The sequence below is a fragment of the Heyndrickxia sporothermodurans genome (assembly GCF_003055045.1).
Lineage (GTDB): Bacteria > Bacillota > Bacilli > Bacillales > Bacillaceae_C > Heyndrickxia > Heyndrickxia sporothermodurans.
Map to the genome: position 1 here is coordinate 1 of NZ_NAZB01000021.1, position 230,686 is coordinate 230,686.

General features: G+C 35.7%; 226 protein-coding genes, 4 pseudogenes, 2 riboswitches and 1 other annotated feature (1 of these 233 cut by a window edge). Of the genes and pseudogenes, 72 read left to right on the plus strand and 158 right to left on the minus strand.

Translation table 11 applies throughout. From position 1 onward, the window contains the following. Positions 1-179 precede the first annotated feature (179 nt). Positions 180-1,565 carry a glycosyltransferase gene (locus tag B5V89_RS09900; protein WP_066235779.1) on the minus strand — a complete coding sequence of 462 codons (1,386 nt, stop codon included), beginning with the start codon at positions 1,563-1,565 and terminating at the stop codon, positions 180-182. 231 nt (positions 1,566-1,796) lie between these two features. Between B5V89_RS09900 and B5V89_RS09905 the strand changes: the two genes are divergently transcribed. From B5V89_RS09905 to B5V89_RS09925, 5 genes are all read left to right on the plus strand, one after another. Continuing rightward, positions 1,797-2,882, plus strand: coding sequence for a glycosyltransferase (locus B5V89_RS09905; RefSeq protein ID WP_066235778.1), 1,086 nt, complete (start codon positions 1,797-1,799; stop codon positions 2,880-2,882). A 169-nt stretch (positions 2,883-3,051) separates the two neighbouring features. Continuing rightward, positions 3,052-4,155 carry a DegT/DnrJ/EryC1/StrS family aminotransferase gene (locus tag B5V89_RS09910; protein WP_107920348.1) on the plus strand — a complete coding sequence of 368 codons (1,104 nt, stop codon included), beginning with the start codon at positions 3,052-3,054 and terminating at the stop codon, positions 4,153-4,155. Position 4,156: 1 nt separating this feature from the next. Further along, entirely contained in the window at positions 4,157-5,236 is a 1,080-nt protein-coding gene (locus B5V89_RS09915) for a Gfo/Idh/MocA family protein (RefSeq protein WP_066235776.1), read from the plus strand. After that, positions 5,233-6,177, plus strand: coding sequence for an NAD-dependent epimerase/dehydratase family protein (locus B5V89_RS09920; protein WP_066235775.1), 945 nt, complete (start codon positions 5,233-5,235; stop codon positions 6,175-6,177). Before B5V89_RS09915 ends, B5V89_RS09920 begins: the two co-directional genes overlap by 4 nt. Next, entirely contained in the window at positions 6,177-7,160 is a 984-nt protein-coding gene (locus B5V89_RS09925; RefSeq protein WP_066235774.1) for a glycosyltransferase family protein, read from the plus strand. Before B5V89_RS09920 ends, B5V89_RS09925 begins: the two co-directional genes overlap by 1 nt. Before the next feature lie 82 nt (positions 7,161-7,242). On the opposite strand, the gene B5V89_RS09930 is transcribed toward B5V89_RS09925, so the two are convergent. From B5V89_RS09930 to mgtE, 7 genes are all read right to left on the minus strand, one after another. Next, positions 7,243-8,250, minus strand: coding sequence for a DUF4855 domain-containing protein (locus B5V89_RS09930; RefSeq protein WP_108071764.1), 1,008 nt, complete (start codon positions 8,248-8,250; stop codon positions 7,243-7,245). Between the two features lie 218 nt (positions 8,251-8,468). Continuing rightward, positions 8,469-8,669, minus strand: coding sequence for a DUF2642 domain-containing protein (locus B5V89_RS09935; RefSeq protein WP_107920352.1), 201 nt, complete (start codon positions 8,667-8,669; stop codon positions 8,469-8,471). After that, positions 8,669-9,340 carry a hypothetical protein gene (locus tag B5V89_RS09940; protein ID WP_108071766.1) on the minus strand — a complete coding sequence of 224 codons (672 nt, stop codon included), beginning with the start codon at positions 9,338-9,340 and terminating at the stop codon, positions 8,669-8,671. The genes B5V89_RS09935 and B5V89_RS09940 overlap by 1 nt, the downstream gene beginning before the upstream one ends. Positions 9,341-9,422: 82 nt before the next feature. Next, positions 9,423-10,712 (minus strand): nucleotide sugar dehydrogenase, encoded by a 1,290-nt coding sequence (locus B5V89_RS09945; protein ID WP_244913480.1) that lies wholly within the window; start codon positions 10,710-10,712, stop codon positions 9,423-9,425. Positions 10,713-11,020: 308 nt separating this feature from the next. Beyond that, the gene (gene fabI, locus B5V89_RS09950; RefSeq protein WP_107920354.1) at positions 11,021-11,803 is read right to left on the minus strand and encodes an enoyl-ACP reductase FabI; all 783 of its coding nucleotides are present in this window, start codon (positions 11,801-11,803) and stop codon (positions 11,021-11,023) included. A 106-nt stretch (positions 11,804-11,909) separates the two neighbouring features. Continuing rightward, positions 11,910-13,763 (minus strand): monovalent cation:proton antiporter family protein, encoded by a 1,854-nt coding sequence (locus B5V89_RS09955; protein ID WP_108071768.1) that lies wholly within the window; start codon positions 13,761-13,763, stop codon positions 11,910-11,912. Between the two features lie 28 nt (positions 13,764-13,791). Then, positions 13,792-15,150, minus strand: coding sequence for a magnesium transporter (mgtE, locus tag B5V89_RS09960; protein ID WP_244913481.1), 1,359 nt, complete (start codon positions 15,148-15,150; stop codon positions 13,792-13,794). A 164-nt stretch (positions 15,151-15,314) separates the two neighbouring features. Between mgtE and prpE the strand changes: the two genes are divergently transcribed. Then, entirely contained in the window at positions 15,315-16,052 is a 738-nt protein-coding gene (gene prpE, locus B5V89_RS09965) for a bis(5'-nucleosyl)-tetraphosphatase PrpE (protein ID WP_107920357.1), read from the plus strand. 42 nt (positions 16,053-16,094) lie between these two features. Here prpE and B5V89_RS09970 read toward each other — a convergent pair whose 3' ends face one another. The 3 genes from B5V89_RS09970 to yjbM are packed head-to-tail and all read right to left on the minus strand — an operon-like array spanning position 16,095 to position 18,450. Continuing rightward, positions 16,095-16,967, minus strand: a complete 873-nt coding sequence (locus B5V89_RS09970) for an RluA family pseudouridine synthase (protein ID WP_108071772.1) — start codon at positions 16,965-16,967, stop codon at positions 16,095-16,097. Positions 16,968-16,981: 14 nt separating this feature from the next. Continuing rightward, positions 16,982-17,776 carry an NAD kinase gene (locus tag B5V89_RS09975; RefSeq protein ID WP_108071972.1) on the minus strand — a complete coding sequence of 265 codons (795 nt, stop codon included), beginning with the start codon at positions 17,774-17,776 and terminating at the stop codon, positions 16,982-16,984. A gap of 29 nt (positions 17,777-17,805) precedes the next feature. Further along, entirely contained in the window at positions 17,806-18,450 is a 645-nt protein-coding gene (gene yjbM, locus B5V89_RS09980) for a GTP diphosphokinase (protein ID WP_066234189.1), read from the minus strand. Positions 18,451-18,600: 150 nt separating this feature from the next. On the opposite strand from yjbM, the gene B5V89_RS09985 reads away from it, so the two are divergent. From B5V89_RS09985 to B5V89_RS10000, 4 genes are all read left to right on the plus strand, one after another. After that, positions 18,601-19,194, plus strand: coding sequence for a CYTH domain-containing protein (locus B5V89_RS09985; RefSeq protein WP_108071774.1), 594 nt, complete (start codon positions 18,601-18,603; stop codon positions 19,192-19,194). Continuing rightward, positions 19,195-19,812, plus strand: a complete 618-nt coding sequence (locus B5V89_RS09990) for a lytic transglycosylase domain-containing protein (protein ID WP_107920360.1) — start codon at positions 19,195-19,197, stop codon at positions 19,810-19,812. Between the two features lie 162 nt (positions 19,813-19,974). Next, positions 19,975-20,376, plus strand: coding sequence for a globin domain-containing protein (locus tag B5V89_RS09995; protein WP_066234177.1), 402 nt, complete (start codon positions 19,975-19,977; stop codon positions 20,374-20,376). Next, on the plus strand, positions 20,373-21,248 hold the full coding sequence (locus tag B5V89_RS10000; RefSeq protein WP_066234173.1) for a ClpXP adapter SpxH family protein: 876 nt from the start codon (positions 20,373-20,375) through the stop codon (positions 21,246-21,248). Before B5V89_RS09995 ends, B5V89_RS10000 begins: the two co-directional genes overlap by 4 nt. Before the next feature lie 551 nt (positions 21,249-21,799). On the opposite strand, the gene pepF is transcribed toward B5V89_RS10000, so the two are convergent. The 4 genes from pepF to spxA all read right to left on the minus strand — a co-directional run bounded on the left by pepF (position 21,800) and on the right by spxA (position 26,495). Then, positions 21,800-23,617, minus strand: coding sequence for an oligoendopeptidase F (gene pepF, locus B5V89_RS10005; RefSeq protein WP_108071775.1), 1,818 nt, complete (start codon positions 23,615-23,617; stop codon positions 21,800-21,802). A gap of 161 nt (positions 23,618-23,778) precedes the next feature. Further along, entirely contained in the window at positions 23,779-24,966 is a 1,188-nt protein-coding gene (locus B5V89_RS10010; protein WP_108071777.1) for a competence protein CoiA, read from the minus strand. A 103-nt stretch (positions 24,967-25,069) separates the two neighbouring features. Next, entirely contained in the window at positions 25,070-25,726 is a 657-nt protein-coding gene (mecA, locus tag B5V89_RS10015) for an adaptor protein MecA (RefSeq protein ID WP_107920362.1), read from the minus strand. 373 nt (positions 25,727-26,099) lie between these two features. After that, positions 26,100-26,495, minus strand: coding sequence for a transcriptional regulator SpxA (gene spxA, locus B5V89_RS10020; RefSeq protein WP_066234161.1), 396 nt, complete (start codon positions 26,493-26,495; stop codon positions 26,100-26,102). Positions 26,496-27,035: 540 nt separating this feature from the next. Continuing rightward, positions 27,036-27,287, plus strand: a binding site (T-box leader). A 70-nt stretch (positions 27,288-27,357) separates the two neighbouring features. On the opposite strand from spxA, the gene trpS reads away from it, so the two are divergent. Then, positions 27,358-28,347 (plus strand): tryptophan--tRNA ligase, encoded by a 990-nt coding sequence (gene trpS / locus B5V89_RS10025; RefSeq protein WP_108071779.1) that lies wholly within the window; start codon positions 27,358-27,360, stop codon positions 28,345-28,347. Between the two features lie 47 nt (positions 28,348-28,394). Here trpS and B5V89_RS10030 read toward each other — a convergent pair whose 3' ends face one another. The 7 genes from B5V89_RS10030 to B5V89_RS10060 all read right to left on the minus strand — a co-directional run bounded on the left by B5V89_RS10030 (position 28,395) and on the right by B5V89_RS10060 (position 36,002). Beyond that, a complete protein-coding gene (locus tag B5V89_RS10030; protein ID WP_066234155.1) occupies positions 28,395-29,141 on the minus strand; it encodes a YjbA family protein in 747 nt (248 codons plus the stop codon). Positions 29,142-29,296: 155 nt separating this feature from the next. Next, complete coding sequence (gene opp4C / locus B5V89_RS10035) at positions 29,297-30,199, minus strand: oligopeptide ABC transporter permease (RefSeq protein WP_066234152.1); 903 nt, start codon at positions 30,197-30,199, stop codon at positions 29,297-29,299. A gap of 12 nt (positions 30,200-30,211) precedes the next feature. Next, positions 30,212-31,177 (minus strand): oligopeptide ABC transporter permease, encoded by a 966-nt coding sequence (gene opp4B / locus B5V89_RS10040; protein WP_107920363.1) that lies wholly within the window; start codon positions 31,175-31,177, stop codon positions 30,212-30,214. 35 nt (positions 31,178-31,212) lie between these two features. Beyond that, entirely contained in the window at positions 31,213-32,940 is a 1,728-nt protein-coding gene (opp4A, locus tag B5V89_RS10045; protein ID WP_108071781.1) for an oligopeptide ABC transporter substrate-binding protein, read from the minus strand. A 26-nt stretch (positions 32,941-32,966) separates the two neighbouring features. Continuing rightward, positions 32,967-33,977: an ABC transporter ATP-binding protein gene (locus B5V89_RS10050; protein ID WP_066234146.1), complete on the minus strand. Its 1,011-nt coding sequence runs from the start codon at positions 33,975-33,977 to the stop codon at positions 32,967-32,969. Beyond that, the gene (locus B5V89_RS10055) at positions 33,974-35,002 is read right to left on the minus strand and encodes an ABC transporter ATP-binding protein (protein WP_066234143.1); all 1,029 of its coding nucleotides are present in this window, start codon (positions 35,000-35,002) and stop codon (positions 33,974-33,976) included. Before B5V89_RS10055 ends, B5V89_RS10050 begins: the two co-directional genes overlap by 4 nt. Before the next feature lie 208 nt (positions 35,003-35,210). After that, positions 35,211-36,002 carry a DUF2268 domain-containing putative Zn-dependent protease gene (locus B5V89_RS10060; RefSeq protein WP_108071783.1) on the minus strand — a complete coding sequence of 264 codons (792 nt, stop codon included), beginning with the start codon at positions 36,000-36,002 and terminating at the stop codon, positions 35,211-35,213. 186 nt (positions 36,003-36,188) lie between these two features. On the opposite strand from B5V89_RS10060, the gene B5V89_RS10065 reads away from it, so the two are divergent. Then, positions 36,189-37,046 (plus strand): nuclease-related domain-containing protein, encoded by an 858-nt coding sequence (locus B5V89_RS10065; protein ID WP_108071785.1) that lies wholly within the window; start codon positions 36,189-36,191, stop codon positions 37,044-37,046. Between the two features lie 46 nt (positions 37,047-37,092). Here the strand turns inward: B5V89_RS10065 and B5V89_RS10070 are convergent, their stop codons facing one another. The 3 genes from B5V89_RS10070 to B5V89_RS10080 form a co-directional block, all read right to left on the minus strand. Then, the gene (locus B5V89_RS10070; RefSeq protein ID WP_142406520.1) at positions 37,093-37,374 is read right to left on the minus strand and encodes a hypothetical protein; all 282 of its coding nucleotides are present in this window, start codon (positions 37,372-37,374) and stop codon (positions 37,093-37,095) included. Between the two features lie 152 nt (positions 37,375-37,526). Then, entirely contained in the window at positions 37,527-38,765 is a 1,239-nt protein-coding gene (gene fabF / locus B5V89_RS10075) for a beta-ketoacyl-ACP synthase II (RefSeq protein ID WP_066234132.1), read from the minus strand. Between the two features lie 90 nt (positions 38,766-38,855). Continuing rightward, a complete protein-coding gene (locus tag B5V89_RS10080) occupies positions 38,856-39,794 on the minus strand; it encodes a beta-ketoacyl-ACP synthase III (RefSeq protein WP_066234129.1) in 939 nt (312 codons plus the stop codon). Positions 39,795-39,997: 203 nt separating this feature from the next. Between B5V89_RS10080 and B5V89_RS10085 the strand changes: the two genes are divergently transcribed. Continuing rightward, on the plus strand, positions 39,998-40,351 hold the full coding sequence (locus tag B5V89_RS10085) for a hypothetical protein (RefSeq protein WP_066234125.1): 354 nt from the start codon (positions 39,998-40,000) through the stop codon (positions 40,349-40,351). Between the two features lie 50 nt (positions 40,352-40,401). On the opposite strand, the gene B5V89_RS10090 is transcribed toward B5V89_RS10085, so the two are convergent. The 5 genes and pseudogenes from B5V89_RS10090 to B5V89_RS20085 form a co-directional block, all read right to left on the minus strand. Continuing rightward, positions 40,402-40,587, minus strand: a complete 186-nt coding sequence (locus B5V89_RS10090) for a ComZ family protein (protein WP_066234119.1) — start codon at positions 40,585-40,587, stop codon at positions 40,402-40,404. A gap of 20 nt (positions 40,588-40,607) precedes the next feature. Continuing rightward, positions 40,608-41,518, minus strand: a pseudogene (locus B5V89_RS10095) (BMP family ABC transporter substrate-binding protein). Positions 41,519-41,639: 121 nt separating this feature from the next. Continuing rightward, positions 41,640-42,443, minus strand: coding sequence for a hypothetical protein (locus B5V89_RS10100; RefSeq protein ID WP_108071789.1), 804 nt, complete (start codon positions 42,441-42,443; stop codon positions 41,640-41,642). A gap of 20 nt (positions 42,444-42,463) precedes the next feature. Continuing rightward, the gene (locus B5V89_RS10105; protein ID WP_108071791.1) at positions 42,464-43,030 is read right to left on the minus strand and encodes a hydrolase; all 567 of its coding nucleotides are present in this window, start codon (positions 43,028-43,030) and stop codon (positions 42,464-42,466) included. Then, entirely contained in the window at positions 43,027-43,179 is a 153-nt protein-coding gene (locus B5V89_RS20085; RefSeq protein ID WP_181294646.1) for a hypothetical protein, read from the minus strand. The genes B5V89_RS10105 and B5V89_RS20085 overlap by 4 nt, the downstream gene beginning before the upstream one ends. Before the next feature lie 259 nt (positions 43,180-43,438). Between B5V89_RS20085 and B5V89_RS10110 the strand changes: the two genes are divergently transcribed. Beyond that, the gene (locus B5V89_RS10110) at positions 43,439-43,621 is read left to right on the plus strand and encodes a YjzD family protein (RefSeq protein WP_108071793.1); all 183 of its coding nucleotides are present in this window, start codon (positions 43,439-43,441) and stop codon (positions 43,619-43,621) included. Positions 43,622-43,643: 22 nt separating this feature from the next. Here B5V89_RS10110 and clpB read toward each other — a convergent pair whose 3' ends face one another. The 4 genes from clpB to B5V89_RS10130 all read right to left on the minus strand — a co-directional run bounded on the left by clpB (position 43,644) and on the right by B5V89_RS10130 (position 47,765). Then, positions 43,644-46,232, minus strand: coding sequence for an ATP-dependent chaperone ClpB (gene clpB, locus B5V89_RS10115; protein ID WP_108071795.1), 2,589 nt, complete (start codon positions 46,230-46,232; stop codon positions 43,644-43,646). Positions 46,233-46,316: 84 nt separating this feature from the next. After that, a complete protein-coding gene (locus B5V89_RS10120; RefSeq protein ID WP_066234102.1) occupies positions 46,317-46,496 on the minus strand; it encodes a YjzC family protein in 180 nt (59 codons plus the stop codon). A gap of 83 nt (positions 46,497-46,579) precedes the next feature. Continuing rightward, positions 46,580-46,891 (minus strand): metal-sulfur cluster assembly factor, encoded by a 312-nt coding sequence (locus B5V89_RS10125; RefSeq protein WP_066234099.1) that lies wholly within the window; start codon positions 46,889-46,891, stop codon positions 46,580-46,582. A gap of 103 nt (positions 46,892-46,994) precedes the next feature. After that, positions 46,995-47,765, minus strand: coding sequence for an alpha/beta fold hydrolase (locus tag B5V89_RS10130; protein ID WP_066234096.1), 771 nt, complete (start codon positions 47,763-47,765; stop codon positions 46,995-46,997). Between the two features lie 104 nt (positions 47,766-47,869). On the opposite strand from B5V89_RS10130, the gene B5V89_RS10135 reads away from it, so the two are divergent. The 3 genes from B5V89_RS10135 (at position 47,870) to B5V89_RS10140 (ending at position 49,217) form a co-directional block, all read left to right on the plus strand. Beyond that, positions 47,870-48,682, plus strand: coding sequence for a Cof-type HAD-IIB family hydrolase (locus tag B5V89_RS10135; protein ID WP_066234093.1), 813 nt, complete (start codon positions 47,870-47,872; stop codon positions 48,680-48,682). Positions 48,683-48,876: 194 nt separating this feature from the next. Next, positions 48,877-49,032 (plus strand): hypothetical protein, encoded by a 156-nt coding sequence (locus tag B5V89_RS20090; protein ID WP_165797763.1) that lies wholly within the window; start codon positions 48,877-48,879, stop codon positions 49,030-49,032. Continuing rightward, on the plus strand, positions 49,032-49,217 hold the full coding sequence (locus B5V89_RS10140; RefSeq protein ID WP_108071798.1) for a DUF3813 domain-containing protein: 186 nt from the start codon (positions 49,032-49,034) through the stop codon (positions 49,215-49,217). Before B5V89_RS20090 ends, B5V89_RS10140 begins: the two co-directional genes overlap by 1 nt. 25 nt (positions 49,218-49,242) lie before the next feature. Here B5V89_RS10140 and B5V89_RS10145 read toward each other — a convergent pair whose 3' ends face one another. Then, the gene (locus tag B5V89_RS10145; RefSeq protein ID WP_181294647.1) at positions 49,243-49,854 is read right to left on the minus strand and encodes a BsuPI-related putative proteinase inhibitor; all 612 of its coding nucleotides are present in this window, start codon (positions 49,852-49,854) and stop codon (positions 49,243-49,245) included. 115 nt (positions 49,855-49,969) lie between these two features. After that, positions 49,970-50,824, minus strand: coding sequence for a YitT family protein (locus B5V89_RS10150; protein ID WP_108071802.1), 855 nt, complete (start codon positions 50,822-50,824; stop codon positions 49,970-49,972). 123 nt (positions 50,825-50,947) lie between these two features. On the opposite strand from B5V89_RS10150, the gene B5V89_RS10155 reads away from it, so the two are divergent. The 5 genes from B5V89_RS10155 (at position 50,948) to B5V89_RS10175 (ending at position 54,599) form a co-directional block, all read left to right on the plus strand. Then, positions 50,948-51,805, plus strand: coding sequence for a DegV family protein (locus B5V89_RS10155; protein WP_108071804.1), 858 nt, complete (start codon positions 50,948-50,950; stop codon positions 51,803-51,805). A gap of 56 nt (positions 51,806-51,861) precedes the next feature. Further along, positions 51,862-51,993: a DUF3941 domain-containing protein gene (locus B5V89_RS10160; RefSeq protein WP_084347787.1), complete on the plus strand. Its 132-nt coding sequence runs from the start codon at positions 51,862-51,864 to the stop codon at positions 51,991-51,993. A gap of 127 nt (positions 51,994-52,120) precedes the next feature. Beyond that, entirely contained in the window at positions 52,121-52,687 is a 567-nt protein-coding gene (locus B5V89_RS10165; RefSeq protein ID WP_108071806.1) for a hypothetical protein, read from the plus strand. A gap of 67 nt (positions 52,688-52,754) precedes the next feature. After that, the gene (locus B5V89_RS10170) at positions 52,755-53,246 is read left to right on the plus strand and encodes a YajQ family cyclic di-GMP-binding protein (protein WP_066234072.1); all 492 of its coding nucleotides are present in this window, start codon (positions 52,755-52,757) and stop codon (positions 53,244-53,246) included. A 1,068-nt stretch (positions 53,247-54,314) separates the two neighbouring features. Further along, positions 54,315-54,599 carry a hypothetical protein gene (locus B5V89_RS10175; RefSeq protein WP_066234068.1) on the plus strand — a complete coding sequence of 95 codons (285 nt, stop codon included), beginning with the start codon at positions 54,315-54,317 and terminating at the stop codon, positions 54,597-54,599. 109 nt (positions 54,600-54,708) lie between these two features. Here the strand turns inward: B5V89_RS10175 and B5V89_RS10180 are convergent, their stop codons facing one another. Beyond that, the gene (locus tag B5V89_RS10180) at positions 54,709-55,218 is read right to left on the minus strand and encodes a GNAT family N-acetyltransferase (protein ID WP_108071808.1); all 510 of its coding nucleotides are present in this window, start codon (positions 55,216-55,218) and stop codon (positions 54,709-54,711) included. A gap of 49 nt (positions 55,219-55,267) precedes the next feature. Here B5V89_RS10180 and B5V89_RS10185 point away from each other — a divergent pair, with 49 nt between their 5' ends. Next, positions 55,268-56,131, plus strand: coding sequence for an SDR family oxidoreductase (locus tag B5V89_RS10185; RefSeq protein WP_108071810.1), 864 nt, complete (start codon positions 55,268-55,270; stop codon positions 56,129-56,131). A 29-nt stretch (positions 56,132-56,160) separates the two neighbouring features. Here the strand turns inward: B5V89_RS10185 and B5V89_RS10190 are convergent, their stop codons facing one another. After that, positions 56,161-57,657: an alpha-amylase family glycosyl hydrolase gene (locus B5V89_RS10190; protein WP_108071812.1), complete on the minus strand. Its 1,497-nt coding sequence runs from the start codon at positions 57,655-57,657 to the stop codon at positions 56,161-56,163. Positions 57,658-57,842: 185 nt separating this feature from the next. Between B5V89_RS10190 and B5V89_RS10195 the strand changes: the two genes are divergently transcribed. Beyond that, a complete protein-coding gene (locus B5V89_RS10195; RefSeq protein ID WP_108071814.1) occupies positions 57,843-58,406 on the plus strand; it encodes a DUF2777 family protein in 564 nt (187 codons plus the stop codon). A 46-nt stretch (positions 58,407-58,452) separates the two neighbouring features. Here the strand turns inward: B5V89_RS10195 and B5V89_RS10200 are convergent, their stop codons facing one another. The 3 genes from B5V89_RS10200 to B5V89_RS10210 all read right to left on the minus strand — a co-directional run bounded on the left by B5V89_RS10200 (position 58,453) and on the right by B5V89_RS10210 (position 60,997). Next, positions 58,453-58,830 carry a YisL family protein gene (locus tag B5V89_RS10200; RefSeq protein WP_108071815.1) on the minus strand — a complete coding sequence of 126 codons (378 nt, stop codon included), beginning with the start codon at positions 58,828-58,830 and terminating at the stop codon, positions 58,453-58,455. 74 nt (positions 58,831-58,904) lie between these two features. Continuing rightward, positions 58,905-59,801, minus strand: coding sequence for a fumarylacetoacetate hydrolase family protein (locus B5V89_RS10205; protein ID WP_066234051.1), 897 nt, complete (start codon positions 59,799-59,801; stop codon positions 58,905-58,907). Between the two features lie 29 nt (positions 59,802-59,830). After that, entirely contained in the window at positions 59,831-60,997 is a 1,167-nt protein-coding gene (locus tag B5V89_RS10210) for a DUF418 domain-containing protein (protein ID WP_235598356.1), read from the minus strand. Between the two features lie 132 nt (positions 60,998-61,129). On the opposite strand from B5V89_RS10210, the gene B5V89_RS10215 reads away from it, so the two are divergent. From B5V89_RS10215 to B5V89_RS10240, 6 genes are all read left to right on the plus strand, one after another. After that, positions 61,130-61,351: a spore germination protein gene (locus B5V89_RS10215; RefSeq protein ID WP_066234043.1), complete on the plus strand. Its 222-nt coding sequence runs from the start codon at positions 61,130-61,132 to the stop codon at positions 61,349-61,351. A 24-nt stretch (positions 61,352-61,375) separates the two neighbouring features. Further along, positions 61,376-61,588, plus strand: coding sequence for a spore germination protein GerPB (locus B5V89_RS10220; protein ID WP_084347785.1), 213 nt, complete (start codon positions 61,376-61,378; stop codon positions 61,586-61,588). Positions 61,589-61,637: 49 nt separating this feature from the next. Next, positions 61,638-62,252: a spore germination protein GerPC gene (gerPC, locus tag B5V89_RS10225; RefSeq protein WP_066234040.1), complete on the plus strand. Its 615-nt coding sequence runs from the start codon at positions 61,638-61,640 to the stop codon at positions 62,250-62,252. After that, positions 62,242-62,418 carry a spore gernimation protein GerPD gene (locus tag B5V89_RS10230; protein WP_066234037.1) on the plus strand — a complete coding sequence of 59 codons (177 nt, stop codon included), beginning with the start codon at positions 62,242-62,244 and terminating at the stop codon, positions 62,416-62,418. The genes gerPC and B5V89_RS10230 overlap by 11 nt, the downstream gene beginning before the upstream one ends. Continuing rightward, positions 62,418-62,792 (plus strand): spore germination protein GerPE, encoded by a 375-nt coding sequence (locus B5V89_RS10235; RefSeq protein WP_108071817.1) that lies wholly within the window; start codon positions 62,418-62,420, stop codon positions 62,790-62,792. The genes B5V89_RS10230 and B5V89_RS10235 overlap by 1 nt, the downstream gene beginning before the upstream one ends. A gap of 77 nt (positions 62,793-62,869) precedes the next feature. Beyond that, positions 62,870-63,091, plus strand: coding sequence for a spore germination protein (locus B5V89_RS10240; protein WP_066234028.1), 222 nt, complete (start codon positions 62,870-62,872; stop codon positions 63,089-63,091). A 78-nt stretch (positions 63,092-63,169) separates the two neighbouring features. Here B5V89_RS10240 and addA read toward each other — a convergent pair whose 3' ends face one another. From addA to B5V89_RS10265, 5 genes are all read right to left on the minus strand, one after another. Next, a complete protein-coding gene (gene addA / locus B5V89_RS10245) occupies positions 63,170-66,940 on the minus strand; it encodes a helicase-exonuclease AddAB subunit AddA (protein WP_108071820.1) in 3,771 nt (1,256 codons plus the stop codon). Continuing rightward, positions 66,937-70,419 carry a helicase-exonuclease AddAB subunit AddB gene (gene addB, locus B5V89_RS10250; protein ID WP_108071822.1) on the minus strand — a complete coding sequence of 1,161 codons (3,483 nt, stop codon included), beginning with the start codon at positions 70,417-70,419 and terminating at the stop codon, positions 66,937-66,939. Before addB ends, addA begins: the two co-directional genes overlap by 4 nt. 355 nt (positions 70,420-70,774) lie before the next feature. Beyond that, the gene (locus tag B5V89_RS10255) at positions 70,775-72,184 is read right to left on the minus strand and encodes a sigma-54 interaction domain-containing protein (RefSeq protein ID WP_108071824.1); all 1,410 of its coding nucleotides are present in this window, start codon (positions 72,182-72,184) and stop codon (positions 70,775-70,777) included. Between the two features lie 94 nt (positions 72,185-72,278). Continuing rightward, the gene (locus B5V89_RS10260; protein ID WP_108071826.1) at positions 72,279-73,064 is read right to left on the minus strand and encodes a 3-hydroxybutyrate dehydrogenase; all 786 of its coding nucleotides are present in this window, start codon (positions 73,062-73,064) and stop codon (positions 72,279-72,281) included. Between the two features lie 111 nt (positions 73,065-73,175). Beyond that, a complete protein-coding gene (locus tag B5V89_RS10265) occupies positions 73,176-74,618 on the minus strand; it encodes a GntP family permease (protein WP_066234013.1) in 1,443 nt (480 codons plus the stop codon). A gap of 444 nt (positions 74,619-75,062) precedes the next feature. Here B5V89_RS10265 and B5V89_RS10270 point away from each other — a divergent pair, with 444 nt between their 5' ends. Continuing rightward, a complete protein-coding gene (locus B5V89_RS10270; protein ID WP_107920877.1) occupies positions 75,063-75,731 on the plus strand; it encodes a hypothetical protein in 669 nt (222 codons plus the stop codon). Between the two features lie 50 nt (positions 75,732-75,781). Next, entirely contained in the window at positions 75,782-77,278 is a 1,497-nt protein-coding gene (locus tag B5V89_RS10275) for a glycine betaine uptake BCCT transporter (RefSeq protein WP_107920878.1), read from the plus strand. A 213-nt stretch (positions 77,279-77,491) separates the two neighbouring features. On the opposite strand, the gene B5V89_RS10280 is transcribed toward B5V89_RS10275, so the two are convergent. Both B5V89_RS10280 and B5V89_RS10285 read right to left on the minus strand, forming a co-directional pair. Next, complete coding sequence (locus tag B5V89_RS10280; protein ID WP_108071828.1) at positions 77,492-78,118, minus strand: TVP38/TMEM64 family protein; 627 nt, start codon at positions 78,116-78,118, stop codon at positions 77,492-77,494. A gap of 205 nt (positions 78,119-78,323) precedes the next feature. Next, positions 78,324-80,309, minus strand: a complete 1,986-nt coding sequence (locus B5V89_RS10285) for a S9 family peptidase (RefSeq protein ID WP_108071830.1) — start codon at positions 80,307-80,309, stop codon at positions 78,324-78,326. 409 nt (positions 80,310-80,718) lie between these two features. Between B5V89_RS10285 and B5V89_RS10290 the strand changes: the two genes are divergently transcribed. Then, entirely contained in the window at positions 80,719-81,102 is a 384-nt protein-coding gene (locus B5V89_RS10290; RefSeq protein WP_107920881.1) for a YhjD family protein, read from the plus strand. Between the two features lie 122 nt (positions 81,103-81,224). Here B5V89_RS10290 and B5V89_RS10295 read toward each other — a convergent pair whose 3' ends face one another. Then, complete coding sequence (locus B5V89_RS10295) at positions 81,225-81,791, minus strand: competence protein ComK (protein WP_066234000.1); 567 nt, start codon at positions 81,789-81,791, stop codon at positions 81,225-81,227. Between the two features lie 190 nt (positions 81,792-81,981). Between B5V89_RS10295 and B5V89_RS10300 the strand changes: the two genes are divergently transcribed. Continuing rightward, entirely contained in the window at positions 81,982-82,218 is a 237-nt protein-coding gene (locus B5V89_RS10300) for an IDEAL domain-containing protein (RefSeq protein WP_108071832.1), read from the plus strand. Positions 82,219-82,313: 95 nt separating this feature from the next. Here the strand turns inward: B5V89_RS10300 and B5V89_RS10305 are convergent, their stop codons facing one another. The 15 genes from B5V89_RS10305 to B5V89_RS10375 all read right to left on the minus strand — a co-directional run bounded on the left by B5V89_RS10305 (position 82,314) and on the right by B5V89_RS10375 (position 95,803). Then, positions 82,314-82,778: a DUF5085 family protein gene (locus B5V89_RS10305; RefSeq protein WP_066233994.1), complete on the minus strand. Its 465-nt coding sequence runs from the start codon at positions 82,776-82,778 to the stop codon at positions 82,314-82,316. 3 nt (positions 82,779-82,781) lie between these two features. Beyond that, positions 82,782-83,225 (minus strand): DUF5085 family protein, encoded by a 444-nt coding sequence (locus B5V89_RS10310; RefSeq protein WP_066233991.1) that lies wholly within the window; start codon positions 83,223-83,225, stop codon positions 82,782-82,784. A gap of 54 nt (positions 83,226-83,279) precedes the next feature. Beyond that, positions 83,280-84,044 carry a hypothetical protein gene (locus B5V89_RS10315; RefSeq protein WP_108071834.1) on the minus strand — a complete coding sequence of 255 codons (765 nt, stop codon included), beginning with the start codon at positions 84,042-84,044 and terminating at the stop codon, positions 83,280-83,282. Between the two features lie 51 nt (positions 84,045-84,095). Next, a complete protein-coding gene (locus tag B5V89_RS10320) occupies positions 84,096-84,785 on the minus strand; it encodes a hypothetical protein (protein WP_142406521.1) in 690 nt (229 codons plus the stop codon). 134 nt (positions 84,786-84,919) lie between these two features. Continuing rightward, the gene (locus B5V89_RS10325; RefSeq protein WP_066233983.1) at positions 84,920-85,675 is read right to left on the minus strand and encodes a hypothetical protein; all 756 of its coding nucleotides are present in this window, start codon (positions 85,673-85,675) and stop codon (positions 84,920-84,922) included. A gap of 17 nt (positions 85,676-85,692) precedes the next feature. After that, positions 85,693-87,297 carry a T7SS effector LXG polymorphic toxin gene (locus tag B5V89_RS10330; protein WP_108071838.1) on the minus strand — a complete coding sequence of 535 codons (1,605 nt, stop codon included), beginning with the start codon at positions 87,295-87,297 and terminating at the stop codon, positions 85,693-85,695. Between the two features lie 22 nt (positions 87,298-87,319). Then, positions 87,320-87,595, minus strand: a complete 276-nt coding sequence (locus tag B5V89_RS10335; RefSeq protein ID WP_108071840.1) for a TIGR04197 family type VII secretion effector — start codon at positions 87,593-87,595, stop codon at positions 87,320-87,322. Between the two features lie 7 nt (positions 87,596-87,602). Continuing rightward, the gene (locus tag B5V89_RS10340) at positions 87,603-88,013 is read right to left on the minus strand and encodes a DUF5082 domain-containing protein (RefSeq protein ID WP_066234216.1); all 411 of its coding nucleotides are present in this window, start codon (positions 88,011-88,013) and stop codon (positions 87,603-87,605) included. Between the two features lie 250 nt (positions 88,014-88,263). After that, on the minus strand, positions 88,264-89,523 hold the full coding sequence (locus B5V89_RS10345; protein WP_108071842.1) for a M48 family metallopeptidase: 1,260 nt from the start codon (positions 89,521-89,523) through the stop codon (positions 88,264-88,266). A 168-nt stretch (positions 89,524-89,691) separates the two neighbouring features. Next, positions 89,692-90,330, minus strand: a complete 639-nt coding sequence (locus B5V89_RS10350; protein WP_181294648.1) for a GDSL-type esterase/lipase family protein — start codon at positions 90,328-90,330, stop codon at positions 89,692-89,694. A gap of 91 nt (positions 90,331-90,421) precedes the next feature. Then, positions 90,422-91,198, minus strand: coding sequence for an enoyl-CoA hydratase-related protein (locus B5V89_RS10355; protein ID WP_108071845.1), 777 nt, complete (start codon positions 91,196-91,198; stop codon positions 90,422-90,424). 132 nt (positions 91,199-91,330) lie between these two features. Beyond that, positions 91,331-92,869 (minus strand): fatty acid--CoA ligase family protein, encoded by a 1,539-nt coding sequence (locus tag B5V89_RS10360; protein ID WP_108071847.1) that lies wholly within the window; start codon positions 92,867-92,869, stop codon positions 91,331-91,333. 308 nt (positions 92,870-93,177) lie between these two features. Next, entirely contained in the window at positions 93,178-94,167 is a 990-nt protein-coding gene (lplA, locus tag B5V89_RS10365) for a lipoate--protein ligase (protein ID WP_066233968.1), read from the minus strand. Positions 94,168-94,202: 35 nt separating this feature from the next. Continuing rightward, a complete protein-coding gene (locus B5V89_RS10370; RefSeq protein ID WP_108071849.1) occupies positions 94,203-94,940 on the minus strand; it encodes an MBL fold metallo-hydrolase in 738 nt (245 codons plus the stop codon). A gap of 119 nt (positions 94,941-95,059) precedes the next feature. Further along, positions 95,060-95,803, minus strand: coding sequence for a FixH family protein (locus B5V89_RS10375; protein WP_108071851.1), 744 nt, complete (start codon positions 95,801-95,803; stop codon positions 95,060-95,062). 213 nt (positions 95,804-96,016) lie between these two features. Here B5V89_RS10375 and B5V89_RS10380 point away from each other — a divergent pair, with 213 nt between their 5' ends. Continuing rightward, positions 96,017-96,592 carry an SCO family protein gene (locus B5V89_RS10380; RefSeq protein WP_066233957.1) on the plus strand — a complete coding sequence of 192 codons (576 nt, stop codon included), beginning with the start codon at positions 96,017-96,019 and terminating at the stop codon, positions 96,590-96,592. A 38-nt stretch (positions 96,593-96,630) separates the two neighbouring features. Here B5V89_RS10380 and B5V89_RS10385 read toward each other — a convergent pair whose 3' ends face one another. The 5 genes from B5V89_RS10385 to hemE all read right to left on the minus strand — a co-directional run bounded on the left by B5V89_RS10385 (position 96,631) and on the right by hemE (position 103,301). Beyond that, positions 96,631-99,006 carry a YhgE/Pip domain-containing protein gene (locus B5V89_RS10385; RefSeq protein ID WP_108071853.1) on the minus strand — a complete coding sequence of 792 codons (2,376 nt, stop codon included), beginning with the start codon at positions 99,004-99,006 and terminating at the stop codon, positions 96,631-96,633. Positions 99,007-99,078: 72 nt separating this feature from the next. Further along, a complete protein-coding gene (locus B5V89_RS10390; RefSeq protein ID WP_066233952.1) occupies positions 99,079-99,651 on the minus strand; it encodes a TetR/AcrR family transcriptional regulator in 573 nt (190 codons plus the stop codon). Positions 99,652-99,765: 114 nt separating this feature from the next. Next, positions 99,766-101,187: a protoporphyrinogen oxidase gene (gene hemY / locus B5V89_RS10395; RefSeq protein ID WP_108071855.1), complete on the minus strand. Its 1,422-nt coding sequence runs from the start codon at positions 101,185-101,187 to the stop codon at positions 99,766-99,768. Positions 101,188-101,281: 94 nt separating this feature from the next. Beyond that, the gene (gene hemH / locus B5V89_RS10400; RefSeq protein ID WP_066233945.1) at positions 101,282-102,220 is read right to left on the minus strand and encodes a ferrochelatase; all 939 of its coding nucleotides are present in this window, start codon (positions 102,218-102,220) and stop codon (positions 101,282-101,284) included. A 46-nt stretch (positions 102,221-102,266) separates the two neighbouring features. Then, complete coding sequence (hemE, locus tag B5V89_RS10405; RefSeq protein WP_108071857.1) at positions 102,267-103,301, minus strand: uroporphyrinogen decarboxylase; 1,035 nt, start codon at positions 103,299-103,301, stop codon at positions 102,267-102,269. A gap of 290 nt (positions 103,302-103,591) precedes the next feature. Here hemE and B5V89_RS10410 point away from each other — a divergent pair, with 290 nt between their 5' ends. Then, the gene (locus B5V89_RS10410) at positions 103,592-104,104 is read left to right on the plus strand and encodes an antibiotic biosynthesis monooxygenase family protein (protein ID WP_107919923.1); all 513 of its coding nucleotides are present in this window, start codon (positions 103,592-103,594) and stop codon (positions 104,102-104,104) included. Between the two features lie 139 nt (positions 104,105-104,243). On the opposite strand, the gene B5V89_RS10415 is transcribed toward B5V89_RS10410, so the two are convergent. Further along, positions 104,244-105,638 carry a hypothetical protein gene (locus tag B5V89_RS10415; protein ID WP_108071859.1) on the minus strand — a complete coding sequence of 465 codons (1,395 nt, stop codon included), beginning with the start codon at positions 105,636-105,638 and terminating at the stop codon, positions 104,244-104,246. Between the two features lie 264 nt (positions 105,639-105,902). Between B5V89_RS10415 and B5V89_RS10420 the strand changes: the two genes are divergently transcribed. After that, positions 105,903-107,105, plus strand: coding sequence for a M20 family metallopeptidase (locus tag B5V89_RS10420; protein WP_066233935.1), 1,203 nt, complete (start codon positions 105,903-105,905; stop codon positions 107,103-107,105). A 109-nt stretch (positions 107,106-107,214) separates the two neighbouring features. Here B5V89_RS10420 and B5V89_RS10425 read toward each other — a convergent pair whose 3' ends face one another. After that, the gene (locus tag B5V89_RS10425; protein ID WP_066233933.1) at positions 107,215-108,441 is read right to left on the minus strand and encodes an ABC transporter permease; all 1,227 of its coding nucleotides are present in this window, start codon (positions 108,439-108,441) and stop codon (positions 107,215-107,217) included. Next, positions 108,428-109,174 (minus strand): ABC transporter ATP-binding protein, encoded by a 747-nt coding sequence (locus B5V89_RS10430; protein WP_066233930.1) that lies wholly within the window; start codon positions 109,172-109,174, stop codon positions 108,428-108,430. The genes B5V89_RS10425 and B5V89_RS10430 overlap by 14 nt, the downstream gene beginning before the upstream one ends. Before the next feature lie 510 nt (positions 109,175-109,684). On the opposite strand from B5V89_RS10430, the gene B5V89_RS10435 reads away from it, so the two are divergent. Then, entirely contained in the window at positions 109,685-110,107 is a 423-nt protein-coding gene (locus B5V89_RS10435) for an HIT family protein (RefSeq protein WP_066233927.1), read from the plus strand. Positions 110,108-110,143: 36 nt separating this feature from the next. Here B5V89_RS10435 and yhzF read toward each other — a convergent pair whose 3' ends face one another. After that, on the minus strand, positions 110,144-110,440 hold the full coding sequence (yhzF, locus tag B5V89_RS20825; RefSeq protein WP_463732814.1) for a membrane protein YhzF: 297 nt from the start codon (positions 110,438-110,440) through the stop codon (positions 110,144-110,146). Between the two features lie 176 nt (positions 110,441-110,616). Here yhzF and B5V89_RS10440 point away from each other — a divergent pair, with 176 nt between their 5' ends. Next, on the plus strand, positions 110,617-110,985 hold the full coding sequence (locus B5V89_RS10440; RefSeq protein ID WP_066233924.1) for a YtxH domain-containing protein: 369 nt from the start codon (positions 110,617-110,619) through the stop codon (positions 110,983-110,985). 116 nt (positions 110,986-111,101) lie between these two features. Then, on the plus strand, positions 111,102-111,683 hold the full coding sequence (locus B5V89_RS10445) for an HTH-type transcriptional regulator Hpr (RefSeq protein WP_066233922.1): 582 nt from the start codon (positions 111,102-111,104) through the stop codon (positions 111,681-111,683). On the opposite strand, the gene B5V89_RS10450 is transcribed toward B5V89_RS10445, so the two are convergent. Continuing rightward, positions 111,680-112,012 (minus strand): DUF1878 family protein, encoded by a 333-nt coding sequence (locus B5V89_RS10450; RefSeq protein ID WP_066233919.1) that lies wholly within the window; start codon positions 112,010-112,012, stop codon positions 111,680-111,682. The genes B5V89_RS10445 and B5V89_RS10450 overlap by 4 nt on opposite strands. 296 nt (positions 112,013-112,308) lie before the next feature. Here B5V89_RS10450 and B5V89_RS20320 point away from each other — a divergent pair, with 296 nt between their 5' ends. The 3 genes from B5V89_RS20320 (at position 112,309) to B5V89_RS10465 (ending at position 115,410) form a co-directional block, all read left to right on the plus strand. Beyond that, entirely contained in the window at positions 112,309-112,488 is a 180-nt protein-coding gene (locus B5V89_RS20320; RefSeq protein WP_066233916.1) for a hypothetical protein, read from the plus strand. A gap of 193 nt (positions 112,489-112,681) precedes the next feature. Next, positions 112,682-114,094, plus strand: coding sequence for an FAD-binding oxidoreductase (locus tag B5V89_RS10460; protein WP_066233913.1), 1,413 nt, complete (start codon positions 112,682-112,684; stop codon positions 114,092-114,094). Further along, entirely contained in the window at positions 114,091-115,410 is a 1,320-nt protein-coding gene (locus B5V89_RS10465) for a (Fe-S)-binding protein (RefSeq protein WP_244913482.1), read from the plus strand. The genes B5V89_RS10460 and B5V89_RS10465 overlap by 4 nt, the downstream gene beginning before the upstream one ends. A 76-nt stretch (positions 115,411-115,486) precedes the next feature. On the opposite strand, the gene B5V89_RS10470 is transcribed toward B5V89_RS10465, so the two are convergent. Continuing rightward, a complete protein-coding gene (locus B5V89_RS10470) occupies positions 115,487-115,576 on the minus strand; it encodes a YjcZ family sporulation protein (protein ID WP_078110109.1) in 90 nt (29 codons plus the stop codon). A 74-nt stretch (positions 115,577-115,650) separates the two neighbouring features. After that, the gene (locus B5V89_RS10475; RefSeq protein ID WP_066233910.1) at positions 115,651-115,737 is read right to left on the minus strand and encodes a YjcZ family sporulation protein; all 87 of its coding nucleotides are present in this window, start codon (positions 115,735-115,737) and stop codon (positions 115,651-115,653) included. A 242-nt stretch (positions 115,738-115,979) separates the two neighbouring features. On the opposite strand from B5V89_RS10475, the gene B5V89_RS10480 reads away from it, so the two are divergent. Beyond that, the gene (locus tag B5V89_RS10480) at positions 115,980-116,864 is read left to right on the plus strand and encodes a peptidylprolyl isomerase (RefSeq protein ID WP_066233907.1); all 885 of its coding nucleotides are present in this window, start codon (positions 115,980-115,982) and stop codon (positions 116,862-116,864) included. A 53-nt stretch (positions 116,865-116,917) separates the two neighbouring features. Here the strand turns inward: B5V89_RS10480 and B5V89_RS10485 are convergent, their stop codons facing one another. From B5V89_RS10485 to B5V89_RS10510, 6 genes are all read right to left on the minus strand, one after another. Continuing rightward, positions 116,918-117,103: a sporulation YhaL family protein gene (locus B5V89_RS10485; protein ID WP_066233904.1), complete on the minus strand. Its 186-nt coding sequence runs from the start codon at positions 117,101-117,103 to the stop codon at positions 116,918-116,920. 130 nt (positions 117,104-117,233) lie between these two features. Further along, entirely contained in the window at positions 117,234-118,178 is a 945-nt protein-coding gene (gene yhaM / locus B5V89_RS10490; protein WP_108071861.1) for a 3'-5' exoribonuclease YhaM, read from the minus strand. 80 nt (positions 118,179-118,258) lie between these two features. Beyond that, the gene (locus B5V89_RS10495; RefSeq protein ID WP_108071863.1) at positions 118,259-121,198 is read right to left on the minus strand and encodes an ATP-binding protein; all 2,940 of its coding nucleotides are present in this window, start codon (positions 121,196-121,198) and stop codon (positions 118,259-118,261) included. A 253-nt stretch (positions 121,199-121,451) separates the two neighbouring features. Next, positions 121,452-122,684 (minus strand): metallophosphoesterase family protein, encoded by a 1,233-nt coding sequence (locus B5V89_RS10500; RefSeq protein ID WP_108071865.1) that lies wholly within the window; start codon positions 122,682-122,684, stop codon positions 121,452-121,454. Positions 122,685-122,788: 104 nt separating this feature from the next. Beyond that, on the minus strand, positions 122,789-124,042 hold the full coding sequence (locus B5V89_RS10505; RefSeq protein WP_108071867.1) for an ABC transporter permease: 1,254 nt from the start codon (positions 124,040-124,042) through the stop codon (positions 122,789-122,791). Then, positions 124,035-124,934: an ABC transporter ATP-binding protein gene (locus B5V89_RS10510; protein ID WP_066233889.1), complete on the minus strand. Its 900-nt coding sequence runs from the start codon at positions 124,932-124,934 to the stop codon at positions 124,035-124,037. Before B5V89_RS10510 ends, B5V89_RS10505 begins: the two co-directional genes overlap by 8 nt. Before the next feature lie 185 nt (positions 124,935-125,119). Here B5V89_RS10510 and B5V89_RS10515 point away from each other — a divergent pair, with 185 nt between their 5' ends. Both B5V89_RS10515 and B5V89_RS10520 read left to right on the plus strand, forming a co-directional pair. Continuing rightward, positions 125,120-125,842: a TerC family protein gene (locus B5V89_RS10515; protein WP_107920820.1), complete on the plus strand. Its 723-nt coding sequence runs from the start codon at positions 125,120-125,122 to the stop codon at positions 125,840-125,842. Positions 125,843-125,868: 26 nt separating this feature from the next. Then, the gene (locus B5V89_RS10520) at positions 125,869-126,054 is read left to right on the plus strand and encodes a YhzD family protein (protein ID WP_066233883.1); all 186 of its coding nucleotides are present in this window, start codon (positions 125,869-125,871) and stop codon (positions 126,052-126,054) included. A 118-nt stretch (positions 126,055-126,172) separates the two neighbouring features. Here B5V89_RS10520 and B5V89_RS10525 read toward each other — a convergent pair whose 3' ends face one another. Next, complete coding sequence (locus B5V89_RS10525) at positions 126,173-126,952, minus strand: enoyl-CoA hydratase (RefSeq protein ID WP_066233880.1); 780 nt, start codon at positions 126,950-126,952, stop codon at positions 126,173-126,175. A gap of 234 nt (positions 126,953-127,186) precedes the next feature. On the opposite strand from B5V89_RS10525, the gene B5V89_RS10530 reads away from it, so the two are divergent. Continuing rightward, positions 127,187-127,768 (plus strand): TetR/AcrR family transcriptional regulator, encoded by a 582-nt coding sequence (locus B5V89_RS10530; RefSeq protein ID WP_066233877.1) that lies wholly within the window; start codon positions 127,187-127,189, stop codon positions 127,766-127,768. Between the two features lie 28 nt (positions 127,769-127,796). Further along, a complete protein-coding gene (locus B5V89_RS10535; protein ID WP_108071869.1) occupies positions 127,797-128,999 on the plus strand; it encodes an MFS transporter in 1,203 nt (400 codons plus the stop codon). 53 nt (positions 129,000-129,052) lie between these two features. On the opposite strand, the gene B5V89_RS10540 is transcribed toward B5V89_RS10535, so the two are convergent. Next, positions 129,053-129,919, minus strand: coding sequence for a Cof-type HAD-IIB family hydrolase (locus tag B5V89_RS10540; RefSeq protein WP_108071871.1), 867 nt, complete (start codon positions 129,917-129,919; stop codon positions 129,053-129,055). A gap of 144 nt (positions 129,920-130,063) precedes the next feature. Beyond that, entirely contained in the window at positions 130,064-130,417 is a 354-nt protein-coding gene (locus tag B5V89_RS10545; protein ID WP_108071873.1) for a YlbF/YmcA family competence regulator, read from the minus strand. A 283-nt stretch (positions 130,418-130,700) separates the two neighbouring features. On the opposite strand from B5V89_RS10545, the gene B5V89_RS10550 reads away from it, so the two are divergent. From B5V89_RS10550 to B5V89_RS10585, 8 genes are all read left to right on the plus strand, one after another. After that, positions 130,701-132,083 (plus strand): YheC/YheD family endospore coat-associated protein, encoded by a 1,383-nt coding sequence (locus B5V89_RS10550; RefSeq protein ID WP_108071875.1) that lies wholly within the window; start codon positions 130,701-130,703, stop codon positions 132,081-132,083. Next, positions 132,046-133,134 carry a YheC/YheD family endospore coat-associated protein gene (locus tag B5V89_RS10555; protein WP_108071877.1) on the plus strand — a complete coding sequence of 363 codons (1,089 nt, stop codon included), beginning with the start codon at positions 132,046-132,048 and terminating at the stop codon, positions 133,132-133,134. Before B5V89_RS10550 ends, B5V89_RS10555 begins: the two co-directional genes overlap by 38 nt. A gap of 14 nt (positions 133,135-133,148) precedes the next feature. Beyond that, positions 133,149-134,510, plus strand: coding sequence for a YheC/YheD family endospore coat-associated protein (locus B5V89_RS10560; protein WP_108071879.1), 1,362 nt, complete (start codon positions 133,149-133,151; stop codon positions 134,508-134,510). Further along, positions 134,507-135,694, plus strand: coding sequence for a YheC/YheD family endospore coat-associated protein (locus tag B5V89_RS10565; protein WP_108071881.1), 1,188 nt, complete (start codon positions 134,507-134,509; stop codon positions 135,692-135,694). Before B5V89_RS10560 ends, B5V89_RS10565 begins: the two co-directional genes overlap by 4 nt. An 84-nt stretch (positions 135,695-135,778) precedes the next feature. After that, entirely contained in the window at positions 135,779-135,997 is a 219-nt protein-coding gene (locus B5V89_RS10570) for a YheE family protein (RefSeq protein ID WP_066233854.1), read from the plus strand. A gap of 88 nt (positions 135,998-136,085) precedes the next feature. Continuing rightward, a complete protein-coding gene (locus B5V89_RS10575; protein WP_108071884.1) occupies positions 136,086-136,277 on the plus strand; it encodes a hypothetical protein in 192 nt (63 codons plus the stop codon). 211 nt (positions 136,278-136,488) lie between these two features. Beyond that, complete coding sequence (locus B5V89_RS10580) at positions 136,489-137,394, plus strand: PucR family transcriptional regulator (protein WP_066233848.1); 906 nt, start codon at positions 136,489-136,491, stop codon at positions 137,392-137,394. A gap of 111 nt (positions 137,395-137,505) precedes the next feature. After that, positions 137,506-138,606 carry an ABC transporter ATP-binding protein gene (locus tag B5V89_RS10585; RefSeq protein ID WP_107920516.1) on the plus strand — a complete coding sequence of 367 codons (1,101 nt, stop codon included), beginning with the start codon at positions 137,506-137,508 and terminating at the stop codon, positions 138,604-138,606. A 242-nt stretch (positions 138,607-138,848) separates the two neighbouring features. On the opposite strand, the gene B5V89_RS10590 is transcribed toward B5V89_RS10585, so the two are convergent. Continuing rightward, complete coding sequence (locus tag B5V89_RS10590; protein ID WP_235598353.1) at positions 138,849-139,187, minus strand: hypothetical protein; 339 nt, start codon at positions 139,185-139,187, stop codon at positions 138,849-138,851. Positions 139,188-139,364: 177 nt separating this feature from the next. On the opposite strand from B5V89_RS10590, the gene B5V89_RS10595 reads away from it, so the two are divergent. Continuing rightward, a complete protein-coding gene (locus tag B5V89_RS10595; RefSeq protein ID WP_066233841.1) occupies positions 139,365-139,574 on the plus strand; it encodes an alpha/beta-type small acid-soluble spore protein in 210 nt (69 codons plus the stop codon). 70 nt (positions 139,575-139,644) lie between these two features. On the opposite strand, the gene fumC is transcribed toward B5V89_RS10595, so the two are convergent. After that, the gene (gene fumC / locus B5V89_RS10600; RefSeq protein ID WP_108071886.1) at positions 139,645-141,036 is read right to left on the minus strand and encodes a class II fumarate hydratase; all 1,392 of its coding nucleotides are present in this window, start codon (positions 141,034-141,036) and stop codon (positions 139,645-139,647) included. Positions 141,037-141,184: 148 nt separating this feature from the next. Further along, positions 141,185-143,260, minus strand: coding sequence for a PBP1A family penicillin-binding protein (locus B5V89_RS10605; RefSeq protein ID WP_108071888.1), 2,076 nt, complete (start codon positions 143,258-143,260; stop codon positions 141,185-141,187). A gap of 192 nt (positions 143,261-143,452) precedes the next feature. Here B5V89_RS10605 and B5V89_RS10610 point away from each other — a divergent pair, with 192 nt between their 5' ends. After that, entirely contained in the window at positions 143,453-143,968 is a 516-nt protein-coding gene (locus B5V89_RS10610) for a universal stress protein (RefSeq protein WP_165797667.1), read from the plus strand. A 32-nt stretch (positions 143,969-144,000) separates the two neighbouring features. Here B5V89_RS10610 and thiT read toward each other — a convergent pair whose 3' ends face one another. Beyond that, complete coding sequence (thiT, locus tag B5V89_RS10615) at positions 144,001-144,576, minus strand: energy-coupled thiamine transporter ThiT (protein ID WP_066234203.1); 576 nt, start codon at positions 144,574-144,576, stop codon at positions 144,001-144,003. Between the two features lie 135 nt (positions 144,577-144,711). Then, positions 144,712-144,816, minus strand: a riboswitch (TPP riboswitch). A 210-nt stretch (positions 144,817-145,026) separates the two neighbouring features. Between thiT and B5V89_RS10620 the strand changes: the two genes are divergently transcribed. Beyond that, on the plus strand, positions 145,027-146,133 hold the full coding sequence (locus B5V89_RS10620; protein ID WP_108071890.1) for an ATP-binding protein: 1,107 nt from the start codon (positions 145,027-145,029) through the stop codon (positions 146,131-146,133). Positions 146,134-146,195: 62 nt separating this feature from the next. Here B5V89_RS10620 and B5V89_RS10625 read toward each other — a convergent pair whose 3' ends face one another. From B5V89_RS10625 to B5V89_RS10680, 12 genes and pseudogenes are all read right to left on the minus strand, one after another. Next, positions 146,196-146,447: an LSm family protein gene (locus B5V89_RS10625; RefSeq protein ID WP_108071892.1), complete on the minus strand. Its 252-nt coding sequence runs from the start codon at positions 146,445-146,447 to the stop codon at positions 146,196-146,198. Positions 146,448-146,648: 201 nt separating this feature from the next. After that, positions 146,649-146,726: pseudogene (locus B5V89_RS20715) on the minus strand (YjcZ family sporulation protein); the annotation flags it as partial. An 85-nt stretch (positions 146,727-146,811) separates the two neighbouring features. Further along, entirely contained in the window at positions 146,812-147,456 is a 645-nt protein-coding gene (locus tag B5V89_RS10635) for a GDSL-type esterase/lipase family protein (RefSeq protein ID WP_108071894.1), read from the minus strand. Between the two features lie 171 nt (positions 147,457-147,627). Continuing rightward, on the minus strand, positions 147,628-148,416 hold the full coding sequence (locus B5V89_RS10640; RefSeq protein ID WP_181294649.1) for a serine hydrolase: 789 nt from the start codon (positions 148,414-148,416) through the stop codon (positions 147,628-147,630). 2 nt (positions 148,417-148,418) lie between these two features. Then, on the minus strand, positions 148,419-149,426 hold the full coding sequence (locus B5V89_RS10645) for an ABC transporter ATP-binding protein (RefSeq protein WP_108071897.1): 1,008 nt from the start codon (positions 149,424-149,426) through the stop codon (positions 148,419-148,421). A gap of 15 nt (positions 149,427-149,441) precedes the next feature. Further along, positions 149,442-150,344 carry a C40 family peptidase gene (locus tag B5V89_RS10650; protein WP_107920791.1) on the minus strand — a complete coding sequence of 301 codons (903 nt, stop codon included), beginning with the start codon at positions 150,342-150,344 and terminating at the stop codon, positions 149,442-149,444. 176 nt (positions 150,345-150,520) lie between these two features. Then, on the minus strand, positions 150,521-152,158 hold the full coding sequence (locus B5V89_RS10655; protein ID WP_066233809.1) for a peptide ABC transporter substrate-binding protein: 1,638 nt from the start codon (positions 152,156-152,158) through the stop codon (positions 150,521-150,523). Positions 152,159-152,193: 35 nt separating this feature from the next. Continuing rightward, entirely contained in the window at positions 152,194-153,204 is a 1,011-nt protein-coding gene (locus tag B5V89_RS10660) for an ABC transporter ATP-binding protein (RefSeq protein WP_066233805.1), read from the minus strand. Positions 153,205-153,208: 4 nt separating this feature from the next. Beyond that, on the minus strand, positions 153,209-154,162 hold the full coding sequence (locus tag B5V89_RS10665) for an ABC transporter permease (RefSeq protein WP_066233802.1): 954 nt from the start codon (positions 154,160-154,162) through the stop codon (positions 153,209-153,211). Between the two features lie 6 nt (positions 154,163-154,168). After that, positions 154,169-155,095, minus strand: coding sequence for an ABC transporter permease (locus B5V89_RS10670; protein ID WP_108071899.1), 927 nt, complete (start codon positions 155,093-155,095; stop codon positions 154,169-154,171). A gap of 183 nt (positions 155,096-155,278) precedes the next feature. Further along, positions 155,279-156,205 (minus strand): dipeptidase, encoded by a 927-nt coding sequence (locus tag B5V89_RS10675; protein WP_108071901.1) that lies wholly within the window; start codon positions 156,203-156,205, stop codon positions 155,279-155,281. A gap of 10 nt (positions 156,206-156,215) precedes the next feature. Further along, on the minus strand, positions 156,216-156,917 hold the full coding sequence (locus tag B5V89_RS10680; protein WP_066233788.1) for a gamma-glutamyl-gamma-aminobutyrate hydrolase family protein: 702 nt from the start codon (positions 156,915-156,917) through the stop codon (positions 156,216-156,218). Between the two features lie 152 nt (positions 156,918-157,069). On the opposite strand from B5V89_RS10680, the gene B5V89_RS10685 reads away from it, so the two are divergent. The 4 genes from B5V89_RS10685 (at position 157,070) to B5V89_RS10700 (ending at position 162,875) form a co-directional block, all read left to right on the plus strand. Further along, positions 157,070-159,139 carry a CocE/NonD family hydrolase gene (locus tag B5V89_RS10685; RefSeq protein WP_066233785.1) on the plus strand — a complete coding sequence of 690 codons (2,070 nt, stop codon included), beginning with the start codon at positions 157,070-157,072 and terminating at the stop codon, positions 159,137-159,139. 27 nt (positions 159,140-159,166) lie between these two features. Then, positions 159,167-160,117 carry a magnesium/cobalt transporter CorA gene (gene corA, locus B5V89_RS10690; RefSeq protein ID WP_066233782.1) on the plus strand — a complete coding sequence of 317 codons (951 nt, stop codon included), beginning with the start codon at positions 159,167-159,169 and terminating at the stop codon, positions 160,115-160,117. A 285-nt stretch (positions 160,118-160,402) separates the two neighbouring features. After that, the gene (locus B5V89_RS10695) at positions 160,403-161,002 is read left to right on the plus strand and encodes a LysE family translocator (protein ID WP_084347793.1); all 600 of its coding nucleotides are present in this window, start codon (positions 160,403-160,405) and stop codon (positions 161,000-161,002) included. 199 nt (positions 161,003-161,201) lie between these two features. Then, positions 161,202-162,875 (plus strand): glycerol-3-phosphate dehydrogenase/oxidase, encoded by a 1,674-nt coding sequence (locus B5V89_RS10700; RefSeq protein WP_181294650.1) that lies wholly within the window; start codon positions 161,202-161,204, stop codon positions 162,873-162,875. Positions 162,876-162,913: 38 nt separating this feature from the next. Here the strand turns inward: B5V89_RS10700 and B5V89_RS10705 are convergent, their stop codons facing one another. Next, the gene (locus B5V89_RS10705; RefSeq protein WP_108071903.1) at positions 162,914-163,408 is read right to left on the minus strand and encodes a PCYCGC motif-containing (lipo)protein; all 495 of its coding nucleotides are present in this window, start codon (positions 163,406-163,408) and stop codon (positions 162,914-162,916) included. Between the two features lie 183 nt (positions 163,409-163,591). Between B5V89_RS10705 and hmpA the strand changes: the two genes are divergently transcribed. After that, complete coding sequence (gene hmpA, locus B5V89_RS10710; RefSeq protein WP_244913483.1) at positions 163,592-164,872, plus strand: NO-inducible flavohemoprotein; 1,281 nt, start codon at positions 163,592-163,594, stop codon at positions 164,870-164,872. A gap of 38 nt (positions 164,873-164,910) precedes the next feature. On the opposite strand, the gene B5V89_RS10715 is transcribed toward hmpA, so the two are convergent. The 3 genes from B5V89_RS10715 to B5V89_RS10725 all read right to left on the minus strand — a co-directional run bounded on the left by B5V89_RS10715 (position 164,911) and on the right by B5V89_RS10725 (position 169,030). Next, entirely contained in the window at positions 164,911-166,326 is a 1,416-nt protein-coding gene (locus B5V89_RS10715) for a SpoVR family protein (protein ID WP_108071905.1), read from the minus strand. 126 nt (positions 166,327-166,452) lie between these two features. Next, entirely contained in the window at positions 166,453-167,685 is a 1,233-nt protein-coding gene (locus B5V89_RS10720) for a TolB family protein (protein ID WP_084347772.1), read from the minus strand. Positions 167,686-167,941: 256 nt separating this feature from the next. Continuing rightward, complete coding sequence (locus B5V89_RS10725) at positions 167,942-169,030, minus strand: MFS transporter (RefSeq protein WP_108071907.1); 1,089 nt, start codon at positions 169,028-169,030, stop codon at positions 167,942-167,944. A 225-nt stretch (positions 169,031-169,255) separates the two neighbouring features. On the opposite strand from B5V89_RS10725, the gene B5V89_RS10730 reads away from it, so the two are divergent. Continuing rightward, positions 169,256-169,519 carry a YhdB family protein gene (locus B5V89_RS10730; RefSeq protein ID WP_066233757.1) on the plus strand — a complete coding sequence of 88 codons (264 nt, stop codon included), beginning with the start codon at positions 169,256-169,258 and terminating at the stop codon, positions 169,517-169,519. Between the two features lie 109 nt (positions 169,520-169,628). Beyond that, positions 169,629-170,048: a disulfide oxidoreductase gene (locus tag B5V89_RS10735; protein WP_066233754.1), complete on the plus strand. Its 420-nt coding sequence runs from the start codon at positions 169,629-169,631 to the stop codon at positions 170,046-170,048. A 206-nt stretch (positions 170,049-170,254) separates the two neighbouring features. On the opposite strand, the gene B5V89_RS10740 is transcribed toward B5V89_RS10735, so the two are convergent. Further along, positions 170,255-170,662 carry a DUF5365 family protein gene (locus tag B5V89_RS10740; RefSeq protein WP_066233751.1) on the minus strand — a complete coding sequence of 136 codons (408 nt, stop codon included), beginning with the start codon at positions 170,660-170,662 and terminating at the stop codon, positions 170,255-170,257. Positions 170,663-170,778: 116 nt separating this feature from the next. On the opposite strand from B5V89_RS10740, the gene B5V89_RS10745 reads away from it, so the two are divergent. Both B5V89_RS10745 and B5V89_RS10750 read left to right on the plus strand, forming a co-directional pair. After that, the gene (locus B5V89_RS10745) at positions 170,779-171,687 is read left to right on the plus strand and encodes an RluA family pseudouridine synthase (RefSeq protein ID WP_108071909.1); all 909 of its coding nucleotides are present in this window, start codon (positions 170,779-170,781) and stop codon (positions 171,685-171,687) included. A 94-nt stretch (positions 171,688-171,781) separates the two neighbouring features. Further along, positions 171,782-172,096, plus strand: coding sequence for a DUF3870 domain-containing protein (locus tag B5V89_RS10750; RefSeq protein ID WP_108071911.1), 315 nt, complete (start codon positions 171,782-171,784; stop codon positions 172,094-172,096). A 39-nt stretch (positions 172,097-172,135) separates the two neighbouring features. Here the strand turns inward: B5V89_RS10750 and B5V89_RS10755 are convergent, their stop codons facing one another. The 3 genes from B5V89_RS10755 to wrbA form a co-directional block, all read right to left on the minus strand. Further along, on the minus strand, positions 172,136-173,347 hold the full coding sequence (locus B5V89_RS10755) for an acyl-CoA dehydrogenase family protein (protein ID WP_108071913.1): 1,212 nt from the start codon (positions 173,345-173,347) through the stop codon (positions 172,136-172,138). An 11-nt stretch (positions 173,348-173,358) separates the two neighbouring features. Further along, entirely contained in the window at positions 173,359-174,546 is a 1,188-nt protein-coding gene (locus B5V89_RS10760) for a CaiB/BaiF CoA transferase family protein (protein ID WP_108071978.1), read from the minus strand. A gap of 278 nt (positions 174,547-174,824) precedes the next feature. Next, positions 174,825-175,433 (minus strand): NAD(P)H:quinone oxidoreductase, encoded by a 609-nt coding sequence (gene wrbA / locus B5V89_RS10765; protein WP_108071915.1) that lies wholly within the window; start codon positions 175,431-175,433, stop codon positions 174,825-174,827. Between the two features lie 335 nt (positions 175,434-175,768). Here wrbA and B5V89_RS10770 point away from each other — a divergent pair, with 335 nt between their 5' ends. From B5V89_RS10770 to B5V89_RS10780, 3 genes are all read left to right on the plus strand, one after another. Then, a complete protein-coding gene (locus B5V89_RS10770) occupies positions 175,769-176,389 on the plus strand; it encodes a DUF47 domain-containing protein (protein WP_108071917.1) in 621 nt (206 codons plus the stop codon). Between the two features lie 11 nt (positions 176,390-176,400). Then, complete coding sequence (locus B5V89_RS10775; RefSeq protein ID WP_108071919.1) at positions 176,401-177,405, plus strand: inorganic phosphate transporter; 1,005 nt, start codon at positions 176,401-176,403, stop codon at positions 177,403-177,405. Positions 177,406-177,616: 211 nt separating this feature from the next. Continuing rightward, the gene (locus tag B5V89_RS10780) at positions 177,617-178,924 is read left to right on the plus strand and encodes an NCS2 family permease (RefSeq protein WP_108071921.1); all 1,308 of its coding nucleotides are present in this window, start codon (positions 177,617-177,619) and stop codon (positions 178,922-178,924) included. A 213-nt stretch (positions 178,925-179,137) separates the two neighbouring features. On the opposite strand, the gene qoxD is transcribed toward B5V89_RS10780, so the two are convergent. From qoxD to hpaI, 34 genes and pseudogenes are all read right to left on the minus strand, one after another. Then, entirely contained in the window at positions 179,138-179,425 is a 288-nt protein-coding gene (qoxD, locus tag B5V89_RS10785; protein ID WP_066233724.1) for a cytochrome aa3 quinol oxidase subunit IV, read from the minus strand. Beyond that, the gene (qoxC, locus tag B5V89_RS10790) at positions 179,425-180,033 is read right to left on the minus strand and encodes a cytochrome aa3 quinol oxidase subunit III (RefSeq protein WP_425319829.1); all 609 of its coding nucleotides are present in this window, start codon (positions 180,031-180,033) and stop codon (positions 179,425-179,427) included. Before qoxC ends, qoxD begins: the two co-directional genes overlap by 1 nt. Then, positions 180,030-181,973: a cytochrome aa3 quinol oxidase subunit I gene (gene qoxB / locus B5V89_RS10795; RefSeq protein WP_108071925.1), complete on the minus strand. Its 1,944-nt coding sequence runs from the start codon at positions 181,971-181,973 to the stop codon at positions 180,030-180,032. Before qoxB ends, qoxC begins: the two co-directional genes overlap by 4 nt. A gap of 20 nt (positions 181,974-181,993) precedes the next feature. Then, complete coding sequence (gene qoxA / locus B5V89_RS10800) at positions 181,994-182,932, minus strand: cytochrome aa3 quinol oxidase subunit II (RefSeq protein ID WP_066233714.1); 939 nt, start codon at positions 182,930-182,932, stop codon at positions 181,994-181,996. 324 nt (positions 182,933-183,256) lie between these two features. Beyond that, on the minus strand, positions 183,257-184,699 hold the full coding sequence (locus B5V89_RS10805) for a dihydrolipoyl dehydrogenase family protein (RefSeq protein ID WP_108071927.1): 1,443 nt from the start codon (positions 184,697-184,699) through the stop codon (positions 183,257-183,259). A gap of 1 nt (position 184,700) precedes the next feature. Beyond that, positions 184,701-185,870 (minus strand): dihydrolipoamide acetyltransferase family protein, encoded by a 1,170-nt coding sequence (locus B5V89_RS10810; protein WP_108071929.1) that lies wholly within the window; start codon positions 185,868-185,870, stop codon positions 184,701-184,703. Positions 185,871-185,898: 28 nt separating this feature from the next. Beyond that, complete coding sequence (locus B5V89_RS10815) at positions 185,899-186,897, minus strand: alpha-ketoacid dehydrogenase subunit beta (protein WP_107920839.1); 999 nt, start codon at positions 186,895-186,897, stop codon at positions 185,899-185,901. Further along, entirely contained in the window at positions 186,894-187,961 is a 1,068-nt protein-coding gene (gene pdhA, locus B5V89_RS10820) for a pyruvate dehydrogenase (acetyl-transferring) E1 component subunit alpha (RefSeq protein WP_108071931.1), read from the minus strand. The genes B5V89_RS10815 and pdhA overlap by 4 nt, the downstream gene beginning before the upstream one ends. 36 nt (positions 187,962-187,997) lie before the next feature. After that, complete coding sequence (locus B5V89_RS10825) at positions 187,998-189,107, minus strand: Leu/Phe/Val dehydrogenase (protein ID WP_108071933.1); 1,110 nt, start codon at positions 189,105-189,107, stop codon at positions 187,998-188,000. 28 nt (positions 189,108-189,135) lie between these two features. Continuing rightward, complete coding sequence (locus B5V89_RS10830; protein WP_108071935.1) at positions 189,136-189,543, minus strand: thioesterase family protein; 408 nt, start codon at positions 189,541-189,543, stop codon at positions 189,136-189,138. Positions 189,544-189,565: 22 nt separating this feature from the next. Continuing rightward, the gene (locus B5V89_RS10835; RefSeq protein ID WP_108071937.1) at positions 189,566-190,366 is read right to left on the minus strand and encodes an ABC transporter ATP-binding protein; all 801 of its coding nucleotides are present in this window, start codon (positions 190,364-190,366) and stop codon (positions 189,566-189,568) included. Further along, entirely contained in the window at positions 190,344-191,375 is a 1,032-nt protein-coding gene (locus B5V89_RS10840; RefSeq protein WP_066227616.1) for an ABC transporter permease, read from the minus strand. The genes B5V89_RS10835 and B5V89_RS10840 overlap by 23 nt, the downstream gene beginning before the upstream one ends. Positions 191,376-191,389: 14 nt before the next feature. Next, the gene (locus B5V89_RS10845) at positions 191,390-192,397 is read right to left on the minus strand and encodes an ABC transporter substrate-binding protein (protein ID WP_066227613.1); all 1,008 of its coding nucleotides are present in this window, start codon (positions 192,395-192,397) and stop codon (positions 191,390-191,392) included. Positions 192,398-192,466: 69 nt separating this feature from the next. Beyond that, positions 192,467-193,417, minus strand: a complete 951-nt coding sequence (locus tag B5V89_RS10850) for an NAD(P)H-dependent flavin oxidoreductase (protein ID WP_108071939.1) — start codon at positions 193,415-193,417, stop codon at positions 192,467-192,469. 16 nt (positions 193,418-193,433) lie between these two features. Continuing rightward, the gene (paaX, locus tag B5V89_RS10855) at positions 193,434-194,312 is read right to left on the minus strand and encodes a phenylacetic acid degradation operon negative regulatory protein PaaX (RefSeq protein ID WP_066227606.1); all 879 of its coding nucleotides are present in this window, start codon (positions 194,310-194,312) and stop codon (positions 193,434-193,436) included. Positions 194,313-194,376: 64 nt separating this feature from the next. Next, positions 194,377-195,576 carry an acetyl-CoA C-acyltransferase gene (locus tag B5V89_RS10860; protein WP_108071941.1) on the minus strand — a complete coding sequence of 400 codons (1,200 nt, stop codon included), beginning with the start codon at positions 195,574-195,576 and terminating at the stop codon, positions 194,377-194,379. 30 nt (positions 195,577-195,606) lie between these two features. Continuing rightward, entirely contained in the window at positions 195,607-196,380 is a 774-nt protein-coding gene (locus B5V89_RS10865; RefSeq protein ID WP_108071943.1) for an enoyl-CoA hydratase-related protein, read from the minus strand. A 10-nt stretch (positions 196,381-196,390) separates the two neighbouring features. Further along, positions 196,391-197,167 (minus strand): enoyl-CoA hydratase-related protein, encoded by a 777-nt coding sequence (locus tag B5V89_RS10870; protein WP_066227598.1) that lies wholly within the window; start codon positions 197,165-197,167, stop codon positions 196,391-196,393. Then, the gene (locus tag B5V89_RS10875) at positions 197,160-197,453 is read right to left on the minus strand and encodes an EthD family reductase (protein WP_066227596.1); all 294 of its coding nucleotides are present in this window, start codon (positions 197,451-197,453) and stop codon (positions 197,160-197,162) included. The genes B5V89_RS10870 and B5V89_RS10875 overlap by 8 nt, the downstream gene beginning before the upstream one ends. A gap of 49 nt (positions 197,454-197,502) precedes the next feature. Further along, positions 197,503-198,006 (minus strand): 1,2-phenylacetyl-CoA epoxidase subunit PaaD, encoded by a 504-nt coding sequence (gene paaD / locus B5V89_RS10880; RefSeq protein ID WP_425319830.1) that lies wholly within the window; start codon positions 198,004-198,006, stop codon positions 197,503-197,505. 14 nt (positions 198,007-198,020) lie between these two features. Then, entirely contained in the window at positions 198,021-198,863 is an 843-nt protein-coding gene (gene paaC, locus B5V89_RS10885) for a 1,2-phenylacetyl-CoA epoxidase subunit PaaC (protein ID WP_108071947.1), read from the minus strand. Continuing rightward, the gene (paaB, locus tag B5V89_RS10890) at positions 198,805-199,179 is read right to left on the minus strand and encodes a 1,2-phenylacetyl-CoA epoxidase subunit PaaB (protein ID WP_066227588.1); all 375 of its coding nucleotides are present in this window, start codon (positions 199,177-199,179) and stop codon (positions 198,805-198,807) included. Before paaB ends, paaC begins: the two co-directional genes overlap by 59 nt. A gap of 29 nt (positions 199,180-199,208) precedes the next feature. Beyond that, a complete protein-coding gene (gene paaA / locus B5V89_RS10895) occupies positions 199,209-200,156 on the minus strand; it encodes a 1,2-phenylacetyl-CoA epoxidase subunit PaaA (RefSeq protein ID WP_108071980.1) in 948 nt (315 codons plus the stop codon). Positions 200,157-200,403: 247 nt separating this feature from the next. After that, positions 200,404-201,717: a phenylacetate--CoA ligase family protein gene (locus B5V89_RS10900; RefSeq protein ID WP_107920844.1), complete on the minus strand. Its 1,314-nt coding sequence runs from the start codon at positions 201,715-201,717 to the stop codon at positions 200,404-200,406. Positions 201,718-202,200: 483 nt separating this feature from the next. Next, a pseudogene (locus B5V89_RS10905) lies at positions 202,201-203,577 on the minus strand (peptide MFS transporter); the annotation flags it as partial. 261 nt (positions 203,578-203,838) lie between these two features. Beyond that, the gene (locus tag B5V89_RS10910) at positions 203,839-204,405 is read right to left on the minus strand and encodes a hypothetical protein (protein WP_066227580.1); all 567 of its coding nucleotides are present in this window, start codon (positions 204,403-204,405) and stop codon (positions 203,839-203,841) included. Positions 204,406-204,517: 112 nt separating this feature from the next. Further along, complete coding sequence (locus B5V89_RS10915) at positions 204,518-204,979, minus strand: flavin reductase family protein (protein ID WP_066227577.1); 462 nt, start codon at positions 204,977-204,979, stop codon at positions 204,518-204,520. A gap of 135 nt (positions 204,980-205,114) precedes the next feature. Next, a complete protein-coding gene (locus tag B5V89_RS10920; protein ID WP_066235270.1) occupies positions 205,115-205,519 on the minus strand; it encodes a 5-carboxymethyl-2-hydroxymuconate Delta-isomerase in 405 nt (134 codons plus the stop codon). After that, entirely contained in the window at positions 205,519-206,271 is a 753-nt protein-coding gene (locus B5V89_RS10925) for a fumarylacetoacetate hydrolase family protein (protein ID WP_066235268.1), read from the minus strand. Before B5V89_RS10925 ends, B5V89_RS10920 begins: the two co-directional genes overlap by 1 nt. After that, on the minus strand, positions 206,268-207,062 hold the full coding sequence (locus B5V89_RS10930; RefSeq protein WP_107921336.1) for a fumarylacetoacetate hydrolase family protein: 795 nt from the start codon (positions 207,060-207,062) through the stop codon (positions 206,268-206,270). The genes B5V89_RS10925 and B5V89_RS10930 overlap by 4 nt, the downstream gene beginning before the upstream one ends. A gap of 34 nt (positions 207,063-207,096) precedes the next feature. Further along, positions 207,097-208,080, minus strand: a complete 984-nt coding sequence (hpaD, locus tag B5V89_RS10935; RefSeq protein ID WP_108071951.1) for a 3,4-dihydroxyphenylacetate 2,3-dioxygenase — start codon at positions 208,078-208,080, stop codon at positions 207,097-207,099. Positions 208,081-208,097: 17 nt separating this feature from the next. Then, on the minus strand, positions 208,098-209,573 hold the full coding sequence (gene hpaB, locus B5V89_RS10940) for a 4-hydroxyphenylacetate 3-monooxygenase, oxygenase component (protein WP_108071953.1): 1,476 nt from the start codon (positions 209,571-209,573) through the stop codon (positions 208,098-208,100). Positions 209,574-209,576: 3 nt separating this feature from the next. Next, the gene (gene hpaE / locus B5V89_RS10945; protein WP_107921333.1) at positions 209,577-211,058 is read right to left on the minus strand and encodes a 5-carboxymethyl-2-hydroxymuconate semialdehyde dehydrogenase; all 1,482 of its coding nucleotides are present in this window, start codon (positions 211,056-211,058) and stop codon (positions 209,577-209,579) included. A 10-nt stretch (positions 211,059-211,068) separates the two neighbouring features. Further along, positions 211,069-211,992, minus strand: coding sequence for a 2,4-dihydroxyhept-2-ene-1,7-dioic acid aldolase (gene hpaI / locus B5V89_RS10950; protein WP_107921339.1), 924 nt, complete (start codon positions 211,990-211,992; stop codon positions 211,069-211,071). A 140-nt stretch (positions 211,993-212,132) separates the two neighbouring features. Between hpaI and B5V89_RS10955 the strand changes: the two genes are divergently transcribed. Further along, positions 212,133-213,032, plus strand: coding sequence for a LysR family transcriptional regulator (locus tag B5V89_RS10955; RefSeq protein ID WP_108071955.1), 900 nt, complete (start codon positions 212,133-212,135; stop codon positions 213,030-213,032). Positions 213,033-213,089: 57 nt separating this feature from the next. Here the strand turns inward: B5V89_RS10955 and B5V89_RS10960 are convergent, their stop codons facing one another. The 15 genes and pseudogenes from B5V89_RS10960 to B5V89_RS11030 form a co-directional block, all read right to left on the minus strand. Further along, positions 213,090-213,665, minus strand: a complete 576-nt coding sequence (locus tag B5V89_RS10960) for a transporter (protein ID WP_342352534.1) — start codon at positions 213,663-213,665, stop codon at positions 213,090-213,092. A gap of 85 nt (positions 213,666-213,750) precedes the next feature. Continuing rightward, positions 213,751-214,440, minus strand: coding sequence for a response regulator transcription factor (locus B5V89_RS10965; protein WP_108071957.1), 690 nt, complete (start codon positions 214,438-214,440; stop codon positions 213,751-213,753). A gap of 90 nt (positions 214,441-214,530) precedes the next feature. Beyond that, the gene (locus B5V89_RS10970; RefSeq protein WP_108071959.1) at positions 214,531-215,424 is read right to left on the minus strand and encodes a polysaccharide deacetylase family protein; all 894 of its coding nucleotides are present in this window, start codon (positions 215,422-215,424) and stop codon (positions 214,531-214,533) included. A 177-nt stretch (positions 215,425-215,601) separates the two neighbouring features. Next, entirely contained in the window at positions 215,602-217,443 is a 1,842-nt protein-coding gene (locus B5V89_RS10975) for a PAS domain S-box protein (RefSeq protein ID WP_108071961.1), read from the minus strand. Between the two features lie 563 nt (positions 217,444-218,006). Next, the gene (locus B5V89_RS10980; protein WP_108071963.1) at positions 218,007-218,465 is read right to left on the minus strand and encodes a hypothetical protein; all 459 of its coding nucleotides are present in this window, start codon (positions 218,463-218,465) and stop codon (positions 218,007-218,009) included. 6 nt (positions 218,466-218,471) lie between these two features. Then, a complete protein-coding gene (locus B5V89_RS10985) occupies positions 218,472-219,260 on the minus strand; it encodes a hypothetical protein (RefSeq protein WP_108071965.1) in 789 nt (262 codons plus the stop codon). A 168-nt stretch (positions 219,261-219,428) separates the two neighbouring features. Continuing rightward, positions 219,429-219,896, minus strand: coding sequence for a 6,7-dimethyl-8-ribityllumazine synthase (ribH, locus tag B5V89_RS10990; protein WP_108071967.1), 468 nt, complete (start codon positions 219,894-219,896; stop codon positions 219,429-219,431). 34 nt (positions 219,897-219,930) lie between these two features. Beyond that, positions 219,931-220,539, minus strand: a pseudogene (gene ribB / locus B5V89_RS10995) (3,4-dihydroxy-2-butanone-4-phosphate synthase); the annotation flags it as partial. 12 nt (positions 220,540-220,551) lie between these two features. Continuing rightward, positions 220,552-221,211 (minus strand): riboflavin synthase, encoded by a 660-nt coding sequence (ribE, locus tag B5V89_RS11000; RefSeq protein WP_066235248.1) that lies wholly within the window; start codon positions 221,209-221,211, stop codon positions 220,552-220,554. Positions 221,212-221,226: 15 nt separating this feature from the next. Next, positions 221,227-222,309, minus strand: coding sequence for a bifunctional diaminohydroxyphosphoribosylaminopyrimidine deaminase/5-amino-6-(5-phosphoribosylamino)uracil reductase RibD (gene ribD, locus B5V89_RS11005; RefSeq protein WP_066235243.1), 1,083 nt, complete (start codon positions 222,307-222,309; stop codon positions 221,227-221,229). Positions 222,310-222,524: 215 nt separating this feature from the next. Beyond that, positions 222,525-222,672, minus strand: a riboswitch (FMN riboswitch). A gap of 56 nt (positions 222,673-222,728) precedes the next feature. Then, the gene (locus B5V89_RS11010) at positions 222,729-223,865 is read right to left on the minus strand and encodes a glycerate kinase (RefSeq protein ID WP_108071969.1); all 1,137 of its coding nucleotides are present in this window, start codon (positions 223,863-223,865) and stop codon (positions 222,729-222,731) included. 622 nt (positions 223,866-224,487) lie between these two features. After that, positions 224,488-226,110 carry an OPT/YSL family transporter gene (locus B5V89_RS11015; RefSeq protein WP_107920321.1) on the minus strand — a complete coding sequence of 541 codons (1,623 nt, stop codon included), beginning with the start codon at positions 226,108-226,110 and terminating at the stop codon, positions 224,488-224,490. 39 nt (positions 226,111-226,149) lie between these two features. Continuing rightward, positions 226,150-226,914 (minus strand): IclR family transcriptional regulator, encoded by a 765-nt coding sequence (locus tag B5V89_RS11020; protein ID WP_107920322.1) that lies wholly within the window; start codon positions 226,912-226,914, stop codon positions 226,150-226,152. 181 nt (positions 226,915-227,095) lie between these two features. Continuing rightward, on the minus strand, positions 227,096-228,829 hold the full coding sequence (locus tag B5V89_RS11025; protein ID WP_107920323.1) for a hydantoinase B/oxoprolinase family protein: 1,734 nt from the start codon (positions 228,827-228,829) through the stop codon (positions 227,096-227,098). A gap of 1 nt (position 228,830) precedes the next feature. Further along, positions 228,831-230,686, minus strand: partial view of a hydantoinase/oxoprolinase family protein gene (locus tag B5V89_RS11030; RefSeq protein WP_107920324.1) — the 3' portion only. The gene runs 190 nt beyond the window's last position; 1,856 of the gene's 2,046 nt are visible here — the last part of the coding sequence; the start codon falls outside the window, past its right edge; it ends in the stop codon at positions 228,831-228,833.

Sequence of the window (230,686 nt, forward strand, 5' to 3'; positions counted from 1 at the left end):
TGGCGTAACTGGGCCTACTGGACCATAATGTGTATTTGTGGTTATTTAGTGTTTCTAATAAAGTGATTTAACAAAAGACTTGTAGAGAATTTTTTCTACAAGTCTTTTTATACTTATAAAATTATATACCTACACAAAAAGTCATTACCTTTTTAAAAAAGAAGTAATGACTTTGAACATTAATTTTTTTGAATTGTCCTATACAATGAAAGCATTTGTTTACTATTTTTAACCATGTCATGATTTTTTTCTACATATGCCCTCCCTCTTTTGCCTATTTCGGGAAGCATATCTAAGTTTTTAAGTGCATTTTCAATACAATCTTTTATCGTATCGGGATTAGCTATTATAATCGGAAGGTCTTTTGGGTAGTTTTCTTTCATATAATCACTAATCCAACAAATTACTGGTTTAGACATCGCCATTGTTTCAATCGCAAAAAGCCCATAGCTCCCAATATGGAGTTGATCAATTATAAGATCAGCCTCTCTATAAATTTGTATAGCTTCTTCATGGCTCTTTCCCTGAACCGTAATAAAATCAAAGTTATATTGGTCTTTTAAAGATTCTATAGCTTTTAATATATATTGGGTTCCTTTTATATAGGGGGAAGTTGGGGCATGAGCAATGAGTAATTTATTCTTTTTCTTCTCATTTACAGAAGGCTGGTACTGGTCCATATCTACCATTGCTGGAATGACTGATACATTTTCATAATAATCTTTAACATAATGGTACAGTTCCATATCAAATACTACACAATGTTTTATTTGCTGTGAAAGTTTTTGTAGATTCCATTTAATAAGATCCTCATTTGCATTTTTAACTAATGCATAAGGATTTAATTTTTTCGCTTCTGAAATTAGACGTACATCACTTCCCCAATGCTGCATAACTATTTCCTTTTCTGATGCTTTTAATATCGGAATATCGGACCAATCCAGTGTCAGGCTTGTTCCCCAATGAAAATGAAAAACGTCGTAATTTAGCAAGAATTCTTCTGTCAACTTTCTCAATTGTGTATTGATGGTAGGTGTACTCCGTTGACCAATTAAGGACCATTCATAATCGGAAACATAGTTTAAGTAGTAAGGATAATAGTTTAATGTATGTGAGCTAATTCCAAGTCTTTTTAAACCCTGCGATAATGTATTCATTTGATTAGCAATTTCCATACTTCCTTGAAGGACAGAAAAGCTACTCTGTATATTTACTTTTTCATAAGAATCAAGATCGAAAGGTAATTGAAAAGCTATTTCGATATTATTATTAAGTAACTCTTTTTTTTCCTTATAAACTTGTTCTTGTCCTCTCCTTCCTAAAAGTTGAGATATCATCCACATTAAATATAATAATTTTTTATCCTCTGGAAATAATTCTAGTCCCCTCCATAACCATAGCCATCCGTTTGTTAAATTTCCTTTTTTAATAAAAAAACATGCATTTAAAAAATAATAAGATGATTGGTTTATTTGTTCAGATTCATATTGCTTAAGGAGCTTATTTGCAAGAATTAGATCATTGTCATGTAAAGTTTTTAATATTAAATTTTCTTTTTCACTCATTTTAGTCCTCCTTTTAATTGCCCCTCTAGAGTATTAATTTAAATCCCACTAATACCTTATGATTTATATTCCGGTAAGAAACTGTCTAATGTCTAATTTGATATATGTTAATAAGAAAACCGCCTTCTAAAGCCCTTTCCTACTATTCATAGGTTCCAATCCAAACATTCATTTTGGTATTGAGTAAACTAATATATGGAACTAATAATAATTCAAAAGGAGTTGCTTTTTTTGGTAACGATAAGCCTTTGTATGATTGTAAAAAACGAAGAAGACGTACTTGCAAGAGGATTAGATACGGTCAAAGACATTGTCGATGAAATCAATATTGTCGATACAGGATCCACTGATCGAACAGTTGAAATTGCTAAAGAATATACCGATCGCGTATATTTTTTTGAATGGACGGGGAATTTTGCAGATGCTAGAAATGAGTCTTTTAAATATGCAACGAAAGAATATATTCTTTATCTTGATGCGGATGATGTTTTATTAGAAGAAGATCAAAAAAAGTTAAAAGAATTAAAACAATCCTTAGATCCATCTGTTGATTCCGTTTCCATGTTCTATAATGCAGGTACAGATGAATATGGAAATGTTACACTGCGTTATCGTAGAAATCGTCTGATTAAAACGGAAAAAAATTTTATATGGAAGGGCGATTGTCATAATTACCTTGAGGTATATGGAAAGGTAATTAATTCAGATATATCAGTAACACATAAAAAAATCAGCCATTCTACAGGACGTAACCTCAATATTTATCAAACAAAAATTGATAGAGGAGATATCTTTTCAGCAAGAGATTATTTTTATTATGGGAATGAACTAAGAGAAAATGGACATTATGAAAAAGCAATTGAAAGTTATAACAAAAATATTGCGTTAAAGTCGGGTTGGATCGAAGACAAAGTATATGCTTGTATTAATAAAGCGGATTGCTATCGTTTTTTAGGGGATTTGGATAATGAGCTAAAGAGCTTATTTCAATCATTCGAGTATTCGAAAACACCACGCCCGGAGACATGCAGTAGAATTGGTTACAATTTCCAAAGAAAAAAAGAATATATTCCGGCAGTATTTTGGTATGATATCGCTACGAAATCAGAACCTGACTCTAATCAATGGAGTTTCTCCTACCCTGCTTATTATACTTGGTACCCGCATTTGCAAATGTGCGTTTGTTATTATAATCTAGGAGATTTCCAAAAATCGTACGAACATAATGAAAAAGCATATGATTTTCGTCCAAAAGACGAGAGAATCCTGCATAATAAAAAGTTACTCGAGAAAAAGCTGGGAATTAATCAAAAATAAACACAAAACTTTTTTAGCTGCCATTCCTATGGTAGTTTTTTGTATTATCAGCAAATTTCTTGTATTTCACTTAATTTAATAATGTAATTATTCTAGTTTACATGCCGTTACGACGAAATCAATACTAACATAAGATATGATGATGACATCAAAAGTAAGGAGGAAAATAATGATTCAATTAATAGATTTAAAAAAGCAATTTTTTTCTGTTAAAACAGAAATATTACAAGAAATTGAAAATGTTCTAGAAAGCGGTCAATATGTTCTTGGCCCTAAAGTTGATGAATTAGAAAAAAAGATTTCTAATAAACTTGGTACGTTAGATGCAATCGCTGTTGGTAATGGAACAGATGCTTTAGTTTTAACATTGGATGCTTATGGAATTAGTGCCGGGGATGAAGTAATCACCTCTCCATTTACTTTTTTCGCAAGCGCTGAAGCAATATCCCGTGTAGGGGCTACCCCGGTATTTGTAGACGTAGATCCGGAATCGTACAATATTGATCCTTTAAAGATTGAAGAAAAAATCACTTCCGCAACAAAGGCAATTATTCCAGTACATTTATTTGGTCAATCAGCGGATATGGATGAAATAATGAAAATTGCAAAGAAACATAACTTAATCGTTATTGAAGATGCCTGTCAAGCATTTGGGGCCACCTATAAAGGGGCTCCAGTTGGTTCCTTAGGTGATGCTGCGTGCTTTTCTTTTTTCCCTACCAAAAATCTAGGTACACTTGGGGATGGAGGCATCATTACCACTTCTGATTTAGGCTTAGCCAAGCAAATAAGAAAGCTTCGTACACATGGAACAACGAAAAAGTATTTCCATGATTCTATTGGTTACAATAGTCGACTGGATGAAATACATGCTGCTATTTTATTAGTAATCCTAAACAAAATAGATCACTGGAACAGCAAAAGAAATGATGTAGCAAAACGGTATTATGAAAAACTTTCACAAACAAATACGCTAAAACTTCCAATTGTAAAAACTGATTGCTCCCACATCTATCATTTATTTTGTGTAGGTTCAGATAATCGCGAGAAATTTTTGAAGTTATTACAAGCAAATAATATTCAATCGGGAATATATTATCCGCTTTGTCTGCATTTACAAGATGTGTACTCGCATTTACCGTACAAGTATGGCGATTTCCCAATAGCTGAATCACTCTCAAAAACATTATTTGCACTTCCTATGTCTCCTTTTCTATCAGAAGAAGATCAAAATTATGTGATAGATGTGCTATTAAATGAGGTGAAGGGATAAAGTGACTATTCATTTTGGGATAATTGGTTGCGGATATATTTCCAAACGTCATATAGAGTCTTTAGCGACATGTAAAGATGCCAAACTCGTTGCAGTTAGCGACCTTCAAAAAGATAGAATGAAGGAAGCTGCTCTTCAATATACAAACCTTGCAAATGAACATCATCCAATACATCTTTATGAAAACTACACCGAATTGATAGAAAGTGATGAAGTAGATGCAGTTGTCATTTGTACGATTTCAGGTCTTCATGCTGAAATCGCTAAAATTGCGTTAATTGCGGGAAAACATGTGATTCTCGAAAAACCAATGACATTATCCCTTAAAGAGGCAGATGAATTGAATCAACTAGCAAAGGCGAACCAATGTAAAATTGTCGTTTGTCATCAAATGCGATTTAAGCCCATCATGAAAAAAATAAAACAGGTGATTCAAGATGGGAAAATCGGAAAACCGTATTTAGGTATCGTATCCATTCGACTAAACCGTTCACCTGATTACTATGCATCAGCTCCTTGGCGCGGTGATTGGGAAAATGATGGCGGAATGCTCGTAAACCAAGGGATTCATCTGATTGATTTAATGCAATGGTTTTTAGGGGATGTAGAAAAAGTGTATGGTGATATTTCTTCTTTTTCGAAGACAAAAGAAACGGAAGATATCGCCCTTGGCGTCCTTACCTTTTCAAACAAGGCAAAAGGATTAATCGAAGCAAATGTGATCACTCAACCAAAAAATTTAGGCTATCAACTATCAATATTCGGCGAAAAAGGCTGTATTTCTTTAGAAGGACCTTCATTAAATCAAATAAGCCGATGGTATATCGTTGATGAAGAAACGGATTATGAACATCTAAATGAACTATTGAAAGATAATAACGAACAAGTATATATGTACGAAAATTTTATTCACACCGTACAATATGGAGATGAAAAACTACTTATTGATGGATATGAAGGAAAAAAGGCGCTAGAAACTATTTTTGCTATTTATCAATCATATTTAACAAAAAAGGTGATTGATCTTCCATTAAACAGTTTTTCTACAGCAAATATGAAAAATGAAGGAGGATCGGAATGAATTTCGGTAAGATATTAATTACTGGCGGAGCGGGATTTTTAGGATCACAATTAGTACAGAAAATGCTTCCTTTATCCGATCATATTTATATTATCGATGACCTGTCTACAGGTAATCGATCTTCAATACCTAAAGATTCAAAAATAACATTTTATCATGACAGTATAACAAACGAAGATATTTTAGATGAGGTGCTTCCAAAAGTAGATTACATTTTTCATTTAGCATGTAAAAACCTCGTCTTATCCTATAACAACATACGGGATGATTTTGAAACCAATCTATATGGTGGTTTATTATTACTCCAAAAATCGCAGAGCTTATCACCTAAATTAAAAAGATTTATTTATACGTCTACGGCATCTGTCTATGGAAATGCAACAATTCTGCCAACCCCGGAATCCTATTATAATATCAAACTTCCCTATTCAGCTAGTAAATTTTCAACAGAACATTATTGCCATGTATATCACCATATATATAGTTTACCAGTTACCATACTTCGCTTATCAAATGTGTATGGACCAGGCCAATTAATAAGTAATCCTTATTGCGGAGTTGTGGCTAAATTTTTTGACTCAGCTAAACACGGGAAACCAATGACTATTTTTGGAGATGGAAAGCAAACTAGGGATTTCACTTACATCGATGATGCTTTAGAAGCGATCGTTTTAGCTGCTACACAAAATAAAGCAATCGGTCAGGTATATAATGTAAGTACTGGAAAAGAAACAAGTGTAATTGAGCTCGCTGAAGAAATTAGTGGGATTTGCGGTTTAGAACATGTAGCACTCCAATTTGGAGCAAAGAGAGATGTTGATATTGTTCAAAGGAGATGTCTGGATAACAATAAATTAATCGATTTAGGTTGGAAATGTACGAATGATATCCACTCTGGTCTAACTAAAACATTTGCATGGCTAAAACGAGGTGAAACATGATGAAAATTTTTCATGGGACAGTAGAAATTGCAGGTCAAATGGGGATTTTAAGTGATGCATTGCAAAAAAAAGGCCACTATTCTATCGGCTACAATACCTATTTTTCGTATTTAGGTTATGAAGACTACCTCATAAATACGAATTTTGATTACCTCTCAGAAAAACAGGAAGAGCTTATAGAATACTTTGATATTTTCCATTTTCATTACGCTAAAACATTAAATCCTTCTTTTGAAGATCTACCTCTCATTCAAAAGAAAAATAAAAAAATGCTGATGCACCACTGGGGAAATGATGTAAGATTCCATGACAAGGCAAAAGTGAATAACCCGTACGTAAATACGTGGGATTCCCCTCCAAATGATGTAATTGATCAGGTGCTAACAAAACTTTCTGCTCATATAAAAGAAGCCATCGTGCAAGATTACGAAGTATATGAATATGTAAAGGATTATTATGATAAAGTTCATGTCGTTCCCATTGCTATAAATTTAAGTCAATTCACCCCACGTTTTCCACAAGTCACAAAGGAAAAACCTTTAATTTTACACGCACCAACAAACCCCTATTTTAAAGGAACGGCTTTTATAGAGAATGTTATAGAAGAATTGAGGAAAACCCATAATTTTGACTATAGAAGAATTGAAGGAATGAATCATAAAGAAGTTATTAAGCTTTATGAGGAAGCGGATATCATTATTGATCAAGTTCTTTGTGGATCATATGGGCTATTAAGTGTTGAGTCTATGGCGCTTGGTAAGCCAGTAGTTACTTATATACGTCCAGATCTTATCAGTACTTTCCCTGAAGATTTACCAATTGTCAATGCAAATCCCGACAATCTATACGATCAAGTAAAATTATTATTAGACAATCCAATTTTACGGCAACAATTAGGAATACTCGGAAGGGATTATGTATCTAGAGTACATGATCATCACATTATTGCCGATCAGCTTCTAGCTATCTATGCCCAGCTATGAAAATCTATCAAAACAAAAAAAGCAACCTGATTTGTTAGAAGAAAATCTTACAAGCAGGGTGCTTTTTTCATTTCAAAAACGATTAATAGGAAATCCCAGGATATGAGTAATGTTGATAAATTTTCTTTATAAAAGAGTATATATGGACATACGCAATACGATCATTGTCGTAAATCATCTTCATCGTTTGGTTTGGAAATTGAAAGACTACTAAACTATTATTCATATATCCATGACTTACTCCTAAATTCAAATAGTCATATATATGGGTATCATTAAATAATTTGCCTTTGCCATAAATAATTTGCATACCCGTATGGTAATGACTAGCAAAAGCTGTACTATTTTTAATCCAGCTTATATCTATGTTGGTATTTCCATAATAGTTAGGATTTGCACATGCGGCATCAAATTTGAAATCACTCCATGCCAAACATCCTGATGAACCATAATTAAATAACCATAGTGAAAGGAAGCCGCGATTATGGATGTAATCATTTGTTTCTTTTACTAAATTTTCATCACCTTCATTAATTGAGCTTCTTTGCCATACAAACCCTTTAAATGATAATGTATCATGTAGGTGAGTTTCTTTTTCCCATCGCATGATAAAACTATCAATCCACCATTGAATCGCCTTTATTTGATCAGTCTCGTTAGAAAAATCTAGCTTGTTGCCTAGAACTTTACCGAAGTTTTCTTGTAATGGGTTAGGGTAAGGGATCGTAACCCAAATATCTGTTGTGTCTCCCTTCTTCGTATTTTGTGCTAATGCGCTAAAATTTACATTTTCCTTAAATAAATGATCAATTGCCATTTGCCAATCATTATTTCTGGCTGGCTTCCCAATCCCTGTATGCATGACATGGATAAAATAATCTTTCCTCATTTGAATAGGATTAAATATAAAAGCACGGAACATTTTGTCAACTGGTTTGCCATCAACGAAATAATATTGGTAATGTTCTAAATCCTCTTTCGACCAGTCGATCGTATCAACTTCGGATAAGTCACCGCAAGGTAATACACATATATGGTTTTGAATAGAAAGTTCCTCGGCAGTTAGATAGCCAGTGGACGTATTTGACATAGTTATTGGTCTCCTTTACCTACACTTTTAACATTCGTTTTGAAAATGCCCTCTCTGTATACAGAGTATGTATTTCAACGTTTAACCGTGCAGCTACCCTGCCCTATTTTTATCTATGTTTTAACATAGAGTAGAAATTAACAACCAAGTTTAACAAAACAAAAAAAATCATTCCAAAAGCAGAATGATTTTTTGAAAAAATAAAATATGCTATGAAATTAAAGAATACGAACAAAGTTTATTTCGTCTATTGAAAAATCCGTATGCTTCTTTGAATTGTAATCGACCAATTCAACAATTGTAACACGTTTACCTCTAACTTCTTCCAATAATCCATCAATAGCATCCCTATTCGTATTAATTTCTATGTCGGACCCGATATAGGATGCTAATTCATTAATAAAATATTCTTCAGGCATTAGTCTTCCCTCCCCGACAATTCATAAACTGCTTCAATTCGGTTAAGAGGAATAAGGGTAGTGTATCCAACGATAATATAATCCTGTTCCACCGATAATAATGTCCCGGAAATAGTGCCTGATGATGTTTCTATTTGTATTTGTCGATCAACCAATGAGTTAAGTTGTTTCTTTAATTCACTTACATTTACACTATCTTTATTCAATAGTTTATCCATTTTGGTTGATTCTCGGACTTCGTTTTTATCAATTGTTTTTACTAATGTATTCATTTCATTTCTACTGATTAAAAATTTGGCTACAACCGATTTAACAACGTTTAATTTATCATTTTTGAATATTTTTGCTATGTCGCGCAAGTCAATTTTACCGTCTAATATATTGGCTATAGTTTGTTTATTTACAGGCAGTTTCTCATTAGCCATGTTTTCAATTATTGCTTTTAATTCATTTTTTCTTTTTAAAAATCTCTCTACAATTTGTGGATCAACTTGGAATTCTTTTATTTTAGAAGTTATTGCTGCAGCTTTTGTTCGGGGAAGTTGCCATGAAAAAGCCTCGAATCCTTGTGAAATATTATTAGTAATTTGGCTCGTGATTTGATTAGTCATTGTTTTTATCTCTTGTCGAACGGTTTGAATCGTATCTTTTAGTATCGAATTATTTTCCATACTCACCATCGTCCTTTCTAAATTATTCTACTATCCGCTCCAATCAACATGGTGTTAACAGCAATACTGAACTTAACAAATCCTATACTAGTAATCCATTTCCTAGTTGCTTGATGTTCCCTTTACTTAATGAATCATCCTTATAAACGGCTCTAGTATCATAGATTGCCTTAGCATGTTTTGCGATTAAGTCGGATGGTATTTCCGAATGATCTGTTAAAATAAGGACGATATCATTTTCGCTTATTGATTGGGGATCTAGGGCAATGCATTGTTTTCTTTCACCACTAATTTCAACTTCTGGTATAAATGGATCATGATAAGCAACCTGTGCCCCTTTTTCGATTAATTGTGCGAAAATATCTATCGCTCGTGAATCTCTTATATCACTAATATCCTTTTTGTAAGTCAATCCATAAATAAGGACAGATGGTTTTTCTTTTTCGGCGATCTCAAAAGTACGATGAACGATAAAATCAACTATGTCTTTATTCATTTGATCGGATAAATGTATAAACTGGCTAGATAAACCTTTTTGTTTCATGATAAATTGTAAATAAAGCGGATCAACCGGAATGCAATGTCCACTTATTCCTGGACCTGGATAAAAAGGATGATATCCATAAGGCTTTGTACTTGCTGCATCGATAACTTCCCATAGATTGACACCTATTTCATTACACATTATCGCCATTTCATTCATAAAAGAGATGTTTACAAATCGATAGGTATTTTCTAATAGCTTTGTAAACTCAGCCGCCTCCGTTGATGAAACGGGGACTACATCACTATAAATCTTCGTATAAAGTTCAACTGCCACTTCTTTGCAATCTACAGTTATTCCCCCAACTACTTTTGGCGTATTTTCTAACTCAAATTGTTTATTGCCAGGATCTACTCTCTCAGGAGAATAGGCGAGGTGAAAATCCCGTCCAACGAGAAGACCACTTTTTTCAAGTATTGGTTTTACAATATCCCTTGTCGTTCCCGGATAGGTTGAGCTTTCTAAAACGATTAATTGTCCTTTTTTCATCCTCTTCTGAATCATTTCGGCCGCTGATTGCACATAGTTTAAATTGGGAGATTTGTCATCATTTAATGGAGTTGGAACACAAATAATAATAATATCGACTTTTTCAAGTACTTCAGTATTCGAAGTCGCACTAAATTGATTTGAATGAAGAGCATTTACTAAGGTTTCATTGCTAATATCGGAAATATAGCTTTTCCCATTCTTAATTGATGAAATTTTTTTGACATCTATATCTAACCCAATCACTTTAAAACCCTTTGAAACTAATAGCATCGTTAATGGAAGCCCTACAAACCCTAAACCGATTACTGCTACTTTTGGTGTTTTGTCTTGTATCACTTTGTTGCCCCTTTCTAAAATGTTCTTTTACAAATTATGTTTGAGAAATTATTTCGAAAGGTACAATTCACTATTTTTATTGAAATTCTATCAAAAACCATTATTTGTACTATTTTCGATAGGATTTTTACTTGATTTACATATAGAAGGAAATTCTGAGTTACTTTATGATATGAAGAAAACAAGAATGAGTAAGTGCGATAGTCACTATGTAGATCATCCAATTTAAGATAATGGGTATTATTTAGGGAAAGAAAAAAGTCTCATTTCTAATGAAACGAGACTTTTTAATAACCATTTAGTATTAGTTAATAACCTATTACATGATAGCCTGAATCAACATGGATGTTTTCTCCAGTAATTCCTCTTGCCATATCACTGAAAAGGAATACAGCTGTATCTCCTACTTCCTCTGGTGTTGTACAACGACGAAGCGGTGATTTTTCCTCTACTTCTTTTAAAATTGTATTGAAGTCACTGACACCTTTTGCTGAAAGGGTACGAATCGGTCCAGCTGAAATGGAATTTACACGAATTCCATATTTACCAAGATTACTTGCTAAATATTTTACACTTGCCTCTAATGATGCCTTCGCAACTCCCATCACGTTATAGTTCGTCATAACTCGCTCTCCACCGAGATAGGATAAAGTAATGAAACTTCCTCCCTCAGCCATTAATTCTAAATTTTTCACTTCTTTAGCGATAGCGGAAAGTGAATATGCGCTAATATTTTGCGCCAATAAAAATCCTTCACGTGTAACATTCAAATACTCTCCACTGAGTTCCTCTTTATTAGCAAAAGCTACACAATGAGCGATCCCATGAATAGTGCCAACTTCTTCTTTAATTTTGCTAAAACATGTATGGATTTGTTCGTCACTTGTCACATCACATTGAAGAATAATGGAATTATCCGTTTCAAGTGTTTCAGCTAACTGCTTTACACTTTTTTCCGTACGCTCACGGCCATATGTGAAAATTAAACGTGCTCCTGCTGCATGAAGAGATCGAGCAATTCCCCAAGCAATACTGCGTTTATTCGCAACTCCCATGACTACATAGGTTTTCCCTTGTAAAGAAAGATTCATTTTATTTTCCTCCTAGAATGGATTATGTATAAGTTTATCACAAGTTATTAGTACCTAGTGCTAATTTTACATGATTCATTCTCTTATTAAAAGTCTATATTTAAATTTAATACCATTCACATAATTCTAATTCACGTTTAAGTTCATCTACATATTCCGTTGAACCTGTAACAATCAACCGATCATTCATATGGAGTTCTGTATCCCCATGTGGAATAATCGATTCACCGCCGCGAAAGATTCTGACGAAAATAACATCACCAGTAAAAGGAAATTTGCGAAGGGTCATCCCTTCAAATTGACTATTTAACATGTTGATTTCAAATAGTGAATTTTCCTGATTTGTTAATATTCTCATGACTGCGGGTGATTCGATAAGTGATCGTAGCAAGGCTTGAGTAGATAGAAGAGTTGAAAATACTTCTACATCATGTTCACGTACCTCGTCTTGTAATTGTGGTGACTCAATTCGGGCAATTACTCGATCCACTTTGCGATTCTTTGCTTCAACTGCCAATGGTGTATTGATCTCTTCCTCTCCGGTCATAAATACAATAATATCCGATGTAAAGATTCCTTCTTCTTCCAATGTTATTACTTCATAATCATTTATTTCTTTTACTTTGAAAAGTGAATCAGCAATTTGTTTATCCGCTTTATCTAGTTTCGTATGATATAGTGTAACATCATATAATTTCGGGCTTAATTCTCTCGTAACAGGTAAAGTGAGCTGGTTAGCACCGACTAAGGAAACTTTACGTTTTCTTTCTTGTAAATTTTCCCGAGGAAACAATTTTCTAAATAAAATTGGTGTAATGATGCATGTAATAACCGCTACTAAAATAAACATTCCACTCATTTCTTTTGTAATTGCCCCAATACGTTCAGCAATTTTTGCTGCAGCAATAACCAGTGATAAAGTTGATGTAAGCAAAAAAGCTGATGAAATGACAGTCTTTGTGTCATACCACTTTTTTAGTAAGAAGACCGGGATGAATTTCGATATTAAAAAAGCAATTATGAGTAAAGGAATTAAAATTAATAACTTTTTATCACTAAATAATGACCATAGGTCAAGATCAACACCGACCATAACAAAGAAAATCGGAATTAAAAATCCATACCCGAAAGAATCAAGCTGCCGTACCATTTCTGGATTTGGTGCTAATAAAGATACGAGGGTACCCGCAAGAAATGCCCCTAAAATGTTTTCTGCGCCGACTGATTCTGAAAGACCGACTAGAACAAGTATGAGGGTAAAAACTGCTCGAGTCCCGATTTGCGTCGTCCCTCTTGAAAGTTTCTCGAAGAATGTTTTTTGTTTAAATCGTCTCCCTATGAAATAGAGCAGAACACCAGCAGCAAATAGAATTAAGAGCAGCCACATGTTTCCACCGCCGCCACCGGTTAGCGATACGTAGACCGTTAACAAAATCATCGTTACAAGGTCAGCGATGACAGCGATAAGAAGAATGATTTGTCCTATAGCTGTTTTCATAATGTGAGCGTCCTTCAATGTTGGAACGACAACACCTAGCGAGATGGTGGAAATAATTAATGTTAGTAAAAATACATCGTCTACTAAACCGGCAAAGACAAATAAGTAAGAAAGTAATACAGATATAATAAGTATTCCGATAAAGATTACAGTTGCAACCTTCAATCGATTCGGTTCTTTTTTTCCATTCGGCAAGGTGGCTGCATTTTTCCCTCCAGAAAAAGCAGAAAAATCAATTTCAACTCCACTTAAAAACATAAGAAAAATAAACCCTAATGTTGATAATGTTTGCAGCCACATATCCTTTTCAATTAAATCAAAGCCACTTTTCCCAATAATCAATCCAACGATAATTTCACCTATTACAACCGGTATAGCATTAAGCTTGAAGCGATGTAATAAAAGTGGTGTAAGAAATGCGGCAACAACTACTATTACAACAGATGTGAGTGATCCTTCCATAGTTCCTCCCCTTTTTAAAAACTAATTTTCAAATTAAATGACTCATAAATAAATTGGCCATTCCAAAATAAATTAAGATTGAGATAATGTCATTTATCGTCGTAATAAATGGACCTGATGCAACCGCAGGGTCAATATTTAGTTTATCCATAAGTAGTGGAATTAACGAACCTGACATAGTTGCTACAACTAATGAAGCCAATATTGATATCCCTACCAATAGGCCAAGAAAAAGTTCCCCTTTCCATAAGTACACAATAATCATAATCAAAATACCGCATGTAGCACCTGTTATGAGTCCTGTTCCTGCTTCCCTAAGAATAAGTTTCCATTTACTCTCTTCATTCACATCTCCAGTTGCAATTCCTCTCACAGCTACAGCTAGAGCCTGTGTCCCAGTATTACCTGCCATCCCGCCAATCAACGGGATAAAAACAGCTAATAATGCTACTTGTTTCAGTGTATCTTCAAAACGGCCAATAAGGCTGGCAGTAAACATCCCCAAAAAAAGTAAAACAATAAGCCAAGGCAATCTTTTCTTTGCTGCTGAAAACGGACTTTTACTTGGAGAATCCATATCAGTAACTGCAGCAAGCTTGGAGTAATCTTCTGATGCCTCTTCATCAATGACATCAACGATATCATCAATTGTTATAATCCCCAATAAATGTCTTTGAAAATCCACTACTGGAATCGCTAAGAAATTATAATCCTTCATTTTTCTAGCGATATCTTCCTGATCATCACCGACCGATACGAACACGACCCGATCATTCATAATTTCCGTAATCATCGTATCGTCATCTTCAATAATTAAGTCGCGAAGTGAAATAACGCCGACAAGCTTTTTATCATGATCAACGACATATAAATAATAAATCATTTCCGCTTTGGCAGCTTCATTCTTTAAAATAAACATGGCTGAACGAACGGTTTGACTTGCCTCGATTGCGACATACTCAGTTGTCATAATACTACCGGCAGTGTATTCTTCATAATGAAGCAAATCTTTAATTTCTTGTGCTTCCTTCTGATCCATCATCGTTAAGTAACTTGCAACTTGATCTTTTTCAAGAAGATTTAACACATCGACCGCATTATCGGTAAACATATAAGAAAGGACATCTGCCGCATATTGAGGATTCATTTCGGATAATAGTTTTTGATATTCATCATCCTCAATTTCAAGCTGTTCAAATAAAAATGCCATTTCTTCCGGAGACAAAAAATAATAAACTTGTTTTCTATGTACAGGATCAATGCCAATAAAAAACTGTGCTTGATCATAGGGATGTAAGCTTAAAAATTCATCACGGAAATTGTGAATTTCTTTATTTTCTAATGCAGAATTCAATAACGCCTGCTGATGAAGTTCGTTTTGCTCCAATGAGTTTTCACCCACTAACCATCACCTCATTTCTAAAATTACATACTACATATCCTAACAAAACTTTATCCATTTGTATTGTAATTTGAATATAGTTTTCCACATACTTTTTTAAAATATCTTTAAAATAATTAATAATCACTTTAGTAAAGAAAGGATACAAAATGAAAATTGATATTATTGGGGATATTCACGGCTGTTATGATGAATTTGTTCGTTTAGTGACTGCTTTAGGATATAAGTTTGAAAATGAAATTCCGATTCATCCAGGTAATCGAATATTAGGATTTGTCGGTGATCTCACTGATCGCGGTCCACAATCTTTAAAAGTTATTGAGACCGTATGGAAACTTCGCGAGAAAAATCTTGCCTATTATGTTCCCGGAAATCATTGCAATAAACTTTATCGTTATTTTTTAGGAAGAAATGTACAAATATCGCATGGTTTAGAAACAACTGTTGCTGAGCTAAAGGCCTGCACAAGAAAAGAGGAAAATCATTATAAAAAAATGTTTATGCAATTATATGAAGAGGCACCACTGTACCAAATAATCGATGAAAATAAATTAATCATTGCACACGCAGGAATTCGTGAAGATTATATTGGATTGTCCAATAAAAGTGTTAAAACGTTTGTACTATATGGTGATATAACTGGAGAAAAGCATGAGGATGGCTCACCAGTAAGAAGAGATTGGGCTAAAAATTACTTTGGTGATGCATGGATTGTCTATGGACATACACCTGTTAAAAAACCTAGGTTTGTTGGAAAAACTGTCAATATCGATACTGGTGCTGTATTCGGTGGAAAGTTAACAGCACTGCGCTATCCTGAAATGGAGACTGTTTCTGTTGATTCTACGATGCCTTTTGTGGAAGAGAAATTTAGGAGTTTTGAGTAACAAACAATGGACTTTAGCCTTTTACGCTAAAGTCCATTGTTTTCACACCTCAAACGGAAAATCACTATGAAAATTCATTTCCTTTTCTAGAGTCGGATGATAAAAAGTAAGGTTGCTGCAGTGCAGGGCTTGCCGCTCATATATATCCGTACTTCCTCCATAAAGATCATCACCTAACAGCGGGTGACCAATATAAGACATATGGACACGAATTTGATGCGTTCTTCCTGTATCAAGCGACAATCTGATATGACAAAACTTCGAACGACGTTTCAACACGTGATAATGTGTGCGTGCAGCTTTCCCATCTGCTCTTACTTCTCTCTCAATAATGCTTGACTCTTTACGGCCAATCGGTGCATCAATCGTTCCATCATCTTTGCTTAAAACCCCTTCTACCAATGCCTCATAAGTGCGTTTAATCATTCTTTTTTGCTGCATTTGACTTAACAAATGATGGATATATCGATGCTTCGCCACAAGAACTAGACCGGATGTATTTCTATCCAAACGAGTCACAATATGAACCGTTGCATCAATGGATTTTTTTTGATAATACCCGATTAATGCATTGGCAAGACTCCCATGGGGATGTTCTCTTGAAGGGATTGTATTCATAAATGCAGGTTTATCAATAACTAGCAGGTCTTTGTCTTCAAAAATAATTTGAATCGGAATATCCTCACCAATTAATGTTTCACTGCTTTTCTCAGGTGGAAAAGTAACCTCAAGTCGATCACCACATTTTAATTGATACAAAACATTTTCTTCACGCTCGTTGACCGTTATTTGACCACCAGCGAATTTGATATCTGTTAACGCTCGTCGTGAAATATCTTTTTCACTTAAAAATTGTCTAATAATTTTCTCTTCATCTTTTTGAACGATTGTCCATTGCAAGGAATACGAAGCCATCATGCTCCCTCTCTTTAATCTGAAATAAATGAATCATGAACTCGTTTCCAAAACGGGAAAGGGCGAAAACGAGCAAAGCGAACTTTCTCATCAGCAACACGGAATTGTATCGATTTCACATCTTTATGTAACAATGTTAGATGATCAATGGTAATCATGAAATCTTGTTCTCGAACAGGTTTAAGCGTGCATGTATGATGACCCGGGAAAATCAATGGTGACCCGATTGTTCTAAATACTTTATTATTAATAGAAGCCATCTCCGCTAATTGTATCGCCTTTATTGAAGGATGAATGATCGCACCACCCAACGCTTTATTATAAGCAGTACTTCCAGATGGAGTTGAAAGACATAGCCCATCCCCGCGAAAACGTTCAAAATGTTGACCGCGGACATCAATATCCATGACTAAAGTGCCTTCCACACATTTTACTGTCGACTCGTTTAATGCTAAATATCTTGTTTCTTTGCCGCCATGCTGATAACGAATGATTACTTCAAGAAGTGGATATTCAACAACCTGATAAGGAGTTTTGGCGATCGCTATCACAAGCTTCTCGATTTCTTCGGGAACCCAGTCTGCATAGAAGCCAAGATGGCCAGTATGCACTCCTACAAAAGCGGTTTTATCTAACCTTGAACTATAACGATGGAAGGCATAAAGCAATGTCCCATCCCCACCAACCGAAATAACGATATCAGGTTTTGCCTCATCATACTCAAGTCCAAAATCTTGTAAATATGTACGAATTTTATGCATCAACGTATTTGACTTTGCATTTCCTTTTGATGTAATCGAAAACTTCAAGTTCAATCACCATCTCCCTATAAAATGTACTAATTCTTTTTCCTCGTATTTTTATGCTGTTCTTTATTTTTTGTAAAATAAACTTGTGCTTCTTGAATTTCTTCTCGTATTTCGGACATTTCTTCATCCAATAGGAAAGCGGCTTCTGCAGCACGTTGAAGTCGCATTTTAATGTCCTCAGGAAACTGTCCACGATATTTATAATTTAGGGAATGCTCAATTGTCGCCCAAAAATTCATTGCAAGAGTACGAATTTGAATTTCACAAAGGATCTTTTTTTCACCATGAATGGTTTGAACAGGGTATTCGATTACGACATGATATGAGCGATAGCCACTCGGTTTATTATTAGAAATATAATCCCGTTCTTCAATAATGTTAAAATCATTCCGCATTCTTAATAGCTCGACAACTTTTTTTATATCATCAACAAATTGGCACATCATCCTAAGTCCAGCAATATCCTGCATCTGGGTTTCTAATTGATCGAGCGGGATTTCTTTTTGCGTTGCTTTGTCTAAAATACTAGCAATCGGTTTTACACGCCCGGTTACAAATTCAATTGGAGAGTGGATATGCTCCTGCTCGAACTGGGTCCGCATACCTTTTAATTTAATTTTCAATTCATCCACCGCTTGTTTATAAGGAGCTAAAAATTGGTCCCAATGGTTCACTAACAATCACCTCTAACTAACAAATCAGGAGTAGAAATTTACCTAATCATAAATCCATTTCCATTTTACCATATTTCTTGTTTGCTAATGCAAGACTACAATTGATAAAATGCAAACAGTGACTAAAGGAAAAAGGGAGCGATAATAAAAATGGGCAGTGTAATTGAAATCGAATTAAAAAATATCGTAACGAAAGATGAATTTATCCGGATCAAAAATGAGTTTTCTATTAAAGATAATGATTTTACTAAGCAAATCAATCATTATTTTGACTCCCCTACTTTTAAATTAAAACAAATAGGCTGTGCACTGCGGATTCGAAAGAAAAAGAATCAATTTGAACTTACGCTAAAGCAGCCTGCCGAGATCGGCTTGTTAGAAACGAATGAAATAATTAATGAACAACAAGCCAATCAAATGATTACATATGGAGAACTGCCTGAAGGAGAAGTAAAAAACAAATTACTTCAAACCAATTTCCCATTACATTCCATCCGTTATTTTGGTTCATTGACAACAAATAGAGCTGAAATAAATTATTTAGACGGCTTACTTGTTTTTGATTGTAGTTCCTATTTAAATAAGAACGATTATGAGATAGAATATGAAGTAAATGATAGAATAATAGGTGAAAAAAATTTTCAAGAGTTGATGAACCGATTAAATATTCCTATTCGTGAAACTGAAAATAAAATTGTTAGGTTTTATAAAGCAAAAGAACAATGTTTAAGTGAGGAAAAATGAATGACAACAGTTAATCAAATTAAAACATTGCTTGAAATACAAGCACTTCAAAGTTTTACAAATCCATCTAGTACCCAATCATCGGATACAAATTCCCTTTTCCAACAATTGTTAACATCAGCGCTTGAAAGTTCAATTAATGGAAAAACAGAAAGTAGTACAACTAATTTATATAGTACGTTAAATCAGACATTACCCGTGAATATTCATTTTCCAACCAATCAAAAACCAATCAATGCTCCAAAAGATCTTGATTCAATTATTCAAAAGGCAAGTGAAAAATACAATATACCTAAAGAATTAATTAAATCAGTCATTCAACATGAATCTAGCTTTAATGCAAATGCAGTTAGTAAATCCGGTGCATCTGGTCTAATGCAATTAATGCCTTCAACTGCCAAAAGTCTAGGAGTGACAAATGTTTTTGACCCGGAGCAAAATATATTTGCCGGTAGTAAATATTTAAAAAATATGCTTGATCGTTATGATGGCGATATCAATTTAGCACTTGCTGCATATAACGCCGGACCGGGCAATGTCGACCGTTTCGGAGGAATTCCACCATTTAAAGAAACCCAAAATTATGTAAAAAATATAACAAACTCTTTTTATAGTTAAACGTTATTCAAAAGAATAGCGTTTTTTTCTATTAATCCTCTGGGATATTATTCATTGCTTTGCAAAATATAATAATTGAAAAGGCTATTTGTTTGAGTTATTAGACGTTCACCTGCTAAAATGAATATACACAATAAAAATCTTTTTAAAGGAGCTTTTCATATGGTAGAGAAACGCATAGTGCCGTATGAGGTAATCGGGGAAAAAACGCTGCACCAACTAGTCGATGCATTTTATTCGAGAGTCGCGAAACATCCCGATCTAATCCCAATATTTCCGAAGGACTTATCCGAAGTCGCAAAAAAGCAAAAAATGTTTTTAACACAATACTTGGGTGGGCCTCAATTATATACAAATGCATATGGTCATCCGATGATGCGTGCACGTCATCTTCCACATGAAATAACGCCAAAACGAGCAAAAGCATGGTTATCATGTATGAGTGAAGCAATGGATGAAGTAAATTTAGAAGGAACAATACGAGAAGAGTTTTTTTCTAGATTAGTTTTGACTGCCAGGCATATGGTAAATACTCCAGATGAATTATCGGGTGAAATAAATTGAAAGACAAAGATATTCTAGTTTCAAATTACCATTGTTTTTGTAATTCTGATAAAAAGCCTCTAGAAATTTATATGTTTGTCGATCCGTTATGTTCCGAATGCTGGGCATTAGAACCTATTATAAAAAAGTTACAACTAGAATATGGACAATTTTTCTCCTTGAAACATGTTTTAAGCAGCAGTTTAACAAGATTAAATGTAAACTCTAAAAAAATGGATGCCCTTGCTCAACTTTGGGAGAAAACGGCCTCAAAAACCGGAATGCCCTGCGATGGGAGCCTCTGGTTTGAAAATTCAATTACTGCTCCATATATAACATCGATTGCGATTAAAGCTGCTGAATTGCAAGGAAGAAGAGCCGGAATTCGTTTTTTGAGAAAAATACAGGAAGTGTTATTTTTAGAAAAGCAAAATGTTACTAATATAGATGTTCTCGTTAAATGTGCAAACAGTATTAACTTGGATACTGAAGAATTTTTAAATGATATTCATTCGGAGAGTGCTGCTAAAGCATTTCAATGTGATTTGAAAATTTTATCGGAAATGGAAGTCGATGAATTCCCTTCCCTTGTTTTTTTTAATGAAAATATTGAAGATGAAGGGTTAAAAATCACTGGGTTTTATGAATATAGTGTGTATGTACAAATTCTTCAAGAAATGTTAGGTGCGAAAACAAAACCAAACCCTTTGCCGCCATTAGAAATATTTCTAAAAATTTATAAAGTAGCTCCTTCAAAAGAAATTGCCATCGTCTATGATATGACTATAGCAGATGTAGAGAAAAAGCTAAAAAAATGGGTGTTACAACAAAAGGTGAAAGCCATCCACGGAAAACACGGTACGTATTGGAAGTATATTGAAAAAGAAGAATAATATTAGATAAGGGTATAGTTAATACTATATCCTTTTTTTGTAGTTGTCGAAGTTGATGAGTTTTTCGAATCATTATAAGAAAAAGGCCTTGCATCAGCAAGACCTTTTTCAACACGAACAAAGGGGATGGGAGAAATTTTTCACGGTCAAACAAAGGGGTATATGTTTGTTTGTGATCAACTTCACGTCCTTACTATAGCATGTTATGACTTGTATGTGCAAGTATATGTTAAGACCTTCACAATATTGTCAAAAACAAGTGATAATTAATCTGCTTAGTACATAAATATATACTAGTCAGGTTTTATGGAAGGAGTATTTCTATGCAAAAGTTTGTTTTTCCAATTTTTTTCTTTGTGATCCTCCTTGCTTTTTGTATTAACATTCTGGGGCTTATGAAACTCCTTCCACTTTTCATTACCTCACCTATGCTATTTCTGACACTGTTCATTTTTGTCCTTTATTTAAACAGAAGAAATCATTTTCGAGGATTTAAATAAGAAAAGGTCAAGCAATTTTGCTTGACCTTTTCTTATTTAGATTGGATTTTACTACGATAATAAACGTTCAAGTTCATTTAATTTTTCTTCAAATACTTTAAGAGCTTCTTCGATTGGACTTGGTGATGTCATATCCACTCCTGCCTTTTTTAACACTTCAATTGGGTAGTCGGAACTTCCGGCTGACAAGAACCCGATATAACGTTCAACAGCAGGTTTTCCTTCTTCCAGAATTTGCGCACTTAACGCAGTTGCAGCGCTAAAACCGGTTGCGTATTGATAAACATAATAATTGTAATAGAAATGAGGAATTCTTGACCATTCTAATCCAATTTGTTCATCAATAACAATATCCTCTTCACCAAAGTATTTTTTATTTAGATCATAGTATTCCTTCGTTAATAATTCCGCCGTTAATGCTTCACCGTTCTGTTCTTTTTGGTGAATTAAATGCTCGAATTCAGCAAACATTGTTTGACGGAAAACAGTTCCGCGGAATCCTTCTAAATAATGATTTAATAAATATATTCTTTTCTTTTCATCATCAATCGTTTTAAGTAAATAATCATTCAATAAGGCCTCATTGCATGTAGAAGCTACTTCGGCAACGAAAATTGAGTAATCACCATAGGTAAATGGTTGATTTTTCCTTGTATAATAACTGTGAACACTATGGCCAAATTCATGTGCTAACGTAAAAAGATTGTTAACATTATCCTGCCAGTTCATCAAGATGTACGGATTTGTGCCGTATGCACCAGATGAATAGGCCCCACTTCTTTTGCCTTTATTTTCCACAACGTCTACCCAGCGATTTTCAAAGCCTTCTTTTAAAATATCTAAATATTCTTCACCAAGTGGTGCAAGACCTTTTAGAACTATCTCTTTAGCCTCATTGTAAGGAATTTTCATCTCCACATCTTTTACAAGTGGAGTATAAAGATCATACATATGCAATTCCTTAACTCCGAGAACTTTTTTCCGAAGTTTAATGTATTTGTGTAAGAGATGGAGGTTGTCATTCACCGTATTCACGAGATTATCGTAAACACTTTCAGGAATATTGTTCGCCGATAGTGCAGCATGTCGTGCAGAATCATAATTACGTACTTTTGCATTGAAATTATCCCTTTTTACTTGGCCGCTTAATGTACTGGCAAATGTATTACGGAAATTCCCGTAAGTCTCATACACTTTCTCGAAAGCTTCTTTTCTTACTCTTTGGTCGGAGCTTTCTAAAAATCGAGAGTAACGCCCATGTGTAATTTGAACCTCTTCACCATCCTCGTCTTTAATAGATGGAAATTCCAGGTCGGCATTGTTCAGCATTCCAAATGTATTGCTTGATGCATCCATAACCTCAGATGCTTGGGCAAGCAGTGCTTCTTGATCAGCAGATAGAACATGTGGGCGTTGAAGATTTAATTGTTCTAATACGTGCTCATACAATTTCAATTCACTTTTTTCATTAATAAAGCTTTTTAGTTTATTTTCTTCGATCGACAAAATCTCAGGTACTAAATAGGCAAATACACTTCCTGCCTCTGCTAATAAACTTCTCATTTGGCTTTCTTGACCTTGATAAAAGGAATTTCCGGTGTCTTGATCATTGCGCATATGTGCGTATGTATACAATTTGCCTAATCTTTCGGATACCTCATCTTGAAATTTTAATGCCTCATATAATTGATCAGCACTTTCGCCAAGCTTCCCTTTGAATTGGTCAGCTTTTGGTAATAATGTTTTAACATCCTTATATTCCTTTGCCCATAAATCATCGCTTGCAAATATATCTTCCAATCTCCAAGTTAATTCTTCAGCTACTTCATTACGATTTGGAAGTGATTTAGTAGAAGTTCCAGCAGTCATTATTTTTCCTCCATTCTTTTTAAAAAGCTAATTTTCAATACACATTTTAACGTTACATATGATCATGTAAAAAACGTTAAAAAAGGATACTAATAAACAAAATTTTTTCATTCTTCTTTATTTTAATTAAACATTTGAATTCCTGCAAATAATTAAATTACTCATTTATAAAATGTATTCATAAACTCATTTTCCATACGTGCAGCTTCCTCTATATTGTTTGGAAAGGGTATTGATTTATTCATTGCAAACCTCCCTTTTCGAGTTTCTTCTAAATATCCAAATTTAGATAAGAGTTTTAAGTAGTGATAAATCATTTGCTTTAAAAATTTCACATGTATTAAAGGAAACTTTCGTAATTGGATGTCTCCATTCAAAACCCGTTCTTCAAATTTTCCGACCACTAAAGCAAGAGACGTTTCATTCCCCTTATTTAGATGCTTGAAACTATCACACCAGATAAAATATTGCCAAATGGATACATGTGTTTTACAAATTTCCATAAACTTAACAGGAATTCCGATCAAAGGAGGGAATAAAATAGGTGAATGTCTATTGTAATACGCTGTGGCAAGAAATGAATCCTTTAAATTTGAAGCGTAGATGATTTTATTTTGGAGCATATTTTTCTTTTCATGGAACCAAAAGTTCCAATCAAATTTTTTGTTGTTTTTATTTGAAAGGTTGAGTGGAAAATCAACTGAAGCTAATGGATATGTCATCTGTTGAGCAAAAACTTTTCTAATCGAGATAGGTGCTAACTGCGAAAGTATTGTTATATTTTTGGTTTCGGGTGAGTAGCTGTAAATATGCATTCCATTTGTAGAATTATACTGTGCTAACGACCATTGAAAATCAGATACTTTAAATACGTTGTCAATTAGGGTAAACTTTTTTTGGTAAGGTTCACCACCAAGTAACCAAACTGGAACGATATCAATTGAGGAATAACCCTCCGTCCGTTTTTCAATTTCCTCTGTCGGAATAGCTGAACATTGAAACTCAATAGCATATTTTTTTCCATGCTTTTGAACATATAGATCCGAGCGTTGGTTAATTTCCGGGAAGAATTTCTCCATTTCAACGTTCAACCCTTGAGCTTTTAACCAACAAAACAAATCAATTTTCCCTTGTAAATGGCGTTCACTTTCGGGTTCTGAACTTGTGCAATTCGTGTTAGTTTTATGTGCGAAGTGAGGTATTTTAATCTTGCCAATCTTTACAATTACTTCTTCATGACATTGCGGACAATATAAAGGTGTTTTGCCTCTTATTTTCATTAGCTTTTCTTTACTTTCGGGATACAACAAGCAATACAATTCTCTATTTTTTGTAATAGCTGTAAGCATTTCTACTTCACCCTCCTCCCATAAATATTCAATTAGGCAGTTAGTTTATCCTCCTTCCAATACAAAAAAAATACCAATTTCATTATGAAATCGGCATTTATATTTATTTAAAGTACTTTTGTATCGTATCAAATACATTTCCATCGATGATCGTATTTCCATATTCTTGGAGACGATGTACGGTAAAAGATGACTCTTCTCCGTATTCAAGCAAAATACTTAAAACGTTATCAATCGACTCTTCGTCAAACACTTCTTCAGGAAACTCAACATATAAATAATATTTATTGTTGTATGACAAAAGCTTAGTGATGATGTCGTCTAAACCGGATTGCTTAGATAAAGAAATGACATCTTCAAAATCTTTGAATGCCAACATAAAGTCTAATATTTCATCTTCTTCCTGAAGACCCTTTGATTGAAAATGCTCATCAAGAAATTCTTCAAGTCGGTCGTTAATCGGTAATTCCTTAAGCTTTTCTTCTGATATCGGCAGTTCAAAACGCTGTCCATCTTTAGATAGCTGTGCTTTTGTTACCAATACTTCAAGTCCTTTATCAAGCGCCTGAACTTGAATCCACAATGGACCTTCTGGTACAAACTCTTCTTCATGATGAATTTCATCCATCATTTCCCAAAAAAGTTCCTCACTTCTCTCTCGATCATACCAAATTTCTTCGCGATTAAATCCTCTTTCTTCTATATCACCATAAGAAATATAAAACTTAACTGTATTTTCATTAATACGTTCGATTTCCATACATCAACTCTCCCTTCTATTTGAAAGTTATGAAGGGACTTGTTCCCCCATATAAGGCTAAGTGTATGCTAAACTGCTTAGGTAAAAGTGTAGAAAATTTCATAATAAATAATATTCTACTCTTGTACTTCTATTTTATGATAAAAAGATGTTAATTGGAAACAAAAACTCTTCCCAATTTTAAATTCCACTAATACCCAAAGGTTTTTTTCTAAAAAAAATTATTGTTTTGCTCATTTTAGCGGATATGCACCAAACATTCAAGACTAAATTTTCAGTAAACATATTTTTATCTTTGAAATAAAACGCCTCCATTCCAATCAATGCTGGTATGAAGGCGTTTTATATTACCTATTTCTATTTATGAAAAATATTAATTAACAAGTTTTTGAGCTTCAAGTAATTGATATGAGCGAACTTTTCGTGGTAAGAAACGACGAATTTCATCTTCGTTATACCCAACTTGCAAACGTTTTTCATCAACCATAATTGGACGTCTAAGTAGTCCCGGATTTTTTTGAATTAACTTATATAATTTTTGTAACGGATACGTATCTAAATCAACGTTTAACTTTTGGAAGGTTTTTGAGCGTGTAGATATGATTTCATCTGTACCATCCTCAGTCATTCTTAATATTTCTTTTATTTCTTCCAAACTTAAAGGTTCCGAAAAGATATTTCGCTCTTTATATTCAATATTATTTTCCTCAAGCCAAGCTCTTGCTTTCCTACATGATGTACAACTAGGTGAAGTGTATAATGTTACCATTTATCATTCACACTCCTTATCTATAAATTTAGTTTCATAATCCTTCAAGGATTAATTATTTAAATTAAAGGCGCTGTTAAATTTGACTGTTGTTTTCCGCTACAGGTGCTCACTTTCCGCTTCAATCAAATAGTGACAAATCAACATTGAACTTTAACATAGCCAAATTAAAATTACTTTAAATAAAAAATCTATATTATGTATTATACACTATTTGTACAACAATGAATATAGTTTTTCTAAAAATGAGTCCAGACATTTATAAAAATGACAACACTGTGACATTAGACTTATAGTCTATTTACCCCTGTAATCAGCCTTTAAACCATCTCTTTTATTCTTTTTTGCCCCCCTTTTCGCCTAACTTTACTTAAATGATTATCAATCTCATTTGCCTTTTTGATTCTGTCATGAGGCCGAACGATTCGACATACTCAGCATACTAGATCATCCTTAAATTATAATTAAAAAACAATTAAAATTTTCATACCTTGACTAAATCTTTTCACTTAGATATAATATGATAAATTTTAAAATATCGAAATAGCAATGATAAAGAGTAGTACATTTGTTTTTGTTTTGTAGAGAGTTTGTGGCTGGTGAAAACAAACAAACAAAACTTATGGAATGGACTTTGGAGCACTAAAAATGAACAGAGGATTCCTCTTATTAGTTTTTGGCGAGTAATCCCACGTTAATGGGATTCCATGAATTATTTCATGGAACTAAGAGGCACAATAGTTTACTTGTGCACTTAGGGTGGCACCGCGGAATCAACCATTCGTCCCTATTATTTAGGCGACGGATGGTTTTTTATTTTGCCTAAAAGGAAATCTAAACTTAATTCGAGGAGGAATTGTAAATGAAAACAATATTTTCAGGGATTCAACCAAGCGGGACAATTACACTTGGAAATTATATTGGAGCGTTAATGCAATTTGTTGAATTACAAGAGGAATATAATTGTTATTTCTGTATTGTTGATCAACATGCGATAACTGTTCCCCAAGATCGCTTACAATTGCGCAAAAACATTCGAAATTTAGCAGCTCTATATATTGCTGTTGGAATAGATCCTGAAAAAGCAACTTTGTTTATTCAATCAGAAGTGCCTGCCCATGCTCAAGCAGGATGGATGTTACAATGTGTAGCAAGTATTGGTGAGCTGGAACGTATGACACAATTTAAGGATAAATCTTCTGGTAAAGAGTCTGTATCTGCAGGCTTACTCACATATCCGCCATTAATGGCCGCCGATATATTATTATATAACACCGATTTAGTTCCTGTTGGTGAAGACCAAAAACAACATTTGGAGTTAACAAGAGATTTAGCCGAAAGATTTAATAAAAAATACAATGACATCTTTACGATCCCAGACGTTAGAATTCCTAAAGTCGGTGCAAGAATCATGTCATTGCAAGATCCAACAAAGAAAATGAGTAAATCTGATCCAAATACGAAAGGATTTATTTCGATCCTTGACGATCCAAAAACGATTGAGAAAAAAATCAAAAGTTCCGTCACAGATTCGGATGGAATTGTTAAATACGATAAAGAAAATAAGCCTGGAATTTCGAATCTGCTTTCCATTTATTCCATTATCGAAAATCGATCCATTGATGAAATCGTTCGGGAATATGAAGGAAAAGGTTACGGAGAATTTAAAAATGATCTCGCTCAAGTACTCATAAAAAAACTTTCTGCGATTCAAGAAAAATACCTTTCATTAGTTGAATCGGATGAACTTGATCGTATATTAGACATGGGCGCAGAAAAGGCCAACAAAGTGGCTAATAAGATGTTAAAGAAAATGGAAAACGCAATGGGACTTGGAAGAAAGCGAAAGTAAAAAAAGTAAAGGTGCACCAGTTAAATCGGTGTACCTTTACTTTTCCATTAATTGACCTTTGGACCATGTTCCAATTCCCAAAGCTTTTCAAAGAATGGTTGTCCTTTAATTAAATTTTCACAGAGATTTTCGTGTTTTTCACTCCAACCTCTTTTCACTTCTTCAAATAGACGATTCCAAACATCATTAAAATCCATAACCTGAATTTCTTGATACTGTTCCGGAGCCCACTCTGTATACCAATAACGAATTTCAGCTGCGTTGTTTGAAGAATGAAGTTGATCTAAAGCCATAAAAAGCAACTGCTTTAATTGCCTTTCTTTCCTTGTTAAACCATACATGCTCGCTGGGTCTGGAGATAAGATATGATGTTCTTTTTCTCCAACTCCCCCTTCAAATTGATAATTAATTGGTTCATGCTGTTCAATCATATCATATACAAGCTGTTCTTGCCGAGGGATTAATCGGCTTTTTCTAATCGGAATATTATATCCTATCGTATCTACAGCTAAAATTCCGTTTCCATCCGTTACAACAAAACAATATTCCAATTGTACCCGTTCATGATTTTTTCTTGAATAGGCCTTTTGATAGACATCATTCATTAGTTCCTGCGGTAAGTCACTCAAATCATTTTCTATGTAATGAAACAATAAAGAATCCACCAATAATAACGGAACTTGATCTAATAATTCGATCGTGTCATCCCTTCTCCATTCGTGGAAATGACAAATGTTATAGCTATTCTCTTCCCCTTCAAACCAATTCACCCATACATCATGTAGATATAGCATCAATTATTACCCCCTTGCATCAACTATTTAACAATCAGTATGGGCATACTTTAGTAAAATTATTCCTTGATTTACATATAAATCATTCACTCTAAGGAATAAAAAGAGAATGAAAAACTCCAATCAAACGATTGGAGTTTTTCATCGGATATTTTCTAATTTTTTGGATTCAGTGCATCTTTTAAGCCTTCACCAATGAAGTTAATAGAAAGAATAGTAAGTGTAATAATTATCGCCGGTGGCGCCCATATCCAAGGTTTATATTGGAGAACGTCAGGCTCCTTTGAAGAAGACAACATATTTCCCCAGCTCGGAACCTCTTGTGGAATTCCGAAACCTAAATAACTTAGACCAGCTTCCGCAACAATCATACTAGCAAAAGTTATACTAGCTTGAACAATTATGGTAGAAAGTACATTAGGTAATAAATGCTTAATAATAATTTTAGAGGATGAGCAACCAATCGATTTCGATGCCAATACATATTCGTTTTCTTTTTCAGCTAATATTTTGCTTCGAACAATACGGGCAACGCCACCCCAGCTAAGAAAACTAATGACGATAATAATTACCCAAACACCTGATAATTTACCGAATAAAATAGCACTTAGAACAATAACGAAAACAAGAAATGGGAAATTTAATATAAAATCGGTAAAACGCATTAAAACGCTATCTATTGCACCACCAAAATATCCTGCAAGAGAACCAATGATTGTTCCAAATAGTATGACAAAAAATGTACAAGTTATTCCAACTAATAAGGAAACCCTGCCACCATATAGTAGACGTGTAAATACATCTCTCCCACTTTTATCGGTTCCTAAAAAGTGCTCGGATGATGGAGATAAAGACATTTGTCCAATATTAACCTTTGTTATGTCTTGAGTTAAAACGAATGGTGCAATTATCGAAACAATTGTTACAGCCAACAAAAATATTAAACTCACCATAGCCAATTTATTTTTTACAAATTTCCGCCTTGCAACTGCCCAAGGGGAAAGACTTTTTTGAACGCCGCCTACATTCTGACTTGATTTCTTAGTTACAATTTCCATGTCTTCCCCCCCCTATTCTATTCGAATTCGCGGATCAACGACCCCATACAATATATCAGCAATTAAATTCCCGAATAATGTTAAAAACGAGAACATCATTGTCAAAGTCATTAATACTGGATAATCATTCGTTGAAACTGATTCAATGAATAGTTGTCCAATACCAGGATAAGTAAAAATTGTTTCAGTTATGATTGCACCACTAATAACGGATACAACATCAAATCCTAAAAATGTGACTAGCGGGATTATTGAATTCCTTAAAATATGAACATTATAGATTTTACTTTCTCTAGTACCCTTTGCTCTTGCTGTGCGTACAAAGTCTTTACGACTATTTTCAATAATATCATTTCGCAAAAATTGTGTATAACTGGCTGTACTTAAAAGACCGAGAACAACCGCTGGTAAGACAACATGATGAACTCTACTTAACCAATAATCCAATGTACCAGTAGAATACATAATATCAACCGAACCATTTGATGGAAAAATATTTAATTGAAATGAAAAAAAGTATATTGCAAATACAGCAGCAACAAATGATGGAATAGCTAGACCTAAATAATTCAAACCGCCAATTAAATGATCACCAATTGTATAAGGTTTTCGACCAGCATATATGCCCATAATAAAAGCTAATATGTAGGTAATTAAAAGCGACGAAAATCCTAGAAAAATAGTATTTGGAATTCTTTCACCTATTAGATCAGAAACAGGCATTTTATAACGTGAGGAATTCCCAAAATCCCCTTGAACAAAATTAGAAACCCAACGAAAATACTGAACATGGATCGGATCATAATATCCTAATTTTTCACGCATTTCTTTAATATATTCTGGATTCGTATTTGTTGGATCAATTTCTCCACTGAAGGAATCCCCTGGCATTAACTTTGCCAGGGTAAACACCACAATGGAGATAAGGAGTAACATTGGAATCATGCCCAAAATTCTTCTTATGCTATACTTCAACATGTTCATTCTCCTTATCTATTACCACTAAAAGTAAATTATTGTTCAATCCACCATTCATGTGGTCTATTCGTTCCGGATACATCTAATTTAACACCTTTTAAACGTTTACTTACTGCATATACTTCATCAGTTTCACCAATAGGTATCATTGGTAGTTCTTCGTTAACCAGTTTTTGCCATTCAACATACAATTGTTTACGTTTTTCTTGATCTGTTCCAACAATTTTAACATCTAATGCATCAGCTAATAATTTATCGTTTTGTTCATTTACCCAACGAGGATAGTTCCAAAGTGCATCAGAAGTCCAAAGTCCAGATGGATCTGGGTCCGTATCAGTACTCCAACCACCGTAGAATACTTCTAGGCTTTTATCTGCTTTATCAAGCATGTCATAGTAAAGATTTGAATCAATCATTTTTAACTTCGTTTTCAGTCCTACTGCTTCCCAATATTGAGTTAATGCTTTTGCTCGGGACTCAAATGTTGGGTTATCTGTTGCATAGTGACTGAAGTTTACGACAAATTCCTTACCGTTAGGATCTTCACGGAAACCATCTCCGTTCGTATCTTTATAACCGGCTTCATCTAACAATTTCTTTGCTTTTTCTGGATCGTATTCATACTGATTTGGTAACTCACTATTGTCAGCAGCAATCCAGTGTGCTGATGGTACAGGACGATTAACAGGTTTTCCTAATCCGAAGAAGAAAGCCTTTGTCCATTCTTCACGATTAATCGCATAAGCCATCGCCTGACGTAATTTTTTATTTTGATATTTATCAAAATTCATTACATTTTTATTTTTATCTCCATCCCATGTACCTAACCTAAATCCAACATAGAAATAAGATAAACCTGGAGCTTTTAACACTTCGACATTATTAAGCTTTTTAACTTCATCGTAAATACTCATATGAAATTTAGTTAAATCAAGTTTTTCATTTTTAAGTTCACCAACAACAAGACTAGGATCAATAACTTTTAATATAATCTTTTCAATATGTGGTTTACCTTGCCAGTAATCCTCATTTCGAACAAATTCAATTGATTCCCCAGGGACAATTTTATTTACTTTAAATGGTCCTGTCCCGATTGGTTTTTGACGAACTTGAGGAGATGACATCATATCTTTTACAGCTATACCTTCAAATTCTTTTCTAGACATTGGATGTGTCCAAAGATTTTCTAAGTTGTTTACACGTGCTTTATCAAAAGTAATTTCTATGTTATAGTCGTCAATTTTTTTCAATCCAGTAATTGTTTTTGCTTTTTTATTACGATATGCAGGTGCACCTTCAATATTTTTTACATTTTCATAACGTGGACCTTCATAATCTTTATTTGCAAGTGTTTCTATAGCAAAAATCCAATCATCAACAGTTAATTCTTCCCCATTATGCCATTTAACACCTTTTTTAAATGTAAATTTATATACTTTATTATCTTTAGTTTCCCATGAAGCAATATTTGGCTGTGCTTTTAATTGATCATCATATTTAATTAAGTCATCATCAAAAAAGTCAACAACCTCATGATCTACTGTATCTTTTTCAAAATTTATATTGAACAACCCTTTTGGAGCACTATCAAGTGCATAAACCAATGTTCCTCCATCTTTAGGAGCGCTTGCATTTTCGCCTTGTTTATCTGTGTCTTTGCCTTTTTCATTTGTATTTGCCTTATCCTTTCCACCACAGGCAGCAAGAAAGATCGACAACATAAGCATTAGCGCTGTCAATAGCAATATCGATTTTCTTCTCAATGTTATTCCCCCCAAATATTTATTTATTAATTATAAAGTACACAAGCAACTTGGTGACCAGGCTTCACCTCCTTTAAAGTCGGTTTCACCCTGGAACATTCCTCTTTCGCAACTGGACATCTCGTATGGAACGGGCAACCTGAAGGAGGATTTACCGGGCTCGGTACATCGCCTTGCAAAATGATACGTTCTTTCCGTTTACGAGGATCAGGTTCCGGTATTGCTGAAATTAATGCCTGTGTATATGGATGTAGCGGTTCTGCATATAAACTATTTTTATCTGCTATTTCAACTAAGTTACCAAGATACATAACCCCTATGCGATCACTCATATGCTTAACTACACTCAAATCATGAGCAATAAATAAATAGGTTAAATCAAATTCATCTTGAAGTTCTTTTAATAGATTCAGTACTTGCGATTGAACGGATACATCAAGAGCGGAGACTGGTTCATCTGCGACAATTAATTTTGGTTTTAAAGCTAACGCTCTTGCAATCCCAATTCTTTGCCGCTGTCCACCAGAGAACTCATGTGGATATTTATAATATGCATCCCCCGGTAATCCCACCTTTGTTAATAGTTCCATTACTTCATCTTTTAATTCTTTCATGCTTTTATTAGAGAAATTTCTTATTGGCTCAGATACAATGTCTCCAACCATTTGCTTTGGATTTAAAGATGCGTATGGATCTTGAAAAACCATTTGAAAATCTTTTCTAGCTAATCTTAATTCTTTTCCTCGTAACTTTGTAATGTCTTTTCCATCAAAAAATATTTTACCTGAGGTTGGGTCTAACAGCTTTAATATCGTTCTTCCGGCAGTAGACTTTCCACAGCCTGATTCACCAACTAACCCTAGTGTTTCGCCTTTATTTATTTCAAAACTAACATCATCTACAGCTTTTACTTCTGCTATCGTCCTTCTAAAAAAACCACCCTTAACCGGATAATAGGTTTTGAGATTTTGAATGGCTAATAATGATTCCGGATTTAATTCTTCCTTTACCTGATTTTTTGTAGCAGTATTGCTCATTGTAATTTCGCCCCTTCTTTCGGCATGCTAGTCTCATATAGTAAGCATGAAACCTCATGACCTGCATCTGTTTCGGCAAGCTGTGGAGTAATGCTTTTGCATTCCGGCATTGCTTTCGGACATCTATTAGCAAATCGACAGCCTACTTTAGGCATATTTTTCAATGAAGGTACAATTCCCTCAATTGAACTAAGTACTTCCACATCTTCATCCATTTTCGGGATAGCGCCCATTAAAAGCTCTGTGTATGGGTGCTTTGGATTATGAAATAATGTATCTACATCCGTTCTTTCCACGATCTTCCCAGCATACATTACGATAACTTCATCACACATTTCCGCAACTACACCCAAATCATGGGTAATTAAAATGATTGCCATATTATTTATTTCTTGAATTTCCTTTAATAAATCAAGAATTTGAGCTTGTACAGTAACGTCCAAAGCAGTTGTTGGTTCATCTGCAATTAGTAGTTTTGGTTGGCATGCTATAGCAATGGCTATCATGACACGTTGCCTCATCCCGCCTGATAATTGGTGAGGATATTCATCAACGATTTTTTCCGGTCGAGAGATTCCGACACTTTTCAAAAGAGCAATACTTTTTAATCTAGCTTCTTTTTTAGTAATTTCCATGTGATTGAAAAGAGTTTCCTGAAGTTGATAACCAATTGTAAAGACTGGATTTAATGATGTCATAGGTTCTTGGAATATCATAGAAACATCTTTTCCACGAAATTTATTCATTTCTTTGTCAGATAGCTTTTCTATGTTTCTCCCATCAAATATAACTTCACCTGCACGAATCTGTCCGATTCCCTTTGGTAAAAGTTTCATAACGGATAAAGACATAACACTCTTACCACAACCTGATTCCCCAACAACACCGACAATTTGCTTTGGCTTAACACTAAAGGAAACATCATCAACTGCATTATGTAGTTCACCATCTATTTCAAATGCTGTTTGTAAGTTCTTCACTTCTAAAATTGGTAATTGATTATTGAAGTTTGTTTTTGTACTCATCGATACACCTCAAACTCTTTTATTATTCTGAATGTTATTATATTAAACAAAATTTTATTACAATAAGATTACAATTGCAAGAACTTTTTAAAATTTCAAATGTGGGTGAATGTTTTAATTGATTAATAACTAGATAAAAATATTTCCATCAACTGGAAAGGACTGCTAAATGGTATTAGTTAATTAAAAAAACCCATTACACATGGGTTTAGTCATCAAAAATATTACGTGTGATAAAATTTTCAGAAGTACTTGAAAACATTTCACCTATTGAATATATATTATTTTTGCTATATTCCGAAATTATTTTATAACCAATCGCATATCCCATCATCGTTGGAACAAATTTTCTTCCAAAAAGGAGGTTATCATGTGTAGGATCTTTCTTTTTGATCGTTAATCTGTCTTTAAAATCACTATTCCAAAATCGTTTAAGTAATTTGTCTGAATAGACTCTTGTCCATGGTGCTAAGTAATTTGCTCCGCAATAATGTTCTACTGCATATTCAGCTAATCCCTCTAATATCAATGAATCGAGTAATGTATAATTTAAAGGATCCCCAGACATATAAGACATCCTTGTTGCATGATTGTATTCATGGACAAAAAGTGATTCCCATTCCTTTAAATCCTCTGTAGGTCCAAGAAATAAGATCATTTTATCTTTAAACGTTACACCCGATTTTCCATTTGTTTGACGGATAAGCGATCGATTCAATCCGTTTATCGGCAAAATATAAATTTTGATTTCCGGTCCATTCCATAACTTTTTATACTTTTTATAAAACTCGTTTATTTTCTCCCATGCGTTTACAGCTTTTAATTGTTTGAAAATGTTTTTTGACATTTTAGATGGTCTGTACATACCAAAAAACAACAAGTAGTCATAGTACGCTCTGGCATTTTTTACGGCTGGATCGATTTTTTTACATATTTCCTCCGGTTGATCAATTATATCCTCTAACCATGCATCTGTTCGAACTACCCCATTTTTCGTCACCTCGCAATATCTCCTTTTATCATATGTGGATATTACTTAAAGTTTTATTGCAATTTTCGCAAAATTACTTGTACAGATTTGATATATCATTTAAAATGATGGGAAATAACAAGAAGGGAGTGCAATATTATAAAAGCTCGCAAGGAATCCAAAGAATTACTTTCATTTCGGTATCTAAACAAGAGGATGAAATTATTAGAGGCTGACTTATCTTACTTTATCTATCTTGAAAAAGGCTTTGCTGGTGAGAAAAAGTTTGACAATATGATTAAAGAGCATATTTCTATTGAGCATATTGTATTAAATGACTTATTACTTGAACACAATAACACCAAATTCCAAATCGATTCTCTTCTATTTCTTTCAAATACCATACACTTTTTCGAAATTAAAAATAATGAAGGTGATTATTATATTGATAATGATCTATGGTATAAAAGTCCAAAGAAGGAAATAAAAAATCCACTTCATCAACTAAAGAGAAGTACAACCTTACTAAGAGGACTCCTTCAAGAACTCCGTATAAATACCCAAATAGTTGAACACCTTGTATTTGTAAATCCTGAATTTCATCTTTACAATGCTCCCATGTATTTACCTATTACTTACCCCACACAACTTAACCGTATGATGGATAAACTTAATAGTTTAAACAATTCTAAAATAAATGAAAATCATATCAAATTAGCAAATCAGTTATTAAACCTTCATATAAATGAGCCTTCATACTTCAGACTACCAGATTATACATTTGATCAGCTTACAAAAGGGATTACTTGTGCTAACTGTGATGCATTTATAGATAGATACCAAAAAACAACGATTAGATGCAATCATTGTGGATTTAAAGAAAATATTACAAATGCAGTTATGCGTAGTATCGATGAATATTCTCTGCTCTTTCCTGATAGGAAAATAACTAAAAACACGATCCAAGAATGGTGTAAAATTGCATCCCATAAAACAATCAAACGCATTCTTACAAGTAATTACAAACAATTAGGTAAGAGTGTATCAACACACTATGTAAAACAAGGTAATTAACATGTTTTTTTGAGAAGGTGTGGTAGTAATTTGACAATTCATCCAATTAGGCGTTCCCATTACTACCCATTCTTCCTGCCCATTGGACCGCTACTCCTCTTACCGGACCCATAGTCATACATGTTCCTTTTCCATCGGACCGCTTCTCTTCTTTCCGGACCCATAGCCTCACGTGTTCCTTCTCCATCGGACTACTTCTCTTCTTTCCAGCCTCATAGCCCCACGCTTTCCTTCTCCATCGGACCGCTTCTCTTCTTTCCAGCCTCATAGCCCCACGCTTCCCTTTTCCATCGGACCGCTTCTCTTCTTTCCGGTACCATAGCCTCACGCTTTCCTTCTCCATCGGACCGCTCTCTTATTCTTATTCCACCTTATACTGATTTTTCAGCCTAAAAGTGCACCCTGCTCATTCTTTGTACAGTCCTAAATTACTAAAAAATAAAGAAAGGACAGAGAATTATCCCTGTCCTTTATCAAACATTATTCATATTTTCTAAAGACGATTGTTGCGTTATGACCGCCAAAACCTAAAGAGTTACTTAGAGCAACGTTAACATCTTGTTTGCGAGCTCCGTCGGAAACGTAATCAAGATCGCATTCCGGGTCTGGTGTAACTAAATTAATTGTCGGCGGAATAATTCCTTCTTTAATTGCAAGAACCGTCAGGATAGCCTCTACTCCACCGGCAGCACCGAGTAAATGGCCTGTCATTGATTTCGTTGAGCTTACAGCTAGTTTGTAGGCATGTTCACCAAATACTTCTTTAATTGCCATCGTTTCATATTTATCATTGTATTCCGTGCTTGTACCGTGAGCATTAATATAATCAAGTTCCTCAGGTTTAATATTGCCATCATTAAGTGCCGCCTGCATCGCACGGACACCGCCTTCGCCACCCGGTGCGGGTGCTGTAATATGATGGGCATCACCTGTTGCACCATACCCTACGATTTCTGCATAAATCGTTGCTCCTCTAGAAAGAGCATGGTCTAATTCTTCTAAAATAACGATACCTGCACCTTCGCCAATGACAAATCCATCACGATTTAAATCAAATGGGCGACTAGCTGTTTGAGCATCAGGATTTGTAGATAAAGCTGTATTTGCACAGAATCCTGCAACAGACATACGAGTGATTGGAGCCTCGGCACCACCTGTAATCATGACGTCCGCATCACCGCGTTGAATAACTTTAAACGCATCACCTATAGAGTTTGTTCCAGTGGCACAAGCCGTTACCGTACATGAATTTATTCCTTTTGCTCCAAGAAAAATTGATACTTGGCCCGCAGCCATATCAGGGATCATCATCGGGACAAAAAATGGACTTACACGACGATAACCACGTTTTTGGAATGTTTCAAATTGGTTTTCAAATGTTTCCATTCCACCAATACCAGAGCCAATCCAAACACCCACTCGATTTGCGTTTTCTTCATTTATAGTTAAATGAGCATCTTTTACAGCCATCATCGATGCAGCAATTGCATAATGCGTAAATCGATCCATCTTTCTTGCTTCTTTTCTCTCAATAAACTGCTCAATATCAAAATCTTTAACTTCCGCTGCTACTTTTGCTGGATAGTCATCCGCATTCACTCTTGTTAATGGGCCAATACCAGATTTACCTGCAATGATATTTTCCCAAGTAGTTTTTGCATCATTTCCAACAGGAGATACTGCTCCAATACCAGTAACAACTACACGTTTGTTTTCCATTTTCGGATCTCCTTCCAAATCAAGAAGATTTTCTATTTATTATATCCTTTTTACATAATACCCTTTACTTATCGAAATTTCCAGTAACACCTACCGGCCCCATTTTAATGCGATGGCACCCCATGTAAGCCCGCCGCCAAAACCGACTAGAACGATGACATCATCATCTTTGATTTTACCTGCTTCATATTCTTCAACAAGTGCCATTGGAATGGAGGCTGATGATGTATTCCCGTATTTATGGACCGTCTTAGACATTTTTTCAATTGGTAAGTCTAAACGTTGTCTAGATGCTTCCATAATTCTAATATTTGCTTGATGAGGAATAAGGAAGTTTACGTCCTCCTTCGTTAAGCCTGCCTTTTCAATTACATTGACACATGATTCGCCCATTTGCCTAACAGCAAATTTAAAGACTTCTCGCCCATTCATAATGATATGTTTGTTTTCGTCTTCGTACAAATATTTTCCACCAGAACCATCAGCACCTAGTTCGAAAGCTAGAACTCCTCTTCCTTCAGAAACCGGCCCCATAATAGCTGCGCCTGCTCCGTCACCAAAAAGAACAGCCGTATTACGATCTTCCCAATTCGTAATTTTTGATAATTTTTCAACACCTATAATGAGAACATATTTATATGCATTCGTTTCAATAAATTGTTTTGCAGTAATTACTCCATACATGAATCCGGCGCAGGCTGCACTGACATCCATTGCAGCTGCTTTTTTCGCTCCTAAACGATCTTGAAGCATGCAAGCAACAGATGGAAATGGCTGGTCAGGTGTAACTGTCGCAACAAGGATTAAATCAATCTCTTCCGGCTTTATGTCTGCATCTTCTATTGCTTTTAATGCCGCTTCATACGCCATGTCAGATGTATCCATGTCTTTATCTGCTATTCGACGTTCCTCAATACCAGTACGTGTACGAATCCATTCATCCGATGTATCCATCATTTTTTCTAAATCAAAATTTGTTAAAACCTTTTCAGGACTGAACTTCCCAACTCCAATTATTCCTGCGTTCATCACGTGCATCTCCTTTTTAAAGGCAAAAATATTATTTATAGTTAATCTTATGACCTGCTCCTAATTATAGCAGTTAATTTTATTTTTGTCACTTATCTGTTTTGGAGAAAGCATGATATTCATCTATCCCCAAAATAATTATTTGCATATTTTATATCGATGAGAATTTTAAAAGAGACTTTAAAAAGGAGGTGTATGTGAAAATGAGTGAAGAAATTACCCCTGAAGTGGAAGATAATATTGAAAAGATTGAAGAAGAGAAAAAAGAAGAAGAAAGTCTTCATCCATTTGATCGAATGTTTTTTGGTGGTGGTGGACCCGGGAACAGACGCCCTTTATTTGATCGACCAGTTCAACAAACAGAACGTTCCAATGAAACAGCGAACGAAAATGATATGTTAAGCAGTATATTAAATCATCCAAATCTTAAAAACATCAATTTAGATGAAATGATGACGCATGTTGATAATTTAATGACATCCCTCGGTGAATTAAAACCGATGTTTCAAAAAGTTTCCCCCTTAATTAGCAAGTTTATTCAGAATTCAAAAGAATAGGAATGGATGAGAAAGAGGCCTTCGCAAATGAAAGCCTCTTTTTACGTACTCTATTTACTTAATGCGTCCTTTTTCCCTAATTCATAGGCTTCATTCATTACTTTAGTAAAGAGCTCCATGAATGGTTGTAGTAATTCAAAAGAAATTTCAACACCAGCTTGATCCAATTTCTCTTTTGCCTCTGGTAAGTATTTCATTGCAATTTGCATAAATTCCATTGATTTGTCTTGATCCATTATTACATCCTCCACTTTTTCTAACTAGGTAATTTTCCTGTTTTTTTGTATTTTTGAACATTGTCACGAATTTTGTTTTGAAATTTTTTATCAACTAGTGGACTAAATTTCCCCATAACAATTACACCATCTTGAAAGTCAAATGAAAGATTTCCGGATGGAAGTTCACCTTCGGCATATTTTCTTGCAACAATATCGTACAGTTTACTTACTTGTTGCACAGTACTCGTTAAGACGGTATTTTTCCCTAATTCAGCTTGGTCTGAAACATAGCCTATTGCATAAAGCCCTTTTTCCTTTAACCTTTCAATAACGGGTATATTAAATCCATCTCCCGCAGGATAAACAACATCTACACCTTCAGCGATTAATTGATCGAGTAGAGCTAATGCTTTTTGACCATCATCCCAATTGTCTGTGTAAATAATTTTCATCTTTGTTTGAGGATCTTCAAATTTCGCACCGTTAACAAACCCTTTTATTTCCGGTTGCCAACTATGTGTTCCAATAATTCCAATCTTTTTTTTGGAACTCATATGTGCTGCGGTCATCCCGCCGAAAAAGCCCATCGCATGTCCTTCAAATTTAATGCTTGTTGTATTCTTTTTTTGGCTTCCCCGTTAAAACTAACAAAATGAATGTTCGGATACTTATTTGCAATTTCATTAAAGGTATTTGCATATTCAGCACCATGACCAAAAATTAAGTTCACTCCCTTTTGACTTAATTCCTGGACAGCTTGTTTAATCGCGTAATCACTTTCAATGCCTTCCCGATAATATACATCTACATTGAAATTATTTTGAATATTTAATATCCCTTTATACCCTTTTGTACCCCAAACTTGATCATTTATCGTTTCGGGAACGAGCAGTCCAACCTTTTTTATTTTACCCTTTTCAATAGGATTCGAGCAACTGGCCAGAAGCATAACGAGAACGAATAATACTACTTTTTTCTTCAAATAGTAAGCAACTCCTTTTTCAAGCAGCACAAAAACATACAAATAAATTCTTTCTTATTTTACTTGTATGCTAAAAATATGAAAAGATTTATTGTTTTTTTCGAGAATAGCAAGCGATTTGTTTATCAATACCTTCCTTAAATGATATTGATTCTTTTACTTTAAGAATTTCCACATTGTTACGGTTCATTGATTCACTTTGCTCTGGTAATGGATAAGAGGGGTTGAGATAAAGAACACATTTCCTCCAGTTATCCCCTGTCTCACTTTGCAAATAAACGGTTTTACCACAAAACTTATCATCCATATTTTCAAGAATTGAATGGACAGCATCCTCAACATAAATCGCATCCATTAGATCATCAAAATAGCTATTCAATTCAGATTCTGAAATGATTTGCTGAAATAAAAAACAATTGGGCTGCCATGGACCAAAAATAGTTGGCAATTGAAATTCAATGACTGGAGTTTCTTCACTATTAATTACTTCATTTTTCAATTTCTTATAAAAATGTTCATTAGCTTTACGTTCATTTGAGGACCATTTCACTGGAGTTATGAAAATAATCCTCTCAATAGATGATTTTGATTCTTCATAAAGCCTTTGCAAGTTAATGGTCCAATCCATTATTAGTTTCTCATTTTTTACGGTAAATAAATCGTATAAAGGTATAAACCAAATATAGGATTGATCGTTTAAGTCAATGTTAGTATTGAGAGGTTGATAAGTAACGTTTGCATTTCTTCCAATTTCAAGCCATTTTTCATTGCTGTAATCATTTACCATTTGTTCATGCTCAATTGCCATCACTTCATAACCTTGATTCAATAATTCTTTACAAATCTCAAAACCAAGAAATTGCTGGGCAGCAAAAACAATTGCTTGATCCATATCAATACCTCCTCATAGTACTATAAAACTTTTTCATTTTCTTTTAAAAACCGTATGATTTTTTCTGTAATGTATTGACGATTTTCAAGCAGAATATAATGAATTTCGACGGGCAGCTTTTTTTCCTTCCGTTTAAGCAACAGTTGATGAATCAATTCAAGTTGATCTTTATAACGATTTTGGTCAATTACTTGAATAATGAATAAAGATTCCTTCATTTCCTCGATTGGCTTTTCTGTGTTTATATGAACACTTTCTTCATTAAAGGCGGCCTTTATTTCTTTCATTAATTTTTTGTAGTAAAACTTTCTTGTTTGTTCTTGTTCAATATGTTTTTCTAATGAAATGCATGGGGCAAATAAAACAATTGAACGGATGTTATCCTCCATGAGTGGAATTAACTGTGCCGCCGTAAGTGTTCCCATTCCCTCTGCCAATATATGAATTTTTTGATTTAATATTTCTTTTCTCATAATTAGTTGATATAGATTATATGAATGTTCAACAGATTGTTGATTTCCCCAGTTTTTTTCAAATAAATTAGAGTAATAGACAAAATATCCCGCTTGTGTTAATCTTTCTATCATTTGTTTGCGTCCAATATTATCGATCCAAAAACTGGATTCTTCATTAACATAATGCTGCTGATCTCCGATGATAAAGATGGCAAACCATTTGGTTGTTCGGGATAATGAAGCATACACCATTGTTGATCGAACAGAAGTGTTCTCAACATTTTAGAAAACTCCTTGTATAATTATTTCTACTGTTTTTTCCGTTTTGGACATGTATTCAGAAATACGGATTTGGTCATTATAATGTATGCATGCCAAGTATCTTTAGACAGGGAAAATGCCTAGATTATTGATAAATTAATCTTTGTAGAATTTTTGTGAAATCCATTTATAATTTAATCAAGCTATGTTAATATAAATTGGGATATTTATTAGTATATACTGTTAAAATACATAGTTTATTTAAATGAGGTGAATTGAATGAAATTAATAGCAACTTTATTTTGGACATTTATCCTTGTACAAGTTTTAGGATATGTTGCAAGCTCAATGACGAATACAGAATATAGTATACAAACCATTTCAATCATTGGTGTAATTGCTACTGTACTTATTGCTGTTCTTGCTGCAATAATTCCGAAACCATCTGTTGAAACTCATTAAAAATAAGAAAATAAAAANNTTTTTATTTTCTTATTTTTAACATATTATTTTCAACATCAATCATAATTTTGGTTTGTGGATGTATATTCCCACGAATGATTTCTCGGGCCAATTCCGTTTCAATATGATGTTGAATATACCGTTTTAACGGACGGGCACCATAAATAGGGTCATATGCTGATTTCGCGATCCATTCTTTAGCTTCTTCCGTTATATCCAATTGAATATGTTGTCCACTTAGCCGCGATTGTAATTCATGAATTAGTTTTGAGACGATCCCTTTTATATTGCCAATTGTTAATGGTTTAAAAATAACAATGTCATCGACACGGTTTAAAAATTCCGGTCTAAATGATGCCCGTAAATGACTTAATACTTTCTCTTTCGTTTCTTCCGTAATTTCCTCTCCCAAGTTATCCCTTTCCAATAAAAAGGAAGAACCGAGATTTGATGTCATTATGATGACGGTATTTTTAAAATCAACCATTCGACCTTGAGAATCTGTCACACGCCCATCATCGAGTATTTGAAGAAGGACATTAAAAACTTCCGGATGTGCTTTTTCAATTTCATCTAATAAAATTACGGAATACGGTTTACGTCTAACAGCTTCAGTTAATTGACCGCCTTCTTCATATCCAACATACCCCGGAGGTGCTCCAATGAGCCTTGATACTGTATGTTTCTCCATATATTCGGACATATCCAGTCGAATCATTTGTTCTTCACTATCGAATAAACTTTTCGCTAACGCTTTGGCAAGTTCCGTTTTGCCGACACCTGTAGGACCTAAGAAGATAAAAGAGCCAATGGGACGATTTGGATCTTTAATACCTGCCCTTGCTCTTATGACAGCATCACTGACAAGACTAACCGCTTCATCCTGCCCAATTACCCGTTCATGTAAAATTTGTTCCAATCGTAATAATTTTTCCCGTTCGCCCTCAACTAGCCTTGTTACAGGGATTCCAGTCCAACGTCCAACAATTTCTGCGATTTCTTCTTCCGTAACTTCTTCCCGGAGCAATTTATTATCATCTTCGTTTGACATGGATGCTTCTAAACTTGTTAATTCTTTTTCTAAAGCAGGGATTTTTCCATGCCTTAATTCTGCTGCTTTATTTAAATCGTAATTATTTTCGGCATCCTCAAGTTGCCTTCTTAGTTTTTCTAACTGCTCTCTCTTTTCTTGAATACTTTGAAGCTCTTTTTTCTCTAATTGCCATTTTGCTTTCATTTCATTCGCTTTTTCCTTTAAATCAGCTAAATCCTTTTGCAAAATGGCTAAACGCTCTTTGCTCGCTTCATCAGATTCCTTAGTTAAAGCCGCTTCCTCAATTTCAAGCTGCATGACGCGTCTAGTGACTTCATCTAATTCACTTGGCATCGAATCAATTTCGATTCTGATTGTGGCACATGCTTCATCCACTAAATCAATCGCCTTATCTGGTAAAAACCGATCAGTAATATAACGATTCGATAAAGTTGCAGCTGCAACAAGTGCACGGTCATGAATTTTAACACCATGATGCACTTCAAATCGTTCTTTTAATCCACGTAAAATGGAAACGGTATCTTCAACATTTGGTTCTTCCACTAATACTTGTTGAAATCTTCGTTCCAATGCGGGGTCTTTTTCAATATATTTACGATATTCATCAAGTGTTGTTGCACCGATACAATGGAGCTCACCCCTTGCTAACATCGGCTTTAACATATTGCCGGCATCCATTGCCCCTTCCGTTTTTCCAGCACCTACGATCGTATGAAGTTCATCGATAAACAAAAGAATTTGACCATTACTTTTCTTAATTTCTTGCAATACTGCTTTCAATCTTTCTTCAAACTCACCGCGAAATTTAGCTCCTGCGATAAGTGACCCCATATCTAAAGCAAAGATCGTTTTATCTTTTAGTCCTTCGGGGACATCTTTTCTAACGATCCTCTGAGCCAATCCTTCAGCAATCGCTGTTTTACCAACTCCGGGTTCCCCTATTAAAACAGGATTGTTTTTTGTTTTTCTCGATAATATTCGAATTACATTACGGATTTCACTATCTCGTCCAATAACAGGGTCAATTTTTCCTTCTTTAACCGCTAAAACGAGATCACGGCCATATTTTTTTAACGTTTCATATGTTGCTTCAGGGTTTTGTGATGTCACTCGTTGATTCCCCCTTATATTCATTATTTCCTTTTTTAAAGCGTCTTTTGTTATCTTTCGTTTGCTTAAATATTGTACGATTTCATTGGAAGGTTGTTTCATTAATGCAAGAATGAGATGTTCTATTGAAACATACTCATCCTCAAATTGTTTCGATTCCTTTTCTGCATCATTAAATAATGTAGTTAGCTGTGCAGATATGTAAAAATTTTGAGTACTTCCAGTAACTTGAGGTTTTTTTGATAAAAGTTGTTTAAACAGCTGTCTTAATTCTTCTGTTGAAATTCCTAAACGATTATAAACACTCGTTAATAAGCTGTCCGGCTTATCTAATAATGCCGACCATACATGGATAATATCTATTTCAGGGTGTTCGTATTCCACACATAATTGTTGGGCTGCAGCAAGTGCTTCCTGAACAGTATAGGTAAACTTTTGAATATCCAATAATCTCACCTCTTTAAAATGAGTATAACAGCTATATTATACAGATCCACAATTATGAAGGAAAAAACCATCCAAATGGATGGTTTATGGTTTTCTTTTATACGTCCATTGACGATCATCATTCGATGATTCAGGGAAAGGATCGCCGGCTTTTAATTTTATTTGTTTCGGGTTTTTGACGTTGCTCCCCGTTTCACCAACTTCAATATATATCCCATTATTTGGTGCTTTATCTCCAGATCGAAAACGATGACTTTGTCCCATTTGTTATCCCCCTTATTTATCAATCACAATATTATTTTGTGTAATTAATATTGTTTATAACGAGGAAAATAATAGAAAAAGGATTAGTCAGTTATTCCTAATGCAATTTTCGCATAGCGTGACATCCGGTCTTTAGACCATGGCGGATTCCAAACAATATTTACTTCCGTTTCTTTTACTTCCGGCAAGTCTTTAAGGGCTAATTGAACTTGATCAACAATGATGCCTGCTAACGGACAACCCATTGCAGTTAAAGTCATCGTAACTGTTACTTTGCCTTCTTCATCCATTTCTATATCGTAAACAAGCCCTAAATTAACGATATCAATCCCTAATTCCGGATCAATAACTTGTTCTAGTGCTCCAAGAATACTTTCTTTTAATTCCTCATCCATTTGATTCACTCCTTTTTTTAATGTCTAGCTCCAGCGCTGATCAAGGCGCTTGCGCTTTTCCTAATATCATAACAAAAAAATCTAAATAGTTAAAACAACAGACCTAAGACAACCAAGTATCAAACCATTCAACGGTTTTGAGCAAGCCCTCACGGGAAACTTTATGTCCTGATTTTTCATCCGTTAGAAATAGCAGTTTTTCCGGGTGCTTGTTGTATCTTTCTTTAATTTTATTATAAAAATGAAAAGTTGGATCATATGGAACTGTTTGATCTTTTTTACCATGCCAAAACATTAAGGGACGATTTTGAAGCTTTTCTATATGTTTACTTAAATCGTAGGGAATTAATGCTTCATATTGTTCATTAAGCTCATCTTCTGTAAATGGAATATGTACACCTAATTCCTGAAAATGCTGAACTTGTCCTTTTGCAAATTCTACATAATAAGGACTTCCCATTAAGCTTACTGCAGCTTTTATCCAGTCGTACTGTGTTAATGCACCTAATGTGACAATTCCGCCCATTGAGGTACCGACTACACCGATTTTATCTTCGTCTGCAAGTCCAATATGTACATAATGATTTTTCAGTATATTTAGTTCATGAATTGTCTGAATGATCACTTCCCAGAAACGAAACATTAAGTCATGCTGATTAAGTTCTGCAGACCTTTCACCATGATATAAACTTTCAGGTAAAACCACTCGAAATCCTTTTTCCGCTAATAGATAGGCATAATGTAAATTATGTTCTTTAGCTGATTCAAATCCATGTACAAAAATGATAAACGGAAGTTTTCTTTCTTTTAACTCCTCTTTCACTACGTGTAAGACGGGAACTGAATCAATTACCGGATGATCTACTATTATCACTTTTCTCTCTCCTTCTAGGATGTTATCCTTCTAATTGATTGGATAATTTAGTATATTGTAGTAAACAGTTAATTTTTCAATATTACATAATAAAGGAGACAATTATGACCAATCAATATTTAATCGCATTAGATTTGGATGGAACTCTTTTAACTGATGATAAAATAATTTCTGAAAGAACGTTAAAAACAATAAAAAAACTTCAACAGGAAGGGCATATCGTGATGATATCAACAGGAAGACCTTTCCGTTCTAGTGTTAAATATTATCATGAATTAGGATTAAATACACCTATTGTAAACTTTAATGGTGCTTTCGTTCATCATCCAAAGGATGCAAACTGGGGTTTGTATCATAGCCCAATGTCATTAAATACAGCAAAGGAAATAGTTGAATCATGTAATCAATATCGTATACATAATATTGTCGCTGAAGTTTTGGATAATGTTTATCTCCATTATCATGATGAAAAACTTCTCGATGTATTTAATATGGGGAATCCGAAAATTACTACTGGTAATCTTGGCGAGTTTTTGACCGATAACCCAACATCAATGTTAATTCATGCAGAAGAAAAAGACGTCCCTTATATTCGTGAACATTTAAGTGAGGTTCATGCCGAGGTTATTGATCACCGTCGTTGGGGAGCGCCATGGCATATTATTGAAATTGTCAAATCAGGATTGAATAAAGCGGTCGGTATTCAACGTGTGGCTAAGCATTATAATATTGAACAGAAGAATATCATTGCTTTCGGTGATGAGGATAATGATTTAGAAATGATTGAATACGCCGGCATTGGAGTAGCAATGGGAAATGGCATTAAACAGTTAAAAGACATTGCAAATGAAATTACTTTTTCTAATATGGATGACGGGGTATCTGTCTTTTTGGAGGACTTTTTTAGGCTAAAATAAGAAAAGCGAAAGCGCCTTGATCAACTCCGACAAGCAAATAACCTTCGAGGGGCTAGGCGCCGTAGCTGGAGAACGTTAGAAATATTTGAAATCCCATTTTTTTCTCGTTGTAATTCATTTAAAGTGTTCCATACTAATTAACGAACGGGGTCACTTTCCGTTCATTAAAGAAAATTTAAAAGGCGGTGTTTCGTTTGGGTAAAAGAAACAAGTCTAAACGCTTTGTTCAACAAGGAAAAGACGCGGTATCTAAACACGCTGAGCGCTTTCCATATCGCTCCACGTTAGCTGAAGCCGAAGAACGCCAGGTTGAATATATGAAAGAATCCTCATTAGGAGGAATAGAATAATGGCGAATAGATTGTTTCAACAAGCGAGACAAATGGTAGAACTAGCGAAGGATGCTACCGGCAGCGGTCAGCATGAGATGATTGCGAAAGCTAAAAACGCTTTATCATCCGCTCGTGCAAATTCTACTTTTGCTGAACAACGACAATTACAAGAGCTTCAAAATGAATTAAATCAATTGAAATAGCTGCCTTTATGGCAGCTATTTTTACTTAAAAACTTCCAACATAAACCGGTTTTCCCTCTTCATTATAAATGGTAAGAATATACGAATTAGTTTGAAGAGGAAGCTCCAAAGAAAATTCCTCGCTCTTTGTATTTAAAGATGTTTTCTTTATTAATTCATTATGGCCATCATCAACAGAGTATGAATATCCTGTCAATGAATGAAATGTCTTTCCTGTTACGAGCACACCATTTTCCAATTTTTCAATAGTAAAATCTTTAAATAATGGGATTGAAAATTTCGAAGTTGCCACAAATTTTTTCGTCGGACGTTCACCATTAATTTTGGTTGGAAGTAAAGTCGCTTTTAACATAAACAGTCCATCTTCTAGCTTTTTACCTTGTACTGTATAATCCCAGCTGCTTTTCCAGACTTTTTTCGTTCCTTTTGGGATGTTGACATATTGAAACGCTTGCAAAAAATACCGTCCTTTACTAAATCGAAAAACCTCTTTATTACTAGCATCATAAATAGAATAATCATAATACTGACTAGTTGGAAACTCCAATGTGACATCACTATCCCCATTGTTGCTTACTATAAATTCAATGTCTAGTTGATTCGGCTTAGGTGTTAGATGGACATTCCACGATATCATTGATAAACCATCCCTTTCAGCCTTTGCTTGTAAAGGTATCAAGCAGGTAATAAGTATTGAGAAAAACACAATTAACTTTTTCAATTGTAACTTTCCTTCCTCCATAGTTTACTTCTTAATCCTTTCGAAAGAAACCAAAAATTGCAGTTGTTTGAACAATATTTGTAAAGGCTTGTGGGTCAACGTCTTTGATAATGTGTTCTAAATCATACAGCTCATATCTCGTAATAACAATCATCAGCATTTGCCGTTCTTCATTTGAGAATGCCCCTTTTACTGGAATCATCGTAATTCCTCGAACCAATTTCCCATGTATGGCTTTTTTCAGTTCGTCCGGTTTTTTTGTAACAATCATAGCAGTAAGCTTCTGAAACCGTGTGTGAATGGCATCAATTACCCTCGTTGATGCATATAATGATAAAAGCGTGTACAATGCTTTATCCCATCCATATACAGCACCTGCTGTTATGATAATTCCTGCATTGAGGATAAAAAAGTAATTTCCGACCGGTTTATCCTTCATTCGTGATAAAACCATTGCAATAATATCTAGGCCTCCAGTAGATGCACCGAACTTTAAAGTAATTCCGACCCCGGCAGCGGAAATAACCCCTCCAAAAATGGAATAAAGCAAAATATCGTTAGATGATTTCTGAATTGGGATGATTTCTAGTAAGAGAGACATAAATATAACTGATATAAAACTGTATAATGTAAACATTTTACCGATCTTTCTCCACCCTAAAATAGCGACCGGAATATTTAAAAGGAACAATAATAATCCAGTTGATACGTTTAATGGAGTAAATTGAGTAATAATTTTCGATAATAATTGAGCAATTCCTGTAAATCCACTTGCATAAACATTCGCTGGTTTTAAAAAATAATTCATGGCAAAAGCATTTAAAATAGCTCCAATAAACACGATAACAAGTTTTTTTATATGCTCCGTAAGCGAATCGATTTTCATAAGCGGCCTCCTTCTCATTATTGATTTACCCAATTCTTTAAAGTTCATACTGAAATGATTGTGATTTTCCCCGAAAATGGTAAACTGAATGTGAAATTATCTTTTCATTAAGGGGTGAAACAAATGACTGTAAAACTATTTGCTGATAGTGCAAGCGATATGCCACTATCCTTTTTTGAAGAAAACCAAGTTGCTTTAATTCCTCTACGCGTATACATAGATAGCACAGAATATGAAGATTTGAAAACAATTAAGCCTACACAAGTATTTAAAGAAATTAGAGCAGGTAAAATGCCAAAAACATCTCAGCCAACTCCGGAGGATTTTCATAAATTATTTACTGAACTGGCAAAATCAAATGAATCAGGAATTTATATAGCTTTTTCATCCGCATTATCAGGAACATACCAAACAGCCGTAATGGTTCAGGAACAGGTAAAAGAAGAATATCCCGAATTAGATTTAACAATCATCGATACGAAATGCGCTTCCGTCGGATTTGGTCTTGTTGTGAAAGCTGCTGCTGATTTAGTAAAGTCCGGAGCATCTAAAGAAGAAATTATCGAGGATATCCAGTTCCGATCTCAGCATATGGAGCATTTATTTACTGTTGATGATCTTGACTTCCTAGCTAAAGGCGGTCGTCTTTCGAAAGCATCTGCCTTCTTAGGCGGGCTATTGAATATTAAACCCCTTCTTCATGTGGAAGACGGGAAACTTATACCAATTGAAAAACATCGCGGAAAGAAAAAACTTCTTAAAAGAATGCTTGATGTGATGGAAGAAAGAGGCGTTGATTTAGAAAATCAACTAATTGGAATTAGCCATGGTGACGATGAGCAATCGGCACTTGAATTAAAATCATTGATTCAAGAACGCTTTGGTACAAAAGATTTTTATATTAATATTATCGGTGCTGCGGTCGGTTCCCACGCGGGACCAGGGACACTTGCTCTCTTCTTCTTAAACGCAAAAAAATAGCGTTCATATTCTTCTTTCAAAAGGAAAAGCTATACTTTGAAAGGAGAATGACACTAATGCCACATACATCTGATAATGATAAAAAAGCAAAAGACAATAATGCACTAAGGCATGAAAAAAACATGCAAAGAGAAAAAAATCGCCAAGCAGGGAAAAATCAGTACTCGAAGAAAACGGATCATTTATAGAAAAAACAAGGCATATCTCGCCTTGTTTTTTCTTTTTCCAATGCCTACCAATCGTAATATAATTATACATATAAATATTTAACTATTAATCATTTGTTTATGCTTGTTAGCGAGCTGCTCAAATCAAGTGGAAACCGCAAAGAAAAACACAATAAAACCTGCAAAATTAACAAAATCAGAATCAAGCTTGCTAAAGGCGGTTGGGATAGAAAAACAATTTATTTTTGATGTTCAATTAGCCCAAAGATCGTCATATTTGGAATATTGGGTGGATCATTATGAAAAAGGAAAAAAAATTGAGTCCTTATCAAAAGGTACAACTGATACCGAATGGAGAAAAAAAGATAAAAACAAAAAATATAAAATCATCTTTCATAAAGCAACAAATCCTGATGAAGGAAAAAAGTCAGAGGACTTTTTTATCTCTGTAATTGATGATAGTGGATATACAAAAATGGACTTTGAAGTACCTGTTTCTAAACAAAATAGGGGAGCGTTATCGGTCGCTATACAGGAAAGCAAACAATTACAAGTAGGGAAACCAATAACAGTCGGAATGATCATCGAATCGAAGGATGGAAGAATAGAAGCACAAGATATTTCTCACTATAACTCAAACGCTGAAATAGAGAAAAAAGTAAAAAAATATGACCAAGCGTATTTCTTTAGAGTGAAATTACTGGCGAACAAATGAATGGTTGGACTTTCCACTTATAATTTGATATTTTCTAATTAAACTTTACGTAATTGGGAGGATATTCATGGCAAAAGATAGTTCGTTTGATATTGTATCAAATGTTGATTTCTCTGAAGTGACCAATGCAATTAATTTGGCAACGAAGGAAATTCAAACTCGTTATGATTTTAAAGGCAGCAAAAGTGAAATCAGTCTGGATAAAGAGGAATTGGTGCTCGTTTCAGATGATGAATTTAAAATGAATCAATTAAAGGATGTTCTCTTTAGTAAATTAATTAAGCGAGGCGTACCCGTTAAAAATCTTGACTATAGCAAAATAGAAAAGGCTTCAGGAGGTACTGTACGCCAACGTGCGAAACTTATTCAAGGCATTGATAAGGATAACGCAAAAAAGATTAACGCCATCATTAAAGATAGCGGCGTAAAAGTAAAAAGCCAAATTCAAGATGATCAAATTCGTGTAACCGGAAAAAGCCGAGACGATCTACAAAAAATAATTGCAGCTATCCGTGAAGCAGACTTTCCGATTGATGTTCAATTTGTAAATTATAGATGAGATAAAAGAATGGGTAATTCAACTAACGGGTTCGGAACGTGGGAAGATAACATTAAAAAACATACCAAATGTGGACACAATTCCTGATGGTTTAAGACTCCGTTCCGGATATAAGTGAAAAATTACATTTTAGGAACAAATATAATAATAGTAAACACCACTAGATCAATTTAGATGTCTGGTGGTGTTTTATTGAAATAATTAGCCGCTTTGACTATTTCCCAAGATCCGATGACCAAAGGGAACTAGTTGTCATAGCGAGAGAATGCCTCCCAAGATCGGAATTCAAATGGGACTTGGTCGTCATAACGGGAGAATGCAGCCCAAGATTAGTATTCAAAAAGGGACTTGGTCGTCATAACGGGAGAATGCCTCCCAAGATTAGAATTCAAAAGGGAACTTGGTCGTCATAACGGGAGAATGCAGCCCAAGATTAGTATTCAAATGGGAACTTGGTCGTCATAGCGAGAGAATGCAGCCCAAGATTAGAATTCATAAAGGGACTTGGTCGTCATAACGGGAGAATGCAGCCCAAGATTAGTATTCAAAAAGGGACTTGGTCGTCATAACGGGAGAATGCCTCCCAAGATTAGAATTCAAAAGGGAACTTGGTCGTCATAACGGGAGAATGCAGCCCAAGATTAGTATTCAAATGGGAACTTGGTTGTCATAGCGAGAGAATGCAGCCCAAGATTAGAATTCATAAAGGGACTTGGTCGTTATAACGGGAGAATGCAGCCCAAGATTAGTATTCAAATGGGAATTTGGTCGTCATAGCGAGAGAATGCAGCCCAAGATCGGAATTCAAATGGGAACTTGGTCGTCATAGCTCTCAAGTGTAGGTACAAATTATCATACCCGTAATTGGGAAGTACTGATCCTAACTACTCGTTCAACAGCCCTAAAATCGCGACTTACTTATTTAGGTTATAAAATTTTGTACTAAAATAGATTATAAGTAAATGGCTTATTCAGCAAACAAGCCATCAAAATAGGATAACTGACCTTTTAAAATATATTTTTAGAAAAATGTTCATCTTAAATAAAAATATAATGGGGGAAATAATTTTGTGGTTAATATTAGGACTTATTGCCATAGTAGCAACTTTTATAAATCTTTATATGTATAAAACAGGAAAAGATTATAAACTTGCGATGGCAATGGGATTATCATTTACAGTATTGACACTCTGTGCAGAACATAGCCTTGTATCTAATTGGGTAAAAGGTGAAGATTGGTCAGCTTTATTGGATGTTGTACCTACTATGGAAAAGGCATTATGGTTTTTGACAATTGTTTCTATCTTACTAAATATAGTACCTATACTTTTAGAATTAAAAAATAAAAAATAATTACTTATTGTCGCATCATTTACTCCTGTAGCGTAAATAACGGTCTAAGTTTCCAAAGACAACAAGGAGGAAATATACTTTTTTCCTCCCAATCTTTAAGCTAGGTGGCCTATTTTACAAACCTAGACATTAGTATTTCATCAACATACGTGCCATCCTCAAATTTGATATGTCTTTTCTTTCTCCCCTCCTCAGAAAAGCCTAATGATTTATATAAATAAATCGCTCTTTCGTTATGGGAAAATACTTCTAAAGATACTTTTTCGATCATTGGATGATTTTCAGCCCATTCAATCATATATTCCAGCATTTTTCTTCCAATTCCCATATTCCAATACTCTTTTTGAATGCTAATACCAAACATACAATTATGACTTACTCGCTTCCGCTTTGAACGCGTAGCATTTAAAAAACCAACGATTTTACCATTTACTTCACAACCTAATAATAAATTTCCTAAGGATAATTGTTGGATGATCCATTCTCGTTGCTGCTCGATGTTTAATTCAAATTCCTCAGGAGTTGTTAATAAGAACGAAGATTGGGTAAACACTAATTGAGTGTGATGAAGAAGAGCTTCAGCGTCTTCTCTATTTATTTCATGGATAGAAATATCCATTTGCACTTCCCCCTTTCAATCATATTTTAGCAAATGAAGGAGTGATTTGATGAATAATCAACCAAAAAAAACGATGCCAAAACAACATCAAAATCAGCAGCCTGGAGTCGAATCAGAAATGAATCCACTTCCTAAATCAATTGATCCCTCATATAAAGGAAGCGGAAAACTTCAAGATAAAGTTGCCATTATTACCGGTGGTGATAGCGGCATCGGAAAAGCAACCGCCATTTATTTTGCTAAAGAAGGCGCAGATGTCGCCATTTGTTATTTAAACGAAAATGAGGATGCATCAGCAACAAAAGAATTAATTGAAAAAGAAAATAGAAAATGCTTACTTATTCCCGGTGATGTGGGTGAAGAAAAACATTGTCAATCCACAGTGAAGCAAGTGATTGATCATTTTGGTCACATCGATATTTTAGTTAATAATGCCGGGGAGCAGCATCCGCAGCAGACCATTTTAAATATAACGTCCAGTCAGCTATTGAAAACATTTCAGACTAATATTTTTTCATACTTTTATATGGTACAAGCATCTCTTCCTTATTTAAAAAAAGGGAGCTCCATTATTAATACAGCTTCCGTAACAGCATATAAAGGTCATAAAACATTGATCGATTATTCTGCAACAAAAGGGGCCATTGTTTCTTTTACAAGATCATTAGCTCTCTCATTAGCGAGTAAAGGAATTCGGGTAAATGGAGTGGCGCCAGGTCCTATTTGGACACCGCTCATTCCTTCCACATTCACAGAAGATGAAGTAGAAACATTCGGTTCCAACGTTCCGTTATCACGGCCAGGTCAACCTTATGAACTTGCGCCTACCTATGTTTATTTAGCGTCCGAGGATTCAAGCTATGTATCCGGTCAAATTTTACATGTTAACGGCGGAACGATTGTCAATGGGTAAACATCAAAAAACCTGCCACAAGGCAGGTTTTATTGTATTTTTTTCTGTTTTCCACGCTTCCAAGCGATAAATAAAAAGGCAAAAAATACGATCCAAATAAGAACTAAAATTGCGATAAACATAAAGTTTATGCCTGTTTTCTCAACAACATTATAGATTTCGGAAGTTTCTCTTTCGAAGGCTAGCTTAAACGTTCCATTTTCTGCTCGGACGACACCGCCGCTAATTAATCCTCGTAATTCCTCTTTATCATTCTGCAATTGATCTTTAGATAACTTAATCACTTGCGTTTTGTCTGTATTATTTATACCGATAAGATTGATTTGATCCTTATATTGTCGTTTGAAAACGACCATCCCATTTTTTTCATAGAGAATTTCCATTGATCCCTTTGTCAATGCCGGTTGTTGTTGACGAATTTCACCAATCATCGTAATATAATCAATCAATTCTTTTTCTGTCCTGAAATTCATCATTTTACGATTTTCGGGTACTCCGCCACTATCCTCAGCTATTTCAGTTCCGTAATAAACAATCGGAATTTCAGGCTGAGTATATAAATATGTTAATGCTAATTTCCATCTAGTACCCGGAAATTGTTTGTTTATCACCATATCTCTCGTATATCTTTTCATATTATGGTTATCGAAAAAAGCGCCCATTAAGGAAGGTTGATCAAATTCTTTTCTATTATCGGCTTCAATCGAAAGTACTTTTTTTAAAGATTGATTAATCGTTGCAAAAGAATCACGTAAAGGCTGATTTAACCGAAAATCCAACGTCCCATCAATCCCAGCCTCTTGGTATTGCTTCACTAATTTACTGTCTTTAGAATTGACTTCACCTAATAAATAGAAATCTTTTTTAACTGATTTCACACTACTAGAAAATTGCTTCCAAAATTGTGTCGGCGATTGATTTGCATTGCTTAGTAAATACCCATCAATATCCGTTTTGGTAACCCACCATTTCGCCGCATCAATGAGATATTGATTTACTTCCGAATTTGTATGATCAAATGAAACTAATTGATCATTTGTTTTCCCGGAGAACCAATTCTTCTTCTTTGGATCCTTAACTATAGAACTACTTGCACTTACTTGATTCGTTGGAAAATCAATGATAATCTTCATCTTTTTCTTATGTACTTCACTAACTAATTTTTTAAACTCATTGATGGTGCCAAAGTGGTCATCCGTTTTATAAAAGTCAGTAATCCGATACCCATCATATCCCCTGTCATCATTTTTAAAGATAGGTGTAAGCATTACTGTTGTAAAACCTTGATCTTTAATAAAATCTAATTTATCAATAATACCTTTAAAATCTCCACCTTGAAAGCCTACTGGATCAAGAACTTTTACGTTACGATCATTTGTCGAGTCGCCATTATTATATCGATCAACCATTAAAAAATAGATTGTCTCATCTTGCCAGTTTCGTTTTACTTTTTCAGCAGCATTCGCCGGAACAGTTTGAAAAAGTAAAATGAAAATGAAACAAAATGCCAAAACTTTTTTCAACATTTTTCGTCCTCCTAATTATTCCTCACGAAATAAGATTATCCTTTCTCGTTTATCACGTCAAACTGATTCAAATGAATCTAAGAAAATATCTAAAAAAGTTTGAAATTTATATGACATATATTATGTATGAAATTCCTTCTGTTTGTCTAAAACGATGTTAGATGATGATGAATGGAGGTAATTTGTTGGATCAATTGCAGAGATTACAATTAATAGAGCACCAATCCCGTGCCTTTTTAGAGGGAGACATTGAAAATATCAATGATCAATGGGTATTTTTTGATAACGAAACAGATGAAGCAACCATGTTGGAACACTACGTTAATCAAGAAATAGAGGTTTATTATCATCATAAATGGATGAAAGGTAAATTACATCCGGATGGTCGGATTCTACATAGAAATGAAACAATCTTTCTTTTAGATAAAATGAAACTGAGGATTAGAAAGCAAATTTTGTTCTCATTTGAAATGCTCCTTGATGAATTAAGTGATGATATATTTTTCCACTTCATAAATACATTAAATTCACTTGAGTTTTCTGTCTATGATTGTATATTTAGTCATAATCATCTTTCTTTTTTAGATTCAAATGATAAGAAAAAAGGTGTTAATATCCTTATTTTTGATAATGGAGAGGTTGTTCTTGCTGTACATCATCATTTTCATCATGAAGATAAAAAAGAAGATCGTTTTGAATTTACTTTAAGTACCGGAAAAAGAGTAATTATAGATAAAATGCAAAAATAAAAACGAGGGATTCCTCGTTTTATTTTTATCATATTAAGATGATTTACTATTTTCCAAACGGGTGTAATCCCATTGGAAGTTTGACAAATCCTAAATAAAGAACAATAGCGAAAAAGATAATAAACAATAACCAGAAAATACCGGAACTCTTTCCTTTTTTCATACGTGATAAGACCATTTCCATCATACCAATAACTAATAGCCCGCCTAACAATTTCATTCCATATAATGCTGGACCATAAGCAGATTGGAATTTAAAGAACAATATTCCACCTGTAATAATGATTAGTATGTAGAATAACCGTAAAATCATATTTACAATTTTGGCGCCCTTTGTTTTACCACTTTTATATAGGGCAGCAGCAATGATAAATAATATAATGCCAATCACCCATGTTGTTACATGTGCATGTGTAGTGTACACGTTTATGTCCTCCTCAAATAATCATATTTTTCTTATCGTATCACATATAAACCAGTTAAGAAATAAATACTGGTTTATTGTACCTTATTTGTCAAAGTTCCAATCCCTTCAATACTTATTTCAATCACATCGTCTTTTTTCAAGAAAATAGGCGGCTTGAAACCTTTACCGACACCAGCTGGAGTTCCTGTTGCAATAATATCCCCCGGCTCAAGTGTCATTCCTTTGGAAAGTGTTGATATAATCTCCTCTATTGGAAAGATAAAATGTTTCGTATTCGAATTTTGGCGGATTTCATTATTCACCTTCGTTGTGATATTTAATTGATTGGCATTATTAATTTGCGAATGGTGAACAATCCATGGTCCGATAGGGCAAGACGTATCTAAGCTTTTTCCAATAAAAAATTGTTTATGGCGATCTTGAAGGTCTCTTGCCGTGATATCGTTTAAGATGGTATAGCCAAATACATGTTGGAGTGCGTTTTCCCTTTTAATATTTTTTCCTCCAACACCAATAACAACAGCTAGCTCCCCTTCATAGTCAAGTTCATTTGTAATTTCTGAATGTGCGTCAATCGGTGATAGATGACCAGTCACAGCTGTTGGAGCTTTCGTAAAGACCATCACATGTTCCGGAATATCTGCTTCACTTCCCATTTCAATCGCATGATCTCGATAATTCTTTCCAACACACATAATGTTTTTCGTAGGATGTGGAATCGGTGAAAGCCAAGTAATAGAATCACTTTTTACTAAAAAAGTTTCCTTTTCTTTCTCTAATTTTCTTAATGCCCTATCTACTTCAGCAACAAAAGAATCTCCTTGTTTAATCCCCTCTATAAGGGTAAGCGGTAAACTAAAATTTTCTTTATTTTCAACAACTGATGAAAGATTTAATATATCATTTGTTTGTTCATCAATCACACCATATTGTTCAATGCCATTCCATTCAAAACTAACAAATTTCATTTTCCAATCACCTCATCATAATTATTAACTTAGACACTTTTTCCGTATGTGAAATACCGCCAAATTTTTTCCAATGGTCCATATTTAAACTTCATAAACCAAATTTCCGCAAGTACAACTTGAATGATAAATATTCCTATTGCTAATAACATACTTGTTCCCAGTGTAAGTTTACTATATAATCCTAAACCATATCCGTAAAAAATGAACGTTCCAACAATAGATTGGGTAATATAAATTGTTAATGACATTCTCCCAGCTGCCGCGAATGGTTTCAGTAATCTTCCAGTCCATTTATACGACATGAACAGAGCAATTATCGCTACATATGCAAAACTAAGAATGGTGCCCCCTAATGATTGTTCAATATACTTAAACGCAAGATTGGAATCAACAAACATAGGCAGTGATTTCAGGAATAGACCTAAAGGGAGAGATATAATCAAAATGAATAACCATTTCTTTCTTTCGCTTTGCGCACTTTGTAACCATTTTAGTTTAGCGGCACCAGCTCCAATCATCATTAACGGAATGACAGAAAAAAGGATAAAGATTATATTTGAAGATCCGTTAACCAGCATCCAATCCTTAAATCTTTGGACGGTAATATTCCAATAATTACTCGATGAATATATATCCATAGATTTTGTGAGATTCATAATATCAGTATACATGCTCATATCCTGAGAAGACACTAAAGTTATGATCATAAGATACAAACTAAAAAACAGATTAGGAATGACAAACAGAGACAAACCAATAATCATAAGAGATTTCCCGGATAATTTCAGCAAAAAAATTAATATGAAACCAAATATAGCATAATTGATTAGGACGTCGCCTGACCAAATCAAAAAAGCATGGATAATTCCGATAATTAATAAAATAAAAAGTCGTTTTACGGCAATTTTCTTAAATTCACCCCCCTTTTCAATTGTCCGATTTCTAATTAAAACTAACCCATAACCAAACAGCATAGCAAAGATTGGATAGAAGCTAGCTTGTACAAATAATTCAATCCAATTGTATAATGATTGATCTGTTCCTTGCCACCATTCTTTTGGATTATAATATAATATTGGAGATTCATAGGACATCATATTAATGAGAAATATCCCCAATAAACTAAATCCACGTAATCCATCTAACGAAGAGATCCTTTCGAAGAATTGGGTTGGGTATAACTTATTTTCCATCATGTCACCATCTTAATAAAATTTTGTTCTTCTTTTTATTTTACAATGACTTCATAATTTAGGCGAATGAATCACATTTCAATCGATTACTCATATGATATTTTATAAATTATTTTAAGGATGTGAACGGTCATGCCTGCAATCGTCGGCGCCGTTCAAGTTATGAACATTGGTTCGAGCGGTGTTTTTCATATCGGTGATGTTTTTCAACTTACTCCCATTTCAACTGCAAAAACATTTGCAGGAGCTGGTTCATTTAATACAGGAGAAACTTTAGCCATTCAGAATTATCAATCCGCAACAAATACGTTTGATAATGATGGCATCGATCAAGGAATTAATTTTAATGTGTGATAGCCATTTTAAACAGGTGATTATATGAAAATTAGTGTGCAACAAACGATACAAATACGCATGATTAAAATTGGTGGAATATCCAATGCATCTGTTTTCCAAATTGGTACAGCAGGAATCATTAAACCCGCTGCCTACCTATATAATACCGGATGCTTTACAGAACCCGCACCTGTGATTAGTCATGCACAAGGTACAGAAGGCATCCCTCCATTAGTCGTTCCATTTAGGAATTGATGGCTCAAGTTCCGTCGGATTGTAGAACACCAAAAAGGGAGGTTTTCAAATGATCGATTACAATAGACAAATCCAACAATTGTATCAATATATCCAATACCAGCAAAAAAAAATTTCCCAATTTGAAAAAACATTAGAAAACTTAACTAAAGATATACAATCTCTAAAAGAAAAGCCACCTATAAATGTTGAACGTCTAGAATATAAATTTGACCAATTAAAAATTGAAAAACTTGATGGCACTTTAAATATTGGGGTTAATCCCGCCGACTTAAATAGTATTGAGGATATGGACGTTCCATCCTCACCAATGCCGCAAGCCTTTTTAATGAACCCGGCCTTTAAACAAAACCTATTAGAAAGGGTAAATCAATATATTAGTAAAGACCTAAATTCAGTCATCCATGAAACAGAAGATCAATTAGGCTATAGGCTTGATACGCAATATCGCGATTTCATCATTGCTGATTTGCAAAAGCAAATTCCACAGCGAATCGATTATTTTATTAATATACTAGCTGGGGAAAATCACAAAAATGAATCCCAGGAAGAAGTATTGAATCAACTTTTTGCAAGAATGAAAGCAGATATTGATCAAGCGGTTTATATGTTTATATCAAAGTTACCTCAAAATATGAATGGAGATGATCCGAATGGAGCTTAATGTGGTAAATCGAGATATTAATGTTGAAAATGTACGGATTATTGGGATAGCAAGCTCATCATTATTCTTAATTGGTGATGCTGAAACGATTCAACAGGCAGCCACCTTTGACACGCCTGCTGAATCACTAATAATTGGCCCTTTAACCCCATTTGTTCCGAAATAATGTTTAAATCGAATCGAAGCTCGATTGTCAACCAAGTAAAAATTAATGATATATTTTATGCATCAAGTTTCAATATTGGAGATTCATCGTATATTAATGCCTTTGCAAAGGTTTTTGCCGTTCAAAGGGAGCAAGAGCTATTTTATGGATTTGAAGCAGATTACGAAGACTTCGCCAATTTCAAGGAACTAATTCCACTCCCACCAATTACAGAAAAATTACAATTTAACCGCTTTAATGCGAATCCTACTATTCACGTGTCAAAAGTGAGAATTATCGGGATCTCCACAAGTTCTATTTTTCAAATTGGAAACACGAAAAGAGCATATCTAGAAGCAAGAGTTCACCATACTCGACAGCTGGAACATAGGTAGGAAAACAGACACAAAACATCATCTCTATCATAAACTATAATAGTAAATTATTTTCTTTATAAAAAGGATGTTGTCTCATGCCTGCTATCGTCGGAGCTACACAAATTGTAAATGTTGGTGGCAACGGTGTTGTACATTTTGGTGATACCGCGGTTATTTCTCCTAAAACCAGTACAAAAGCATCTAGTGGATCGGGATCTACAAATACTGGTGCCCTCTTCTATGTTGCTAATGGATTTAGTATCAATCCTACCATTGACACCAATTTAGTTGATCAACCGATTGCGGGAAATAACTAAGTAAATGTGGAGGACAATAAAAAATCGGCGCAATGCCGATTTTTTTACGTTTTTATTGAAGTGAATAGTAGCTAAAGCCTACATTTTTATTAAGTGTCCACCATCAAAGAAGTATAGGTACTTCCCCGCAACTTCTTTTTTCAATATTTGCTTTAATGCTTTTTCGTATATATCAATTTGGACTCTGTATCGATTTTCGAGGATCGGCTTTGCTTCCTCAAATCCACCTTTATATCGATCATGAATCCCATCTGTTTTATAATCAAGGAGATAAATCCCTTCATCGTTTTCAATGATACAATCAATTACCCCTTGAACGAGAATCGTATCATCATTCAATTGATAATCTGAATAGATGTCCTTATCCTGAATGGCCATACTAAAAGGAACTTCCCTTTGGATATTGTTCGCCGCTAACATCATTTTTCCGATTTCTTGAGAAAAAAGGGACAGAATTTGCTCTATATTTATCACTTCAATTTGTTCTGCTGTTAATAACTCTTTTCTTTTCATTTCCTCTAACAATTCTCTGATGCTATCGGCTGTAGGTGTTGCATTTAACGGTAAATGTTGCATTACCATATGCATGGCCGTTCCTCGTTCAGCAGGAGATAATGATTTTTCTCTCATAAAGCGAGGACGGTTAAAAATTGGTTTATTTACTTGTCTTAATAACTCAGTACTCGCTGATGCATCCCGAATTTCATACAAACGTTTAATTTCTGAAACGGATTGTTTTGAACGTTTACTTGTTGACTCTTCATACGGATATTTATATGCTAGTCGATCAAATATCTCGTTCTTTTGTGAAGAGCTAAAATTAACCGTTTTGCCTTCCTTTACATTTTCAAGCCATGTATCATCGTTTTCTAGGTCTTCCACAGGGCTTTCAACAAGACTTGATTTGTTAATTATTTCGATATGCCAACGAGACATATGATTAGTAATGTCTTCAGGAATAAGTGGATTTCTTTCTACATTCGTAAGTCCAAATGTTTCACTTTGTTCGTGTCGAATGATCGCAGGGCCAATCCAATCTAAATAATTGGAAGCTCTTGCTCGAAGGCTATCCTTTAAAAGCCAATCCGTATGTCTTAACGTTTTTCCCCAGCGATTCAATGATTTCTCCGCATTTTTCAGGGAGCCTACGAGATATAGCTTTTCCTTCGCCCGCGTTAATGCAACATAAAGCACGCGCATTTCTTCTGAGATAGTTTCTAATTTCTTCTTTCTCTTTAATGCTAGTTGTGGCAAAGAAGGATAGGTAATTCGTTTCGCTATATTCACATATTTTGTTGCAAATCCTAATTCTTTATCAAATAAATAAGAATGATTGATGTCCATCATATTAAACTTTCGTGATAGTCCAGCAACAAATACCACCGGAAATTCTAATCCTTTACTGGAGTGAATGGTCATTAATTTTACAACATCTTCTTGCTCACTTAGTGCCCTTGCTGTCCCTAAATCATCCCCTCGCTCTTGCATTTTCTCAATAAAACGAAGAAAACGGAATAAGCCACGAAATGATGTTGCTTCATATTGTCTTGCCCGATCATAAAAGGCACGCAAATTCGCTTGTCTTTGCTTTCCTCCAGGCAGTCCACCAACAAAATCATAGAAATGGGTGTCGCGATATAATTGCCAAATAAGTTCAGATAGGGCTCCTTGGCGTGCCAAACTTCTCCAATCATTTAGTTGATTAATAAACATGCTAAGCTTTTCATGAAGTTCCCCATTTTCAGGGGTTGGCTTTATTATCGTGAAATTTTTTACCGCCTCATAAAATGTTCCGTGCTTGGAATGAATACGAATCGTAGATAATTCTTCTTCGTCTAACCCACAGACAGGCGAACGCAAAACGGACGCAATCGGAATGTCTTGATATGGATTGTCAATCACCTTTAATAAGGAAAGCATGATTGATATTTCAGTTGCATCGAAATAACCTGTCCGGAGATCCGCATAAATCGGAATTCCTTCAAGTTTAAACTGCTCCATAATTTCCGGTGCCCATGGCATGGATCGTAAAAGAATAACAATATCACGATATTGAATAGGACGGTAACTTTTAGTTTTCGGATTATAGACGGGCACTTTTTCCGCTATTAAGTGTTTAATTTTTCTCGCCATATAACGAGCTTCCAGTTGCGATTGTTCTAACTCTGTACGATCAAATTCATCTGTATTATTTTCAGTGTCCTCTTCACTTTCCGATTGTACACTTTCATCTGCCTGATCAATTAGGACAAGCTCAACAGGATAGTCTTCATCTTCCGGATATGCTGCACCTTTCACAAGCTCCGCTTGTGAATCATACTCAATTTCTCCTACCTTCGTACCCATTATTTGTTTAAATAAATAATTCGTCCCTGCTAACACTTCTAATCTACTTCGAAAATTTTGCGAAAGATCAATTTTTAAACCAGTATTTTCTCCTTCAGAGGAGAAACGATTATATTTACTTAAAAAGAGATTTGGTTCCGCCAATCGGAAGCGGTAGATGGATTGTTTGACATCACCGACCATAAAAAGATTCCCATCATAATCACCGTCCGTTGTAACAAGCTTTAATATCGTTTCTTGGACCATATTCGTATCTTGATATTCGTCAACAAGTACCTCCTTAAATTGCTTGCGATAGGCAAGTGCTGCAACAGAAGGTTTAGGGCTTTCCATATTTGATTCGGAATCCATTAATATTTGAAGGCAATAATGCTCTAAATCCGAAAAGTCGACTAATCCTTTTTCTTTTTTTATATTTGTAAAACGAATTGCGTATTTTTTGGTAAGCTCGATAAGTGAAGCGATAACATCCTTCATCTCATACATATCTTTTAGAAAACTTTCCGGCTTCCGTGAAAAAAACTCTTCTTTTAACTTTTCTAACCCCTTTTTTGCAGCTTTTCTTAAATCATCCGCCTCTTTGACAAGTTGTTTATCAAAGTCGTCCCCCCTGCAGCTTTTTGCACGGGTGAAACTCCAGGCATTCATTTCATCGTAAAGATCTTGCCAAGACAATTCACTTGCCTGTAATAAACGATCCACAATAGCGATATCATTCAAATAATTTTCTGCACGCGGTGCAGGTCCGGCAGGAAGCTTAGTCATCTCATAGGCTTCCTCAAGTGATTCTTTCGCGCCTTGTAATTGGAGTTTGATATCAAAAAGCAATATGTTTATAAACGGGAGGTTTTCAATTTTTGTTGCTTCATCGACATGATACATCGTTAGTACATCATCTAACCACTTATCGGGAAAAGGATGAGAGCGTGAGAATTCATACAATTTTTGGATTAACTCTTGTAATGCAGAATCGCTACGGTCATTCGTAAATGTATCAACAACTTTAAAAAATGACTCATTATCTTCTTTTCCATACTCATCCTCAAACAATTCGTCAAGTACTTCATCCCTTAATAGAACAGCTTCAGTAGAATCAGCTATTCTAAAGCTTGGATCAATATCTATTAAATAATAATATTTTCGTATCACTTCCAAACAGAAGGAATGAAGGGTTGATATCGATGCTTTGTTTAAGAGACTGAGTTGACGTCGCAAGCGGCTAGAACTTGGGTTTTTAACAATTTCCTTTTCAATTGCTTCCCCTATTCGATGTCTCATTTCAGCTGCAGATGCATTCGTGAATGTAACAACCAATAATTCATCAACGTCTATCGAGTCTTCATCGTCAATAATTTTTTTTATCATTCTTTCTACTAATACTGCCGTTTTCCCCGATCCCGCTGCTGCAGCGACTAATATATTTTGGTCCTTTGCATAAATGGCTTTCCACTGGTCATCTGTCCATGTTACATCCTGTGGCTTAGATGGTATGAATGTTTTCATTGATTTACCTCCTCTCTCATGCGCGCTAGAATTTCCTCCGGTTTACTTGGGGTTAGTACTCTGTAATCATTATCTTCTAATGACTGGTCAAATTGACAAACCGATTTGAATGAACAATATTCACACGGTGTTTTCTTTTTAAGCTTGTACGGAGCAATATCGACATTTCCAGATGTAATTTCATTTCCCGATTTCTTATATCGATTTCTAACATAATGACTCATCAGCGAGAAATCCTTTGCTGAAGCGACCTGTGAACGCGCTGATAAGGAACCATCTTTTTTGATTTCGGCGGCAACGATTTTTGAACTTCCCGTCTCTAATGTTTGATCCATTAACTTTATAACATCCGGATCCTCTACTAACAAACCTTTCATTTTAAATCTTTTAAAAATCTCCTCATCGATCTCATCCATTGTTAAAATTCGATTACTGTTAATAATCGGATTGTGCATATGAAAATATAACACACCAGCCGGTAAGCCTTCTGTACCGATTAAATTTTTTGAATGGGTTACGACAATATCCAAATAAGTCAGCATTTGCAATGCCAAACCATAATATACTTCAGTTAAATCCAACTCCCGTGGGCTTGATTTATAATCAATAATTCTTAAATAAACGCCATTTTGATCTTGGGCTTTGTCCACCCGGTCAATTCTTCCTTGCAGTTCCATTTTTGTTCCATTTTTTAAAGTAAACGATAATGGCGGCAAGGCGGCTCTCGGTCCAAATCCAAGCTCCATCCCAATAGGAGCAAATCCACTAATTTTAGCATGCTCACTTAATATGAGCGAAGCCCTTCCGATGACTTGTTCAAGCTTACGTTTAATATAATGATGACGATTCGAGCTTAACAATATTTGATGCTGAAGTCTTGGTGACAAATATGCTACTGCTTCTTTTGCTAGATGTAGACATTGTTTTTCCGTAAGATTCGACCAGGTAAATCCATTTTTTTGAAGATTATCTGAAATCCATTTTAATGCACCATGGAATAGATCACCGATACCTGGTGCCTCAAGCTTAAATATTTCTCGTTCACGAAGTCTTAATCCGTGGGTTGTAAAATGTGCAAATGGACAGGAATGAAAAAGCTCCATCCTCGAAACACTGGCTAATATCGTTTCACCATATAGCTCCTTACTCGTTTCTTCCGAAAGTTTCTTTGCATGATTTTGATAAAAGAGGCTCGATAATACATGTTTAGCACGCTGTTTCTGGAATAAATCTTCAAAATAAAAATTGTAAACATCCCACCACATATCGGCAACAGGGTACTTTCGTATTTTTAATTGCAACTGTGATGTTAAAAAGGCAATCGCCGAATTTGGATGTGAGATGTAATCAATTTGCTCCTCATCCATTAATTCGGAAGGATCATTTACGATTACTTTCTCGTTCAATTTTGGAAACATTTCTTTCATTCTATTTATATATGGGGATGGTAGAAGTGCTTTTCCCTCCTCATTTGCAATTGGGTATGATAGATATAATTTCTGGGAAGGTGTTGTGAATGCTTTATAGGCAATAAATTCCTCATCAAGTAATCTCGTTTTGCTGCTCGATGCGATTTGCATTCCATTATTTATTAACTCTTCGCGATCAGAATCAGCTAATACACCTTCCTCATTGATTTTGGCAGGCATCACACCATCATTTAGGCCGATGATGAACGCAACTTTTATATCTGATAACCGCGATTGCTCAAGATTTGCAACTATTACCTGATCAATAGCCGGCGGAACAATGGAAAACTCCATCGCTTCAATTCCCGCATCCAAAATAGTTGCAAACTTCTTTATCGTTATATTTTCATCCTCAAAAATTTCTACAAACTGATCTAATAATTCCATCACCGCATTCCATGCTTGATCATGTTCCCCGGCAGACAATAAATTACCTTTTTCCTCCGCTTGATTTCTCAACATTTCAAGCTTAGCAGGAATTTGCAACTCTTCTAAAAATAAATACAGTGCCTCACATAATTCCCTTCCATTTACTCCTTTGTTCATTCTTTTTGATAGTTTAACAATCGGATTTGTAATTAATAAGCGTAGTTCATTAATTTCTTGCTCCATTTCCTTTTCTTTGTCCGTTTGTATCGTATGTTCCATCTCTAGCCCGCGGAATCTACGATAACTCCAGCGATCTTTACTTGTCCATTTCGATCCTTGAATTCCGTATGCAAGTACATAATTTTCGAGCACGTCCATCTTTTCTCTAAGTCTTCCTGAATGCTGATTTAAAGGAAATAACAAATCCGTTTTCACCGCACGAAACACAGCTTCATACCGCCAAGACCCGGTAATAATTTCTAAAACAGAACGAATAAGTTCAATCAAAGGATGATTTAACATTGATCGCTTTTGATCAATGAAATAAGGAATATGATGATCAAAAAAACAAGTTTCAAGTAATTCTTGATATTCATGGCCATTCCGAACTAAAACAGCTATATCTTGATAACGATACTTGTTTTTTCTTACGAGCTCACGAATTTCTCGGGCTATTGCCTCAATTTCAGCCCTTCGATTAACTGCCTGAAATAGCCCAGCTTGAGGTTCATACTCGTAAGGTTGTACAGGAAGTGTTTCAAAATTTGCTTCCAAATAGGCTAAACTCTCATCTTTATAACGAACTAATTGTTTTAAAACAATATTTTCTTCTACTTCCACCCCATTCACAGTAGACATCTCTACTAATGTTGAATAGGTTTCACCCGTCATTCTAAATAAATGCAAATCGTTTGGTAATTCGTTACGGAACGGTCGATCTAATGTCAATGCGATTGTTACACGTTTACAAGCTTTCATTAGTTGTCCAATAACCATATATTCTTGTGGTGTAAAACTATGAAAACCGTCGATATAAATCTCCGCATCTTGTAAATAATGAGAGGATTGGATTGATTCTGCAAGTAAATTTAAATAATCATCCGAATCAATGTATTTATTTACTAGTCTCTTTTCAAAATCATGATAAATTAATTGTAAATCATGCAATTTATCCGCAAGCACCTTGGATCCATTCGTCTCCATTTCTTCTCGCTTAACGACGATGTCTTCCGGATGTATACAATATCGTTTGAATTCTGTTAACATCATTTCTACATGATGAATGAACCCTGTTTTATCGGCAGCTCTTCCAAAAAGTTTTAATTCATCTTTTTTATCCTCAATGATTTTTCGAATTAACATATTTAATCCTTCATTTGTAATATGCATTCGATTGAATCCACCTGTTTCTTGTAAAATTCTCCAGGCGAGTCGAGAAAAGCTAAACACTTGTGCACGGATCATTCCCCCTAATCCTGGGGTTTTGATTAAGCTATATTCAGATAAAAAAGTCATTTGATCAGGGACTAAATATATTATGGGTGTGCCATTAGGATTATCATATAGATTGGTTCGAATTTCCTCATTAATAAACCTTGTTTTGCCCGTTCCAGAACGACCAATGACAAAGCGAACAGACATAATTTCATCTCCTACTTAAACTCGTATTCTTCTATTATAATATATCTTCTCCCATTTTTTCATGGATGAAATAACTGGCAGCACAAAGACCGTTCCTTTCCGCTACAGGAACCTGCTTTCTGCGGGGAGGAAGTCGAGCCTCCTCGGCGCACGCGCCTGTGGGGTCTCGACTTTTCCTCTATGTCCCGCAGGAGTCAGGTTCCTTCCGCTCCAATCCACTCTGCGTGTTCATATTTGTTAAATACAATGACCTAATCACCTTCATACTGATCAATAGCAACAAAGTTTGCGAAAACAGCCTATAGATAAAAAAAGGAGTTAGTCCGGCAATTGTTGGACTACTCCTTAAGTATGATTATTTAATATTATATTGTTTACATTTATCATATAAACTAGTTTTCCCTATTCCTAATAACTTTGAAGCTTCAAGTTTATTTCCGTTACTCAATTGTAAAGCGTTTATAATTGCCTGCTTTTCTACTAAAGATAAAGTTTCCTTCAACGTTGGGAAACTATCCGAATGATTATTGTAATCGACATACACTTTTTGTTTTTCGGATAGAAAATGACCATTTTCGCGTAAATATAACGGTAAATGAACAATATCAATTGTGTTTCCCTCTAATACATTAACAGCTCTTTCCAATACATTTTCTAATTCACGGATATTTCCTGGCCAATTATGTTGTTGAAGCTTTGAAATAACACGATTGGTCAGGTTTATTCCGTGTTGATGAAACTTTTTTTCAAGCTTTTTCAATAAGTACGTCGCTATATACGGAATATCTTCTTTTCTTTCGCGGAGAGGTGGAATTTCCAATTTAATCACATTTAACCGATAATACAAATCTTGCCGAAAAGTGCCTTCTTCAATCATCTTCTCTAGGTTTCGATGTGTCGCTGCAATAATTCGTACATCAATTGTCTTCGGCTTCTGACCTCCTACCCGCTCAACTTCTCCTTCTTGTAAAACCCGCAAAAGTTTACTTTGCATCGATAAAGGCATATCTCCAATTTCATCTAAAAATATAGTACCGAAATTAGCAAGCTCAAACTTTCCTCTTTTTCCACCTTTTTTAGCTCCGGTAAAAGCACCCTCATCATAGCCAAAAAGTTCGGATTCCAATAAATGCTCTGGTATCGATGCACAATTAATTCGAACAAAGGGGAATTGCTCTCGAGAACTATTTTGATGGATAGCATGAGCAAATAATTCTTTACCTGTACCGGATTCACCTGTTAATAAAACCGCTGAGTTGCTGACCGATATTTTTTCAGCCATTTTTTTTGCTAGCATAAATTTCGAACTTGTACCGATAATATCAGAGAATTTATATTTACTTTTTAGTCCATTTTCATAATTAAGTTTGTAATAATTCAACTCTTCTAAAAGGGGTTGGATTTTTTTAGAGTAATCCCACCATTCTTGTTGATTACGAAATAATACCGTTCCTACTGCACCTACCAATTCTCCTTCAACAAAAAGAGGATAGCGGTTTGCTATCATTTCCCCACCTTTTATCGGCTGTATCGCGGACAATTCTGCTTGTCCTGATTTTGCAACAATATGCATTCGGGAATTTTCGATAATATTTTGTACTGGCTGATTGATAGCATCTTCAGCTTTGATTCCCAGGAAGTCACAATAACCTGAATTTATATAGCGTATCAAGCCGTTCGAATCAACTACTACAATTCTCTCAGCTGCTAGATTAATAATTTCTTCTAACCATTTATATGGGAGATAATCAAATCCAAATTGCATTATAAACTACTCCTCAAAATTTTCTTATTATAAATTATTATAACAAAAGGAGAGGAATAACTTACGGTATTTTCTAACAATTAAGACAGGAATATTACTGTACGGTATATCCGCCATCCAAGACGATTGCTTGCCCTGTAACTCCTTTCGCTTTATCACTGCTAAGAAAGACAGCATAATCAGCTATTTCAGACACATCTAGAAGTCTCTTTTGGGGGACAAGCGGATAAATAACGTCTTCAATGACACGTTCGAAAGGAACATTTCTAGTTTTGGCGAGGTCTTTTAATTGATTTTGAACTAAAGGAGTGTCAACATATCCAGGACATAGTGCATTAACTGTAATCCCGTGTTCTGCACCCTCTAAAGCCGCTACTTTTGTTAACCCAATCACTCCGTGCTTTGCACTATTATAAGCAGCCTTTCCAGCAAATCCGATTAATCCATTAATTGAGGACATATTTATGATTCTTCCAAATCCTTGTTCTTTCATTATCGGAAATACATGCTTAATTCCAATAAACGGAGCAGTTAACATAATTTTCATAAGCAGCTCAAATTTTTCAGTCGGAAATTCTTCAATTGGTGATACATGCTGTAAGCCTGCATTATTGACTAAAATATCAACCTTTCCAAATGATTGTACCGTTTTCTGAATAGCTTCTTTAAATTCCTGTTCATTTGTTACATCACATGAAAGAGCTATAGCTTCATAGCCTTTTTGTTGAAAAACTTTAATCTCACCTTCACTCTTCTCTTCATTAATGTCAGAAATAACGACTTTTGCTCCTTCTTCCGCAAAGACTTTAGCAATTTCCAATCCGATTCCACTTGCTGCTCCTGTAATAAAGGCAACTTTTCCATCCAATGTTTTATTCATTTTACTGTTCCTCCTCATGTTGTATTTTCTTATTGTAATAATAATGACCAATGAATCTTTTTTTAAAAGATTCCAATGAATCTCTCTAATAAAGATTCATTGGTTAGCTTTCTAGACAAGTCCTGTTAACGTGTAAAGAGCGATAACGAAGAATACAGCTAGGGTTTTAATAATCGTAATTGCAAAAATATCCCGATAGGATTGTTTATGTGTTAATCCAGTAACAGCAAGTAAAGTAATGACTGCTCCATTATGCGGAAGTGTGTCCATTCCTCCAGATGCCATTGAAATAACACGGTGCATAACTTCAGGAGGAATATTAAATTGTGCTATAGCCGCATTGTATTTATCAGCCATCGCACTCAAAGCAATCCCCATACCACCTGATGCTGATCCTGTAATCCCGGCTAGAGACGTTGTCGTAACAGCACCGTTGACTAACGGATTAGTAAACGTATGTGAGATTCCATTACTAATTGCTGTAAAACCTGGCAATGCAGCAATAATCCCGCCAAAACCATACTCTGCTCCTGTATTCATTGTCGCTAACAGAGCACCGCCAATACTCGTATTAAGACCCGATTTAAAATTAACCTTCACACGGTTCCAGTCATAAAGTATCGTTGCTACTATCCCTACGACTAATGCCATTTCAACAGCCCAAATCGCTACGACTGCTGAAACATCTACTTTTCCGAAGGCATCTAAACCAATAGCTGAAAAATCAAATCCGTTAGGGTACCATTTGGGAATAAAGATAGTAAAAACTTTATTCATGACACCAACTAATACTAATGGAACAAATGCAAGTATTTGACGGCTCAGCGAAGTTTGCGAACTGAGGTCAGGACCTGCTTCTGCTTTCATATTTGCAGCGGCATCATTTGCAGCCGCTAATTCCTCATTATTTACCCCAAAATACCCTTCACCAGCTCTTGCAGCCTTTTTTCTTCTAGATTCTAAATACCAAAGACCTAAAACTAACACAAAAATCGTTCCGATAATCCCTAGAATTGGGGCTGCGTAAATATCTGTTTTAAAAAATGTTGTCGGTATAACGTTTTGAATTTGCGGTGTCCCAGGTAGGGCGTCCATCGTAAATGCGAATGAACCTAATGCGATTGTTCCAGGAATTAAACGCTTCGGTATATTTGCTTCACGGAATAAATGGGCAGCGAATGGATAAATCGCGAATACAGCTACAAATAAACTTACCCCGCTATATGTTAAAATAGCCCCTAATAAAACAATTGCAAAAATGGCCCTTTTTGCGCCAACAATTTTTACAATTGTCTTTGCAATGGATTCAGCTAAGCCGGACATTTCTACCACTTTTCCAAAAATAGCTCCGAGTAAAAAGACAGGAAAATAGGATTTAATAAAACCAACCATTTTCTCCATAAATACATTTGAAAAGAATGGCAATACGTGACTAGGATCGGTTAGTAAAACTGCAAACAACGCACAAATTGGTGCAAATAAAATAACTGAAAAACCACGGTAAGCCACAAACATTAACATCCCAAGCGCTAAAAGAATAATAATAATTTCCATACCTATCCCCTTTATTTTTTATTATTGGTAAACGCTTACAAAAACCTTTATAATCTAATCCCTCCCTAAAAAATAGTATTCTCTTTTTTAAAGATGCAATATTTGTGCCAAAAGAAAAAATTTTAAAATAGTTCACTAAATATCTATATTTTAAAGCTTTGTTATGCCATCTTGTTTACGTCTATTAAACTATGTTTTCCGCAATACCGGAAAATGAAAAAAATATATTTCCCGAAAGGCGGAATTTTCCGTAAATGTGGAATAAAAGAGATTCTGCTATATTATTTACGAAAATTCCAGTTATAAGCTTTAAACTGTTACATAATGGCGATACGCTATTCCCTCATTCTGCGGAAAAGTATGATATCATATACACTTAGGTTATACCTATCAATTTTCTTAGCATTTTAATTATTTAAAAGCACTGAAAGGAGAGTATAATACGTGAAACTGTATCAAGTAAGAAAAGGGCAATTTGTATATTTTAACAACGAATTGCACAGGGTGTATTCTGTGAAGCCTATGTACAAACAGTCCGTCCATCTTGTCAAGCTAAAAGATTTGACACAGCATTTAACGAATGCCTCGAAAGTTGAAAGATATAAACCGATGCATCTTGACAGCTTTATTTTCAATAATAAGCCTTTTACACTACATAAGGAAAAAAAAGCTGAAGAAGGGGACTATATCTTAATTACAAACCCAAATCCCGATTACCTTGACCACTACTCATTAAACGAAATTGAGATTGTGTCATCTGTTGAAACCAAAGGGGTTATTACCACTAAATCTAACGGGATCAAACATAATGAATATTTATTAATGGTTCCGGGCCGCGATAAGAATTCTCACCCGATTGATTATTTAGATAAAAATAAGGAAGATAGTGATGTAAATATCTCCGATCAATCTCAACCTGCAAATAGTTTCAAAGGTGAGATGCCAAATATCGGTGATGTATATAGAAAACGCAGCGGCAATCATTTCATTGATGCGATGGTCGTTGCGATCAACGGTGGAACGATCTTTTTAGGGAACAATTTAGAAGTCTCATTAGAAGAGTTAACCGATAGTGAAAGATGGGAGTTCCAATATAGTCTCTTAGAAGATTGACGATGGTATGAGACATGTTGTGAACTGCAAAAGTTTGAAAGGTGGATTTGATGAAGAAAGTAACAATTGTTTTTACGATTTCAGTTATTATTACCATTTTATTTGTTCTTTGGGGAGCCTTTGCTGCCGATAATCTGGCAAGTGTAACAGGCGATATCCAAAAATTTCTGCAAACGCAATTTGGGTGGTTCTATCTTATAGTAGCAAGTGTCATTTTGCTTTTTGCGATTTACTTAATCTTCTCTAAATACGGGAAAATTAAACTTGGAAAAGATGATGAAAAACCCGAATATGGCCTTATCAGTTGGTTTGCCATGTTATTTAGTGCCGGAATGGGCATTGGTATTGTTTTCTATGGCGTAGCCGAACCATTGCAGGATTATTTGGCTCCGCCGTATGGGGATCCCGGTACTAAGGAGGCCGCTGCCGATGCCATGAGGTATTCCTTCTTCCACTGGGGACTTCATCCGTGGGGAATATACGCAGTGATCGCTCTCGCCCTTGCCTATTTTAAATTTAGAAAAGGGGCACCCGGATTAATTAGTGCCACGTTTTATCCATTATTAGGAGATAAGGTAAAAGGATGGATCGGTAAACTCATTGACATTATTGCCGTTTTGGCAACGGTATTTGGTGTCGCTACATCATTAGGACTAGGTGCAGCCCAAATCAACGGCGGTTTGCATTTTATATCTCCTAACATCCCAAACAGCATTTCCGTTCAATTTATTATTGTTATAATCGTTACGGTTTTATTTATATTATCAGCTGTATCCGGGTTAGGGCGTGGAATAAAGTGGCTGAGTAACGCGAATGTAGCCTTTGCAATTATTTTGATGCTATTTTTATTATTTGCGGGAAATACAGGTTTTTTGCTTGATTACTTTACATCAACCCTTGGAAATTATATTCAAAAACTTCCGAGCATGAGTTTGAATATTTCTCCATTTGATGAGCAACATAGCGAATGGATGCAGAATTGGACACTCTTTTATTGGGCATGGTGGATTGCTTGGGCTCCATTTGTAGGGACGTTTATTGCCCGCGTTTCAAAGGGACGTACAGTACGGGAGTTTATTATCGGTGTTTTAGTTGTTCCAACTATTTTCTGTACATTATGGTTCTCCATTTTTGGCGGTTCCGGAATGTACTTAGAAAGGATCATGCATGTAAATCTTGGTGACGTGATCAAAAGTCAAGGTACTGAAGTTGCATTATTTTCCGTATTGGCGCATTTCCCATTGAGCACGATCACATCTATATTAGCGATTTTACTTATTAGTATATTTTTCATTACATCAGCTGACTCAGCAACCTTTGTTCTCGGTATGCAAACGACAAATGGAAGCTTAAATCCTCCAAATCTTACTAAAATTATATGGGGAATTCTTGTATCTGCTACGGCATTGGTTCTGCTTTGGTCCGGTGGATTGACAGCTTTGCAAACAGCGTCAATTATCGCGGCTTTCCCTTTCGCCTTCATCCTAATTTTTATGATGTTCTCGCTGATTAAATCCTTTAAAAATGAGGTAAAACGAAGAAAATGAACAGAAGGCAAAATTGAGCAAAGGCAGTAAATACTATTAGATCATCGACATGATTAATATAATCAGTTAGTTTCATATCGAAGCTAAGTATAGTGTAATAGTTCAAGCTGCATATCCATAAAAATGCACCTCGCAAAATGGTATTTGAGGTGCATTTTTATTTTTTTATGCTTTTATGCGAAATTAGGGCCATTTAAACTGGCTCAATTTTCCCTATTGGCTTTTTCCTAGTTTCTTCTCCTTTTCCAATCTTTTTGCTAATCTTACTTCAATTCTTTTGCCAATGAACCATAGAATGACGATGATAAGAAGAACAGATGCCGTTTTTAATGGTTTATATATTAATGACACAACATCATGCCCAACAAAACTGATAATAAAAATCATAACCATTTTTCCAGTTACAACAGCTAAAATATATTGAAAAGTATTGATTTTTGATAAACCTGCAACAATATTGACGACTGCTGAAGGGGTGAAAGGAAAGCAAAGAAGCAGAAAAATAGGGCCAAATCCGTGTTGTTCCACCCAGCGTGTGATTTTTTCGACTTGTCGATTTCTATGTAAAAAAGATAATATTCTACTCTTTCCAAATCTACGAATAACTAAGAAAACGAGAATTGCTCCTGCGCTGGCACCTGCCCAAGATATTAAAAAGCCTAGCCATAGGCCAAATGCATTTGCATTTGCCAATACAATTAAAAACAGTGGCAAGAAAGGCAAAAACGCTTCAATTATTATTAATAAGATCCCTGGTAAAGGTCCGAATGAACGATATTGCTCAATTAAATTCATCATATTTTCAATGGTGAACCATTCTTTAAGTGAGTGAAAATCCATCTTGTTTCCCCTATTCTATCAGGCACTTTTCTTAAAATATTACCGCAATTTACTTTCTAATAGAAATTTTTTTCTTAAGTATAGCATACAATGGGAAAGGATTATAATTCCAAAATAAGATTTTTCCGAAAAAAAAAAAACCACAAAAGGGCTGTTGCAAAACATTTGTTAATTGTCCCTTTGTAGGTTTTTTTAATGAGTATTATTAAACATATTGCAAGAACCAATCTTTAATATAATTTAACCGTTTTATTCTTAAGTCAGGTTTCCCGCTTCTTGATAGTTCGTGATTGGATTCGGGAAATCGGATAAATTTTGTTTGTTTTTGTTGACGTTTAAGAGCAATAAATAATTGTTCCGCTTGTTCAATTGGACAGCGATAATCTTTCTCACTATGGATAATTAGCAATGGTGTTTCAATATCTTTCGCATAGGCAAGCGGGGAATGCTTCCAAAGTTTTTCAATATCATTTAAATCTGCGAGAATTTGCCACTCGGAAAAGTAGTAACCGATATCACTTACACCGTAAAAACTAATCCAATTGGAGATCGACCGTTGAGTGACGGCAGCTTTAAATCGATTCGTATGCCCGACGGTCCAATTGGTCATAAATCCGCCATAACTGCCCCCTGTTACACCGAGACGATCTTTATCAATAAATTCATATTTATCTAAAACATAGTCCACAGCATTCATTAAATCCTTATAGTCATTTCCGCCATAGTCGCCGCGAACTGCATCGACAAACTTTTGTCCGTAGCCGTGACTGCCCCGTGGATTTACATATAGGACGGCAAATCCTTGTGCAGCCAAAACTTGGAACTCATTAAAATAGGTGTTCGCATACATCGCATGTGGTCCGCCGTGGATTTCTAAAATTAATGGATATTGTTTCCCTTCTTCAAATCCAACTGGTTTCATAAGCCAACCATGTACGTTCCATCCATCTTCACTTTCGAATTCAATTGGTTCGACATCAGAAAGCACTCTTGTTTGCAAAAATTCCTGATTTACAAACGTTAGTTGTTGTTTTTCCCCATTTTGTAAATTAACAAAATATAACTCACCAGGCTCTGTTGCTGTACTAATCGCAACCACTGCCGTATGGTCTTTTGGATGTAATGAGAATCCATAGACGTGTTGCTCGTCATGTAATGCCGGATAAATTTCTCCCGAGATATTTCCATAATAAACAATCGTGTTTCCGTGGTCAGAAATGACGAAATAAAAACTTTCATTATCTTCTGCCCACTGTACACCTGGCAAAGCCGCTCCCTGTTGGAAATCGCCAACAGCATAATCCCCTACCGGTGCGTCAATTTCACTTGTAAAACAATTAAGTTCCTTCGTCTGTAAATCATATATCCAAACCTTACTATGAGTAGCATTTTTAAACTCTTGCTCATTTCCTTGGAATGATAAATAACGACTATTAGGCGACCAAGAGGTTTGCCAAAAACTACCTGTCCCTTTCGTCACCGGAATCGACTCTTTTGTTTCTAGATTAAATAAATAGACATCGGAAATAAACGACGCATCACTATCCTCGGAAAAATCGGCAAGAAATGTTACATATTTTCCATCTGGCGACCACGAGCCAAGTGAGTAATGATTCTCACCGTTTGTTAACTGTTCAATTTCTCCTGTTTCAAGATTCACCATTCCAATATGTGAAAATTGTGTAAGATCCAAGAAACCACTTGAATCGGACTTATATTTCATCTTTTCAACTTCTAATGGTTTTAATTCTTTATCTTCCTCCGTTTCCTTTTTCACTTGATCATGGATCGATTCCTCTTTTCCAATTACAACTGAAAAGGCAATTTTCTTTCCACACGGAGACCATACCGGGTTTTTGGCTCCATTTTTGCAAAATGTAATTTGTTTCGCTTCTCCTCCAAATTTTGATAGAACAAAAATTTGGGATTTCCCTTCCCTTGTTGATACAAATGCAAGCTCATTTCCGTTTGGAGACCAGCGTGGGGAATGTGTGCGATCGTTACCAAATGTCCACTGTTTTGTCCGCTTATCACGTAAATTCATATAATATAAATTTGATACGTAATCCTTTTTCTCTTTTTCAATATGTGTTTGTACAAAAACCACTTCATTCCCATTTGGAGAAAGTTGTGGATCAACTATTGATTTCAAATCATATAAATCTTCGGCTTGTATACCTTTTTTTGTCATTTGATCACCTTTCCTCATATTCAGTCGAATTTGATATATTCTTACTTATCTACTTATTTATTTCGCCACCCAAAACATTATCCCTGCAATTATTTTTTAATTTTGGCACTTTTTTAAGGAACCGTTCCTTTCCGCTACAGGCACTTGCTTTCCGCGGGGCTGGCGATGAGCCTCCTCATCGCTTCGCTCTTGCGGGGTCTCATCTGTCCAGCTGATCCCGCAGGAGTCAATTGCCTTCCGCTCCAATCCACTCTGTGCGTTTGATATTGTTGAAAGTAACAATCTTTAAGTAATCGTGTCGATAATCTGTATTTTTATGGAGAAACTACAGTCATAATTAACTTGAAATTTTTGCTCGACACGAGTAAAATATATACGAACACATGTTCCTTTAAAGGAGGACTCTTCAATGACTAAAATACCTGAAAATGATCGAAATATTATTGAGAAAGCAATTTATCTGCCAATGATATTGATTATATTAAATCGCGATTTGGAAATTATTAATAACAGCCCATTCAAACTTAAAAAGCCTTATCTCGAATGGATTGAAGAAACGATGATATGTATCCAAAAAGAATTAGCTGGTGTGAAGCGTTATATGAAACAGCAACAAATTAAAGTGGAAAAAATAAAATCGGATGATGCCTTTACAATGTATATGTTTCTTTATAAAGGTTATGAGGAAGCACACAATTATTTTAATCCAAGACTGCGGAATCGATCGGAGGAATTAATGAAATACTACCTGTTTCAAAGATTCCAAAACGATTCAGTTATAAAAAGAGCGTAGTAAGAAAAGCGGAAACGCCTTGCTCAGGCGCTGAACATTGCAGGATACTCTGTAAGACTGCTTTTTAAAGAAGAAGCAATCATTAGTAGTAAGATTGCTTCTTCTTTATCTGTCAGACTATTTTATTCCTCAAAAAATCTTTTGTAATCATATTCCCTTTTCCGTTCTGAGGCCTCCATGTTTAAATAAAAGCCTGTACGTTTATATTTGTTATCCATGTTTTCTATATGTTGATAATATTTTATTTGTAGTTGAGAAGCCCTTCGTAATTGGTTGGTGAATGAACTTAAGGAGATTGGAATTTCTAGCGTCTGTTTATTACGAAGAGTGACTAAGGTGTTATTAGAAGATGATCGTTCGTGGTGAAGAACATGATTAAGTGAAAGCCATATACAATCTGGATTCATTGGTGATGTAGTTGGAAAAAAATAAATAGATGAATAAGGATCAACCATAATAGGTGCTTTATGAGTAATCCCTATAAGGCGCCTTGTCCCATTTTTCCTCCCTTCATAGGAAGCTCCATAATACTCACAACTATTCTTCATAATTTCTAACGGCTTAAACGGAGATATACATCGGTTGTCAACCTCTATAATTTCTGAATAAATTTTAGACCCATACGTAATCGGCAAAATAGCCATTGTAAATGGTGAAATTTCAAATTCCTCGATTATTTTTTCAGACATTTTCTTCTCCCCTTTTCAACAAAAATAGTTAAATATATACATATTATAATGTATTTTTACAACTTTAGCACTATTTTTTGATAAAAAATTTAAAATATTTTCAAAACTATATATCTGAATATTTAAAGTATTAAATTGACTTTTTGTGTAAAAACCTTTACACTAAAAAAAAGGTTAGAGGTGATCATCGATGGAGAAAAAAAAGTCCTACACAGAGATGGTTAAGGAATATGCGATGACACAAATAAAAAACGAAAAATTTATGGCGGAAATTTATGCGGAAATGATTTTAAATGAATTGCTATTAACTCGAAGAAAAGAGCAGATAATGAAAAGAATTGATCTTGCTCTAGATTACAAAGACAAGCAAACATTTTTATTATTAACAGATGAATTAAAGGAATTGGAAAAACAATTTGGTTCATGAATGAAAGGGATATCTTAAAGCGGGAAAATATCCTAAGATTAGCTACTATCTAAATCGATAGTAGCTTTTTAATTGAATATAGACGAAACGTCTCATTATAATCCTAATTCCTCTGAATCATCGACAAAAACTTTTACTTTAATTTCAACCCACTGTCCTTCATCATCACCTCTTAAAATATGAAAAATCGGCGAGTTTATTTTATAGCCATGATTAACCGCAAATTGAAATAGTTCATCATATGCATGCTCTGTTTCAGTCTCAAAGTTACTTCTCACTCTTGTCATTAGCATTTGATCCATATAAAAATAACTTTGGAAGAATAAATCTGATTCTTTAGGTACATATGATTGCTCGACGGGAATAAAAATATCAATTAACATTCTTTCGTCAAAAGGGATATTGTACAATGCATAAAAAAGAGGACCCGCAATCGTTAAATTAGCTTTTACAAGTTTTTCGTTAAAATCTTCTAATGCCATTTCAAACTGGCTATAGTGAATTTCATAAGTGTGCCAAACGACATTTTTATGCATAATTGTTTCGTATTCAATAACCATATCTCACCCTTCCTTCACTTGAGCGTAAATGTCCATGATGACATTATCAAACGCATCAAAACATACGTGATAAAAGGATTCATCGATTTCTAGACCGTTCTCTTTCGCATAATGTCTTAAAAGTTCATATGCTTCTTCCAATTCATCGACTTCCGGACAGCGAACATAAATAGCAGGGGTGATTTCCAAATACTCTAGTTGTTTAAAGTTCGCATCTTCACCTACTTCTACTTCCGTATTCAACCCAATATAATATGTATATTTACCGAAAGAAGGTTCATTCTTCATTTCCTCCACCTTAAATACAACCGGGCTCGTATAATAAATGTCTTCATTCACCAAATTCCTTCGCAAACCTAAAGCGGGTAAAAACCATTCATCATGCGGAATAACCTCTTCCACAGTCACAACATTCCTTATCACTAACGACTCTTCTCGTACAATCATCAAAGATCCCCCTCATGAACAATTATAAATCTATAAATTTATTAAATGTGCAAACTATCTTCTTTTCTTCTTCCTTCTCTTTTTCTTTTTAACATATTGTTGCTTCGGTGGTGGATTGACGGCGAAGGATGGGAAGCGTAAGATACAATAGGCATCCATTATATAGTCACATACTGCATTACCCGTATAAAAAAACAATGCGATAGCGGCTATTAGAAAGAAAATTATATCAAAATCAGCATATCTTGTTAAAAGTAATATGGAACAGACCACCATTGCTAAAAAGATAGGTATGATTAAGACTAGGCTTCCCTTTTCTTTTTTTATTTCTTTGTCGCTTAAGGAATACATACCTTTCTTAATATAAAATATCAAACGGTATAATAGAACAAAGTGGAGGAGTATTCCCAATAAAAATAACGTCAATAAAAACGCTTCTATATTTTCAAAAACGCCACGATCCATTGCACTAATCGAAATGAACACAAAAGGATCAATTATAATTTTATAACCATAGATGACCTTGGAAAAACTTAATATTTTTTGATTAATATTGTTCTTTTTGTGGCAAAAAAGCAAGAGAAGTATTTGGCATACAAATAGTCCCCCTTCAGAAAAGGCCACTCCTTTCCAAAAGGAACTAAAATTGCTCCAGCCTACGGCGTTCCAATTAAACACCGCATAGTAGGGGAGTCCAAGAACAAATATGGTATAAATCAATGTTCCTAAATGAAACATATACATATCATCAAAATCATTTGAACGCCCGCCTATGATTCTTTTTAATCCTGCGAAGTTTTTTTCACTGAAAAAATTCATTATCTCAATACTTCAAGTTTCATAAAAAAAGATATATTAGTTATAGCTATCTCACTTTTTTGGGTTTTCCTTTTTTCTTTTATTTACATATTGTTGCTTTGGTGGTAGATTGACTGAGAAGGATGGAAATCGAAATATACAATAGGTCGCTATAATGAATTCACATACACCGACGAGCGTACCTAAATAAATCAATGTTACAATGAGCACACCAAATAAAAGCTCGAAATTCCCTAATATCCCTTTATTTATTAAAAGGCCAGATAGCAATACAAGGAAAAATAAAACCGGTAACGAGAGTTTAAATTTTGAAATATTTGTCTCTTTAAGGATATTTGAATTCTTTTTCTTTAATCTATTTATTAATATTAATAGAACTAAAATATGAAATAGAAATCCAAAAATTAATATCATATAAAACACAAATGCATATGATTCATAAACTCCACTATCTTTAAAAAACATAATCATCATTAAAAATGGATCCAAAGCCATTTTATATAAAAATACAACTGTACCAACAATTAAAACCTTCTGGTTAAACGGATTATTTGCCCTACAAAATAGAATGATTAGAATTTGAATTGCAAATAAAATTGCCTCAATATAATAAAGGATATGCCATCCTAAGGATAATTGATCCCACCCTATTGTATTGGCATTGGCTACAATAAATGATAATCCCACAAAAAAACCAGAAACTACAAGTAAAATAAGGAGGTGATTCCTCATACGAGGCATACTCATTCTTCCCTCTTTGATTTCGTCCTTAAATCTAGTGAAATCTTTTTCCAATAATTGAACTATACCAACACCCCCATTGTCATCATATCCTTTTCAATTACTATATCAATTTAAATTAATTATATTAATTTTTACTTTTTTGTCTTCTTTTTTTTCTTAACATACTGTTGTTTCTTTGGTTGATTGACGGAAAAAGACGGAAATCGTAAGACACAATAGGCTACTATAATAAATTCACAGATTGCATAAGCAACGCACAAAAGTAATACGGTCGCTATAATTATTGCAATAGTAATATCAGAGCCTGGGATTTTTCGAATTAGTACAAACGAAAAGATGACCATTACAAAAATAATGGGAATTACAACATACTTCATACTACGAGACTTTTTAGTTTCGTTATTGCGATGCAATGAATATTCACCTTTTTTTATATTTCGAATCCACCTATAAAGAAAAATACAATGAAGTAGTAAACCTAAGAGAAGAATTGCAAACAAATAAATTTTAATATTCTCATATACTCCTCTATCCATTGTAAAAAAGGCAATTAACACGAAAGGATCTATTACCATTTTATATCCGTAAATAACCATTGAAAGACTTAATATCTTTTGATTAAGGTTCGTTTCCCGGTGACAAACGAGCAAAATTAATAATTGAAGTACCATTAATACGCCTTCACAGTAAAAAATGCTTTGCCAAAAGGGAGATAACTGATCCCATCCAACTGAACTCCAATTAAATATAAAGATAATTGGAACTCCAATCATCACACATGAAAATAAGAATGTACCGATATTAAATACAAACATCCCACTATTATCAAGTCGTCCTTCGGTAATATCTTTAAAATCTGCAAAGTATTTTTCATCTAGTCTGTTCATAGTTTCATCCTTCTTCATTATTTAAACCAACTGGAAATTTTTGAGCCAATTTTTTTACACGTTTTGGAAACTGAATCTACCTTTTCATTAACAAAGTCTTTTGTTCTTTCAGTTAAACTTTTTGGTGGATTACCACCCTTCATATTTAATCCCGAACTAACAAGCATTCCAACCCCTGCCCCAACAACAGTCCCAATTGGAGGGAAAAACGCAGATCCAACAGCGGCTCCTATGGCTGTTGCTCCAGCACTATATACGCCATCCACCGCCGTACCTACCACAACTTTTTGGGTATCTCCTTTATAGGTATTATAATTATCTGCCGCAATGATCCCCATGCCGAGTGGTCCTAGTCCTTTTCCTACCACCTTCATACTTTTTCCTAATGAATTCATTCCCTTTGTACTTTCTTTAAAGTTTTCTACAGCATTTTTGTAGGCAACCTTTGGATCCTTCCAATTTGGCAATGAGTTTATCGCCTTTTTTGTTGCGGTGTATTTCTTTCCTACTAATTCATCACTGAATGTGGTAGCCATTTTCAAGGCTTTTTTGGAATGTGATAGCTTTTTAAATTCTCTATATTTATCTAATCCATATAATTCTTCAAACTCGCGCATCATGGCAAGTTTTCCGCGTTCTTTGCCGTATACTTCCAGGTTTTCTAGCAATTTTGGCAAGTTGTCTTTCGTAAATGCCTTTGATTTATACTGATCTAGATGGCGATAGAATTCTTTCGTTTTAATTTTATATAGTGTAGAAGATAAATAGTTATTAAATGTTCGATACTGTTCCTTTGTAAATGCATGTATTCCTTTTTTTCTAAAATTTATACGTGCTTCTTTATCCTTAAGCTTGTAATAAACATAAGCCTGTGCCATTACAGTGGAAAGAGTATTCGCTTTATTAATATTCTTTAAAACTTTAACAAAGGATTTACTACCGATTGCCATCGTAACTAACACGGCTGCTAAATGGGATGAATCGTTTTGCTCCTTATTCCCTAAATCATCTGGATTAAATTTAGCGACATCACTAGACCCCACTACACTATTCGCGGCATGTTCGCCAATTTTCTTCATTACCTTTTCCACTTCATGTTTCGTCTCTTGGACAATTTGTAATGCCCTTTGGTCGAAAGCGTGTAATTTTTTATTAACCTCTGTAACATGCTTCTGAGAATCGTGGACACTGTTCGTAAATGGTGAAATAGTTGGAACATTAAGTGATACGATGTCCGAAACGTTCCTAATAATTTGTTCTCCCTCATGGTGTGTGTCTAAAACACCATTCTTTATGGTTTGTACCTCTTTATTCAAATCATGTAAATAATCTTCCGTAATGATCGCACTATTCGATTGATCTACCGTATGTTGAAACTCTGAAATGATTTTGGAAAAATTCTTCTGTAGTTGTTGGGCCACTGCTTTTAAATCCTCCACAGATTGACCATGAACCGTTTGGAAATATTGTTTTGCCGTACTAGCGGCTTTTCCTTGAAAAGATGCTAATTTGCTAATATTATCCGTCTTTTGTTTGATCGTATCGAGCTTAGCTGTGATATTTTTCATACTATCATTTAACTCTGACTCAAGACCCAACAATTCCTCCATCGCTACCTTCATATTTATCAACTCCTTTCCACACTTAATTTTTTAATGGACCCCCAAGAAGTTCATCTTGTTGTACCATGGAATTACCCATATTTTGCAACTTGTTTAAATCTAGATCAAGCAATTCGTTGTACAAGGTTAATACATTTTGAAAATCCTTTATGACGTCAATTTGCTGTTGTATGCTCTTTAAATTGGTTTCTTTTAATGAGAGATCTATTGCTTTAATTCCTTCTAAAGCTGATTTTGCTGTTTTGGCATGATTAACCACTGAGTCAAAAACTGTTTTATTAATTGAAATTTGGCCCATGGTTCCATCACCCTTCCTTCGCTATTTGTATTGAGTAAGTTAGGTTTGAGATATTTGAATTTAAAAAGGAAATGTCACTATGACACCGATCCAGTTGATTAGATAATCTTTGAATTTCCTCATTCATTCTGTCTTCCACTCGCCCTAAATGATGAACATACTCATTCAAGGACTGTTCCATATGATGAGTCAATGTTTCATATTTATTTTGAGTTGTTCCTCTCCAAAGTGAGGAATCCGTATCAAAAGACTTAATTTTTCTTTGATACTGTTTAGAGTCATGAATGACACTAATTAATCTTACCTTTGCCGATTTAAGACGTTCCAGCTTTCCCGATAAAATAGTAATCTGCTGACGCTTCTGGGCAAGCTGTCCTTGCATATTTGACCTTCTGCGAATAAGTTCAGCTTTATCCACCAATACACACCCACCTTCACACTCACACTATATATAATATTTTCCAATATTGACACATAATCTATCAAGCATTTTCCAAATAACAGAACTAAATACCTACTATTATTAGCGTCTAATTACCTAACGCAACTGACAAATTCATGAATATTTTCCTATTCCCGATCTCATAATGTAAGTTTTCTAGCATAAAAAAGGAAATCATTTTTGAATAAAGTTCAAAAAATGATTTCCCTTCGATGTTTTGGATTCATTATTTTTTCTTAAAATCCTCAACCATCCTAATCCTTTCTAGCATTGTTGGATGACCATAACGGAAAATTTTCACTAAAAACGGTGGATTTACTTGACTCAGGCCGGATTTCGTTAAGTCTTGGAATGTTTGAACAGCCGCTTTTTTGTCATTTGTCATTTCCATTCCGTAGCGGTCTGCCCTCATTTCTTCATAACGAGATACCCAATTCGTAATCGGACTCGCAGCAAAAAGTAAAACGGAAGTAATTAATAAAAATAATGGGAGTGAACTCAAACTGGAAACCGCTGTAACTTTCAACTCTGTTCCTTTTTTCCTAACTAGTCTATTCATTACCCCTGCGGTAATCCATAAGCCAATCCCGGTAAGGATAATATATCCAGCGATTCCAAAGTAAATATGTTTTTCTACATAGTGTCCCATTTCATGTGCCATGATAAAAAGGATTTCCTTCTCATTTAATTGCTCCAATGTCGTATCCCATAAGACAATTCTCGCATTTGATCCAATTCCTGTAACATAAGCATTTAGTGCATTCGTTTTTTCCGACATATTCACTTCATATACATGTTCAGCTGGAATATTGGCTTTCTCCGCTAACGCTAAAATTTTTGTTTCTAAGTCCTTATTTTTTAAAGGATAGAAATCATTATATAAAGGATCAATAACGACAGGCTGAATAAACATCATGAAGATCATAAATGGAATCGATAGGAGCCAAGCTGGAACCCACCATCTTCTTTTAAAGCGTTTCATCAGCCAGTATAGCACCGTTACGATAATAAACATTTCGATAAAATTCACCCAAAAATCAATTACTTCATCTTTCATCCATAGTGAAAAGGTTTGTGTTGAAATATTGTAGGCTTTTGAAAACCGATACGAAATATAACTTAACGGAAACGTGACAACGAATGAAATGACTGATAACAAAAATAAATAGATGGCGGATTGTATGATATGTAACCTTGATGTACTTTCCGCCCAGCGTTCAAATCCTTTTGATATTCCAAAGATAAGGATTAAAAAGTAGAACAGCCACTCATATGGAGTAGAAATGAAATATAATAAGTTCCTGATTTTAGAGTATTCTTCACTTAGCATAATTTCCCTACTATTTAAGAACGTTGCAGGATCGACACTTGTCCCTTTAAGATGATCTGGAACAGTAGATCCCGCTAAATAAAATAGGTAAACATAAACTGCGATTCCAATTAGCAAATAGGCGATGACTGCGCGAAATGTCCATTTTCTTAACAAATTATCTCTCCCTCCTTGTCCTCTTTATAAATGTAGTAACATAAGAAAATTTTAGAACGGAAACTTTTATCATAGTAAAAATATGCCCATTTTTACCGGGGTTTATTTTTTACCCCTTAAAACAATGATCGGTTATCCCTTTTCAGAGATAACCGAATCAATGTTTTTTTATAATGGGTCATAGCCTAGTTTTGCGAGGGCATTAGCAATCAGACAATACCCACGGTGGTTCGGATGAATATGATCTGAGGATAGTACTTCCTTCTCTCTACCAATAAAAAGCTGATGAATATCCGCAACTTTGATAAGTGATGATTTTGTAAGACTTTCTATATTATGATTAAATGCTTCAACCCACTTATCAACACCATTTATTTCGGGAAAAGGATTATAAAGATTCATCATACGAATAATATATCGTTGATCATTTTGTTTAAATTCAGTTATTTGCTTGATGATATTGTCTAGGTTTCGCTTCCCTTTTTCTAATGCAATGAAAAAATCTGCTTCCTTTTTATCCTGTAAAAACTTTTTCGCGGCATCTATCAAATCATTTCCGCCAGCCGTAATAGTGATAATATCTGCTTCTTTAATACCTTTATATAGAAATGGATGATTCAAACTCTTTAAAATGTCGCCAGTCGTTGCCCCTGTTTTTCCAAAAACAGCCGGATGTACCCGTGTGTTTAAAGCTTGGCGTGTTAAATATACATATCTCGTAATAAAGCCTTTTGAAAATATGTCCGAACCAATTCCAACAGTTAGAGAATCCCCAATTGCACAATAACGAATAATCCTGCGTTCCATCCCTTCACCCCGACAAATAAGTATTACTACCATGTTTATTCAATTACAAGGGATTTGGAGATAGCGTTATTGCTGAGGGTTTCTAACTATTTTATTTTCCTTTAAAATTTGGCTTTCTTTTTTCGGAAAAAGCTTGAAGCGCCTCAACACGGTCCTCAGTAGGAATCGTTATTTCATAGGCTTTTCGCTCGATTTCTAAACCGGTATGTAAATCGACATTCATTCCATTTTTGATAGCAAATTTCGCTTGTTGTATGGCAATTGGTCCATTCGCTTGAATTTCACCCACGAATTCGTTTACTTCTTCAAGAAAACGAGCCCGCTCGACTACCTTTGTCACAACACCGTATTGATACGCTTCATCAGCTGTCATTCTTTTCGCTGTTAAAATTAATTCCATCGCCTTTGCTTCACCAATCAACCGAGGCAATCTCTGTGTTCCGCCTGCTCCAGGAATTATTGCTAAACTAGTTTCTGTAAGGCCCATGACTGCATCAGAAACAGCAATCCGAAAATCACAGGATAAAGCAAGTTCCATCCCGCCACCAAATGCATAACCGTTCATTGCGGCAATTGTTGGTTGCGGCAGATTTGCAATCGATTCAAAAACTTCACCGATTTTATAAACATTTCTTCGCACTTCCTGTTCAGATAATGTTTTTCTCTCCTTTAAATCAGCTCCAACACTAAACGCCTTTTCACCAGCACCTAAAAAAACCAACGCGCGAACTTCCGAATTCGTTCTGATTGATTCTACAACACTTGCAAGCTCACAAAGTGTTTCGTAATTAAACGCATTCATTGCCTTTTCACGGTTCAGTGTAACAAAACCAACATAGTTTTTAACCTCAAATAAAATATTCTTCATGATTCCCCTCCTCGTACTGATTACATTATTATTTCAACAAAGCTTATGAAAACCCTTTCCAATTTATTATTTTCCGATATAAGAATGTGAAAAAATACAGACTGACATCTGTATTTTTCGTAATCTCCATTTTTAATTTTGCAATAATTGATCCTTTAATGCCCGTCTTAAAATTTTCCCAGTTGTATTTTTCGGAAGTTCTTCGATAAATTCAATCGAATGTGGCAGTTTATATTTGGCTAGATGCTGTTTACAGTATTCCATTAAATCGGCTTCTGTTAGTGTTGTATCTTTACGCACGACAAAGCATTTAACGACTTCGCCTTGTTCAGGATCGGGTACGCCGATGACAGCAGCTTCGACTACGTCCGGATGTTCATAGAGAACTTCCTCTACTTCCCTTGGATATACATTAAAGCCGCCGACAATCACCATATCCTTTTTTCGATCGACAATATAAAAATATCCTTCTTCATCCATTTTCGCTAAATCTCCCGTGTAAAGCCATCCATCACGAATCGCAACAGCTGTCTCTTCCGGCATTTTGTAATAGCCTTTCATGACATTTGGACCACGGACAATCAACTCACCAACTTGTCCAGGAGGCAGCTCCTCCCCTAGTTCATTCACAACTTTATTCTCGACATGAATAATGTTTGTCCCAATTGACCCGGGTTTCCGTGGTCGATCTAACGGATTAAAGCATGTAACCGGGGATGCTTCTGACAATCCATAACCTTCGGAAACAAACACATTAAATTTCTTTTCAAAGTTTTTCAATAACGCAACAGGCAGCGAAGATCCTCCGGAAATACAAAGGCGTAACGAGGAGAAATCACTAGGGTTCCCTTCCGGATATTGATATAAATAATTGTACATTGTCGGTACACCGGCAAAAACGGTTGCTTCATATTTTTTAACTAACCTAAAAATTTCTTTTGGACTAAACTTAGGAACGATGATGATGGTCGAACCACTAATTAGTGGGGCGTTCACGACAACACTTAAGCTAAACACGTGAAACATCGGTAACGTAGTAATTACCGTGTCATCGCTATTCATTTTTAAATAATCACCAATATCTTTCGCATTTGAATAAAGATTTTTATGTGTTAACATTGCCCCTTTTGGCCTGCCCGTTGTTCCCGAAGTATACAAGATGACTGCAACATCATCCTCTAAAAGCTCAGGTCCTTCAAATGCGATACTTCCCGAGGAAACAATACTTGAAAACGATTTCATTTTTGAGTTCGCTGGAATCTCCATTTTCTTCGTAGGATCTGACTCACAAATAATATAATGTTCCACCTGCGGAAGCAAGGAACCCATTTTCTCAGCCAATGGAACGAGTAAATCTAAGGCAACAACAACTTTCACATCACCATTAGTTAATATGTAACCAATTTCATCCGGTGTGTAAATCGGATTAATTGGGATGACAGTCGCCCCTAAACGCATCGCACCATATAACGCAATAACAAAATGTGGAGAGTTACCTAATAATAATGCAATATGATCACCTTTTTGTACCCCTAATTGTTCCAACCCACTTGCAAATTTTGTTACAGCTCCATCAAATTCAGCATATGACACAGGCTGATCCATAAAAAAATAAGCCGTTTTTTCTGCATTTTCCTTCGCTGTAAATTTCAAATGTGAAGATAAATTCATATTCCCTCCCCCTTCTGAATGAATAGTCATTCATAAAAATATTCTAAATTTATTATATAAAAAGAATATTAGTCATTCAAGTATTATGAAAAAATTAAAACATAATTAATTATAAAACTTAGAAATTATCAAACGTTTTTGAAAAGAGGATCATGATCCACAAATGACTTTGTATGACGTACTAAATATTTCAATAACGAAATAGAGCATAAAAAACGAGTATGGAACCTTAGCGATTTCATACTCGTTTTCGAATGCTATTTCTATTTTCTGAACTACTCCGAAGAACTTTATTTTTTAATGCAACATTAATAAATCAAATCAATTAATTCCTCTTTTGTAATATTACCAAAATAATGTTTTACATCAATATCAGTAAGTGCTTTTTCAATTTCAGAACGTTCATAGCGTATTCCGGTCAGCTTTTCCTCAATATCACTTACGTTTCCAACACCGAAGAAATCACCGTAGATTTTACAATTTTCGATTATTCCTTTGTTCACTTCTAGCCGCACGTCTATCCCGCCAACTGGAAAACGATGTGTATGCTGCAAATTGAATTTTGGTGATTTCCCATAATTCCATTCCCAGTTTTGATAACGTTCTTCAGAAATTTTATGAATTTTTGCCCAGTCATCGTCTGTTAGTTTGTACTCTTGAATATTCTCACTGCCGCCAAAAATATGTTTTAAGATTAATTGACGAAATTCCTCCATCGTTAACTTTTCTTCGAGAAACTCGGAGATATTCGCTACACGGCTACGAATAGATTTAATGCCTTTTGATTCAATTTTGTCTTTTTTCACTTTTAATGCTGAAACAACATTTTCAATTTCAGAATCTAACATTAGTGTACCGTGGCTGAACATTCTACCTTTTGTGGAAAATTGAGCATTCCCGGATATTTTTCGTCCACCTACTTGGATGTCATTTCTGCCGCTTAATTCAGCATTTACCCCAAGTTTTTGCAATGCTTCAATAACAGGCTCCGTAAACTTCAAAAAGTTGTGGAAGCTTTCCCCATCATCTTTCGTAATAAAGCTGAAATTAAGATTTCCTAAGTCATGATAAACCGCTCCGCCACCAGATAAGCGACGTACGACAATAATATTATTTTTATCTACGTATTCTGTATTGATTTCTTCAATTGTATTTTGGTTTCTTCCAATAATAATTGAAGGCTGATTAATATAAAATAATAAATACGTTTCATTAATATCTAAATGATTCAATGCATACTCTTCGATCGCTAAATTAATTTGTGGATCGGTAATCCCGTTATTATCAATAAACAACATCTTAATTTCCCTCCTGAATCAAAACTAATAAAATTCTACGACAAATCGACAACTAGACCTTCCTCTGCAATGAAAATAGTACCTGAAAACTTTTCGGCTGCTTCACTCTTCAATTGATTCAAGTCTCCATATTGTGGTAAATGGGTAAGGATTAAATTTTTTACTTGGGCTGCTCTTGCGATTTCTCCTGCTTCATAACTTGTCATATGTCCAGCCGCCGAACCATCCATATCTCCATAAAAATTACTTTCACATAAAAAGATGTCTGCATTAGCAGCGAATGAAGCAAAGGAATCTAAATAGGATGAATCTGCTGTGAAAACGAAAATAGCGTCTCCTGCTTCAATCCTCATAGCAAAACAAGGTACGGGGTGCTTCGTTCTTAAAAACGTGACTTTGAAAGGGCCAATAGATACTTCTTCATTTTCCTCATAAGGCACACCTTTTGTAACATCATCAAAAAATAATGACTGGAACCCATGCTCGTCTTCGTTATGTCCGTATATTGGCAGCGTTTTTATGTTCTTGTCCATATATTTCCCGATAATTAATGCATGCTGAAGTACACCAATATCAGCAATATGGTCTGGATGATAATGTGAAACAATCACTGCATCTAACTGTTCCGGATTTATGTATTGTTGAAGTTTAGATAGTACAGCACTGCCGCAATCGACTAAAAGATGAAATCCTTCATGCTCAAGCAAATAGCCTGCGCTCGCACCATTTACTTTTGGGTAACCTCCCCAAGGACCGATGACCGTTAGCTTCATATATATCACTCCTAAATTATAATCTATCTAATCTATGTTATCAATTTCACTATACTCCTTTTTACCCATATATCGCAAAAAAGTTGTCCATATAAATGAACAACTTTTAGTGTAACTATTTATTTTACTTCATAATCAAATACTTGATGTTCATGTAAACCTTCATTATTTTCTACATGAACTTTAAATTGATAGTTTCCCGCTTCTTTAAATGTATGTGTACCGGAGTATTCACCCTTAGCTGTTTCTTTCATTGGAATCCACTCATGTTTCTTTTCATTTGCTTTGTTCCATACTTCAATTTGCACTTGGGCATTTGTTAATGTTTCATTGTGCTTAGTCATATGGATGTTGAAATCAGCCTTTTCACCTACTTTGGCTGTTTTAGGACTCATGACATGCATCACAACTGAACTTTCTTCATGATGCTCCCCTTCCTCAGCCGATTTCATTTTGGATGGATCTGGATTCCCAACTATTACTGATTTTTTTGGCATCATATGCATGTCTCTTGCCGTTACATGAACTTGGATCGTATAAACACCATCATGGTCAAAAGCCACTTTTCCTGTATACTTCCCATTTTTTTCATTCGTTGCTTTGATAATCTTACTCGAATCTTTAGCGCCTTCTTCCCAAACTTCATATTCAACTTTCGCTGCATCAGCTACTTTTTCTTTTCCTTGTGTTACTGTCGCACTTAAAGGAATATTTTCATTCACTTTCGCTTTTTCTTGTAAATCTAATACTACATTTATTGGTTCAACACTTTTTTCATTTGAACCGTTCCCGTTATCTTTTGTCCCGCAACCGGCAATAATAAGTGTTGAAATAAACAATATAGATAATAGTATTTTCTTCATCTATGATTCCTCCTAAACTAACATGTCTCCATCATAACACTTGAATCCAAAAATAAATTTTACTATTTGTTAATAAGTATTGACGATTATGTGAAAATAATATGTTAGGAAGATAAAATAATTATGTCTTTTTATTGAAAAAAAACTAATTGTCCAATACTCCGTGTCAATATCATTTATAATTAAAAGAAAAAGAAAGTGGGTGGGTACATAATGAAACATTTCCGCCTTTCATTATTATTGATAGCCGCTATTATTTTAACAAGTCTTAGTGCATGTTCAAATGTTAATAAAAATGGACATAAAATAGAAAATTTCACATTTACTGACCAAAACGGAGAGAAATTAGGTCTGAAGGATTTGAAAGGAAATGTATGGGTCGCTGATTTTATGTTTACGAGCTGTGCCGATATTTGTCCCCAATTAACAAAATATATGAGGGATCTCCAAAAGGAAATTAAGAAAAAAGGCTATGATGACGTTCATTTTGTTTCATTTAGTGTAGACCCAGAGGTAGATAAACCAAAAGCTTTAAAAAACTATGCTTCGAAATTTGAAGCGGACTTTTCAACATGGCATCTATTAACCGGATATTCACAAGATAAAATTAAAGACTTTGCAATGGATAATTTTAAAAATATAATCGTTAAACCGGAAAATGATACACAAGTTGTCCATGGAACAAGTTTTTATCTAGTCAATAAAGATGGAGAAGTTGTCAAAGATTATTCAACGCAAAATGGTTTTCCTTTAAGTGAAATTGTAAAAGATATTAAAGCATTACGATAAAAAAATGGGAGCTATGATACAATCATAGCTCCCATTTTTTATGCGATAACTTCTTCATTTGTTTTTGTTTTATCCATTTTTTTTGACTTAAAGATAAAATATCCTAATGTTAAAATCAAGAAGCTTACTAGATAGATAGCAAGTATTCCTAAGTTATGCCACATTAATGAATAATCTCCATTTGAGATAACTGCCCTGAAAGCTTGAAGAGAATAAGTCATTGGCAATGCTTCATGAATCGGTTTTAATGCATTAGGTAATAACTCTAGTGGGAAAGTTCCCGCACTAGATGTTAATTGCAAGATTAAAACGATAATCGCAATATAGCGACCCGGATTATCCAGTGCTGCAACGAAAAAGTGAATAATTGCCATAAATGTTAGACTTGTAACGATCGCTGCCACGATAAATAATGGCACGCTTTTCACATCTACTCCAATCATACCGACGATAATCCAAACAGCAATTAGCGCTTGAAAAATACCGACGATAGCCATGATACCGTATTTCCCCAAGAACCAAGAAAAAGCATTTTTCGGCTCTGTAGCAGGTTCACGAACATTGAAAATGATTGTTAACAATAGTCCTCCGACAAATAATCCGAGTGATAAGAAATAAGGAGTCAATCCTGTTCCATAGTTAGGGACATGATTAACGACATCTTTTTTAAGATGGATCGGATCACTCATCATATCATACTGTTTATCATTCCCTTTAACGGAGTTTGCATCCTTTGATGCATCAGATAATTTTCCTTTCATTTCTTTCGTTCCGTCTTTTAAATCATTTGTACCGTCATCCAATTTTTTTGAACCGTCAGCAAGTTTATGACTGCCGTCTTTTATTTGTGTTGACCCATCAGCAAGCTGATTCAATCCATTATTGAGCGTTTTTGCTCCTTCGGATAATTTGTTGGCACCAGTTGCGGCATCATTCATTTTGCTAGTAAATAAGCCTAAACTCTCAATATATTGATTTTGACCGTTTTGTAATTTAGCAGCACCATTACTTAGTAATGTCGAACCGTTTGCAAGCTGTTCAATACCCTTTTGAACTTTTACTTGGTTTTTATTAATAGTAGTGACACCAGCTATTAATTTATCAAATTGCGGATCGGTTTGCTCTTTTATTTGTTTTGTAATTTGATCTTTATTGCCTGTCATTTGTTGATTTACTTGTTTTTTGAATTCAGTGAATCCTTGATCCATTCCTTGATGGATCCCTTGTGCTAACTGTTGCTCCATTTCCTTGGCTTGGTCTTGAGCATTTGCTGTCAATTGTTGCTGGAGTTGTTGAAGCGTTTGATCATCAACTTTTCCTTTAAGTGCAGCAAATAGTTGTTCCATTTGTTTAGTTTGCTTATCTTTAATTTGTTTTGCAATCCCAGCTGTTAGCTGTTTCTCCATTCCACTTTGCAATTGATCAACACCTTGATTTATCCCTTTAACACCTTCAGTTAACTGGGATGAAAAGGCATTAGCTATTGCAGGAGGGAGTTCATTTTTGAATTGCTCAAGCCCACCTTGAACTTTCTTGGTACCATCGACAAGTGCAGGCATTCCTTTATTTAATGCTCCAAGCCCTTCACTCGCCTGGTTAATCCCTTTTGTTAATTCCTTTGTGCCGTTTTGCATATCTTTTGAGGCATTATATAATTGATTGCTTCCATCATTCAGCTGATTTAAACCATTTGCTAAATCATTCGATCCTTTTGATAGATCTCCGGCACCTGATTTAGCTTTCACTACTCCGTCATTAAATGTAATCGAATTTTTTGCGAGTAGTTCAAGATTTTCCTTTAGCGATTTCGTTCCATCACCTAATTTTTTTGCACCATCGTATAATTTAGATGCGCCGTCACTTGCTGTATTAAACCCGTCCCCCATTTTTTTAATCGCATCAAACATTTCTTCTGCATACGTAGTGGACACTTCTTTTGATACAGCATCTTTAATTTTGGTCATGGCTGATTCGCCAATTTTTGAGGATGTATAGTTTGCACTTTGATTTTGTACATATTTTAATTGTAGTCGTTTTGGATCTTTATCGAGTAAAGTTGTTGCATTTTCAGAGAAATTTTCCGGAATCTCGATGACCATATAGTATTTTTGATTTTCCAATCCTTTATAGGCCGCGTCTTTTGAGACGAAATGGAAATTCATGCTTTTCTTCTCTTTTAGGTTATCAATTAGTTTATCACCAATCTCGATTTTTTCATCCTGCATTACCGATCCTTTATCCTCATTTATTACGGCAACCGGCAATTTCTCTAATCGTCCATATGGATCCCAAAACGCCCATATAAACATCCCTGCATAAAGAATCGGGACTAATATAATTGCCAGAACTTGTATTAAGGACATCGGATGGCGGACAATTCCTTTTAATTCGGCTAAAAATAATGAACCTTTCATATAATTAATTCGCTCCTTTCTAATTGACTGAATTGTTCAACTGGTCAGTTTTGTTTAAAAATATGAGGATCATCATGTTGACAATCCCTTAAATAAGTATGATTCAAACAGATCTGCAATTTCCTCTTTTTCAAGGGGACGATGATGCTTTTCCCAGTCAAATATTAATGAAATATAAAGCTTTAAAATAATAAATGCTGTGATTTCAGGATCACATTTTTTTATTTCTCCCTTATCCATTGCACCTTGAATGATTCCCATAATATAATTTAAGACTGCATTTTCCACTTTTTGAATGACTTCAGACACAGCAGGTGTTCCCATATCTTTTTCTTCTTGAAAAAGTTTAATCGTTAGTTGATGCTTTTTACGAAACTCTAATATCCGAAATAGTACGTTGTGCACATTTTCAAAGAAAGAAAGATTAGGATCCATTGCTTCTTCTGCAGATTCTTTCATATCCTTAATAAGGGTTGTCACTATTTCATCAAACAATTCGTCTTTGTTCTTGAAAAAAGTATAGATCGTGCCCTTTCCGACATTGGCAAGTTTCGCAACTTGATCCATTGTCGTAGCTTTGTAGCCAAATAATGAAAAGGATTTTGTAGCTGCATCTATAATTAGTTGTTTACGATCAATCGCCAAAGTACTTCACCCCAATCCGCAAAATGACCAAATGAGGAAAATGGTCAATAAGTTCACAAAAAGTAATTTAACATACTCTCTAAAAAAAAACAAGTGAATAATTCTACAATAGAATTATTCACTAATAACTTCCTGCTTAGACGTATTTAATTTTCTTAAATACTGCAAAACATCTTTCACTATAGATTCACCTTGACTAATACAATCCGGTACACTAATTCCTTCAAATGAACTTCCACCAATAATAACTCCCGGCAGATTTTTCACGATATTGTCCTTTAATGCTTTTACTCTTTCTTCATGCCCAATTGTGTATTGTGGCATCGCATTTTTCCATCTTGATACGATTGTAAAGTCGGGTTCATCAGAGAGTTCGACTAATTTATTTAAATCATCGAAAACAATTTGCTCAATTTCTGCGTCTGATAAATCGACGACTGTTTCATCCCCAGCTCTGCCAATATAATTGCGAAGCAGTACTTTGCCATCAGGAGTTGAATGTGGCCATTTTTTATGTGACCATGTGCAAGCATTAATTGTATAGTCGCTATTCCTCGCAACGACAAAACCGGTTCCATCAAAGTTTTTTCTAATCGCTTCTTCAGAAAATGCCATCGCTACTGTAGCAACTGATGTAGCCGGAACCTTGGAAAGTGGTTCAAAAAAATCATACCTCGGAAGTATATTTGGAAGTAAATAATGTGGGAGCGCAATAATCACACTATCTGCTTCGAGATGCTCACCATTATTTAGGGAAATTTCATAATCTTGGTCCCTTGATGACTTTTCAACCTTAACAACCCGAATACCCTTCATTATTGAACTTTCCTCAAGCTTTTCTTCCATGGATTCCACGATTGATTCCAGCCCATTCCTTAAGGTTAGGAATCTATTTGAATAGGTCTTGTCCCTTTTTGTTCCTATTATTAAACTACGATATCTTTTTTCCACCTCATAGAATTGCGGAAAAATTGCCTTTAAGCTTAATTGATCAATATCACCTGCATATATCCCTGAAAGTAACGGTTCAATGAGATTTTCTACTACTTCATCACCAAATCGTCTGCGAAAAAATTGCCCAATTGAAACATCTTTTTTTTCTTTTAATCGTGGAATAATTAAATCAGCTGCAGCCCTTACTTTGCCAGAAAACGAAAATAAACTAGAAAGAATAAACGGACTTATTTGAGTGGGGATTCCTACCACTGCTCCTTCAGGAATTAAATAAAGCTTATCATTCGATATTACATATGTTTTATCAGTTTCACTTTCAATTAACTCTTGTTGGATACCTAATTTTTCTACTAGTTTAGTAAAGCTTTCGTTTTTTGTTAAAAGAGAGTCAGGGCCTGTTTCTATAACAAAGCCGTCTTTTCGGACAGTTTTGATTTTCCCGCCTAATCTTCTACTGGCTTCTACTAGTTTAAATTCAATAGGTAAATTATTTTGTTTTATTTCATTCTGTAAATAAAATGCTGAAGTTAAACCGGTAATCCCGCCACCGATAATAACTACTTTATGTTTTTTACCCGACACTGGGAATCACCTTCTTCGGCAATGATCATTATTTTATATTTTTTGAAAAGTCTATAGTGCAATAAAGTAACACCAGGGATAATCCCTGATGTCGTTAATTATTTACATTTAGTTTTTTTAAAACTACCGTTGCTAGTGCATCAATAAATTGAGGTTGTGAATTTGGCATTGGAGGTCGATAGTAGCTTGCACCCACTTCCTCAGTGACCACTTTACATTCGTAATCATTATCATAGAGAACTTCTAAATGTTCGGCAACAAATCCAACAGGTACGTAAACAAATGCTTTATATCCTTTTTCATTGTACAAATCACGCGTTAAATCTTGAACATCGGGTCCAAGCCATGGATCTGGAGTATTTCCAGCACTTTGCCAACCGATTGCATATTCCTTTATCCCTGCTTTACTAGCAATTAAATCAGCTGTTTCCTTAAGCTGTTCAGGATATGGGTCGCCATATTGAAGGATTTTTTCTGGTAAGCTGTGAGCAGAAACGATTAAACATGCAGCATTACGTTCATCCTCTTTCATGCTTGCATATGTTTCAGACAATCGCTCCACCCAATAGTCAATAAATTTCGGTTCCTTATACCAGCTCTCAATCGATGTAATTGTAAGCCCGCCTAACTTTTCAGCTGTTTCTTTCGCACGTTCATTATAAGACTTAACACTAAATGTTGAGAAATGTGGTGCTAATACAAGTGACACCGCTTCTTTGATTCCATCATTATGCATTTGCTCAACCGCATCTTCAATAAATGGTTCAATATGTTTCAAGCCAATATATGCTTGAAATTCTACATCATCTTGGATTTCATTTAAACGGTTCTGAAGACCATATGCTTGTTCTTCAGTAATTTTCGCTAACGGAGAGATTCCTCCGATTGCTTTGTAACGGCTACGTAAGTCCTCTAACATCTCTTCAGAAGGTTTACGTCCATGTCTTATATGTGTGTAGTATCTTTCAATGTCTGCTTCTTCATATGGCGTTCCGTAGGCCATGACGAGAAGCCCTACTTTTTTCTTCGTCATTTGTTAAACCTCTTTCTAATTCTCGTATATCTAGCTCCAGCGTTTTTTATTTTGCACTATATTCGTGAATGAATGATGTTAATCTTTTTAGTGTTTCGGGATTGACTTGAGGGAATACACCATGTCCTAAATTAAAGATATAGCCTGGTGTTTTCATTCCTTGGTCCAAAATAGACTTCGTTTTTTCTTCAAGTACTTCCCATGGTGCTAATAATAGAGCTGGATCCAAGTTCCCTTGAACAGCTTTCGTAATACCTTTTTGTCTTGCCTCTTGAATTGGTAATCTCCAATCAAGACCTACAACATCTAATGGAAGATCATGCCACTCTAGTGCAAGATGGCTCGCACCAACTCCGAACATAATAAGTGGAACATTTTCTTTTCTTAACTCACTAAAGATTCTTTCCATAACAGGCTTAATATATATCCGATAATCCTCCACATTTAATGCGCCGACCCAAGAATCAAAAATTTGGATCGCACTTGCTCCAGCTTTTATTTGTGCACGTACATATGCAATGGTCATGTCAGCAAGCTTATCCATCAAGGCAAACCATGCTTTCGGCTCCGAATACATAAATGCTTTCGTTTTTTTATAATCTTTTGAAGGTCTCCCTTCAATCATATAGCTCGAAACGGTGAATGGAGCTCCTGCAAAACCAATCAGCGGTACTGTCAATTGTTCATTAGTTAACAATTTAATCGTATCTAACACATAAGGAACATCTTCTTCAGGTGTTATTTTCCCCAACTTTTCCACATCTGCAAGTGATTGGATTGGATTATTGATAACCGGACCAATTCCAGATTGGATTTCAACATCAACACCAATCGCAGGAAGAGGCGACATAATATCTTTATATAAAATAGCTGCATCTACATCATATTGCTCTACAGGCAATCGAGTGACATATGCACATAATTCAGGCTGATGGGTAATCTCAAATAAGGAATACTTTTCCTTCAAGGCACGATATTCTGGTTGTGAGCGTCCCGCTTGACGCATAAACCAAACTGGAACATGGCTTGTTTGTTCACCTTTTGCCGCTCTCAAAAGGGTATCATTCGTAATTCTAGTCATATGTAATATGTCCACCTTTCAAAACTATCTTTTCATATTATATAATAATAATTATAAAAAGAGAAAAGTTCTAGTTCGTTCTTCCTTCTTAATATGTAATCAATATAGACTTTTTCATTCCAAATGTATAGTTCGCCTAACGAAATGTCATAAATTCTCCCTTTTTCTCGCCTTAAAATCGTCAAAAGTTAAAATTTCTCCATTCATTTATGAATATACTATCAATTAATTTTCAGAAAATTGCTTTTTAATGCTCTTTTGAAGGGTATAATAATAATGAGGTGATAAAAATGAATCTTTATATTACGACCGGTACTTATGAGTTTCTTATAAAAATATTGAATAAATATAAGGATGAACAAATGCTGTTAATGCAAAATGCACAAAACTCCTTAATCATTCATGAAACGATGAAAAAATCTGTATTTGGTTCGCCGAGAACATATGAAGTAATTAATGGAAAAGGAAATTTTCCGGAAGAAGGATATAGTGTTTTCTATAATATTCCCATTTCCGATGAAGGCAAGCCGGTTTTTGAGTATCATTTGCAAAATAATAGTCAGTTGATTCAAACGGCTTCGGGTATTCGCGCTTTTCGTTTTTTGAAACCGAAAAAAGGTGATACGTATATTATTTTAACGATATGGGAAGACGAAAAAGATTTCTCCAGATGGAAATTAACAGATTCTTACAAAACGATTATAAACACGCCTACAGTCAGTGCTCCATTATCCAGCAATACAATTTTTAATGGCTCACCATATGAATCGTACTATACAATCCCGAATGAAGAAAAAAAATAAAGCGCAGTATTTGCGCTTATTTTTACACAATTTCAACAACCAGCATAAAAGGTATAAACTTGACAAAAATCTCTCTTATTTCCAAGGAAATGACACGTACATCAATAGATTTCTATATTAAACATTTTTGACGGGAGCATTACAGTAAAAACATAGCAACTATTGTAGTTACTACCATCCCGATTATTACCGGTTTAAGATTTCTTCTTGCTAGTTCAAATGGATCAACACCGCAAATTGCTGCAGCTGGTATAAGCGCCCAAGGGACAAGCGTACCTCCACCAACCCAAATTGCCATAATTTGACCGAGAGATGTCAGTGTTGCAATACTTGATTCGATTCCATGTGAAAATAACTTAGCGACAGATCCAACAAGCGATAATCCTGAAAATCCCGATCCATCTAACCCCGTTATAATACCAACTCCAGTCGCAGTGATTGCACCAACTTCCTTCGTTACCGGCACAAGATTTGCTAATGCTGCACCTAAATCATTTACAATTCCGTGAGATGTTTTTGGCAAATAATCACCAATCATCGATTGGAAGCCCGCATCCCCTAAATAGAAAAATGCGGCGATTGGAATCACAGGACCAAACACTTTAAAGCCAAATTGCAGCCCTTCTATTAAATATTTTGTTGTTTGCTCAAGCGCTTTATTTTTATATCCAGCAAACGTAATTAATAATAAAATCAAAATGGAAGTACCTCCGACAAGGGCAGTAGCATCTCCCCCTTGAAGATGAAAAGCAACCATTGCAACAATATCGAGAATAAAAAAGATTGGAATTAACAATGCAAAGAGACGTTTAAAAAAAGGAGTCAGCTGGGTAACCTCTTTCTTTTCAGTTTCAAGCGGCACATCGAAATGATTATTCACCTTTAATTTTCCATTTTTCATATCGCGTTTTAAAAAGTAAAACGCGGTTATTGTGGTAACAAGCCCCATTATAATGACAAGCGGGATACTTGCATGTAATACATCATTTACTGGAATACCTGCACCATCGGCGGCAATCTTTGGTGCCCCTTGGATAATGTAATCCCCTGATAAAGCAATTCCATGACCAAATAAATTCATAGCGATCGCCGCCCCAATAGCAGGTAAGCCTACTCTTATCGCTACTGGAAGTAATACCGCCCCCATTAAAGCAACAGCTGGTGAAGGCCAGAAAAATAAGGAAATGAGCATCATAACAATACCAATCGTCCAATAAGCTAAGGAAGGGGTTTTAATTAGTTTAGCAAAAGGTGAAATCATCACATCATTGATCCCTGTAGCCATCAAACTTTTACTCATTGATACAATTAGTGAAATAACTAAAATTATCGCTAACAACTTGGTAATTGCATAAATGAAGCTTGTAAAAACCCCACTAATGGATGCCGTAATAGAACCGGTTGCTGTCAAGGCAATAAGAAAAATTCCGACTATACAGATGATTGTTGTATCTCTCCTTAAAATCATGAATCCGATAATTAGCACTATAAACACAATATAAATCCAATGAATTGCTGTAAGATCAACTGACACATAAATTCCTCCTTACAGTTTAAAAGAATGCACTTCTTGTTGGAAAAAGAGGTTAATAATCGAGGGAGAAAATAGGCTAATAACCACTTAAAATAAAATATGTAAAAGCAAAAAATGAGTGAGGACTTCAAAGAAAAAATCTCTTTAAGGGGCTTCTACCTTAAATTTTGTACAAACGAATACCATTTTCACAAAATTCAAATATGTACTATAATAAAAATAGTTCGTTTTAAATTTTTACAAAGAGGAGATGCGTGGCTAGCAATGACAATTCAAACATTAGCTCAAAAACTAGAACAATCATTTGATGAAATGGTAAGTATTCGCAGATATTTACATCAGCATCCGGAATTATCTTTTCAAGAAGTTCAAACAGCTAAATATATCGCCGATTTCTATAAAGAACGAGGAATTGAAGTTAAAGAAAATGTTGGTGGAAATGGGGTAGTCGCAAGAATTAAAGGAAAGTTTCCAGGAAAAACAGTTGCACTGCGAGCGGATTTTGACGCATTGCCAATTAACGAAGAAACAGATGCACCATATAAATCAAAGGTACCTGGTGTGATGCATGCTTGTGGGCATGATGGTCATACGGCAACACTGCTTGTCCTTGCCAAAACCTTGAACGAAATGAAAGAAGAATTATCAGGTGAGTATGTGATGATTCATCAGCATGCGGAAGAATATGCCCCAGGTGGAGCGATTTCAATGATTCAGGACGGATGCCTGGAAGGTGTGGACGTCATTTTCGGAACCCATTTATGGTCTCCTTTGGAATGTGGCACGATATCCTATCGAAAAGGTCCAATAATGGCAGCGGCTGATCGCTTTGAAATCAAAATTAAAGGGTATGGCGGTCATGGTGCCCAACCACATAAAACGAAAGATGCGATTGTTATCGCCTCGCAATTAGTGATGAACCTCCAACAAATTGTCAGCAGACGCGTCGATCCAATTGATTCTGCTGTAGTAACTGTAGGGTCTTTCGTTGCAGAAAATGCATTTAATGTGATTGCGGATTCTGCAAAATTGTCTGGGACAGTTCGGACCTTTAATGAAGACGTTCGTGATTTCATCGAGGAAGAAATTGATCGTATCGTTCGGGGTACATGCTTAGCAGCAGGTTGTGAATTTGAGTATGAATACCATCGAGGCTACCCGGCGGTTGTCAATCATGATGAGGAAACTGACTTTTTGGCAGATTGTACAAGTCAGGTTTCCGATGTTCTTCATACTGAAATCGCTGCTCCTGAAATGGGTGGCGAGGATTTTTCCTATTATTTGCAACATGTAAAAGGAACGTTTTTCTTTACCGGGGCGAAGCCTGACGATGTAGAGATTCCTTATCCACACCACCACCCCAAATTTGAAATTAATGAAAAAGCATTGCTTATTGCCGCAAAAACATTAGGCACTGCTGCGTTAAATTATCAAAATGTTGAAGAACAAAATTCAGTTGAAGTATAAAATGAAAATCCCATTTGAATTCAAGTGGGATTTTCTATTTGTATACGGTTTTGATTCAACTAACGAATAGGCATTTTTAACGTCTCCCCTAATTAATTGCGGAGAAATTTCATAAACTCCGACTCATTTTCCGAAGCCTGACTGGAACATATGATTTAGTAAAAATGACAGAAAACAGGATGCCAGCCAAACATACAATAAGCCCATTTAGCCATGATTGACTAAAAAGAACGACGACTCCGAAAAAAATAGACTGAATAAAGATAGAAACTGTTAATATGGTTAAAAAAGATTTTTCCTTGAAAGTTCGATCCACAGGATAAAGATATTGCCAAATTTTCAATTCATGGTAATTCACCATAGGTATTAGCTGAAAGGCTGTTAAAAAAAGAAATAAGATTGATATTCCGATCGACAAGTACATTTGATTACTGAAATAAAGAAGTATCGCACCAATGATCGATAATCTCATGTATAATCCGAAAAATTCACTTGAACGTATCAATGTTCTGGCAAATAGAAACGTATATGTGTTTTTTTGCTCGTATGAAATGAATTGAAAGATCCAATCCAACCATTTTCTACGTTTAACCTGACCTTTTAGTTTTGGAACATCTGTAAACAGATTTGCGAACCGATAAAATGCGTTTAATCTTTTTTGTTCCTTATCAATTAATACATCCCATTTTAAAGTTTTCCCTTTTACTGTCCTGTGATAAAAAACAAATAATGCTAAATAAAGTATAATAAACAATCCAAATATCCATGGATTTGCTCTTTCGATAATAAAATAAATAAAACAACTGTTTAATACGAAACGAATCAACCAATCAAAAATGGCTGTTCTTTGATCTTGAATTTTCAACATATCCCATTGTAAATAAAGATTCCACACTTTTAAGATAAAAAGAACAATTAGGATATAGAGAAAAGATTGAAATCCATTCCCGCTTGCTTGTACATACATAGGCATACAGATAGCAAGAAGCATTAGTAATAAATAGGCTTGTATTACAAAACTAAATAAAATCGATTTACGAAAATAAGACGCCATTTTCATTTCTATCGGAAGCAAATACACTTTATCTGCTTCTTTTAATAATGTATAAATCGGACTCATCGTTAAAAAAAGGCCCAATAAGATCCCCATAACTAAACCGATAGGAAAACTTTCATCCAATGTTTTTACCCATCCATTATAATAATAGGCACCTGCACCTAATGCAAAAATGGCTACAAATAATAAATGATCATTAAATATATACTTTAAATATTTTCTTAATTCATGAATATATAGTTGGACTCGTTCTTTCCATAAACTCTCAATCTGTTTCATCGTTATCTTCCTTCGTTAACTGAATATATATATCATCTAATGTAGCACCTGGCATATCGAATTCATCTTGAAGTTCTTTCAACGTTCCTTTTGCTCGAATATGTCCATTATGTAAAATGATAAATCCGTCACAATATCTTTCTGCTGTTGCAAGAATATGGGTTGAAATAAGAATTCCCGCCCCATTTTCTTTCATTTTCTTCATTAAATCTAATAAAGATTGAATGCCGAGAGGATCCAGGCCAACGAATGGTTCATCTATAATATATAAATCAGGTTCCACTAAAAAAGCGGACATAATCATTACTTTTTGTTTCATTCCCTTAGAAAAATGAGCAGGGAACCAACTTAGTTTTTTTTCTAAACGAAACTCTTTTAATAATGGAGTAATCCTTGTTTGAAATGTTTCCTGATTTATTCCGTAAGCCATTGCCGTAAGCTTAAGATGCTCGTCCAATGTTAACTCATCATATAAAATTGGAGATTCCGGAATATAAGAAAATTGTTTTCGATATTCATCAGGGCCATTTCGAAGCTCGAGATCGTTGATTTGAATCTTTCCTTTTTTCGGTTCCATCAATCCAATAATATGCTTGATTGTAGTACTTTTACCAGCACCATTTAAACCGATTAACCCAATCATTTGTTTTTTTTCGATTGTAAACGAAACATCTTTTAAAACAGGTTTTTTCGTATAACCACCGGTAAGATTTTGTACTTCGAGTAGTGACATATGTATACGTCCTTTCTTTTTCTTAATCCACATCATTAAAAGCTTAAAAATTTATGAATACTTATTTCTATATTGTACATGATAATAAGCGAAGGGGTTAACTAACGCAATTAATCGGGGTGGTTACTAAAGACCGAAACCGTAAAAGCGATTAGGGCAGGTCTAGGATATGGCAACAACGTTACAAATACACTTATCATAAATGAGGTGTTTGTCGAAGATCACTTACTGTTTTAAACGTTGAATAAATGTTAAAACAATAAGGGGATGATCGCGTTGAACAAAGGTCATTTACTCCGTTAAATTTGAAATAACACTCTTATCATAAATGAGGTGTTTATCAAAGGCAGACCAATGATTTTTTAAACCCTTAAAGTACCCCTTCAATCGGGACGGGATTTCATCGAATTCCCCGTCCCTTTTCTTTTTCTGTCCAGCGCTTACGCTTTTCTTATTCCATTATTAGCCATTATAAGTTATACTAATTACAAAATCGAAAGGTGGGATAGTATGAGTGATTGTATTTTTTGTAAAATTATAAATGGTGAACTTCCATCCGCAAAAGTATTTGAAAATGATCATGTTCTTGCTTTTCTTGATATTAGTCAAGTAACAAAGGGTCATACATTAATCATTCCAAAAGTACATAAAGAAAACGTTTTTGAATTGACTCCCGAAATCGCCAAGAATATTTTTGAAGTGGCACCTATGATTGCAAATGCCTTGAAAGCTGAATTTAATCCGATCGGTATGAATCTTGTTAATAATAATGGTGAACATGCTGGTCAATCTGTTTTCCACTTTCATTTACACCTAATCCCACGTTATGGAAAAGGTGATGGCTTTGGTGCCGTTTGGAAAAATAATCAAAGTGAATACACACAAGATGATTATAAAAAAATCGCCGAAGCAATATCCAAAAATATTCAATAAATGCTAAGTAAAATCCTGCTAATCACGCAGGATTTTTTATGTCATTATTAACAATATAACAAATAATAATAAAGAGATGATCCCTCCACTGCCTAAAAACACTATCCTTTGTTTTAAAATTTTTTTAGGCGGATAGACCCCCGGTCTTTGGTACTTTAAAAAAGTATAAATTGATCCTATCAAAAAGCAAATACATATAAGGAGGAGGCAAAAAATGATTCCACTCAATACCCACACCTCTTTCTCCATTTTGATTGAACAATTCCCTCGTTGATTCATTATATTTTTAAAATACTTCACACGATAAAAATATGCAAAATAAGCGAACTTCATGATTCTTAATTCCAATAAAATGTTAATAAAATAGTTAATTTCAGTGCATTTTTTTAAAAATTGTACTATAATTTAAATATTCATGCAGGATTTTGCAAATTATTGTAGAAAAATAGATTATGAGGTATGCAAAAGATTCTTAATAATCACTTTATATTATAAAATGGGGTGTTGACATGAACAAAAAAATGTTTGCTTATGGGATTATCATCGGAGGAATTGCTGGTACACTTTCCGCCTTACTAACAGCTCCTACATCAGGTAAAGAATTAAGAAAACAACTATCGGATCAAACAAATGATTGGATGTCATCTGCAAAAGATATAACGAAAAATGTGCAGGAACTAAAAAACTCAATCCATGTATTATCATCGGAAGGTAAAGACATCGCAATGAAGTTCGTTTCTGATATCAAGTCAGCGATATCAGAATGGCAAAATAATATTGAAGGAAATAAAGAAAATATTCTAAATGAAGTACAAGCATTGAAGGATTCAATTGATGAGTTAGAATCAAAAATTCAGGAGCAACCTAAATCTCATTAATTCCAATGCTTTTCTGAAACGAAAATTCTTGTCTAAAAATTTTGTTAATTTATATCTTTATTAATCTTTATTTTATTGGCATAATAAATATATATATATATAAAGTGGGTGAAGTAATGACAGAAAGTCCTTATTCTATAAAGGAAGCCTTGCTGTTCAGTCAAAAAATTACGCAAATTAGCAAAGCTATTTGGAAAATGATTGAAAAAGATTGGCAGCAATGGATAAAACCATATGATTTGAATATTAATGAACATCATATTCTTTGGATTGCCTACCATTTAAAGGGTGCATCCATATCGGATGTAGCCAAATTTGGAGTCATGCATGTATCAACAGCTTTTAATTTTTCAAAAAAGTTAGAAGAACGGGAATTACTGGAGTTTTCTAAGAAGGAAAATGACAAAAGAAACACCTACATTCAATTAACAAAAAAAGGGGAAGCGTTATTACTTGATTCAATGGAATCTTTTAATCCTTCAAATAGCGTCGTTTTAAACGGTGCATTGCCTATTAAAAATTTGTATGGAAAATTCCCTGAATTTATCGAATTAATGGCCATTATTCGTAATATATATGGAGAAGATTTTATGGAAATATTCGAAACTTCCTTTCATAATATTGAAACGGAATTTATTGAAGAAAACGGAAATGTTAAAAAGCTTCCAACAGAGAGTGAAAGCTTGAGTAATTTTTAAGATAAATTTTTATTTAAGATTTCCATAAGCTCCGGAAAAATATTTTGCTTTAAACATGCTTGAATGACTTGTTCGGGATCTAACTTCGGATGAAGCTCTTCTTTAAATTTTTTGAAAAGTGGAGAAAAAAAGACGAATTTATCAGCTTTTTGTTCTTCACTTTCTTTATGTAAAGTTTCACAGAGTTTATAGAAATCTTCCACATCTTTTTCCTGTAGTTGATTTTCAATGACGATTCGATAAAAATCATATTGACTTTCAGAAATAATTTTTAATAGTAATTTTTGGTGAAACTCTATACGTTCAAGTCTTTGTTCTATTGATTCCATATCATTTCACCTCATCTATTTCTTTTCGAAGAAGAATTTACCAAGTTTGTATTTTCCGTAATCATAGGCTTGTATCAGTATAATACCATTTTGCCCTTTCATATTCATCACATTAGGTAATAAAAAGACGGATTTTTATTTTTTATGTTGTATTCTTCTATTTTACAGTTTAATTACTATTTTCCAAAAGTAAAATACCATTTATTTGATTCTGTTATCTCTTAAAATAGCTATCTTTTTAATTTAAAATTTGGTATCTTTAGCTTAAACATTTGGAAATATGGGAGGAATTGATAGTGATCTCCATTTTTATTATAGTTGCAATTATTATTGTTTACCTAATAAACAATATGACTAATTCACTTTGTATACAAAAAGAGATTCCTGAAGAAAGACAACCAAAGGTATTTAGAACCATTAATATACTCGTTACTATTTTACTTCTTTCTTCATATGTAGAGATCCTATATACATAAAAGCAACAGAGATTACAACCACTCATGTGCGCAAAAATAAACCAAGGAGACCCAAGCTCCTTGGTTTAAAAACTATAAATAAATTTTAAATAATGATTCTAGTTATAAGAAGAACCTCCCGTTTGTAACAGTTTCTCAATATGATAGATCTCCCCATAAAATAATCCACAATTCTTATTAGGTGTTGATAACAATGAGTAAAATTAATGAACAAATACTAAATGAAATAAGGAAAATTGTTCAAAACGATAGAATCCTTACTAAAAAGGGGGATTTATACTCGTTTAGCTATGATGCTTCATTTGGCGAATATTTGCCTGACATTGTCCTTCAACCTCAATCAAAGGAAGAAGTTAGTAAAATCATTTTATTAGCAAATACCTATCAAATTCCTGTTTACCCTAGAGGATCAGCTACTTCTTTAAGTGGAGGCCCCCTACCGATATTAGGTGGAATCGTTCTGGATATGTCACAATATCCAAAATCCTTAACGATTGATAAAGAAAATATGCTTGCAATCGTAACACCAAGTGTAATTACATCCAGAATACATGAAGAAGCAGAAAAAGAAGGATTATTTTACCCTCCAGATCCGAGCAGTTCCAACGTATCAACAATTGGTGGGAATATTCTTGAAAATTCCAGCGGACCAAAAGGATTAAAATATGGGACAACAAAAGAATATGTAATTGGATTAGAAGTAGTAACGCCTACAGGAGATATTATCCGTACAGGTGGAAAAACAGTTAAAAATGTGACTGGATTTGACTTAACGAGACTTATAGTAGGTTCGGAAGGACTTCTTGGCGTCGTCACGGAAATTACTTTACGGCTAATACCGAAACCAGCACACAAAATGACATTACTCGCTTCCTTCCAAAGCGTTGTTGATTCCGGAAAGGCGATCACGTCAATTTTATCCTCAGGAGTGTTACCTGCTGCACTTGAGCTTATGGATAAATACTGTATTGAGGCTGTTGAACATTATCAGCCATCAGGTCTTCCCCTTGATGCTGAAGCGATCGTCATTATTGAAGTCGATGGACATGAAGCGGCTGTAAGGGAAGAAATAGCTCAATGCTCGGAAATTTGCAAATCCTTTCCTGGTTCGAAAGTACGAGTCGCGAAATCAGAAGAAGAGCGCGCAACAATTTGGAAAGCCCGAAAGATGGTCTCTCCAGCGATTACTCAGTTAGGTCCAACAAAAATTTCAGAAGATGCGACAGTGCCCCGAAGTAAGATTCCGGAAATGATTGAAAAGCTTCATATTATTCGCGATAAATATAAGCTGAATTTAGTTGTTTTCGGTCATGCTGGGGATGGAAATTTGCATCCAAACATAATAACAGATAAGCGTAATATCGAGGAAATGAAAAAAGCAGAACTCGCTGTCGGGGAAATTTTTCAAGCGGCTATTGATCTAGGCGGAACCCTTTCCGGTGAGCACGGTATCGGTATTTTAAAAGCTCCATACATGCGAAAAGAGTTAGGTTTAACGCTCGATTTAATGAAAAAGATTAAAGAGGCTTGGGATCCAAATAATATTTTGAATCCTGGCAAGATGTTTCCACAAAAAGGGCAAACAAAGGTGGTGTTGACTCAGTGAATAACGCTGACTCAATAACAAACACTCTTTTAAAAAAAACCTATGATGAAGTCAATCAGTGTATTCAATGCGGCTACTGTCTTCCGGCATGCCCTACTTACGCATCGATGGAGAATGAAAGTGCTTCTCCAAGAGGAAGGATTAATCTTGTCAAAATGGCAGCGGAAGGAAAAATAGATATTTTAGAAGACTTAAAAGAGCCAATTGACCTTTGTCTCGGTTGTCGTGCCTGTGAGGTTGCCTGTCCTGTCAATGTTCCATATGGTTCAATTTTGGAACATGCAAAAGAAGCTATTAATGACGCAGAAGTTCATGCTAGAAAAAAACATACATTTAAAGACTTTGCCTTAAACCACCTTTTCATGAAACCAAAAACGATGAAGCTTTCTAGTAATATGTATTTCCTCTATCAAAAAAGCGGGCTGCAAAGAGTTGTTCGGGCAACAAACCTTTCCGAAAAACTTGTAAAAAAAGCAGGAAAATTCGAAATAGCTCTGCCTAAAGTTCCCTCAAAGAAATACCAGATTCAAAGGGGACAACTGTATGAAGCGAAAACTGAAAAAACGGTTAAAACGGTTGCCTTATTTCTTGGATGTATAAACGATGCTATCTTCTATCATGTCAACTACTATACACTTGAGCTCTTAAGGATGTCCGGTTGTGATGTATATGTACCTAAAGAACAAACCTGCTGTGGTGCACTTCACGCACACCAAGGGCAAATGAAGCATTCGCGACAATTAGCCAAGGATAATCTAAAGGCATTTGATCAATACGAAGTCGATGCTATTATTACCAACGCGGGAGGCTGTGGAGCTATCCTCCAAGAATATGATCAGCTATTAATAGAAGAATTCGGTACAGAATGGGTACGTAAAGCGGAACAATTCACGAAAAAGATCAAAGATATATCCGAAGTACTCTTCTCATTGGATTCGCTGCCATTTTCAAAAGAGATTGAAAAAGTTGTTACCTATCAGCCTTCATGCCATTTATCTAATGTTCAAAAAGCAGGCGACTATCCGGAGAAATTACTTAAAAAAATTCCAGGAATTAAATATGTCGAACTACCAAGCAAAAATACATGCTGTGCTTCCGGAGGAATTTACAACATTCAACAATACGATGAATCAATGAAAATCCTAAGTAAAAAGATGAATGAAGTAAATAACATTCAGCCTGAAATAGTTGTAACATCAAACCCCGGTTGTTTAATTCAGATGACTCACGGAGTCAACACCTTTGGTAAAAAACCGTCAGAATCAATTCATTTAGTAGAATTATTGGCAAGAGCTTGCGGAATCGAACCCCTTTAGATTATTTATATCCGGATTACAACTATTCTGAACATAAACAAAAAATCAGGTTCGCGGCGAACCTGATTTTTTTGCACTAATATATCCAAGATGCACCGATTATAATGAGCAAAATAAATAATACAACGAGTAACGCAAATCCGCTTCCGTATGCTGCACCACCCATAATAGTCACCTCCCTAACAGAAATAGTATATTCTATTCATTTTTAGTTTCGATGTTATAACTAGACTGGCTAAATTAACAAATAAATGCTGCCCCTACAATAATCAAAAGAATGAACAATACGACGATTAGGGCAAATCCGCCTCCGTAAGCAAATCCCATTTTGAATACCTCCTTTTTTCTTTTCAATATATCCTATGTACAAACGGCTATTGTTGACTAGAGCAATTGCCTAGATTTTCATAATGGATTTTACACTTTATCAAAAAAGTTAAGATTTGATGAGAATTCCTTAAAAATACCATAAGTCTTCCGTATTATGTTTCTTTTCCGATAAATTTTGTGGTATAGTAGGTTTTGTAAGTTTTAATTGGACGATTAATTAGACAGGGAGTTGTTAATTGATGAAAAAATGGGTATTATCCCTTTCATTAGCAGCAGGAGTTATTGGACTAGCTGCATGTGGCAACAATGGAGATGTAGTGGTAAAAACAAAAGCTGGAAATGTAACAAAAGATGAACTGTATGAGGCAATGAAAGATAAAGTTGGGGACCAAGTCGTACAACAACTTGTTTTGGAAAAAGTTCTTTCTGATAAATACAAAGTTTCGGATAAAGAAGTTGATAAACAGGTAGATCAAACAAAAAAACAACTTGGTGATCAATTTGAAATGGCCCTTCAACAAGCTGGTATTAAAGATGAAAAAGAGTTTCGTAATAACGTAAAACTTGGTCTTTTACAAGAAAAAGCCGCAACGAAAGATTTGAAAATTACTGATAAAGATATAAAAGATTATTATGCAAATAGTATCAAACCTGATATTAAGGCGAGTCACATTCTTGTAGCTGACGAGAAAACAGCAAAAGAAGTTGAAGCTAAACTTAAAAAAGGTGAAAAATTTGAGGATTTAGCAAAGAAATATTCTACTGACGGCACCGCTCAAAAAGGTGGAGACCTCGGTTGGTTTAATACAGGCAAAATGGATCCAACTTTTGAAGCTGCTGCATATAAATTAAAGGTAAATGAAGTTAGTGAACCAGTGAAAACACAATTCGGTTATCACATCATTAAGAAAACCGGTGAAAAAGATAAAGCTCCACTAGATGATAAAATGAAAAAAGAAATCAAAGAAAAAATAAAAGCATCTAAAGTAGATCAAACAAAACTTGCTGAGGTTATGAAGAAAGAAATTAAAGATGCTAAATTAGATATTAAGGATAAAGATTTGAAAAAATCATTTGATAATGTATTAAATTCCGATACTTCAAGTTCAACATCTAAAAAGTAATAGTAAATAAAATGGGATTGTCTCTGAGACAGTCCCATTTTATTTGCATCTATTTAACCCGCTTCTTTTACATTTTTTCTTTTTTCTTTTTCTATTTCCATCCGTTCGATGTATTCTTCCCCTTCTTTTTCTATCCACTCTTGTTCAAGTTTTCGGTCTTCTCTCGCTGTTTTAACCGCCATAAAAGCACTAACTGCAATTCCGGCAATAACGAAGTAAATCCAAATTGGCAATGACATGTGCTTCTCCCCTTTTTAAGTTTGTCCTTTTTTTACAATGTATGCAAAAACACGAACAAAATGACAAAATTATCGAGATTTTTAACAAAAAACACGTACGAAAATTAAATTTTCCATACGTGTTTTTACCTTAATTATGAAAACTTGGTTTATAGAATGAACGATTTTCCAAAGCGAAGACTCGCTCGGAAAATTCACCTGGTTTCACATGGCGTAGTGCTCGGTCCATCATGTTCATTTTCGCATCAAGATTATCGATATAATGAAGAATCTCTGCTTCTTTAATCATTGGTGGCTTCGCACTACCCCATTCAGGTTTCCCATGGTGACTCAAAACTAGATGTTTCAATACCATTACTTCTTCGCTATGAATGCCTAACTCATCTGCTGCCTTCCCAATTTCATTTACCATAATCGTTATATGCCCTAATAAATTTCCTTCTACTGTATATGAGGTGGAAATTGGACCTGATAATTCTGTGACCTTTCCTAAATCGTGAAGAATAATTCCGGCATATAGTAAATCACGATCCAAGGAAGGATAAAGACTAGTAATTGCTTTGGCCAAATCGAGCATGGATACGACATGATAAGCCAAACCAGATACAAATTCATGATGGTTTTTGGTAGCCGCAGGATAAACAAGGAAATCACTATTAAACTTTTTTAATAGATGTCTAGTAATTCTTTGGATATTTGGATTCTTCATTTCAAAAATATATTGTGTTATCTTGCTCGTCATTTCATCTTGACTTACTGGTGCGGTTTCGAGAAAGTCGGAAATCGAGACACCATCTTGGTCCATGGCAGGACGTATTTGACGAATTCGTAATTGCAAACGACCGCGATAATTTTGAATATCGCCCGCCACCTTTACGATTGTTTCAGCTTTATAAGTTTGTGCATCCGATTCAGAAACATCCCAAAGCTTTGCTTCTATATCTCCAGTTTTATCTTGTAAGTTTAAAGATAAAAACGGCTTCCCATTACTAGCAATTCCTTTAGTGCTATTTTTTATTAACAGAAATAGCTCAATTTGCTCCCCGACATCAAATTGCAAAAGTCCTTTTGTCATTATCGTTATCCCTCATTTTCTTCAAAATTTTATTTTCAAAGACTCTAGTTATTTCATATATTATAAGTATAGCATGTGTCCTATTTTAACATGGAATAACGATGTTCCTCATTAAGCATATAGATATTTTTTTGAGGAAATAACTGCAATATATGTTGATGGCATGTAAAATATAATATTTGTGAGGTTTGGCTTCTAGATAATAAAAGTTGTACAATTCGTTTCGTTCGTTCATTATCAAAGTTAACAAAACCATCATCAATAATAAGCGGAAATGGATACTCGTCTTGTAATACTTCAACAAGTGCCAGTCGCAACGCAACATACACTTGTTCAGCAGTTGCTTGACTTAATTCATCGGGTTCAAAAGACAACTGATCAACTCTTTCAACTAAAAATTGACCTGTCGGCTTTAAGAAAAGGCGAATATATTCACCATTAGTAAGATAATTAAGAAATTCCTCCGCTTTTTCCAACACCTTTGGGAAGCGTTCCTTTTTCATCCGTTCCATCGTCCGATGAATGATTTCCTTTGCCAAGGCAATTTTTGCCCATTCTTTTGCTTTATCATTAAATATGGATTTCGATCGATAGAATTCGTGTAATTTCTCGGTAAATGTTCCTCCATCCTCCAGCTGTTCGATCTCATACTTTACTGCAGCTAGATTTTTATGAAGTTGGGAAAGTTTTTCGTTATTGTTTTTTACATTATTTTTATTAATTAACAACTTTTCCTCCACCTCATTTAGAGAAGAAAACTGATCAAAAATCGATATATTTTCAATATTTATTTTGTTATTTATCATTTTGAGATTTGCTTGATGGGATTGAATTTCTTCATAATCCTTACCACGTTTTCGAAAATCTTCGTTGTTCTCCACTCCTGCTTCATGTAAAAGATCTTTAATTGCTATTTCAATTGCCTTGTATTCATTTTTCCATTTTAAGTACTCGGTTTCTACATCTTCATTTTTATTGATGATTTCACGGTAAATCAGTTTATTTTCCCTTTCTTTCAATAAACTATTTTTGAGACGGATGATTCCTTCTTCAGTTGATAATCCATCGATTTGAAGGATACCTAATATGTCCTTTAAATCACATTCCCAATCGGCAACTTTCTTAAGTAATTCGGATTTTAGTGACTCTGAACATTTTAAATGATTATCAAGTGCTGCCAATTCATTAAGTAATTCAAACGCATCGGAAAGCTGCTCCGGAGAAAAATCCTTTTGCAAGCCAAGTTGTTCTTTAATCTTTCCTAACTCCTCTTCAACCTTCTTCCAATCCCTTTGCCAAACAGTTACGTTCTGTTCCTTTTCTTGACAGCGGGTCTGTTGATTTTCGATTTCGAGAACGAGCCCTTTCCATTGTTGTCGCAATTTTTGTTGTTCGTCAAATAACTGTCCCTTATCACCTATTTTATTCATTTCTGTTAAAATCTTTTCTGCCTCTAATACATGATTTTTCTGACTCACATTATGTTCATTCGTTTTTTTATGATTTATCCAAACCGAATAGCTGAGAATGATGATACCAATTAATGCCCCTATCATATAGACAAATTGATTTGTCGAAATACTCCATCCAAAAAATCCGATAAATAATAGGTAAAAAAGAACAGTTGGAAGATAATTTTCCTTTTGTTTCGGTTTCTTTGCCAGCTTAATGAACTTCATTTGATCTTGAAGATGTTGATATTCCTTTTGGAGACTTATATATTTTTGTTGATTTTCCGATAATGCGCGATACTCGTCTTCATTTAACAGTGCGGTTTCTAAATTTATGCACTGATTCTCAAGTTCTTGAAGTCTTCTATTTTCTATTTCTAATTGTTTGTCTAATTCTTTTTGCAGAGATTTTAAATAATAGTAGTCTTTTGTAGCTGATCGAATACGTTCTTTCATATCGATACTTAAATCGAGAAAAGGAAGATCACTCATATCGTGAATATGAATTTTCCTTTTTATTACTTTCCTTTGTTCATTCCATTTGATGATTTCTTCTTCACGTCTAATAATTTCCTCTTGCCACTTGACAATTTGGGGCCATTTTTCAATCAGTAATTGTATGTTTTCTTCGTGCTCTGCAATCAATTTATTAGGGAGCACCTGTGTCAATTCTTTTTCGTACTCACTTTTTCTTACATCTAAAACGTATAATTGATTTGCGGCTACTTGAAGTTGATCTTCCAACTTTTCCATTCTTTTGAGCCCATCAATTGGAAATGTGACTTCTCCGATGTTGTTCAAACTCTGTAAAATTTCTTTTCTCTCTTTTAACAATACCCAATCCTGTTTCAATTGCTCTAATTTTTGAATTTCCAGTTGGGAAGCCGCTACTTTTTCCTGTAGTTCATTTATATCTTGAACGAGATTTTGATTATCAAGTTGCAATTTTTCGTATGTTTGATTATATTGCATGCTTTTTTTTAATTCTTTCTCTTGATCTTTTAATGTTTGGAGCATTTCATTTAATTCTGGTTTCCGCCCACTCGGCTTGAATAAACGATCAAGTTCTTTTTGGAGCTGTTGTTCCGATTTTACAATTGCATCCGTTCCAATCGTACCGGCAGCGATCAGGTACGTTCCAATGTCTTCTCCTTTTAGTTGGCTGACTCCTTGAATTCCATGGATATTGAAAGAAAAAATGCTTTTGTACAACGCTTTATCCATATGTTTTAATAGATCTTTAAGTAATTCTTCCCCGCCCTGGGTTCCATCTGAAAGTCTTACAGTAACGTCCCCTACTGCTTTTCCCTTTACCCTTTCAACCCATATATCACCGGATTTAGTTTCAAGCGTAATGTTGCCGCCATATTTCGTTCCTACCTTTGGTTCATAGCGAAGTTCTGATTGTTGTTTAGTAGGAAAGCCGAATAAAATTCCGTGAATAAAGGCCATTAATGTAGACTTACCAGCTTCATTTACACCATAAATTACTTGTATTGAAGAAGATAAATTCATCTTCACATCGGAAAGCTTTCCAAATCCATATATATGTAGATTTTTTATTTGCAATTCTCATCCCCCATTTAAGAGTTTATTGATATTGGGTTTAAACCTGAACCGTTCCTTTCCGCTGCAGGCACTTGCTTTTTCGCGGTTCTGCGATGAGCCTCCTCGTCGCTTCGCTCCTGCGGGGTCTCATCTATCCAGCTGATCCCGCAGGAGTCAAGTGCCTTCCGCTCCAATCCACTCTGCGTTCCCAATATTATTTGGTGTTTAAAGTTTAAAGCAACATTTTTTTAGATAAAAGCCTTTCGAAAATAACCTAGGTGTTTGATTGTAAAAGTTCATAAACCATTTGTTCTGCTTCGTGGATCAATTCTTTCTTTTCCTCTTCTGAAAGTGTATCCAAGTATCTGCTGCTGAGAATGTGGCCGAATAAATCGGTCGTAGCTTCGTCAAATACTTCCACCCTATTTAATTCAGCTATCGTTACCTCCAGTTCTTGTTTAAATGCTGATTCAACTTCCGTTACTGAATTATTGTCTAAATAATCTACACGATAAGTCCAGACAAAGGAATCCTCATACTCTTCTCCATCTTGCAAAACCTCTAGCAATTCCCCATTTCGGATTTTATTAAGAGCATTCTTTTCTAATCCATCAATGTTCTCAATTTCAATTTGCAGAAGCATTCCTTGTGTCGGTAAACGCAGATTTTCGATTTCCTTTTTACAAACTCCATATAAATCCGAAAACGTTTTAATCGATGTTGCATCAAGTATTAAATTCTCCCAAATAATATCTGCTGTTTCAATTTGCTCAAACATCGTTTCGTTCTCGGACAATTCCACGGCAAGACAGCCTTTTTTTCCTGATTCTTTTTTATGTCTTCCTTGAATATTACCCGGATAGACGATATAAGGATTATGTTCTGTATGGAGTACTTGCTGTTTATGTATATGGCCTAATGCCCAATAATCCAGCTTTTTTTCTATTAAATCGGAAATCGAAAAAGGTGCATATGGCTGATGCGCTGTGCTGCTTCCTTCACAATGACCATGTAACATGCCAATATGAAGATCAGCTCCATCAATTTTTTTATAATCATTAATTTTCTTTTCTATGACATGTCTCTCAGGATAACTAAAGCCATATATATGTACTTTCACTCCATCTTTCGATATATAAGATTTCATTTCCACTTCCGAAGAGAATAGATGAACATTTGGCGGCATTTCAATTGTCGTCCAGTTCCCGCCTAAATGGTCATGATTGCCATATAACACAAATGCCTCAATCCCTGCTGTTTGCAGTCTTTCCATTTGTCTTCTTAACCTTGCTTGGGCTTTAATACTGCGATCCTCACCATCATATAAGTCGCCACATATTAGTACAAAGTCCACATTCATAGAAATGGCGCTATCGACTATTTTTGTGAATGCGGAAAAGGTGCTTTCTTGAATTCGTTTAAAAATTGATTTAGGTAAATATTGCAAGCCTTTAAACGGGCTATCTAAATGAAGATCTGCAGTATGGATAAATCGAATTTTCTTCATCATCTCACCACCAACGAATATATGTTCTTATATCTATTATAAACGATTTTTGTGAATATAAAAGGATAAAAAAACACCCTCAAAATTGAGGGGTTTTGGTAAGGTTATTCATTTTTAGATAATTGTAATGCTTTTTTTATGTTTTTCAATGAATTCGATTTGCCATACATGAGAACTCCGCCACGATAAATCCGTGCTCCGATAATCGCCATAATGATAATTGATATAATTAATACGGCAACTCCAGATAATCCTACCCATAATGGTAAGTCGAGCATACCTACACGTAAAAACATAATCATCGGTGTAAAAAATGGGATATACGATGTTACCGTTACAAAGCCTGCAGAGGGATTGTTTAATCCGGACATTGCGATAAAAAATCCAATCATAACGATAAATGTCATTGGCATCATCATTTGTTGGGCATCTTCAATCCGACTAACCAATGAACCTAGGAATGCGGCCAATGTAGCAAACAGCAAATAACCTAATAAGAAAAAGACGATGGCATAGATGATCGTTGACGCCTTAATATCTGAGAAACCAAAGAATTCAAAGAATCCGCCTTCCATTTCACCTAGATTTTGCTTGATTGTAAAATAAGCAACCGCCAGCAAAAAGGCCATTTGTGTCAAGCCGAGCAACGCTCCACCGATAATTTTCGCAAACATTTGCTGTGTCGGTGAGGCACTTGAAATGAGAATTTCCATGACACGTGATGCTTTTTCAGTTGCAATTTCCATTCCAACCATCGAAGCGTAAAAGATAACGGCAAAATAAATAGCAAATAATAAAATATATACGAGTCCTCTAGCTTGAGCTAACTCTTCTGCTGATTTTGCATTGTTTTCAAGACTTACCTCTTTAAATGCGACCGGGCTATTTAAAAGGGCCAATTTATCAGCCGATAAGTTCAGTTGGGCCGCAGCCATACTTGCTTTTACCGTTTGTAATGCTTGTGCTAGCTGACCGGATAATTCTGTATTCGTTAAGGTAGGTGCCTTGTAAACCGCTTTAGGTAATTTGGATTGATCAAGTGAGATTATTAAATACGCTTTATATTTCTTATTATTTACCGCCTTTTGTAGATCTGCTTCGCTTTTGTCAACTTTAATTAACTGTATATCTTTATTAATCGATTTTAATTGTTGTTGAAGAGGACCAAAAACAGAGCTTGATTCATCAATGACTGCAATTTTATCTTTTGTATCCCCTCCTGAGAATAGATCGATTATTCGATTCATATTTCCCAAAATTAACACGCCGATTAACATAATGACGGTTGTGATGATAAATGATTTCGATTTTAATTTAGACATATATGCATGACCAAGCATAATTCCAAATCTATTCATAAGAAGCACCTACCTTTTCAATGAATATATCATTTAAGGACGGCTCTTCTAATTCAAATTTACGAATAAATCCTTTCCCATTGATTTCATTTAAAATCTGTTGAGCCGAATCTTCATTACTAATTTGTAAAAGAACGCCCTCAGCTGTTTTTTTACTTTTAACTACTCCAGGATAATTTTCTAAAAATGTTAAGTCAAAATCCGCATGAATCGTTATATTCTTCTTACCGAAAGATTTTTTTATTTCTCTTAATCCCCCATGGACTACAGGCTTTCCATGATGCATAATGCATAAATTTTCGCATAGTTCCTCAACGTGTTCCATTCGATGGCTTGAAAAAACAATTGTTGAGCCATTATCTCTTAATTCCGTAACTGCAGACTTTAAACTTTCTACATTTACCGGATCAAGGCCACTAAATGGTTCATCGAGAATTAATAGTTTTGGCTTATGTAAAACAGCTGCGATAAATTGAATCTTCTGCTGATTCCCTTTGGATAATTCCTCTACCTTTTTGTCCATGTATTCTGGAACTTTAAATCGATCGAGCCAAATTGTCAATTCATTTAGTGCGTCTTGCTTACTCATTCCTCTTAATCTAGCTAAATAGACGAGCTGATCTTTTACCTTGAGCTTCGGATACAAGCCTCTTTCCTCTGGTAAATAACCGATAAAAGGGCTTGTAGAATAGTCAATCTTTTTTCCATTCCAAGTAATACTTCCTTCGTTTGCATCCATTAATCCCAAGATCATCCGAAAGGTCGTTGTTTTTCCGGCACCATTCGCACCTAAAAAACCAAACATTTCTTTTTCCGGAATCGTAATGGATAGATCATTGACCGCGGTAAATGACCCGAATCTTTTTGTAACATGACTTAAAGACAGTGACAATTTTTTACCCCCCTATTGATAAATATATCTTTTCATTGCATACCTATTTCTTATACGACCACGTAAGAAAAAAGTTCCAAATATTTTTTTATTTCCATTACCGACTTGTGATTTTCTATCAAATATGATGAATTATATGATAAGATATTAATAGATTCTTATCTACCAAATGGAAGGGGTTAACAATGGAAAATTTTTTTCCTATCGGTCTCGCATTTTCTTCAGGTGCACTTATCGTATTATTAAAAATCATTGCAATTGATATTATTCTTTCTGGTGATAATGCTGTTGTTATTGCAATGGCGACAAGAAATCTACCAAAAGAACAACAAAATAAAGCTATTTTCTGGGGAACCGGCGGAGCGGTTATTTTACGGATTATCTTTGCCATTATTATCGTTCAACTTTTAAAAATTCCTTATGTTGAAATTGTCGGCGGACTTTTACTTCTTTGGATTGCCTTTAAAGTGCTTATCGGTGGAGAAGAAGACGTTCATGTAAAATCACAAAGCGGTGTGATGAAAGCGATTGGAACAATCATTTTAGCCGATGCCATTATGAGCTTGGATAATGTTGTAGCGCTAGCAGGTGCTGCAAATAATCACATAGGTTTAATCGCTGCAGGGGTTGCGATTAGCATTCCTGTTATGATCTTTGGATCAAAAATGATTGTTAAAGCTATGAATAGATTTAGCTGGATTGCATATATTGGGTCAGGAATTCTTGCATGGACTGCCGGAGAAATGTTAATGAAAGATGAAAAACTTTTGCAGCTTTTAAATATTTCTCACGGACCAATCACATATATTATTTCAGCACTTATTACAATCTTTATATTAGCGGCAGGGTATACCGTTAATCGTATCATTGATGCAAAAAGAGAGATGCAACACCAACACGTGCATTAATATTTAAAAAGATGGGAGAGTTTATTATGGGGATTTATAAATTAACTGCTTTTGAACCAAATGGAGAGAAAATACTTGATGAATCATTTGAAGCGTCAAATGACAACGAGGCAAAGTCAAAAGGGGAAACGTTACTGAAAGAAAAAGGTGCGATTGAAAAAACGCATCGTTGTACATCATCACAAGGTAAATTAATTTTATTTCATAGATAAAGAAAACAAAGCACCCATTGTGGGTGCTTTATTTTAAAAGAAAAGAAAGTATAAACTTTTTATGTCATCAGTCTTACAAAGTGTCCTGCAATGTCCAGCTCCAGCGCTTCCGCTTTTCTTACTCCCCGATAAAATTCGGCTTTCTTTTTTCTACAAAAGCTTTTATTCCTTCTTGGTGATCTTTCGTTTGCCTCATTTTCCATTGCGCTTGTTTTTCTAATTCCAAAGCTTTAAGCAAATTTTGCCGTTTCAATTCAGTGTATATTTTTTTTGTTTTAATCATCGCTTGTAATGGTTTGGCATTCCATTGATGAAGTTTTCTTTCTAATGCTTCCGGTAAATTATCTGTTATTTCATCAATTAATTCGCGTTCTAGTGCTTCTTGGGCAGAAAGCACTTTTCCTTCCCAAATCAGTTGTTTTGCTTTATTTTCTCCGATTCTCCGTTTTAGAAGAAAATGTCCTCCCCCATCTGGAATTAAACCAATCCCAATAAAATTCATGGCAATCTTACTATTTATATCAGAGATGATATAATCTGTTGCTAAAGCTATACTTAGACCTAGACCTGCTGCAGCCCCTTCAATTGCTGCGATTGTTAATTTCGGCATATTATATAGTGTCGAAATCAGTTCATTAATTTGATCCATCGCAGAAAAAAATGGTTCTTCACCGTGTATTTGGAGCATCTCTTTAATGTCTCCTCCAGAAGAAAACGCTTTCCCCTTTCCTTGTAAAACAACAATTTTTATTGATTCTTTCAAAGTAATTTCCTTTAAACATTCTACTAAATCCTTAATTAATAGAGTATTTAATGCATTTAATGAATCCGGTCGATTGAAGCGAATATAGGCTATATTTCCTGTTTGTTCTATTTCAAGCGTATGATAAATTGACAATTTTTATTTCTCCCTCCAGATTAGTTTTCATTACTATAAGCATAACTGAATGGCTATTCATTCACAATAAAAAATATTAAAAATTTGACTTTCATATACTAAGAATTTGTATAAAAATCAGCGATGAACCTTAACATAACAAAAAAAGTAATTAAAGTAAGCTTTCCACTTGCTAATATTTTTTTAATTTGTTAATATAACTTACGAACGTTCGTTAATTAAGAGGTGATTTCAATGACAAGTGATGCAATTAAAGAGGCAGCTCTAAAATATTTCACTATTCATGGTTATGAGGGAGCTTCCCTTTCTCTAATAGCTGAGGAAGTTGGCATGAAAAAGCAATCCATTTACGCCCATTTTAAAGGAAAGGATGATCTTTTTCTCCAAGTTTTACGGGATGCAAAAGAGGTTGAGCTATCTTCGAAGCTAAAGTACTTCAGTAAAATTGGTTCACAAAATCCTGAAAAAGATTTATACGGATATCTACAATTGGGAATCGATCTTTTTCAAAAAAATGAACATTTAAAGTTTTGGCTGCGTATGTCTTTCTTTCCTCCTGCACATCTTGCGAAAGCAATTGAAATAGAAGTAATTGACCTCGAAGAGAAAGTGCAGGCGCTGTTGGAAAGTAAATTTCAGGATTGGATTGATGCCAACGTAATTGTTGGAGATGTAGCAAAAACTCCGACATTAGCATTCTTAGGAGTTGTCGATTCCATTATGTTGGAACTTGTTTACGGTAATGATGAAAAACGACTGATGGATAAATTAGAAGCCTCTTGGACAGTATTTTGGAGAGGAATTTCACATCATTGATTTTTTTACTAAAAAGAGGTGTTAATACATGAAGAAAACAATAAAAGAACAAAAAACAGTATTATTTATTCTTCTAAGCAATATATTCATTGCATTTCTCGGAATTGGTCTCATCATCCCGGTTATGCCATCCTTTATTAATATCATGCATTTATCGGGGAAAACGATGGGTTATCTTGTCGCGGCATTTGCGTTGGCGCAACTGATTATGTCACCAATATCTGGGAAATGGGTTGACCGTTACGGCAGAAAGAAAATTATCATCATTGGCTTATTTCTTTTTGGTATTGCGGAACTTATCTTTGGTTTAGGTACGCATGTATCAGTACTTTATTTATCCAGGATACTAGGGGGATTTAGTGCCGCTTTTATTATGCCAGCCGTTACTGCATATGTTGCAGATATTACATCCGTTCAGGAACGGCCAAAAGCGATGGGCTATATTTCCGCTGCCATTAGTATTGGCTTTATTATCGGACCTGGCATCGGTGGTTTTATTGGCGAATATGGTATACGTATGCCTTTTTTCTTTGCGGCAGCTATTGCTTTTATAGCATGCATTTTATCAATGTTTATTTTAAAAGAATCATTAACAAAGGAACAGCTTGCAGAAATTTCTGCTAATGCAAAGCAAACAAACTTTTTCAGTGATTTAAAAAGATCGCTTAATCCAATTTACATTATTGCATTTATACTTGTATTTGTACTGGCATTCGGTTTATCGGCTTATGAAACTGTTTTTAGCCTATTTTCTGATCATAAATTTGGCTTTACGCCGAAGGATATTGCCCTCATTATTACAATAAGCTCAATCTTCGGTGTTGTTGTGCAAATATTATTGTTTGGAAAAATGGTAGACAAACTCGGTGAAAAGAAACTAATTCAACTCTGTTTAATTATTGGTGCAATATTTGCGGTCGTGTCCACCGTAATCTCAAGCTTTTTGGCAGTGTTGGTCGTAACTTGCTTCATCTTTCTCGCGTTCGACTTGCTTCGTCCTGCATTGACGACTTTTTTATCAAGAGCAGCAGGAAAAGAGCAAGGGTTTGTTGCTGGAATGAACTCAACTTACACGAGCTTAGGAAATATCGTCGGACCAGCGATTGGCGGAATACTATTTGATGTAAATATCCACTATCCTTATCTTTTCGCGGCTGTCATTATGGTCGTTGGCCTTAGTATTTCAGTCATATGGAAAGAAAAGCGACTAACCCAAACACTAGCTGAATAATAAAAAAGGTACTCGCTTCTTAATAATCGAGTACCTTTTTTTTAGCCCCTCATTTATTTAATCAAATTCATTTTCTTCAAAAATTCAATTGGTTGTTGTTTACGGAAATGTTCTTTAACCATGTAAGAAACGCCATTTTCATTGTTTGAACGTGTGATCCAGTCAGCAGCATGCTTTAACTTAGCAGATGCATTACCCATGGCTACACCGAGCCCTGCCCACTCAATCAATGGAAGATCATCTTTACCCGAACCAATCATAACGACTTCTTCTCGTTGGATATTAAAACGATCACATAAATACAAAACCCCTTTTAATTTTGATGTTCCTTGAGGGACAATTTCTAATAAATGTTTATCGTTTTCTATACAATTAACTTCATGAAACATTTCTTGTATCGCTTTTCTAGCATCAAATAAATCGATATTATTATCAAATATTACTTCAATTTTTGGTGGTGAAACCGGAGTTTCCTCCAGTTTATCGATTAAGGAATCCACATAGGATTCGGCATAAGAATTCCGATTACCCGTTTGTATGACCAATTTCCCCATAATATTCGTTGGGAGTTTTTTCTTATTTGCAATAGTATAACGTTCGTGAACTAACCGAATATGGCAATTAAATGCCTCTAGAAATCGTACTAAATCATTTGTTACTTCCTCGGTGATTCTTTTAACTAAAATAGGTTTATCTAAATCACTTGCAACAAATGAACCTTGATGAGTAACTAAGCATGTCTCCAGTTTTAATTCTTTTGCTACTCTAGTTGCTGAAGAAAAGTTTCTTGAGGTAACAAGTGTCACCTTTATTCCTTTTCCAACAGCGAATTCGATTGCTTCTTTCGTTGCTTTATTTAAACGTCCATTGTCTTGCAACAAGGTACCATCAATATTTAATGCTAACATTTTGTAGATCATAGGTGTTCCCCCTTCACAGATGTCATGTCCAGTTAAATGAAATGATAATCCTTTCTATAGTTTTATGAATAGGACAAAATGTATAGAACAAAAGCAAAGCAATAACCTCTTATTGACAAAAAAAGAATCGGCTTTCGCCGACTCTTATTTATTCATTGATCCGTATAGTTCATCAAGTGGTTTCATTATAATTTTATTTAATTCATTAATAGACATACTCATACGTTGTTCCGCTTCCATTAATTTTACAATTTTTGGGCTCTGTTGAACTTGTGCAGCAAAGCTTTGGGCTTTCTGTACTTCTTGTTCCGTAATATCCTGTCCTGTCATTTGTTTTTCTTGTAACGTCATTTGAATCATTCTAAATTCATCGAACATCTTTTTTGAAGGTGGATCCTTCAGAACGGCTTCATACATGGCTTTTAAACTAGTATATTCCTCACTTTTCCGTAATGCTTTCTCTAATTCGTACGCATAATCATAAAAACTTGTTGGCACAATATACCCTCCTCAAATTTACCTTCAACGAAGAATTTCTTTTACCACTATAACAAAGTATGGGTATTAATGCGAATCTGACACAAAAAAGCAGTAGGCATTGTTGATTTTAACAATATTAAAAGCGCAGAGTGGATTGGAGCGGAAAGGAACGGTTCATTCCCTCCCGCAATCCTTTTTACCATCAATGAAATAGACTTAATTTCCCCATTGAAGAACCAAATGCGCCTAAATATCATACGATGAATTCAAAAGAGCCTAGATTTACAAATGGGGATTGTTTATGATAAGCCAAGTTTCTATTCAACCTTCATTCACTTTAGATGAAGATTTTCCGATCGTTGAGATTTCGAGTCTTTTACTTAAAAAATTTTATATTCGTGAAAATGAAAAAATAACTATTCAGATAGGGCAAAAACAAATCGATGCTCATTGTAACGTAACTAATGAAGCTGATATTGAAACGATTTATTTAAATCAATCATGCTTAAATCATTTAAATCTTCCACCGAGAACAATAAAATTACAAGCAATCAATCATCAAAATTGTTTAATACTCGGTCCCATTGTTGCCGTTATGACTGAAATAAAAATGACTGAAGAAAAGACACCACTCTTCCCTGCTATTCAAACGTTTTGTCAAGAACTCCATGAATACAGTCAAGAGCATGGAGGTTTGTTTTTTGTCACAAATGTATCATGTTTTCCAAATAAAGGATTTTATTATCAAACCGGCTGGGAAGAAGATGTAATACCAACTTGCGATATCATTTATAATCGTATCCATTCTAGACAAGTAGAGAAAAACCCTAATTTTCAACGTTTAAAAAATACATGGAAAAATAATGGTCTATTACTCTTTAATGATCGTTATTTTTCAAAGTGGGAAATCCATGAAATGCTCTTATCAAAAAAATCACTTCAGTCCTATTTGCCATCTACGATTATTTTTACTGAAGAAAATTTGCAACAATGGTTGAAAAAGTATAATGATTTTTATTTAAAACCAGATTTAGGGAGTCAAGGTCGACAAATTATTCATTACTTTATGAAAGACAATCGCTTTCAACTTGAACAAACTTCTTTTTCCAGTAAATCCTTATATACATTTGAAACGTTAGACGAAGCAGCGAGCCAAATAAAGAAATGGATTCAATCTAAAGGATTTATTATACAACGAACGATTCCACTCATACATGTGGACGAAAGAAAAATAGACTTCCGATTTCTTTGTCATAAAACATTGAAGGATAGATGGACAATTACATCCGCAGTCGGAAGATTGTCAGAAGAAAAAAACTTTGTATCGAATATCGCTCAAGGAGGATCAATCATTCGCCCCGAAAAAATGATTAATTCACTATTTGAAAAAGAAAAGGCAAAACAAATACTTGATTTAATGAAAGAATTAGCTATTGAAATCGCTACAACCATTAGTAGTGAAGTGGAAGGTTTAATTGGCGAGCTTGGCATCGACATCGGTGTTGATTTTAGCGGTAAGCCGTGGTTAATAGAAGTAAATTCAAAGCCTTCAAAACAGAATAGCAATGATTCACTAGTAATCCGCCCATCAGCAAAGGCAATCGTTAATTATTGTACAAATTTATGGATTGAAAGGAGTACATTACATGACAAGACTAGGAATATTAACAATGATACCTTTTGAAAGCAATTCATATTTTGATGAAATGGCTAAACGAGCAAAAGAATATCAGATTGTTTTATTTTTATTTTCTCCATTGTCGATTAAACCTGCGACGGAAATGGTCGAAGGGTTGCGCTATGATACTGTTTCCGACAAATGGGAAGTTGACCAGTTTACAATACCGGAATATTTATATGACCGTTGCTTCTATGGAGAAGATCGAAAATCAGCAGAAGCCAGATCAATCGTTTCTTGGTTAAAATCAAATAAAAATATTCAATTTCTCGGTTACGGACTACCTAATAAATGGAGATTATACGAAACACTAAAAGACGTTCCTACAATCTCTCCCTATTTACCAAAAACAAAAAAAGCCTCAAGTCCTGAAAAAATATTAGAGGAACTTAAAAAACATGATGAAATTATTATAAAACCGATTGATGGAGCACATGGTTTCGCCGTTTACTCGATACAAGAAATCAATAAAAAAATTAAAATAAGAACGACGAAACAAGGAAATATCATCGAGAAACTCTTTGACAATGTATCAAGTGTCACTTCATGGCTTGAAAGCCTACTAAGTAAACAAATTTTTTTAATTCAACCAAGACTAAATAATTTTAACTCGATGAATGAACCATATGATCTTCGCGTGTTTTTACAGAAAAATGAGGAAGGGAAATGGGAAGAAAAAGCAAAAGCAATACGGGCGGGAAAAAAACATGGATTATTAACAAATATCAGTGCAGGAGCTAAGGTTTATTCTTTTCAAAATTTGAAAGATTTCACACCCCATTTAAACCATAATTATATTCAGCAAGAATTAAATGACATATTAAAAACCCTCCCGGAAATACTTGAGGATAAATTCCATCCATTATTTGAACTAGGAATAGATATTATTATTGCAAAAGATCAATCCCTTTGGATATTAGATATGAACTCTAAACCGGGAAGAAAAATAGTCAAAATGATTGATCCTAATAAGCTCGAATCACTTTATTCAGCTCCTCTTGCCTATTGTTCATATCTTGCCTCACAAAACAAAAATGTATTATCAAATCAAAACTAAGCGGGGTGTTCCAAATGCCTAAGCGATATAAAATTGAATTTTTTGAACAAAAGGACTTTGTTTGTTATTATCCTACAGGTTTTACAACAATCGATACTCACCATGAAATCTCTTTTGGATCAAAAGTGGTTAAAGCGATTTGTAAAAAGCAGCCAAATGGCAGAAACATTATTTCGATTAGCAGCGCTTTAGCAAAACAACTTTATCTTCCTACATTTATTTCAACAATCACACTTTTTGAAAATGATATACGTCTTGTCATCGGCCCATTAATAGGGATTTTCTCATCCGGGTTCACTAATTTCCCGGTAAAACCAATTGGAGAACGCTCTGCCGTATTTTCTAAACTATTATCGATGCATTCCTCCGTCGGCGTCGTGCCCTTTCTTTTTGGCCAAGAACATATTGATTGGAATCAAAAATTAATAAAAGGATTTTTCTTTACGAAGGAGGGGTGGACGCAAATGACCGTTCCTTTTCCAAATGTAATTTATGATCGACTTCCGAATAGAAGAAGTGAAAAGTTGAAAACATCTATGAAGGTTAAGGATAAATTAGAAAAAGAGAATTTTATTCCATGGTACAATCCCGGATTCTTTAATAAATTAGACGTATATGAACGCTTATTTAATGACCGAAAAGCATTATTATACTTACCAGAAACAGCGCCATTTATTTCTTTCGATCAAATCGAAAGGATGCTATCTAAATACGGCCATATTTATATCAAGCCAATGAATGGAAGTTTAGGCTTAGGGGTCCACCAAATCATTTTTGATAAAATGAAGAATGCGTATTATTGCCGGTACCATGATTCAAAAAATCATTTATTAAAATTCCAAACATTGGAATCACTAATTAATCATGTATTTGCTAATAAAAATTTAGATCGGATGATTGTACAGCAAGGAATATCCTTATTAAGAGAAAACAATCGGCCAATTGATTTTCGCGTACATGCGAATAAAAATGAACATGGGAATTGGAAAATAACTGCAATTGCTGCTAAAGTTGCCGGACTTGGAAGCCCAACTACCCATGTTAAAAATGGTGGTGAAATCAAAACAATTGAAGAAGTTTTCAAAGATAAAGAGGAACAAATAAAATACAAAAAGAAACTTGAATATGCTGCACTCGATATAGCAAATTCAATTGAAAAACATTTAGATGGAATTATTGGCGAAATTGGGTTTGATTTTGGCATTGATACAAAAGGAAACGTTTGGCTCTTTGAGGCAAACTCGAAACCTGGCAGATCAATCTTCTCGCATCCAAACCTTAGAGAATTCGATTTTTTAACAAGAAAATTGACCCTTTCCTACTCTATTTTTTTAACAGAGAAATTTTTAAATAAATATAAGGAATTATCAGTATGAATATTTATTTCGATAAAAAGAGAGGGGTTTTTTTTCATAATAAAAAGGCGAATTCACCATTATTTTGGGGGATGTTTGATGAATTACTTCCACTTTCAGCTGAGAAAACAGACTCATCACTCGTAAAAATAAATGTAAAAAAAAATGGATGCAGGATCGGACCGCTTGTTGGAATTTTGACTAGTAAAACAAAAGATGGAGATGTTATCGGGAGTAAAGACGTATTTATTAGTATTCAAAAGCAACTACAGCTTTGTGGCGGGCTCTCGTTTATCTATACTATGGAAGATTGCAATGAACAGTTTATAGATGGAACATTTTTTGTTGAGGAGGAAAACTCATGGTTTAAAGCCTCCTTCCCCTATCCGAATATTATTTATAATCGATTATCTGCAAGAAGCGATGAAAAGTCCGAGCAATTTATTAATCATACAAACAAACTGAATCATCATCAAATTTTTTTCTTTAATCCGTCTTTTATTGATAAATATTCGATGTATCAGTTGTTTTCAAAAAATCCTTTACTCCATCCATTATTACCTTCCACCCGACTGATTAAGGAAAAAGAGGATTTATTAGAATTTTTAGAGGCATATTCAATTATTTATTTAAAACCAACCATTCGCTCCCAAGGAAAAGGAATTTTTCATATTAAAAGAGAGGAAGACGCAACCTTTATTTGTAAAAATGCAAAAAAGACCTATACTTTTTCATCCTTTATAGAATTGTGGAGCTTTATCGAAAAGGCAATTCAAAAAAATTCATATATTGCTCAAGTTGATATCGAAAGTGCAAAAATCTCTGAAAATAAATATGATTATCGGATCTTAAGCCATTATGTTAATGATGAATATCAACTAACAGGAGTTGGCATAAGAGTAGCTGAAGCAGGAAAGATAACGACTCATTTATCAAAGGGTGGATCCATCTTTCCTTATGAAAAGGTCAAAAAAAAATCATTAGAAAAAGTGTTCCATTGGATTATTCAAGAATGTGGAAAAACTTTATCGAAAGAATACGGAAACTTCGCCGAGTTCACAATTGATATGGGCAGAGATCAAAGTGGAAAGTTATGGATTTATGAGGTCAATTCAAAACCAATGTCCTTTGATGAAGAGGATATTGAAAAAAAGAGAATAAAAAATCTCATACAAATTTTTTATAATCAAACGATTTTCAACTGACTAATAGGGTCAGTTTTTTCTTTATCCATTATTTAAATAAGTTATAATATACTTAACATTTATCATTTGGAGGGTAAAGGTCCCATGATCCAGCATTTTCAATATAAATCACTATATAAGAATCAACAGTTACCTGGTTGGTATATTAGCTTTTATCATCAAAAGGAAAAACATGAAGGCGTCTATCATCCAGATGGAAAAATAGAATGGACAAGTTCATATTCTTTCGATACCGAAACAGAAAAAAATGTAAAAAAACAAATTCACGAGCTGATGCTTTATCATGTTTATGATAATCGTTAATTATTACCAAACATACTCCTGCATGTTATGAACCTCAAATTGCCAAACTAAAATAGTGTAAATACGCTATTTTAGGAGGAGACCATACATGGATAAGAAAAAGGATGCAGAATTTCTTCCGGATACACATTATGAAGGCAAAGATAACTTTTACTTAGATGTCGATCGCATGGTGAATGAAGGCATGTCCGGCGGATCCGTCCACATGCGTGCCGATTCAACCAATATAGAAGAAGCGGTCGATTTCTTTCCAGAAGATCCACCAAAAGAAATTGAATAATTTCATAATAAAGGCTGCCTTTTAGGTGGCCTTTTTTAGGATGTTTTTGAATGAACAATAGACACTTTCACTCACCTTTCACTCACTTTGCGCTTTTAATTTTGTTTAAGAAGAAATCATTTTTAAGAATTTCTTCCAAAGTAAAAAAATTGATTGAATTCAGCAAGTTTTATAAAATAAATTTAAGTAAAGACAAAAGAAGGAATTGTATATGCTTAAAAAATTAAAAATACGCTATCCAAACGCTGAAATAAAAACGTCTCCTACAAATCTTTCTAATATGATTTGGTTTTTTATTGATGAGGATCAAAAATATTTCGGCATCCCTTTAAACGAAATAACACCATCAGAAATAGAACTATTAAAAGCACTATTTCCAACTACTCACAACCGGATAGATTTAAATACGTCCTGCCAATCAAAAAAATGGTTTGACTATTTATTTAATGATCATCCCGCTTTACCGGATGAAGATGTAAAAAAATCCTTTCGAATCATTCAATTTTCCATTTCACAATCTGAAGAAACTCTAGATGTAAAAAGCTGGGAAGAAGCAATAAAGGCACTGTTTCCCCATGAAGTAGCCATTGTGTTTTCTTCTGAAAAGGAAGGAATCATTATTGAAGAAAAAAAAGCTTACATCCTCTCTCTACAAGAATTGCAAACATCGATCAAAACATTAGAAAGTGATTTCTTTTTTGCTATTCATTTTTACCTAGGCGGCTTTTATTCAATATACGATTTAAAATCAATGTTTCAATTAGAGCAATCGTTTTTTCGTTTTGCACATAAAGAAATGACAAGGGAGCGAATTTTTTCGCTTACAAATGTTTTGCCATTATATTTATTAAAAAATACTCCCAATAAGCTTCGTGCATCTTTTTTTGCCTCAATATTTGAAATTTTTAAAGAGGATAAGGAATTGCGAAGAACAATCAAACTGTACATAGAAAATAATTCAAATGCTAGTTTGACCGCAAAACAGTTATTTTTACATCGGAATAGTTTACAATATCGTATCGATAAATTTGTTGAAAAAACAGGGTTTGATTTAAAATCCTTTCCAAATGTCTTAATCGTTTATCTTGCTTGCATTGACTTTGAATATCTCCAATGAACGATTACAGGTTGCACAATATTCTGGCCTCCTTTTTTGTGCAGGCTGACCATACCTATTTGTAAGGGCTTTCTTTATTATTGGTAGTAAGAAATAGAGGAGGTTCTATTAATGGCTGAAATTAAATTAGAACATGTTTATAAAATTTACGATAATAAAGTAACCGCTGTAACTGATTTCAATCTTCATATCCAGGATAAAGAATTTATCGTCTTTGTTGGTCCTTCCGGTTGCGGTAAATCAACTACTCTTCGAATGATTGCAGGCTTAGAGGAAATATCAAAAGGTGATTTTTATATTGATGGCAAGCGTGTGAATGATGTTCCACCGAAAGACCGCGATATTGCCATGGTATTCCAAAACTACGCATTATACCCACATATGACTGTCTATGATAATATGGCGTTTGGCCTTAAGCTAAGAAAGGTTCCAAAACCTGAAATCGATAAACGTGTCAAAGAAGCTGCGAAAATTCTTGGACTTGAAGAGTATTTAAAGCGCAAACCGAAAGCATTATCCGGTGGACAAAGACAACGTGTTGCACTTGGACGAGCAATTGTCAGGGATCCGAAAGTTTTCTTAATGGATGAACCACTTTCCAATCTCGATGCAAAGCTTCGTGTTCAAATGCGAGCGGAAATCGCTAAGCTGCATCAACGCTTACAGCCAACGACGATTTATGTAACTCATGACCAAACAGAGGCAATGACAATGGCGACAAGAATTGTCGTTATGAAAGATGGAGTCATTCAACAAGTTGGTACACCAAAAGAAGTGTATGATCATCCAAAAAATGTATTTGTTGCAGGATTTATTGGCTCACCAGCAATGAACTTCTTTAATGGTAAAATTGAAGATGGGCATTTTACAATAAACGAAACATTAAAATTCGCAATACCTGATGGAAAAATGAAGGTGTTACGTGAACAAAACCTTGTTGGGAAAAATATTATTTTCGGTATACGTCCGGAAGATATCCATGACGAACCATTATTTATCAACTCATCACCTGGTACTAAATTTACGACAACGATTGATGTTTCTGAATTAACCGGTGCAGAAACGATGTTATACTCTCAACTCGGTGGACAAGAATTTATTTCTCGTGTTGATTCGCGATCTGACATTAAACCTGGCGACAAACTTGACTTTGCCTTCGATATGAATAAAGGGCATTTCTTTAACCCAGATACAGAGGAAAGAATTGGATAGAGTTCTAGTCTGCTAAAATTTGTTTTAGAAGGCAATCGGGTTTCCGATTGCTTTTTATTATGCTTTGGTAAAGTTCAGTTTTGATATCATAATGTTGATTGGAGCGGAAGGTGCGAGACTCCTGCGGGATTAGCTGGACAGATGAGACCCTGCAGGGAGCGAAGCGATGAGGAGGCTCATCGCAGAACCGCGAAAAAGCGAGTACCTGCAGCGGAAATCAACATTCTAGTTAAACATAGCTTTTAATAAGTAATCTTTTTTGGTAAATCAACCCCACAATTACTACATTTAAATAAATGAACACATTCATTCCGCTTTGAACTATTTGGTACTCCATCCGCTAACTTGATTAAATCAATATCCATATAGGGGCTATAATCATCGTAATAATCATAGATTCTTCCTTGATCCAGCATCCGTCCATCACATGCCGGACATAATAAACGTTCATCGTTTACTCCATTACAAAGTGGACACCAATCCCAATCCATTTCATCACCATCTTTAAATTGAATCTTCTTTATATGAGTTTGTGAATAATGGATAATAATATTCTTTTCTTTCTTAGTTAATTTCGGCAAAAATTACCTGTTTACAAGGTTGTATATTTTAGTTTTAAAAAAACATAATACTTAGTACAAAGCAAGTAATATCCACTTCTATCAATGGGTTACTCCAATAGAGGAACACTTTAACAGTGTTGCTGGTGCAATTCCAGCTAACCCAACCATAAAAAAACAACGAGGAGGACTTAAATCATGGCAAACAACAACAACTCAAACCAATTAGTAGCTCCAGGAGCGCAACAAGCAATTGATCAAATGAAATATGAAATTGCTCAAGAATTTGGTGTAAACCTTGGTGCAGACACAACTTCTCGCGCTAACGGATCTGTAGGGGGAGAAATCACAAAACGCTTAGTTCAAATGGCTGAACAACAACTTGGCGGCGGATTCTCTCAACGTTAATCAATTTATTGTCACATTTAACTAAATATAATGGATTGAAAGGAGACACATATTTGTGTCTCCTTTCCTATTATCCATTCTTCAAATTCACCATTTTTTTCGGATCAATCCATTGGTGGTACTGTTCTTCAGTAACATAACCGGTTTTTATCGCCGCTTCTTTCAATGTGGAACCTTCTTTAAAAGCAAGTTTTGCTATTTCAGCTGCTTTCTCATAGCCTATATAAGGATTTAATGCTGTTACGAGCATTAAAGAACGATTTACATTTTCTTCGATTACCTCTTTATTCGGTTCAATGCCTACAGCACAATTCGTATTAAACGAAATTAGACTATCAGCTAATAAGTTAACGGATTGCAGAAAATTGTATATAATCACTGGTTTAAAGACGTTTAACTCAAAATTCCCCTGACTTGCGGCAAAACCAATCGTAGCATCATTACCAAATACTTGCGTTGCAACCATTGTTAATGCCTCACTTTGTGTAGGGTTAACTTTCCCTGGCATGATTGAACTTCCTGGTTCATTCGCCGGGATGCTAATCTCGCCAATCCCACTCCTTGGACCACTTGCAAGCCATCTCACATCATTAGCTATCTTCATAACATCTGCGGCTAAAGCCTTCAATGCGCCGTGGACATGAACGATTTCATCATGACTAGTCAATGCATGAAATTTATTATTAGATGAACGGAATGGAAATCCTGTTAGGTTCTTTAATTCCTGTGCAACTTTCTCACCAAAAGTAGGATCCGCATTTATTCCGGTACCAACAGCAGTACCGCCTATTGCCAAATTTAATAGATGTTCAGCACTTTCATGAATCATTTTTTTACTTTTTTCCAGCATTGCTCTCCAACCGCTAATTTCTTGACCAAGTGTTAAAGGTGTTGCATCTTGTAAATGTGTTCGACCAATTTTAATAATGTCCATAAATTCATTTTCTTTTTGTAAAAATGTGTCTGTTAATTTATTTATTGCTGGTATTAGTTTTTCTTGAATAACACTATATGCTGCAATATGCATTGCAGTTGGAAAGGTATCGTTTGAACTTTGGGACATATTGATATCATCATTTGGATGAATATGTTCCTTCGATTCATTTTTTTGTAAGATCTCATTTGCCCTTCTAGCAATTACTTCATTTACGTTCATATTCGATTGGGTTCCACTTCCTGTTTGCCAAACAACAAGCGGAAAATGATCATCGAAACGACCTTCTAACACCTCGTCACAAGCTTCTACTATTGCCTGTTTCTTCGCATCCGATAGCTTTCCTAAATTATGATTGGCAACTGCTGCAGCTTTTTTTAATTGTACAAAGGCTCGAATGACCTCCATTGGCATTTTTTCTGAGCCAATTTTAAAGTTTTCTTTGCTTCGCTGTGTTTGTGCTCCCCAATATTTGTCAACAGGGACTTTCATTTCACCAAGTGTATCTTTTTCGATTCGGAATTGCATTTTACCACTCCTTATCTCAATATACTTTTATTTTCCCATAAATTCAAAAAATCTTCATGCTTAATGCATTACTCTCATCATTATGTACTTTTTTTAAAAAATAAAAAAGCAATTCCAAAAAGGAACTGCTAATTAATAAGTTTGGAGGTTATTCTCCTTTGAATTGTTTCAGTTTATCTTTTATTTTCTCTTCGAGGATTTTCCATTTGCTTTTTCCATCTTCTAGTTTTTCTTTGAGTTTTTCTGTACCTTGTTTCAACTTTTCATTTAGTTCTTTTGCTTTTGTTTTAAACGGGTGGTCTGACTCATATTTTTTTTGCATTTGGCTATTGATCGATTCCGTTTCAAATTTTTCTGCTTTCGTGTATTTTAACGTATTTTGCATAATTGATTGAAAAACGGGAACCACGCCTTGTGCACTTAACCCATATAAATAATGCTCCCGATCGGTTTTATCATAGCCGATCCAAACAGCACCGACAAGATTAGGGGTATAACCGACAAACCATTGGTCAGCCGTTCCGTCAATATTATTAAAAGGAACTTGTGTTGATCCCGTCTTACCGGCAATTTGATAACCTGAAACATTAGCACCTTTACCTGTCCCAGTTTCCATCACGTTTAAAAGCATTGATGTCATTTCATTGGCCGTTTTCTTATCCGTAACTTTTGTTACTTTCGGTTTTCTTTCAACAATGATTTTCCCTGTTGGTCCAACAATTTTAGTAATGATATGCCCATCTTCACGTTTTCCTTCATTGGCGAAAGCCGAATATGCTTCTGCCATTTGTAAAGGGGATACCCCTTTTCTTAAACCTCCAAGTGCAATGCTTAAATTTCGATCTTTATCTGTTAATGGAATACCGAATCTCTTAACGGCATCCATTCCTTTATCAATACCAATCTCATTTAATAACCAAACGGCCGGAATATTAATCGAGTTTTCGATCGCTTTATACATTGGTACTTCACCTTGATATTGGCCATTATAATTTTTCGGTGAATAATTATGACCAAATGTCATTTTTTCATCCTTTAACATTGAATCAGGCTTGTATCCTTCCTCTAAAGCTGGTGTATACACCGCTAAAGGTTTAAAGGTCGATCCGGGTGATCGTTTTAATTGTGTCGCGCGATTAAATCCTCGAAAAACCTTTTCCCCTCTACCGCCGACTAACCCACGAATCCCACCGGTTTTTGGATCAAGTAGTATTGACCCGCTTTGGACGATCTGTCCTCCTCTTCCTTGAGGAAAGTTATAATTATTGTTATATACATTTTCCAATGCAGATTGGATATTTTGGTCCATTTCTGTATAAATTCGATAGCCACGCGTCATAATCTCATCTTGCGTCAATCCGAATTTCTCAGTTGCTTCTGCTAATACCGCATCAACATAATAAGGATATTTACCTTTCATTGGATCTTTCTGTTGATCATTAAGAACTAATTGTTCCTTTTTAGCGTCGTCGAATTGTTTTTTCGTGATGTAGCCATATTGTTTCATTGCCCCAAGAACGACATTTCTGCGCTTAATCGTTCGATCCATATGATAATAAGGATCAAGTGCAGATGGCGCATTTACAATTCCAGCAAGTGCAGCGGCTTCACTAAGATTAATATCTTCTACATCTTTACCAAAATATCGTTGGGCCGCTTTTTGAACTCCCCATGCACCATGTCCAAAATAAACTTGATTTAAATACATTTCTAAAATATCGTCTTTAGTGTATTTTTTTTCAATTTCAATGGCTAAAAATAATTCTTCGATTTTCCGTTTAAATGTTCTTTCATCCGATAGCAAAGCATTTTTCGTTAGCTGTTGGGTAATTGTACTTCCGCCCGCTGTTATCCCGCCGGCAGTTATATTTTTAAAGAGTGCGCTCGTTATTCCTTTCACATCGAATCCACCATGTTGGTAAAAACGATGGTCTTCAATAGCAACAATTGCATCTTTTAAATGTTGGGGCATTTTTTTAATCGAGACGCCTTCTGTTCGGTTTGCGGAAATTTTGCTTGCGACATCTCCGTCTTTATCGTAAATAACAGTCGATTGTGCTAAGCCCTTTTTCAAAGACTCAACATTTGCCGTTGCTGCAAAATATCCAAAAAAGGCAAGAAACGCTAATAGGGTTACTGATCCTCCTAGAATAATTATTTGATTCATATGTGCCTTTTTCCAAAATTTCTTTACAGCTCCACGAAATCGCTGTAACCATTCCATACTTTTCCCTGCCTTCAATTAGTTAAAATTGATACTACCTATTTCTAACGTAAAGCATATTATGTTAGGTAAGAAAAATCAATGAAAATTATTTTACTTTGTAATGTTTTTGTAATATAAGTCATTCGTTTGTTTGTTATTTGCACTGAATAAAGGGTATATAAGAAGTAATATAAATAGGAGCTGATGAATATGTATAAACATATTTTAGTTTGCTTTGATGACTCAGACGGCAGTAGAAAAGCATTGGAAATAGCAGCGGATTTATATTTATTAAATCAAGAATGCCAATTAAGTGTTGTCCAAGTAATAAATGGAACGACTTATTCGATAGACACGCCACTACCTGAAGATAGTTTAGGCAAGTCAGGATATACTGCGATCCCGCGTTCAGATGGTGGTGTATATGTCACACACCTTCCACTTGAACATTCAATTCAAGAAAATACAAAACATTTTATACAGGATGATGACCCCGATCTTCGAGCGGAAGTCACGGAGATTTTACAATCTAGAGGAATCTCTTTTCATTTTGATACGCTTTATGGAAAGACATCCGACAATATATGTGAATACGCGAATTCCAATCAAATAGACTTAATTGTCGTAGGTCAAAGTGAAGAAGGGATTTTCAAGCGGATTTTTCTAGGCAGCACGGAGGAAAATATTATTAAAAATACAACTAAAGATGTGCTAGTCGTTAAGTAATTAAAGGGTACTTAGCAAAGTACCCTTTAACTTTATTTTTTGATTTGGACAAGTCTTGGAGCAATAAATAAGATCATGACAACAAGTACTGAGCTTAAGACAAAATTGATCGACATATATGTTCCATTATAAATCAATGAATATAATGCAACCGGTTGTCCTTTCGGTGCATACGAACCGAAAAAGACAATACCTGTGTAGAAATGGGCAAGGAAACGTAATAAACTACCAAGAAAAACACCTAAGACAGTGTATGTAGTCCATTTTCCGATATTTCCATTTTCTATAGATGTTTTGATTTGCTTTGCAAAAATACCTGCTAAACCAATCACTGTAAAGGCGACAAAATAGTCGACAATCCCTTGTACCGGATGATAAAATACTGAAAATCCTGTTACAACTTGTAGCGTACCTAATATAAATCCAGTTAACAACCCGCCTTTTAAGCCCCAACGATAAGCCATTAAAAATATCGGTATCATAGCTAATGAAACGGATCCGCCTTCTGGCCAAATAGCCTTACAAATAAATGCTGAAACAAGGTCAAGCAAGTAAGCAAGTGCTCCGAGAACAGCAACTTCTACTAAAAACAATGTTTTTTTATTCATCTTATATTCCCTTCCTTTCTTTTCGTCTGAAGAGTGACTATGAAGGCTCGGAGGGAATGTAAAAACAACTGTATTGCGTTTTTTACACAAAAAAAGCAATACAGGACGGTTTAAGGAAATCGCTGCATTGCTTTCTATTCCATCAAACCACAGTCCCTGCGCTAGCATTATCTAACAGGTTCATAGGGTCAGAACTCATACGTTCACTCTCAGCCGATTTAGGCTCCCCTTGTGGGATTATATTTATTTAATAATACTAATTAACTATACTATTTTTTAATACCGTTTACAACTGATTTATCCATATTCTTAAAGATATTTATATGCTATTTTATGAAACTATAAGTACATTTATATAACTTTAACTTGGTATTATTTAAATATTTTGATATATTTTAGATGAAGAAATTTTTGCTAATTGTTATTTTGAAGAAAAGGGAGGTGAAAAAAATGATACCGCTTAGACAAGATATCGTTGCATTTTTTGATAAAAATATTGATAAAATTGTTGCGATTTGGAATGAACAATTGATAAACTCCAAGTCAAATCCTTTAAAATCCAAATTTTTCAATAAAGATACTTGTCATGATTTTCTTATTCAATCATTGTCAATATCGAAGGAAAAATTGGAGCACTTTTTAAAATCCCTTGCATCTAACTTTGCTAAAGAAAAACTTGATCAAAATATTGATTTAGGTGAAGTTACATATAATTTAAGTATTGGTAAATCAATAACTACTAAGTTTTTATACAATAATTATTTAAATGTAAACGATGTCAATGCCTATATTGACAAAATTAATTATGCTTTTGACAAATTATTGTTTTATGTTGTTACATATTATTCAAATGTTAAAGATCAAATCATTGATAAAAAAAATGAATACATAAATACAACACATCATGAACGTTTAACACTTTTAGGACAAATGACATCTAGCTTCGTTCATGAATTTCGTAATCCATTAACTTCTATTCATGGATTTGTGCAATTATTGCGTTCTGAAAATCCACAATTGCCTTATTTGGATATTATCTCTAACGAAATTGAGCAATTAAAATTTAATATCTCTCAATTTCTTATGCTATCAAAAAAAGAAATTGTGTCAATTGAAATGACCTCTTTTTCATTAAATGATTTAATTGAAGAAGTCTTATCCTTTTTGTATCCTCGTATTTTAGAAGTAAATGTTGATATCCAAAAACATTATTTGCATGAAATTAGCATTCATGGCTTTAAAGATGAAATAAGACAGGTACTTATTAATATTATTTTTAATGCGGTTGATGTACTGAAAAGCGTGAAGAATCCGATTATCCAAATTGAATTGGATATTACTGAAAACTCCGTTATTATAGACATAAGTAATAACGGACCAAAAATACCGGAAGAAATGGTTGACACTATTTTCGAGCCTTTCGTTACAACGAAGAAGAGCGGAACAGGGCTTGGTTTGTATGTTTCCAAAAATATACTTGAAAAACACGGTGGAACTTTAACTTGTCAATCTAATGACGATTGGACAACTTTTACAATAATCTTTCCAATATTATAAAAGGATGTATTCGTTGAAAAAGACTCCCTTTAAAATAGGAGTCTTTTTCAAAAGACAACGGCCTACCAGAAAAACCAAGGAAGAAGCGCTAAGCCAACTATGGCACCAAGTGCGACACCCCAGCCAAAGCCGCCCCAGCCCCAACCCCAACCATAACCGTATCCTCCATAATTCCTTTGTGGGAGTGGGCGTAAATAAACCATTCGATTATCAACTCGATGAATGATTCCTCTGTGCACTCTTCCATCACGCGTTCTTATTTCAACGGGCTTTCCAATATTTCTTGAACAAATATGGTAATGTGAAGCAGACATGTACTATTCACCTCCAAATATCCTTCCACACCATTTTATGGTCAAGTCACTTAATTGGAGTGGGACAATGGAGTAGGTTAAACGTTTGATTATATATAGAAAAGCGAAAGCGCCTTGGTCAGCCCCGACAAGCAAATGTTTTTCTTTTCTTAAAATAGGAAAAGTCCAGTCTTAAAAAAGACCGGACTTCTTTATTTTAACCTAATAAACATATGCTGCTCCTACAATGATAAGTAAGATGAACAATACTACGATTAATGCAAATCCTCGGCCTGCACCCCAGCCGACACCGTAGCCATATCCACCTACTGGATAACCACAACCGCCATACCACATAAGCTTCTCACCTCCTTTTCAAGTGAATTTATCCATCTTGTTCTCCTCTAATAGAGTCATAGCCAATTTCATGTAGCCGATTTGCAATTTCAATATGTCCTAAATGGTTTGGATATAAATTGTCACTAGTACACCAATTGTCCAATTTATCTTGTAAATGTTGCTGGAGATTTATCGTTTTTAAACATCGTCGATTTGCCCTACATTCAATATAGCGATTTATACGCTGTACCCATTTATCTGCTAAAGGATCATTAGGATACGGATTGTGCAAACCGAGAATAATAAGCATGTAGTTATCTTCTTGTTCCTCTTTCAAATCGCGTATCCCACGAATGATGTCATCAATTGTACTTCTACATTTTCTTGACTCATGAATAAACTCTTCTTCATTGCCCGTTTCATCATATTTTTTCTTTGCTGTTTGTAAATCTTGATGTCCGGCAGATAAAACAATCATGTCACTTTGTTTAATGCTTCTCATTATATTTGGATCACTCAATGATTGGAGGATATCATTGGCATGATTATTTGCCGCTGCTACATTTGTAACAAACACCCTTTCTCTTAAATTCCGTTCTGCAAGACGTGCATGTCGATGTACAAAACTTGGAGATAAAAATGGTGCACCATGCCCTGCACATAGTCCGTCACCGATCGCGAGATATCTCATGTCACCCCTCCCTACCCATCAAAAGATAAATCCTTATTTATATTTATTCAGCTCTTTATATGTGGTAACTGTCCATATTAAAAATGGGCTTTCGTCTATAAACGAGAAAACAATTTAGAAAATTACGAAATAAAATAGTGTATCATAAAATGATACACTATTCCTGTATTGTTATTGAATTAAATAGTCATATACAGCCTTGCCGGTCCGAGCAATAATTTGTTTTCCCTCATACTGATTTTCTAATTGATCGATTAATACTGCCATAAATACTTGATCGTCATTATGCCTAATAATTGCAACATCATGTTCAACACCGGGAATTTCCCCTGTTTTATTAGCAACAAATACATGATCCGAATCCATCATTGCAGGTAATTTATCTTGAAATTGCTGTCCAGAAAGGATATTCAATATTTCATACGTACTCTTTGAAGTAAGGAATTGATTTTCCACGATTTCTTTTAGGAATATTACCATATCGGATGCAGAAGTAACATTATCTAGCCCCATATCCCTGGCCACATAATCCATTAATCTTCTTTCTAGTCTTGTATGATTGCATCCTATTTGTTTATTAAAATAATTAATCGTTTCCTGACCGACTAGATCAATCATCATATTTGTTGCCGTATTATCCGAAACGATAATCATTAATGTCAAAAGGTCTTTAACGGATAAAAGAGTTCCTTCTGTTAAATATTGAATAACACCTGATCCTCCCACTTTATGCTCAGGTTTCACCTCTATTTTCTCTTCTAAATCAATTTTCCCTAACTCCGCTTGCTGAAATGCAGCCATAATAATCGGAATTTTTATTAAGCTAGCAGAAGACATTTCGCGTTTACTATTTTTACTAATTATCGTCTCTTCGTTTATTTCTACGACTATGCTTACAATGCCTAACGATTGTTCGATAATCCCATCGATTTGTTTTCTTAAGCTTGCTACACTTCTCATTATCATGATCCCTTCGTAAGTAGTGCTTCTTTATTCATTCCGGGGTGATTATTGTATAAGTGACAAGCGACAAAATGTTCTTCTTCTATTTCTCTCCACTCCGGAATTTTCGATTGGCATATATCACTTGCTGCGGGACATCTCGTTCTAAATACACACCCACTCGGAGGATTTATTGGACTTGGTATTTCTCCTTTTAAAATAATTCTTTCACGCTTATCTTCAATTTCCGGGTCGGGTATTGGGATGGCTGAAAGTAATGCCTGCGTATATGGATGAAGTGGATTTTTATATAAATTACTGCTACTTGTTAATTCAACTAAATGTCCAAGATACATGACACCTATGCGATCACTAATATGCTTGACCATTGATAAATCATGGGCAATGAATAGGAAAGTAAGCTTTTTCTCTTTCTGAAGCTTTTTTAATAGATTTACAACTTGAGCTTGAACGGAAACATCTAAAGCGGAAATCGGTTCATCGGCAATAATAAACTCCGGATCTAGCGCTAAAGATCTTGCAATACCTATGCGTTGGCGTTGCCCCCCACTAAATTCATGAGGGTAGCGATTTGCATGCTCACGATTTAAACCGACATCCTCTAAAAGTTCATAAACCCTTTGACGTCGTTCTTCTTTATTTTTAAATAACCCATGCACTTCCATTGGCTCGGAAATAATCTCTTGGACTGTTGAGCGTGGGTTTAACGATGCATATGGATCTTGAAAAATCATTTGTATTTTTCGATTGAAGGCAAGCTGTTCACTTTTATTTAATAGGTGAATATTTTTCCCTTTATATAAAACTTCACCTTCAGTTGGTTGATATAACCTCATTATTAATCTTCCAGTTGTTGACTTTCCGCAGCCGGATTCTCCAACTAGTCCGAAGGTTTCGCCTTCATTTATATGAAAACTAACATTATCAACTGCTTTTAACCGTGCTCCTTTTCCTACTTCAAAATGCTTCTTTACATGATTAATTTCTAAAACTTTGTTTCTCTCCATATGTATACCCCCAAACTAGATCCAATAGCGACGTGCTGCACAAAGTTCTTTCTCGTATGTTCCGGCTATTTCTTCTATTACGATTGATTTTCCCGTATTCGGTGAATGAATCATTTCCCCTTCTCCGTAATAAATAGCGACGTGATGAATATGTCCTTTTCCTTCTTCATAAGCGAAAAATAATAAATCTCCCGGTTGAATTTGTTGAAGATCTACATCTATGCCTCCATCTGCTTGCTCATGTGCATCTCTTGCAATTATATAGCCGGCAGCGTTACACATTGTATAGCTGAATCCGGAACAATCAAAACCAAATCCACTCATCCCTCCCCAAAGATACGGGAGTCCGATAAATTTTTCCGCTTCACGAATAATGAATTCCCCATTCTGTCTAGGAGCCTCATTTATTTTAAAAATATGAATATCTTCGTTTTTCAAATAAGCATAGCCTGAGGGAACTTTAACTTTACTATATTCCTCTAGTGTTTCCACTATTGGTAATTTCGTTTGATAACTGACTTCCATCCACTTGTTACCAGGTTTTTCGTAAAGGGTGGCAGTAGGTTGGCAAACAACGGCTACTTGATCGTAATTATTTTCTTCCTCTTCTTTTTTTCTTAATTGGTTCAACGGAATCCATCCGGGGTAGCCGCGATCATCCTTCTTACTTGATTGACTTGGAATAACACAGAATGCCCAATCACCGTCAATCTCTATTACTTGAGCTTCTTCACCTAGTAGAACTTGAGATTGCACAAGGTTGTCATTGCATAGATCTAGCTTTGTTTCATAAGTTAATGAATTTAGCCATTTTGGGATATCTACTGGATTTGTAATGGCATCCACATCTATTTTTCTCGCTGAATCTTTCGATGTCCATAATGTTGCAACTGCTACATTTATTTGATATAGTTCCATATTCCCCTCCGTAGGTTTGCTTAATTTGAGGAAAAAACCTTATCAACTGATACGCATGATAAGGTTTCTTCCAAGTTTCAATAATCTACCACTCCATTTATTCAATGGTTGTTTTCGTAAAATTGTGTTTCGCGAGCTGAACATTGACCGTTCCTTTCCGCTACAGGCACTTGCTTCTACTCAATATATGCCCATTTTAATTCTAAGTAGCCAACTGGGTGACGAACAATGCCTTTTACATTGTCTTTTTGTAATGTCACTTGGTTGTAGAAATGAATTGGGATAATTGGCATTTCATCAAATAGGATTTTTTCCGCTTCATGCATCATTTCGAAGCGTTTCGTTTCGTCTGCTTCGTTCTTTGCATCTTTAATTAGTTGATCAAATTTTTTATTGCTCCAAGCTGTTCGATTCATCGTATGTCCGGTTTGGAAGTTTTCTAAGAAGTTAATTGGATCAGCATAATCAGCTAGGAATGAACTTCTTGATAACTGGAATTTAAATTTCTTCTGTTCTTCTTGGAACACATTCCATTCCATATTTGCTAGTTTAATATCTACGCCTAAATTTTCTTTAATCATCGCTTGTATTGTTTCAGCGATCTTTTGGTGGTCAGGACTTGTGCTATAAGTGAGCGTAATTGCCGGAAGTTTCTTATAGCCTTCCTCCTTCATTCCTTTTTCTAATAGTGCTTTTGCTTCTTTTGCGTCAAATTTAATTAAATCGCCACCCGCTTCACGGAAGTCTTTTCCATCTGGTTGGTTAAACCCATTTGAAACGAAACCATGTGCAGGTTTTTCTTTATTTTTAGTGACGAAATCAACGATTTGTTGCTGATCGATTGCCATTGCAAACGCTTTTCGAATATTAACATTTTGGAACGGCTCTAGTTTTAAATTGAAACGATAAAAATACGTTCCCGCTTGATCTTCAATTTGTTCCTTACCTTCTTTAAATATTTGTTCACTTGCTTCAGCTGGAATAGCAGAAGTATCTAATTCGTCATTTTGATACATTTGATATTCTGTCGTAGGATCATTCACCATTGCCCATGTTACTTTGTCTAATTTAACATTCGCTGCATCCCAATAGTTTTCATTTTTGGCCATTTCCATATTACTATCATGTTCCCATTTCGTTAATTTAAATGGACCATTCGCAACAAAGGTATTGCTTTCCGCAAACCATTTTGGATTGGCTTCAGCGACCTTTTGATTAATTGGGAAAAATGCCGGATTAGCAATGACACTTAAGAAATATGCTTGAGGACTAGTCAACACAACTTCAAATGTTTTTTCATCCACTGCTTTTACTTTGACATCGTCCTTTGAACCTTTGCCGGTATTAAAAGCTTCTCCACCTTCAATAAAATATCCTAAAAATGCTGCTGGTGAACCTGTTTTAGGGTCAAGAAGGCGTTTCCATGCATATTCGAAATCTCCTGCTGTAACTGGATCCCCGTTCGACCATTTTGCATTTTCACGAATATGGAATGTATACGTTTTTCCATCCTTACTAACATCCCATTTCTCCGCTGTCGCTGCTTCTGGATTATGATCCTGACCTAATCTTGTTAACCCTTCCATTAAGTTGTTTAAAGAACTCCATGAATACGAATCAAATCCCATTGGTGGATCAAATGAGGTAGGTTCTGCCCCATTGTTTAGTCGTAAAACTTGTTCCACTTTTTTATCTTTATTATCGTTCTTGTTTGTGTCTTTCTCCTCCTCTTTCCCAGCTTCTTTTGAAGTGGTACATGCTGCTAAAGAAAAAACGAGGAAAAGCGTCATTAATGTACCGATAAGCTTCTTCATCATACTCCCCCTTAAATTCTTTAATATTATTTCATCTATGAGCTCTGGCCCATAGTCGAAATCAAATGGTGTCTTGCTCTTTCATCTTGCAGCCAGCAACTAACATGATGATTAGCCGAAAAACTGTACGTATTAGGATAAACTTTTTCACATACTTCCATCGCAAACGCGCATCTTGCTGTGAAAGGACATCCGATTGGCGGTGCAAACAGATCAGGAGGTGATCCCGGTATTGGGACTAATTCCTCATCTTCTAAATCAAGTCTCGGAACAGAACTTAATAGTCCTTTTGTATATGGATGCTTAGGTTTGTAAAAAATTTCTTTTCTCGTTCCTGTTTCAACAATTTTGCCGGCGTACATAACTGCGATTCTGTCAGCAACTTGTGCAACTACACCTAAATCATGAGTAATCAAAATGATAGATACGCCCGTTTTCTCTTGAATCTCTTTAAATAACTCAAATATTTGAGCTTGGATTGTTACATCCAAGGCGGTTGTCGGTTCATCAGCGATAATAATTTCAGGTTCGCAGATTAAAGCCATAGCAATAACTATACGTTGCCGCATCCCGCCGCTGAATTGATGCGGGTATTGCTTTAGCCTTTCTTTCGGGTTTGAAATACCGACTAAATGAAGGATAGAAAGAACTTTTTTAGTCGCTTCTGTTTTTGATATATCCTGATGCTGTCGAATCGACTCAATTAACTGATCGCCAATCGTTAAAGTGGGATTCAATGCTGTCATTGGGTCTTGAAAGATCATTGAAATTTCTGCTCCGCGAATCGATCGTAAGCTTTTTTCACTCATCTTAGTTAAATCCTTATTTTTATAAATGATCGATCCATCAGTTATTTTTCCTGACGATTTAGGAATTAACCCGATAATGCTTTGTGATGTTACACTTTTTCCGCATCCGGACTCACCAACGATCGCCAATATTTCTCCTTTTTTCAATTCTAAGTGAACACCTCTTACAGCTTGAACGGTTCCTCCATAGGTTGAAAATGATACGTGCAAATTCTGAATTTCCAGGACGTTTTCCATCATTCTACCTCCTTAGCTTCGGATCTAGCGCATCCTGTAAGCCATCACCTAGAACGTTAAAAGCAAACATTGTTAATGAAATGAAGAATGCTGGAAAAAATAATGTCCACCAATGACCAGATAAAATGGCCGGTAAGCCATCATTTGCCATCACTCCCCAACTGGCAAAAGGTGCTTGTATCCCAAGGCCAATAAAGCTTAAAAAAGCTTCTGCGAAAATGGCGCTTGGAACGGTTAATGTCATTTGAACGATAATCGTTCCCATCGTGTTAGGCAATAAATTTTTGCGGATAATTCGTGCTGTTTTCGTTCCAAAGGTTTTGGAAGCTAATACATACTCATAATTTTTGATTTGCAACACTTGTCCGCGAACAATCCTTGCCATACCGACCCATCCAGTAACTGATAAAGCGACAATGATCGTTTTCAATCCCGGACCCATAACTACCATTAGCAAAATGACGACTAACAAATATGGCAGTCCATATAATACTTCAACAACTCGCATCATATAATGATCGACTTTTCCACCTTTATATCCGGCTATTCCTCCATAAATGACCCCAATGATGAAATCGATCAGGGCTGCCATTACCCCTACAAACAAGGAAATTCTCGCTCCATACCAAGTCCTTGTAAAAACATCTCTCCCCAAATTATCCGTCCCGAACCAATGTGTGGATGAAGGAGCGAGATTTTGGTCTTTGAGTGTGACCTTTGTTACATTTTGTGGAGAAAACATCGGACCAATAATCGCCATGATGATTAAAAGAATAAATATGATTAGCCCAAACATCGCTAATTTATTTTTCAATAATCTTCTCCATACATCTTGCCAATATGAAATACTTGGGCGGACAACAGCTTCGGCTTCGCCATTTTTCTTATTTATTGGAACGAACCATTCGGTTGGAATATTGGGACTAATTTGCTGATCCTCTTGTTTTAAAGCGCCCACTCAAGTTCACTCCTTTTTATGTAACTTTATCCGTGGATCTAACATGCCATATGCTAAATCTACGACAAATAACATTAATATTAAAAAAACACTGTAAAATACCGTTGTTCCCATAATTACCGGATAATCGCGGGTATTGATACTTTCTACAAAATATTTTCCCATTCCAGGGATGGCGAAAATTTTTTCGATAACAAAACTTCCAGTAAGGATACCTGCTGTTAATGTTCCAAGTATTGTAATAACAGGCATTAGTGCATTACGAAGTGCATGTTTTATTATTATTTTTACTGGAGATAGACCTTTTGCCCTTGCCATTTTAATATAATCTTGCGTTAATACTTCGAGCATACTTGATCGGGTTAAGCGTGCTATGATCGCCATTGGACCCGTCGCAAGAGCTGCAGTCGGTAATATCATATGCTTCGTACTTGCCCAAGTCGCAGCGGGTAATAGATGCCAGTTGACAGCAAATTGTTGGATTAAAAGTGTAGCCATTACAAAGTTTGGAATCGATATACCTAATACTGCAATCGTCATTGCTAAGTAATCAATTACTCCATTATGTTTTAATGCAGCTAAAACACCTAATGTAATCCCTGATATAACAGCAATGATTAACGCTGTTATTCCTAACTCAAAGGAAACGGGAAATCCTCGTCCTAACATATCATTGACGGTTTGGGACGGTTTCTTAATGGATGGTCCAAAGTCAAATTGTGCGATTGATTTGAGATAAGTGAAATACTGTTCATAAAGTGGTTTGTCCAAATGATAATGTGCTTCTAAGTTTTTTCGAACATGTTCATTTGTGTTTCGTTCTTCATTAAAAGGGGAACCAGGAATTGAATGCATTAAAAAAAAGGTTAATGTTGTAATTACCCAAATTGTAATGAGCATGGCTACGAATCTTTTAACTATGTATCTTCCCATTTCGTGATGCACCTCCCTCTATGTATTCGGTTACATTTACATCAACCGAACAATTGATATATTTAGATTATATTAATTTATCGAAATTTTCAATACGGTTTCAAAATAAGTTTTTTAGTATTACTTTTATAAATATAAGAAAGGCACTCAGATAAACTGAAAGCCTTTGAGATAAATATTCAATTAAATTGGACGATGATTGAGAAAGTTTTGATAAGCGAAACCTTTTACTTGTTCCTCGGAATAGTATTTTAATAGTTCGTTCACTAAGTTTTGATATTTTGAGGAGTCTTCTAATTTTGTTACCTTTGTTGATATTCCATCAAAGTCGGAACCAAAACCGATTTTGTCTACACCGCCTAATGAACAAAAATGATCAATATGTTTAATAAGATCAGGAATAGTTGCTTTACCACTTTCATTTATAAATGGTGGATTAAAAACAACATGAATTAAGCCATCTTTTTCAAATAATGCTCTTGCTTGCTGATCTGTTAAGTTTCTAACATGATTACATAATACTTTGGAATTTGAGTGGCTAGCGATTGGAAAATCAGCTATTTCAATCACATCCCAAAATGCTTTTTCGCATAAATGGGAGACATCGGTTAATATTCGATGCTGATTATTAAATTGCACAATTTCTTTACCGAAAGAAGTAAGTCCGGCACCACGGGGCTCCCCTGCGCCATCAGCTGCCAGATTTGCGTTATTCCAAGTTAAACCAACTGATAAAACACCTAACTCATGTAAAATACTAAGCTTTTGAATATCATTTCCGATTGCATCGACACCTTCTAGGGTAAGCATCGCACCTATTTCATTTTCTTTTAATTGATCGAAATCACGCCAATTCATAATCTGTTTCATTTCAATGTTTTTTGCTAACACTTCATTTTTCAAATAGTAAATTTGATCAAGAGCAGCTTGAAATTTCTGATCAGACTTAATGTCTGGTTCAATGAATATGGCAAAGCTTTGTACTTTTACATCCCCTTTTTGTAGTCTAGATTTGTTCGTATCTAATTGTGCTGAGTCAGCATAGCTTAATTTACCCTTTGCATCCGCTAATTTCATTAATGCATCGCAATGTAGATCGATAATATGCATTGTTATCACCTCATATACTAGATTGAATGAATCGTTGAAAGATTCTTTGCGAGATTGGATCACCGTGGACCGCCAATGGCTCGGGGTGCCATTGAACTCCTACTACAAATTTATGTAATTTACTTTCTATCGCCTCGATCACACCATCTGATGAACGAGCTACTACTTCAAATGGTTGCACAACTTTCCTGACTGCCTGATGATGAAATGAGTTTACTTTAAATTGAACTTGACCAGCAATTTCCGCTAGTAAACTATTTTTTTCTACTTGAACATAATGAGACAAATGGTATCTTACCGCATTTTGCGTATGTTGAATGACTGGAGAGTCAATCTGACTATATATATCTTGGTACATATCCCCTTCAACAGCAATATTTAATATTTGAATTCCTCTGCATATTGCTAAGATTGGTTTATCGAGCTTAAGCATATGTTGAATTAATTCTATTTCATAATGGTCCCTTCCAGGTGAAATCGACCCTAGTTTTTGATGAGGTTCATCACCAAATAATGTAGGATCAATATCTCCCCCACCTGATAAAACTAACCCATCTAATTTTTTCGCTAAATGTGCCGCATCTCCAATCACTCCGGCCGGCAATATGATTGGAATGCCGCCTGCCTGGATGACAGCCTGTAAATAGTCATTTCCTAATGTATGTTTCCAATCAAAATCAACATTCGCTGTGATTCCTATAAGAGGCTTCACTTTGTATCTCCCCCTTTTGTCACTTTCTATTGCTATGTAAGGTCATTATACTGTATTTTATCATTAAAAATTATGAATGTTGTAAATTTTTAAAAGGAATATACAACTATTTCAAGAATTGTTATTTATACAAAGAGTGGGAGATGATTTGTTTGGAGCTTTTCTATTATGTTTCGGGGATATTACAAGCGAAAATACGAATGGGAGAAAAAATAGAGATTCGGGCTATAAATAAAAATATGAATTCATGTGTCTTTTCTTTGGAGAAAATCCAAAACATCCTCCATGAGGCAAGGCATGTGAACTGGACTGAGAGTGAAACTGTATTACTGAATTCTGGTGAACAGTTTACTAGATACGAAAAGGTCTCAGATTCTGTTTGGATATATGCGATGACCGGAGAAAAGCAACCAATTGATTTAGTAATTGAGCTCAATCAAATAATTGCCTTCCTTTATCACGAGGGAGTCGATAGTGCGGTTTTAGTTGTACCTGGGTACGAACACTTAACACCGCTAAAAATGTGGAATGATCCGTTACTTTCTCGTGCTTCATTTGAGATCGAGCATATCGGAAAAATCGATGTTGAAATGCGGGATGGCGTGAGATTAGCAACAGAGGTTTGGCTGCCGAAAAATTTGAAAACGGGAACACGAATCCCAACGATATTAATTAGAACGCCATACGGAAGAATGTCATACGGATTGAATAAACTACGTTTTGTCCAACGGGGATTTGCTGTTATTTCACAAGACGTGCGAGGACGGGAAGATTCCGAGGGAGAATGGCTGCCGATGTATCATGAAATGAATGACGGTGATGATACACTTAATTGGATCGCTTCCCAAAGCTGGTCAGATGGGAATGTTGGGATGATAGGTTCCTCCTATAGCGGTTTTGTTCAATGGGCAGCGGCTGCAAGTGGAAACCCCCATTTAAAAGCTATTATAAGCATTGTTACGGCCGGCACTCCATTTGGAGATTTACCGCGAAAAGACGGTCTTTATTCTTCCGGATTAATGGCATGGATTTTTATGATGGCGAAGCAAAAAACGAATAGAGATGCATTAAAACGAGATGATTGGGATGAAGTGCTAGCTATTCGTCCGCTTAAGGATATTCCGGAGAAAGCGCTTGGTTTTAACATTCCTTTTTGGAATGAGTGGATGAAACATCCCGATTATGATGAGTTTTGGGCATCTTTTGATTGGTCAAAACTTGGTGAAAAAATCAATGTACCTTCCCTCTATATTTCTGGTTGGTATGATGATGATGGAAATGGAACGACGGAGGCATGGGAGCTAAATCAGAAACATAATCGTGAGAATCAAAGATTAATTTTAGGCCCATGGTATCATAATTCAAATGCTACACGAGAAATTCATCATGTCCAATTTGGCTTAAATGCGATTCGATATGATCTTGATCTATTATGTCAGCGTTGGTATGATCGCTTTTTGAAAGGAATTGAAAATGGTGTGGACACAGAAACAGCTGTTGACTATTATACAGTTGGTGAGAATCAATGGAAAAAGGCTAACAACTGGCCGCCAAGCAACGTACATTTAACAAACTATTATATTCAAAGTAATAGTAGCGCCCAAACAAGCTTTGGTGATGGCAAAATAAGCACTTCCCCTTCAAAAATTGATGGCTGTGATCATTATCTTTTTGACCCAAAGGACCCTGCCCCCTATTTAATAGATGTGTCTGAAAATGAGTGCAGTGTTCCGGAAAATTATCGTGACGTAGAAACAAGAAAGGATGTTTTAGTCTATACTTCTGAGCCTTTGCAGAATGAAATTGAAATCGCCGGGGATATTTATGCAATCATTTATGCAGCAACTTCTGCAAAAGACACCGATTGGTTAATTCGGATAACAGATGTCGATGAAAAAGGGAATTCCATTCGCCTATCTGATGGAATGGTTCGCGCTAGATATCGAACGTCGTATGAAAGCCCAAAATTGGTAACACCACATCAAATTGAAAAGTATGAAATAAAATTATCGAAAATTGCTCATTTATTTAAGAAGGGACATCGTATCCGTATTGCCATTACATCCGGAGCAAAAAATGCTTCATTTCCGAATCATAATACAGGAAACGATCCGGCAACTGACACGGAATGGGTAATAGCAGAACAAACGATATTCCATTCAGAGCAATATCCAAGTCATATAAAGTTACCAATTGTGGGTAAAATGGGGCATACTAACTAAGAGTAATTTTTAGTAAGGAGTATACCCATGATTAGAACATTAGCAGTTACAATAACTTATGATTTACTACATGATGTTCCGCTTGAGGAACTATCTTCTTCCAAATATATTTGGTATTGGATAGATTTCGATCGTCCTACAGAGGAAGAAATTCTGAAACTAAGAAATCCATTGAAATTTCATCCTTTGGCAATTGAGGACTGTATTCATAAACTTCAAAGGCCAAAATTAGATTATTACGAAGATCATACATTTTTTGTTATGCATAGTCTTCATCCCGATGAATTAGTAAAAGAAGAAATCAATATCTTTCTAGGAGAAAATTTCATCGTCACTTTTCACCATCACAAAGCAAAGGAAATTTTTGATGTATGGACTCGTTTTAGCGAAAGCGAATCCTTTGAAAATTGGGATTCGTATCATATTTTATATGAAGTGATGGACAAAATTGTTGATAATTATTTTCCGATTATTTATAAGCTTGAAGATCGGCTTAACGAAATTGAGGACAATTCTAAAAATGAAACAATGGAAGTGTTGTTAGAGAGTTTATTTGATACGAGACATGATTTGCTTTCGATGCGAAATACAGTCACACCTATGAGCGATTTATTATATCGCATGTTAAATTCACACCGTTTAGAAGGGATTCAAAATAGAATCGCCTATTTTGCCGATATCCACGATCACTTGCTTAAACTTGCCGGAATGATTGATTCCAGTCGGGAATTAACGGCAGATATTAGAGACAGTTATCTTTCATTAAATGCACATCAAACCAATCGTGTCATGAAGGTTCTTACCGTCATTACCACCATCTTTATGCCGCTAACACTAATCGCAGGTATTTATGGAATGAACTTTGATTACATGCCCGAACTACATTGGAAATTTGGCTATTTCATCATTCTATTCATCATGTTTTTAATTGGAGCAGGAATGTCCGCATGGTTTATGAAAAAGGGTTGGTTTAAATAAAAGTCTCTTTTAAAAAGGTTGTTGCTTTTAACAAAGCGCAGAGTGGATTGGAGCGGAAGGTACGAGACTCCTGCGGGATCAGCTGGATAGATGAGACCCCGCAGGAGCGAAGCGACGAGGAGGCTCATCACCAGCCCCGCGGAAAGCGAGTACCTGCAGCGGAAAGGAACGGACACTGTTTTTTTACATTTTCAATACCAGTATGACGTGGTAAAATATAAAATATTCAAAAGAGTGATATAAAAGGAGCTGATAAATGTGTCTAACTTTCTTTTGTTTGCTTTTATGTGTATTTGCTTAATTATTTTACCAGGTCCTGATACCGCTATTACTACCAAAAATACATTAAGTTTCGGAAAACAAGGTGGATTTCAAACCCTTTTTGGAACGTGTTGCGCACTCTGTGTTCATACTTTTGCTGTTATCGTTGGGCTATCAGCAATAATCGTTAAATCTGCTATTCTTTTTTCGATTATTAAATATGCAGGAGCCATCTATTTAATCTATTTAGGGATAAAAACATTATTATCCATCAAGCAAGACATGAACAGTGATATGTCTGAAATAAAAAGCAGCAAAGGCCATTCGTTTTTTCTCCAAGGCTTTTTAACCAATTTACTTAACCCAAAAGTTGCCGTATTCTTTTTAACCTTTTTACCACAGTTTTTAAATCCAGCGGAGAATTCGTGGAGTCAATTTCTTATAATGGGAATCACATATATCGTTCTGACCGCGATTTGGTTCATTCTATATATTACATTAATTCAACGAATCAATGTCTTTATGAAAAAGCCGAAAACACAAAAATTTATTCAAGGGATCACAGGAGCAGTCTTAGTCGGATTTGCGATAAAACTTGCTTTTGAAAAGGCTGCTTTCAAATAGGCGACAGATCCTGCATATAAATTTATAGTACTATTAAGAAAATTATGATAGAATGAAGTTAAGTTAATTATTTGGTTGGAGATTAGAGACCACACAACATTTTAGTACGATTACTAATATGCTTGTTGTGGTCTCTTTTTGTATTCCTACTTTTATTACTTATGATTTAGGGAAACTATCTTAAAAAGGGGGAATTCAAATGAAAAACACTTTTTCAGAAATTACCCGAACTGAAAACTTTGAACAAATGAGCAAGGATAAATACGATCTTCTTATTATCGGTGGAGGAATTACCGGTGCTGGAATTGCTTTGGACGCTGTTACACGCGGCTTGAAAGTTGCTTTAGTAGAAATGCAGGATTTTGCTGCCGGAACATCAAGTCGTTCAACCAAACTAATCCATGGAGGACTCCGTTATTTAAAACAATTTGAAATAAATGTTGTGAAAGAAGTAGGAAGAGAACGTGCCATTGTTTATGAAAATGGCCCGCATGTAACTACACCCGAATGGATGCTTCTTCCCTTCCATAAAGGGGGAACTTTCGGAGCTTTTACCACTTCGATCGGGCTGAAAGTTTATGACTTTTTAGCACAAGTAAAAAAAACAGAACGCCGGACAATGTTATCTGCTGAAGAAACATTACAGAAGGAACCGTTAATTAAAAAAGAAGGGCTACAAGGTGGAGGCTATTATGTCGAATACCGGACAGATGATGCGAGATTAACAATAGAAGTAATCAAAGCTGCCGTGGAAAATGGGGCAATTGTTGCTAACTATACGAAAGCGGAACAATTCATTTATGATGAACGCAAAAAAATTATTGGTGTAATTGTTCGTGATTTATTAACAAATAAAGAAGTAGAAATTCATGCTGAAAAGTTTGTAAATGCTGCAGGACCTTGGGTCGATGAAGTAAGAGGAAAAGATTACGCGAAAAATAATAAACAATTACGATTAACAAAAGGCATTCATCTTGTTTTTGACCAGTCTGTTTTTCCATTGCGACAAGCAGTTTATTTCGATACACCGGATGGACGAATGATTTTTGCTATTCCACGTGATGGTAAGACGTATGTAGGAACAACTGATACATTTTATGATAAAGATACTGCTCATCCAAAAATGCTTTCATCTGACCGTGATTATGTCATTAATGCCATTAACTATATGTTCCCGGATGTAAAAATAACAAAAGACGATGTAGAGTCTAGCTGGGCAGGCGTTCGCCCGCTTATATACGAACGAGGCAAAGATCCTTCTGATATTTCAAGGAAGGATGAAATATGGGAGGCGGACAGCGGCTTAATTACAATCGCAGGCGGTAAATTAACCGGATACCGTAAAATGGCTGAAAATGTCATTGATCTAGTGGCAAATGAATTATGTGTCACACAGCAAAGAAATCTTAAACCTTGCCAAACGGTTCACTTCCCCATTTCTGGTGGGAATCTAGGCGGCTCCGCCAATTACAAATTGTTCATTACTAAAAAAGCGAAGGAAGCGATTCAATTCGGTTTAACTGAAGAAGAAGGATATGCACTTGCAAGTAAATATGGTACAAATGTTGATTATCTATTCGACTATGCAAAGGATTATCAGGAACTTGACGAAAATCAGTTAACGCCTTTTGTATATGCGCAACTGATGTATGCAATTGAAAAGGAAATGGTCCTAAAACCTGTTGACTTCTTTATTCGCCGTACAGGAGCCTTATTTTTTAACATTATCTGGGTAAAAAAATGGAAAGAGCCTGTTCTTGCAAAAATGGAAGAAGTGTTTGGTTGGGATCCTGAACAAACGAAAGAATATACCGCTGAATTAGAAAAAGAATTAAAAGATGCGGTTATTCCTATTGACGAGCAAGTATTGTAAAAAATTTAAGGGGTGAACATTTTAAATGTTCACCCTTGTTATACTTCCGGTATTGGTGTCGGTGTTGGTTTAGCATAGCCTTCCTTATATTTTTCATCAATAGTTTTGCGAATCTCTTTCATCGATTTGCCTTTATTGTAATCTACGATTGATTGTGCCGCAATTTCTAAGCATACATCACAATTCACTCCATGTTCATCCCAAACAACGGCACCGTTTTTTTTATTCTCTTGGATAAAGCAATCATAATTGTTTTTATGTCCCATTTCTCCACAACCACAATAACACGGCATATGCTCTAATAATTCCTGATGTGAAGCTGCAGCTTGATAGATCGTTTGCACTGTTTCAGATGTATTATTCAAAAACATTGGTAAAACATCTTTACTCGCCGTCTCTTCACCCATCGGCATTGTATGCTCTGCTGTTTTCTTTTTTGGTGATTCCTTGCTTTCATTTTTAACACTACTGCAAGCTGAAAGAACAAGAATCACAGCAAAAAGGGTCAGAAGAATTCTATTTTTTCTATACATAATTTTCATCCTTTCGAGGAATTAACTTATCTTCATTTTAAAAATAATTAAAAAGGGAAACAAGCTGTATGGAAGAAATGACATAAATTGATCACACCCTAACTAATATTCCCATTAGTAAATCGTTTGTATAAGGGGAAAATATCAAATGTATTTATTCAGCTTTGGAAAGGATTGAAACCTTTGAATCAAGCAATAGATGAAAAACATGAATGGAAAGATATACTAAATACTGTAAAAAAATTAGACCCAAAAAAATTAGAAATCGTTAAAGCAACCCTTCCGATCGTTCAAGAACATGGTGAAAAAATTACGAAGCGATTTTATAAAAGATTATTTGAAAATCATCCCGAGTTGAAAAATGTTTTTAATATGACACACCAAATTACTGGCCATCAACCGAAAGCATTAGCAAATGCCGTATATGCAGCTGCTGCTAATATTGAAGATATGAGTGCCATTATGCCTGTTTTAGAACGAATTGGGCAAAAACATCGAAGTTTACAAATTAAACCGGAGCAATATCCAATTGTTGGCGAAAATTTATTAGGCGCGATAAAAGAAGTGCTTGGCGATGCAGCAACAGATGAGATTATCGATGCCTGGGCAGATGCATATGAAGTGATTTCCGATGTATTTATCCGGATGGAAAACCGTTTATATAAAACAGCAGAAACCCAGCCCGGGGGCTGGGCCGGATTCAAAGACTTTATTATTGATCGTAAAGTGGAGGAAAGTGAAGTGATCACTTCATTCTACTTAAAGCCTAAAGATGGAAAAGAACTACCTCAATATATTCCGGGTCAATATATCACCGTAAAAATTGATATTGAAAAAGAGAAGTATACTCATTTACGGCAATATAGTTTATCCGATCGCCCTGGAAATGATTATTATCGTATCAGTGTAAAACGGGAAGATCCAAAATCGGAAGAACTTCCACCAGGAGTTGTTTCGACAGATTTACATGAACTATTTAACGAAGGGGATATTCTCCCTATTTCCGCTCCAGCCGGTGATTTCTACCTCGATATGAATAGTAATACTCCCGTTGTTTTAATTTGCGGAGGAGTGGGAATTACGCCATTAATGAGTATGCTAAATACGATTATTGAGAAACAACCGGACAGAAAAGTATATTTTATTCACGCTGTCATGAATGGGAAAGTTCAAGCGTTTAAGGACTATATTAAACAAGTAGCGGCTAAAGAGCCTAATGTTGAAGCCTATTCCATTTACTCACACCCGACAGAAGAAGACAAAAAAAATAAAGCTTTTGATAAAGAAGGATTTATTACATTAGAATGGATGAAAGAAATATTGCCAAATAACGATTCACAATTCTATTTTTGCGGTCCGGAACCTTTCATGAAAGTTGTGAACCGTGCATTGTTAGACTGGGGTGTTCCTAAAGAGAATATTCATTATGAATTTTTTGGGTCTTTCGGAGATTTAGAAGACTAAAGTAAAAAAGGGTTGTCAGGCAACCCTTTTTTACTTTCTCATAAATATTTCCTTTGTACACTACGTCCATCATACGTAAATAACATTTCCTTATTTTCTACTATCGATTCTAAATGAACTGTTCTTCCCCATATTTGATGTATATATGGCAAGACCTTTTCTAAATATTTTAAATCTAATTCGATCCCCTCATACCAATGCTTTAAATACAATTCACCATTTTTCATATAATCGCCATCATTTACTGTAATATATGGAAAACCGCCATTTACACGGCTATTTACTAGCTGGTCACGGACTTTTTTCCAATCTTTTTCAACAATTTTATAATCCCGACCTTGCTTTTGGAAAAGATACATATCTTCCCGCATAACCAAATCTTTCGTTAAATAATTCCTAAGAAAGGAAATATCCCCTTCAATTTCGCGCACTTCAAACATTTTTTCCCTGCCTGAACCCGGCTTTTCTCCGCGTTTGATCATTTCTTCGGTCGGATTATTGTATCGCTCCTCAATATCTTCAAAAATTTTCACACCTAAATAATACGGGTTAATTCCTGTTTTGGATGGTTGGACGACGCCTGCGTTTAATTTGGCAAATTCAATTGCCTCATCACTTGTTAAATCCATTTCACGAAGGATTCGTTGATGCCAATACGACGCCCAGCCTTCATTCATGATTTTCGTTTCCAGCTGCGGCCAGAAATAAAGCATTTCTTCACGAATCATTGTCATAATATCCCTTTGCCAATCCGTTAATTCACGGCTGTACTGTTCGATAAACAACATAATATCTTTTTCAGGCTGTGGAGGAAATTTCTTTATTTTTTTCTTTAGCTCAGGCTTTTTATCTTTTTTCTCATCTAACGACCATAAATCATCATAGGGTGAGGACGTTTTTTTCTCTTCTTCCCACTCCTCTTCTTCTTCAATGGACCAAGTTAGTTTTGGCCTCATAAGCGATGGATCAATATGTTCTTCAATAGCAAGTACAGCATCGATAAATTTTTCCACTTCACTTTTGCCGTATTTAATTTCATATGCGCGAATCCGTTCTGCAGTAGCTGACATACTTTCAACCATGTCTCGCTTTGTATTTTGAAAGCGAACATTGTTTTTGAAAAAATCACAGTGTGCCAGAACATGTGCAACTATTAATTTGTTTTGAATAAGTGAGTTGGAATCTAGTAAGAAGGCATAGCATGGATTTGAATTGATCACTAATTCGTAAATTTTACTAAGTCCCAAATCATAATGAAGTTTCATTTTAAAAAATTGTTTTCCAAAGCTCCAATGCGAAAATCGGGTTGGCATTCCATATGCCCCAAACGTATAAATGATATCTGCCGGGCAAATTTCATAACGCATCGGATAAAAATCTAAACCAAATCCAGTCGCAATTTCGGTTATTTCAGATATGGCATATTCCAAGGCTTTTTCATCTTCATGATTCATCAATATCCCCCTTTTCCTCGGTCTCCATTATGATTAATAGAGAACACTGTTAAGGAACAATCCTCTTACAACAATGTATGAAGGACATAGATAAATCATGTAGTGGAATTCTTATTTTACTTGTAGTTACTGGTAAAAGATGTCTACAACATCATCCCAATTTCTTTTTTCATAATAATCTGGTACTGTATCAATTTGTTTAATATAGATTTTCGCCGTCTCCCCATTAGGTTTAGCCATCCACATATCCGTCGTTTTTCGATTTGAACGAAGCCAGGTTAGTCGATTGATAGAAGAAATATATATAGGGTGATAATCTCCAAATCCTTTATTAGGAGAGGTAATCTTTGCCTGCTCATTCTGTTTCGTATCGACTTTGTATAAAGATGGAAGCGGTCTTTTCTTAGGATTATTCGACCATTCCGTCTCCTTCGCTCTCGATACTGTAAGAAGCGATGGATCTTGCCAAGTAAAATCCCAATCGACAAAGCCTTTAGGGGTATAGGAGCTCGTTTTTAATGCTGGCAGTATCTTTATATTTAAATGCTTATTTTCAATGGCCATTCTTCCTTCGCCACCGATGTATGCTAAATAATTTTTATCCGATGCCCATTGAAACCATGACTCGTTTAAAATCATATCTTCAAGTTTTGTAAAGTTCGTTCCGTCAGTTCGGATAATGCAAAGCATATCGTTGTCCATCGACCAGGAAGCTGTTGGTGTGGCCAAAAAAGCAATCCACATACCGTTAGCCGACCATTTAAAACGGCTCGTTTGAATGGCAAAAAAGTCAGAAGATTGTTTAGGTAATGTATAGAAATGCTCCATTTTGGCAGGGTTCATTTTTGCATCAAGTGGAATTTTGTATAATTCAACACTTGTCCAACCTGTTGGCAGCAAATTCGATATCGAAGAGGCTAAAAATTCCTTTCCGTTTGGAAACCATGAATAATTGCCCACACCGGATGCCACATTTTCAAATCCTTTATTTCGTTTTTCTACATCGATCATGTTAATATCATTAAAAATTTGAAAGGCAATAATATTCTTTTTCGGGGACCATTGATAATTTGAAGCTTCTCCCCCATATAAGCGAAATTGCTTTTTTGATTGTGTATTATATGTCCAAAGTTCTTTTCCTTTTTTAAAGGCAATCCACTTGCCGTCGGCTGACCATTTTGGACCGCTTACATTTCCTTCTTTTGTGATTTGTTGTTCTTTATTTCCTACTTTCAGCCATAAATTCGTGTGTCTTATAAATGCTATTTTGACCGATTCTGTTTTTGCGAATAGTGGTTCTGTATTTGTAAAAAGAAAGAATCCAATCATTATAGCTATTATCCAGTATTTCTTTTTCATGTACTCACCTTCCCGACAAAAATTCTTCCATTACTTAGTTTCGCCTTTTTGTTGGGAAATATTTCGGTTTTGTTTTTAAATAATGACCGTTCCTTTCCGCTGCAGGTACTCGCTTTTTCGCGGTTCTGCGATGAGCCTCCTCATCGCTTCGCTCTTGCGGGGTCTCATCTGTCCAGCTGATCCCGCAGGAGTCTCGTACCTTCCGCTCCAATCCACTCTGCGTTTTTTTAAAAGAGCCTTTCGAATAAGAGCCTTTTTAATCCTGGTTGGCTTTTTCCAACAAATAGTATAAACCCAAAAAAATAGTCAGAGTGCTTGTTATCAAATACAATGAACCAACACCATATACGTCAATAATCAATCCGAATGCTAATAGGCTGATCACCATCACACTTGTTAAAAAGAATCCATTTTGTCTTAATATGCTTTTTTTTATTAATCTTGAAGTAAGGATGGTGTCTCTGATTTGTGAGGTTGCTCCACCGAGAAAAACAAACAAAATCATCCATAGATGATGAGTAGTAAAGGACAATAGCAATAGAATAATTCCCATACATAAAGTATTTATAATTAAAATCTTACGTTCGAACAAAACGAATATTGAATGAAATTTCATGAGTAAAAAATAGGCAAACACGATTCCGCTAAAAAAAATGGAATTGATGATTCCCCACCAAGATATTTGATTGTGCACTAATAAAAAAAGAATAACTGCCGTCCATGAGGTTCTAACGACTATTTCAATTACATTTACAATATGTATATTTTCACCATTATGTCTTTGGTGATTCCGTAGGAGAATAGCTGAATTTTGAGAAGGGATAGCATAAAAAATAATTAAACTAACTGTGGATAAAATAATTGCAACAAAAAGGACAATTTCACTATTTCCTTTTAAAAATAACAGCGAACCAATAATCCAACTACTTAAAAGGATGAGTGGGTCTAAATAAACATGGAACCCATTCGACACCAACATATCTTCACGTTTTGAAATAAATGATTGAAGTGTATTCATATTATGAAGAAAAAATCCATCAAGAGTTGCTATTATAAAGCTAAGAACCAATAATGGAATGCTCGTTGCATGATGGTTAATAACCAAAATAAAAAAAAGTACCAAAACGATAATCTTTATGGATTGAGTGCTGAAAATGTAATTATTGGCTAATCTTAAACCAACGACATTGCCAATATATTTACCAATAAGAACGAAACAACTAATCAAAACCAAAAATAATGGTGAATGTGTAACGATAGCTATAAAAGAAATAAAGTAGAAAACCTCTGCAAACTTGTTTAAAATTTTGGCAAGCTGAAACAATCGAAATACCTTTGTTTTCATCCCATTTCCTCCAAGTGCTTGTTTATCCCTTTTTCATTTTACCGAACTATTCACATTATTCATAGAACAATAATAAACATTGACTATCCATGTTAAAATAAAACAACCATGTGGCATCAGCATCACCAAGTTTTTCAGCAACAAAAAATAGATGTGATGCATATACTAAAAACAACTCCTTAAAAGTGTTAGTTATACAGTTGATTGATAAAGGAGGAGGTTGTTTTGAATAGTGTTGACTACGATCGTGCTCTATACTATACCCATCGATCACAATGGGATAATTTATTGATTTTGATGGTACGAACGAAAGACGACATGCTTTCCAAGAGAATCGAGCATCTTCTTCATGCATATCATTTTTCGCACGATTACACAGTAATTGAACGTAACCTATATTCCCTACTCCGTTATATTGATCACGCACATGAAATGAATGTAGCAAATGATGTGATAAGTGCCGAAGCAGTTCATTATACAAAGGTATAAAGCAAAAAGCGGCTTTTTCCCCGAGGAAAAGCCGCTTTACATTTTACAATTCCCATATATGAATACTATAATTTCTTTAAGTAATTATGTTTTTAAAAGGAGTAACAATATGCAAAACAAAAATATGTTTTGGAATTTTGCTTGGATTGTGTCAATTATCGCGATGTTAGGCAGCCTTTATTTTTCCGAGATACGACATTTTGTCCCTTGTGAATTATGTTGGTTCCAGCGAATTCTTATGTATCCATTAACAATTATTATTGGCGTATCTATATTCAGAAAAGAATACCAGCTCTCAATATACACAGCGATCTTATCAGGAATTGGAATCCTTACTTCACTTTATCATTATTCTATTCAGAAGGTTCCTTTCTTAAGTAGCCATGCACCTTCGTGCGGACAAATATCTTGTACAGGCGAGTATATTAATTGGCTTGGGTTTATTACCATTCCTTTTTTAGCACTCATTGCGTTCATTTTAATCTTTCTATCCAGTATCATCGTTTATCGAGAATTTGAAAAAAAATAAAAAGGTTATTTTCGTAATAAAGTTTTTGGGGAAAACTGGCTTTTATATAAAAGCACAGAGTGGATTGAAGCGAAAGGCACTTGACTCCTGCTGGATCAGCTGGACAGATGAGACCCGCGGGGAGCGAAGCGATGAGGAGGCTCATCGCATCGCAGAACCGCGAAAAAGCAAGTGCCTGTAGCGGAAAGGAACGGTTCATGCCTATTTTATATAAGCATTTCGTTCGCAGCACTTTTATATATGCTAAAAGATTCCGTCGATATTTTTTGATTTGAATTAAATTGGGTATAAAAAAATGGGAAGGGGATTGTAAATTTATTTAAAATTTGGACATTATGGTTAAATAATTCTTCATATCGTTTATTCATTTTCTTATGGATTTTTTCCTCTAAAATAACGATTATTGTTTGCAAACTGGCTATCACTTGATAGGCGTCCTTCAGTGTCCCAATTTTTTCAAAATGGTGTTTTTCTATTTTTAATACACCAATGCTTTTAAATTCAGCAATCTCTTCATCTTCATAATAATACGGAAATATATCGCTATAAAAATAATTAACCAATTCGTTTATTTTTTCCTCTTGCTCCTTCGTTGATGCAAATAAAACCTTCACTAGTGACCCACCCTTGTATTTGTATTACACCTTGACCGATTGTTATATTAAATAAAGAATAACATATAAAAACAGTAAAAAAGCGTGGTAATTATGACCATGTGAAAGGATAAATTATGGAGACAAATCAATCAGGAAAATGGTTTCAATTTCATATCCCAAACAAATGGAATAATTTTACGATTGAAAACATTTTAAAAGAGGAATGGAAAGTACCAAAAAAACTGCTACATGAAATTCGAATGGATAAAGGTGTCCGTATTAATGGGGATTATATAAACTGGAACATACCTTTAAAAACAAATGATTTATTTGAGATCGCTATTTTTCAACATGAAGATTATGGTGTAATTCCACAAAATTTATTAATTGAAGTGCTTTATGAAGATGACCATCTAATCATTGTCAATAAGCCGGCTGGGATTGATACACACCCAAACGTTGATGGCCAAAAAGATACTTTAGCAAATGGTGTTGCTTATTATTTCCAGGAAAAAAATGAGTTTCACCGTGTTCGTCATATTCATCGCTTGGATCGTGATACATCTGGAGCAATATTGTTTGCAAAGCATGCACTTAGTCACGCCATTTTAGATCGCTTGCTAAATGAAAGAAAAATTAAAAGAACGTATTATGCACTCGTACAAGGGATTATTCGACCCTCTTCTTTTGTTATTGATGACCCAATCGGCCGAGATCGCCACCATCCAACGAGAAGAAGAGTTTCCAAATCTGGTCAAACAGCCATAACAAGAGCAACCGTTTTAAAAGTCTTTCCGAAAGAAAAATTCACTCTTATTGAATGTTCACTCGATACGGGGAGAACGCATCAAATTCGCGTTCATTTAAGCTCCATTGGGCATCCACTTGTTGGTGATACCCTTTATGGGGGAAAAGCTACTTTTAAAAGACAGGCGTTACATGCAAGAAAATTATCCTTTGTCCACCCATTTTTAGGACAAAAGGTGGAATGCATTGCACCTTTTAATGATCCATCTCCTATCTTCGAAAAGTTTCAGCTTTGAAACATTCGTGCAATATATCGTTAATTATCGTATAATCAGTCTATACTTTTCTTAATTTTCATTCTATTAGGACGAACAAGAAGGAGAGATGCGTATGAATACCCTTTTTATTGCGGGACATGCTAAGCTGCCGGCAGGAATGGCCGCGAAGAGCATATACGAAACGTTAACGATAACTGCTGAAATTGATCGCAAATATGGAGTAATTGTTGAAGCAACTTGTACCCTTGCTACATCTCATGGACGTGATTTCATCGCCCATTTGTTAAAAGGCTATAGCTTAAAGGATGGGATTGAAGCACCTCTTCACGAATTAAAAAGCTGTTATTTTGGAAAAGCCTATAATGCCTTATCATCAGCATTAAAAGATTTACATAAACAATATTTAATTATGACGGAAAAAAAATAGAGAAGACATAAAATATCTTCTCTATTTGTAATGGAGTTTTTAAACAGGCAGATTTGAATCTACTTGAAACGGCCATGAAGGAAGCATCTCATTTAATGGTTTATCCGTTCTGTATCCCAATACGTACTCAGCCTGCATAATTGTATGAATTTCACGGGTTCCTTCATAAATAACAGGAGCCTTTGAATTACGTAAATATCTTGCGACCGGATATTCATCTGAATAGCCGTATGCACCATGAATTTGAACGGCATCATCCGCCGCTTTATTAGCAAAATCACATGCTTGCCATTTCGCTAATGATGTTTCCCGTGTATTCCTTACACCTTTATTTTTCAATTCTCCAGCTCTAAATACGAGCAGCCTGCTCATTTGTAATCCTGCTTCCATATTCGCAATCATTTGTTGGACGAGTTGATGTTTTCCAATTTCTTTTCCAAAGGTTTTTCGCTCATGACAATATTTCACACTCGCTTCTAACGATGCCATGATCAAACCACATGCGCCTGCAGCAACAGTAAATCTACCGTTATCTAACGCTGACATCGCAATTTTGAATCCTTCCCCCTCTTTACCGAGAAGATTTTCTTTCGGAACCTTTACTTGGTCAAAAAAGATTTCCCCCGTGTTTCCGGCACGAATTCCCAATTTATTTTTGATTGCCTTTGAAGAAAAACCTGGCATCGTTCTTTCTACGATAAATGCCGAAATGCCATGGTGTTTCTTACTTTTATCTGTGTATGCAAAAACTAAAAAATGGTCTGCTATATCACATAAGGAAATCCATGTTTTTTGTCCATTTAAAATATAATGATCGCCATCTTTCACGGCGGTTGTACTTAATGCCGCTACATCGGATCCTGCACCTGGTTCAGTTAAGCCAAACGCTCCAACTTTTATTCCTTTCGCTTGTGGAGTTAAGTATTTATGTTTCTGCTCCTCCGTTCCCCATTGTAATAACGTTAAACTATTGAGGCCGGTATGAACTGATACAGCCGTACGATAGGCTGTATCACCTCTTTCTAATTCTTCACAAACAATTGCTAAAGAATTATAGTCCATTCCACTTCCACCATAGCTTTCTGGTATACAAACTCCCATTAATCCTAACTCAGCCAGTCGTTTCATAATATGAGGCTGAAAAAGTCCCTTAGAATCCCATTCGCCAATATACGGCATAATTTCCTTGTCTACAAAATTCCTTACCGTTGATCGTAACATTACTTGTTCTTCAGAATAATCAAAATTCATTTTCCGCACTCCTAAACGATTTTATTATTTTTTAATTCCCTAATTTCTTCAATTGAGTATCCTATTGAATTGAGAATCTCTTCCGTATGCTCACCTGCAATTGGTGGATGATGCTTTATTTGAATTGGAGTCTTTGAAAGTTTTAACGGACTTCCAACAAGTTTCATCTTTCCTGCTTGAGGATGCTCCTTCTCCACAACCATTTCTCTAGCTAATACTTGTTCGTTTTGAAAGACCTGCTCAAGATTATTAATTGGTCCCGATGGGATTCCGTTTTCATTACATAAGGCTTGCCAAAATTCTGTCGGCTTCTCACTTAATACTTGTTGTAAAATTGGAACTAATTGCTCCCTATTCTCGACCCGTTTTGCATTACTTGAAAATAACGGATTCTTTGATAATTCTTCTTGCCCAATCATCTTAACGAATTTTTCAAATTGCCGGTCATTTCCAACTGCAATAACCATTTTTCCATTTGCTGTATCGAATGTTTGATATGGAACAATGTTGGCATGGGAGTTTCCTAGTAATCCCGGAATTTTTCCCGACATTAAATAATTGCTTGCAATATTTACAAGTGAGCTCACTCCAGCATCAAACAATGAAATATCTAATTTTTGCCCGGTGCCGGACGTTTTTCTTTCAAGCAAGGCAGCTTGTATGCCAATACATGCATATAGGCCTGTTAAAATATCAGTAATTGCGACACCGACTTTTTGTGGTCCGGAATCCGAATCCCCGGTAATACTCATTAACCCGCACATTGCTTGGATAATATAATCATATCCAGCTAAATCCTTATATGGACCTGTTTCACCGAAGCCTGTAATCGAGCAATACACGAGTTCGTTATTTATCTTTGAGAGATTTTCAAAGTCTAGTCCTAATCGTTCCATTGTGCCTGTTTTAAAATTATGGATGAGTACATCACATTCTTTGACTAATTTCCGGATAATTTCTTTGCCTTTTTCAGATTTTAAATCGACGGTTAAACTTTTTTTATTTCGATTTGCACAGAGATAGTAGGCACTTACTCCATTTTTAAATGGCGGTCCCCAATTTCTTGTGTCATCGCTACCGTTGGGCGCTTCAATTTTAATCACTTCAGCTCCCAAATCTCCTAACACCATCGTGCATAACGGCCCAGCTAAGACTCTCGTTAGATCAAGTACCTTAATTCCGGATAATGTTTCTCCCAGAACTACTCCCTCCTTTCTAAAAAACAAAAAGCCAGCCCTTCATTTTGCGAGATCGCTAAAAATGAAAGACTGGCTTATAATCTGATTGATTCATTTCGGCAAGAAATGTATACAGATTTTAACAGTCAAAGTGAGTTATTCTTAATTCCTGTATCCGCCTAAAGGTAATTTAGGTCAAAGGAATTTATATATTAATATTTTACTCTATTCATAATTATTTGTAAATAGCAGATAAAAAAAGAACCAGATCTTTAAAGAACTGGTTCCAAGTTTTTTATTTATTGTAATCCTGCTTTTACCCATTCAGCTACTTGAACCGTACGTTTTGCTTGATGTTTTACTGCTGCTTCTGCATCTTCAACGATTCCTTGATCTGTTACGGTAACAGTTGTTCCGTAAGGATTTCCGCCTGCTGCGTAAATGGATTGATCAGTATAACCAGGTGCTGCAATAATTGCTCCCCAGTGCATCATTGAAGTGTAAATAGTATGGATCGTTTGTTCTTGTCCACCATGTGCATTTCCCGCAGATGCCATTGCACTTACTACTTTATTAGCTGTTTTCCCTTGTGCCCAAAAGCCGCCTAATGTATCTAAAAATTGCTTCATTTGTGAAGGGATATTACCAAATCGTGTAGGTGCACTGAAAATAATTGCATCTGCCCATTCAATATCGTTTGCCGTTACTACATCAACATTTTGAGTTTCATCGACATGTTTTTTCCAAGCTGGGTTTGATTCAATTGCTGCCGCAGGAGCTAATTCTTCTACTTTCAAAACTTTCACTTCTGCTCCCGCTTCTTTCGCAGCAGCTTCTGCCCATTTTGCCATCTGGTAGTTCGTACCAGTTGAACTATAATATACGATTGCTAAATTAACTTTAGTCATAATGATTTCTCCTTTTTTGTAATAACATTAGAAGTTGTTTATCGATTTCATTTAAAGCGAACAATTTTAATATGCTCAAAACTAAATAAGTTAATTCTTATTTCAGTTCGAAAACTTTGAATCAGAAAATCTCAACTTCGAGATAAAATATAAATAATTTTAGGATTTTTGTCAAACAATAAAGATTAACTTTAAATTAATCATTTTATAATGTGAAAAATTAATGACAGTATGAAAGCGTATTCGCAAAAAATTTCGACATATTTCTTTAATCTTTTGTGAAAATCATATAAAATAAATACGTTTGATAATACAAAGCTTTTAGGAGGCTCTTTATGGTATTTAAAAACAAAAAAGACAAATTCGCGGTGCTGTTAGGGAATATTTCGACAAATTTAAGAGAAAGCATGAATTATTTTGCAGATTATAAAATAAATAATTCGGATGATTTAAAAGTTTTTGCTCAGAAAATGAAAGAATATGAAACACAAGGAGATACATATGTACATCAAATGATATTGGAGTTGAATGATACCTTTATCACTCCGATTGAAAGAGAGGATTTATTAACGTTAACGAATAGCCTCGATGATATTCTTGATGGCTTAGAACATTGCGCATATATTTTTGAAGTATATCATATAACCGCGGCGGACAGTTATATGTATAAATTTGTCGATGCAATTAGAAATTGTACGGTTGAAATTGATAAAGCAATTGATCTAATGTTTCACAAAAAGCTTCCAAGTATGCGACCACACGCAATTAAAATTAAAGAATACGAATCCATGTGTGATGACGTTTTAAGGGAATCCATCAAGGAGCTATTCAAAAATGAAAAGGATCCTATCCGTTTAATTAAATATAAAGAGGTATATGAGGACCTTGAAGAAATCGCTGATTATTGTCAAAGTGTTGCAAACATTTTAGAAACTATAATAATGAAGAACGCATAAGGAGTCTTTTTATGGATAGTGTATTAATAATTACCATACTCATCGTTGTTTGCGCGCTGGCTTTTGATTTTATTAATGGGTTTCATGATACAGCAAATGCGATTGCTACGGCTGTTTCGACGAAAGCTTTAAAACCTAGACATGCAATTATACTAGCAGCTTGTATGAATTTTTTAGGCGCAATGACGTTTACAGGTGTTGCCAAAACCATCACAAAAGATATCGTTGATCCTTTTACACTTCCTAATGGATCAATCGTTATTCTATCAGCCTTAATTTCAGCCATTGCTTGGAATTTAATTACTTGGTATTTCGGTATTCCGAGTAGTTCCTCACACGCAATTATTGGCTCTATTGCAGGTGCTGCTATTGCAGCGGCAGGATTTGCTTCATTAAACTATAAAGGCTTTATTAAAATTATTGAAGCACTGCTTTTATCACCAGTTATCGCGTTTGCTATCGGATTTATAGTTTATAGTATTTTTAAAGTCGTTTTTAAAAACTTCAATTTAACGAAAACGAATAAAAGTTTTCGTCTAATACAAATTTTCACTGCCGCCCTTCAGTCCTATACACATGGTACGAATGATGCGCAAAAGGCTATGGGTATTATTACGATGGCATTAATTTCAAATGGATATTTGACTGCGGCTAATGCAGATGTTCCATTATGGGTTCAAGCGTCCTGTGCCACTGCAATGGGTCTTGGTACATCCATTGGCGGGTGGAAAATTATTAAAACCGTTGGTGGAAAAATCATGAAAATCCGCCCGATTAATGGGGTTGCAGCAGATTTAAGTTCGGCGTTGATTATCTTTGGTGCGACATATATTCATTTACCTGTAAGTACAACACATGTCATCTCTTCCTCCATCTTAGGTGTTGGATCATCACATCGAATTAAAGGAGTAAAATGGGATACTGCCCAAAGGATGATTATTACTTGGGTAATCACACTACCTATCTCTGCTATATTAGCCGGATTAATTTATTTACTTTTAAACAATATATTATAATTTTAAAAAATGAAAAAGCAACGAAAAATAATTTCGGTGCTTTTTTCTTTTCGTCTAGTAAATTTCCCATAATGGAATCCATGATTATTTATCATTAATTGGTAAAACTAATGTAATCCACGTAATAAATAAAAATTTATTGCCAAAGTTATCAAAAACGAATAATATATTATTTGTGACAAAAAATGTTCGTGTTTCGGAGGAAAACTTTATGTTTAAGCTTTTTAGATTAAAAGAAAATGGCACAAATGTTAAAACAGAACTTATTGCCGGTTTAACTACATTTTTAACGATGGTTTATATTGTGGTCGTCAACCCGGTGATCCTCAAAGATGCAGGTGTACCATTTGATCAAGTCTTCATGGCGACGATTATTGCCGCTGTTATCGGGACATTATGGATGGCACTGTTCGCAAACTATCCAATTGCGATAGCTCCCGGAATGGGATTGAACGCCTACTTTGCCTATTCAGTCGTTGGATCTCATGGAAATATTGATTATGTCACAGCATTTTCCGCTGTTTTTGTAGCTGGTATTGTTTTCATTATTTTATCGATTACACCGTTTCGAAGTAAACTAATCGAAGCAATTCCCGTTAACTTAAAGCTTGGTATTACTGCTGGTATTGGTTTATTTATTGCTTTTATCGGATTAAGACAGACCGGTGTCATCACAGCTAGTAAGGAAAATTTAGTTCAGCTTGGTGATCTTCACAATCCTCTAACAATACTAGCTTTAGTTGGACTTGCCATTACATTAATTTTGATGGCACGCAATATTCACGGTGCATTATTTATCGGTATGATTATCACTGCAATTATTGCCTTGTTCACAGGTCAATTGTCCTTTGATAAAGGATTTGTTGGGATGCCGCATTTTCCCGAGTTTATTATTCATAATCCGATCACTGCCTTTAGCGATGTGATTCATCATAGTTTATATGCTGTTGTATTTTCCTTTTTACTCGTTACCATATTTGATACAACTGGAACGATGGTTGGAGTCGCTGAACAGGCCGGATTAATGAAAGGTAAAACGATGCCACGGGCACGAGAGGCGTTGTTATCAGACTCTATTGCAACGACCATTGGTGCTATCTTCGGAACAAGCCCAACGAGTGCATTTGTTGAATCAACATCTGGAGTTGCTGCTGGAGGAAGAACAGGATTAACAACAGTTACCGTTGCTGTACTCTTTATCATTTCTTCATTCTTTGGCCCATTAGTAAGTGCTGTATCCGGCCTTTCCGCCATCACTGCTCCCGCTTTAATTATTGTAGGTAGTATGATGATTGGCAGTGTTTCGCATATTAATTGGTCTGAACTTGATGAAGCCTTTCCTGCATTTATTATTATTTTGAGTATGCCGTTAACTTCCAGTATTGCCACAGGAATTGCATTTGGATTTATTTCTTATCCGATATTGAAAGTTGTGCGAGGAAAATGGCGTGAAGTTCACCCACTCGTTTATTTATTTGCCGTATTATTTTTCTTACAACTCGCATTTATACCTCATTGATTTCGGAATCGGCATTGAGCCGGTTCCTTTTTTTTAAAACAAAATCATAGACTTTGATACAGATTTAGAAACCGATCAAATTTGCGGGGAGACCGATCAAAATTTCTGGCACACCCATCAAATTTTTGCTTGAACCAATCATAATAAGAGTAATAGGCTGCGTATTGCCATGAAAAAACGCCTACACCACAACTGGCGTAGACGTTACAATGATTAATTATGCATTACCCATATCGATCCTAATACAATCGTAAGGGCGATGATAATACTGTAAATGATATTTCCAATTTGTACGACCGAATTATCGCTTTCTTTAATATGCATAAACATGAATAGCTGCATGCCTGCTTGTAAGAAGGCTAGAATACCGATAATCGACATAATTGTTGGTCTTGGAAGATTCGTGTGAAGAGCAACAAACATGGCTGCAATCGTCATCACTAATGATAGAAAGAAACCAACGATGTGCCCAATTGGATATTTCGAATGATGTTGTTCCATTACTGAATCAACCCTCCTAAATAAACGAACGTAAAGATAAAGATCCATACAACATCAAGGAAATGCCAGTAAAGACTGATGACGAAAAATTTTCTTGATGTTACAGGTGTTAGCCCTCTTTTTACTAATTGGATAATCAACAGAATGCCCCATAAAATCCCCATCGAAACGTGCAAACCATGTGTTCCTAGTAAAACGAAGAAGCCAGATAAGAATCCACTCGTTTGTAAAGTTGCTCCTTCATGTACATAATCGATAAACTCATGAAGCTCAAAGTAGATAAAGCCTGCACCTAATAATAGGGTAATGATAAACCATAATAGCAAGCCTTTTTTATTATTATTTCTCATTGAAAAAATCGCAAGCCCGCATGTGAAACTACTAACTAAAAGGAGAATAGTTTCTGTCATGACATCTTTAATTTTAAACAATTCTAATTGATCCGGTCCGCCAGCTGTTGAGCCTGAAAGAACGAAATAGGTAGCGAAGAGAGTCGCGAAAAGCGCGATCTCTGCACCTAAGAAAATCCAAAAACCAAATATATTTAATCTGCTTTGCTCAGATTGATATTCTAATGGTAAAGATGTGTCTAAATGTTCACTCATCATCTTTCACCCCTTGCTGCAAGTTCTGTACTTAATATTTCATCTACCTCAACATGGTAGCCTTCATCTTTGTCAAATGAACGCCATGCTAGACAGCCAAGGATAATAATTAATCCAATGATCGCCATCCACCACCATGAGAAGACAAGTCCAAATCCTCCGATACCGAAGCCAACAGCTGAAATAAATGGCATAGCCGTATTGTTCGGCATATGGATTGGTTTCACATCCTCTTTATTAAAGCGAGGAGTTTTGTTTTGTTTCATTTTCCAATAAGCGTCTACATCATCAACAACAGGTGCAACGGCAAAATTGTAATGTGGAACAGGAGTTGGTGTTGACCATTCTAACGTACGACCATCCCAAGGATCACCTGTAACATCACGTTCACCTTTTTTAAGACTGTAGAGAATGTTCCATACTAAGACAAGGAAGCCGATACCCATTAAGACTCCGCCGATCGTTGAAACGACGTTTAATCCTGTCCAGCCAAGACCATCTTGGTAAGTGTACATACGGCGAGTCATTCCTTTTAAACCAAGAACAAATTGCGGCAAGAAACATACGTTAAAGCCGACCATCCAGAACCAAAATGTAATTTTTCCAAGCTTTTCATTTAGCATATGCCCAAACATTTTTGGATACCAATAATGTAAACCTGCGAAACATGCAAAGGCTACACCCGGAATTAATGTGTAATGGAAGTGAGCGATTAAGAAATAACTATTATGATATTGATAATCCGCTGCTGCCATCGCTAGCATGACTCCTGTTACCCCACCAATTAAAAAGTTAGGGATGAAAGCTAATGACCAAAGCATCGCAGTTGTTAATTTTATTTTTCCTTTATACATCGTAAAGAGCCAGTTAAATAATTTCACACCTGTCGGAATTGCAATCAGCATCGTTGAAATCGAGAAGAATGAGTTAACAGCCGCTGAATTCCCCATCGTAAAGAAGTGATGCACCCATGTGAAATAACTAAATAGCGCAATAGCTAACATTGAAAAGACCATCGATTTATATCCAAATAATCGTTTCTTCGCAAATGTACTGATAATTTCTGAATAAATACCTAAAGAAGGTAATAACACAATATATACTTCTGGATGTCCCCATATCCAGAACAGATTACTCCAAAGCATTGGCATACCGCCTGATGCCATCGTAAAGAAATGAGAGCCAAATAGACGGTCAAAAGTCATTAAAGCTAAAGCAACTGTTAATACAGGGAAAGCAAAGATAATAATGATACACATAATTAATACGGACCATACGAACATTGGCATCTTCATTAATGACATACCTTTTGCTCTCATCTTAAGAATCGTCACTAAGAAGTTAATACCCGTAATAAGTGTACCGATCCCCGCAATTTGCAACGCAACTGCATAATAGTTATTTCCAACTCCAGGACTAAATTCAGTACCCGCTAATGGAAAATAGGAAGTCCATCCTGCAGTAGGTGATCCACCAATAATAAAGGAAATATTAAAGAGTGCACACCCGGCAGCAAACGTCCAAAAACTGAATGCATTAAGCATCGGATAAGCAACATCACGTGCTCCAATTTGAAGTGGAACAGCAATATTTATTAACCCCATTAAAAATGGCATTGCCATAAATAAAATCATAATCGTACCATGTGTTGTAAAAATACCATCATAGTGATTCGCATCTAATAATTTTAAGTTCGGTGCCGTCAGTTGTGCACGCATCATCAATGCATCAACACCACCACGGAAAAGCATTAATACTGCGACTAATACATACATAACACCGATCTTTTTATGATCGACAGTTGTCAACCAGTTTTGCCAAAGCCATTTCCATTTTTTAAAGTAAGTTAAGAAAAAAACGATAGCGATCATCGCAAGGGCGATTCCTGCTTCTGTTACATATATAATCGGCTCGCCGGTGACGAAAAATTCATCAAGCTTCATCCTGTTCTCCTCCAATCTTTTTAGTGTTGATGTTCTGACATGTCCATGTTCATATCCATGTCCATACCATCCATTTTATGTTGTTTTTGATTGGTTTCTTGTTTCTTCATCACACCATGTTGATGTGGTGCTTTCACCCATGGTAAATGTGTACCTGTATAAGTCATTCGTCCAACTACACCAGGTTTTAATATCTTGTTATAATCAGCTTTTGTTAATTTTGGTGCTGTTTTCTTTACGTCTTTCACCCATTTATCGAAATCTTCCTGCGTTTGGGAAAGAACTTCGAAATCCATATGGGCAAAACCTTCACCATTAAAATTAGCATTTCTTCCTAAATAGGATCCCGGTTTATCTGCAAGTAATATTAGTTCCATTGAATGATTGGGCATCGTATATTTTTGACCGCCTAATTCAGGTATCCAAAATGATGCCATCGTTCCTGCAGATGTTAATTGGAATTTAACTGGAGTACCTTTAGGAATATTCACATAGTTCACTGTTTCAATCCCTTGTTCTGGATAACTAAAAATCCATTTCCAATCTGCAGAAGTCACATTAATCGTAATTGGCTTCTTATCCTCATAGCCTTTTGGTATATCTTCTAACGCATAGTTTGCTTTAATAGTAGGAATGGCAACAGCTATAATGATGACAATTGGAATTGCCGTCCAAATAATTTCAAGCCATTTATTACCATGTTGATCAGGTGGGATATAATCCGCCGCTAAGCGTTTTTCACGATATTTGAATATCATAAAAATAAATAATCCCAAAACAACAACTAAAATAATCATCATTAACCAAAATGAATATACGATTAAATCATATTGCTTTTGTGCAACAGGGCCTTGTGGATTTAAGACTGCTATTTTACTAGTGTCACAGCCACTCAAAAGAAATATTGATGATAGGAGCATCAATACTGTTATTTTCCATGGGATATGTTTCTTTTTCACACTTTCTCTCTCCTTCCCAATCTACGAAGTATGTATAATCTTTCACAAGTAAAAGAAAATATCATCATTTATTTTTTTAAATTTGTTCTGATAAATTGTACTGCAATTTTATCCTTTTGTGCACATCTTCACAATCTCGACAATTTAAATTCATAAATACGTCATAAAAATTTCTCGGATATTTTGTTGACAACTTGAAATTAGAATTCATCTGGTAATGTTGGTTTCTATGTGGAAAATGCTTTAAACAGAGAGGAATTTAAGCGGAAAAACAAAAAAAGACTAGTGACTAAATTGCAGTTCAGTCCTAGTCCAATCAACTATTTACGAATTTCTAACAACTTTTTCTTTTCTTCCCATTCGTTTTGGTGCTTGATGGATGGATAAACCTAATGTATCCTCCATTGCTTCAAGAATCGCCTCATTCATACTTGGATGCGGGTAAGTTGGAAATAGGAAGTCTTCATCCCTTGCCACCATTTCCCCACCAATAACAGCCGTTGAAATTAGTTCAATAGCACCCTCACCAATGATGTGCGTACCTAGTATTCTATTCGTTTCTTCATCAATGACAACTTTTGCCAATCCATCCCGATTTCCTGATAGCATGGCAAATCCGCTGCCGGAAAGTTGATAACGGCCTATTTTTACTGGATAACCAGCTGCCTTTGCCTGTTCCTCGGAAAATCCTGCATATGCAATTGGAGGTACAGAGTGTACAACCTCAGGCATCCATGTTAAATCGATTTCACTTTTTCCTCCAGCAATGATTTCGGCGACTGCTTTTCCTTGTTTGATTGCTTTAGCAGCAAGAAATGGGCCCCCTGACACATCTCCAATTGCGAATATATGATCCATATTCGTTTTCCCAATACGGTCACAAACAATAAAACCGTTATTATCGATCGCTAAACCCATTCTTTCCAATCCGAGTTCATTCGTATTCCCTTTAGCCTCCTCTTCAATATAAATAGCATTCGAATGAATCATCACTGTTTCATCTTTATGATTTGTAAACGTACAGTCTACTCCAAACTCATTTTCCGAAAAGTGAAGAGATTTCGCATTAGGATATAATGATATTTTTCTTTTTTTCAATTGTCTCTTTAGTTCTTTAAGAATGTCTTGATCAAATGAAAAATCATTATTTTCTTCTAAAATAATACTAACCTTCGTCCCTAGTAAACTATAAGCAAACGCTGCTTCTAAAATAATATAGTCCGAACCAACTAACAGTAATTGTTCCGGGATCGTGTCCACTTGAAATAACTCCCTGGAATTCAACTGATAGTTAGCACTCACTTTATGACTTCCCGCTTTTGTACCCGTAGCAATAATGGCCTGTTCAAAATTAACAACTTCATAATGATGGCCATTTTCTATTCCAATTTTATTAGCTGAAATAAATGACGCACTTCCATACATGACTTCAATCTTATTCGCCTTACAAAGCGATTCGATCCCCATTCTTAGTTGGGAAATTAATTTTTCCTTATAGGCAAGGAATGTTGCAAAATCAAATTTTTTCATTTCGAATTTATAGCCTATTTCGGTAAGGTGCTCCCAAGCATTCGCCTGTTTGGCTGTGTGTACAAATGCTTTCGATGGGATGCATCCTTCATGCAAACAAATTCCGCCAAGTTTTTTCTGTTCAATTAATAGAACATCTTTCCCTAATTGTGCAGCACGAATCGCCGCAGTGTACCCGCCTGGCCCACCGCCAATGACCACTATTTCTTTTTCTTGTGCAATTTCCCCTACGACCATCCTACGTCATCTCCAATAACATTCTTGTTGGATTCTCTATTAATTGAACAAATTCATTTGTAAAACGAACAGCGGTTGCCCCGTCTGCCACACGATGATCAAAGGACATTGATAGATTCATCATGCTGCGAATAACTATTTCATCATTTATGACAACTGGCTTCTTTTTTGTTTTATGAAAGGAAATTAATGCTGTTTGCGGATAATTAATTATCGGTGTTGCACCGATTCCGCCTAATGGACCGACATTGCTAATTGTAAATGTTCCGTTTGAAATATCGGCTTTTGTTAGTGTGTTGTTTTGTGCTTTTTCAATCGCAATTTTCATTTCATCCTGGATCGTTTTCACAGTTTTTTGTTCCACATTTCGAATGACAGGAACAATCAAGCCATCCTCCGCATCAACTGCGACACCAATGTTATACTCTTTCTTAAGCCTGATCACCCCGTGATCTTCGTCTAATACAGAATTAAAAATTGGATACTTCATCAATGTGAGTTGAATGGCTTTTATAAAGAAAGCTGCAACTGATATATTTATTCCATCTTCCTTACATTGTTGTTTGCAATCGAGGAGGTTGGTCATATCCACCTCTTCAAAATGGGTAACATGTGGAATGGTAAATAGGGATTTACTCATAAGAGAAGCGATTTGTTTTCTTCGCCCTTTAAATGGTATTTCATCGCTCTCAACTGCATTTTTTATTACTTCTTTAATTGGAGCCGCTATCGGTTCTACAGCTTTTTTTCCATAGTTATATACATCCTCATCTGTAATTCTGCCTGCAGGTCCGGTCCCGTTAATCTTTTCGATATCAATTCCTAACTCACGAGCTATTTTTCTAGTATATGGTGCAGCTAAAATTAATCGATTTGTTTTTTCTACTTTGTTTCTATTACTAGACACAGTAACTTCTTGCTGAACATGTTTCGTTTGGCCTGATTCGATAATTAATATTGTTGTACCGACTGGAACAAGTGTCCCTTCTTTAACGAGAATTTCTTTTACTATTCCTGTAGTTGGTGAAGGAAGCTCTGCCGTCATTTTATCCGTTTGGACTTCCACTAAAGGTTGATCACTTTGTACCGGGTCTCCTACTTTAACGAAGTACGATACGATTTCCCCTTCCGTCATCCCTTCCCCGATATCATGAAGTTTGACCTCTACCAATTCTGTCACCTACTTTCCTTATAAACTTTTAAAAGTTAATTGCCTTTTTAATCCCTTCAATAATTCTATTTTCATCAGGTAGATAATGTTTTTCTAAAGTATAAAATGGAACAGGCACATCAAATCCGGTTACACGTTGAATTGGTGCCTTCAAATATAAAAACGAAGTGTCTTGAATTAATGAGAGAATGTCTGCTCCCAATCCACTTGTCGCATGTGCCTCGTGAACAATTACGGCTCTTCCTGTATTTTGCACAGATTCTGATATGGTTTCGCGATCGAGCGGATATAATGTTCGTAAATCAATGACTTCACAATGGATATTTTGTTCTTTTACTTTTTCAGCCGCCTTCATGGCTAACGGAATCATAGCTCCCCATGCAATAACGGTAACATCTTCCCCTTCTTTTAAACGATTTGCTTTCCCAATGTCAACTGTGTATCTTTCAGTAGGGACTTCATCTTTAAATGCACGGTAGGAACGCATCGGTTCTAAAAATAAAACAGGATCAGGATCTTCTATACTTGCTATTAATAATCCTTTTGCATCATAAGGATTGGATGGACAAACGACCTTTATTCCTGGCATATGTGTAAATATTGCCTCTACACTGTCGGAATGTATTTCAGGTGCCTTTACTCCGGCACCATATGGGGCACGAATGACCATTGGTACGTGAAAACGACCCATCGTTCTCATTCTGATTCTTGTTGCATGGCTCATGATTTGTTCAAATGCTGGATAAATAAAGCCTAAAAACTGCATCTCTACTACTGGAAGAAAACCGTTAATGGCAAGGCCAATTGCGGTACCGACAATCCCCGCTTCACTTAATGGTGTATCGATTACTCGATCTTCTCCGAATTCTTGTTGCAGCCCCTCCGTTGCGCGAAAAACGCCACCATTTTTGCCAACATCCTCCCCTAATATAAGGACTTCCTCTTGATCTTTCATTACTGTTCGAAGACCATCTGTTACAGCTTGCACTAATGACAACTTTTGCGTTTTTGCTGCAATGACACTCATTGATTCACACCTCGCAAAAATTCATAATATTGGTCCCTTTGGTCCTTTATCGTCCAGGTTGGCTCAGCAAATACATGAGCAAATAGATCATCCACGTTTGGTTCGGGAAAACTCTCCATTTCTTCTATTGCTTTTTCAATTATTTTTCCCGCTTTAGAAACGATTTCTTCCTTCCAAGTCTCATCCCAAATTCCTTCATTTTTCATGTATCTTTCTAATCGTATGATTGGGTCCCCGTTTTCCCGCCTTTTTTCACTACTATTTTGATCCCGATATTTTGTTGGATCGTCTGCTGTCGTATGTGCTCCATATCTCCATGTCACCGCTTCAATTAGTGTTGGTCCTTCCCCACGTCTTGCGCGGTCCAATGCTTTTTTCGTTTCAAAATAAACGGCAAAAATATCATTTCCGTCAAGACGTACACCAGGGATACTGTAAGCTACTGATTTTTGCGCAATCGTTTCAGAATTCATTTGCTTTTCAATCGGAACCGAAATTGCATATTGATTATTTTGATTAAAAAAGACAACAGGTGCTTTAAAAACGCTGGCAAAATTCAATCCTTCATGGAAATCTCCTTCAGATGTTGCCCCGTCTCCAAAATATACAATGGCAGCATTGTTCGTTCCTTTTCTTTTTTCAGCCATTGCAGCCCCTGTTGCATGAAGAAGTTGGGTTGCAATGGGAACAGCAGGTGGGAAAATCTTTTTCCCTTCCGGCGGGACACATCCTTCTACTCTACCATTCCAGTATAGAAGGATCGTTTTTAATGAATGGCCAAAGGTGATGCTTGCTGCATGATCACGATAAGTAGGGAAAAGCCAGTCATTCGGTTGTAAGGCGAGGGCACTGCCGACCTGTGCGGCTTCTTGCCCCTCAAATGGGGCATATGTGCCTAATCTTCCTTGCCTTTGAAGGCTAATTGCTTTTCGATCAAATGCTCGAACAAGGGTCAATCTTTCATATAATTCTTTAATAAAATCTAGTGAAAGCGCTTTCGAAATTTCGGAGTTTAATAGATTACCATTTCCATCAAGATAACGAATCATTTGAAATTGCTCCATTTATTCGTCCTCCTTGTCGTCTCATTTCTAAAAAACTTAATGCCGTATTTCCCATTTTGGCCGTTTATGATGCGAAAAGAAACTGTTTCTGTTTTTTCTTATTTCAATTTTTTCCTCGCAAAATTGATTTGCTGATTCAACTGTTGAAATATTTTTATTTTCGGCATTTCGGTATATTTCTAGCAAAGAATTATAGATTGCTTTCGTTTTTCTCATGACTCTATTTTTATTTGGACCGTAAAGCTCATCTGATACTTGAATAAGCCCACCCGCATTAACGATATAATCTGGTGCATACAAAATATTTTTCTTTTTAAGAAGATCTCCATGATGATCATCTAGTAACTGATTATTTGCTGATCCGACAATGGCTTTAACTTTTAGTAAATCAATCGTTTCGTCGTTAATAATTCCTCCAAGCGCACATGGGACAAAAGCATCTGCCTCTACAGCATAAATATCATTTCCCGACACTACTTTTACATTTTTGTTACCGATCTCATTTGCACGTTTTAAAAGGGCATCAATTACCTCTGAATTGATATCTGTTACATAAAGCGAGGCACCGGCTGCAAGCAATGTTTCTGCTACTTTAAAGCCGACCTTGCCTAAACCTTGAATGGAATAGGTTTTATCACCAATTTCATTGGAACCATAAAGTGTTTCATTTGTAGCTCTTATTCCGTAAATAACGCCTTGTGCTGTTGGTATGGAAGAATCGCCACTCCCACCATATTCCTCCGGTAATCCGACGATACAGTTTGTTTCTTTCATCGCATGCACAAAATCCTCTGGTGTTGTCCCCATATCTGTCCCTGTGTAATAACGACCATTTAAGGAATCAATGTATTGACCTAATGACCTGAATAATTCCGGCGTTTTATCTTTAACAGGGTCACCGATAATGACCGTTTTGCCACCACCGAAATCTACATCAGCAGCTACACACTTATATGTCATACCTTTCGAAAGACGAAGTGCGTCATTTAACGCATGCTCAAATGTTTGATAGGGATACATGCGGCAGCCTCCTGTTGCGGGTCCAAGTGTAGTATTATGTATCGCAATAATTGCTTTCAATCCTGTTCTGGGATCGTTACAAATAACAACTTGTTCATGATTATAAATTTTTTGAAAAAAATCCATGCTCGAATCTCCTCTCTAGAAGTTCATATTACGCTTCTGAGACTTTTTTTGAATTATTGATCATCTGTGTAATTTTTTCTTTTGGCAAAATGACTTGTTTTACTTCTCCGTGGCCAATTAACCCTTGATCATTCCATGCTTCCGTCCTTGTGATGACTATATTATTCTTTAATTCTATTAACGTCGCTTTTACTTTTACTCTCGTTTTTGATGTAGTAGGGGCAATATGTTTAATACTGACTGCCCCGCCCATTCCTTCTTCATGTGCTTCTAAGTAAGGAAGGATAATTTTCCTTGAAACCCATTCCATATGATAAACCATTGATACAGTAGAATATGCCTCATGTACTACCTTCCCTTCAAAACCAGCAAACATATCCGGTGTTACCTCGAATTCAATCGTTGCCGTTTGCCCGATTTCCATGCCTTCCTTCAATTCAAAAGCACCTCCCCTTTGATTAGTCTATGGAAAGAAGTGTTTTATCACTCAACATCGTTTCACCACGGATTTTCTGAAACTCTTTCATTAATAAATCAATAGTTAGTTTCTTCTTCTCCTCTTCCTTCACTTCAAGAATGATTTGTCCTTTATCCATCATAATTAGGCGATTTCCTAAATCAAGTGCCTGCTGCATATTATGGGTGACCATAATCGTCGTTAACTGATCTTTTTCCACTAATTCCTTCGTTAAATCGGTAATTAGTCTTGCACGTGAAGGGTCAAGTGCTGCTGTATGTTCATCTAATAATAAAATGGATGGTTGTGTAAAAGTAGCCATTAACAATGACAGTGCCTGCCGCTCTCCACCTGAAAGGAGACCAACTTTAGCATTTAAGCGGTTTTCTAAATTTAAATGTAGTGTTTTTAACGATTCTTTAAAAAATTCTTTTCTACTCTTATCCACCCCTTTTCTTAATGCACGGGATTTATTGCGTGAAAACGCCATTGCAAGATTTTCTTCAATCGTCATCGATGGTGCTGTACCGGCCATTGGATCTTGAAATACTCTGCCGATAAATTTTGAACGTTTAAACTCTGGCAATCTCGTGACATCTTTATTTTCAATTTGTATCTTTCCAACATCTGGTGACAGGACGCCTGAAATCATATTCATCAATGTAGATTTACCGGCGCCATTGCTCCCAATTACTGTTACAAAATCGCCTTTTTCTAATGTTAAATTGATTTGATCCAAAGCAATTTTCTCATCTGACGTTCCCTCATTAAAAATCTTGTTAATCTGTTGGAGGTGGAGCAATGTCATCACCTTTCTTTATCGTAATTAATTCAGAATACCTTTTTGCTTTACGACGTTTTTCTCGTTGCTTTTCAAGTATTTTTGGAAAAACTAATGCCAATGTCACGATAATTGCCGTAATTAATTTCATATCACCTGTATCCAAAAATTTAATCCTAAGTGCTAAACCAAGAATCACCCGGTAAATAATGGCCCCTGCAATCACCGCAAATGTTGTTCTAACAATCGTTTTTGTACCGAATATAGCTTCACCGATAATAACTGAGGCAAGACCGACAATAATCATCCCAATTCCTAAATTAATATCCGAAAACTTTGCGTATTGCGCAATTAATGCACCAGATAGCGCAACCAACGCATTTGAAATTCCTAATCCTAAAATAATTAATGAATCCGTATTCGCTGAAAGGCTGCGAATCATTTTTTGATTATCACCTGTAGCACGTAAGGCAAGACCAACTTCAGTTTGTAAAAATCGATCAGTAATCCATTTGATGATTAATGTAATGATGAACATGAAAATGACAATTCCCCATGTAGAAGGTAAGTATTGAACACCTGTGAATCCAATGATTTTATTCAACCATTGATCAATTCCTAAAGGCTGCCAAAAATGAGTAAACTTCGTTAATAACGTTTCTGAATTTAATAGCGGGATATTCGGTCTACCTACAGATGTATCAGACGATGTTCCCATAATACGTAAGTTAATGGAGTAGAGGGCAATCATCATTAAAATTCCAGATAGTAGTGGATTGATTTTCCCTTTCGTATGTAAAACGCCAGTAATACAGCCAGCTATAAAACCAGCAACAATTGCCGCAAGTGTTGCCAAGATTGGATTATAGCCTAAAACAATCATCGTTGCAGCAACCGAACTTCCAGTAACGAAACTTCCATCTACTGTAAGGTCTGGAAAATCAAGCACTCGGAATGAAAGAAATACTCCAAGTGCCATGATTGCATAGATGATTCCTTGCTCTACAGAGCCAAAAATAGTCGCAAACATTGAATCATCTCCTATTACTCACTAAATTCTGCTTTCCAATCCTCCTTAACTTCTAGGCCAATCGTTTCCGCTGTTTTCTTATTGATGACTAATTTTAAATTTTGTGGTAGTTGCACCGGTAAATCGGCAGGTTTCTTTTCACCTTTTAAAATTTGAACGGCCATTTTCCCTGCTTCATATCCAATATCGGAGTATTCGAATCCGTACGCACCGAGTGCACCTCTTCCTACAGAATCGAATTCTGCTGCCATCATCGGCAATTTATTATCGTTGGCAACTGATACGACTGATTCTAACGCGGAAACAACTGTGTTATCAGAAATAATGTATAAACCATCAACTTTTCCGACAAGTGATTCAGTTGCTTGTTTAACCTCTGCTGAAGTTGATGCAGAAGCTTCGACAATAGTTAAACCAATGTGTTTTGCTAGTTTTTTAACATTATCTACTTGGGCACGTGAATTTTGTTCGCCCGAGTTGAAAACCATGCCTACTTTTTTCATATTCAATTGTTCCTTCATGAATTTTAAAGTGTTTGGAATAGCGTCTGGATGGGTATCAATTGTTCCTGTTACATTTGCACCGGGCTGTTCCATTGAAGAAACGAGTTCGGCACCGACTGGATCTGTCACTGAAGTAAAAATAATCGGAATGTCTTTGGTGGCACTTGCAACTGCTTGCGCACTAGGTGTTGAGTTTGCGAAGATGAGGTCTACTTTTGAACTGACTAAATTATTAGCAATGGTTGTGTTTGCACTATTGTCATTTTGAGCATTTTGTTTATCGTACTCCACTTTCAAACCTGATTCGTCAATCGCTTTTTTAAAGCCATCGAATGCAGCATTTAGAGAAGGATGCTCAACAATTTGAGTGACACCAATTTTGTATGTTTTCTCTTCCGGTTTTGAATCACCACTGCTTGCCTCCCCGCCTGCTGGTTTCTTCTCACTTTGAGATCCACACGAGGCCAGCATTATTGCACTGAACAAAACGATTGCGCTTTTTTTCCAACTTATTCTCATCCCATTTCCCCCCATTAATTTTAATCAATACTCTTTTGATAATTTCTTCATATAAGGAAAATGTCCTGCTTATATATTTAGTCGACTTTCAATGTTTTTCAACGTTTTTCGACAATCACTCATCATCTGCTCAAAGAGCTGACAAACAGTAGGTTCATCGTGAATCATCCCTGCAATTTGTCCACTATTCATAAATCCATCTTTCTCGTTTCCTTCAATCGCACCAATTAAATGATGTTTCTCGCTTGTAGCATCGATGTATTCGGGAAGCGAATAATTTTCTTCGTTTTTCAAGAGAGCTGAAGAATACTCACCATCTAACACTCTACGAACTTGGCCTTTCGAACGACCAAGAATGATTGTTTGGTGATCGTTTGCATTCAAAATCTTCTTTTTATAATTTTGTGAGAAAGGTGCATCCTTTGTCGCAACAAATCTAGTTCCCATTTGAACTCCTTGTGCACCTAAAGCCATTGCGGCGAGCAATCCTCTCCCATCGGCAATTCCGCCTGCAGCAACAACGGGAATTTTTACTGCATCCACGATTTGTGGAATGAGCGTCATTGTCGTCGATTCAAAAGGAGAATTTATTCCTGCCGCTTCAAATCCTTCCGCAACGATTATATCTGCCCCGGCCATTTCTGCTTTTTTTGCATGCTTTACAGATCCTGTGACCACCATTACCTTTATATCGTGATCATAAAAAATAGGAATCAATGGTGCTGGATTTCCGGCTGATAACGATACAATTGGCACTTTATGTTTAATGATTAATGAAACCATTTCTTTAATATGCGGATTCACATTTATCGGTAAATTGATCGCAAAAGGTTTATTCGTTAGCTCTACTATTTCTAGAATCATCTTTTCTACTTTTTCCGGAGTCATCGTTCCGACCCCCATCGTACCTAAACCACCAGCATTAGAGACTGCAGCGGATAATTTAGCATTGCTAATATTCCCCATCCCACCTTGAATGATTGGAAGCTCTATGCCGAGTAATTGTGTTAAATGATTCATGCTTTTCCTCCATTGTCTATTCCTCGTTTAGTAAAGGATGCTGAAATATATCATATTTTTTATTCTTTTTATACAGATGGTTTCCTTCACTAAAAACCGATTCAAAAAACTCACCCGCAGGTACGACAAGTTCCTTGTAGTAATCTGAAAAAAGTTGTGCCGCTTGGTTTCCAAACCATATTTCAGGTAGGAGCTCTTCCGGTAATCCGGGATCAATAAATAGAAATTTCCGGTATTCATGAACAAGTTTTGTTCGCTCAACAAAACAATCTGCAGGTGTCATATTTCCAGTTTGAATTCCTGTTTTTGCTAGATCGTATTTTTTTTGATAAATATCTATAAACTTTTTGTACTTTGAATTGATTGCGGGAATATCCCAACAATCTTGAACTAAGCGTATATTTTCATGGGGACCTTGATATTCTGTTAGAAAAATATGTACATAATTGCTAATCTCATATTTTTCTACAAGCGTTTTGACTTGTTTCATTAATCGATTAGGGGATATCCAACAACTATTCGCAATGCTTCCGAAGCCACTCCAAACTAATTCTTTCCTTAGTTCATCCCGAATTGCCCGTTTCTCCTCAGGAATCGAATACGTTAGCATTGTCCATTTCCCGTCCCATTTCTCCTGCTTTAATTTAAAGATCCGGGTCGCAGCCTCCTCCATTCGATCGATTCCACGTGGGGTTAAGTAATAATAGCTTCGATTGCTTTCTTTTCTTGCTTCCACCCATCCTTGCTTATTCATTCGAGAAATGGCAGCTCGAACCGCTTGTTCATTATGGCCAAACTCTTTCAATAACTTTATTAAACTGCCAATCCAAATTTCACTACCATAATGTCGGATGTAATCTCCGTAAATTGTAAAAATCATGGATCTTGTATTCATTTCTGCTTATACCTACCTTTTCTTGGAAGAGACGAATCATTGTTGATTGGAGTACTCCTTTTGTTTATACATTCTCCACGATGGTTGCAATTCCTTGGCCCACCCCTATGCACATCGTAGCAAGACCAACTTCCGTATTTCTTCTTTTCATCTCGTATATTAAAGTCGTTAAAATTCTTGCTCCACTCGCACCTAATGGATGCCCTAAAGCAATTGCCCCTCCATTCACATTAACCACTTCCGGATTTACTTCAAGCTGTTTGATGCATTCAATAGATTGTGAGGCAAAGGCTTCATTTAATTCTATTAGATCGATGTCTTTTATCGTCATATTAACCCGAGACAACAATTTTCTAGTCGCATAAATAGGTCCAAGACCCATTACAGCAGGTTCAAGCCCGGCTACTGCTGTTGCTTTATATTTAACGAGCGGAGTTAGCCCTAATTTCTTTGCTTTCGTTTCACTCATTAATAGTAATGCAGAGGCCCCATCATTTACTCCAGATGAATTTCCGGCTGTAACAGTTCCATCGGCAAATAATGGTTTTAATTTTTGTAGCGCTTCATAGCTTGAATTTGGCCGTGGATGCTCATCCAACGTGACTTCTGTGATCTTTCCTTTGCGATCGACTGTAGGAATGGAGATCATCTCATCAGAAAATAGCTGGCGTTCGAGTGCTTGTTTTGCCTTTAATTGACTGAATAAGGCAAATTGATCCTGTTCCTCCCGCGTAATGTTATATTTTTTCGCTACATTCTCTGCTGTTTCCGGCATCGAATCTGTCCCATAGATTTGCTTCAATTTGTCATTTACAAAACGCCAACCGATCGTTGTATCAAACATCTCCATATTGCCTCTTGGAAATTCAGACTCCGGCTTCGCCATGACAAAAGGTGCTCTCGACATGCTTTCTGTTCCACCGGCAATAAAAATATCACCATCCCCTACGGAAATTGCCCTTGCTGCATAATTGACTGCATCTAAGCCAGATCCACACAAACGATTAATCGTTGTGGCGGCCGTCTCTACTGGCAATCCTGCTAGTAATGCAGACATTCGAGCAACATTTCGATTGTCTTCACCGGCTTGATTTGCACAACCAAATACAACTTCTTCAATCTCGTTTACCGGGAGTTTAGGATTTCTTTCTAATAGTGCTCTAATAACAGCAGCCCCTAAATCATCCGGACGAACATTTTTTAAGGCTCCTTTATATCTGCCGATTGGCGTTCGTACCGCATCAATAATGACAACATTATTCATTTAGTCACACTCCCTACTGAAAACAACACTCTACTTACCTTCGAAATTAGATTTTCTTTTATTTAGGAAAGCATTGATTCCTTCTTTATGGTCAGAGGATTGACCTACGATTCTTTGGGCATATGCCTCTTTATCCAATACTTCTTGCAAATTTGAATCCCAGCTTTGATTCATATAACGTTTTATTAAACCAATCGCTTTTGTAGGCATTTTCGCTAATTTTTCTGCAAAATGAGTAATTGTAGTTTCCCATTCTTCAAGAGGAACAACTTTTGTAATTAAGCCAATATTTTTTGCCTCTTCTGCTGAAATTTTTTCACCTAATATTGCTAGTTCTAATGCTTTGGCATGACCCACAATTCTAGGTAGATAATACATATTTCCGGAATCCGGTACTAAACCAACATGGATAAATGCTTCGATAAAGCTTGCATTAGCTGTTGCCAAGCGAAAATCGCATGCAAGTGCTAAGCTCAATCCTGCCCCTGCTGCTGTTCCGTTAATGGCTGCAATGATTGGCTTTTCAATCGACGCCATTTCTCTAATCATCGGATTATAGTATTTTCGTAAAAGTTCACCATAATCGGTATCTTCCTTCACTGATTGAAGATCTTGACCTGAACAAAAGGCACGACCTGCACCTGTAATAACGATGCTCCGTATATCATGATCTTTTGCTGCATCTTTTAATGCGTTTCTTACTTCGACTTTCATTTGTTCATTAAATGCATTTAATTTATCCGGTCGATTCAATGTGATCCACGCAACTTGATTTTTTACTTCATATAAAATGGTTTCATACATATCCTCACCCCTACCGTCCTTTGAATTGTGGCTTTCTTTTTTCCATAAATGCTTTCATGCCTTCTTTTTGATCTTCTGTTGAAAATAATAGTGAGAAGTTTTTCCGTTCATATTGCATTCCTTCGAGCAAAGAATCGTCGACTGCCTTATACACGGCCTCCTTAATGAATCGAACAGAGAGCGCTGGTTTTTCCGCTAATTTTTTTGCGTAATTAATTGTTTCTTCAATAACAAGTTCTTTTGGAAGTCGTTTATTAATGATTCCATGTTGTTCAGCTTCAGAAGCTGTCATCATCTCACCTGACCAAAGCCATTCCAATGCTTTTGTTTTCCCCATAAGCTTCGTTAATCTTTGTGTCCCACCTGCACCTGGCATGACAGCTAAATTAATTTCAGGAAATCCGAATTTAGCATCTTCTGCTGCAAAAAGGAGATCACAAGCGAGTGCAAGTTCAAAGCCCCCACCTAATGCAAATCCGTGAACAGCACCGATCATTGGTTTTTTCACTTGTAAAAGCAGGTCCCAATCAGCAAACTGGTTTAATAATTCCAGATCAATTGCCGAATCCTGTGCCATTTCATTTATGTCTGCTCCAGCTGCAAATGCCTTGCCATTTCCGCATAGAACGATCACTTTAACTTTTTCATCTCTATCCATATCCTCGATCGTTCGAACAATTTCATTCACCATTTTTCGATTGAGTGCATTTAACACTTCCGGTCGATTGAGCTGGATGATCCCGATATTCTCATCCGTTTCTACCTGAATAAATTTCAAATTATCCATTCACATCTTCACCAAACATGAATGTAACTAAATCACCGGCAAATTCCATTACATCTTTTCCGGAAGCCTTGGATTCAGGAGTTTTAGATGCTTCTTTAAATGCTTCTTTGCTTGCATAGTACATGACACACATGAGGTAATATGGACTTGAACCCGACATTTTTGTAATTTCTACCTTCTCTAGGCCCGGAATTTGATTCGTTATAGGCATATGGGTATTAAAATAATATTCATCAAAACTTGCAGGATCCTCTGGTTTTTTAAATAATGCGATCATTTTGTACATGTCGTTTCTCCTCTCATCTTCTTTTTTTAAATAATTCTTTTATTAGAATTTATATTAGATTAGATATTGGTTTCATTGCTTCAAATGGGTTTTTGCATGCTTTGCAGTAAAGGATACTGCGGCAAGCGGTTGGTCCGAATAAATTTTCCATTGTCGTATAGTAGGAACCGCAATATGGACATTCGACTTTCCACTCCTGTATTTCCTCGTTAAACACTGGTGGTGGTGCAATTCCAAATTGCTTTAGCCTTTCTTTTCCATCTTCTGATATCCGATCGGATGTCCATGGCGGGTGATAAATAAATTCCACTTCAACTGCGGTTACTTCTCTTATTTGTAAAACGGCTTCGGTTATATTTTTTTGAATAATCTCCAATGCTGGACATCCTAAAAACGTTGGGAGTGCCTTAATATGAACCTTATTTGATTCCAAAATTTTTATTTCTTCAATCATTCCTAGGTCAACAACACTTACTGATGGGATTTCCGGATCTTTCACATTTTCTAAGCACTTTTCCACTTGTATAAGTAATTCATTTTTTAATGTCAAGATATCCACCCTTCTTTTTACCAAGTTGCTTGCGGATCCAAGGCGTACACTTCACTTAGTGTTGTTAATGCATCTTGCAGGTCTTCGGTATGGAACCCTTCCCTTCCATTTCCTTTTTTCATTTGTGGTTCACCGGGATATGGCATCGAAATATCTTCAAAAACCTTCTTCATTTCTGTTTCCCATCGCTTTTTAAATATATGCTCTGCTTCAATCAATCCGTAATCAGACATTAATTTGCCATTTGGACCGTAGGATAGTACTCCCGCAAATTCATCCCATACTTTTTGAATTGCCGCTCGCATTCTCGTTTTTCCTTCCCCATTACTTAAACACAACTGATTAAACCAAACTTTCCAATGCATAATATGATAATATTGTTCCATTTTCATTTTCATCGCAGCATGTGCTAACGGTTCAAAGGATGAATGTTTTAACGATTCAAGTTTTAATTTTTTATAAATATCATAGAAATAATGGCGGACAACGGTGAAGGCCCAATCATATTTTGGTTGATTTAAATAGGTTCCTGTACCATTGGCCATTTCTAGTAAAATAGCATTTTTCCGAGTATCGGCTTTACGTTCATGGGCTAGTTCATCAGCAGTCCCTTCATCGAGGGATTCCAGTAGTTCATAATACATGACGGCGTGCCCCATCGTAGCCTGATTTATCGATGCATAGGCAATATCTTCTTCAATATGGGGAGCTAAACCGAGCCATTCTGAACCACGATAGGCTAGGATGAAATCATCATCTGCTAATTGATACAATAATTCGATTAGCACTTCTTTATATTCTTTATTTGCGATCTGTTGTTCCACGCTGCACCCCTCCCCATGACATGATTTCCTTTTCATCTAACACTTGTTGCTCATATTGGCGCCATTTCTTTTTCAAATAGCCGTATCCTTTTGTTAGGCGGTAATCTTTATTATCTAAGCGTGAAATAGACGCCCTTTCTTCAGGCTGTAATTTCCGGATATCGGAACGTTTCACTACCCAAATATCGACGACAGGTTCCCGCCTCATAAAATTTTCCTGAGCCATGACAAATGCCATTTCCTGATTTGGTGCGAGTAAACTAAATTGATGCTGCATATCAGATTTGAACGTTCGTCGGCTGAAAACCTCATAGACTTCATAAAAATTATTGGAATTAGATTGTTTTTCCAATACGACCACTCCTTTTGGATCCAGTTACTTTATCCTAATGCTTCACGTACCCAGCGGTTATTTTCATAGGCTGTTATACGCAGCTGAAGTCTTGACTTCGATTTAGGACCGTTATTTGAAATAATTTTTTTAAATTCATTCCAATCAGGCTGTCGGTATATCCATTCTCCCGCCTCTTGATCAAAATGCATCGTTTCGTCTGGAAGCTTCAAACCCAATGCAAGTACTCTTGGTACATATTTTGTAAAAAAGTCTTGGCGTAATTGTTCATTTGTTTTCGTTCTTATTTTGTATTTAATCGTTAAGTCTTGTTTTGATGAACCGGTTGTTTGTGCAGTTGCTGGTCCGAAGAACATTAAAAGAGAATCCCACCAGCGATTTAAGGAATCTTGCAGCATTTGTCGCTGCATATCGGTTCCTTCCGCTAGTGCCATAATAATTGATTCACCGTGTTGTGCATGGAAAACTTCTTCTGCACAAATTCTTTGGAGTGCGCGTGCATAAGGGCCGTAAGAAGCTTGTAACATATTCGTTTGTGTCATGATCGCAGCACCGTCGACAAGCCAGGCAATCATTCCAGCATCCGCCCATGTTGGGGCTTCCATATGGAAAACATTGTGAAACTTTAATTTTCCTGTAAATAAATCATCCATGATATCTTCCCGTGTTTTACCAAGTGGCTCAAGTAAGTCTTCAACGACGCGTAGGAGAAGTTGCCCGTGCCCCATTTCATCTTGTACTTTTGCCATAATGCCGAGTTTTTTGCGTAATGATGGTGCTTTAGGGACCCATTCTTTTTCGGGTAAAGCACCCATGATTTCGCTAATTCCATGCATGGAAATTAATTTAATTAGGACCATGCGGTAATCATCTGGCATCCAGTCATTGGCTTCGATTTTCTCGCCGTTATTGATTCTTTCCATAAATTGCTGATGTTTCTCTTCTTCTGTTAATTGATGGGTATCAACGAAGTTCATAATTATCTCCTTTCGTAAGGGTGTTCGTTGTGTTCCGGTATAACATAGACCGTTCCTTTCCGCTGCAGGAGTTTGCTTTCCGCGGGGAGGAAGTCGAGCCTCCTCGACGCTTCGCGTCTGTGGGGTCTCGACTTTTCCTCTATATCCCGCAGGAGTCAAACTCCTTCCGCTCCAATCCACTCTGCGTTCTGGAAAAAAGCTAAATTCTAAAAGATTATTTCCTTGGCTGTTTTGTGCTTAAATCTTGCTATTGTTTAGCTTTGTTGTATCTTTGATCAATAATTCTGACTGCCTTCCCCTCCGATCTTGGAAATGCTTTTGGTGGGTGTATTGTGATTTTCATTGAGATTAAACAGTTTGATTTCATTTTTTCGTAAATTTCTTTTTGCAGTGTTTTTATTTTTGGGTGTTGTAGATTCTGTGATGTTTGTTGAAAAAGTTCTTCGGTTATTTCTACGTGAAGTTCAATTTCGTCTAGTGAGGATTTTCTAAGAAGATGTACTTGATAATGTGGTGCGATATCTTTCATTTGAATGAGATGATGTTCGATATCCGAAGGAAACACATTGATTCCTCGTATTATGATCATGTCATCAATTCGTCCTTTGATGCGGGACATTCTCGCTGTTGTTCGACCACAAATGCATTTTTCAGTGGTGATCGATGCGATGTCTCCTGATCTGTATCGGATAATTGGAAACGCTTCCTTTTTTAAGCTTGTAAAAACCAATTCTCCTTCTTCCCCATTGGAAACAGGCTGCAATGTTTGTGGATCGATTACTTCAACTAAAAAATGATCTTCTGCGATATGTAGTCCGTTCTGTCCTTCATAACATTCTATCGCTACACCCGGTCCAATGACTTCGCTTAGTCCATATATGTCACATGCTTTAATATCAAATAAATCTTCTAGCTTGTTCCGCATTTCATCGGACCATGGTTCAGCTCCGAAAATGCCAATCCTTAATGATGTATCCCGAGGATTAAGGCCAAGCTCTATCATTTTTTCGCCAATATTTAATGCATAAGAAGGTGTAGAACAAAGAATGGTCGGCTTAAAATCTTGAATAATATTAATTTGTCTTTCCGTGTTGCCGCCGGATATCGGTATAACGGTTACACCTAATTTTTCTCCTCCATAATGAAGACCGAGGCCGCCTGTAAATAATCCATAGCCATATGCATTTTGCAAAATATCACCAGTATTTCCGCCTGCAATTGAGATTGCTCTTGCTACTATAGATGACCAATTTTCGATATCTTTTTTTGTGTAACCAACTACCGTCGGTTTGCCACTTGTTCCTGAAGAGGCGTGAATCCTAACTAATTCATTTTGCTTTGATGCAAAAAGACCAAATGGATAATGATCTCGAAGATCTTTTTTCGTTGTAAATGGGAGCTTTCGTATATCATCCAATTGCTGAATATCATGAGGAGTAAGTTGTAATTTGAGAAATTGTTGTTGATAAAATGGAACGTTCTGATAGACTCGATGAATCGTATTTTTCAAATCATGAAGCTGCTGATGTTGAATCAATGATCGATCTGCAGATTCAATCATAATTGCCCCCCTTACGATTACATTTCTAATAATTATATGACGTTATTTTTTCGTAGATACATAATTACGTCATATTAATTTCAGAATAACGCGCCTCTATTACATTGTCAATATCTATTTCTGAAAATTCAGCTTTATTGGAGTTAAAAAATAAGGATGCCCTTTATATGATTTACAACTGAAATTCTGATGTTTGATAAGTTGTTTATGATCCACAAATGATTTTGTATGATCCACTAATCATCGTTCATGCGGCACAAATTTTGTTTCATGATGCACAAACTAAATAAGGAAAACCAAATATTTCAAAAACCTAATAGAGCAGAACAGTTACCTATCAATAACAAAATGAGTATGAAACCTTTGTGATTTCATACTCGTTTTGTTTCTTTATTCAACCAATGATTAATTTGTACTTAATACACTGTCATTGATTTCTTCATTTTTCTCATCTTCTACTTTTTCTTTTGTTGAATCATCGCCTAACATTTTCACAAGTTTTCTGGAAATTGATAGTAGGATAAGTCCTAGAACGATGACTACTACTCCGATAACAGAAAAGACTTCAAAATATCCTAATTTTCCAGTGAAGGAACCTAGTTGTCCGGCAATAATATTAGCTACGAAAGAGCTTGCCATCCAAACAGCCATTAATAAAGATGCATACTTAATTGGTGCATACTTACTTACAAATGACAATCCTACTGGTGATAAGAACAATTCACCGACTGTATGGAACAGATACGTAAATACAATGAATAAAATATTTGCTTTTGTCGTAATATGGTGTTCATTACTACCTGTTTGCATAATAGCAAAAAGTAATACGATATATCCAATTCCTAATAGCATCATCCCAAAGGCCATTTTCGTCGGAACAGGAATATCTCCGCGTTTACTATTTGAAAGTTTTACCCATAGCAATGAAACAAGTGGCGCTAATAATACAATAAATAATGGGTTAACTGATTGGAACCAAGAAGTTGGTATTTCCCAACCGAAAATCGTACGATCAACGAACTTATCGGTATAAATACTTAAAGCTCCACCAGCTTGTTCGAATCCCGCCCAGAAAAAGATAACAAGAACTGTTAAAATAAAGATGACTTTCATTCTATTTTTTTCAACTTTAGTTAACTTTTGTTTTTCAACGGCACCACTAGTAGAAACTTGTGGTTTCCCAACCGGTTTTTTACCGATATCACCTAAGAAACGATTACCTAATGTGTTAAATAGGATTTGTCCAATAATCATCCCAATCGCTGAAGCAAGGAAACCATACTTATAACCATATTCAATGGCACCATGTGCATGAACAGCAAACCATTTATCTGTAATTAACCCGATAATTAACGGAGAGAAAAATGCGCCGACGTTGATTCCCATATAGAAAATCGTAAATGCCGCATCACGACGCTTATCTTTCGGGTCATACAGTTCACCAACAATCGTAGAAATATTCGGTTTAAAAAATCCGTTACCGATGATTAATAAGATTAGTCCAGTATAAACAGCTGCATAACTTTGATGTGCAAAAAGAACGATATTACCAATCGCCATGATAATACCACCAATTGTAACAGCAAGTCTTTGTCCCAAAAATCTATCAGACAACCAGCCACCAATTAATGGCGTAAAGTAAACTGCTCCTGTGAAGAAACCATATAACATAAGTGCAGTACTTTCGTTCATTCCTAATCCGCCATTAACCAATGATTTAGTTAAATAGAGTACTAGGATCGCTCTCATACCATAATAACTAAAACGCTCCCACATTTCTGTCATAAATAACAAGTATAATCCAGGCGGGTGCTTTTTTGATTGTTTGGATTCCAGTTGCTTGTTCATTGTTGCATCCATTCTTGTTCCCCCTAGTAGGTTAAATATTATTTCAGTATAATTATCATAATTTAAGAATAATTAAATCGTCAATAAAATATTTAGAAAAAACAAAATTATAAACTTTCTAAATTGGGTTTTTATTTAGAACAATGTTTATAAAACCCTTGAAATTTATAACTTCATATATATTTTCTAGTAGGAACAAACGGAACTTTATCCAACAATTACTATATTAATTTATTTTTAACGTAAGGAAAAGATATCATCTTTTTTATTTGCTTATTCCCTAAATTTATCCAGCAGACTGTCGTCTCTGTATTCGAATCTCCCAATTTTCCCTTTTTCTTTTGTAGAAAAAATAATGACTCCTTTTACATTTGCAACTTTTTCTTCATCTCCATTTTTCCGGTAACCGACATTTGCTATGAAGCTATAGCTATTTTTCTCACTTCGCTCAATCGTGACCCCCTTAAGATTTAACTTATATCCATTTTCGTGAGCATATGTTGGGTATTGAGTACCGAATGCAGCAATAAAGGAGTCAAGCTCAGATTCTGTAAAGTATGGTCCGTATATCTCCGCTACATATTTATCAAATTCCTTGTTTTCCTCTTTGTTATTGACAACAGTTTTATATTTAGGATTCCACATTAGGTCGATAAACTTCTCATCTGGACCAGAAAATTGGTGCTCAAGTACTTTATTAATTACTTCTTTATTTGTATCGGTATCGGCTGTTGTGTTTTCTGCTTCAGCCTTAGAGCAAGCAACTATAAAAAACGCTGACATCATAATCATTAGACTTAAAAATAATATGGATTTTATTTTTCTATTATTTTTTGACATTTCACCACTCCCCTTTTAAAGGTAATACGTTTATAAGACATTTAGGATTCAGATTAATACAATTTTTTCTCGTAAAAAAACCCTTGAGAAATCACTCTAAGGGTCTTAAAAATTACGAAGTTATACAATCATATTTTCCTCTATAGAAGGTTAACGGGTCGCCATCTTCAGTATGAATGTCCTTTACCTCACCGATAAATAGAGTATGATCCCCTGCTAAATGAGATTCATAAACATCACAAACAATATTTGCAATGGAACGAGGAAGAATCGGTACCCCTGCTATCCATTGAAACTGTATTTCTCTTTTTTCATTCAGCTGACCTGCGAAATATTGGGATTCTTCTTGTTGTTCCTTTGACAAAATATTTACGGTGAACTTACCGGATTCTTCGATATATTTTTTCATATTTGCATGATTGCCAATAGAAATTAAAATTAATTTCGGGTTAAGTGAGACTGACATAAATGCATTAGCGGTCATTCCATGGACTTTATCATTCGTTAAAGTTGTAATGACCGTAACGCCTGTAGCAAATTTCCCCATTACCGTTCGAAATAATCGATCATCCATTTAATCCCTCCTAATTAGAAATGCGCGGGGCGCCTTGTTCATCGACTTAGAGGACTTACGGGACCTTGACTTGTTTCTGAAGTCCTCTAGTCGATAGGGCGCTGGAGCTGGACAGAAATGTAATGTTATTTTCTTTTATTTGTTATCGGAGGCATTTGCTTTCTTATATCTGGTATGAATATTATTTAATTTATAAGTTCCTGCCTCGCTAAATTCATTTAATTCAAGTGATAATGCAAGATAACGATGTTGATATAAATGGGCAAAGTGATCCTTCATAACATTGAATATCTCGTTACACGTTGCTTGCTTTACCTTTTCCGACCGTCCGGCACCGATTTTCAAGCTTGCATGGACAAACGCATCATCATGACTGTCATCTGCAATACAGTAGTTATGGAGTTCAATCGCCCTTGAACGAATCCCACCAACAGGGAATATATTTTTTGAAATGAGTACGTCATTTATTTTTTTTAATAATTCTTGTATTCTTGCCTCTTCTTTAATATTATCAGTATATTCTATGATAAAATGTGGCATTATTCTCCCCCCACATCGCTTACAATCGCATTAACTAATCGCCCAATTCCTTCAATCTCCGTGATGACTTCATCCCCTACTTTTGTATCAACCGCGCCTTTAGGAGTTCCCGTTAAAATAATATCTCCTGCATTTAACGTCATAAAGCTACTTAAATATTCAATTAGAAATGGAATGTCAAAGACCATATCTTTCGTTGATCCCTCTTGTGTTAGTTGGCCGTTTACATAGGTTCGCAGTGTGAGATTCATTGGATTTTCGATATCTGCTGCATCAACGACCCACGGTCCGATCGGTGTGCACGTATCACGATTTTTAACCCGTAAATTGGGGCGATAATAGTTTTCTAAATAATCGCGGATCGCATAATCATTAGCAATTGTATATCCTTCAATATATTCATAGGCTTCGTCTTTTTTTACATGTCGTGCCTTTTTCCCAATGACAACTACTAACTCACATTCATAATGCATAAAAGTGGCATCTGAAGGACGCTTCGTCTGGCCTCGATGACCAAGTAGCGTATTCATCCCCTTTAAAAATACTAACGGCTCACTCGGTGCCTTAAAATCTAGTTCTGTTGCATGGTCTGCATAATTTAAGCCGAGGGCAAAAATCGTTTTCGGTGTAACTGGCGGCAGCCATTCAACTTCATGTTCTGAAACGATCTGCCCATCTGGTAGCTTAATTTTCCCCTCGTGTTCAACAACGCAATGAACGGCTCCCTTATAGACAATGCGGGCTCTTTTCAAATTGATACCCCCAATGCTGCATTCTTCTCATGAACTACGGTATTCTCCAAATTTCCGATCTGTTCAATTTCTATTCTAATTCGATCTCCAGCTTTCACTTTAGGTGGATTTTCGGGAATTCCTACTAATACGGTGTCCCCGGGATTTAGCGTCATAAACTCCGTAATATCTTGTAAAAGTTTCGATACAGGGCGAATCAAATTGGCTGTTGTATTTTCTTGACGCAGCACTTCGTTAACAAAAACTTTTATTGTTAGATTGTCGGGATTAATATGTGCACTTTTTTCTACAATCCAAGGACCGATTGGACAAAACCCATCTCGAGCTTTTTCGCTAATTGCCGGTCGATACACACTTTTATGCGGGATACTAATGTCGTTTACAATTGTATAGCCAGCTATATAATTAAATGCTTGATTCTCTTTTACCTTTGTAGCAGGTCGACTTATCACTATTCCTAAGGCTGCCCCTACTTCCAATTCTTGTATGTCTGATGGAATTGGGATAGGAGTGTCACAGCTAATCATCGTATTTACTGGTTTAATATATAAAATCGGAGCTTTCGGTGGTGATTGATAGGGTGCCTGATTCAATTTATCCCCCATTGCCTCAAGTGCACCTTTGTAATTTAATAATGTTCCACAGATCGTTCCGGAAATAGGGACGTCCCATGGTAGTTGATTCATCTTATAATTAGCACCTTGAAAGAGGATTTGATTACCTTTTTTATCGATGCTCGCTTCTTCTAGTATTGATTTCCCTTGAAGTTTAAACTTAATTTTTGTTTCCAACTCCACTCCCTCCTTTCTATCAAAATTAGTCTATCTAAATAATAATCGTCGGCTTTTTCTTTTCTAATTTCGGGTCGCCTGTCTCGACGGCCTGCCCCGTATGGATATCTAAAACGGTTGATGCTTCGTTAAACCAGCAATCTGGTGCTGCATGGCCCCAAAAGGTTTGGCGCATTGGATCGTCTAGATCCCATTTTACCGGTTTAAAGTCTGGATCACTTGTTAAGTAATCTCCGTTATACAACTCGATTCTGTGTCCGTCTGGATCTCGTAAATAAAGGAAGAAGGCGTTTGATAAGCCATGTCGTCCAGGTCCTCGCTCGATGCTTGAGCCATAACCTAATGATGCCAACACATCACAAGTATGAATCACACTCATCGGATCACTTAGCCAGAAACCGACATGGTGAAGTCGCGGTCCTACCCCATTCATAAATGCTACATCATGTACTGTCGGTTTACGATGAAGCCAAGCGGCCCATATTTTTTCATCATCGGCAGTTGTGTACTCGGAACAAGCAAATCCGAGTTCATTAATGTAAAAATTGTATGCTTTCTCGACATCGGTTACAGCACAGTTAAAATGATCGATACGCTGAACTTTTGCCCCTTTATACAAATCATAGCGCTGCAACAAACGATCTACGGGATCCATCGTTGCAAAAAACTCAAGAGGGAGTCCGGAAACATCCTGCACCCTTAACGTCCGCCCCATCGCCTTTTGCGAACCAGATTCCATCCACTTAATCCGATACCCTTTTTCTGTAAAAAACGCGGATAATGTATCCAAATCTGCTTCTGCAAAAACTTTATAGCTTATTGCTTCTACACTAGGTCGGTCACTTTTTTTCAGCACTAGGCTATGGTGGGTATGTTCTTCAAGACCACGCAAGTAAATATGTTTGTCATCACTTTCCGTCTCAATAAATCCAAGTGCATGAACATAGAAACGTCTTGATTCTTCTAGATTTGTCACGTTCAATACCGCTCTAGCCGCTCGAATGATATTAAAATTCACCATACTTCCCCCCGCTATTACACATTTAAAAAGCTGGATTTATCTGATTTAACTTGACCGAGAAAATCGCGAATGATTTCCTTATATGGCTCCTTTTCATATCCTTCAAAATAGGTCATTCCCATTCTAATCGGATCCCCGAAAAAGTAATATTCGTAATGCATTTGTCTACTTCCAAACGCACTCATTGTCATATCCCATGCCAATCGAAATAATTGCACGCGTTCATATCCTTCAAGATTTTTCCCCTGTAAACCCCGATCAATTAATGCACCAATATCTTCATTTTGGAAATCTGCTTGCGTAGGAATGCCCATCAATCCAGATGCCCCTAAGATTCTTAAAATTTCTACTAATCTTGGATAAACTCTTGGATACCAATTACGCGCAGCATCAAGTGCAGCATAATCAGGTGTCATCGTTCCCCATTTATCAAGCTTCGCATTATGCTCCGCCCTATACAAATGACTTCTCATTGTCTCAAGTGCTAACATAATTTCTGTTCCTTTGTCTTGAACATGCTGGAATTGATCAATTCCAATTGCATCCATTACGGAAAGAGCTAATCCGAGAAGAAATTCCGTTTTTACAATATTTTTGGCAACTACCTGATGGGCCATATGAACGACCGCATTCGTTTCACGGAAGGTACGATTACATATCGATGAATTTCCGCATACAAATACTCGGTTCCAAGGGACAAAAACATTTTCAAAGGAGACAATCGCATCCCCTTCTTCAAAACGAGAAGAAAGTGGATGATCCCATTGATTTTTTCCATAATCAAATGATTCTCGGCTAATAAATTTCAATCCGGGAGTATTATTCGGTATTGCAAATGCAAGTGAGTATGGATCATCTAACTCGCCGGCCTTTTTAACTGTTGAAGGAAAAACGAGAATTTCGTCTGTGATTCCACCTTGTGTGGCAAGAAGTCTAATTCCATCAACGATAATTCCATCTTTATTTTTCTCGACGAGATGAAGGGCCACATTAGCATCTTTTTGCTCATGCTGTGCTTTCGCGCGATTCACTTGAGGATGGATTAATGTATGGGTTAAACTAATATCGTTTTCTCGCGCATATTCATAATAGTTTTTCGCATTTTCAGCTAGGGACGGGTCCCCTTCGGAAAAGAAATCATAAGCAACTCCCATCGCCATAACTTCCGCATTCAGATAGTCAGGAGAACGTCCCATCATCCCGCCTGAAACTTTCGCCCATTCTGTCATCGCCATTCGTCTTGCTATTAAGTCATCGATCGTTTTCGGCTGTAAAAATGTCATTCCAACCTTCTCACCTGTAGTTGGTGATTTGTATAATAATTTGTCTTCCTTTTCGTATTGAAGATCATATAATTTCGCCATTGATTGAATGACATTTTTAAACGCCGCATGTTCTGTTACGTCATTTACTCTTTCTCCGTGTATATAAATATTGTTATTTGCTTTTTTTAATCTCTCAATATACTCTTTTCCTGTTTTTGCCGGCATCTATCATTTCTCCTTTTTTCCAAATTGCGGAATATGATGGGCACTTAAGGCAACATGGACCACTTGTGTTTCTGTATAAAAGTCAAATGCGTAATGTCCTCCTTCACGGCCCATTCCGCTATATTTACTGCCACCGAATGGAATACGAAGATCCCTCACATTTTGTGAATTAATCCAAACCATGCCTGAATCAACACCTTGAGCTACCCGATGCCCGCGTTTTATATCATTTGTCCATACGTAACCTGCTAGACCGTATTTCGTGTCATTTGCCAGGCGAATCACTTCTTTTTCATCCGTAAATTTCATTACTGCCATAACAGGACCAAATATTTCTTCTTGTGCCACTCGCATTTCATTCGTCACATTTAACAGCAATGTTGGTGGAACAAAATTTCCTTTTCCGAATTCTTTTGGAACTTCTCCACTATAGATTTCAGCCCCTTCATCTTTCGCTAGTTGGATATATTTTTTCACATTGTTAAAATGTTCGATATGAATAAGCGGTCCGACCTCTGTTTCATTATTAAGCGGATCACCGACAATAATCTTTGGTATTCGTTCTTTTAATGCATCAACAAATTGTTCATAAATTGATTCTTGAACAAATAATCTTGAATTTGCTGTGCAACGTTCACCGTTAAAAGAAAAGATCCCCCATGTACATGCATCAAGAGCTCGATCAAAATCAGCATCGTCAAAAACAATGATTGGTGATTTTCCCCCTAGTTCAGCGGATACTCTTTTTAGTGTATCTGCGCCATTTTTGATAATTTCCGAACCCGTTGTCGTTTCACCTGTAAAAGAAATTAATTGCACATTTGGGTGGGCGACAAGTGAGGCACCTGCTGTTTCTCCAAAACCGTGTACCACATTAAATACACCTTTTGGAAGTTCGGCTTTGTCAATAATTTCCGCTAATCGATTAGCTGTCACCGGAGACCATTCACCAGGCTTTAATACGACTGTATTTCCTGTCGCTAGAGCGGGAGCAATCTTCCATGTTTCAAGCATAAAAGGAGCATTCCATGGGGTAATTAATCCCGCTACACCAATCGGCTTGTGAATCGTATAGTTAATAAACTCATCATCGACCTGATATGCTTCACCGACTAAACGATTGGAAACCATTTCGGCATAGAAGCGAAAATTTTGTGCAGATCGAGCCACCATATTTTTCGTTTGGCTGATAGGCAGCCCTGTATCCATTGATTCCAAAGGAGCAATCTCTTCAATATGTTCATCAATTAAATCAGCAATTTTATAAATATATTTTAATCGTTCACTTACTTTCAATTGCCCCCATTCACCGTGGAATGCACGATGTGCCGCTTCTACGGCCACATGAATATCTGCGGCATCACCTTCAGCAATATAGTTGATTACTTCATTTGTAAATGGATTGATATTTTCAAATGTTTTGCCTGAAGCGGCGTCAATAAATTCACCATTTATATAAAGCTGAATATCTTTTAAATTGCTCATTTGTTTCCTCCTATCTTTTTGCTGCGATTTCATCTGGCAATACTACATGCTGCTGTAATACGTCACGAATTTCGTTTTGCAGTTCAGCAGTTGGCAGATCCATCGGCAAACGCAGGACTGGTTTAATTTTCCCCATCATTCCTAACGCGGCCTTTAATGGTGCAGGATTTGTATCTTTAAATAGGACATCATTTAACTCCATTAATTCAAAATGCAGATCTAACGCTTTTTGCGCATCACCGGCCACCCATGTATTATAGAGATCGGCTATTTTTCCAGGGACAACATTGGCTGTGGCACTAATATGTCCGGCTCCACCGATAGCAAGCATTGGATAACATAATAATTCAATTCCTGAGTAAAGCAGAAAATCTCTCCCACATTTAAGAAGGACACGATTCACATGTTCAAAATCTTTGTTGGATTCTTTCACTCCGATGATATTAGGGCAGTCCTCATGTAATCTTGCGAGCGTATCGACATGAAGATTGGTTGCTGTTCTTCCGGGGATGTTATAGACGATGATGGGGATATCAACTGAATCGGCGACAATTTTATAATGCTTATATAAAGCATGCTGTGAAGGCTTATTATAATAAGGGACAATGACAAGTGCAGCATCGGCACCCATTTCTTGTGCTTTTTTTGTCAAATAAAGTGTTTCCTGATGATTAGTTGATCCAGTTCCTGGTACGAAAGGAACTCTTCCATTGATTTTCTTAACGGCTGTTTCCATTACGCGAATCCGTTCCTCCACAGTAAGGGAACTTGGTTCACCGGTTGTACCTGTTACAGAAATGGCGTGTGTTCCACTACTAATATGCCAATCAATTAGATTTTCAAATGTTGCATAATCAATGGAATAATCTTCGTGGAATGGTGTGACGATTGGTGCAATTGACCCTCTCAGCTTTTGCTTTGCTTCCTCAAACATTTTCAAGTCTTTCACACTCCTTAAAAGTATGTATTTTTTGAAAACCCTTACATTTCGAATGTAGCATATGGTAAAGTATATTTAAAATATTTAAAATATTTGTTTTATATACTTTAAAAGTATGCATTAGGTGGGATGAAATGGATATACGGCAGTTGCAATATTTTTCAACGATCGTTGAGGAAGGCCAAATTACTCGTGCAGCAAAAAAACTCCATATGGCCCAGCCTCCATTAAGTCATCAATTAAAACTTTTAGAAGAGGAACTCGGGGTTAAATTAATCGAGAGAAGCGGGAAGAAATTAGAATTGACGAATGCTGGAAAGGTTTTATATAAAAAAGCGCAGAAATTAATCCATCAACTTGAAGAAACGATTATAGAAGTGAAAGAAACAGACGAGGGTTGTAGGGGAACTCTTTCATTAGGTGCATCCAAATCTTGCTTTTCATTCTTTTCAGAAAGACTTCCGGATTTTGTGAAAAAATATCCCCTTGTCTCCATCCAATTAAGGGAAGGCGATTCATTTGTCATAGGTGAACAGATAAAAAATAAGGAGATTGATATTGGTGTTACCCGTCTGCCAATGGATTTATCGGAGTTTTCCTATTTGCATTTATCAAAAGATCCCTACGTAGCCGTCCTTCATCATAAGTGGGTACGAGAGATGAACCTCTGTTCTTCAACAATAAGAATGGAGCAATTAAAGGGGATTCCGCTTTTGCTCCTTCATCGCATTAAAGGTTCCGGACAATATGAACTGGTAGTCGATGAATGCCGAAGACATGGATTTGAACCGAATACCATCTGTGAATGCCCGGATGTGACGATGATTTTATCCCTCGTTTCGAAAGGAATGGGAGCCACGATTATTCCAAAATACTCATTGCTTTCTTTCCAGACGTCGAATGTTCAAGTTCTTCAAATAGAAAATACAAATATCGTAGCGGAATCCGCACTTATATGGAGTAAAGACCGTTACTTGCCGAAAAGTGCGAAAAATTTCATTGAAATGTTTGAAGAAAGGGTTCAGTTAGATTAACAAAAAAAGACCATATTAGAATAGTAATATGATCTTAGTATAATTGTTTATAAACTTTTAGGAACAGTTAAACGAAACAATCCGATTGGTGTCCATCCCTTCATATCTCCATCGATTGTTAATCCATCTGTATCCGGCAACTGATGTTCTTCCGATAAAGGTTGGATAAAACCAAAATCTTTGGCCATTACGTAAACGCACTCTTGTGTATCGATGTAAACATCCTTTAAATGCACCCGGGTCTACCGCATAAACGGATGGACTAGACGAATGACTGCCGGATTGCGTCCCTTGTCCGGCTCCTGGTGGTGGACCTGGGGGATATCCTTGCCCCTGACCTTGTCCTGGTGGTGGGCCCGGTGGAAATCCTTGTCCTTGCCCCTGTCCCGGTGGTGGGCCCGGTGGAAATCCTTGTCCTTGTCCCTGCCCTGGCGGTGGACCCGAAGGAAATCCTTGCCCTTGTCCCGGCGGCGGACCAGTCGGATGCCATTGCCCTTGTCCCGTTGTGTTTCCAAACGGAAACCCTTGGTTATTGCCACTCCCTTGAAAAGGCTTTAACAATCCGCCTAAATGATTCATATTACCTAGATTTGGGAGAAGTTGTTGTCTATAATAGTCATTATCCCAATACATACCTAATTCTCCTTCCCATCTTTTTCCCTAGATAAAATATGTATCAAAGTAAAAATAGGTGCATGCCCTTATCTAAAATAGATAATCACCTTTTCCAAATATATCCGATTCCCCAATACGTCTTTAAAAATTGGGGATCTGATGGACAATCCTCAATTTTCTTTCTAATCCTGCGAATATTTACATCTACAATTTTCAAATCACCGACAAAAGATTGTCCCCAAACATGATCTAGTAATTGATCTCTGGAAATAGGCTGGTTCTCATTTTCCATTAAAAATTTTATTAATTCAAATTCGGTAGGGGTTAAATTAATGAGTTGATTATTTTTAGAAATCGTATTATTACTTTTGTCCAACGAAAAAGGAGGAATGGAGATGACATTTTGTTTAGGTACAGTTTCTATTGCTTTTATTCTTCTAAGTAAAGAACTGATTCTCGCCTCTAATTCTTTCATACTGAATGGCTTCGTTATATAATCATCTGCACCGGTATCAAGACCTATTACTTTATCATCTTCCTGTGCTTTCGCTGTTAGCATAATGATTCCAATTCGTTGATTCTTTTTTCGAATTTCTTTGCACACCTCAAACCCATCGATCCCGGGAAGCATGACATCTAGAAGTGCGATATCGATATCGGGATGTGCATGAAATATTTCTAACGCTTCTTCTCCAGTTTCTGCTTCATATACGGTTAAATTTGCCTTTTTTAAATTTAAACTAATAAAACTTCTAATCGACATTTCATCTTCTAACAAAAGAATCGAGGACATCCAATAAACCTCCTTTTCAATTCATTCTATTGTTATTATAAAATAATAAGAAAACCCCCACAAACATGGAGGCATTGTACAATGATTGTTTTAAAACTGAATTGGTATAATGTTTTGCTTAATTTTTTTAAATGTATATCCATTCTTTTTAAAATAATTTAATAGTTTTGGAAGACTGTTAATCGTTTCTGCCCGATCATGGAGTAAAATGACTGGGGTTATGTTTTTGCTTTCTAAATTTTCGACTTGTTGAATAACCTCGTTTATATAACGACCATTCTTAAATTTCCAGTCCATACTATCCACATTCCAGTCCCACAATATAAATCCTGCGTTATCTACCGCCGCTTTATATTTTGGCGTCATATATGGATAGCTCCCATATGGAGTTCTTATTAGTCTAGTAGACTTACCAGTTATTTCTTTGAGTGTATGATTGGCTGTATCCATTTCATTTACAACTGAATGACTTGATGCATAAATTTTCTTCGCATCATGGGTGACTCCATGAAGTCCAATGGAAAATCCCCGTTTTACCGCATCCTTTGCCTCTTTTGAAAATCTTTTTATATTAGGCTCTAACCAAAAGAATGTAGCATCTGCCTTATATTTTTCCAATGTATTCATTAAATCTTCTATTCTATTAGAAGGACCGTCATCAAATGTTAAGTAAATTACTTTTTCCTCGGAAGGTTTTACAATTGGAATAGAAGGCTTTTTATATATTTTGGACGATGTTTTTTCTTTTTTTTCAGAAGTTTGATGTTTTTCTACGCTTTTTTTATCCTTTGATGTTCCAGTATTTTTTTCTTCATGGCTTTTTTTCGTTTTATTGACGTTTTCTTTCGCCATCGCTGCAACAACAGCCGTTTGTTCTGTAAGTTGTTTTTTATGAAATTGAAACCCTACCGTAATAGAGGCAATGATTACAATTAAACTAAATAATGTAATTTTTCCTCTTCTATTAAGCCTCCGCATTTTCATTTGTCCGCCCTACCACCTAAAATGATTAATATAATTTAAGTATAAGACATATTTCCTACAAAGGGTGACAAAGAAGTTACAATTTGATAATTTACTTTTTAACCGAGATATGATCTGTATTAATCAGGTTGAGAAATTTATACCATTATTATTCGAAATTAATAACAATTAAGGCTCTTATTGTTTATTATCTATAGGTAATATTACTTCAATCATTGTGCCCTTCTTATCACTCCAAAAATGAACGGTTCCATTATGGTTTTCAATGATTTGCTTTGAAATCATGATCCCCAATCCTGTTCCATTTTCTTTAGTTGTAAAAAATGGTTCACCTATTCGTTTAAAAATAGACTGTGGAATACCAATACCTGTATCTTTAAAGAATATCTTCAACTTATTCTCACCTAGTTTTTTCATTTCAATCGTAACAAGTCCGCCTTCTGGCATAGCTTCAATTGCGTTTTTCAAGAAATTAATGAACACTTGTTTTAGCTGATTTCTATCACATCTCACTACTAGATCTTGATATTCATTAACAATATAGATTTGGACATTATTAATTATTGCCTGTGTGTCAATTAACGTTTTGACCTCCTCAATTAAAGAATTTAAATTTTCTCGTTCAAATTTTAAATCTTGAGGTTTTGCAAGAATCAACAGTTCACTAAGAATAAGTTCGATTCTGTCCATTTCTGACTGTATGATGCTGAAATAAGTTTTGTTATTTATTTGTGCTTCCATTAGTTGGAGAAATCCTTTTATAGCCGTCAATGGGTTACGAACTTCGTGTGCAATCCCAGCAGCAAGCTGTCCGGCAATCGTTAGCTTTTCCGAGTTGTGTAAAAGTTCTTGAGTTTTTTTACGTTCGGTAATATCTCGAATGATCACATGGATTGCCGGTTCATTTTGAAAGAATGTCGGAATACTTTTTATTTCGGCTGTAAAAGTCGATCCATCCATTCGGATAATTTCGTACTCCGAAAAATTCGTTGTTTCCCCTTTAGAAATCAACATCATTCTTTCTTTTGCTTTCGTATGATAGCCTGTAGGAATAAAATCCAGTATTGATTTTTGAATTACATCCTTTGCATGGTTAGCTTTTAATAAATTTATTCCCATTTCGTTAATAAAAAGAATTTTATCATTTTTCGCCATTACTATTGCATCCGGGGATTTTTCGACTATATCCCGATATGCCTTTCTCCAAGTGCATAGCTCTTCTTCAGCCTTCACATGCTCAGTAATATCCCGAATGACACTCACTACTTCCGAAATGTTTTGTGTATCACGGTCCATGACTGGTTTACAAATTGACTCTACCCAGGCATAACTGCCATCCTTTCTTAGAAAACGATAAGTTCCCCTATTGCACTCAAGGTTTGTTATTAATTTTTCGCGATCGCAAAAAGCTTTTTCCTTATCATCCTTATGTATCAAAATCGAAAGATGTTTTCCCACTAATTCATCAGATTGATATCCGAGTATAGTTTGACAAGAAGGGGATATGTAAAAAATGTTTCCCATTATATTGGTCGTTAACATGATATCCATCACATTTTCTGACATTACTCTATGGAAATCTTCAATCTTTCTGATCTCTTCCTTTTTTTTATTTAAATGTGTGATGTCTTTTGCAATCATTTGTATTCCAACAATTTGTCCTTCAACGGCTATGGGGATATTCATAACATTTAAATCTGTAATCTCACCGAATTTATTTTTTATTTTACAATCAAAATGATGATATTGCCCAAGTACTGATTTATAGAAGTAATTCAAATAATTATCCAAATCTTCCATTTGAATAAGAGATTGAAAGGTTATTTTTTTTAACTCTTCATTTGTATAACCTGTTAATCGTTCGAAAGATGAATTCATTTCCACAGAAAGACCGCTTAAATCTAATATTAAAATAGCGTCAACGTTTGATGTAAATAATTTTTCCTTTCTGAAATCATTTACATATTTCTCTAATACATTCCTCTTTTTACTTTTCATTACTTCTACGGGACTGTTCATCTCTCTACCAGTTCCTTTCCTTTTTTATGTATAAATAAAAGCCAAGATAGGAACTGCCCCACCTTGGCTTACATGCTTTGAGGATTCTTATCTTAAATAATCTTTTTTAAAAGAAAAGTATAAATTTTCATGTCAACAGTCTTACAAAGTATCGTGCAATTTCCAGATCGAGGGGGGGCTGATCAAGGCGTTTCCGCTTTTCTTACTTGTAACCAATATTATCATAAAATAGTACCTGCTCTTTATTTCTTTTTGCATTGCTGAACTTTTCTCCTATATTGAAATAATATCATGAATTCCTAGATATCTCCTTGGTTTAACGTTTCATATATTATGGGTACTCTTCACAATACGACTTAGGTAAGGGGGGCATAAAGATGTGTTGAACAATTATCGGTATTTTACTTGCTAAAAAAACCAACTGTTCTATTCTAATTAGTACAGTTGGTTTCGTTGATCTTATTTAATAGCCTAATTATTTTTATTTGCTAATTTAGCATGATCTTTCGACTAATGGTACTTCACAATCTTTTGTTTTATATAAGTTCAACCAAATTGATTCATCATTTTATTTTTGCTACACCAATTGCAAAATGACTCCAAAGTACATCCTCAATAAATTCCGCTTGTGTTTCTTCACAATCAACAATTAAAATTATTTCAGAATGTTTGCCTTTTAAAACTCTTTTATTTTTCTTTACAACCAATTCGATAAAAAGCCGAATAGCAAAGCCGATTACAAACCCAACAAATGCACCTATCAGGCCCCAATATATTGGCCCCCACACTAATTTAAATCCTATACTTGCTCCAATAACTGATAAAGCTGTGGCAAGCCCCATCCCTATATCGATAAGTGATGTTCCATCTGAGCGATGCAACGTATCAAAAATTTTACGATCTTCTGCCCGATTATCCAGTGAAACAGCAAATATGTTTTCTTTTTGGATCCCTTTCTTTTCTAAGGTTGAAATGGCCATTTCTAAAAATCCAGTTGTTTCAAATGTGGAAAATACCTGCAAAATGATTCACTTCACTTTTTGTCCTTTTAGTATTTGGAAACCCTTCGATTGATAATTCTCGGTTAAATGATTTCTTAAGTCTTTATCAAAAAGTTTATTATTCTCAACTGTATTCATATAAGAATCATAAATAGCAAACCCATAGTGTGAAGGAATAAAAAGGAGCCATTCAGGATTTAACACCGCGGTTGCTTCTTTTACTTTACCTAAAAACAAAAACACAACAGCTTCTTGAATATGCGAACAATAATAAAAAATAACTAACCATATAATGACAAAGAAAGCAGTTAAAATTCTATGAATATAGAGCTGTCCTAAACCAGGGATAAACAAAGACCACATCACAGCAACAACTGGATTTCGCTTATCCAGATAGTTAATCTCTAATGCACCTATCGAATAAGAATTATAACGATGTTCCTCTCGCTCGGCTAACACATAAACTCTGTTCATATCTACTGTTATCCGATAACTGTCCCAAATAGCAAAAAGATAAACGGGAATATACATAAGAAGCCACCTTGTGTCTAATACCTCTTTTGCCATACTGATATTCCCCTGAAAGGAATAAATCATTGAAGCATTAACATGCGCGTTAATATTGACGATAACTTCCCAAATAAATAATGCATACCCTCTAAGATATTTAGATAAAAGCAAATGCCCGAATCCAGGGAATGCTGCTGACCACCAAGCAATAATATAAGGATTTCTTAAATGCAGTTGAGTTGTCCCTAAAATACTAACATGGGCTTTATATCTTCTGGCGGTGTTGTCATTCGTATAGTTGTTCACTAAATCCACCTTTATAAAAAATATTTATTTCATCATAGTTTTCCACATATTAGTTTGTTTATTACCTGTGTAAAATTTACCGCCACCCTAACTTTTTTAACTCTAGAACTATAGCAGATGAAAAAACTCCCCAAGTTATACTTAGGAAGTTTTCATCATTACAATCACCTATTCTACAATTTTAACTAAATTCGCCATTTCAATCGCGGATACTGCAGCATCCCAGCCTTTATTTCCTGCTTTTGTACCTGCTCTTTCAATTGCTTGCTCAATGGAATCAGTTGTTAATATCCCGAAAATGACTGGAATTCCTGTATTTAATGAAATAGCTGCTACTCCTTTTGCCGCTTCATTACATACATAATCAAAATGTGGTGTAGATCCCCTAATAACCGTTCCTAATGTGATTACCGCGTCATACTTGTCCGTTTTCGCTAATTTCTGTGCAACTAATGGGATTTCAAATGCACCCGGAACCCACGCAACATCCACATCGTCTTCATTTACACCATGTCGTTTAAGTGCGTCAATTGAACCGCTTAGCAGCTTATTCGTAATAAATTCATTAAATCTACCTACGACAATTCCAATTTTCAATCCTGATCCTACTAAATTTCCTTCAAAAATTGTTCCCATTTTAAAAGCCTCCCTATAATTAGATAATACTTCCTACTCTTTCGATTTCTTTCCGATAATTGATTAAGTCTTGAATCGTAATCATTTTCAGCTGAAATTGATCCGCTATCATACGCAAATCATTGACTCTTGCCATCGTTCCATCTTCTTTAATCACTTCACAGATGACTCCTGCAGGCGACGCCCCGGCTAGTTTCGCTAAGTCTACTGCGGCTTCAGTATGTCCTGCTCTTTTTAATACACCGCCGTCTTTTGCGATTAGTGGGAATACGTGACCTGGTCGTTTGAAATCAGATGGCATCGCTTTTCCATTCACTAACGACTGAATCGTCATTGAGCGTTCCATTGCTGATATACCTGTCGTGGTTGAAATATGGTCAATACTAATCGTAAAAGCTGTTCCAAATGGATCGGTATTTTCTTCAGTCATTGGATTTAATCGTAGACTTTTTGCAATTTTTTCTTCTAACGGAACACAGACGAGACCTTTTCCGTATGTAATCATGAAATTAATGACAGCAGGTGTGGCTTTGTCAGCTAAAGCGATAAAATCACCTTCGTTTTCTCGATTTTCATCATCACAAACGATGATTACATTTCCTGCCTTTAATTCATGTATTGCTTCTTCTATTGAATCAAACATATCCATCACTCCTTATGCAAAGCCATTTTTTTGTAACATGTCATAGGTTATTGCTGTTTTATTTTCTTCTTGCGTATCCGAAAATCGAGAATGAACGAAATGCTCAATATATTTTCCAAGCATATCGCATTCGATATTTACTAGGTCTCCTACTCCTTTCTCACTTAGAATCGTTTCAGATAGCGTATGAGGGATTAATGAAATTGTAAAAGTAGAATCGCTCACTTCAAAAACCGTCAAACTAGTTCCGTCAATTGCAACGGATCCTTTTAAAATCGTGTATTTGATGATCTCGGCATCTGCTTTGATTTCATAATATCGGGCATTGGAAACGTTTTTTATGTTCTTTATCGTTCCAACTCCTTCCACATGCCCTGAAACGAAATGGCCGCCAAATCTACCTTGCGAAGACATTGCTCGTTCAAGATTTACTTTTGATCCATTTTTTAGTTCTATTAAACTAGTAGATTTTATTGTTTCAGGCATGACATCTAAATGAAACTCATCGTTGGAAAATGAGGTAACCGTCAAACATACTCCATTAACGGAAATACTGTCTCCATTGTGCATATCCTTCATTATTTTGTTAGCATGAATTGTTAATTCGATTGATTGAGCCGATTGTTTGATATTTTTCACACGACCAATTTCTTCGATAATTCCGGTAAACATCTTCATTCACCACCTTTACATGGGAGTTGCTGTAATTCGAATATCTTTTCCAATCATTTTAACGTCGGTAATATCAACATTCATGGCATCCTCTATTTCTTTGATTCCTTCTCCACCAAACGAAGTAGGGGCAGTTTTTCCTCCAATTAGTTTTGGTGCAATATAAGTTATCATTTGTTGAAATGCCCTTTCCTTTAAAAAGCTGCCATGTACTTCTGCTCCACCCTCGACAAAAATAGAGCATATCCCTTTTTCTGCTAAAAGTTTTAGCATAGGCTTTATTTCTATCGTTGGTGTTTGCATGTTAATGATTTGAACACCTTTGTTTTGATAAGTAACTTTTCTTTTCTCGTCCACATGCATGCTTGTAACAATCCATGTTTCCTCATCCTGTTGCTCCATTACTTTTGCATCGATAGGGGTTCGAAGATGGGTATCAAGGATAATTCTTACAGGATTTTTCCCGCCACCGTTTAATCTTGTTGTTAAACTTGGATTATCTTTAATAATCGTATTGACCCCTACTAGAATCGCATCATGAATATGCCGGAAATAATGGACATCCTCTCTTGCCTCCTGACTTGTAATCCATTTACTCCTCCCAGTTTTTGTTGCTGTTTTCCCATCTAGACTTGTTGCCGATTTCAAAGTGACAAAAGGCAAACCCGTTCGGATGAAATGAAAGAATACTTGATTCAGTTGGGTGGCTTCTTTTTCGAGTAAACCGACCTCTACATTTATTCCAGCTGCTTTCATCGTCTCGATTCCTTCTCCGGCCACTTTCGGATTTGGATCTTTTGTTGCAATCACTACTCTTTTTATCCCCGATTCAATCAATAGCTTTGAACATGGAGGGGTTTTTCCAAAATGGCTGCAAGGTTCAAGGGTGACATACATCGTTGCGTCTTTCGTTCTCCCTTTGGCCATTTGAATGGCATGTACTTCAGCATGTGAATCCCCTGCTTTGACATGTGCACCGATCCCAACTACTTGGTTGTTTTTTACAATCACTGCCCCGACGGCTGGATTAGGAGTGGTTTGACCTTTCGTACTTTTTGCAATATCGATGGCTAGCTGCATGTAGTATTGGTCATTCATTTTATAAGCTCCTTATCTTAATAAAAATATAAAAAACCCCTAAAGAATTTGCTTCTTCAGGGGTTACTCTTTATGGGTATAGGAAATAAAGGTGAAGAATAGACTTCCCTTTCTAATTTTATGTACAGTGAAAAAAGGTATGATATTTCATCAAACCATTTTTTTACACAATAAGAAAGAAAGGTAGAGATAGCCATCTTACCAATACTTTTTATTTTTTCCTTCTCCCATCCAGACTTTAACTGTCGGCTCCGGAGTTTCACCAGATCCACCGTTTAACAATTGTTAACCGGGTCACGGACTAAGAAGCATTGCAGCTTCATCACCGCCGGTAGGGAATTTCACCCTGCCCCGAAGGATAGTATTTATTTTAGTGACAATTATACAGAAAAAAAATAAATAAGCAAATAGAAGAATTTTTATTTTTTGAACATGTCGATGACTCTAGCGATATTTTCAGAACAATTTTTCAGATATTCATAAGCATTTGTCATGGCATCTTCGAGTGATGTAGCACCTGGGACAATTGAAAATAAGGCGTCGATTCCTTCTTCTCTTACTCTCCCATTTTTGTCTTCAATATATCCCGCGATTCCGATTACTGGAATTCCCTTCTTTTTTGCTAGTTTTGCAACCCCGATTGGTGTCTTGCCAAAGATGGTTTGTCCATCTATTTTCCCTTCGCCAGTAATGACGAGTTCCGCCCCTTCGAGATGGGTTTCTAGTTTCAATGTTTGAGTGATAATATCGATTCCCCGTTTTAATTCGGCATTGAAAAAGGCTAACATGCCGGCTCCCATTCCCCCTGCCGCACCTGCTCCCGGAACACTGTCAACGTTTTTATGCAGTTCTTTTTTTATGATGTCTGCAAAATGCGTTAAGTTTTTGTCCAAACGTGTGACCATCTCTTGTGTTGCACCTTTTTGTGGTCCAAAAATAGCAGATGCGCCGTTTGCTCCGGTTAATGGGTTGTCCACATCACATGCTACAATAAATTGGATATTTGATAATCGTGGATCCATTTGCGAAATATCAATTGTTTTTAAAGCTGAGAGGGCACCGCCGCCAAAACTAATTTGTTCCTTTTGAATATTGAGAAGTTTTGCGCCAAGTGCTTGCGCCATCCCTGCTCCCCCATCATTTGTTGCACTTCCCCCTAGACCAATAATAATTTTTTTGACACCGAAATCCAGAGCTCTTAAAATAAGTTCGCCTGTACCATAGGTTGTTGTTAAAATTGGATTGCGTTTGTCTAAAGGAACATGATGAATACCCGAAGCGGCTGCCATTTCGATTACTGCAGTTTTTCCATCGCCTAGAAGACCGAAAAATCCTTGAACAGGTAACCCAAGCGGACCAGTAACCGTCTTTTCAATAATTTTTCCATCTGTCGCATCAACGAGCGATTGAACCGTTCCCTCCCCTCCATCTGCCATTGGAAGTTTAATATATTCGGCATCCGGTATGACAGCAGAAAATCCTTCTTCAATTGCATTTGCTGCTTCTAAAGCGGTTAAACTCTCTTTAAATGAATCTGGTGCAATGACAATTTTCAATTTGGTCACTCCGATTTATTTTTTGTAAAATCTATAAATAACTTTATTTTCCTTTTTCTCATATGCATTTGGTGTGAACAATTTTAGTTTACATCAATTAGAAATACAGTGGAAATTTTCTATTTAACAATATGAAAATGGTAATTCTTTTATCTATGAAGTACTTCTTCCTTTAATTTTTTTGATGATGTTCCTCTTGAACGCTTTATGAAGCACTTCTTCTTTTAATTTTGTTGATCATGTTTCTCTTGAACGCTCTATGAAGCACTTCTTCCTTTAATTTTGTTGATCATGTATCTCTTGAACTCTCTATGAAACACTTCTTCTTTTAATTCTGCTAATCATGTGCCTCATAAACACTTTATGATGCACTTCTTCTTTTAATTTCCGTCAATCATATGCCTCATAAACACCTTATGAAGCACTTCTTCTTTTAACCCTACCTATCATGTGCCTCATACACGTTAATCAAAAACTCTCTGAAAAACAAAACAGCCTTAGAACCAGTAATCATGAAGGTTCAAGGCTGTTTTTCCGTCGTTTTAAGCTGAAAAGCCAAGCTTATTCTATTTAATTGTTAAACTTGTATACTACATAAAATTCTCCTAACAGTACTAACTCTTTACTTTCCAATTTTAAAAATTGAAGTAAAGAAGCTATATAATGCATCTCCGGCAATGAAGCCCGCAGCTAAAATGGTCATAGGTGTCTCCGCTTCTTTTCCCTTCCATTTTAAAACTGAAAATCTGATTATGATTCCTGCTAAAACGGCCCATCCGGCAATGGGATTAGTCAATAATAAACCCGTTGCGAACAAAACACCCAATTGTCTCTTTGATCCGCCAATTAATTGAAGCAAGGCACCTGGGATTGCCCAAATCAATAATTGTTTTGCGATATCAGGAGAAACACCTGATTGGATTGTTGCGGCATATACATGATTAACCGGAGGTATCATCCCACGCGAGAAGAAGTTTTCATAGGTTAGCAGAACAACAATAGCTGCCACAGAAAATCCAATCATCCCCGCGAAAAGCTGCTGACGTCGTCCTTTCTTTTCAAACTCTGGATCTTGTCCATTCCCTCGAAGAATATAGCCAGTCTTTAAATCATAACCCATATCTGCAAACGCTACTCCTGTGGAAGCACTGAATCCAACTAGAAGCGCAAGCGCAGGGGCAGGAAAGCCAATTAATATGCCAATTATAAGGGTAATTAAAGCAACTGCAAATGCAGGAAACCACCCGGCATGCATTGCCGCAATTCCAACGATTAACTCGTGGGCAAATGCCGCAATAGCTGCAAATAATAAGAATCCTGCAATCATTCCAGGAGACATGTCCGTCAAAACTCCGCCCATAAATGCCAATGCCAACGCTATCAATAAATAGGCAATGAAACCATAGCCAAAGGCTTGTCCAATATCCTTTTCAGATCTGGTAAGAGGCACTACCTCCAAAGATGCAGCAGTCTCATTCTTTGTTTTATCCAAAACAGTATTTACCTTATTCTTTTTAAAGATAAGGAAAACGACTTGTATTAAGGCAACCACTCCCGCACCGATCATAAATCCATGTGGAATGTAATGCTCACTTATATCGAAGCCAAACAACGGAACAGAATATCCTTTTAAAAGCAGCCCTATCCCAAACATTGTTAGAGCCCAAATATTACCGATGAAAGCGACCCCGAAGGCTGACATAGGAATTTTAAAAATCGATCCTAATATCCCAATTCCTATACCAACACTCAATAATTTTGCTCGTTTTCCGCCTTCATCGCCAGCCTTAATTGATTCAGCTGTCGCAATTCCCGGCGGCCATGCTTCCTTAGCAGGAAAAACCTTCGTGTCAAAAAATTTATAAAGCAAGATGGCATCAGCGAACATAGCAAGCGTAACACCAATAAACAGTGGAATAACCAGTTCTTTTAAGCCTAAAACATATGGAATGCCAATAGGAAGAATTAAGCTGCTTGCCGCCCCAAATGTAGCCGCAGAAATTGAGGATTGCACTAAATTTTGCCTATGGACGGATTTAAACTTAAGGAATGCTTGAAGCGGAATTCTTGCAATCAGCATTGCAAAGATGGCACCTATAATTGAAGTATTTGCTGAAATCCCCAATGATGTAATTAATTGAACCCCAATTATTGCCCCAAAAATAGCCGTTGCAACGGTGATTAAAATGACCATTGGTTCAAATGCTGACGGATGCTTCTTTTCTATCATCCTCTTGTCTTTCATACACATCCTCCTGATTCTATCGTTTGTTGGTTTCAAGCTTTATTTATAATGGCTGCTGAAATGATTAAGATAGCCCTGTATTTCTTTTGCTTCCTGTAGTAGATGTGTTAGTGCCACTTCAAAATCCATTTCCTCTACACGATATTCCGGGCCGCTAATTGTAAGTGAAGCAATAATCTCATTTTGGCTATTGAAAAGAGGCACCCCCAAGCCAAAAACCGCATCGGAAAACTCCCCAACTGAGTAGCACCAGCCCTTTTTCTTTATTTCGTCTAAATCGGACAATAAGATTTCTTCATCCAATATCGTGTTTTTTGTAAAGGCTTTCATACCTTCCCTAGTTATTTCTAACTGCTTTTCTTTAGAGAGGTAGGCCATAATGACCTTACATGAAGCACCAGCATAAAGGGGGGTTCTAGTTCCTAAAGAAACCTCATACTTAATTCGATGAGTGCTTTCCGCTATTTCAACAGTAACTCCATCCGACTTATCCAGCCAGGTTAAGAAGATAGACTCCTCAACCTTACCCGCAAGTCTTTTCATAATGGGATAGACATGCTCAGAGAGTCGCATCTTTTCCTTGACCATTTGGCCAAATTCTAAAAATCGTAAACCGAGTTCATACCTTTTGGTTTTTGGATCTTGTTCCAAAAAACCGTATTTCTCAAACGAAGCAAGGGTTCTATAGACAATGGAATGGCTAATTCCCATTTCCTTTGCTAACTCCCTAACCCCCCATGAGGGTGTCTCTTTTGAAAAATAATTAAGTAGTTCTAAAGAATTATCCAACGTCTTTAACGACAAAAGCCCGCCCCCTTGAATGTGTCTCTCTATTAGAGACAGCGTTTCATTTAATAAAATAATTATATAATAATACCACTAGTTCAACAATAGGGAATTTTCTAAATAATAGATAAAACTAATCAGGGGACCTTCCCATCGTATGAATGCCTTTAATTTACCGTGGGACTGTCCCCTATTATTCTTATCTCTTTATTTCTAAAACCGTGTATGTTAATGGATCAATATCAACGCCATATTTTTCTTTAGCTTGGGCAACCGATATATAGCCATTTTTCACATCGCTTACGACTTTTTCGATTGGTCGTTTTAATGGGTTGCCGTATCCGCCGCCAGTAGCAGTAACTAATTGGGCTATATCTCCTTTATTTAGAGGATATCTTGCGGTAACGCCTATTGGCCCAATGATTTCACCATTCTTTTTCAAAATTCGAATATAGCTGGAAGACCCGTTTTCTCCGCCTTTCATACCCCATGGGGAAAATTGATGCCGCCCAAAGGTTGCAGAAAGCTTCTGGTTATCACTTAATGCCTGATAGGAACGAATGACGCCAGAACCGCCGTTAAACTCACCTGCTCCTGCTCCATCACAACGAAGGTTATACTCATCAACGAGAACACCATATCTTGTCTCAGCTACTTCAATTGGAATATTATAGGTCTCGCCATCTCCCATACAGAACTGTCCGCGCTGACCATCCATGCCTTCACCTGCACCCCATCCCCCAACAGATGGCTCAACAATTAGGAAAGGGGCATTTGTATCTTGATGCTGTCCAGATAATACTACCGAACATACGGACAATAAATGACCGGCGGTTAAACGTTCTGGTAAAAGAGGCGCCAATGCTTTCCATATCAATTCCGCACCGCCAATCCGCCCTTCGAAATTCATAGATACCGGTGCAGGACGTTCAGCTGAAATAATCGAGCCTTTATCAGCTAATATCTTTAATGGAAAAAATACCCCTTCATTTATACTGTTCTGATCTGGATTCATAATGGCTAAATACATGACACGTACACTTGCAAGCAATCCAAAATAGGAACAGTTTACCGGATTTGTCACCTGTGGATGGCTTCCGCGAAAATCACAAATGAATTTGTCTTCTGTGATTGTAATCTTGACCTTGATTGGGTATGGTCCCCCTTTTTCAGGATCTCCCTCGATAAAATCCTCCGCAGTAAAGGTTCCTTTTGGAAGGAGCTCAAGCTCTTTTTTTGCAAGCTGCTCCCCCTGTTTTAATAGATTATCAATAGCGGCCATAAGTAAATCTTTTGAATGTTTATTGCATAATTCTATAATTCTTTTTGCTCCTGTTTTTAGAGCAGCCACTTGAGCCCACATATCTCCTAAGGACAAATCCGGAAGGCGAACGTTGGCTGAAATAATATCAACAACGGCTTGGTTTACTTTTCCTCCATCAAAAAGCTTTACCCCAGTTAATTGCAGCCCTTCTTGATAAATTTCCGTTGAATCACTTGTAAATGAACCTGGATCCTTTCCACCCACCTCCGTCCAGTGGCCCTTGTTGGCAGAAAACGCCACCAATTCCCCGTTATTGAAAATTGGCATTACAAGACCTACATCAGATAAGTGAGACCCACCACCGACATACGGGTCATTAATAATGATAATATCTCCGTCATTTAATCCTTTGCCGTTATCAAATTTTTCGATGACATGCTGAACCATCGGACTTAGCATGCCTATGAAACTAGTAACACCATTTCCTTGGCTGATTAACTGGCCTTTGGAATCAGTTAAACCACAAGCATAATCAAGCACTTCATATATAATCGGACTCATTGATGTTCTAGCAAGAGCGAGAAACATTTCATCACCAATCGACATGAGCGAATCCTTAATCACTTCAATTGTAAATGGATTTACTTTTACATTATTAGCAGTTATCATCTTATTCCACCTCCGTATCAATCACTAAGTTTCCATATTGATCCATTTCTAAAGATTGATTAGCATAAATAACAGTAGTCGCTGAACGCTCTTCAATGATTGCTGGACCTGCAATTTTCATGCCCGGCTCCATTTGTCCGCGGTCATATACAGGTGTTTCTGTCCATCCCTCATTCTTAAAGAACACCGGTCTATTTTCCTTTAAAGCCTCATGAACTGGTTTTCCTGTCTGCTGTAATTTTTGTAGAACTGGTTTTTCAACCTTACCGAAGCCTGTTAAATGCAGATTGACAATTTCGGTTTGTGCATCAGGCAATTTAAACGTGTAATTTTGTTCGTGGAGCTGATGGAATCTAGCAATAATTTCTTCTATGATTTCTTCTGTCCATTCAGTATTTGGTACAGGAACCTTCACTGTATGCTCTTGGCCGATATATCTCATATCGGCAAAACGATTAAATACAATCTGACCCTTATCCATACCTTCTTCGATAAACTGATGATAGGCTTGGTCAATCATTATCTCCCATTCTTTATTGATTGCCGTTAAATCAATATCGTTTAATTGTTTAATATGGGTTTGAATATAATCGTGGCGAAGATCAGTCATTAACATTCCCCAGGCTGAAAAAACAGATGAAGCAACGGGGATAATGACCCTCTTCACTCCTAATTCCTGCGCAAGTGCTGATGCATGCATGGAGCCTCCGCCCCCAAAGGCAATCATTGTGAAATCCTTAGGATCATACCCTTTGCGAATAGAAATTAATTTAAGTGCGTTGAGCATATTAGAATTAGCAATGTCAATAATACCCATTGCTCCTTCTTCCATTGTCAGGTCATAGTGAGAAGAAACCTTGTTCTCTATTGCCTGTTCTACTTTTGCTAAGTCAACTTCATAATCAAAGTTTTTCTTTGAAAGACGCCCGGTCACTAGATTAGCGTCTGTTGTTGTTGGCTCTTCACCACCTTGCCCGTATGCAACAGGACCAGGAATAGCTCCTGAAGATTGCGGTCCGACCTTTAAAGATCCCGTAGGATCAATCCACGCAATTGAACCGCCGCCATTTCCAATTTCGACAATATCAACAACCGGGACCTTAATAGGATAGCCCGCAGACTTTTCAGTTTTTTCGATGTAATAGTCTGTTGAAACCTTAACCTCACTATTAGTAATTAGTGAACACTTTGCTGTTGTCCCGCCAATATCAAATGCAATAATATTTTTCTCACCTAAAATTTGACCAAGTATCGCTGCTCCATATATCCCTGCAACAGGTCCCGATTCAACCATATTTATAGGTGAATGCTTTGCACCTTCAAAGGTAGTTGCGCCACCATTTGATTGCATGATATAGGTACTGCCGTTAACCCCATGGTTTTCCAGTTTTTTATTTAGCTTATCAATATAAGTGCCTGCAATTGGTTTCACATAGGAATTGAGAACCGTTGTGTTCGTTCTTTCGTATTCACGCCATTCCTTGGTAATCTCATGGGAAGCGGTTACAGCAATCTCGGGCCATAATTGCTTAATTAGTTCAACCGTTCTTATCTCATGAACAGGATTTATATAGGAGTGCAAGTAACAAACTGCAATTGCATCTACTTTTTCTTTTTTAAACAATGATAGAATGTCGGGAATTTGATCCTCATTTAAAGGACTTAGAACCTCCCCTTTATAATTTAAACGTTCATCTACTTCCAATCTTAAATACCTTTCGACAAATGGCTTAGGCTTTTGATAGCGAAAATTGTACAAATCTGGCCTGTTTCCCCTAGCAATTTCCAGAACATCTCTAGTTCCTTTTGTTGTGATCAGTCCAACCTTTACACCCTTCCGCTCCGTTAATGCGTTAA

Excerpts from the sequence above, each read along its gene's own strand:
- B5V89_RS09910 (WP_107920348.1), top strand. The coding sequence starts at position 3,052 with ATGATTCAATTAATAGATTTAAAAAAGCAATTTTTTTCTGTTAAAACA.
- B5V89_RS10520 (WP_066233883.1), top strand. The coding sequence starts at position 125,869 with ATGGGGATTTATAAATTAACTGCTTTTGAACCAAATGGAGAGAAAATA.
- B5V89_RS10530 (WP_066233877.1), top strand. The coding sequence starts at position 127,187 with ATGACAAGTGATGCAATTAAAGAGGCAGCTCTAAAATATTTCACTATT.
- fabI (WP_107920354.1), bottom strand. The coding sequence starts at position 11,803 with ATGAATCTTTCTTTACAAGGGAAAACCTATGTAGTCATGGGAGTTGCG.
- B5V89_RS10305 (WP_066233994.1), bottom strand. The coding sequence starts at position 82,778 with ATGGTTATTGAATACGAAACAATTATGCATAAAAATGTCGTTTGGCAC.
- B5V89_RS10255 (WP_108071824.1), bottom strand. The coding sequence starts at position 72,184 with ATGCAATTTGGATTTGATTATCTCCCATATAAATGGTTAGAAGAAATT.
- paaA (WP_108071980.1), bottom strand. The coding sequence starts at position 200,156 with ATGAACTTCGTTGATACCCATCAATTAACAGAAGAAGAGAAACATCAG.
- hpaB (WP_108071953.1), bottom strand. The coding sequence starts at position 209,573 with ATGCCGGCAAAAACAGGAAAAGAGTATATTGAGAGATTAAAAAAAGCA.
- B5V89_RS10280 (WP_108071828.1), bottom strand. The coding sequence starts at position 78,118 with ATGGATTTTCACTCACTTAAAGAATGGTTCACCATTGAAAATATGATG.
- B5V89_RS10210 (WP_235598356.1), bottom strand. The coding sequence starts at position 60,997 with ATGGAAAATAAGTTATACCCAACCCAATTCTTCGAAAGGATCTCTTCG.
- B5V89_RS10300 (WP_108071832.1), top strand. The coding sequence starts at position 81,982 with ATGGAGAAAAAAAAGTCCTACACAGAGATGGTTAAGGAATATGCGATG.
- B5V89_RS10705 (WP_108071903.1), bottom strand. The coding sequence starts at position 163,408 with ATGTATAGAAAAAATAGAATTCTTCTGACCCTTTTTGCTGTGATTCTT.
- spxA (WP_066234161.1), bottom strand. The coding sequence starts at position 26,495 with ATGGTAACATTATACACTTCACCTAGTTGTACATCATGTAGGAAAGCA.
- B5V89_RS10170 (WP_066234072.1), top strand. The coding sequence starts at position 52,755 with ATGGCAAAAGATAGTTCGTTTGATATTGTATCAAATGTTGATTTCTCT.
- B5V89_RS10505 (WP_108071867.1), bottom strand. The coding sequence starts at position 124,042 with ATGAATAGATTTGGAATTATGCTTGGTCATGCATATATGTCTAAATTA.
- B5V89_RS10265 (WP_066234013.1), bottom strand. The coding sequence starts at position 74,618 with ATGGAAATTATTATTATTCTTTTAGCGCTTGGGATGTTAATGTTTGTG.
- B5V89_RS10575 (WP_108071884.1), top strand. The coding sequence starts at position 136,086 with ATGGATAAGAAAAAGGATGCAGAATTTCTTCCGGATACACATTATGAA.
- B5V89_RS10780 (WP_108071921.1), top strand. The coding sequence starts at position 177,617 with ATGTTTAAGCTTTTTAGATTAAAAGAAAATGGCACAAATGTTAAAACA.
- B5V89_RS10320 (WP_142406521.1), bottom strand. The coding sequence starts at position 84,785 with ATGCCTCGTATGAGGAATCACCTCCTTATTTTACTTGTAGTTTCTGGT.
- addB (WP_108071822.1), bottom strand. The coding sequence starts at position 70,419 with ATGTCTGTTCGCTTTGTCATTGGTCGTTCTGGAACGGGCAAAACAAGG.
- B5V89_RS10350 (WP_181294648.1), bottom strand. The coding sequence starts at position 90,330 with ATGGAACGCAGGATTATTCGTTATTGTGCAATTGGGGATTCTCTAACT.
- B5V89_RS10445 (WP_066233922.1), top strand. The coding sequence starts at position 111,102 with ATGACAGAAAGTCCTTATTCTATAAAGGAAGCCTTGCTGTTCAGTCAA.
- B5V89_RS10090 (WP_066234119.1), bottom strand. The coding sequence starts at position 40,587 with ATGGATCAAGACAAATCAATGGAATTTATGCAAATTGCAATGAAATAC.
- B5V89_RS10425 (WP_066233933.1), bottom strand. The coding sequence starts at position 108,441 with ATGAAACAGATTGAGAGTTTATGGAAAGAACGAGTCCAACTATATATT.
- B5V89_RS10190 (WP_108071812.1), bottom strand. The coding sequence starts at position 57,657 with ATGTTGAAAAAAGTTTTGGCATTTTGTTTCATTTTCATTTTACTTTTT.
- B5V89_RS10650 (WP_107920791.1), bottom strand. The coding sequence starts at position 150,344 with ATGGAACTATATCAAATAAATGTAGCAGTTGCAACATTATGGACATCG.
- B5V89_RS10145 (WP_181294647.1), bottom strand. The coding sequence starts at position 49,854 with ATGATATCGTGGAATGTCCATCTAACACCTAAGCCGAATCAACTAGAC.
- B5V89_RS10325 (WP_066233983.1), bottom strand. The coding sequence starts at position 85,675 with ATGAACAGACTAGATGAAAAATACTTTGCAGATTTTAAAGATATTACC.
- B5V89_RS10430 (WP_066233930.1), bottom strand. The coding sequence starts at position 109,174 with ATGTCACTACTCGAAGTACAAAATCTTACCGGTGGTTATACGAAAAAA.
- B5V89_RS10620 (WP_108071890.1), top strand. The coding sequence starts at position 145,027 with ATGATACCGCTTAGACAAGATATCGTTGCATTTTTTGATAAAAATATT.
- B5V89_RS10435 (WP_066233927.1), top strand. The coding sequence starts at position 109,685 with ATGAGTGATTGTATTTTTTGTAAAATTATAAATGGTGAACTTCCATCC.
- B5V89_RS10470 (WP_078110109.1), bottom strand. The coding sequence starts at position 115,576 with ATGGGTGGTGCAGCATACGGAAGCGGATTTGCGTTACTCGTTGTATTA.
- B5V89_RS10900 (WP_107920844.1), bottom strand. The coding sequence starts at position 201,717 with ATGATTGAATCTGCAGATCGATCATTGATTCAACATCAGCAGCTTCAT.
- B5V89_RS10055 (WP_066234143.1), bottom strand. The coding sequence starts at position 35,002 with ATGAGTACAAAAACAAACTTCAATAATCAATTACCAATTTTAGAAGTG.
- hemE (WP_108071857.1), bottom strand. The coding sequence starts at position 103,301 with ATGACTAGAATTACGAATGATACCCTTTTGAGAGCGGCAAAAGGTGAA.
- B5V89_RS10910 (WP_066227580.1), bottom strand. The coding sequence starts at position 204,405 with ATGTCAAAAAATAATAGAAAAATAAAATCCATATTATTTTTAAGTCTA.
- B5V89_RS10560 (WP_108071879.1), top strand. The coding sequence starts at position 133,149 with ATGCCTAAGCGATATAAAATTGAATTTTTTGAACAAAAGGACTTTGTT.
- B5V89_RS10955 (WP_108071955.1), top strand. The coding sequence starts at position 212,133 with ATGGATATACGGCAGTTGCAATATTTTTCAACGATCGTTGAGGAAGGC.
- B5V89_RS10410 (WP_107919923.1), top strand. The coding sequence starts at position 103,592 with ATGAATCTTTATATTACGACCGGTACTTATGAGTTTCTTATAAAAATA.
- B5V89_RS10515 (WP_107920820.1), top strand. The coding sequence starts at position 125,120 with ATGGAAAATTTTTTTCCTATCGGTCTCGCATTTTCTTCAGGTGCACTT.
- B5V89_RS10805 (WP_108071927.1), bottom strand. The coding sequence starts at position 184,699 with ATGGTCGTAGGGGAAATTGCACAAGAAAAAGAAATAGTGGTCATTGGC.
- opp4C (WP_066234152.1), bottom strand. The coding sequence starts at position 30,199 with ATGGAAATTGTAACTAAGAAATCAAGTCAGAATGTAGGCGGCGTTCAA.
- B5V89_RS10485 (WP_066233904.1), bottom strand. The coding sequence starts at position 117,103 with ATGTCATTGCCAATTTGGATTTACTTCGTTATTGCCGGAATTGCAGTT.
- B5V89_RS10640 (WP_181294649.1), bottom strand. The coding sequence starts at position 148,416 with ATGAGAAGTGTAGCAAGCTTAAGAAAACAAATCGATGGGATTATCGAA.
- B5V89_RS09900 (WP_066235779.1), bottom strand. The coding sequence starts at position 1,565 with ATGAGTGAAAAAGAAAATTTAATATTAAAAACTTTACATGACAATGAT.
- B5V89_RS10150 (WP_108071802.1), bottom strand. The coding sequence starts at position 50,824 with ATGAAAATCGATTCGCTTACGGAGCATATAAAAAAACTTGTTATCGTG.
- B5V89_RS10125 (WP_066234099.1), bottom strand. The coding sequence starts at position 46,891 with ATGGATGAGGAATTAAAAGAAAGTATTCTTGGAGCACTAGAACAAGTT.
- B5V89_RS10100 (WP_108071789.1), bottom strand. The coding sequence starts at position 42,443 with ATGGATCAAGCAATTGTTTTTGCTGCCCAGCAATTTCTTGGTTTTGAG.
- B5V89_RS10570 (WP_066233854.1), top strand. The coding sequence starts at position 135,779 with ATGATCCAGCATTTTCAATATAAATCACTATATAAGAATCAACAGTTA.
- B5V89_RS10645 (WP_108071897.1), bottom strand. The coding sequence starts at position 149,426 with ATGGAGAGAAACAAAGTTTTAGAAATTAATCATGTAAAGAAGCATTTT.
- qoxB (WP_108071925.1), bottom strand. The coding sequence starts at position 181,973 with ATGAAGCTTGATGAATTTTTCGTCACCGGCGAGCCGATTATATATGTA.
- B5V89_RS10625 (WP_108071892.1), bottom strand. The coding sequence starts at position 146,447 with ATGTCTGCTTCACATTACCATATTTGTTCAAGAAATATTGGAAAGCCC.
- B5V89_RS10140 (WP_108071798.1), top strand. The coding sequence starts at position 49,032 with ATGGCGAATAGATTGTTTCAACAAGCGAGACAAATGGTAGAACTAGCG.
- B5V89_RS10440 (WP_066233924.1), top strand. The coding sequence starts at position 110,617 with ATGAACAAAAAAATGTTTGCTTATGGGATTATCATCGGAGGAATTGCT.
- B5V89_RS10480 (WP_066233907.1), top strand. The coding sequence starts at position 115,980 with ATGAAAAAATGGGTATTATCCCTTTCATTAGCAGCAGGAGTTATTGGA.
- B5V89_RS10185 (WP_108071810.1), top strand. The coding sequence starts at position 55,268 with ATGAATAATCAACCAAAAAAAACGATGCCAAAACAACATCAAAATCAG.
- B5V89_RS11015 (WP_107920321.1), bottom strand. The coding sequence starts at position 226,110 with ATGAAAGACAAGAGGATGATAGAAAAGAAGCATCCGTCAGCATTTGAA.
- B5V89_RS10375 (WP_108071851.1), bottom strand. The coding sequence starts at position 95,803 with ATGAAGAAAATACTATTATCTATATTGTTTATTTCAACACTTATTATT.
- B5V89_RS10720 (WP_084347772.1), bottom strand. The coding sequence starts at position 167,685 with ATGAAAAAGAAATACTGGATAATAGCTATAATGATTGGATTCTTTCTT.
- B5V89_RS10160 (WP_084347787.1), top strand. The coding sequence starts at position 51,862 with ATGCCACATACATCTGATAATGATAAAAAAGCAAAAGACAATAATGCA.
- yhzF (WP_463732814.1), bottom strand. The coding sequence starts at position 110,440 with ATGAAGTTCGCTTATTTTGCATATTTTTATCGTGTGAAGTATTTTAAA.
- B5V89_RS10355 (WP_108071845.1), bottom strand. The coding sequence starts at position 91,198 with ATGAAGAATATTTTATTTGAGGTTAAAAACTATGTTGGTTTTGTTACA.
- B5V89_RS10030 (WP_066234155.1), bottom strand. The coding sequence starts at position 29,141 with ATGCTATATCTACATGATGTATGGGTGAATTGGTTTGAAGGGGAAGAG.
- B5V89_RS10660 (WP_066233805.1), bottom strand. The coding sequence starts at position 153,204 with ATGGAAAACGTCCTGGAAATTCAGAATTTGCACGTATCATTTTCAACC.
- ribD (WP_066235243.1), bottom strand. The coding sequence starts at position 222,309 with ATGAATGACCAATACTACATGCAGCTAGCCATCGATATTGCAAAAAGT.
- corA (WP_066233782.1), top strand. The coding sequence starts at position 159,167 with ATGATTAGAACATTAGCAGTTACAATAACTTATGATTTACTACATGAT.
- B5V89_RS10565 (WP_108071881.1), top strand. The coding sequence starts at position 134,507 with ATGAATATTTATTTCGATAAAAAGAGAGGGGTTTTTTTTCATAATAAA.
- B5V89_RS10450 (WP_066233919.1), bottom strand. The coding sequence starts at position 112,012 with ATGGAATCAATAGAACAAAGACTTGAACGTATAGAGTTTCACCAAAAA.
- B5V89_RS10205 (WP_066234051.1), bottom strand. The coding sequence starts at position 59,801 with ATGAAATTTGTTAGTTTTGAATGGAATGGCATTGAACAATATGGTGTG.
- B5V89_RS10315 (WP_108071834.1), bottom strand. The coding sequence starts at position 84,044 with ATGAATTTTTTCAGTGAAAAAAACTTCGCAGGATTAAAAAGAATCATA.
- B5V89_RS10605 (WP_108071888.1), bottom strand. The coding sequence starts at position 143,260 with ATGGAATGGTTACAGCGATTTCGTGGAGCTGTAAAGAAATTTTGGAAA.
- B5V89_RS10155 (WP_108071804.1), top strand. The coding sequence starts at position 50,948 with ATGACTGTAAAACTATTTGCTGATAGTGCAAGCGATATGCCACTATCC.
- B5V89_RS11025 (WP_107920323.1), bottom strand. The coding sequence starts at position 228,829 with ATGATAACTGCTAATAATGTAAAAGTAAATCCATTTACAATTGAAGTG.
- B5V89_RS10535 (WP_108071869.1), top strand. The coding sequence starts at position 127,797 with ATGAAGAAAACAATAAAAGAACAAAAAACAGTATTATTTATTCTTCTA.
- paaX (WP_066227606.1), bottom strand. The coding sequence starts at position 194,312 with ATGAATACAAGATCCATGATTTTTACAATTTACGGAGATTACATCCGA.
- qoxC (WP_425319829.1), bottom strand. The coding sequence starts at position 180,033 with ATGATGAGTGAACATTTAGACACATCTTTACCATTAGAATATCAATCT.
- B5V89_RS10085 (WP_066234125.1), top strand. The coding sequence starts at position 39,998 with ATGAGTGAAGAAATTACCCCTGAAGTGGAAGATAATATTGAAAAGATT.
- B5V89_RS10745 (WP_108071909.1), top strand. The coding sequence starts at position 170,779 with ATGGAGACAAATCAATCAGGAAAATGGTTTCAATTTCATATCCCAAAC.
- B5V89_RS10700 (WP_181294650.1), top strand. The coding sequence starts at position 161,202 with ATGAAAAACACTTTTTCAGAAATTACCCGAACTGAAAACTTTGAACAA.
- B5V89_RS09970 (WP_108071772.1), bottom strand. The coding sequence starts at position 16,967 with ATGGCTTCGTATTCCTTGCAATGGACAATCGTTCAAAAAGATGAAGAG.
- lplA (WP_066233968.1), bottom strand. The coding sequence starts at position 94,167 with ATGTTGTTTATTGATAATAACGGGATTACCGATCCACAAATTAATTTA.
- B5V89_RS10360 (WP_108071847.1), bottom strand. The coding sequence starts at position 92,869 with ATGAATTTATCTTCACATTTGAAATTTACAGCGAAGGAAAATGCAGAA.
- B5V89_RS10335 (WP_108071840.1), bottom strand. The coding sequence starts at position 87,595 with ATGGGCCAAATTTCAATTAATAAAACAGTTTTTGACTCAGTGGTTAAT.
- B5V89_RS10460 (WP_066233913.1), top strand. The coding sequence starts at position 112,682 with ATGAGTAAAATTAATGAACAAATACTAAATGAAATAAGGAAAATTGTT.
- B5V89_RS10670 (WP_108071899.1), bottom strand. The coding sequence starts at position 155,095 with ATGGGAAGATACATAGTTAAAAGATTCGTAGCCATGCTCATTACAATT.
- B5V89_RS09955 (WP_108071768.1), bottom strand. The coding sequence starts at position 13,763 with ATGGAAGGATCACTCACATCTGTTGTAATAGTAGTTGTTGCCGCATTT.
- B5V89_RS10750 (WP_108071911.1), top strand. The coding sequence starts at position 171,782 with ATGAATACCCTTTTTATTGCGGGACATGCTAAGCTGCCGGCAGGAATG.
- pepF (WP_108071775.1), bottom strand. The coding sequence starts at position 23,617 with ATGACTGCTGGAACTTCTACTAAATCACTTCCAAATCGTAATGAAGTA.
- B5V89_RS10580 (WP_066233848.1), top strand. The coding sequence starts at position 136,489 with ATGCTTAAAAAATTAAAAATACGCTATCCAAACGCTGAAATAAAAACG.
- B5V89_RS10860 (WP_108071941.1), bottom strand. The coding sequence starts at position 195,576 with ATGAATAATGTTGTCATTATTGATGCGGTACGAACGCCAATCGGCAGA.
- B5V89_RS10595 (WP_066233841.1), top strand. The coding sequence starts at position 139,365 with ATGGCAAACAACAACAACTCAAACCAATTAGTAGCTCCAGGAGCGCAA.
- B5V89_RS10960 (WP_342352534.1), bottom strand. The coding sequence starts at position 213,665 with ATGTATTGGGATAATGACTATTATAGACAACAACTTCTCCCAAATCTA.
- B5V89_RS10050 (WP_066234146.1), bottom strand. The coding sequence starts at position 33,977 with ATGAGCAATACTGCTACAAAAAATCAGGTAAAGGAAGAATTAAATCCG.
- B5V89_RS10610 (WP_165797667.1), top strand. The coding sequence starts at position 143,453 with ATGTATAAACATATTTTAGTTTGCTTTGATGACTCAGACGGCAGTAGA.
- pdhA (WP_108071931.1), bottom strand. The coding sequence starts at position 187,961 with ATGGAGCAATTTCAAATGATTCGTTATCTTGATGGAAATGGTAATCTA.
- B5V89_RS10975 (WP_108071961.1), bottom strand. The coding sequence starts at position 217,443 with ATGAACAGTCCCGTAGAAGTAATGAAAAGTAAAAAGAGGAATGTATTA.
- ribE (WP_066235248.1), bottom strand. The coding sequence starts at position 221,211 with ATGTTTACCGGAATTATCGAAGAAATTGGTCGTGTGAAAAATATCAAA.
- qoxD (WP_066233724.1), bottom strand. The coding sequence starts at position 179,425 with ATGGAACAACATCATTCGAAATATCCAATTGGGCACATCGTTGGTTTC.
- B5V89_RS10875 (WP_066227596.1), bottom strand. The coding sequence starts at position 197,453 with ATGTACAAAATGATCGCATTATTTAAAAAACCAGAGGATCCTGCAAGT.
- B5V89_RS09920 (WP_066235775.1), top strand. The coding sequence starts at position 5,233 with ATGAATTTCGGTAAGATATTAATTACTGGCGGAGCGGGATTTTTAGGA.
- B5V89_RS10735 (WP_066233754.1), top strand. The coding sequence starts at position 169,629 with ATGCAAAACAAAAATATGTTTTGGAATTTTGCTTGGATTGTGTCAATT.
- B5V89_RS10865 (WP_108071943.1), bottom strand. The coding sequence starts at position 196,380 with ATGTATGAAACCATTTTATATGAAGTAAAAAATCAAGTTGCGTGGATC.
- B5V89_RS09995 (WP_066234177.1), top strand. The coding sequence starts at position 19,975 with ATGGTAGAGAAACGCATAGTGCCGTATGAGGTAATCGGGGAAAAAACG.
- B5V89_RS10755 (WP_108071913.1), bottom strand. The coding sequence starts at position 173,347 with ATGAATTTTGATTATTCTGAAGAACAAGTAATGTTACGATCAACGGTA.
- B5V89_RS10285 (WP_108071830.1), bottom strand. The coding sequence starts at position 80,309 with ATGACAAAAAAAGGTATACAAGCCGAAGATTTATATGATTTGAAATCA.
- B5V89_RS10500 (WP_108071865.1), bottom strand. The coding sequence starts at position 122,684 with ATGAAGAAAATTCGATTTATCCATACTGCAGATCTTCATTTAGATAGC.
- B5V89_RS10120 (WP_066234102.1), bottom strand. The coding sequence starts at position 46,496 with ATGGGACAAAGTCATCGTTTTCGATCTGGAGATAAAGCACCAAATAAT.
- thiT (WP_066234203.1), bottom strand. The coding sequence starts at position 144,576 with ATGAATAAAAAAACATTGTTTTTAGTAGAAGTTGCTGTTCTCGGAGCA.
- B5V89_RS10870 (WP_066227598.1), bottom strand. The coding sequence starts at position 197,167 with ATGGATAATTTGAAATTTATTCAGGTAGAAACGGATGAGAATATCGGG.
- B5V89_RS10105 (WP_108071791.1), bottom strand. The coding sequence starts at position 43,030 with ATGATAGAAAGATTAACACAAGCGGGATATTTTGTCTATTACTCTAAT.
- B5V89_RS10290 (WP_107920881.1), top strand. The coding sequence starts at position 80,719 with ATGACTAAAATACCTGAAAATGATCGAAATATTATTGAGAAAGCAATT.
- B5V89_RS10275 (WP_107920878.1), top strand. The coding sequence starts at position 75,782 with ATGAAGAAAGTAACAATTGTTTTTACGATTTCAGTTATTATTACCATT.
- B5V89_RS10215 (WP_066234043.1), top strand. The coding sequence starts at position 61,130 with ATGCCTGCAATCGTCGGCGCCGTTCAAGTTATGAACATTGGTTCGAGC.
- B5V89_RS10330 (WP_108071838.1), bottom strand. The coding sequence starts at position 87,297 with ATGAAGGTAGCGATGGAGGAATTGTTGGGTCTTGAGTCAGAGTTAAAT.
- B5V89_RS09930 (WP_108071764.1), bottom strand. The coding sequence starts at position 8,250 with ATGTCAAATACGTCCACTGGCTATCTAACTGCCGAGGAACTTTCTATT.
- B5V89_RS10110 (WP_108071793.1), top strand. The coding sequence starts at position 43,439 with ATGAAATTAATAGCAACTTTATTTTGGACATTTATCCTTGTACAAGTT.
- B5V89_RS10080 (WP_066234129.1), bottom strand. The coding sequence starts at position 39,794 with ATGAACGCAGGAATAATTGGAGTTGGGAAGTTCAGTCCTGAAAAGGTT.
- hpaI (WP_107921339.1), bottom strand. The coding sequence starts at position 211,992 with ATGTTTGAGGAAGCAAAGCAAAAGCTGAGAGGGTCAATTGCACCAATC.
- B5V89_RS10550 (WP_108071875.1), top strand. The coding sequence starts at position 130,701 with ATGATAAGCCAAGTTTCTATTCAACCTTCATTCACTTTAGATGAAGAT.
- B5V89_RS10725 (WP_108071907.1), bottom strand. The coding sequence starts at position 169,030 with ATGAAAACAAAGGTATTTCGATTGTTTCAGCTTGCCAAAATTTTAAAC.
- B5V89_RS10475 (WP_066233910.1), bottom strand. The coding sequence starts at position 115,737 with ATGGGATTTGCTTACGGAGGCGGATTTGCCCTAATCGTCGTATTGTTC.
- gerPC (WP_066234040.1), top strand. The coding sequence starts at position 61,638 with ATGATCGATTACAATAGACAAATCCAACAATTGTATCAATATATCCAA.
- B5V89_RS10840 (WP_066227616.1), bottom strand. The coding sequence starts at position 191,375 with ATGTTTGCGACTATTTTTGGCTCTGTAGAGCAAGGAATCATCTATGCA.
- B5V89_RS10635 (WP_108071894.1), bottom strand. The coding sequence starts at position 147,456 with ATGAGATATCTCGCGATCGGTGACGGACTATGTGCAGGGCATGGTGCA.
- B5V89_RS10370 (WP_108071849.1), bottom strand. The coding sequence starts at position 94,940 with ATGAAGCTAACGGTCATCGGTCCTTGGGGAGGTTACCCAAAAGTAAAT.
- B5V89_RS10380 (WP_066233957.1), top strand. The coding sequence starts at position 96,017 with ATGAAACATTTCCGCCTTTCATTATTATTGATAGCCGCTATTATTTTA.
- B5V89_RS10065 (WP_108071785.1), top strand. The coding sequence starts at position 36,189 with ATGAAATTATTAGAGGCTGACTTATCTTACTTTATCTATCTTGAAAAA.
- B5V89_RS10540 (WP_108071871.1), bottom strand. The coding sequence starts at position 129,919 with ATGATCTACAAAATGTTAGCATTAAATATTGATGGTACCTTGTTGCAA.
- B5V89_RS10845 (WP_066227613.1), bottom strand. The coding sequence starts at position 192,397 with ATGAGAATAAGTTGGAAAAAAAGCGCAATCGTTTTGTTCAGTGCAATA.
- opp4B (WP_107920363.1), bottom strand. The coding sequence starts at position 31,177 with ATGTTGAAGTATAGCATAAGAAGAATTTTGGGCATGATTCCAATGTTA.
- B5V89_RS10970 (WP_108071959.1), bottom strand. The coding sequence starts at position 215,424 with ATGAAAATGCGGAGGCTTAATAGAAGAGGAAAAATTACATTATTTAGT.
- B5V89_RS10220 (WP_084347785.1), top strand. The coding sequence starts at position 61,376 with ATGAAAATTAGTGTGCAACAAACGATACAAATACGCATGATTAAAATT.
- B5V89_RS10180 (WP_108071808.1), bottom strand. The coding sequence starts at position 55,218 with ATGGATATTTCTATCCATGAAATAAATAGAGAAGACGCTGAAGCTCTT.
- B5V89_RS09985 (WP_108071774.1), top strand. The coding sequence starts at position 18,601 with ATGGGCAGTGTAATTGAAATCGAATTAAAAAATATCGTAACGAAAGAT.
- wrbA (WP_108071915.1), bottom strand. The coding sequence starts at position 175,433 with ATGACTAAAGTTAATTTAGCAATCGTATATTATAGTTCAACTGGTACG.
- B5V89_RS10715 (WP_108071905.1), bottom strand. The coding sequence starts at position 166,326 with ATGAATCATGAAGATGAAAAAGCCTTGGAATATGCCATATCTGAAATA.
- fabF (WP_066234132.1), bottom strand. The coding sequence starts at position 38,765 with ATGGAAAACAAACGTGTAGTTGTTACTGGTATTGGAGCAGTATCTCCT.
- prpE (WP_107920357.1), top strand. The coding sequence starts at position 15,315 with ATGAAAATTGATATTATTGGGGATATTCACGGCTGTTATGATGAATTT.
- B5V89_RS10235 (WP_108071817.1), top strand. The coding sequence starts at position 62,418 with ATGTTTAAATCGAATCGAAGCTCGATTGTCAACCAAGTAAAAATTAAT.
- B5V89_RS10230 (WP_066234037.1), top strand. The coding sequence starts at position 62,242 with ATGGAGCTTAATGTGGTAAATCGAGATATTAATGTTGAAAATGTACGG.
- B5V89_RS09925 (WP_066235774.1), top strand. The coding sequence starts at position 6,177 with ATGAAAATTTTTCATGGGACAGTAGAAATTGCAGGTCAAATGGGGATT.
- B5V89_RS10585 (WP_107920516.1), top strand. The coding sequence starts at position 137,506 with ATGGCTGAAATTAAATTAGAACATGTTTATAAAATTTACGATAATAAA.
- B5V89_RS10770 (WP_108071917.1), top strand. The coding sequence starts at position 175,769 with ATGGTATTTAAAAACAAAAAAGACAAATTCGCGGTGCTGTTAGGGAAT.
- B5V89_RS10815 (WP_107920839.1), bottom strand. The coding sequence starts at position 186,897 with ATGAGTGTCATTGCAGCAAAAACGCAAAAGTTGTCATTAGTGCAAGCT.
- B5V89_RS10775 (WP_108071919.1), top strand. The coding sequence starts at position 176,401 with ATGGATAGTGTATTAATAATTACCATACTCATCGTTGTTTGCGCGCTG.
- addA (WP_108071820.1), bottom strand. The coding sequence starts at position 66,940 with ATGAAAACATTCATACCATCTAAGCCACAGGATGTAACATGGACAGAT.
- B5V89_RS09940 (WP_108071766.1), bottom strand. The coding sequence starts at position 9,340 with ATGGAAAATAATTCGATACTAAAAGATACGATTCAAACCGTTCGACAA.
- B5V89_RS10920 (WP_066235270.1), bottom strand. The coding sequence starts at position 205,519 with ATGCCACATTTTATCATAGAATATACTGATAATATTAAAGAAGAGGCA.
- hpaE (WP_107921333.1), bottom strand. The coding sequence starts at position 211,058 with ATGAGCAATTTAAAAGATATTCAGCTTTATATAAATGGTGAATTTATT.
- mecA (WP_107920362.1), bottom strand. The coding sequence starts at position 25,726 with ATGGAAATCGAACGTATTAATGAAAATACAGTTAAGTTTTATATTTCT.
- B5V89_RS10675 (WP_108071901.1), bottom strand. The coding sequence starts at position 156,205 with ATGCATATTATCGATCTACATTGCGATGCATTAATGAAATTAGCGGAT.
- paaC (WP_108071947.1), bottom strand. The coding sequence starts at position 198,863 with ATGAAAAGGAAATCATGTCATGGGGAGGGGTGCAGCGTGGAACAACAG.
- B5V89_RS10420 (WP_066233935.1), top strand. The coding sequence starts at position 105,903 with ATGACAATTCAAACATTAGCTCAAAAACTAGAACAATCATTTGATGAA.
- trpS (WP_108071779.1), top strand. The coding sequence starts at position 27,358 with ATGAAAACAATATTTTCAGGGATTCAACCAAGCGGGACAATTACACTT.
- B5V89_RS10655 (WP_066233809.1), bottom strand. The coding sequence starts at position 152,158 with ATGAAGAAGCTTATCGGTACATTAATGACGCTTTTCCTCGTTTTTTCT.
- B5V89_RS10260 (WP_108071826.1), bottom strand. The coding sequence starts at position 73,064 with ATGAATAAAACATTGGATGGAAAAGTTGCCTTTATTACAGGAGCAGCA.
- B5V89_RS10010 (WP_108071777.1), bottom strand. The coding sequence starts at position 24,966 with ATGCTTACAGCTATTACAAAAAATAGAGAATTGTATTGCTTGTTGTAT.
- B5V89_RS10310 (WP_066233991.1), bottom strand. The coding sequence starts at position 83,225 with ATGATTGTACGAGAAGAGTCGTTAGTGATAAGGAATGTTGTGACTGTG.
- yhaM (WP_108071861.1), bottom strand. The coding sequence starts at position 118,178 with ATGACAAAAGGACTTTTGCAATTTGATGTCGGGGAGCAAATTGAGCTA.
- B5V89_RS10850 (WP_108071939.1), bottom strand. The coding sequence starts at position 193,417 with ATGAATCATTTAACACAATTACTCGGCATAGAGCTTCCAATCATTCAA.
- B5V89_RS10915 (WP_066227577.1), bottom strand. The coding sequence starts at position 204,979 with ATGGATGATCGATTATTTCGAACGGTAATGGGGAAATTTGCTACAGGC.
- B5V89_RS10385 (WP_108071853.1), bottom strand. The coding sequence starts at position 99,006 with ATGAAAGGTTCATTATTTTTAGCCGAATTAAAAGGAATTGTCCGCCAT.
- ribH (WP_108071967.1), bottom strand. The coding sequence starts at position 219,896 with ATGGGAACAATTTTTGAAGGAAATTTAGTAGGATCAGGATTGAAAATT.
- fumC (WP_108071886.1), bottom strand. The coding sequence starts at position 141,036 with ATGCAATTCCGAATCGAAAAAGATACACTTGGTGAAATGAAAGTCCCT.
- hemH (WP_066233945.1), bottom strand. The coding sequence starts at position 102,220 with ATGACGAAGAAAAAAGTAGGGCTTCTCGTCATGGCCTACGGAACGCCA.
- B5V89_RS10555 (WP_108071877.1), top strand. The coding sequence starts at position 132,046 with ATGACAAGACTAGGAATATTAACAATGATACCTTTTGAAAGCAATTCA.
- B5V89_RS10965 (WP_108071957.1), bottom strand. The coding sequence starts at position 214,440 with ATGTCCTCGATTCTTTTGTTAGAAGATGAAATGTCGATTAGAAGTTTT.
- B5V89_RS10825 (WP_108071933.1), bottom strand. The coding sequence starts at position 189,107 with ATGGATTTTTTTCAAAAAATTTATAATCATGAACAAGTTGTTATTTGT.
- B5V89_RS10695 (WP_084347793.1), top strand. The coding sequence starts at position 160,403 with ATGTGTATTTGCTTAATTATTTTACCAGGTCCTGATACCGCTATTACT.
- B5V89_RS10240 (WP_066234028.1), top strand. The coding sequence starts at position 62,870 with ATGCCTGCTATCGTCGGAGCTACACAAATTGTAAATGTTGGTGGCAAC.
- B5V89_RS10135 (WP_066234093.1), top strand. The coding sequence starts at position 47,870 with ATGACCAATCAATATTTAATCGCATTAGATTTGGATGGAACTCTTTTA.
- B5V89_RS09990 (WP_107920360.1), top strand. The coding sequence starts at position 19,195 with ATGACAACAGTTAATCAAATTAAAACATTGCTTGAAATACAAGCACTT.
- B5V89_RS20085 (WP_181294646.1), bottom strand. The coding sequence starts at position 43,179 with ATGTTGAGAACACTTCTGTTCGATCAACAATGGTGTATGCTTCATTAT.
- B5V89_RS10295 (WP_066234000.1), bottom strand. The coding sequence starts at position 81,791 with ATGTCTGAAAAAATAATCGAGGAATTTGAAATTTCACCATTTACAATG.
- B5V89_RS09935 (WP_107920352.1), bottom strand. The coding sequence starts at position 8,669 with ATGCCTGAAGAATATTTTATTAATGAATTAGCATCCTATATCGGGTCC.